The organism is Synechococcales cyanobacterium CNB (genome assembly GCA_030263455.1).
Classification (GTDB): domain Bacteria; phylum Planctomycetota; class Phycisphaerae; order Phycisphaerales; family UBA1924; genus CAADGN01.
In genome coordinates this window covers 114,287-344,972 of record SZOZ01000002.1, presented here as the reverse complement: position 1 = coordinate 344,972, position 230,686 = coordinate 114,287, and the positions used below count along the sequence as shown (strand labels likewise).

General features: G+C 68.7%; 180 protein-coding genes, 2 rRNA genes, 1 other RNA gene and 2 pseudogenes (2 of these 185 cut by a window edge). 110 read left to right on the top strand and 75 right to left on the bottom strand.

Annotated features, from left to right (window positions below; genetic code table 11):
* From FBT69_03075 to FBT69_03055, 5 genes are all read left to right on the top strand, one after another.
* Positions 1-2,049: the 3' portion of a hypothetical protein gene (locus tag FBT69_03075; protein MDL1903779.1), read on the top strand. Its footprint begins 27 nt before the window's first position; the window shows 2,049 of its 2,076 coding nt (coding positions 28-2,076); the start codon falls outside the window, past its left edge; its stop codon occupies positions 2,047-2,049.
* Positions 2,050-2,208: 159 nt separating this feature from the next.
* Positions 2,209-2,655, top strand: a complete 447-nt coding sequence (locus FBT69_03070) for a flagellar assembly protein FliW (GenBank protein ID MDL1903778.1) — start codon at positions 2,209-2,211, stop codon at positions 2,653-2,655.
* Positions 2,656-2,760: 105 nt separating this feature from the next.
* Positions 2,761-3,093, top strand: a complete 333-nt coding sequence (csrA, locus tag FBT69_03065; protein ID MDL1903777.1) for a carbon storage regulator CsrA — start codon at positions 2,761-2,763, stop codon at positions 3,091-3,093.
* 42 nt (positions 3,094-3,135) lie between these two features.
* On the top strand, positions 3,136-4,680 hold the full coding sequence (locus tag FBT69_03060) for a flagellin (protein MDL1903776.1): 1,545 nt from the start codon (positions 3,136-3,138) through the stop codon (positions 4,678-4,680).
* A 336-nt stretch (positions 4,681-5,016) separates the two neighbouring features.
* Positions 5,017-6,552 carry a flagellin gene (locus FBT69_03055; GenBank protein MDL1903775.1) on the top strand — a complete coding sequence of 512 codons (1,536 nt, stop codon included), beginning with the start codon at positions 5,017-5,019 and terminating at the stop codon, positions 6,550-6,552.
* A 292-nt stretch (positions 6,553-6,844) separates the two neighbouring features.
* Here the strand turns inward: FBT69_03055 and FBT69_03050 are convergent, their stop codons facing one another.
* Together FBT69_03050 and FBT69_03045 are read right to left on the bottom strand one after the other, a co-directional pair.
* Positions 6,845-7,867 (bottom strand): hypothetical protein, encoded by a 1,023-nt coding sequence (locus FBT69_03050; GenBank protein ID MDL1903774.1) that lies wholly within the window; start codon positions 7,865-7,867, stop codon positions 6,845-6,847.
* Between the two features lie 361 nt (positions 7,868-8,228).
* Entirely contained in the window at positions 8,229-8,474 is a 246-nt protein-coding gene (locus FBT69_03045; GenBank protein MDL1903773.1) for a DoxX family membrane protein, read from the bottom strand.
* Positions 8,475-8,802: 328 nt separating this feature from the next.
* Here FBT69_03045 and FBT69_03040 point away from each other — a divergent pair, with 328 nt between their 5' ends.
* From FBT69_03040 to FBT69_03030, 3 genes are read left to right on the top strand one after another with little or no spacing between them, the layout of a single operon-like run.
* On the top strand, positions 8,803-9,762 hold the full coding sequence (locus FBT69_03040; protein ID MDL1903772.1) for a tyrosine recombinase: 960 nt from the start codon (positions 8,803-8,805) through the stop codon (positions 9,760-9,762).
* Between the two features lie 59 nt (positions 9,763-9,821).
* A complete protein-coding gene (gmhA, locus tag FBT69_03035; protein MDL1903771.1) occupies positions 9,822-10,385 on the top strand; it encodes a D-sedoheptulose 7-phosphate isomerase in 564 nt (187 codons plus the stop codon).
* 51 nt (positions 10,386-10,436) lie between these two features.
* A complete protein-coding gene (locus tag FBT69_03030) occupies positions 10,437-10,781 on the top strand; it encodes a hypothetical protein (protein ID MDL1903770.1) in 345 nt (114 codons plus the stop codon).
* Positions 10,782-10,787: 6 nt separating this feature from the next.
* Here FBT69_03030 and mscL read toward each other — a convergent pair whose 3' ends face one another.
* Positions 10,788-11,216 carry a large-conductance mechanosensitive channel protein MscL gene (gene mscL / locus FBT69_03025; GenBank protein MDL1903769.1) on the bottom strand — a complete coding sequence of 143 codons (429 nt, stop codon included), beginning with the start codon at positions 11,214-11,216 and terminating at the stop codon, positions 10,788-10,790.
* 153 nt (positions 11,217-11,369) lie between these two features.
* On the opposite strand from mscL, the gene FBT69_03020 reads away from it, so the two are divergent.
* The 16 genes from FBT69_03020 (at position 11,370) to FBT69_02945 (ending at position 34,112) form a co-directional block, all read left to right on the top strand.
* Positions 11,370-12,635, top strand: coding sequence for a homogentisate 1,2-dioxygenase (locus FBT69_03020; protein MDL1903768.1), 1,266 nt, complete (start codon positions 11,370-11,372; stop codon positions 12,633-12,635).
* Positions 12,636-12,694: 59 nt separating this feature from the next.
* Positions 12,695-13,483 carry a PhzF family phenazine biosynthesis protein gene (locus FBT69_03015; GenBank protein ID MDL1903767.1) on the top strand — a complete coding sequence of 263 codons (789 nt, stop codon included), beginning with the start codon at positions 12,695-12,697 and terminating at the stop codon, positions 13,481-13,483.
* A 52-nt stretch (positions 13,484-13,535) separates the two neighbouring features.
* Positions 13,536-14,552, top strand: a complete 1,017-nt coding sequence (locus FBT69_03010) for a DUF58 domain-containing protein (protein ID MDL1903766.1) — start codon at positions 13,536-13,538, stop codon at positions 14,550-14,552.
* A 7-nt stretch (positions 14,553-14,559) separates the two neighbouring features.
* Positions 14,560-16,827 (top strand): hypothetical protein, encoded by a 2,268-nt coding sequence (locus FBT69_03005; GenBank protein ID MDL1903765.1) that lies wholly within the window; start codon positions 14,560-14,562, stop codon positions 16,825-16,827.
* Positions 16,824-19,196 (top strand): hypothetical protein, encoded by a 2,373-nt coding sequence (locus FBT69_03000; protein ID MDL1903764.1) that lies wholly within the window; start codon positions 16,824-16,826, stop codon positions 19,194-19,196. Before FBT69_03005 ends, FBT69_03000 begins: the two co-directional genes overlap by 4 nt.
* A 95-nt stretch (positions 19,197-19,291) precedes the next feature.
* The gene (locus FBT69_02995) at positions 19,292-22,912 is read left to right on the top strand and encodes a hypothetical protein (GenBank protein ID MDL1903763.1); all 3,621 of its coding nucleotides are present in this window, start codon (positions 19,292-19,294) and stop codon (positions 22,910-22,912) included.
* A 580-nt stretch (positions 22,913-23,492) separates the two neighbouring features.
* Positions 23,493-24,689 (top strand): prenyltransferase, encoded by a 1,197-nt coding sequence (locus FBT69_02990; GenBank protein MDL1903762.1) that lies wholly within the window; start codon positions 23,493-23,495, stop codon positions 24,687-24,689.
* A 20-nt stretch (positions 24,690-24,709) separates the two neighbouring features.
* Positions 24,710-26,017 carry a hypothetical protein gene (locus FBT69_02985; protein MDL1903761.1) on the top strand — a complete coding sequence of 436 codons (1,308 nt, stop codon included), beginning with the start codon at positions 24,710-24,712 and terminating at the stop codon, positions 26,015-26,017.
* Positions 26,018-26,209: 192 nt separating this feature from the next.
* Positions 26,210-26,677, top strand: a complete 468-nt coding sequence (locus FBT69_02980; GenBank protein MDL1903760.1) for an Rrf2 family transcriptional regulator — start codon at positions 26,210-26,212, stop codon at positions 26,675-26,677.
* A gap of 89 nt (positions 26,678-26,766) precedes the next feature.
* The gene (locus FBT69_02975) at positions 26,767-27,633 is read left to right on the top strand and encodes a c-type cytochrome (protein MDL1903759.1); all 867 of its coding nucleotides are present in this window, start codon (positions 26,767-26,769) and stop codon (positions 27,631-27,633) included.
* Between the two features lie 64 nt (positions 27,634-27,697).
* Complete coding sequence (nosZ, locus tag FBT69_02970; protein MDL1903758.1) at positions 27,698-29,674, top strand: Sec-dependent nitrous-oxide reductase; 1,977 nt, start codon at positions 27,698-27,700, stop codon at positions 29,672-29,674.
* 89 nt (positions 29,675-29,763) lie between these two features.
* Positions 29,764-30,441, top strand: a complete 678-nt coding sequence (locus FBT69_02965; GenBank protein MDL1903757.1) for a cytochrome C — start codon at positions 29,764-29,766, stop codon at positions 30,439-30,441.
* Positions 30,441-31,844, top strand: coding sequence for a nitrous oxide reductase family maturation protein NosD (gene nosD, locus FBT69_02960; protein ID MDL1903756.1), 1,404 nt, complete (start codon positions 30,441-30,443; stop codon positions 31,842-31,844). The genes FBT69_02965 and nosD overlap by 1 nt, the downstream gene beginning before the upstream one ends.
* Positions 31,841-32,722 carry an ABC transporter ATP-binding protein gene (locus tag FBT69_02955; protein MDL1903755.1) on the top strand — a complete coding sequence of 294 codons (882 nt, stop codon included), beginning with the start codon at positions 31,841-31,843 and terminating at the stop codon, positions 32,720-32,722. Before nosD ends, FBT69_02955 begins: the two co-directional genes overlap by 4 nt.
* The gene (locus FBT69_02950) at positions 32,719-33,618 is read left to right on the top strand and encodes an ABC transporter permease (protein MDL1903754.1); all 900 of its coding nucleotides are present in this window, start codon (positions 32,719-32,721) and stop codon (positions 33,616-33,618) included. Before FBT69_02955 ends, FBT69_02950 begins: the two co-directional genes overlap by 4 nt.
* Positions 33,531-34,112, top strand: a complete 582-nt coding sequence (locus FBT69_02945; protein MDL1903753.1) for a hypothetical protein — start codon at positions 33,531-33,533, stop codon at positions 34,110-34,112. The genes FBT69_02950 and FBT69_02945 overlap by 88 nt, the downstream gene beginning before the upstream one ends.
* Before the next feature lie 21 nt (positions 34,113-34,133).
* On the opposite strand, the gene FBT69_02940 is transcribed toward FBT69_02945, so the two are convergent.
* The 10 genes from FBT69_02940 to FBT69_02895 form a co-directional block, all read right to left on the bottom strand.
* The gene (locus FBT69_02940) at positions 34,134-35,078 is read right to left on the bottom strand and encodes a hypothetical protein (GenBank protein ID MDL1903752.1); all 945 of its coding nucleotides are present in this window, start codon (positions 35,076-35,078) and stop codon (positions 34,134-34,136) included.
* Positions 35,075-38,941: an efflux RND transporter permease subunit gene (locus FBT69_02935; GenBank protein MDL1903751.1), complete on the bottom strand. Its 3,867-nt coding sequence runs from the start codon at positions 38,939-38,941 to the stop codon at positions 35,075-35,077. Before FBT69_02935 ends, FBT69_02940 begins: the two co-directional genes overlap by 4 nt.
* Entirely contained in the window at positions 38,884-40,758 is a 1,875-nt protein-coding gene (locus FBT69_02930) for a DUF3347 domain-containing protein (protein MDL1903750.1), read from the bottom strand. Before FBT69_02930 ends, FBT69_02935 begins: the two co-directional genes overlap by 58 nt.
* Before the next feature lie 77 nt (positions 40,759-40,835).
* Positions 40,836-42,221 carry a TolC family protein gene (locus tag FBT69_02925; GenBank protein MDL1903749.1) on the bottom strand — a complete coding sequence of 462 codons (1,386 nt, stop codon included), beginning with the start codon at positions 42,219-42,221 and terminating at the stop codon, positions 40,836-40,838.
* A 96-nt stretch (positions 42,222-42,317) separates the two neighbouring features.
* Positions 42,318-42,734, bottom strand: coding sequence for a hypothetical protein (locus tag FBT69_02920; protein ID MDL1903748.1), 417 nt, complete (start codon positions 42,732-42,734; stop codon positions 42,318-42,320).
* A 757-nt stretch (positions 42,735-43,491) separates the two neighbouring features.
* The gene (locus FBT69_02915) at positions 43,492-44,070 is read right to left on the bottom strand and encodes an acyl-CoA synthetase (GenBank protein ID MDL1903747.1); all 579 of its coding nucleotides are present in this window, start codon (positions 44,068-44,070) and stop codon (positions 43,492-43,494) included.
* Complete coding sequence (locus FBT69_02910; GenBank protein MDL1903746.1) at positions 44,067-44,633, bottom strand: hypothetical protein; 567 nt, start codon at positions 44,631-44,633, stop codon at positions 44,067-44,069. Before FBT69_02910 ends, FBT69_02915 begins: the two co-directional genes overlap by 4 nt.
* A gap of 119 nt (positions 44,634-44,752) precedes the next feature.
* On the bottom strand, positions 44,753-45,316 hold the full coding sequence (locus FBT69_02905) for a histidine phosphatase family protein (GenBank protein ID MDL1903745.1): 564 nt from the start codon (positions 45,314-45,316) through the stop codon (positions 44,753-44,755).
* Positions 45,317-45,352: 36 nt separating this feature from the next.
* Complete coding sequence (locus tag FBT69_02900; protein MDL1903744.1) at positions 45,353-50,644, bottom strand: glycosyltransferase; 5,292 nt, start codon at positions 50,642-50,644, stop codon at positions 45,353-45,355.
* Positions 50,645-50,906: 262 nt separating this feature from the next.
* The gene (locus FBT69_02895) at positions 50,907-51,152 is read right to left on the bottom strand and encodes a hypothetical protein (GenBank protein ID MDL1903743.1); all 246 of its coding nucleotides are present in this window, start codon (positions 51,150-51,152) and stop codon (positions 50,907-50,909) included.
* Between the two features lie 728 nt (positions 51,153-51,880).
* Between FBT69_02895 and FBT69_02890 the strand changes: the two genes are divergently transcribed.
* The 4 genes from FBT69_02890 to FBT69_02875 all read left to right on the top strand — a co-directional run bounded on the left by FBT69_02890 (position 51,881) and on the right by FBT69_02875 (position 53,635).
* A complete protein-coding gene (locus FBT69_02890) occupies positions 51,881-52,237 on the top strand; it encodes a hypothetical protein (protein ID MDL1903742.1) in 357 nt (118 codons plus the stop codon).
* Positions 52,238-52,249: 12 nt separating this feature from the next.
* Positions 52,250-52,567, top strand: coding sequence for a hypothetical protein (locus tag FBT69_02885; protein MDL1903741.1), 318 nt, complete (start codon positions 52,250-52,252; stop codon positions 52,565-52,567).
* 69 nt (positions 52,568-52,636) lie between these two features.
* Entirely contained in the window at positions 52,637-52,891 is a 255-nt protein-coding gene (locus tag FBT69_02880) for a hypothetical protein (GenBank protein ID MDL1903740.1), read from the top strand.
* A gap of 108 nt (positions 52,892-52,999) precedes the next feature.
* Positions 53,000-53,635 carry a hypothetical protein gene (locus tag FBT69_02875; GenBank protein MDL1903739.1) on the top strand — a complete coding sequence of 212 codons (636 nt, stop codon included), beginning with the start codon at positions 53,000-53,002 and terminating at the stop codon, positions 53,633-53,635.
* Here FBT69_02875 and FBT69_02870 read toward each other — a convergent pair.
* Positions 53,627-57,103: a restriction endonuclease subunit R gene (locus tag FBT69_02870; protein MDL1903738.1), complete on the bottom strand. Its 3,477-nt coding sequence runs from the start codon at positions 57,101-57,103 to the stop codon at positions 53,627-53,629. The genes FBT69_02875 and FBT69_02870 overlap by 9 nt on opposite strands.
* Positions 57,104-57,106: 3 nt before the next feature.
* A complete protein-coding gene (locus FBT69_02865; protein ID MDL1903737.1) occupies positions 57,107-59,035 on the bottom strand; it encodes a site-specific DNA-methyltransferase in 1,929 nt (642 codons plus the stop codon).
* Between the two features lie 89 nt (positions 59,036-59,124).
* Here FBT69_02865 and FBT69_02860 point away from each other — a divergent pair, with 89 nt between their 5' ends.
* The 8 genes from FBT69_02860 (at position 59,125) to FBT69_02825 (ending at position 67,953) form a co-directional block, all read left to right on the top strand.
* A complete protein-coding gene (locus FBT69_02860) occupies positions 59,125-59,493 on the top strand; it encodes a helix-turn-helix domain-containing protein (GenBank protein MDL1903736.1) in 369 nt (122 codons plus the stop codon).
* Positions 59,494-59,510: 17 nt separating this feature from the next.
* The gene (locus tag FBT69_02855) at positions 59,511-59,711 is read left to right on the top strand and encodes a helix-turn-helix domain-containing protein (protein ID MDL1903735.1); all 201 of its coding nucleotides are present in this window, start codon (positions 59,511-59,513) and stop codon (positions 59,709-59,711) included.
* Positions 59,708-62,209 (top strand): DUF3987 domain-containing protein, encoded by a 2,502-nt coding sequence (locus FBT69_02850; GenBank protein MDL1903734.1) that lies wholly within the window; start codon positions 59,708-59,710, stop codon positions 62,207-62,209. Before FBT69_02855 ends, FBT69_02850 begins: the two co-directional genes overlap by 4 nt.
* 85 nt (positions 62,210-62,294) lie before the next feature.
* Positions 62,295-63,887: a hypothetical protein gene (locus FBT69_02845; GenBank protein ID MDL1903733.1), complete on the top strand. Its 1,593-nt coding sequence runs from the start codon at positions 62,295-62,297 to the stop codon at positions 63,885-63,887.
* Between the two features lie 102 nt (positions 63,888-63,989).
* On the top strand, positions 63,990-64,601 hold the full coding sequence (locus FBT69_02840) for a transcriptional regulator (protein MDL1903732.1): 612 nt from the start codon (positions 63,990-63,992) through the stop codon (positions 64,599-64,601).
* The gene (locus tag FBT69_02835) at positions 64,598-65,530 is read left to right on the top strand and encodes a nucleotidyl transferase AbiEii/AbiGii toxin family protein (protein ID MDL1903731.1); all 933 of its coding nucleotides are present in this window, start codon (positions 64,598-64,600) and stop codon (positions 65,528-65,530) included. The genes FBT69_02840 and FBT69_02835 overlap by 4 nt, the downstream gene beginning before the upstream one ends.
* Positions 65,531-65,900: 370 nt before the next feature.
* Complete coding sequence (locus FBT69_02830) at positions 65,901-67,316, top strand: chromosome partitioning protein ParB (GenBank protein ID MDL1903730.1); 1,416 nt, start codon at positions 65,901-65,903, stop codon at positions 67,314-67,316.
* A gap of 85 nt (positions 67,317-67,401) precedes the next feature.
* On the top strand, positions 67,402-67,953 hold the full coding sequence (locus tag FBT69_02825) for a hypothetical protein (GenBank protein ID MDL1903729.1): 552 nt from the start codon (positions 67,402-67,404) through the stop codon (positions 67,951-67,953).
* An 8-nt stretch (positions 67,954-67,961) separates the two neighbouring features.
* On the opposite strand, the gene FBT69_02820 is transcribed toward FBT69_02825, so the two are convergent.
* Genes FBT69_02820 through FBT69_02800 form a run of 5 tightly spaced genes read right to left on the bottom strand, consistent with a single transcriptional unit; the run spans position 67,962 to position 70,052 of the window.
* A complete protein-coding gene (locus FBT69_02820; GenBank protein MDL1903728.1) occupies positions 67,962-68,327 on the bottom strand; it encodes a hypothetical protein in 366 nt (121 codons plus the stop codon).
* Positions 68,328-68,330: 3 nt separating this feature from the next.
* Complete coding sequence (locus FBT69_02815; protein MDL1903727.1) at positions 68,331-69,092, bottom strand: hypothetical protein; 762 nt, start codon at positions 69,090-69,092, stop codon at positions 68,331-68,333.
* A gap of 54 nt (positions 69,093-69,146) precedes the next feature.
* Entirely contained in the window at positions 69,147-69,437 is a 291-nt protein-coding gene (locus FBT69_02810; GenBank protein ID MDL1903726.1) for a hypothetical protein, read from the bottom strand.
* A 21-nt stretch (positions 69,438-69,458) separates the two neighbouring features.
* Positions 69,459-69,731 carry a hypothetical protein gene (locus FBT69_02805; GenBank protein ID MDL1903725.1) on the bottom strand — a complete coding sequence of 91 codons (273 nt, stop codon included), beginning with the start codon at positions 69,729-69,731 and terminating at the stop codon, positions 69,459-69,461.
* A 33-nt stretch (positions 69,732-69,764) separates the two neighbouring features.
* Positions 69,765-70,052, bottom strand: a complete 288-nt coding sequence (locus FBT69_02800; protein ID MDL1903724.1) for a hypothetical protein — start codon at positions 70,050-70,052, stop codon at positions 69,765-69,767.
* Positions 70,053-70,241: 189 nt separating this feature from the next.
* On the opposite strand from FBT69_02800, the gene FBT69_02795 reads away from it, so the two are divergent.
* The 4 genes from FBT69_02795 to FBT69_02780 all read left to right on the top strand — a co-directional run bounded on the left by FBT69_02795 (position 70,242) and on the right by FBT69_02780 (position 72,820).
* Entirely contained in the window at positions 70,242-70,631 is a 390-nt protein-coding gene (locus FBT69_02795; GenBank protein MDL1903723.1) for a hypothetical protein, read from the top strand.
* Positions 70,628-70,825 carry a hypothetical protein gene (locus FBT69_02790; GenBank protein MDL1903722.1) on the top strand — a complete coding sequence of 66 codons (198 nt, stop codon included), beginning with the start codon at positions 70,628-70,630 and terminating at the stop codon, positions 70,823-70,825. Before FBT69_02795 ends, FBT69_02790 begins: the two co-directional genes overlap by 4 nt.
* Positions 70,826-70,968: 143 nt before the next feature.
* The gene (locus FBT69_02785; GenBank protein MDL1903721.1) at positions 70,969-71,175 is read left to right on the top strand and encodes a hypothetical protein; all 207 of its coding nucleotides are present in this window, start codon (positions 70,969-70,971) and stop codon (positions 71,173-71,175) included.
* Between the two features lie 559 nt (positions 71,176-71,734).
* Positions 71,735-72,820 (top strand): hypothetical protein, encoded by a 1,086-nt coding sequence (locus tag FBT69_02780; GenBank protein ID MDL1903720.1) that lies wholly within the window; start codon positions 71,735-71,737, stop codon positions 72,818-72,820.
* A 279-nt stretch (positions 72,821-73,099) separates the two neighbouring features.
* On the opposite strand, the gene FBT69_02775 is transcribed toward FBT69_02780, so the two are convergent.
* Positions 73,100-75,496, bottom strand: coding sequence for a hypothetical protein (locus FBT69_02775; GenBank protein ID MDL1903719.1), 2,397 nt, complete (start codon positions 75,494-75,496; stop codon positions 73,100-73,102).
* A gap of 152 nt (positions 75,497-75,648) precedes the next feature.
* Complete coding sequence (locus FBT69_02770) at positions 75,649-75,930, bottom strand: hypothetical protein (GenBank protein MDL1903718.1); 282 nt, start codon at positions 75,928-75,930, stop codon at positions 75,649-75,651.
* Between the two features lie 147 nt (positions 75,931-76,077).
* Here FBT69_02770 and FBT69_02765 point away from each other — a divergent pair, with 147 nt between their 5' ends.
* Positions 76,078-76,761: a phage integrase family protein gene (locus FBT69_02765; GenBank protein MDL1903717.1), complete on the top strand. Its 684-nt coding sequence runs from the start codon at positions 76,078-76,080 to the stop codon at positions 76,759-76,761.
* A gap of 132 nt (positions 76,762-76,893) precedes the next feature.
* On the opposite strand, the gene brxL is transcribed toward FBT69_02765, so the two are convergent.
* From brxL to FBT69_02720, 9 genes are all read right to left on the bottom strand, one after another.
* Positions 76,894-78,960 (bottom strand): BREX system Lon protease-like protein BrxL, encoded by a 2,067-nt coding sequence (gene brxL / locus FBT69_02760; protein MDL1903716.1) that lies wholly within the window; start codon positions 78,958-78,960, stop codon positions 76,894-76,896.
* A 10-nt stretch (positions 78,961-78,970) separates the two neighbouring features.
* Positions 78,971-81,322, bottom strand: coding sequence for a BREX-1 system phosphatase PglZ type B (gene pglZ / locus FBT69_02755; GenBank protein MDL1903715.1), 2,352 nt, complete (start codon positions 81,320-81,322; stop codon positions 78,971-78,973).
* A complete protein-coding gene (locus FBT69_02750) occupies positions 81,322-82,383 on the bottom strand; it encodes a hypothetical protein (protein MDL1903714.1) in 1,062 nt (353 codons plus the stop codon). Before FBT69_02750 ends, pglZ begins: the two co-directional genes overlap by 1 nt.
* 66 nt (positions 82,384-82,449) lie before the next feature.
* Positions 82,450-82,656 (bottom strand): hypothetical protein, encoded by a 207-nt coding sequence (locus tag FBT69_02745; protein MDL1903713.1) that lies wholly within the window; start codon positions 82,654-82,656, stop codon positions 82,450-82,452.
* A 50-nt stretch (positions 82,657-82,706) separates the two neighbouring features.
* Positions 82,707-83,198 carry a hypothetical protein gene (locus FBT69_02740; protein MDL1903712.1) on the bottom strand — a complete coding sequence of 164 codons (492 nt, stop codon included), beginning with the start codon at positions 83,196-83,198 and terminating at the stop codon, positions 82,707-82,709.
* Complete coding sequence (locus tag FBT69_02735) at positions 83,195-86,773, bottom strand: SAM-dependent DNA methyltransferase (protein ID MDL1903711.1); 3,579 nt, start codon at positions 86,771-86,773, stop codon at positions 83,195-83,197. The genes FBT69_02740 and FBT69_02735 overlap by 4 nt, the downstream gene beginning before the upstream one ends.
* A 17-nt stretch (positions 86,774-86,790) precedes the next feature.
* Positions 86,791-90,243 (bottom strand): BREX system P-loop protein BrxC, encoded by a 3,453-nt coding sequence (gene brxC / locus FBT69_02730; GenBank protein ID MDL1903710.1) that lies wholly within the window; start codon positions 90,241-90,243, stop codon positions 86,791-86,793.
* Positions 90,240-90,800 (bottom strand): DUF1788 domain-containing protein, encoded by a 561-nt coding sequence (locus tag FBT69_02725; protein ID MDL1903709.1) that lies wholly within the window; start codon positions 90,798-90,800, stop codon positions 90,240-90,242. The genes brxC and FBT69_02725 overlap by 4 nt, the downstream gene beginning before the upstream one ends.
* Positions 90,787-91,611: a hypothetical protein gene (locus tag FBT69_02720; GenBank protein ID MDL1903708.1), complete on the bottom strand. Its 825-nt coding sequence runs from the start codon at positions 91,609-91,611 to the stop codon at positions 90,787-90,789. The genes FBT69_02725 and FBT69_02720 overlap by 14 nt, the downstream gene beginning before the upstream one ends.
* 250 nt (positions 91,612-91,861) lie before the next feature.
* Here FBT69_02720 and FBT69_02715 point away from each other — a divergent pair, with 250 nt between their 5' ends.
* From FBT69_02715 to FBT69_02695, 5 genes are all read left to right on the top strand, one after another.
* Positions 91,862-93,400 carry a hypothetical protein gene (locus tag FBT69_02715; protein ID MDL1903707.1) on the top strand — a complete coding sequence of 513 codons (1,539 nt, stop codon included), beginning with the start codon at positions 91,862-91,864 and terminating at the stop codon, positions 93,398-93,400.
* 107 nt (positions 93,401-93,507) lie between these two features.
* Positions 93,508-93,717, top strand: coding sequence for a hypothetical protein (locus FBT69_02710; GenBank protein ID MDL1903706.1), 210 nt, complete (start codon positions 93,508-93,510; stop codon positions 93,715-93,717).
* Positions 93,618-93,932, top strand: coding sequence for a helix-turn-helix domain-containing protein (locus FBT69_02705; GenBank protein ID MDL1903705.1), 315 nt, complete (start codon positions 93,618-93,620; stop codon positions 93,930-93,932). Before FBT69_02710 ends, FBT69_02705 begins: the two co-directional genes overlap by 100 nt.
* A complete protein-coding gene (locus tag FBT69_02700) occupies positions 93,929-96,463 on the top strand; it encodes a DUF3987 domain-containing protein (protein ID MDL1903704.1) in 2,535 nt (844 codons plus the stop codon). Before FBT69_02705 ends, FBT69_02700 begins: the two co-directional genes overlap by 4 nt.
* Positions 96,464-96,635: 172 nt before the next feature.
* Positions 96,636-97,799, top strand: coding sequence for an integrase (locus FBT69_02695; GenBank protein ID MDL1903703.1), 1,164 nt, complete (start codon positions 96,636-96,638; stop codon positions 97,797-97,799).
* Positions 97,800-97,880: 81 nt separating this feature from the next.
* Here FBT69_02695 and ssrA read toward each other — a convergent pair.
* Positions 97,881-98,231, bottom strand: a transfer-messenger RNA (tmRNA) gene (gene ssrA, locus FBT69_02690).
* Positions 98,232-98,337: 106 nt separating this feature from the next.
* Between ssrA and FBT69_02685 the strand changes: the two genes are divergently transcribed.
* From FBT69_02685 to FBT69_02675, 3 genes are all read left to right on the top strand, one after another.
* Entirely contained in the window at positions 98,338-99,114 is a 777-nt protein-coding gene (locus FBT69_02685) for a hypothetical protein (protein ID MDL1903702.1), read from the top strand.
* A gap of 462 nt (positions 99,115-99,576) precedes the next feature.
* Positions 99,577-100,425: a hypothetical protein gene (locus tag FBT69_02680; protein MDL1903701.1), complete on the top strand. Its 849-nt coding sequence runs from the start codon at positions 99,577-99,579 to the stop codon at positions 100,423-100,425.
* A gap of 1 nt (position 100,426) precedes the next feature.
* A complete protein-coding gene (locus FBT69_02675; GenBank protein ID MDL1903700.1) occupies positions 100,427-101,644 on the top strand; it encodes a type II secretion system protein in 1,218 nt (405 codons plus the stop codon).
* Here FBT69_02675 and FBT69_02670 read toward each other — a convergent pair.
* From FBT69_02670 to acs, 3 genes are read right to left on the bottom strand one after another with little or no spacing between them, the layout of a single operon-like run.
* Entirely contained in the window at positions 101,638-103,143 is a 1,506-nt protein-coding gene (locus FBT69_02670; GenBank protein ID MDL1903699.1) for a DUF418 domain-containing protein, read from the bottom strand. The genes FBT69_02675 and FBT69_02670 overlap by 7 nt on opposite strands.
* Positions 103,144-103,167: 24 nt before the next feature.
* Entirely contained in the window at positions 103,168-103,581 is a 414-nt protein-coding gene (locus tag FBT69_02665) for a DUF3568 family protein (protein ID MDL1903698.1), read from the bottom strand.
* Position 103,582: 1 nt separating this feature from the next.
* Complete coding sequence (acs, locus tag FBT69_02660; GenBank protein MDL1903697.1) at positions 103,583-105,622, bottom strand: acetate--CoA ligase; 2,040 nt, start codon at positions 105,620-105,622, stop codon at positions 103,583-103,585.
* Positions 105,623-105,720: 98 nt separating this feature from the next.
* On the opposite strand from acs, the gene FBT69_02655 reads away from it, so the two are divergent.
* Complete coding sequence (locus FBT69_02655; protein ID MDL1903696.1) at positions 105,721-106,512, top strand: SRPBCC domain-containing protein; 792 nt, start codon at positions 105,721-105,723, stop codon at positions 106,510-106,512.
* Positions 106,513-106,750: 238 nt separating this feature from the next.
* Here the strand turns inward: FBT69_02655 and FBT69_02650 are convergent, their stop codons facing one another.
* Positions 106,751-107,788, bottom strand: a complete 1,038-nt coding sequence (locus tag FBT69_02650; protein ID MDL1903695.1) for an L-threonine 3-dehydrogenase — start codon at positions 107,786-107,788, stop codon at positions 106,751-106,753.
* 130 nt (positions 107,789-107,918) lie between these two features.
* Between FBT69_02650 and FBT69_02645 the strand changes: the two genes are divergently transcribed.
* From FBT69_02645 to FBT69_02605, 9 genes and pseudogenes are all read left to right on the top strand, one after another.
* A complete protein-coding gene (locus tag FBT69_02645) occupies positions 107,919-109,121 on the top strand; it encodes a type II secretion system F family protein (GenBank protein MDL1903694.1) in 1,203 nt (400 codons plus the stop codon).
* Positions 109,122-109,390: 269 nt separating this feature from the next.
* On the top strand, positions 109,391-109,801 hold the full coding sequence (locus tag FBT69_02640; protein ID MDL1903693.1) for a prepilin-type N-terminal cleavage/methylation domain-containing protein: 411 nt from the start codon (positions 109,391-109,393) through the stop codon (positions 109,799-109,801).
* Between the two features lie 19 nt (positions 109,802-109,820).
* Complete coding sequence (locus FBT69_02635) at positions 109,821-110,396, top strand: hypothetical protein (protein MDL1903692.1); 576 nt, start codon at positions 109,821-109,823, stop codon at positions 110,394-110,396.
* An 860-nt stretch (positions 110,397-111,256) separates the two neighbouring features.
* Positions 111,257-111,340, top strand: a pseudogene (locus tag FBT69_02630) (chitin-binding protein).
* Between the two features lie 113 nt (positions 111,341-111,453).
* On the top strand, positions 111,454-112,293 hold the full coding sequence (locus FBT69_02625) for a hypothetical protein (protein ID MDL1903691.1): 840 nt from the start codon (positions 111,454-111,456) through the stop codon (positions 112,291-112,293).
* 37 nt (positions 112,294-112,330) lie between these two features.
* The gene (locus tag FBT69_02620; protein MDL1903690.1) at positions 112,331-113,050 is read left to right on the top strand and encodes a hypothetical protein; all 720 of its coding nucleotides are present in this window, start codon (positions 112,331-112,333) and stop codon (positions 113,048-113,050) included.
* A complete protein-coding gene (locus FBT69_02615) occupies positions 113,047-114,708 on the top strand; it encodes a hypothetical protein (protein ID MDL1903689.1) in 1,662 nt (553 codons plus the stop codon). Before FBT69_02620 ends, FBT69_02615 begins: the two co-directional genes overlap by 4 nt.
* Entirely contained in the window at positions 114,705-115,280 is a 576-nt protein-coding gene (locus FBT69_02610) for a hypothetical protein (GenBank protein ID MDL1903688.1), read from the top strand. The genes FBT69_02615 and FBT69_02610 overlap by 4 nt, the downstream gene beginning before the upstream one ends.
* Positions 115,262-115,903, top strand: coding sequence for a tetratricopeptide repeat protein (locus tag FBT69_02605; protein MDL1903687.1), 642 nt, complete (start codon positions 115,262-115,264; stop codon positions 115,901-115,903). Before FBT69_02610 ends, FBT69_02605 begins: the two co-directional genes overlap by 19 nt.
* 142 nt (positions 115,904-116,045) lie before the next feature.
* Here FBT69_02605 and FBT69_02600 read toward each other — a convergent pair whose 3' ends face one another.
* From FBT69_02600 to modA, 5 genes are all read right to left on the bottom strand, one after another.
* Entirely contained in the window at positions 116,046-117,512 is a 1,467-nt protein-coding gene (locus FBT69_02600) for a radical SAM protein (protein MDL1903686.1), read from the bottom strand.
* A 117-nt stretch (positions 117,513-117,629) separates the two neighbouring features.
* A complete protein-coding gene (gene cls / locus FBT69_02595; GenBank protein ID MDL1903685.1) occupies positions 117,630-119,081 on the bottom strand; it encodes a cardiolipin synthase in 1,452 nt (483 codons plus the stop codon).
* Between the two features lie 317 nt (positions 119,082-119,398).
* Positions 119,399-120,499, bottom strand: a complete 1,101-nt coding sequence (locus FBT69_02590) for an ATP-binding cassette domain-containing protein (GenBank protein ID MDL1903684.1) — start codon at positions 120,497-120,499, stop codon at positions 119,399-119,401.
* Positions 120,496-121,317 (bottom strand): ABC transporter permease subunit, encoded by an 822-nt coding sequence (locus tag FBT69_02585; protein MDL1903683.1) that lies wholly within the window; start codon positions 121,315-121,317, stop codon positions 120,496-120,498. Before FBT69_02585 ends, FBT69_02590 begins: the two co-directional genes overlap by 4 nt.
* Positions 121,293-122,246 (bottom strand): molybdate ABC transporter substrate-binding protein, encoded by a 954-nt coding sequence (gene modA, locus FBT69_02580; GenBank protein ID MDL1903682.1) that lies wholly within the window; start codon positions 122,244-122,246, stop codon positions 121,293-121,295. The genes FBT69_02585 and modA overlap by 25 nt, the downstream gene beginning before the upstream one ends.
* Before the next feature lie 74 nt (positions 122,247-122,320).
* Between modA and FBT69_02575 the strand changes: the two genes are divergently transcribed.
* From FBT69_02575 to FBT69_02555, 5 genes are all read left to right on the top strand, one after another.
* On the top strand, positions 122,321-123,013 hold the full coding sequence (locus FBT69_02575) for a DUF1080 domain-containing protein (GenBank protein ID MDL1903681.1): 693 nt from the start codon (positions 122,321-122,323) through the stop codon (positions 123,011-123,013).
* Positions 123,014-123,075: 62 nt separating this feature from the next.
* Positions 123,076-123,312, top strand: a complete 237-nt coding sequence (locus FBT69_02570; GenBank protein MDL1903680.1) for a hypothetical protein — start codon at positions 123,076-123,078, stop codon at positions 123,310-123,312.
* 64 nt (positions 123,313-123,376) lie between these two features.
* Entirely contained in the window at positions 123,377-124,246 is an 870-nt protein-coding gene (locus FBT69_02565) for a hypothetical protein (GenBank protein MDL1903679.1), read from the top strand.
* Positions 124,185-124,754 (top strand): DUF456 domain-containing protein, encoded by a 570-nt coding sequence (locus FBT69_02560; GenBank protein ID MDL1903678.1) that lies wholly within the window; start codon positions 124,185-124,187, stop codon positions 124,752-124,754. The genes FBT69_02565 and FBT69_02560 overlap by 62 nt, the downstream gene beginning before the upstream one ends.
* Positions 124,755-124,854: 100 nt before the next feature.
* Positions 124,855-126,267, top strand: coding sequence for a PhoH family protein (locus FBT69_02555; protein ID MDL1903677.1), 1,413 nt, complete (start codon positions 124,855-124,857; stop codon positions 126,265-126,267).
* A 126-nt stretch (positions 126,268-126,393) separates the two neighbouring features.
* On the opposite strand, the gene FBT69_02550 is transcribed toward FBT69_02555, so the two are convergent.
* Positions 126,394-128,466, bottom strand: a complete 2,073-nt coding sequence (locus FBT69_02550; GenBank protein ID MDL1903676.1) for a cation-translocating P-type ATPase — start codon at positions 128,464-128,466, stop codon at positions 126,394-126,396.
* Between the two features lie 205 nt (positions 128,467-128,671).
* Between FBT69_02550 and FBT69_02545 the strand changes: the two genes are divergently transcribed.
* The 5 genes from FBT69_02545 (at position 128,672) to FBT69_02525 (ending at position 134,461) form a co-directional block, all read left to right on the top strand.
* Entirely contained in the window at positions 128,672-129,673 is a 1,002-nt protein-coding gene (locus FBT69_02545) for an NAD(P)H-dependent glycerol-3-phosphate dehydrogenase (GenBank protein ID MDL1903675.1), read from the top strand.
* Between the two features lie 32 nt (positions 129,674-129,705).
* Positions 129,706-131,313 carry a hypothetical protein gene (locus tag FBT69_02540; protein MDL1903674.1) on the top strand — a complete coding sequence of 536 codons (1,608 nt, stop codon included), beginning with the start codon at positions 129,706-129,708 and terminating at the stop codon, positions 131,311-131,313.
* A 31-nt stretch (positions 131,314-131,344) separates the two neighbouring features.
* Entirely contained in the window at positions 131,345-132,028 is a 684-nt protein-coding gene (locus FBT69_02535) for a metal-dependent hydrolase (GenBank protein MDL1903673.1), read from the top strand.
* Positions 132,029-132,108: 80 nt separating this feature from the next.
* Positions 132,109-133,221 (top strand): class I fructose-bisphosphate aldolase, encoded by a 1,113-nt coding sequence (locus tag FBT69_02530; protein ID MDL1903672.1) that lies wholly within the window; start codon positions 132,109-132,111, stop codon positions 133,219-133,221.
* Positions 133,222-133,372: 151 nt separating this feature from the next.
* Positions 133,373-134,461, top strand: a complete 1,089-nt coding sequence (locus FBT69_02525) for a formylglycine-generating enzyme family protein (GenBank protein ID MDL1903671.1) — start codon at positions 133,373-133,375, stop codon at positions 134,459-134,461.
* A gap of 52 nt (positions 134,462-134,513) precedes the next feature.
* Here FBT69_02525 and FBT69_02520 read toward each other — a convergent pair whose 3' ends face one another.
* Positions 134,514-137,018, bottom strand: a complete 2,505-nt coding sequence (locus FBT69_02520) for a serine/threonine protein kinase (protein MDL1903670.1) — start codon at positions 137,016-137,018, stop codon at positions 134,514-134,516.
* A gap of 205 nt (positions 137,019-137,223) precedes the next feature.
* Between FBT69_02520 and FBT69_02515 the strand changes: the two genes are divergently transcribed.
* A complete protein-coding gene (locus tag FBT69_02515; GenBank protein MDL1903669.1) occupies positions 137,224-138,612 on the top strand; it encodes a sugar dehydrogenase in 1,389 nt (462 codons plus the stop codon).
* A 64-nt stretch (positions 138,613-138,676) separates the two neighbouring features.
* Here FBT69_02515 and FBT69_02510 read toward each other — a convergent pair whose 3' ends face one another.
* Entirely contained in the window at positions 138,677-139,762 is a 1,086-nt protein-coding gene (locus FBT69_02510; GenBank protein ID MDL1903668.1) for an extracellular solute-binding protein, read from the bottom strand.
* Entirely contained in the window at positions 139,749-141,512 is a 1,764-nt protein-coding gene (locus FBT69_02505; protein ID MDL1903667.1) for a hypothetical protein, read from the bottom strand. The genes FBT69_02510 and FBT69_02505 overlap by 14 nt, the downstream gene beginning before the upstream one ends.
* Between FBT69_02505 and FBT69_02500 the strand changes: the two genes are divergently transcribed.
* Both FBT69_02500 and FBT69_02495 read left to right on the top strand, forming a co-directional pair.
* On the top strand, positions 141,443-143,020 hold the full coding sequence (locus FBT69_02500; GenBank protein ID MDL1903666.1) for a hypothetical protein: 1,578 nt from the start codon (positions 141,443-141,445) through the stop codon (positions 143,018-143,020). The genes FBT69_02505 and FBT69_02500 overlap by 70 nt on opposite strands.
* Entirely contained in the window at positions 143,017-144,174 is a 1,158-nt protein-coding gene (locus tag FBT69_02495) for a hypothetical protein (protein MDL1903665.1), read from the top strand. Before FBT69_02500 ends, FBT69_02495 begins: the two co-directional genes overlap by 4 nt.
* Here the strand turns inward: FBT69_02495 and FBT69_02490 are convergent.
* The 6 genes from FBT69_02490 to purB all read right to left on the bottom strand — a co-directional run bounded on the left by FBT69_02490 (position 144,161) and on the right by purB (position 149,793).
* A complete protein-coding gene (locus tag FBT69_02490; protein MDL1903664.1) occupies positions 144,161-144,457 on the bottom strand; it encodes an FmdB family transcriptional regulator in 297 nt (98 codons plus the stop codon). The two genes, FBT69_02495 and FBT69_02490, sit on opposite strands and share 14 nt — an antisense overlap.
* A gap of 12 nt (positions 144,458-144,469) precedes the next feature.
* Positions 144,470-144,796: a hypothetical protein gene (locus tag FBT69_02485; GenBank protein ID MDL1903663.1), complete on the bottom strand. Its 327-nt coding sequence runs from the start codon at positions 144,794-144,796 to the stop codon at positions 144,470-144,472.
* A gap of 46 nt (positions 144,797-144,842) precedes the next feature.
* Positions 144,843-145,253, bottom strand: coding sequence for a response regulator (locus FBT69_02480; protein MDL1903662.1), 411 nt, complete (start codon positions 145,251-145,253; stop codon positions 144,843-144,845).
* Positions 145,254-145,366: 113 nt separating this feature from the next.
* Positions 145,367-146,488, bottom strand: a complete 1,122-nt coding sequence (locus FBT69_02475; protein ID MDL1903661.1) for a lysophospholipid acyltransferase family protein — start codon at positions 146,486-146,488, stop codon at positions 145,367-145,369.
* A 7-nt stretch (positions 146,489-146,495) separates the two neighbouring features.
* Positions 146,496-147,938, bottom strand: coding sequence for a hypothetical protein (locus tag FBT69_02470; GenBank protein ID MDL1903660.1), 1,443 nt, complete (start codon positions 147,936-147,938; stop codon positions 146,496-146,498).
* 277 nt (positions 147,939-148,215) lie between these two features.
* Complete coding sequence (purB, locus tag FBT69_02465; protein ID MDL1903659.1) at positions 148,216-149,793, bottom strand: adenylosuccinate lyase; 1,578 nt, start codon at positions 149,791-149,793, stop codon at positions 148,216-148,218.
* Here purB and FBT69_02460 point away from each other — a divergent pair.
* Both FBT69_02460 and FBT69_02455 read left to right on the top strand, forming a co-directional pair.
* Positions 149,707-150,669, top strand: a complete 963-nt coding sequence (locus tag FBT69_02460; protein MDL1903658.1) for a sigma-70 family RNA polymerase sigma factor — start codon at positions 149,707-149,709, stop codon at positions 150,667-150,669. The two genes, purB and FBT69_02460, sit on opposite strands and share 87 nt — an antisense overlap.
* Positions 150,666-151,793: a hypothetical protein gene (locus FBT69_02455; protein MDL1903657.1), complete on the top strand. Its 1,128-nt coding sequence runs from the start codon at positions 150,666-150,668 to the stop codon at positions 151,791-151,793. The genes FBT69_02460 and FBT69_02455 overlap by 4 nt, the downstream gene beginning before the upstream one ends.
* Positions 151,794-151,807: 14 nt before the next feature.
* Here FBT69_02455 and FBT69_02450 read toward each other — a convergent pair whose 3' ends face one another.
* Positions 151,808-152,608: a hypothetical protein gene (locus tag FBT69_02450; protein ID MDL1903656.1), complete on the bottom strand. Its 801-nt coding sequence runs from the start codon at positions 152,606-152,608 to the stop codon at positions 151,808-151,810.
* 282 nt (positions 152,609-152,890) lie between these two features.
* Here FBT69_02450 and hppD point away from each other — a divergent pair, with 282 nt between their 5' ends.
* From hppD to FBT69_02430, 4 genes are all read left to right on the top strand, one after another.
* Positions 152,891-154,090: a 4-hydroxyphenylpyruvate dioxygenase gene (gene hppD / locus FBT69_02445; GenBank protein MDL1903655.1), complete on the top strand. Its 1,200-nt coding sequence runs from the start codon at positions 152,891-152,893 to the stop codon at positions 154,088-154,090.
* Positions 154,091-154,445: 355 nt separating this feature from the next.
* Positions 154,446-154,982, top strand: coding sequence for an rRNA maturation RNase YbeY (gene ybeY / locus FBT69_02440; GenBank protein ID MDL1903654.1), 537 nt, complete (start codon positions 154,446-154,448; stop codon positions 154,980-154,982).
* Positions 154,841-156,370 (top strand): HlyC/CorC family transporter, encoded by a 1,530-nt coding sequence (locus tag FBT69_02435; protein ID MDL1903653.1) that lies wholly within the window; start codon positions 154,841-154,843, stop codon positions 156,368-156,370. The genes ybeY and FBT69_02435 overlap by 142 nt, the downstream gene beginning before the upstream one ends.
* A 62-nt stretch (positions 156,371-156,432) precedes the next feature.
* A complete protein-coding gene (locus FBT69_02430) occupies positions 156,433-158,010 on the top strand; it encodes a cysteine--tRNA ligase (GenBank protein MDL1903652.1) in 1,578 nt (525 codons plus the stop codon).
* 21 nt (positions 158,011-158,031) lie between these two features.
* Here FBT69_02430 and atpG read toward each other — a convergent pair whose 3' ends face one another.
* The gene (gene atpG, locus FBT69_02425; GenBank protein MDL1903651.1) at positions 158,032-159,051 is read right to left on the bottom strand and encodes an ATP synthase F1 subunit gamma; all 1,020 of its coding nucleotides are present in this window, start codon (positions 159,049-159,051) and stop codon (positions 158,032-158,034) included.
* Between atpG and FBT69_02420 the strand changes: the two genes are divergently transcribed.
* The gene (locus FBT69_02420) at positions 158,849-161,446 is read left to right on the top strand and encodes a beta-lactamase family protein (GenBank protein ID MDL1903650.1); all 2,598 of its coding nucleotides are present in this window, start codon (positions 158,849-158,851) and stop codon (positions 161,444-161,446) included. The two genes, atpG and FBT69_02420, sit on opposite strands and share 203 nt — an antisense overlap.
* A gap of 29 nt (positions 161,447-161,475) precedes the next feature.
* Here the strand turns inward: FBT69_02420 and FBT69_02415 are convergent, their stop codons facing one another.
* Positions 161,476-162,381: an MBL fold metallo-hydrolase gene (locus FBT69_02415; protein MDL1903649.1), complete on the bottom strand. Its 906-nt coding sequence runs from the start codon at positions 162,379-162,381 to the stop codon at positions 161,476-161,478.
* A gap of 5 nt (positions 162,382-162,386) precedes the next feature.
* Between FBT69_02415 and FBT69_02410 the strand changes: the two genes are divergently transcribed.
* A complete protein-coding gene (locus FBT69_02410) occupies positions 162,387-162,593 on the top strand; it encodes a 4-oxalocrotonate tautomerase family protein (GenBank protein MDL1903648.1) in 207 nt (68 codons plus the stop codon).
* A gap of 77 nt (positions 162,594-162,670) precedes the next feature.
* Here FBT69_02410 and FBT69_02405 read toward each other — a convergent pair whose 3' ends face one another.
* Together FBT69_02405 and FBT69_02400 are read right to left on the bottom strand one after the other, a co-directional pair.
* Positions 162,671-164,068, bottom strand: coding sequence for a hypothetical protein (locus FBT69_02405; protein MDL1903647.1), 1,398 nt, complete (start codon positions 164,066-164,068; stop codon positions 162,671-162,673).
* Between the two features lie 171 nt (positions 164,069-164,239).
* The gene (locus FBT69_02400; GenBank protein MDL1903646.1) at positions 164,240-165,766 is read right to left on the bottom strand and encodes a hypothetical protein; all 1,527 of its coding nucleotides are present in this window, start codon (positions 165,764-165,766) and stop codon (positions 164,240-164,242) included.
* Positions 165,767-166,513: 747 nt separating this feature from the next.
* On the opposite strand from FBT69_02400, the pseudogene FBT69_02395 reads away from it, so the two are divergent.
* Positions 166,514-168,023, top strand: a pseudogene (locus tag FBT69_02395) (F0F1 ATP synthase subunit alpha).
* Between the two features lie 315 nt (positions 168,024-168,338).
* Positions 168,339-169,805 carry a hypothetical protein gene (locus FBT69_02390; protein MDL1903645.1) on the top strand — a complete coding sequence of 489 codons (1,467 nt, stop codon included), beginning with the start codon at positions 168,339-168,341 and terminating at the stop codon, positions 169,803-169,805.
* A gap of 3 nt (positions 169,806-169,808) precedes the next feature.
* Here the strand turns inward: FBT69_02390 and FBT69_02385 are convergent, their stop codons facing one another.
* Together FBT69_02385 and FBT69_02380 are read right to left on the bottom strand one after the other, a co-directional pair.
* A complete protein-coding gene (locus FBT69_02385; GenBank protein MDL1903644.1) occupies positions 169,809-171,929 on the bottom strand; it encodes a tetratricopeptide repeat protein in 2,121 nt (706 codons plus the stop codon).
* Positions 171,930-171,946: 17 nt separating this feature from the next.
* Positions 171,947-172,552 carry a sigma-70 family RNA polymerase sigma factor gene (locus FBT69_02380; protein MDL1903643.1) on the bottom strand — a complete coding sequence of 202 codons (606 nt, stop codon included), beginning with the start codon at positions 172,550-172,552 and terminating at the stop codon, positions 171,947-171,949.
* Positions 172,553-172,716: 164 nt separating this feature from the next.
* On the opposite strand from FBT69_02380, the gene FBT69_02375 reads away from it, so the two are divergent.
* The 8 genes from FBT69_02375 to FBT69_02340 all read left to right on the top strand — a co-directional run bounded on the left by FBT69_02375 (position 172,717) and on the right by FBT69_02340 (position 181,876).
* Positions 172,717-174,537: a hypothetical protein gene (locus FBT69_02375; GenBank protein ID MDL1903642.1), complete on the top strand. Its 1,821-nt coding sequence runs from the start codon at positions 172,717-172,719 to the stop codon at positions 174,535-174,537.
* Between the two features lie 112 nt (positions 174,538-174,649).
* Positions 174,650-175,510, top strand: coding sequence for a universal stress protein (locus FBT69_02370; protein MDL1903641.1), 861 nt, complete (start codon positions 174,650-174,652; stop codon positions 175,508-175,510).
* Positions 175,507-177,222, top strand: coding sequence for a cation:proton antiporter (locus FBT69_02365; GenBank protein MDL1903640.1), 1,716 nt, complete (start codon positions 175,507-175,509; stop codon positions 177,220-177,222). Before FBT69_02370 ends, FBT69_02365 begins: the two co-directional genes overlap by 4 nt.
* 121 nt (positions 177,223-177,343) lie before the next feature.
* A complete protein-coding gene (locus tag FBT69_02360; GenBank protein MDL1903639.1) occupies positions 177,344-179,473 on the top strand; it encodes a hypothetical protein in 2,130 nt (709 codons plus the stop codon).
* Positions 179,474-179,499: 26 nt separating this feature from the next.
* On the top strand, positions 179,500-180,492 hold the full coding sequence (locus FBT69_02355; GenBank protein MDL1903638.1) for an NAD-dependent epimerase/dehydratase family protein: 993 nt from the start codon (positions 179,500-179,502) through the stop codon (positions 180,490-180,492).
* Between the two features lie 22 nt (positions 180,493-180,514).
* Entirely contained in the window at positions 180,515-180,721 is a 207-nt protein-coding gene (locus FBT69_02350) for a hypothetical protein (protein MDL1903637.1), read from the top strand.
* A gap of 37 nt (positions 180,722-180,758) precedes the next feature.
* Positions 180,759-181,031 (top strand): hypothetical protein, encoded by a 273-nt coding sequence (locus FBT69_02345; protein MDL1903636.1) that lies wholly within the window; start codon positions 180,759-180,761, stop codon positions 181,029-181,031.
* Between the two features lie 35 nt (positions 181,032-181,066).
* Complete coding sequence (locus FBT69_02340) at positions 181,067-181,876, top strand: uracil-DNA glycosylase (GenBank protein ID MDL1903635.1); 810 nt, start codon at positions 181,067-181,069, stop codon at positions 181,874-181,876.
* A gap of 222 nt (positions 181,877-182,098) precedes the next feature.
* Here the strand turns inward: FBT69_02340 and FBT69_02335 are convergent, their stop codons facing one another.
* Entirely contained in the window at positions 182,099-182,524 is a 426-nt protein-coding gene (locus FBT69_02335) for a copper-binding protein (protein ID MDL1903634.1), read from the bottom strand.
* 1 nt (position 182,525) lies between these two features.
* On the bottom strand, positions 182,526-182,843 hold the full coding sequence (locus FBT69_02330) for a hypothetical protein (protein ID MDL1903633.1): 318 nt from the start codon (positions 182,841-182,843) through the stop codon (positions 182,526-182,528).
* A gap of 116 nt (positions 182,844-182,959) precedes the next feature.
* On the opposite strand from FBT69_02330, the gene amrB reads away from it, so the two are divergent.
* The 10 genes from amrB to FBT69_02280 all read left to right on the top strand — a co-directional run bounded on the left by amrB (position 182,960) and on the right by FBT69_02280 (position 196,877).
* The gene (gene amrB, locus FBT69_02325; protein ID MDL1903632.1) at positions 182,960-184,318 is read left to right on the top strand and encodes an AmmeMemoRadiSam system protein B; all 1,359 of its coding nucleotides are present in this window, start codon (positions 182,960-182,962) and stop codon (positions 184,316-184,318) included.
* A gap of 6 nt (positions 184,319-184,324) precedes the next feature.
* Positions 184,325-184,681 (top strand): hypothetical protein, encoded by a 357-nt coding sequence (locus FBT69_02320; protein ID MDL1903631.1) that lies wholly within the window; start codon positions 184,325-184,327, stop codon positions 184,679-184,681.
* A gap of 238 nt (positions 184,682-184,919) precedes the next feature.
* Positions 184,920-187,031 (top strand): type IV pilus assembly protein PilM, encoded by a 2,112-nt coding sequence (pilM, locus tag FBT69_02315; GenBank protein ID MDL1903630.1) that lies wholly within the window; start codon positions 184,920-184,922, stop codon positions 187,029-187,031.
* Complete coding sequence (locus tag FBT69_02310; protein ID MDL1903629.1) at positions 187,028-187,618, top strand: hypothetical protein; 591 nt, start codon at positions 187,028-187,030, stop codon at positions 187,616-187,618. The genes pilM and FBT69_02310 overlap by 4 nt, the downstream gene beginning before the upstream one ends.
* Positions 187,615-188,307: a hypothetical protein gene (locus tag FBT69_02305; GenBank protein MDL1903628.1), complete on the top strand. Its 693-nt coding sequence runs from the start codon at positions 187,615-187,617 to the stop codon at positions 188,305-188,307. The genes FBT69_02310 and FBT69_02305 overlap by 4 nt, the downstream gene beginning before the upstream one ends.
* A gap of 36 nt (positions 188,308-188,343) precedes the next feature.
* A complete protein-coding gene (locus FBT69_02300; protein MDL1903627.1) occupies positions 188,344-190,464 on the top strand; it encodes a hypothetical protein in 2,121 nt (706 codons plus the stop codon).
* Positions 190,465-190,879: 415 nt separating this feature from the next.
* A 23S ribosomal RNA gene (locus FBT69_02295) occupies positions 190,880-193,593 on the top strand.
* A gap of 135 nt (positions 193,594-193,728) precedes the next feature.
* Positions 193,729-193,835: ribosomal RNA gene (gene rrf, locus FBT69_02290) — 5S ribosomal RNA — on the top strand.
* 147 nt (positions 193,836-193,982) lie between these two features.
* Positions 193,983-195,962, top strand: coding sequence for a hypothetical protein (locus FBT69_02285; GenBank protein ID MDL1903626.1), 1,980 nt, complete (start codon positions 193,983-193,985; stop codon positions 195,960-195,962).
* A 201-nt stretch (positions 195,963-196,163) separates the two neighbouring features.
* On the top strand, positions 196,164-196,877 hold the full coding sequence (locus FBT69_02280; protein MDL1903625.1) for a hypothetical protein: 714 nt from the start codon (positions 196,164-196,166) through the stop codon (positions 196,875-196,877).
* Between the two features lie 55 nt (positions 196,878-196,932).
* Here the strand turns inward: FBT69_02280 and FBT69_02275 are convergent, their stop codons facing one another.
* Positions 196,933-197,748 carry a type II secretion system protein gene (locus FBT69_02275; protein ID MDL1903624.1) on the bottom strand — a complete coding sequence of 272 codons (816 nt, stop codon included), beginning with the start codon at positions 197,746-197,748 and terminating at the stop codon, positions 196,933-196,935.
* 521 nt (positions 197,749-198,269) lie between these two features.
* On the opposite strand from FBT69_02275, the gene FBT69_02270 reads away from it, so the two are divergent.
* Positions 198,270-198,944 carry a hypothetical protein gene (locus FBT69_02270; protein MDL1903623.1) on the top strand — a complete coding sequence of 225 codons (675 nt, stop codon included), beginning with the start codon at positions 198,270-198,272 and terminating at the stop codon, positions 198,942-198,944.
* A 521-nt stretch (positions 198,945-199,465) separates the two neighbouring features.
* A complete protein-coding gene (locus tag FBT69_02265) occupies positions 199,466-199,990 on the top strand; it encodes a DinB family protein (protein ID MDL1903622.1) in 525 nt (174 codons plus the stop codon).
* 88 nt (positions 199,991-200,078) lie between these two features.
* On the opposite strand, the gene FBT69_02260 is transcribed toward FBT69_02265, so the two are convergent.
* The 3 genes from FBT69_02260 to FBT69_02250 all read right to left on the bottom strand — a co-directional run bounded on the left by FBT69_02260 (position 200,079) and on the right by FBT69_02250 (position 204,205).
* On the bottom strand, positions 200,079-200,960 hold the full coding sequence (locus FBT69_02260; GenBank protein ID MDL1903621.1) for a hypothetical protein: 882 nt from the start codon (positions 200,958-200,960) through the stop codon (positions 200,079-200,081).
* Positions 200,961-201,174: 214 nt separating this feature from the next.
* On the bottom strand, positions 201,175-202,902 hold the full coding sequence (locus FBT69_02255; GenBank protein MDL1903620.1) for an NAD+ synthase: 1,728 nt from the start codon (positions 202,900-202,902) through the stop codon (positions 201,175-201,177).
* Positions 202,903-202,972: 70 nt separating this feature from the next.
* Positions 202,973-204,205, bottom strand: coding sequence for a hypothetical protein (locus FBT69_02250; GenBank protein MDL1903619.1), 1,233 nt, complete (start codon positions 204,203-204,205; stop codon positions 202,973-202,975).
* Between the two features lie 1,869 nt (positions 204,206-206,074).
* Between FBT69_02250 and FBT69_02245 the strand changes: the two genes are divergently transcribed.
* Positions 206,075-206,698: a transcriptional repressor gene (locus FBT69_02245; GenBank protein ID MDL1903618.1), complete on the top strand. Its 624-nt coding sequence runs from the start codon at positions 206,075-206,077 to the stop codon at positions 206,696-206,698.
* Between the two features lie 17 nt (positions 206,699-206,715).
* Here FBT69_02245 and FBT69_02240 read toward each other — a convergent pair whose 3' ends face one another.
* The gene (locus FBT69_02240) at positions 206,716-208,491 is read right to left on the bottom strand and encodes a hypothetical protein (GenBank protein MDL1903617.1); all 1,776 of its coding nucleotides are present in this window, start codon (positions 208,489-208,491) and stop codon (positions 206,716-206,718) included.
* A gap of 34 nt (positions 208,492-208,525) precedes the next feature.
* Complete coding sequence (gene tsaE, locus FBT69_02235) at positions 208,526-209,197, bottom strand: tRNA (adenosine(37)-N6)-threonylcarbamoyltransferase complex ATPase subunit type 1 TsaE (protein MDL1903616.1); 672 nt, start codon at positions 209,195-209,197, stop codon at positions 208,526-208,528.
* A 5-nt stretch (positions 209,198-209,202) separates the two neighbouring features.
* On the opposite strand from tsaE, the gene FBT69_02230 reads away from it, so the two are divergent.
* A complete protein-coding gene (locus FBT69_02230; protein MDL1903615.1) occupies positions 209,203-209,505 on the top strand; it encodes a (2Fe-2S)-binding protein in 303 nt (100 codons plus the stop codon).
* 80 nt (positions 209,506-209,585) lie between these two features.
* Here FBT69_02230 and FBT69_02225 read toward each other — a convergent pair whose 3' ends face one another.
* From FBT69_02225 to FBT69_02200, 6 genes are all read right to left on the bottom strand, one after another.
* Entirely contained in the window at positions 209,586-210,524 is a 939-nt protein-coding gene (locus FBT69_02225) for a tetratricopeptide repeat protein (protein ID MDL1903614.1), read from the bottom strand.
* Positions 210,525-210,594: 70 nt separating this feature from the next.
* The gene (locus FBT69_02220; protein MDL1903613.1) at positions 210,595-212,148 is read right to left on the bottom strand and encodes an MATE family efflux transporter; all 1,554 of its coding nucleotides are present in this window, start codon (positions 212,146-212,148) and stop codon (positions 210,595-210,597) included.
* Positions 212,149-212,243: 95 nt separating this feature from the next.
* A complete protein-coding gene (gene pdxA, locus FBT69_02215; GenBank protein ID MDL1903612.1) occupies positions 212,244-213,365 on the bottom strand; it encodes a 4-hydroxythreonine-4-phosphate dehydrogenase PdxA in 1,122 nt (373 codons plus the stop codon).
* A gap of 64 nt (positions 213,366-213,429) precedes the next feature.
* A complete protein-coding gene (locus FBT69_02210) occupies positions 213,430-214,272 on the bottom strand; it encodes a hypothetical protein (protein MDL1903611.1) in 843 nt (280 codons plus the stop codon).
* A gap of 30 nt (positions 214,273-214,302) precedes the next feature.
* Positions 214,303-216,063: an iron ABC transporter permease gene (locus FBT69_02205; GenBank protein ID MDL1903610.1), complete on the bottom strand. Its 1,761-nt coding sequence runs from the start codon at positions 216,061-216,063 to the stop codon at positions 214,303-214,305.
* A gap of 105 nt (positions 216,064-216,168) precedes the next feature.
* Positions 216,169-217,641, bottom strand: a complete 1,473-nt coding sequence (locus tag FBT69_02200; protein ID MDL1903609.1) for an insulinase family protein — start codon at positions 217,639-217,641, stop codon at positions 216,169-216,171.
* 937 nt (positions 217,642-218,578) lie between these two features.
* Between FBT69_02200 and FBT69_02195 the strand changes: the two genes are divergently transcribed.
* The 4 genes from FBT69_02195 (at position 218,579) to FBT69_02180 (ending at position 222,038) form a co-directional block, all read left to right on the top strand.
* A complete protein-coding gene (locus FBT69_02195) occupies positions 218,579-219,199 on the top strand; it encodes a hypothetical protein (protein ID MDL1903608.1) in 621 nt (206 codons plus the stop codon).
* Positions 219,196-220,443, top strand: a complete 1,248-nt coding sequence (locus FBT69_02190; protein ID MDL1903607.1) for a hypothetical protein — start codon at positions 219,196-219,198, stop codon at positions 220,441-220,443. The genes FBT69_02195 and FBT69_02190 overlap by 4 nt, the downstream gene beginning before the upstream one ends.
* A gap of 38 nt (positions 220,444-220,481) precedes the next feature.
* Positions 220,482-221,327 (top strand): phenylalanine 4-monooxygenase, encoded by an 846-nt coding sequence (locus FBT69_02185; protein MDL1903606.1) that lies wholly within the window; start codon positions 220,482-220,484, stop codon positions 221,325-221,327.
* Positions 221,328-221,621: 294 nt separating this feature from the next.
* Positions 221,622-222,038, top strand: coding sequence for a hypothetical protein (locus FBT69_02180; GenBank protein MDL1903605.1), 417 nt, complete (start codon positions 221,622-221,624; stop codon positions 222,036-222,038).
* Positions 222,039-222,178: 140 nt separating this feature from the next.
* Here the strand turns inward: FBT69_02180 and FBT69_02175 are convergent, their stop codons facing one another.
* The gene (locus tag FBT69_02175; protein ID MDL1903604.1) at positions 222,179-222,862 is read right to left on the bottom strand and encodes a hypothetical protein; all 684 of its coding nucleotides are present in this window, start codon (positions 222,860-222,862) and stop codon (positions 222,179-222,181) included.
* 503 nt (positions 222,863-223,365) lie between these two features.
* On the opposite strand from FBT69_02175, the gene speA reads away from it, so the two are divergent.
* A complete protein-coding gene (speA, locus tag FBT69_02170; GenBank protein MDL1903603.1) occupies positions 223,366-225,432 on the top strand; it encodes a biosynthetic arginine decarboxylase in 2,067 nt (688 codons plus the stop codon).
* Positions 225,433-225,826: 394 nt separating this feature from the next.
* Positions 225,827-226,924: a deoxyhypusine synthase gene (locus FBT69_02165; GenBank protein ID MDL1903602.1), complete on the top strand. Its 1,098-nt coding sequence runs from the start codon at positions 225,827-225,829 to the stop codon at positions 226,922-226,924.
* Here FBT69_02165 and FBT69_02160 read toward each other — a convergent pair.
* A complete protein-coding gene (locus FBT69_02160; GenBank protein MDL1903601.1) occupies positions 226,909-227,844 on the bottom strand; it encodes a hypothetical protein in 936 nt (311 codons plus the stop codon). The genes FBT69_02165 and FBT69_02160 overlap by 16 nt on opposite strands.
* 76 nt (positions 227,845-227,920) lie before the next feature.
* Positions 227,921-230,686, bottom strand: the 3' portion of a protein-coding gene (locus FBT69_02155) for a DEAD/DEAH box helicase (GenBank protein ID MDL1903600.1). The gene runs 414 nt beyond the window's last position; the window shows 2,766 of its 3,180 coding nt (coding positions 415-3,180); the start codon falls outside the window, past its right edge; it ends in the stop codon at positions 227,921-227,923.

Sequence of the window (230,686 nt, the reverse complement as noted above, 5' to 3'; positions counted from 1 at the left end):
CGTGTGCCGAACATGCTCGCGGCCCGCGTGGGCGTCGCGCAGATCAACCGCACGAATCTCGCTCTCTTCCGCGTCACCGAGCAGCTCAGCACGGGCCTGGCCGTCATCCGTCCCAGCGACGACGCCGTGAAGGCCGCCGCGCTCCTCGAACTCGAGAGCCGGCTGGCGCGGACCGAGCAGCGGTCCCGCAATCTCGACGCCGCCCGGAGCACGCTCGCCACGCTCGACGACGCGCTCTCGCAGGCTCAGGACCTGCTGCTCGAAGCCAAGTCCACCGCGCAGGCCCAGATCGGCATCGGCTCGAACCCCGAAGAGCGCGCCACGCAGGCGACGATCATCGAGTCGCTCACCTCGGGCTTGCTCCGTCTCGCCAACACCTCCACCATCCTGGGGCACGTCTTCGCGGGCGACACGCCCGGCAGCGCGCCCGTCGAGTCCTTCCTCGGCGGCTTCCGCTTCCGTGCCTCCGGGGGGGGGATGCTCGCCGACCTCGGCCTGGGCGACTCCGTCCGGCTCACCCTCGGTGACAACGGGCCGCTCGGCTCCGCCTCCGCCCGCGTCCGGGGGACGGCCGACCTCAACCCGGGACTCACGCTCGACACACGCCTCGCCGACCTCGACGGCGCGCGCGGCCTCGGCATCGACCGCGGCATCGTCGAGTTCTCCTACGACGATGGCCCGCGCGTCAGTGTCGATCTTGCCTCAGCTGATACCGTCGGCCACGTCGCCGCGCGCCTCACCGCCGCTCTCCGACAGCATGAGACCCAGACCGGCAGAACCATCCTCGGCCCAGCGGGCGTCGGCGTCGCCGACGGTGCGATCACGATCGACCTCGTCGATCCGGGCGGCTCAGGACCACAACTCCGCTTCTTCGACACCGGCGCAGGCTCGACCGCCCGCGACCTCGGCCTGGCCGACGATGCCTCGTTCGTCTTCACGCCCACCGCCGGCCAAGGCCTCGAGACCAACCCGCGACTGACCTGGCTCACACCCATCGACGCTCTGCGCGGCCTCGGCGGCTCGCCTCTCGGCGCCATCCGCCTCTCCGCCCACGGCCACACCCGCACCGTGGACCTGAGCGCGGCCTCCTCGATGCAGGATATGCGGAATCTCATCGAAGGCGCGGGCCTCGGTCTCCGCGTCGAGATCGCCCCCGACGGCACGCTCAGCGTTCTGAACACCGTCGCGGGGGGGGCGGTCTCCGGCCTTGCCATCGAGGACACCGACGGCGGCGGTTCCACTGCCAGCCGGCTCGGCATCCGCACACTCGACCTCGGCACCCGCCTCGAAGCCTTCAACGACGGTCGAGGCGTCTCCATCGCCGACGGCGGCGTCAACCCCGACACCGGCGACCCCGACCCCGCCCTCGACGTCGAGTTCATCATCCGGCTCGGCAACGGCACCACCATCGAGATCGACCTCAGGCCCGCCGACGTAGTCTCCGTCGGCACGCTCCTCGACGCGATCAACTCCCAGGCGGCGGCACAGCTCGCCGCCCAAGGCTTCCCGACGACGCTCTTCCGAGCCTCGATCCCCGACCACGGCTCCGGCGGCATCGTCCTCACGCAGGACGACTCGTACCCCGGCATGACCGACCGCATCTCCGTCGAGCCACGCAACAACAACCCTGCCGCCTTCCAGCTCGGTCTGATGGACGGGCGGTGGGACGCGGGCAGCGCAAGTCTGATCGGATTGGACCGCGCAAAGGTGCGCGTGGACGGCATCTTCACGCACCTCGCCGACCTCCGCGAGGCTCTGCTGAAGGATGACACGCCTGGCATAGCGGTTGCTGCGGAGGGGATCGAGCGTGCGCTCGAGCGGCTGGCGCAGTCGCGGGCGCTCGTGGGCGGCTACTCGACCCGGGTGGACCGGGAGGCGGACACGGTGGAACAGCGGCGCGTGCTCGACGAGACCTTCCGCAGCCGGCTCCGCGACGCCGACTACGCCGAGGTCGCCTCGCGTTTCGCGCTGCTCCAGACGCAACTGAGCGCTGGGCTTCAGGTCGCCGCGGCGGCCAACTCGCTCTCGCTCCTGGACTTTCTTCGGTAGGGGTTGGATGCCGGCCCGGCCCGCGTGAGCGGGTCGAGTCGATTGGAACCGGATCGGATGGCCCGCCGCGGCCGCGGGCCGAGCACGACAGGACGTCGCCCGGTCGAAGGACGACCGGGGCTCGAACGTTGACGACAGGCCGAACGACGGAGCGCGCCCATGGAAGTGCGTACCACTCGCTTCGGGGTGATCGAGATCGCGGAGGACCGCGTGATCACCTTCCCGCGCGGGCTGCTCGGGTTCCCCGAGCACACGCGCTACTGCCTCCTCGAACCCGGAGAAGACGCCTGCTTCTTCTGGCTCCAGTCGCTCGACGACCCGGAACTGGCGTTCGTCGTCACCGATCCGAGCCTGTTCGTGCCCGACTACTCCGTGCCCATCCGTCCCGAGCAGATGGCCGAACTCGGGCTGTCCCGCCTCGAGGACTCGCAGGTGTTCGTGATCGTGAACAAAGTGGACCAGACCCTGACGGGCAATCTGCAAGGCCCCCTGGTCATCAACACGCTGACCCGCGCGGGCGAGCAGCTCGTGCTCGCGGAGAAGCGGTGGACGACGCGGCACGCCCTGATGAAGGTCGCGCCCGCGCCGCGAGCCGCCTCCGCGTGAGTCGATTGTGTTCTTCCGGCTCGGGGGGCGAAGGACGCCCCCGCACGACGCACTTTCCCGCGTGCCGCGGCGACCCGCCGGCACGGAGGCCGAAGGAGCCGACCCATGCTCGTTCTTTCCCGTCAGCGCGACGAGACGATCATGATCGGAGACGTGATCGAGATCACGGTCGTCGACATCCGGGGCGACAAGGTCCGCCTCGGCATCACCGCGCCGACGACCATCGCCGTTCATCGCAAGGAGGTCTACGAGGCCATCCGACGCGAGAACGAGCAGGCGTCTCGCCTCGACGGCGGGGACGCCCAACTGCTCAGCCAGACCATCCAACCCGGGCCGGCGCGGGCGGGCGTTCGCTCGCGCGCCGCGGAACTCGCACGTCCCGTCCGTCCCCAGACCGCCGCGACCGCGCCGACGCCGGCCGCGCCACGCGCTCGATGACCGCGCGCAGCACGCACTTAGCCTCAATCACGGAGGATTGTCATGGCTAGGATCAACACGAACATCCCCAGCATGATCGCGCAGGCGCACCTGCGCTCCACCAACGCGGAACTGGGGTTGAGGCTCGAACGCCTGTCCACCGGGCTGCGGATCAACCGCGGCAGCGACGACCCGGCGGGCCTCATCACGTCCGAGCGCATCCGATCGGACCTCGAGGGCGTGCGCCAGGCCTTGCGCAACGCGGAGCGCTCCAGCAACGTCATCGCCACGACCGAGGCCTCCCTCGCCGAGGTGAACGACCTGCTGAACTCCATCCGTGCCCTCATCGTCGAGGCCGCCAACACCGGCGCAAACTCCGAGGACGAGCGCAACGCCAACCAGCTCCAGATCGACTCGGCCATCGACTCCATCACCCGCATCAGCAATACCGCCACCTTCGGCGGTCTCAAGCTCCTCAACGGCTCCCTCGACTACACGCTCTCGGGACTCGCTCCCAGCGCCATCGACCACGCCCGCATCACCCACGCCAGCTTCGTCGGCAACGCCGCCATCCAGGTCGACGTGGACGTCATCGCCTCCGCCCAGACCGGCAACCTCTTCTACAACGGCGGCACCACGCCCCCGGGCGAGGTGCTCTCCACCGTCACACTCGAGATCGCCGGACCCAAGGGCGTCCAGGTGCTCACCTTCGCCTCCGGCATCCCGCTCTCCGACGTCGCCAACGCCATCAACAAGCTTTCCTCCGCCACGGGCGTCAAGGCACAACTCATCAACGGCGACGTCAACTCCGGCGTCGTCTTCAGCAGCGTGGACTACGGCTCTGCCGCCTTCGTCTCCGTCAAGCGCCTCAACCCGCCCAACAACCCCAGCGACGACGCTTGGATCCTGCACAAGTTCAACGATGGCGTCCCCATGCCCGACTACACCGGCGGGTTCCCCTGGACCGACGTCATCACCGCCACACGCGACAAGGGACAGGACGTCTCTGCGCTCGTCAACGGCATCGTCGGCAGCGGCAACGGACTCCGCGTCAAACTCAGCACCCAGACCCTCGGCGTGGACCTCCTCCTCGACGCCGACTTCGCCACCGACCCGACCTCCTCCAGCAGCACCTTCTACGTCACCGGCGGCGGGGCGATGTTCCAGGTCGGTCCCGAGGTCTCCATCCAGCAGCAGATCAACGTCGGCATTCCCTCCGTCGCCGCCTCGAACCTCGGCGCGACGCTCATCAACGGCACCCTCGCGTTCCTCTCCTCGCTCAAGTCAGGTGGTGAGAACTCCATCACCGCTTCGATGGCACGCAACGACTTCACGGGGGCGAACCAGGTCATCGCCGCCGCAATCGACGAGACATCGGTCCTCCGAGGCCGACTCGGCGCCTTCGAGCGCAACGTGGTGCAGACCAACGTCCGCTCGATGCAGGCCGCGTTCGAGAACCTGAGCGCAAGCAGTTCCGCCATCCGCGACGCGGACTTCGCCCTCGAGACTTCGCAACTGAACCGTGCCCAGATCCTCGCCTCGGCCGGCGCGACCGTGCTCACGATCGCCAACCAGCAGGCGCAGCAGGTTCTCCAGTTGCTCGGCTGATTCTTATCGGACCATCCGCCGATCCGACACACGTCCCGCCCCCCAGGGCGGGGCGTCTTTGTGCGCTCCAGACGCCCCGGCTTCCGGGTGAACGCAAGAAAAGGCGTCACGAAGTCTCAAGGCGGACTCAACCGACCTCCCGCCGCATCCGATCCCACCTGAACCTCGGTTTCCCCCGGCAGGTGGAGCCGAGCGTGATCGCCCGGGCGTTCCGGGTCGGTTCCGCGACGGTGCGTTTCCGTCGGGGGCCGTGGGTCGGCTGCTCGTTGCGGCGACCACGACAAACGGACGGTTGGAACGGACAGCCCCGTCCCAGATCAGCGCACGGAGGACCCCATGAGTCGGATCAACACGAACGTTCAGTCCCTGGTGGCCCAGCGCGTGCTCGGCCTGAACAACTCGAACCTCAGCAAGTCGCTCGAGCGGCTGAGCACCGGCCTGCGGATCAACCGCGGGAAGGACGACCCCGCGGGGCTGATCGCCTCCGAGGCCCTCCGCGCCGAACTCAAGGCGACGAACGCCGCGATCGCCAACGCCCAGCGTGCCGATCAGGTCGTGAACATCGCCGAGGGCGGTCTGCAGGAGATCTCCGGTCTGCTCACCGAGCTCCAGGGCCTCCTCACCGCCAGCTCGAACTCCGCCGGCCTCTCTCAGGACGAGCGTCAGGCGAACCAGCTCCAGATCGACTCCATCCTCCAGACCATCGACCGCATCTCCAGCAGCACCGCCTTCCAGGGCATGAAGCTCCTGAACGGCAACATGGACTTCACGGTCGAGAGCGTCTCGTCGGCCATCACCGACTACCGCATCAACGCCGCCAAGTTCACCGGCTCCAGCCTCGGCGTCGACCTCGTCGTGACCCAGTCCGCCCAGCAGGGCATCATGTTCCTCTCCATGGGCGGCACCGCGCTGAACTTCGGAGGCGCGAACGCCGGCAACTTCACCATCGAGATCACCGGCAGCAAGGGAAGCCGCGAGCTTTCCTTCGCCTCCAACACCTCGCTCGCCACCATCGTCGCCAACATCAACAGCTTCACCGACGTGACCGGCCTCGTCGCCTCGGTCGCTGCCGAGGGCGCCTTCACCGGCGGCTTCACCATCAAGAGCGACGGCTTCGGCTCCAACGAGTTCGTCTCCGTCAAGGTCGTCAATGACGCCGGCATCCAGAACGGCGACGACAACCTCGGCATCTATCACTTCGAGTCCGACGACGCCTCCACCGTCAACACCACGATCGCCGCCAAGTTCGACTCCAACACCGCCGCCAACGGTCTCCGCGACTCCGGTCAGGACGTCGGCATCAACATCAACGGCATCGCGGCCACCTCGCGCGGCAAGACCGCACGCATCAACACCGACACCCTCGACCTCGAGGTCACTCTCGCCACCGCCGACGCCCAGTCGCTCCAGACCCTCTCCGCCTTCACCATCACCGGCGGCGGCGCGTCCTTCCAGCTCGCCGGCTCCGTCGACATCGCCGGCAAGGTCTCCCTCGGCATCGCGGACTTCGCGGTCCGCAAGCTCGGCAACAGCAGTATCGGCTTCCTCAACGACCTCGCCGCCGGCCGCGCCTACAACATCGTCGATAGCGACGGCACGTCCGCCCAGAAGATCGTCGGCGAGGCCATCGCCCAGATCTCCGCAGCCCGCGGACGCCTCGGCGCCTTCCAGAAGAACACCGTCGGCGCCACCATCCGCTCCCTCGGCATCGCGGTCGAGAACACCGCCGCCGCCGAGAGCTCGATCCGCGACGCCGATTTCGCCTCCGAGACCGCCGAGCTGACCCGCTCGCAGATCCTCGCCCAGGCCTCGACCCAGGTTCTGGCGCTCGCCAACTCGCAGCCGCAGGCCGCCCTGGCCCTCCTTGGCTGATCCTTCTGAACCCATATACGGAGCGGGCGTCCTGCCCGCCTCCTCTCCTCCAACCCCACTCGCCCCGGCCCGCGCCGGGGCGTTTTTCTTTCCACCCCCCTCCCGGTGGCACAGGCGTCCCGCCTGTGCCCGTTCTTCATCTCGCTCCGTCCGACCTCTCGCTCCGCCCGCCCCGGCGCGATGATCTCCCTCAACGCGCTCCACCCTGCCGATTCGCACGAGCAGGTACCGACGGTGCGTGGACATGGGGCGCACAGAACGCCGTCACGACCCCGTGGCCTCATATCGAGACCTAAAAGAACGGGAACGGCCACTGCTCAAGCGAGTCAGACGCGACGCTTAGGGTGATTGGGTACCACCGCCCCGCAGTCGTATCGTAGAAGAAGTTAACACGAAGCATTCCCGCTTGTCCATCGCCATAGACCACGCGCACAGTAACGTGGGCGGAGGATGGCGTACCGTCGATCCTCTGGCCTTCGGACGCTGAGAGACGGCCGGTAGGGGGGATAAACACGCTCATCGACGCGCGCACCCCTTCGTATGGCCATCTGTCTCGTGTGTAATCGACGGACATGCCTACGCCGATCTCCGCCCACTGCTGGTCCAGAGCGTGGATGTCCATCCTCCGTGTGGAACGTTCCGACCACAGCGTCTGAAACAGGTGTGCGTCGTCCATGTGCGACGTGTCGAGCGGGTGGATCAGCCGCCACTCGGACCAGTCCTCAGCGATCGCCAGGCACATCGGGTGGTCGATCGTGGCGGCGCGCGCCGACATCGTAACGAGGTACGGGGTCGAGTCGCCGGAAAGCAAGGACAGGAGAACAGCTCGCGCACACTCGTACAGATCCCGAGGAGCGTTGAAGTCCAAGGCGGCTTCGTGATTGGTTCCGCCTTGGTTGAGCATCGGCGCGCACAGGGCATCCAGAACGGCCTGCAGAGCATCGCGGTTTGTGGTCCGAGGATCGAGCCAGGCTTGACGCGACTCGTGCTCCGGCCGCGCGCGTCCAGCCGGTGCTTCAGGCGTGCGACACGCGCTGACAAGCAGGGCAGCGACGGTAAGCACAACCGCCGCCGCCACCGCAATGCGTCGTACAACTGTGGCAGCGTCAGACGCCGCCATCACGAACCGGAGGTGAGGCAACGCGGTGCCGAAGGAGGTGTCGTCTGGCGTCCATCGCTGCAGACCATGCCCGAGTTGCAGCAGGTGTTCTGTCCGGTCGCACCGGACGCCCCGCAGGTGTACCACCCGCAGCATTTCTGGCTGTTCAGGCAGGTCGAGATCTCGAACCATGTGTTCCCGCACCAGCCGCCGCATGATTGCCGGCCGAACCCGGCCGAGTCGAGACCGTTGTCTTCGATGGCAAACACCTCGTCCTCGATGGATGCATAGCACGCGAGGGTGAGGGAGCAAAGGGCACAGGCGGCCAAGGTGCTGATCAAGAGTCGAACACGGTACGTCATCGTGGAGTTCCTCTCTTCATGAGTGTGGTGTGGTGGGACAGAAACGCGACAACGATCAGGCAGAGCAGCACTCCGTTCCGGGCGAGCGCCGTTGGGATCGAGGTGGAAGCACCAAGGCAAGGGCAGGAATCGTGAATGCCGCGGAAGTATGCGACGCCCAGAATGCCGCTGAAGAGCGCGAGTATCAGCCCGGCCATGCTGCTTGCAAAGACCGGTCAGCGGCCGGCAAGAAGCAGCAACCCCAATACCCACTCGAAGAGGCCGACAGTGATCACGCCCACAGTTGGCAGCTGCATCGAAGTCAACTGCTCAACAAAGTGCTTCGCAGGCGCAGGATGCAGCCACTTCAGCACTCCGGCAAGCACGAAGACCGCGCCGACAAGCAGGTCGCAACAGAGCGCCCCCCCCCCTAACCAAACGGGAAGGGCCAGTACGTTCCCGCTGCAAGGCTCGGACTCGATCCGCGATCATGACCCCAGAGTACCAATGGGGGGTCAAGCAGGCAACGCGCCTCATCCCCGATCATCGGTAGGAGCATGTTTGGGTGGATCGGCCGAACCAGTTGGTACCACCGAAGCGCAGTTGTGCCACTGGAGACGCATCGAGGCCGGGTGCTCTTGGTAGACGGTTGGTCGGGGGATGCGTGACTCGGTCGCATGCCTTCGACGGATTACCGCATTCCTTGGTGAATGACGCTCAAGGCACAGGCGTCCCGCCTGGGCCACTCCCCCTCTCGCTCCGTCCAACCTCTCGCCCCGCACGCTCCGGCGCGCCGATCCTTCAGCACCGATGCCCGTGCGCACCAAGCCAGCCACCGACACCCTCCCCCCGGCTCTCCGGCGCACGCGCGACACATTCCTCGCCTACCTCCGCGTCGAGTGCGGCCTGAGCGCGAACACCCTCGAGGCCTACGGCCGCGACCTGCGCGACCTGCTCGACGACCTCCGCCGTGCGGGCGTTCAGAAGCCCGACGACGTAACGCCCCGCGCCCTCGTCGCCCACGTCGCCTCGCTCAGCAGCGACCGCAGCCTCGCGGCCTCTTCCGTCGCCCGCCACCTGGCGACCATCAAGGTGCTTTTCCGCTGGCTGCACGCCCAGGGCCGCATCCCCGAGAACCCCGCCGACTACCTCGACCAGCCGACGCGCTGGAAGCGCCTGCCCAGCGTCCTCTCGCCGAAGCAGGTGCGCGCCCTGCTCGCAGCCCCGCGCCCCGACCCGGACGCGCCGGACGACGCTCCCCCCCTCTGGATCCGCGACCGGGCGATCCTCGAACTCCTGTACGCCAGCGGCCTGCGCGCCAGCGAGGTCGGAACGCTCGCCCTCGCGGACCTCGTCCGCGACCTCGGCGTCCTCCGCGTTACAGGCAAGGGCGACAAGCAGCGCCTCGTGCCCATGGGCGTGCCTGCCCGCGACGCCCTCGACCGCTACCTCGCCGACTGCCGCCCGCGCCTCGTGCGTGAGGACGGGCGCGACCTCGGCCGCGTCTTCCTGTCGCGCACCGGTCGCCCGCTCGAACGCGTCGCCGTCTGGCAGATCGTGACCCGCCACGCCCGGGCCGCGGGGCTGGAGGGCGTCCATCCGCACGTCCTGCGCCACAGTTTCGCCACCCACCTGCTCGCGGGCGGCGCGGACCTGCGCACCGTGCAGGAACTCCTCGGCCACGCCGATGTCGCCACCACCCAGGTCTACACCCACGTCGACCGCTTCCACCTCAAGGACGTCCACCGCAAGTACCACCCTCGCAGGTGAGGCTGGAACGAGCCTCGCTCTGAAGGGTGAGAACAACGATCCCGCCGTACACTCCCCCTATGCGTCGATCGCTCCTCCAGGCCCGCGACGCCCTTGACCGGCTTCTCGCCGACGCCGATGCCGTCGAGCGCATCGCCCGGGCCGCCGCCCTCGTCGCCGAGCGGTTCGGCGCGGGGGGCAAGGTGCTCGCTTGCGGCAACGGAGGCTCGGCCTGCGACGCCATGCACTTCTGCGAGGAACTCACAGGCCGCTTCCGCCACGACCGCCCCGCCCTTCCCGCGATCGCCTGCACCGACCCCGGCCACATCACCTGCACCGCGAACGACTACGGCTACGAGCGGGTCTTCAGCCGCTGGGTCGAGGCCCTCGGGCGCGAGGGCGACGTCCTCTTCGCGCTCAGCACCAGCGGCAACTCCGAGAACGTCGTGCGGGCGGTCGAGGCCGCACGCGAGCGCGGCATCGTCACCGTCGCCCTGCTCGGGGGCGACGGCGGGCGGCTCCGCGCCCGGTGCGACCTCGAATGGATCGTCCCCGGCGACACCAGCGACCGCATTCAGGAACTGCACATGCTCATCCTGCACTGCATCGTCGAGGGGGTCGAGCGAGCGCTCGCCGGCGAGTAACGGCAGCGAGGCAGTGGGGGGTCGGCGAGGCTGGGGCAGCGGGGGCACGACATGAGCGAAGACGGAGCAACGCGCAGGGCACGCCCCGACCCGATCGGCCGGCGCATCATCGGCGCGGCCGTCATCTCGCTCGCCTACGGCGCGGTCTGGTGGTTCGGCTTTTTCCGGCCGCTGAACTCCTGGGTCAACGGCGCGATCATCGCCACCGTGCTGCTCTGCACGCTGCCGCCGGCGCGCGTGCGCCCGTTCGTCGGCGCAGCCGCGCTGCTCGGCCTCGCGGCCGTCATGCACTTCGAGGTGCGGCACACGCTCATGGCGATCGCGCTGGCTGTCCTCGCCGCCCTCTCGCTCGCCGACGGGATGTACGACCTGCGCGCCCGCCAGGCCCGCTCGTGAGTCGGCTCAGGACCGCTGGCGGAGCAGGTCGCGGATCTCCCGCAGCAGCGTCACGTCCTCCGGCGGTGCGGGCGGTGGCGCGGCCTGCTTTTCCTTCTCGAACCGGCGCTTCGCCTCGTTCATCGCCTTCACCACGATGAACAGCGCGAGCGCGACGATCAGCAGGTTGATGAGCGCGTTGATGAACTCGCCGTAGCCGATCGTCACGGCGGGCGTCGACACCGCTCCCGCGGCATCGACGACCGCTTCCCGCAGCACGAGCCGCTTCTCCGCGAAGTCCACGCCGCCCATGAGAAGGCCGATGGGAGGCATCATCACCTTGTCCACGAGCGCCTTCACGACGCCCGTGAAGGCCGCCCCGATCACGATCCCGACCGCCATGTCCACGACGTTCCCGCGCAGCGCGAACTCACGGAACTCTCGGATCAGAGGCATGGGATTCTCCTGTGGTGGTGCGTTCTCGCCCCGAACGGGGCAGCCCGGAGTCTACCGTGGCGCCGCACAACCCGCGTAGAATCGCGACACCGGGGGCGACCGGCCGTCCCGGACGGCGGCCGGCGGCACGATCCGAGACCAGAGGACCGCGAGATGCCCTATTACATGAAGCTCGGCGAGCTGCCCGCCAAGCGCCACGTCCAGTTCCGCAGGCCCGACGGTGCGCTCTACTCCGAGGAACTCTTCGGCACCGACGGTTTCGTCGGCCCCACCAGCACCCTCTACCACATCCACCCGCCCACGCAGGTATCAGGCTGGAAGACGCTCTACGTCACGCGCCCCGAGTACGTCGAGTGCGAGGTGATGCGCATGCGACACCTCAAGACCGCCCCCATGAAGCCCAAGGGCGACCCGGTCACGGGTCGCGTCGTTGTCCTCGGCAACGCCGACGTCGAGATGGCTGTCTGCGTCCCAGCCGAGCAGATGAACTACCACTTCAAGAACGGCCAGGGCGATGAGTGCCTCTTCGTCCATTACGGGTCGGGCGTTGTCCACACCATGTTCGGCACCCTCCGTTTCCGGCCCAAGGACTACATCGTCATCCCCAAGGGCACCATCTACCGCGTCGAGTTCAACCCCCTGCGCGACGACGAACGACCCGCCGGCCTCACCCGCGCCGACATGCCCCTCGGCAAGTTCATCGCCTTCGAGACCGCCAACGGCAGCCACATCCTCCCCCCCCCTCGGTACCTCTCGAAGAAGACCGCCCAGTTCCTCGAACACGCGCCCTACTGCGAGCGCGACTTGCGCGTCCCCGAGCTGCCCCTCACCTACGACCACCGCGGCGAGTTCGAGGTCCGCATCAAGGCCCGGGACTGCGTCCACTCCTATGTCTACGGCTACCACCCGCTCGACGTCGTCGGCTGGGACGGGTGCTACTACCCCTATCTCTTCAACATCGACGAGTTCGCCCCCATCGTCGGCAAACTCCACATGCCACCGCCCATCCACCAGACCTTCGAGGGCCACAACTTCGTTATCTGTTCCTTCTGCCCGCGCGTGCTGGACTTCCACCCCGAGGCCATCCCCATCCCCTACAACCACTCCAACATCGACTCCGACGAGGTGCTCTACTACGTCGAGGGCAACTACAAGGCCCGGCGCGGGATCGAGTCCGGCTCGATCAGCCTCCACCCGCAGGGCATCCCGCACGGCCCGCATCCCGGCACCGTCGAGAAGAGCCTCGGCAAGACGCACACCGACGAACTCGCCGTCATGTGCGACACCTTCCGCCCGCTCTTCCCCACCAAGGCTGCGCTCGAACTCGACGACCCGCACTACCCCGAGTCCTGGCGAGCGGACCACCACGCTCCGGGGGAGAAGCGAGACAACGGCGGAACCACGAACGTCTGGACCTGACGCCGCCTCGCGGGCAGGCGCTGTAGGATGCCGACGAGTCAACCAAGGAGGGCCGAGCCATGAGCCTGCCGCTGTTCCAGGTCGATGCGTTCACCGGGCAGACCTTCCGCGGGAACCCGGCTGCCGTGGTGCTCCTCGACTCCTGGATCGGCGACGACGTGATGCAGGCCATCGCCCGCGAGAACAACCTCTCCGAGACTGCCTTCGTCGGGCCGGCCACCGTGCCGGGCGCGGACTTCGCCATCCGTTGGTTCACGCCCACGACCGAGGTGGACCTGTGCGGGCATGCCACGCTCGCCGCGGCCCACGTCCTCCTCAACCACCGCGGGCACAAGGGCGACCGCGTCGTTTTCGAGAGCAGGTCCGGCCTGCTGCCCGTCTCGCGCGAGAACGGCGCGATCGCCCTCGACTTCCCCGCGTGGAACCCCGATCCGGTCGAGATCACGCCCGACCTCGTCGAGGCCCTCGGCGCGCGCCCCAGCGAGTGCTACCGCTCGCGCGACCTCCTCGCCGTGTTTGAATCGAAGAAGGACGTGCTGGGCCTGCGGCCCGACTTCAAGCGCATCGCTGCCCTCAACGGCTACGGCGTGATCGTCACCGCGCCGGGCGCGGGGCACGATTTCGTCAGCCGTTTCTTCGCCCCGAGCCTCGGCGTCGATGAAGACCCCGTCACCGGCTCCGCCCACTGCACCCTCACGCCCTACTGGTCCAAACGCCTCGGCAAGCGATCGCTCACCGCCCACCAGGTCTCCAAGCGCGGCGGCGAACTCCGCTGCACCATGAACGGCGACCGCGTTCACCTCGCCGGCCGTGCCGTTACCTACCTCGAAGGCACGATCGCCGTCTGAGGGCGGGCGCGCTCGCGGCGCGCCCCGCCCCGGCCCGATACCATCCGGACGGATGCCCGACCAGAAGCCCGATCGCCCCCGCGCCGACCGCGTCCGCCTGCCCGAGCAGGACGCGTCGCTTTACCTGCACCCGCAGACGCTCGCGCGCCTGCGTACCTTCGAGTTGCGGGCGAAGATGATCGTCGAGGGCGTGATGAGCGGCCAGCACCGCTCACCCTACCAGGGCTTCAGCGTCGAGTTCGCCCAGCACCGCCCCTACGTCGCCGGCGACGACCTGCGCCACCTCGACTGGAAGGTCTTCGCACGCTCCGACAAGCTCCACCTCAAGCAGTACCAGCAGGAGACCAACCTCGACCTTGTGGCGATGGTGGACGCCTCCGGCTCGATGGACTACGGCAGCCGATCCTTCGCCGAGGCCTCCGGGGTCGGGCGCAAGACGAGCCTCGACGGGCGCGACTACTGGAGCAAGTTCGACCATGCCACCGCTCTTGCCGCCGCGATGTGCTACGTCACGCTCCGCCAGGGTGACCGCGCGGGCGTCGTGGTCTTCGCCGATGAGGTCCGGGCGATGGTGCGGCGCTCCTCCTCGACCGCCACGTGGCGGCAGGTCGTCGGCGCGCTCTCCACGCACCCGGTCGATCGACCGACCGACCTTGCTCGCGCCACCGACCAGACGCTCGCCAAGATCACCAACCGCTGTCTGATCGTCCTTATCAGCGACTTCTTCGAAGACCCGGAACGCATCCGTGCCGCGTTCGCTCGCATCAAGCACCGCGGGCACGACCTGATCGTGTTCCAGGTGCTTGACCGCGCGGAGCGCACGTTCGAGTTTGCCGAGTCCGCGCCCTTTGAGGGGCTGGAGGGCGAGGCCGTGCTCCGCGTGGACCCGCGCGCGATCCGCAGGGCATACCTCGACTCGATCAACGCCCACGTCGGGCGCGTCGAAAAGATCACGCGGTCGTTCGGCTTCGACTACCAGCTCGTGGACACCCACGACTGGCTCGGCCCACCCCTCGCCGCATTCGTCGCCCGCCGGAACGCCCAGATCAAGCGGAGCAAGTACGGGTGAGCGAGCCATGAGCGTTCTTCATCCCGCCCTCCTTGCCGCCGGACTCGCGTGCATCGCCGCGCCGATCATCATTCACTTTCTCATGCGCCGGCGCCGGCGGCCCGTGCGCTGGGCCGCGATGCGGTTCCTCATCGAGGCCTACCGCCAGCAGAAGCGCCGCCTCCGCCTCGAACAAATGCTCCTGCTCGCCCTGCGATGCCTGCTCATCGCGCTCATCGCCTTCGCGCTCGCGCGCCCGCTCGCCGGCCGAGCCGGGATCGCCGGCCCGGGCCCGCGCACCGTCTATCTCGTGATTGACGACAGCCTCACGAGCGGGGCGTCCGATGAGAGCGGCACGACCGCACTCGCGCGCCACAAGGCCGCAGCGGAGGCGATCCTCAGGACGCTCGACGCCTCTCGCGGCGACCGGGCCGCGCTCCTCACGCTCGGCGCGCCCGCCGACGCGCCCGTCGTTCCCCCCTCGTCCGACCTCGGCTCGATCCGCCGCCTCGTCGGAACGCTCACGCCGACCGATGCGCCCGCCGACTTTGCCGGCGCGTTCTCGCGCATCGCGGCGGACCTCGGTCCCGAAGGCCAGGACCGACCCCTTGTCGCCGTCCTGAGCGACTTTCTCGCAGGCTCTGTGCGCGATGCCGAGCGCCTCCCCGAACTCCCGCGCCGCGCCACGATCACGACGACCGCGCCCGCTCGCATGCCCGTGTCGAACATCGCGCTCGTCGCGCTCGAACCGCTCCGGCCCGTCATCCTCGCGGGCGCAGCCGGTCCCGAGAGCGCGGCGGCCCCTGCGGGATCGACCCAGGTGCGTGCTGACCTCCACCGGTTCGGCCCCGCCACCGCTACCGCCGCCGCGACCACCGTGCGCCTCTTCGCCGAATCCGCCCGCGTCGGCGACGCGACCCTCGTCGGCGAGACTTCCGTCCGCTGGTCGCCGGGCCAGAGCCAGGCGACCGCGAGCGTCCCCCTCGAACTCGAACGCCTCGCTCCCGCGCTGCGTGAAGGGGCAACCTCTGTAGTGCTCCGCGCCGAGATCGACCCTGACGCCCTGCAACGCGACGACTCCCGCCTGGTCTCGATCGCGCTGCGCGACGAGCTGCGCGTCGCACTCATCGGCACGCGCCGCGGCGGCACGCGACCGACGATCGACGCCTTCGCGCCCGCCGACTGGGCACGCCTCGCTCTCGAACCCGCCGCCGACCGCTTCGGCGCGCCCGTAGGCCGCGTGCGGGTGTCGGAGATCGACCCTCGCGCCGTCGATGCCCCGCGCCTCGCGGGCGCGGACGCCGTCTTCGTCCTCGAACCGGACGCGATCGACTCCGCGGCGTGGGCGCGCCTGCGTGCGTTCGCCGACTCGGGCGGCCTCGTGGTCGTCACCCCGGCCGCGCGCGACGGCGCACAGACCTGGCCTGACCTCATGCTCGAAGCCTTCTCGCTCGACTGGACCGTCGAACGCGAACCTCGCACGCTCGACACGGGCACGATCGCGGCCGAACGGCCCGCAGCGGGTGAACTCGACCTGCTCGCCCTGCTCGCGGGTGAGTTGACGCACCTCGCAGCGCCGGTGCACGTCTCGCGCGTGCTCGCGGCCGATCCCGCCCGGGGGGCGGGGCACGCCGTGCTTACGCTCTCGGACGGCACACCCCTCGTCCTCGCGGCGCGACCCGAGCAGATCGAGAACGCCCCCCCCTCGCGCGGCGTGATCGTCTACATCGCCTCCGCGCTCGACCTTGATTGGACCGACCTTCCCGCTCGTCCGCTGACGGTGCCGCTCCTGCAGGAGATCGTCCGGCAAGGTGTCGGCCGCGCGGGCGGTGCGTGGGTGTCACCCGCCGGGTCCGTGCCCGCCGTGCCGCCTTCCGCCGTCGAGCTTCGCTCGCACGAAGGCACAACGGTGGCGGTCGAGTCGGGCCGCGCGGCGCAACCGCTCAGGCGTGCAGCCGCGTGGCGTGCGCTCGACCGTGATGGTGTCGGGCGCGGCACGATCCTCGTCAACCCGGACACTCGCGCCTCACGCACCGACATCACCCCCCCCGACGAGGTGCGCCGCTGGCTCGGCGCGGCGACCCCCGGGCGCGACACGCGCACGCTCGATGACGGCACGACCGCCCAGCAGGGCGAGTCCGCCGCGAGCCTCGGCGACGACGACCCCGCAACGCCGCTCAGCCTGCCGCTGCTCGTCGCGGCCGCGCTCGTCGCGCTGGCCGAACTCGCCGTCGCCCGCTTCGCCAGCCACGCGACCGTTCCACGGACAGCCCCCCCCTCGGAGGCGGCGACGTGAACGATCTCCTCGTCCAACTCTTCGGACTCTCCGCCCTCCGACCCGGGGAGGAGGGCGTTCGCTTCGCCCTCGAACGCCCGATGCCCGCCTGGGGGTGGGCCGTTGTCACGCTCGCCGCCGCCGGGTTCGCCGCATGGTCGTACTCGCGCCTCGTCGGCCCGCGTGCGCCGCGCGCCGTCCTCGCCGGCGTTCGGTGGCTCACGTTGCTCGTTCTTGTGCTGCTCGCGGCCGGGCCGCACCTCGTCCGTGAGAACCGCCGGGTGGAGCGCGACTGGGTCGTCGTGCTGCTCGACCGCTCGGCCTCGATGACCATCCCCGACGCTCCGGGCCGCCGCACGCGCGATGAGCAACTCTCCGATGCCCTGCGCCGCTCCTGGCCCGCGTGGCAGTCCCTCGCCGATGAGCACAACATCCTCTGGCTCGGCTTCGATGCTGGCGCGTACGACCTGGCCTCGGACCAGCACGGCGTGCGCCTGAGCGACGCGGAGGGGCGTCGCACCGCCATCGGCGCCGCGCTGGCACAGGCCGCGCAACGCGTCGCCGCACGCCCGGTTAGCGGCATCGTCATCGTTTCCGACGGCCGCTCAGCCGACGAGCCGGACCGCACCCTGCTCCGCCGCCTGCGGGCCGAGCGCATCGGCATCTACGCCGTTCCTCTCGGCAGTGCGACGCCGTCGAGCGACCTCGCGGTCACCGCGGCGGATGCGCCGACCGCCGCGTTCGTCCGCGACACGGTGCCCGTCACCGTGACCGTTGAGCAGGTGGGCGGCGGCGACGCTACGCCCGCCGTCGTGCGCCTCATCGACGAACGCACAGGCCGCACCCTCGACGAGCGCCGCGTCGAGGTCGCCGAGGGGACGCCGACCGAAGTTGTCCTCTTCACCCGCCCCGAGGCAGCGGGCGAAGCACGCTGGAGCGTCCGCGTCATCCCTGACGTGCCGGACCTCTCCGATGCGAACAACGCCCGGAGCCTCACGCTCGAACTCGACGACAGCCCTCTCCGCGTCGTTTACTTCGACGGCTACCCGCGCTGGGAGTACCGCTACGTCAAGGACCTGCTCGTGCGCGAGGAATCCATCCGCTCCTCCGCCACGCTCCTCGCCACGAGCCGGCGTTCCATCCAGGAAGGCGACGTCGCCCTCACGCGCATGCCACGTTCCACGGAGGACTGGGCCGAGTTCGACGCCGTCATCCTCGGCGACTTGCGCTCCGACAACTTCAGCGCTGAACAACTCGAGAACCTCCGCGACCACGTCGCGAACCGCGGCGGCGGACTGCTCTGGATCGCCGGCCCCGGCGCGACCCCCGAGTCCTGGCGCAACACCCCGCTCGCCGACCTGCTCCCGTTCACGCTCTCTCCCCGCGCCGGCGCGTCCGGCTTGGTCCGGTCCTTCGATGGACCCGTCACCATGGCCCGTACCGAGCGCGGCGAGCGCCTCGGCGTCCTCCGCCTCGACGACGCCGCCGAGCGCGGCTGGCCCGCACACCTTTCCGACCCCGCTACCGGCTGGAGCCTCCTCCGCTGGGCGCAGCGCCTCGACCGCTCACAACTCAAGCCGACGGCGGAGGTGCTCGCCGTCGCTCTTCCCGCCTCCGAGTGGACGCCGGACCCGCTCGACCGCGACCTCTCCTCGGCCCCCCCCCTCGTCGTCACCATGCGATACGGCGCGGGGCGCGTCGTCTACGTCGCCACCGACGAGACCTGGCGCTGGCGCTACGGCCGCGGCGAAGCCCTCACCGAACGCTTCTGGCTCCCGCTCGTCCGCCTTCTCGGGCGCGACAGCCTCGCCCGCGGCGGGCGCGCCGCCGTCATCGAAGCCTCCCCCCCCCGCGCCGCCGTCGATCAGGCCGTTCAGGTCTCCCTGCGGCTCGCCGATCAGTCCCTCGCCGACCTGCGCCCCGCCTCGCTTCGCGTGCGCGTCGAGCGTGAGCCTCGCCCCGGCGAACCCCCCGCGCCACCGGTCCGGCTCACGCTCGCGCCCGACGAGGCGACACCCGCCGGCGCGCCCGGCGCCTACACCGCGACCTGGGTTCCCGCCGAGCCGGGCGTCTACCGCGTCGTCGCCGACGACCCGATCCTGGCCGGCCTCGCCCTCTCGGCGGAGGTTCGCGTCGCCCTCCCGGACGACGAACTCCGCACACCCCAGGCCGATCACGCCACGCTTGCGGCTCTCGCAGAGCAGACCGACGGTGCTGTCATCCAGCCCGACGCCCTCGCCGACCTGACCACCATCCTTCCCAACCGCGAACTGATCCTCGACGGCACCCCGGACGTCGAAACCCTCTGGGACCGGCCAATCGTGCTCGCCATCCTCGTCTTCCTCCTGACGATCGAATGGGTCGGCCGACGGCTCATCCGCCTCGCCTGACCGCTCCTCCCAACGCCCCAACCGGCCCGTGGGGCATTTTCTGAGAACCCGACGCTGTTCTGCGGACGAACTTCCTGTATGAAGGACCAGGGACGGTGAACCGCCGCATGGACGACCGCCGCGGCATCCAAGGGGACCGGTCACGGGAGAGCGACCCCGTCCGGCTATCTCTCGCTCGTATTCGAGGGTTTTCCCGGGCCTTTCTCATCGCCGGCGCGGTATCCATCCTGTCCGGCGCGGTACTTGCCGCCATTGCGGGTCTGGGGTTGGCCGACTTCGCTCTTCGAACACCAGCAGCAATCCGTCTAGCCCTGCTCGCCCTCGGCCTGGTCGCCCTGACATGGGCAGTTGTCCGCGTGCTCATGCCCGCGTTTCGCTTCCGACCCTCGCTCACGGAGATCGCGCTCCGGGTCGAGCGATCCGAGATGGGGTGCCGCGCGGGTCTGTCCGGCGTGCTCGCCTCCGCGCTCGAGCTCGCCGACCCCGCGTCCCCGGCCGACGATCTGCAACGCACGCTGGCCGCTGAGCTGTCCGCCGACGCCCGCGGCCGGTTCGCGAGCGTGCGTGCATCCGCGATCCTCGCACCCGCGACGATGTTGCGCAGCTTGGCGTGGTTCGTCGCCGTGCTGGCGGCTGTCCTCGCGCTCGCCGCCGCGCGCCCCGAACTGGCCGCGATCGGTGCGAAGCGCATCCTCACGCCGTGGGCGGGGGTGGAGTGGCCCCGCCGCACCGCACTCGCGGACGCGACGCTGCTCACGGTGCAGCCGGACGACGAGACGCTCCCGCTGCGCGTGCTGCTGACCCGCACGAACCGCGCGCCGGGCGAGACGGCCGTTGCCGCACGCTACCGCACGATCGGTCCTGTCGGCCCCGGGCCGACGCAGCGCGTCCTGATGCGCAGCCAGTTGCGCAACGACGTGACGCCGACACCCGAGGGCGCGGTCGAGGGCGAACTCTTCGAGCGGCTGGTCGAGCCGGCAGCCCGCGAGCTTACCGCAGACGGCGCGCAGGCGTGGATCGAGTACTGGTTCGAGACCGAGGACGAGCGCACCGAGCCGCGTCGCGTCCTGCTCGCGCGCCGGCCAGCCGTCGAGTCGGCGTCCGCCGTCGTCTCGCCCCCCCCCTACGCAGAACTCGCCGCGGGAGGCGTTCTCGCGGGCGCGGTTCCTCTCGGGCGGGGCGCGGACGAGCGTGCCGTTCTCTCTCCCATCCTCGCCGGCTCGCGCGTGGACCTCGAAGTTGCGCTCAACAAGCCGGTTCCGCCGCCCGAGGGGTGGGAGTCGGGCGCGACCGAGAGAGTCATCCGCCGCTCGTTCATCCTCGACGCCACCGAGCGCGTTCCGCTCACGCTCATCGACCGCCACGGTCTCGCCTCGGCCGAGGAGCCGGTCTTCACCCTCGAAGTCGTCGCCGATGCACCGCCTGGCGCGGTGGTCACCGAGCCGCCGCGCGACGAGACCGTCCTGCCCACCGCCCTCGTGCCCGTCGCGGGTGAAGGGCGCGATGACGTCGGCGTCGCCTGGGCGGCGGTCGAGCATCAGCACGCTCGCCCGCCCGCAGGCTCCGTCGGGGCGCCTCCCGAGCCAGTCGCCCCTCCCCTCCGCGCCGCGGAACTCGCCTGGACCGACGCCATGCCGCGCGAGGCCCGCGTGCAGACGACGCTCGACCTCGCCACGCTCGAGCTGCGTCCGGGCGACGAACTCTGGATCACCGCCCTTGCCGCCGACGCCTACTCGGCGAGCGGTGCGGAGCGCGCCCCGACTCGCTCGGCCCCGCGCCGCCTGCGCATCATCAGCGAGGCCGAACTGATGGAGCAGGTACGGGCCGAACTGACCGCTCTGCGCCGCGCCGCCATCCAGCTCGACGCCGAGCAGGCCGCTGCTCAGCGCCAGACCGAGACGCTCGGCCCGACCGACGACGCCGCGCGCCGGCAGGCTTCGCTCCCCGAGCGCATCGCGCAGCAACGTCGGGCCGTCGACATGCTCGCCGAGCGCGTCCGCCGCAACGCCCTCGACGACCCGTCGCTCTCGGGCACGCTCGACGACGCCGACGGCCTGCTTGCCGATGCCTCGGACGCCGCCCGCGAGGCCGCTCGGGCGCTCGAAACCGAGCGTCGTCGCCTCGATGCCGCGCGCGAAGCGGGCGATGCCGCCGAGCCTGACGAGCGGGCCATGGGGGCCATCGCCGAAGAGCAGGCCCGTACGCGCGACAACCTTTCCGCGCTCATCGAGATGCTCGACCGCGGTGAGGACGCTTGGGTCGCCCGGCGCACGCTCGAACGCCTCATTGCGGACCAGCGCGAGATCACCGATCGCACCCGTCGCCTCGGCAACGAGACGGTCGGCCGGGAACTGAGCGAACTCTCCGCGCAGCAGCGGGCCGAGCTCGAGCGCATCGTCGAGGCCCAGCGAGAGGCCGCCCAGCGCGCCCAGCAGGCCATCGACGAACTGAGCGAGCGGGCGCGGCAACTGGAACGCGCCGACCCCGCTCAAGCCCAAGCCATGCGTGACGCCGCCACGCGTGGCCGGCAGGAGCAGGTCGCCGACCGTCTCGAAGACGCCGCGGACCAGGCGGAGCAGAACCGGATGCAGACCGCCGCCGAGCAGCAGCAGCGTGCCGCCGAGTCGCTCCAGCGGATGCTCGACGACGTCGAGAATGCGCAGCGCAACCGCGATGAGGCCTTGCGTCGTGTCCTCGCCAGTGTCATCGAATCGCTCGAAGCCCTGATCGTGCGGCAGGAGCGCGCCCTGGCTTCACTCGAAGAGGCCGTCCCGCTGAACGCTTTCGAAGGGCTGGACTCGGGGATGCTTGCGCTGCATCTCAACACGCTCTCGGTGCTGGACCAGATCACGACCGCGCAGAACGACCTCGCGGCCGTCGCTTCGCTCGTCGAGGAGGCCGCCCGCGCGCAGGAGTCTGCTGTCGTCGCGCTGCGCCGCTCGCCCGTGGACGCCGACGCGGCCCGCGAGCACGAGCAACTGAGCCTGAACCGGCTCGTGCAGGCCAAGGAGGAGGCCGAGCGAGCCGACCGCGAAGCCGCCGAGCGCGACGCGACCCGCCAGCGTTCTGAACTCCGCGCAGCCTACCGGGAACTGCTCGAACAGCAGGCGACCCTGCTCGCCGAGACCGAGCCGTTCGTGGGCGCTGAGCTCACGCGCCGCGATCGTGCTGTCGTGCGCGGCATCGGCGAGCGGCAGGACGCCGTCCGCGCCCGCCTCGTCGAACTCCGGGACCAGACCGAGGGCCTTGCCGATACCATCGTCGTCGAGTACGCGCACTCGCGGCTGGAGTCAGCGACCTCCGCCGCGGCCCAGCGGCTCCGCGCCGGAGAAGCCGACACGACCGTCACGCGCAACCAGGCCGCGGCCGTGCGCCTGCTCCGCTCGCTCGTCGAAGCCCTGAACGAGGCCCAGCAGGAACGCGACTTCCGCGAGCAGGAGCAGGACTCCGGCGGCGAGGGGGGCGCCCAGTCCGGCGGCTCCCCTCCCCTCATTCCGCCCATCGCCGAACTCCGCATCCTCCGCGAGATGCAGCAGGAGGCCGCCGACTGGACGCGCGAGCTCGACGCCGACGTACGGCCAGACCCCGGCGAGAAGGCCCGTCTCGTCGAGCTGCAGCGCGAACTCGCCACGCGCGGCGAGGCACTCGTGCAGGCCGTCATGCAGCAGGCGCCGCCTCAACGTCCCCAACCGCAGCAGCGGGAGGGCCAGCGATGACACACACCCCATCCCGACGCGCCTTCCCGACCTCGGGGCGGGGCATTGCAGGCCCCGTCTTCCTGCTCTTGCTCTCTCTCATCCTGTTCACCCCCTCCTCTTTCGCCCAGGAAGCCGACAAGCCCGAGCCGCAGCCCGAGCGCGACGCCCTCCCCGACCTCGACGAACTCCTCGGCCTGCCGTCCGACAAGCCCGCCGATGAACCCGCGCAGGACCGCACCACCGAACTCGACCGTCTCCTCTCCGGGGAGGAGATCGCCGAGGCCTTCGTCGAGGCGGTGCGGCTCATGGGCGAGACCGCCGCGCGTCTCGACACCGCGGGCGACACCGGTGTCGTCACCCAGCGCATGCAGGAAGACGCCATCCGCAAACTCGACAAACTCATCGCCGACGCCCAGAACCGACGCCAGCAGTCGCGATCGCAGTCCCGCAGCCAGCAGAACACCGAGCAGCAGGCGCAGCAGCAGCCGGCGCAGCGTTCCGCGCAGCGTCCCGGCGGCCGCGATAACCAGGCTGAGGTCGATCCGCCGGCGCGCCGGGACGGCCCGCTGAACCCCGCCGCGGTGGCCGACCTCGCGGCATGGGGCGCGCTCCCCGAGCGCGTCCGCGAGGCTCTCGTGCAAGGCTCCTCCGACCGCTTCAGCACGCTCTATCAGCGCCTTACCGAAGCCTACTACAAGCGCCTCGCCGAGGAGCGCGAACGATGATCCTCAACGCTCTCCGATCACAACTCCGGGGCTGTGCCTTTCAGGCCCCCTTCATCTTCTTCCTCTTCTTTCTCCTCATCATCGCCCCCCCCTCTATCGCCCAGAACAGCGTCCTCCCCAACGAGATCAACCCCGCGCTCGACCGCGCCGTCGAGCGCGGCACCGCCTACCTCGTCTCCCAACAGAATCCCGACGGCAGCATCGGATCCGGTCGCTTCGGACGCAACGTCGCCATCACCGCGCTCGCCTGCATCGCGCTCATGGCCGACGGCAACCTGCCCGGCCGCGGCCCGCACGGCGAGGTCGTCGCTCGCGGTCTCGAATACGTCCTCTCCTGCTCCAACGAGAACGGGCTGATCGCCTCAGAAGCCGCCAACGGGCCCATGTACGGCCACGGCTTCGCCGCCCTCTTCCTCGGGGAGGTCTACGGCATGACCGCCGGCGGCGGCGATACCGCGATGGCCGATCGTGTGTATGACACCCTCGTCAAGGCCGTGCGCCTCATCGAGCTCTCCCAGAACCAGGAGGGCGGCTGGCGATACAACCCCGTCCCCTACGATGCCGACGTCTCCGTCACCATCTGCCAGATCATGGCGCTCCGATCCGCACGGAACGCGGGCATCGAGGTGGACAAAGCCGTCATCGACCGCGCCGTCGAGTACGTCCGCCGGTGCCAGAACGCCGACGGCGGGTTCAAGTACCAGCTCGACTCCGGTCAGAGCGGATGGCCGCGTACGGCCGCGGGTGTCGCCAGCCTCTACTACGCGGGCATCTACGAGGACCGCGCCATCGAGCGAGGCATCGAATACCTCAATGTGAATGCATTTCCGGGTCGCGAGCAGAGCCGCGCCCACTACTGGTACGGCCACTACTACGCCGTCCAAGCCATGTACCTCGCCGGCGGTCAGCCCTGGGCAGACTGGTGGCCCGCCGTCCGAGCCGAACTCATCGCCTCCCAGAACAACGACGGCTCCTGGGAGGACCGCTCCGTCGGAAACGCCTACGCCACCGCCATGAGCCTCATCATTCTCCAAATGCCCAAGCGGTATCTGCCGATTTTCCAGAAGTAGAATCCGTGAGCAGGACCGGCATGGCAAAGCGAACAGCAAACAACGAACAGCGAACAGCCGATCCGGCCGCTCGGAAGTTTGCTCTTCGTTGTTCGTTCCTGATCCCTTTGCTCTCGCTCCCCGCCGCCGCCGATCCCCCCTTCATCCTGATCGACCGCGACCTGCGAGAACGCCGCGTCGAGCTGGCCGCGATCACCGACCGAGCCGTCTCCTTCGTGGACGAGATCGGCCTCGCTCGCACCGAGCCGCTCGACCGTCAACTCGCGCTGCTGCGCATCACCAGCCGTGCCCGCTTCGACGCCGCAACGGTCCCCGGCTGGTACGAACGCTTCCTCCGTCTTGAAGTGCAGCCCGACGAGCCGCAGATCGACGAGTCCGCTCCTGGGATGCTCGTCCTTACCGACGGCCAGAGGTTGCCGGGCCGCCTCGCCGAAGCACCCGCCGCCGATGGCCGCGTCCGCTGGGAACACGCCCTCTTCGGCACCCTCGACGTGGACCTCGAACGCGTGCGTGCCGTCGCGCTTGCCTCCCCCTGGACCGCCCGACCCCCCCCGATCGACGACACCATCACGCTCACCAACGGCGACCGCGTGCAGGGTTTCGTCGAGCGCATCGGCCCCGAGATCGTGCTCGACTCCGGCGGCTCCCATGCCGTCATCCCGATCGCGCGTGCCGGGATGGTCGAACTCGCCAACCCGCCCGCGTCCCTCGACGGCCCAGCCGTCTGGCTCGCGGACGGCAGCGTGCTCGCCCTCTCGTCCATTACCGTCTCCATCACGGGGCGCGCCGAACTCGCCTCGGACGACGTCTCGGGCTCCGCCGGTCCTGTTGCCTCGATCTCTGCCTCCCAGATCGCCGCGATCGCATTCGACGCCGGCTCGCTCGTCCCACTCGCGTCGATCCCGCCCGTCGAATCGCACGCCGGTGCGGCCCGCGTGCCCCCCCCCTCCGTCGAGCGCATCGCCGATGCCCCGCTCGGCGCGGGCGACCTCGTCTTCCCCGGCCCCATCGACACCCAGTGGCCGCTCCCCCGCGGCTCATCCCGACTCGCGGCCACGGTCGAACTCCCACCCGCCTCTTGGGTCTGGGGCGACTGCGAAGTCGTGGTCTCGGTCACCGCGCCAGGCATCCCCGAGCGAGAGATCACCCGCATCCGCGTCAACGGCGAGAGACCCATCGCTCGCCTTGATGCCCTCCTCCCCAGCCCCGCCCGCACCGACCGCACCCTCCGCATTACCATCGACCCCGGCGAGTTCGGCCCGATCCAGGACCGCCCCGTCCTCCGCCGAGCCTTGCTCCTGATCGACCGGGTTGCAGCCGATCGCTGACCTCCTTCTGGTGCCAAAGCAGCAACACTGCCGGGGTGTTCGGTGCGACCCCGCTGTGTGGCATGTTGGCGCAGATTATCCAAACATAATACGAACTACAACGCCATTGATTTCAGAGTCGGGTTGCTTGACCTTCCTCCGAATCAAGACGATAATGTATCTGGAAATCCATTATTGGTCTGAAGGTTGGCCATGATCTCGCAAACCGCCGAATACGCACTCCGGGCCGCCGTCTTCCTCGCTTCTCGGGCGACGGACAGCCCCGCCTCCGCTCAGGAGATCGCCGAGGCGACACGCGTCCCGGTCGGCTACCTCCAGAAGATTCTGCGCACCCTGGCGAAGCACGACCTTCTCACCGCGCACCGTGGCACCAACGGCGGCTTCGCCCTCGCCAAGGTTCCGTCAGCTATCAGCGTTCTCGACATTCTCCGGGCGTCCGACACGCCTATCCAGCGCATCGAACGCTGCCCCCTCGGCATCGTTGGCCCGTGCCGAGCGGACCTTCGCCTCAACATCCCTATCCGACCTTCTCGACGGCAACGGCGGCATCCGCCCGCTGTGCGACGCCAGGGGCCGATTCCCTGTCTCCATGACCGTCTCACGCAACGGATCTTCGCACCCTCACGCTCACACTTCGGAGTGAAATGTGGATTCTGTTGACCACATTCGGTCCGTGCCCTAGGCTAAAACCGCATATTTGCATCCATTACTACACAATACCCCGCACCCACGATCAGTGAGAACCTGCCATGACCTCCACCGACACGCTTCCCACGTTCGAGCGACCCGCACGCACGCCCGTCCGCGGCGCCCGTCGCTCGCCTCCCGCCGATCCGTACCGCTGGCACATCGTCGGTGCGTCGGCGATCCTGACAGCCACGCTTCCAGCCATCCTTGCCTTGATGGTGTTGGGCCAGCCAAAGCCCCCCCCGCCTCCCTGGAGCGTTGAAGCGGCTGCTCTCGGCGTCGAGCCGCGCGAGATCGCCCTCGGCGAAACGACCTACCTCGGGGCGTGCGCGCTCTGCCACGGGAAGACCGGCGAGGGCCTTCCCCGGCTCGGCAAACCGCTCCGCAACAGCGCGTTCGTTCAGGGCGCGAGCGACAGTGAGCTGTTCGACCTGCTCGTTAACGGGCGGCTCCCCACCGACCCTGCGAACACGAGCGGCACTCTCATGCCCGCGCGCGGCGCGCAGGGCATCGACGACGTCAGGCTCACTGCTGTCGTTACCTTCCTCCGCGCCATCCAGGATCCGAAGGCGCCGACCGTCTCCGTCGAGGCGTGGAACACCAAGGCTCTCAACGGTGCGGACGGTGAACAGGCCGCCGGCGGTGCGGAAGTCGGCGGCGTAGGGTACGAGCTCTTCATCGCTTCCTGCTCCGCGTGCCACGGCGCGCGAGGTGAGGGCATGGAAGGGCTGGGCAAGCCGCTCAAGGCGAGCGACTTCATCGCTTCCAAGTCGGACGCCGAACTTCTCACCTTCGTCAAGTCTGGCCGGCCCGTCTGGGACGCCGAGAACACGACGGGGATCGACATGCCTCCCAAGGGCGGTAATCCCGCCCTCACCGACGACCAGATCGCCGACATCATCACGTTCATCCGCACGCTCCAGCAATGACCGCCGTCGTGGCGGACGACCGGATTCACTCCACCCGTCAGCGCATCGCATGAAGGAGAAACCCATGAAACACGCTCCGATCCCCATCCGTACCGCTGTCGCGGCATCCGTCGCCGCGCTCGGTCTGCTCGCCGGGCACGCCGGCGCGCAATCCATGGCCGACGTGCAGAAGGTGGCCCAGGCGCGAGGCCTGAGCACGGCCGACCTCCTCGCCGCAGCCAAGACCTACACGCCCAGCGGCATGAAGGACGAGTTCGTCATCTTCTCGTCGGGCGGGCACAGCGGGCAGGTCCACGTCATCGGCGTCCCCTCCATGCGCCTCATCCGCACCATCGCCGTCTTCACTCCCGAGCCTTGGCAGGGGTGGGGCTACGGCGTGGGGAACGACGTGCTCGCCCAGGGCAACGTCGCGGGCAAGCCCAACCTCTGGGGTGACACCCACCACCCCGCGCTCTCCGAAACCAACGGCGACTACGACGGCGAATGGCTTTTCATCAACGACAAGGTCAACTCCCGCGTCGCCGTCATCGACCTGCGCGACTTCGAAACCAAGCAGATCCTCAAGAACCCGCTCACCGTCAGCAACCACGGCCTGTGCGTCACGCCCAACACGGAGTACGTCATCGAGAGTTCGCAGTACGGCGTTCCCTTCGGATGGGAGTACGCCACCATGGACAAGTACAAGGAGACGCACCGCGGCTGCGTGATCTTCTGGAAGTTCGACCGCAAGCAGGGCCGCATCGTCCCCGGAGAGTCCTTCGCCCTGGAACTCCCGCCCTACTGGCAGGACATCGTGGACGCGGGCAAGCTCGCCAGCGACGGCTTCATCTTCATCAACTCCCTGAACACCGAGCTGGCGACCGGCGGCGTTCAGGACAAGAAACCACCCTTCGAGGCCGGCGTCAGCCGCAACGCCACGGACCTGCTCCACATCGTCGACTGGAAGAAGGCCGAGGCCGTCTTCCGTGCGGGCGGCGCGAAGGAGCAGTTCGGCTTCCCCGTCATCCCCATCGAGACCTCCATCGCCGAAGGGCTGCTCTACCTCACGCCCGAGCCGCGCAGCCCGCACGGCGTCGACGTGGCGCCCAGGGGCGACTTCATCGTCGTCGCCGGCAAACTCGACCCGCACGTCACCGTCTACTCCGCTGAGAAGATCAAGCGAGCCATCGCCAACAAGACCTACTCCGGCAGCGACGACTACGGCATCCCGATCCTCGAGTTCGACGCCGTTGTCGAGGCTCGCGTTGAAGTCGGCCTCGGGCCGCTCCACACCCAGTTCGGCAGCGACGGCTACGCCTACACCTCGCTCTTCCTCGACTCCGCCATCGCTCGCTGGACCCTCGGCGGCGAGTACGGCAAGGGCACGCCCGAGCCGGACTGGACCCTCGTCCACAAGACCCCCGTCCAGTACAACGTCGGACACCTCGGCGCGGTCCACGGCGACACCGTCAACCCGCTCGGCCGCTACCTCGTCTCCTTCAACAAGTGGTCCGTCGATCGCTTCCTCCACCCCGGCCCGCTGCTCGCCCAGAACTTCCAGCTCATCGACATCTCGGGTCAGGGCGCCAACATGCCCGTCATCTACGACATGCCCATCGGTTTCGGAGAGCCGCACTACGCCCAGATCATCCGCGCCGACCTCCTCAAGCCATGGAGCATCTACCCCGAAGTCGGCTGGGATCCCCACAAGCAGCGCATCGACCCCATGGCGCCGAAGAAGGGCATGGAACGCGTCACGCGCGAAGGCAGCACCGTTGAGGTCTGGATGACCGTCGTCCGCAGCCAGTTCAACCCCGATCACGTCAAGGTCAAGCAGGGCGACACGGTCATTTGGCGCATGACCAGCCTCGAACGCGCCGTCGACGCCGTCCATGGCTTCGCCGTCCCGGGCTACAACATCGCCGTCAGCCTCGAACCCGGTGAGACCGTCACCGTCGAGTTCATCGCCGACACCCCCGGCGTCTTCCCCTACTACTGCTCCGAGTTCTGCTCCGCCCTTCACCTTGAGATGATGGGCTACCTCATGGTCGAACCCAACTGACCCGACCCTCGCCGAGCGTGAGAACGCCCGGCGAGGTTTCCGCTCGGTCTTCGCACACCCAAGCACACCAGCGAGCAAGGAGCGCGCCCTTGAGTCTCGGCTTCATCGAACGCATCATCGGACCTCGTGTCAGCCCCGAAGAGACCTGGAAGCGATCCCTCCGCTACGGAACGCCCGGATTCCTTCTGCTCGTCGCGCGCATCCTCCTCCTGGTCTCCCTGTTCCTGCCCTACTGGCACATGGAGCTCCAGGCTCCCCAGTACCCCAGCGGCCTCCACATGACCGCCTATCTCAACCACCTCACCGGCGACGTCGCCGAGATCGACGGCCTCAACCACTACATCGGCATGCGTTCCCTCTATGAAGCCGCGCAGCTCGAACGCGAGGTCGGCGTCTTCATCATGATCGCCTTCGTCGTTCTCCTCGAACTCGCCGCCTATATCCACAGCCGATGGGCCGTGCTGCTCGTCGCGCCCGTGGTCTTCTTCCCCGTCGTCTTCCTCGTGGACCTCCAGCTCTGGATGCGGCACTTCGGCCTCAACCTCGACCCCGACGCGCCCCTCTCCAACGCCGTCAAGCCCTTTGTACCCACCGCGCTCGGCCGCGGCGGCATCGGGCAGTTCGTGACCATCGCCACGCCGGGCATCGGGCTGTACCTGGCGACCGCCGCGTCGCTCATCCTCATTGTCTCCCTCTACTTCCACCGGCGCGCCTACCTGCCGCTGGTCCGGCAGCAGGCCGCCGTGGTCAACGGCAGGAGCACGTGATGCGCCTCTTTCGGGGGATCATCCTGTGCCTGTTCGCCTCCGCGTGCGCCGCGGCGCCGCAGCGGTCGTCCGATCCGCAGCGTCAGCCCGTCGCCGCCGTCGCAGCGATGATCGACGCCGCTTCGCCAGGCTCCGTCATCCGCGTTCCTCCCGGCGTCTACGAGGGCAACCTCGTCATCCGCAAGCCCGTCACGCTCGACGGCGGCGGCAGGGCCGTCTTCGACGGCCTCGGCCGCGGCACCGTCATCGAAATCGCCGCGGCGGACGTCACCCTCCGCGGATGCACCGTTCGCGCTTCGGGCGACGACGTCTCGGGCGAGTCCGCAGCGATCAGGGCCATCACCGGCCCGGTCACCATCGAGTCCAACCGTGTCGAGGACGCGCTCTACGGCATCGACCTGCGCGAAGCGCCAGGCTCCGTCATCCGCGACAATGTCGTCCGGTGCAAACCCCTCGACCCCGAACGCCGGGGCGACGGCATCCGCCTCTGGTGGAGCCACGATTGCACCATCACGGACAACGCCGTCCATCAATCGCGCGACATCGTCTTCTGGTACTCCGAGAACCTGCGCGTCGAGCGGAACACCGTGACCGGGAGCCGCTACGGCCTCCACTTCATGTACACGCATGACACCACCCTCTCCCGCAACATCCTGTCAGGCAACTCCGTCGGCGTCTACCTCATGTACAGCAACCGCATCACCCTCATCGACAACCGGATGCTCAACAACCGCGGCGCGAGCGGCTACGGCCTGGGGCTGAAGGACTGCGACGACATCGTCATTCGCGGCAACGCCATGCTCGCCAACCGCGTCGGCGTCTACGTCGACAACAGCCCCTCCTCCGTCGGATCCACCGGACTCTTCGAGTCCAACATGATCGCCTTCAACGAGATCGGCCTCCTCGCGACGCCCAACACGCACAGCAACGTCTTTGTCGCCAACGCCTTCATCGAGAACGAGGAACCCGCCACCGCCCACGGTCGCGGTCAACTCGCCAACAACACCTTCTCCCGGGACGGCGTCGGCAACTACTGGTCCGACTACGCAGGGATCGACCTCGACTCCGACGGCGTCGGCGACACGGCCTACGAGCCGCGCAGCCTCTTCGGCGCCATGCTGACAGCGGAGCCGAACCTCCGCCTCTTCGTCCACAGCCCGGCCCAGCGCGCCATCGAGTTCACAGCCCGTGCGCTGCCCGAACTGCGCCCCGTGCCCATGCTCGTCGATCCCGCGCCTCTCGCCCGGCCGCCCACGATAGGGTCGGAGATCGCCGACGCTCCGCGATCACGGGCGCCCCTTGCCGCGCTCGCCGCCGGTCTGCTGCTCTCGGCCATCGGCACGGTGTTCGCCCTCGGGCGCGAACGTCGCGCCTTGCCGACTCCGGAGGGACACCACGCATGATCACCGCAACGAACATCACCAAGAAGTTCGGACGCATCACGGCCGTTGCGAACGTCTCCTTCGAACTCGCCGACGGCGCGTCGCTCGCTCTCTGGGGCAGCAACGGCGCGGGCAAGACAACCCTCATCCGCTGCCTCCTCGGTGTCTGTCGGTTCAAGGGGCGCGCCACCGTCGGCGGCATCGACGTTCGCCGCCGCGGCCGCCACGCTCGCGCTCTCGCCGGCTACGTCCCGCAGGAACTCGCCTTCCACGACGACGTCCGCCTCGCCTCCGCGATGGGCTTCTTCGCGGGACTGCGCCGCGCAACCCCCGCGACCGCGGCCCAGGCTCTTGCCGCCGTCGGACTCACCGGCCACGAACGCAAGCGTGTCCGCGACCTCTCCGGCGGCATGAAGCAGCGCCTCGCGCTCGCCATTGCCTTGCTCAGCGACCCCCCCCTCATCGTCCTCGACGAGCCGACCTCCAACCTCGACGCAGCCGGTCGCGGCGAGGTCGTCCACACCCTCCGCGCCCTCAAGCAGGCGGGCAAGACGCTCATCTTCGCCTCGCACCGGCCGGACGAGGTCATCGCCCTGGCCGATCGCGTCCTCGTCCTCGAACGCGGCCGCATCGAGCGAGACACCACGCCCGCGGAAGTCTGGCCCACCGAGAAGCCGGTGCAGGTCATCCGCCTGCACCTGGCGATGGCTCGGGAGGAGGACGCCGCCGAGGCGCTCCGCCGGGCCGGTCACGCCGTCCACCTCAACGGCGACGGGCTGTGTGTTGCCGTCGCGCGCGACCGCAAGGCCGAGCCGATCAGCGCGCTGGCCCGTCATCGCATCGAGGTCCGCGACATCGAGGTGCTCGACGACGTTCACTTTCCGGAGGTGACGGCATGACCACGGTCGCTCCTTCCGCCCTCGCGAATCGTCGCGGCGCCGCGAGTGCCGCGACCCCCGCCCGTTCCTTCCTCGGCGGGCTGGCGGCGTTCGCCCGCCGCGAGTTCCGCGACGCCATCGCCAGCCGCTGGTTCCTCCTCTACACGGTCGCCTTCACCGTGCTCGCCGTCGGCGTCTCGTTCCTCTCGCTCAGCGGCGTCGGTTCCCACGGCTTCGCCGGTTTCGGGCGCACCGCCGCGGGACTGCTCAACCTCATCATGCTCGTCGTTCCGCTCATGGCGCTCACCGCCGGAGCGGGCGCGATCGCCGGTGAACGCGAGCGAGGCACACTCATCTATCTCCTCGCCCAGCCGGTGTCGCGCACGCAGGTCATCCTCGGCAAGTACGCGGGCCTCGCCGCCGCGCTCGTCTGCTCACTCTGCATCGGTTTCGGTGTCAGCGCGGCCGTCCTCGCGTGGCGTGCCGGGGGCGTCGGCATCGCCGCCTACGCCCTGCTCGTCGCCTTCACCGCGCTGCTCGCGCTCGCCATGCTCTCGGTTGGCGTCCTCATCTCCGTCGTCTCGCGCCGCTCCGCGGTCGCCACGGGCATCGCTCTGTTCGTCTGGCTTGCGCTCGTCTTCGTCAGCGACCTCGGACTCATGGCAAGCTCCATCCTCTTCCGACTGCGCGTCCAGGAGATCTTCGGCCTGGCGATCCTCAACCCCATGCAATCGTTCAAGATGGCCGTCATCGTGAACATGAACGCCTCGCTTGACGTTCTCGGCCCCGTCGGCGCGTACGCCTCTTTCACGCTGGGCCGTGCCCTCCCTTGGGTCCTCGCCGCTACCGTCGCCGCGTGGGCTGCCGTTCCTCTCGCCCTGGCCACGCTCCTCTTCGCTCGGAGGAACTCGCCGTGAAACATCACGCAATCACGCTCGTCGCGGTGTCCCTCCTCTCGCTGGGCGGGTGCGGCAATCAGGCCACCGACGGCCCGCCCGCCATCCGGCTCGGTTACGACGTCTGCGCCGAGTGCAACATGATCATCAGCGACGCCCGGTGGGCGACCGCGACCATCGTTCCCGGCCCACGCGGCCCCGAACCGCGCCTGTTCGACGACTTCAACTGCCAGGTCAACTTCGAGAACGAGCACGCCGGCGAGATCATCGCTCGCTGGTCGCACGACTACGCCACCGGCGCGTGGCTAAAGACCGAGACCGCCCAGTTCATCTTCTCCCGCGACTTGCGCACCCCGATGGGCTCGAATGCCGCCGCGTTCGGCGCACGTTCCGATGCGGATGCCGTGCTCGCCACACTCGCGGCGCAGCGGCCGCCGACTCCGAGCGGCGCGCCCTCGGGCGACGTCGTGCCCTTCGCCGCCGCATGGAAACGCCTCGGTTCCGCCGCGCCCTGACGAATCGTCAGAACGCCCTTCTCAGTCGCTCTTGCGGTTCTCACGGGCAGGCTCGTCCGCCGCACGCTCGGGCAAGTATCGCCCCTTCGCGCGCCACGCCTCGTCGATGATCCGGAGGTAACGCAGCGGGTCGGCCTTCACCTTGGGGTGGCAACTCGCGCAGCAGAACCGCAGCAGCCGACCGGCGACCACCATCTCCGACGGCTCGCCCATCGATCCCAACTCGCCCCCCGCCACGATGCACGTCGTCAGGGGGTAGTCCTTCCGCTGCGCGTCCGCCGCGGCCTTGTCGAGTTTCTTCATCAACGCGCGGGGGTCCGCCCGAAACTCCTTGACGCAGCTCCGGCAGCACAGCCGCACCAGCCGGTTGTTGAACACGACCTCTGTGGCCACGTCCCGCCCGTCCTCCTTCAGCGGCTCGTCCGAAACAACGCATGTCTCCAGCGGGTAGAACGGTCGCTGGTCCTTGATCATCGCCTCGTCCACCTTCTTCCATGCTGCCGCCGGGTCGGCCTCGAACCGTTCGATGCACCCCGAGCAGCAGAATCGGACCTCGCGCCCGTCGTAGCGCTTCACCACGGGATCGCCCATCGAGCCGAGCTTCCGCCCCGAGATCGGGCACGTCCCGAGCGTGTACAGATCCGTCCACGGCTCCGCGTCGGCGGCCGCGCCCGTCTCGGGTTGCTTTTCAGCATTCGCGCCGTGCTGCTCCTGCCCCGGCTCGCGCCTCGCCCTGGCGAGCGCCACGAACTCATCCTTGCGGGCCTCGTCCCACGAGAGGAACTGCTCCCCGCACCCGGGGCAGCAGAGGCCGATCGTCAGGCCCTTGTACTCGACCGTCCCCGCGGACGCCACGATCGGCTCCTTCCCGATCGGGCACATCGCGTTGACTGGCGTTGCCTGGCCAAACACGACACGACCGAACGACGTAACGAACACGGCGGAGAGCATCCAGAACTTCTTCACGTCGAACCTCCTTCTTCCGATGGTATCACCGCACCGTTGCCGTCCGAACGACGGCGCTTCCACTCGGCCATCCAGCAGTACAGGATGGGCACAACGAACCACGTGATCGAAGCGACCGCCATACCCCCGAATGCGGGAATCGCCATGGGGATCATGACGTCGGACCCGCGCCCCGAACTCGTCAGCACCGGCAGCAGGGCGATCACCGTGGTCGCGGTTGTCATCACCGCCGCCCGGATCCGCAGCCGACCCCCCGCGATCACCGCCCGCCGGACCTCCTCGACCGATGCGGGGCATTCCTCCCGCATGGTCTGGTCGATCCGCGTCGCCATGATCACGCCGTCGTCAGTCGCGATCCCGAAGAGCGCGAGGAACCCCACCCACACCGCCACGCTCAGGTTGAACGGCCGCACCTGGAACAGATCGCGAAGGTTCGTGCCCATCACGTCCACGTCGAGGAACCAGGGCTGCCCGTAGAGCCACAGCATCGTGAACCCGCCGCCCCACGCCACGAACACGCCGCTGAACACCATCGCCGTGACCGAGACGCGACGGAACTGCAAGTACAGCAGCAGAAAGATGATCGCCAGCGAGAGCGGGAGCACGATGCTCAGCCGCTGCGCAGCGCGCACCTGGTTCTGGTACGAACCGGCGAACTCGAAACTCACCCCCGGCGGCACCGTCAGTTCGCCGGAGGCGATCTTCGACCGTATCGCTGCGCGCGCCTGCTCCACCACGGCGACCTCGGCGTGCCCGGGCCGTTTGTCGAACAGCACGTACGCCACCAGGAAGGTGTCCTCGCTCTTGATCATCTGCGGTCCGCGCCGGTATTCCACGCCCGCCAGCTCGCGCAGAGGCACCTGCGCGCCGCCCGGCGTCGGAACCAGGATGTCGCCCAGCGTCTCGGGCTGGTCGCGCAGTTCACGCAGGTACCGGACCCGCACCGGATACCGCTCGCGACCCTCGACCGTCGTCGTCAGCGGTATGCCTCCCAGCGCAACCTCGATCACGTCCTGCACGTCCGTGATCCGCAGCCCGTACCGCGCGATCCGCTCGCGGTCGATGTCGATCTCGAGGTAGGGCGAACCCACCACGCGGTCCGCGAACACCGCAGCGGGCTGCACCGAAGGAACCTCCTTCAGCGCCCGCTCCAGTTCCACGCCGAACGCCTCAATTGTCGGCAGGTCAGGGCCGTACACCTTGATCCCCATCGGCGCGCGAAACCCGGACTGCAGCATCACGATCCGCGTCTCGATCGGCTGGAGTTTCGGCGCGCTCGTCACGCCCGGCATCTCAGCCGCCGCCACGATCGCGTCCCACACGTCCTGCGCCGAACGAACCTCGTCGCGCCACTGCCGGTAGGGCCGGCCCTCGGCGTCCTCAACCAGCTCACCCCGTTCGTCGCGCACGAACTCGCCCGTCCCCGGATCGACCCGGAACATCAGCAGCCGCCCGTTCGCGTCGGTCCGGTACTCGCTCCGATACTGGATCAGCGTCTCGACCATCGAGATCGGCGCCGGGTCGAGCGGGCTTTCGACACGCCCGATCTTCCCCACCGCGACCTCCACCTCCGGCACGCTCATGATCCGCCGGTCCAGCTCACGCAGAATCTCCGTCGCCTCGCCGATCGAGGCGTGCGGCATCGTCGTGGGCATGTACAGGAATGCGCCCTCGTCCAGCGACGGCATGAACTCGCTCCCCAGACCCGGGAACGCGTGCGCGACACGTACCACCGCCTCGCGCTCCCGCACGCTCTCCGGAAGCCACCGGCCCCACAGGCGGTCGAACCCCAGCCACACCGTCGCACCGAACACCACGACCAGCGCGGCGGGCGAGAGCGCGATGGCCTTGTGCCGGAGCGACCATGACAGCACGTGCGGGAACGCCAGGCGAACCAGCCAGAACGCGAGCAGAAGCCCGCCCACGACCGTCCCGATGAACAGCGCGTTGCGTGGAATCCCCGCCGCAGGCCCGAGCGGCTCCCACGCCGCGGCGAGCGCGACCAGCACCACCGCGACCGCCACGAGGTTCGCTGACCATTCGAGCGCGCGCGCCACGCGCTGCGGCAGCAGGCTTCGCACCGCATGGAACGTTCCGAACGCCGTCACGACGATCCCCGCCGGCGCATGGACGCGCGCCGCGATGGCCACGCCGGTCAGCGCGATCGTCACTCCTGCCGCGATCCGTACCGCACCGCGCCGCATCCGCATTCCCAGCAGCACGTGCGCCGCGGTCGGCAGGATCGTCAGCGCGATCACGATCGACGCGATCAGGGCGAACGTCTTGGTGTACGCCAGCGGCTTGAAGAGCTTGCCCTCCGCGGCCTCCATCGCGAAGACCGGCAGGAACCCGACGACCGTCGTCGCCACCGCCGTGAGCACCGCGCTCCCGACCTCGGCCGAGGCCCGGTGAATGACCCCCAGTGTCGGCTCCCCAGGCCCCGCCTCTCCCAGCCGACGCAGGATGTTCTCGCTCAGCACGATCCCCATGTCCACGATCGTCCCGATCGCGATCGCGATCCCCGACAGCGCGACGATGTTCGCGTCCACCCGGAACAGTTTCATGCCGATGAACGTCATCAGCACCGTGATCGGCAGCATGGCCCCGATCAGCAGGCTGCTCCGCAGGTGCATGACCATGACCACGACCACCACGATCGTCACCAGCACCTGCTGCGAGATCGCCGCGTTGAGCGTCCCCAGCGTCTCACGGATCAGCCCCGTGCGGTCGTAGAACGGCACGATCGTCACCCGGCTCTCCGTCCCGTCCGCGAGAACTTTGCTCGGGAGCCCCGGCGCGATCTCCGCGATCCGCTGCTTCACCCGCCCGATCGTCGCCATCGGGTTCGCGCCGTACCGCACGACGACGACGCCCCCCACGGCCTCCTCGCCCGCCTTGGTCAGCACGCCGCGCCGCAACGCCGGGCCGACCGACACCTTCGCCACGTCCCCGACCAGGATCGGCTGCCCCTCGCGTGCCGTGATCGCCGCGAGTTCGATGTCCTCCACCCCCTCGATGAATCCCAGCCCGCGCACCACGTATTCGACGCGGTTCGCTTCGATGGTGCGCGCCCCGACGTCCAGGTTGCTCGCGCGGACCGCGCCGACCACTTCGTCCAGCGTGATCCCCGCCGCACGCATCGCGTCCGGGTTGACGTCCACCTGGTACTCGCGCACGAAGCCGCCGATCGAGGCGACCTCGGACACGCCCTCCACGCCCGCGAGCTTGTACCGCACGATCGAGTCCTGGATCGTCCGCAGCTCGTCCAGGTCCCACCCGCCGACCGGCCTTCCCTCGCGGTCGCGCCCCTCGAGCGTGTACCAGAACACCTGCCCCAGCGCGGTCGCGTCCGGGCCGAGCGCGGGCGCCACGCCCTGCGGCAGCGTCCCCGCGGGAAGGGAGTTCAACTTCTCCAGCACACGCGAACGCGACCAGTAGAAGTCGATCCGCTCCTCGAAGATCACGTAGATCGACGAGAATCCGAACATCGAGTAACTCCGGACGTCCTTCACGCCCGGGATGCCCAGCAGCGCCACCGTCAGCGGATAACTGATCTGGTCGTCAACGTCCTGCGGGCTGCGGCCGGGCCATTCCGTGAACACGATCTGCTGGTTCTCGCCGATGTCCGGGATCGCGTCCACCGGCACCGGGTCGCGCGCCAGCGGCCCCAGGTCCCAGTCGAACGGCGCCACCAGAACGCCCCAGAACAGCGTTCCGGCCAGCACGATCGCCACCACCAGCTTCTGCTCCAGGCAGAAGCGGATCAGCGCGGATACGGCCCCGCGGGGGGCAACAGGGGGAGGGGTCACGGCTCGCCCTCCCCGCGCGCGAGAGGAGCGAACCGACCACGAACCTCCCCGCATCGCAGCATCGCCGCGCCGAAGTACGGGTTCGCGACCGCCTCCGTCCGCTGCAGCCACTCCGCCCCTCGGCTGTCGAACGCCATCGGGCAGTAGGCAAGATGCCACGTCTCTGAACCCAGGTGCCCGAAGCGGCGTTGCAGGTCGATCGCTCCCTCGCTCATCCGCCTGAACCGCTCCCGCGCGTCGTCCAGCGTTTCGGCGCGCCCCTCCTGCCGCAGGCGCGACGCCGACCGCCGCCACGTCCCGAGCGGTTCCCCCACCAGCCCGGTCTCTCGCACCAGGTCCAGCGCGCGCCGCGCGTCGTCTGCGGCACGGTTGAACCCGTCGAGGTCATCAGCTGCCAGCGACTCCTGCGCATCAAGGTACGCCGCGTACACCGGTTTCAGCCCGAAGAGGAACAGGTCCGGCATCCGCACGCGCTCCGGTGCGCTCGCCCCGTGCCCTGCGTGACCCGAGGGCGTGCCGGCTTCGCTCCCTTCCGGCGACATCATGCTCGGCCTGGCCGAGATCTGCATCGCGCTGTCGATCCGGAACGCACCGCTCACCACCACCGACTCACCCTCGCGAAGCCCCTCGCGCACGGTATAGAACTCGCCCGCGCGCGGCCCGAGCACGACCTCTCGCCCTTCGTAGGTCGGCCTCTCAGTTCCCTCAACCGCCACGTACACCACCGAGCGCGTGCCCGTGAACAGCACCGCCGAGCGCGGCACCACCAGCGGCGCGACCGCTGCGGCAGGATCACCCACCACGCCCAGCGACTCCGCGGGAACGAGGTCCATCCCGCAGATGTCGCACTTCCCGGGGCCGTCCTTCACGATCGTCGGGTGCATAGGACTGACCCAGCGTCCGGCGAGTTCATCACCCACGACCGCCCCGTTCTCGGCCACTCGCGGACGCACGATCGCCGACGCGAACATCCCCGGCTTCAGCCGCCTGTCCGCGTTCTCCACGGCCACGCGCACCGTCGCCGTGCGGGTGTCGTCCTTCACCACCGGCTCAATGAACGAGATGCGTCCCTCGAACATTTCGCCGGGGTGCGCTTCGACCGTGAACCGCACCAGTTGCCCCCAGCGCAGCAGCGGCAACTGCGACTCATACGCCTCGAGGTCCAGCCACAGCCGCGAGAGGTCCGCAACGGTCGCGAGCGGCGCGCCGGTCATCACGTAATCCCCCTCGCGCACCGCCAGGCCGGTCACCACGCCGCCGATCGGCGCGAACACCGTCAGGCCGAACAGCCGGAGTTTCTCGCGAGCCGCGCGCAGCGTGTCCTCCGTCGCGCGCCGCAGCAACTCGCTCGCCGAGCCTGCTCCATCGGCGGCCGCCCGCGCCTGCCGGAGCTCCTCGAACGCCGCCAGCAGTTCCGGGCTGTACATCTCGGCCAGGTGGTCCCCGCGGTTCACGGGCACGCCGACGTAGTTCACGAAGAGCCGGTCGATCCGCCCCGGGAAGTACGCCGTCAGCCGCGCCACCGACGTCTCGTCGTACGTGACCTTCCCGTACAGCCGCACCTCCGTGATCGGGAAGAACCGGCGAACCGCCGCCGTCTCCACCTGGCTCAGGGCGGCGGCCTCCGCGCTCAGCGCCAGCCGGCGCCCCGCCTCTTGGCCGTCCGCATCGTCCGTGACCGGGATCAGGTCCATGAAGCAGATCGGGCACTTCGCCTTCGGGTCCGGAAGCCGGATCTGCGGGTGCATCGAGCACGTGTACATCCGCACGCGCCCGTCATCCGTGGCCTGGGATACCGCGCCGGCCTCGCTCGCGTGCGGTTCGGGCGCGGGCCGGCCGAGCCGGTAGCCGACCACGAACGCCGCAACGATGAGCGCGACCGCGACGCCCGCGCTGACGTGCCGCCACGCCCATGCCGCCGCCCTCCGAACCCCGCCGGTGAATCGTTTCACGGTTCGTCCTCCGTCGCCGCATCCTCCGTTTCCGTCGGGAGCATCGTCCCGACGAGCCGATTGAGTCTTGCCAGCGCGATGCTCCGGTCAGCGCGGGCCCGTTCCGCGGACATAGCGAACTCGAGCAGGGTCCGCTCGGTGTCCAGCAGGTCGAGGAAACTCGTCTCGCCCGCGCGAAATCCCGCCAGCGACGCGCGGAGCGACTCCTCCGCCTTCGGGATGAGCGTCCGTTCATACAGCCCGACCCGCCGGTGGGCGTCGGTGTGCTCGAACCACGCCCTCGCCACGTCCGCCGCCACGCGGTTCGCTGCTCCTTCGCGCTCGTGCGAGATCGCAAGCCTCAGGGCCATCGCCTCTCGAACGGCCGCGTTGTATTTCTCGCGCCACAGCGGCACGCTCATCCCCAGCCTCAACTTGATCGGGTCGCCGTCGAGGTCTTCGCCCATGTCTTTCTCAAGGAACGTGTACTCGACGCCCGCGCCAAACCCCGGGAGCCCCTCCAGGCGCGCGGCACGCTCGAGCCGCCGCTGTTCCTCCGCACGCTCGTCGAGCGCGAGCAGGTCAGGGTTCGCGGCGCGTGCAACGCCGGCCAGCGCAGCCGCGCTCTCCCGAACGACCCGCCCGGGAACGCGCCCCATCGCGAGGACGGCCGCGTCCGAGGGCCGGTTCAACGCGGCGTTCAACTCCGCCACGAGCGCGGGACGCATCGCGAGCAACTGCGTGAGCCGGTCCTCCAACTCCCCGAGTTCCACCTGCGCCCGGATCAACTCGGGGTGCGAGCCGGCGCCGACCCGATACCTCGCGCGGATCACCTGTTCCAGCGAGGAAAGCAGATCGAGGTTCTCCCGCGTGATCCCGATCGCCGCGTCGAGATACGCCGTCTCGTGCACGGCGATCGTCACTCGCTCCGCAACCGCCAGGCGCGCCGCCTCGAACTCACGCCACGCCGAGGCCGCGCCGCGCCCGGCCGCCTCTTCGCGCGCCCGCAGCGTGCCGGGCCACGGGAACTCCTGCATCGCCCCGATCATCGCCTCGTCGCTCCGGAAGTCGTACTCGAAATCCGCGCGCGGGTCGGGCAGCGCACGCGCCTGCGGCAGCCGCTCCACCGCCGCTCGCCACCGCTGGTACGCGCTCTCCACTTCGGGGCTGTGGTACAGCGCATACCGCACGTAGTCGTCCGTCGTGGCCGCGTCGGCCAGCGTCGGCGCCGCCCCGGGGTCTTTCGCCCGATACGCCGACCCTGGAACGTTCCCGCTTCCCGAGGGCCGCGGGCGCACCGAAGATCGGTCTTCATCACGCGGCGGTTCGAACGGCGAAGCGCACGCCGTCAGCAGCGCGGCCGCCGCCACGCCGCACGCGCACGCGATACATCGCGATGCCATGCCAGGCTCCCGTGTGTCGTGAGAGAGGGGATTGTCGTACTGAACGTCAGAGAGAGCGCCGCGACGGGCGCGCACCGTTCTTGGGCGAGCGGGTCTCTACGTTCTCCAGACCCCGATCAGGGCCTGCACGCCGTTGTGCCCGAGTCGCTCCAGCAGCGAGCGACCGCACGGCTCAACCGACCGCGTCGCGGACTCCGGTTCCCCGGCCCGGGCCTCCGCCATCCGCGGAGCAGGCACCGCCATCAACTGGTCACGCTCCGGCGAGGGCCGCGGTGCGGGAGCGGGTTTCGAAGGCTCGCGCGTCGGCGTCGTAATGCACCGGCACGGCCCATCGCTCCGTCGGCAGTACGTTGTCTCAAACTGCTCTCCGCAGCACGAGACCTGCACCAGCACCTCGTGGCAGGCCGCCTCCCGCTCGCAGTCCACATCGCCGCCCGGCAGTCCGCGAAATACGCCCCACGCGGGCGGTATCCCCGCGAGCACGAGCGCCGCCATGGCCAGCCATCGAAACATGCCCATCCAGTCTATCGGCGCGGCCGAAGGTTGCCTAGAGCCATGCTTGGGATACACCCAGCCCGTCCGAAGGTTGCCGTGCCGCCCGGATGTCCACCCGGGCGAGAAGGCGGACAACCTCGCGATGACGCGAGCGTGCGTGAACCCAACGAAAACGTATGGAGCCGGGGGGAATCGAACCCCCGAGCACTCGCGGAATCTCCGGGAGAATACGCCGATTCCGAAGGGCGCGCAGCGCCAGGCGCAGCGCTGACCGCACCGGGGGCCAAACGGGGCGCAGGACGGGGTCGAACGGGCGGCCCAACAGGGGGACCTGTTCCGTCCACGTCGCGGCCGAACGCAGGCGGCGGCCACGCCCCGCCCGACGCCGACCTGGCCCGCCTCGTGGCGGCGTGGGCCAACCTGCCCGCCGACGTGCGTGCCGGGATCGTTGCGGCGATGCGGACGGCCACGCCCGCCCACTGACCCCGCCCGACGCCCGACAGAACCGACGAAACCCGCGATGCCGCGATGCCGCGGGCCATCGCCGCCCGTTGTGTCCGAAGCGAAGGCGAACTGCGGCCGGCAGCGTTGGGCAACCCGGACGCCAACGGGTCCTCCCGGGCCGAGTTTCCATGTGAGGCCCGCGGGAACAGGTGCGGGGAATGACTGAGTTTGTTGCGCCTGTCCGGGCGGCGGAATTGCATCCGGGATGTCGCTGCCTTGGCTTGCTCCCTTCAATGCCTGGAGGAAGGAACTCTGCGGAGCAACTGCGTCTTCATGGCCGCCGTCGAACGCTGTGGTGGCTCCGATTGAAGTCAGCCATCCGCTCGTTCAGAATGTGGACCACTTCGGCGGCCGTGTTCGCCCCGAAGGCACGGTCGTCAGGCACTTCGGGATAGCGCACGCGTTCGTCGATTCGTTGGTCGGCTACCCGACCGCTCCAGCCATCTACCCGAACCGCGATAATCAGCCTCTTGTAGATCCATGCGAGGCATATCTCCGACATCGTGCCAGCGCCGCCGCCGACTGCGACCAAGGCATCCGCATGGGCCACGATCGAGTTACGAACGTGATCGAGGCCGGAGGGAATCACGATGTCGACATAAGGATTGGCCTCGGAGGGATCGTGCCCGGGCAACACTCCCACGGTATCACCCGGGGCGTAGCGAGACGACATCCTGGCACCTCGGCACGCAGACTCCATGACCCCGCCAAGCCCTCCGGTCATCACGCGGAATCCCGCGTCAACGAGCGCTCGCCCGATGTTCTCGGCAAGCAAGTCCTTGGATGTGCCTGCCGTAACGACCGCGTCGCCGACAACCGCAACAATTCTTCGACGAGTATCAGACTTCATGGATCAGCCTCCAGCCTCGCCGGCTTTGTGCCCGACAATCGGATTGTCCCTTCCTCGCGATCCGCTCGGTCAAGGGTGAAATCGAACGGCGCCGGCTGGATGCCGATGAAGCCCGCTCGCGAGAGCAGGGCGGACAGCGCCTGCCGGTCATACGCGAAGAGGTGCTCCCCGTACCGATCCCGGAAGTGGTAGTTCACGTGCTCGATCGGCAACCGGACCTCCGGTGGATGCCATCGCTCCCGTGCAATCCGGAAGTACTCGGCGTTGTCACCTGCCACGTACGCTCCAATGACTTTCTCTGAATCCGGCACGCCAACGCGGACTGTGCCGCCCGGAACCAGCACGCGGTAGCACTCTGTGATGACGTGCAGAGCCTCGTCCGGATAGGCAACGTGCTCCAGGACGTGCTCCAGGCGGACGCCGATCATGCGCCCGTCGGGAATAGGCCAGCGGGCGCGAATGTCGAACATCACGTCGGCTCGGCGGTAGAGGTCCGCGTTGATCCACCCAGGAATGAGGTACTTGCCACGCCCCAGGTTCAGCCTTTTGCCTTGAAAGTCCATACGCCGGGCCTGCCAGCAGCCGAGGATGTGACGGGCCGAATACCTCGCCTCACGCAGAACACACAGAAGGGCCAGATGTAGCGGCGACCGACGCGCCGTCGTTGCGATCGGGGTAGTACTCATGCGAGTACCTCCCCGCGACTCCACGACGCGATCTCGTCATATTCCACGAACACCCCCGCGAGGTAAGGCACGGCCGTTGTGCGGACTCCCCGGAGCGTTGCCAGGAATGCCATGATGACGAAGTCGTGCGTCACCGCCACAGCCCGGCGGGTGTTTGCTCTCTCTGCGGCCAAGGCAACGTCTCGGATGGCACGCCGAACTACATGGTCGCACGGCGCGAGGATTTCCGGCATCAAAGAGCCGTCCATCCATGCCCTCATCAGACCTGACCAGCCCAATCGGGATTTCACGAGTTCATAGGTATCCAGATCGGCGATGCGGAAATCGACCAGAGAGTCGAGCCGTGTCAGCGATTGTTCATTGATCCCGGCACCGCGAGCAACGGCCGCCGCGGTCCGCACAGCCCGCAAGACGGGGCTGGACATGACCGCGACACCGGTACCCAGTCTTCGGCCAAGGGACTCGGCCTCTGCGCGGCCGTTCTCGGTCAGGTGAACAGCATCCTTCTGCTCGGCGCTCAACCCGGCGAACGAGGGCCTCTCACCATGTCTGATGAACAGGAGTCCGCCCTGCTCGCCCCATACAGATTCCGTGACCTAGTCCGCCTGCACCAGCGCATTGTGCAGGTTCCATCGCGTCCTCGGCCGAGGCGGTTTGGCGACAATCGCGGCGATCTGCGATTCTCGCCTCGCACGATCCTCGCCCTTGCCGAGCCCGGATGGCTCATAGAGATAGATCGGCTCACGAATCCACGACTTCCGCTGAGCCATCTCCACGATGGGCAGCATGAACGCCCAGTCGACGGCGATATCAACGTACTGATCATTGACACGGAGATCGTGATCCGGGATGGCATCGAACAGATGTTTGCGGAACGACCGTAGGTGCTGCCAGACGTTGCCGCCCCGCGCTGTCCGCGGCGAGTCGAGATTCACAGCGTACTCGACGTGCTTGTCAGTCCGAAGCATCGAGCCGATCGTGACCTCGCTGCCGCGTGCGTACTCCTCACCAACCCGGTTCAGTACTTCCGGGCCAATCAGCGCGTCGTCCAGGTCCAGCGTGACGATGACACTGTTCGGGTTCGTGCAGACGTGCCGGATGGCTAGCGTCAGGTTCGCCATCTGCCCTCGCCGATCGCGGGGCTGGATCAGCGTGCATCGATCCTTCCACGGCTCCAGCGCGAGTCGGAGATGCTCTCGGGACAGGGGCTCTGAGCCGTCATCGACGACGACGACTCCCCAGTCATCTCGTCGCTGCGCCGCGAGAGAAGCCAAGCATCTCGCGATACGGCCCGACGGGACGTTGCGGCCTGTGATCACAAACACGAAAGGCTCGCGCCGGTTCCGCGGCACCCACTCCAGCGGGCCGCCAACGAGATCAACCTTGCCCATCTGAGCCTGTGGACAGAAGTACTTCTCGACCAAGTCGAGCATCAGCATCCAATCGCTCACAGATCGCTTGAACTCGTTTGGTGGATGGATAAACCCAGTGTCCGGCGTAGCCCCTCGAAGGGACGCGAGCCTCCCCTCCTGAGCAGCCTTGTCCATGGATCGATGCCACGACAGAGTCGGTACACCATCGACGGTCGTATTCGAGAACGGCCGGGCTTGAAGAAGGCGCTGCTTGTGAAAGAGGCATGCCCGTGCTTCGATACGCCACGGCGTGCCGTTGTCGTCCGGGGTAAACGGACGCGCCTCCGTGTGGCACACACTCATAGACGCGGTCACGGCATGATTGAGCCGATCGATTGCCACGATCATTTCGCCGAGATAGTCGTCCGTGTGGGTGGCGCGCCGAACCAGAATGTCGGAGTCAACCTGGAGGACGTAATCGCCTTTGCAATGCTCCAACGCCCAGAGCGGCGCGACGAGTGGTGCGCCCGCTGCGCTGTGGGTGTGCTCGCTGTCGATCCCAAACCACGCGCCCAACACGCGCCGGGCGTCTTGTCCGGGGCCCGGACCAATCAGCACCCGGTCGAGCAGTCCAATCGAACGCAGCCGCTCGGCCTCACGCACGATGCCGTTCATGTCTGCGGGTGCGTGCTGCCTCACGAACCCATCGGAACGAGAGTCGATCACGAGCACCCGCTCGCAGAACACCCACGGACCTTCCAACTGCGTGACCAGGTGACGAACCTGGCGATCGATCGTGGCCGCCTCCATCGCGCAGGTCTTGATAAGGAGGGAGATCGGTGGAGCACTGTGAGCCGCTGGGCTACGCCGGCACACCAATGTCAGGAAGTCCGACGCCGGCTCGAATCGCTGTGTGTCCACGGTCTCGCTGGAGATCCGTCGCTCGACATGAAGTCCGTGGCGGAGCAGATCACGCTCGATGCGCGAGAGCGGTCGGTGATACTCCCTTCGTCCGTTGCCCGTTTCCGCGTTCTCCACGTACCAGAACGTATCGTCGTAGGTCACGTTCGACGGGAGATCCCGTCGGCGGTGCAGCGGCGTCGGAAGGCCGAAGGTCGCGTGAGGGTGGCACACGGTCACAACCACGAGACCGTCCGGGCGAACCGCCTTCGCGATGTCCGCCAAGGCCTGCTCATACTCAGGACCGTCACCGAGTTCGCAGAGCACCAGCGACGAGATCACGGCATCGAACGGCCCGGCGGCCAGCGCTACCTCACGATTCGTCGTCAGGGCCAGCGTCGACGGCAGCGGGTCGAATCGGCGCCACGACTCCTCGATCCCACGCCCCGGGTCGTAGCCGACAACCGTCAGTCCGGCCTCGGCGAGGTGGCGGGCACTCCTGGCTTTCTTGCCACAGCCATAATCGAGCACGCTCGTGGCGCCTGACTCGAGGATGAGCGGATCAACAATGGCTGACACCATGCGGGTCGCGGAGGGGCGATGCTCGTTCAGTGCCTGCCAGAACCGCTCGAAGCCGTCGAGTTCAGGCATGGTCTTGTCCGTGATGGCGCGGCGCATGATCTCGTCGAGGTCCGGACGGTGAGGCCATCGCCAGGTCAGCCACGCACGCTCTGCCATCGCCCGGTAGCCGTCGTCGGTGTACGGGCGAATATCCGAGCCGTAGTCGATGAGTTTCAACCCCATCGCGGTCACCCGCAGGTTCCTGGGATGCATGTTCCTGAACGAGATGCCGTACGACTTGCATTCTCTGAGGAGTGCGAGCAGATCCGCGCCGTACCCGCCGTTGTAGGGCGTCGATTCCTCAAACGGGTACACCACGAGAAGTGTCTCATCTCGCACCTCAACCCGGACGAGTGGGTAGAGATGCCTGGGCTCGTCCATGCGGGCGGCGAGAGACCGGAGAGTGGCCAACGTGTCGTGGTTCGGGCGTCGTTTGAGTAGATCGAAGACCTTGAACACCCGACGCTCATCGGTGAGGACAATCCCTTCGCCGCCGGCCCCCAGCAACCGGAGGTCCTTCACGCCAAAGGCACGCTTCAGCAGCGCCCTTGCACGGCAAGCACGCGCTTCGGCGACCGCCCTGTCGGATGAAGAAGGCGTGCTCCGCGTCGCGCGGTACTCGCTGATCAGGCCGTCCATCGAGGCGAAGGAGTCGCGGACGTGCTTTTCCAGTCCGGCCTTCCGCACTTTCTCCGCGATCTGCGCGATGATGGTGGGCCTTACAAGGCTGCAGATCCTGTCCATCTCCGCGGCGATTGTCGCCAATGCCTGCCGTGTATCGTCGTGCGACCACGGCGAGGAACCATCGATCATGCGCCGCGCTCGGCGTCGGATACTGTCCGCCAGCCCGAACACCCGCCATCCGCTGAGTGTGAACGCCGCCAGCCGCTCGTCCATGTACTTGCGGACCAGTCGGGTAGCTTGTCTAAGTTCCTCGGGTGACCATGCCAGGAGCGGGTCGCACCGACGTTCCTGCGGCCTCGCCTCCATCAGTTCGCTCGCCGCCCGGAATAACGCATATCCGAGGATGTCTTGAAGCAGGGTGTCTTCGTCGAGCCGGTTCGGCGTAGTGAACGAACGGTCGTGGCGCACGCCCGCGGCGGCGTGCATCACGAGCCTCAGCCCCATCTGGTCACGCATGAGCATGGCCGTAAGCATGTCCGACCGCCTGACGTACTGGTTGCCGATGCGGGCAATGTTCTGGGGGTATGCGAGAAGATGCTCCGGAGTGAAAAAGATCGTCGAGCCACCACGCTGCACGGATGGCTCGGCGTCCTTCGCCAAGGATGCCGCTTCCAGAACCAGCGGACGGAACACCGGCTCACCCGCGAGCAGCCGATGCACGCGGTCAGCGATCACGCGCAGCGCATCCGCGTGCGTCGCACCATCGCTCGGCGGCTGGAGTGAGAACGGCGTTTCAAGGTGCTCGGTGTGCCGAGACAGGTCGTAGTAGGCGTCCGGCATCAACGAACGGGTCGTAACCTCTTCAGCCGTCCTGTCGATCCAGAGTGCGTCGGGCGTTGATCGCTCCAACTCACTCAGGTATCGGTCGAGATCAACCAACTGCATCCGCAGAGTGGCTGAGAAGGGGAGCGGCGCTGCGCCGGTGTCCGGACCGATGACCACGTCCACGCCCTGTTCCCGGAGTTGGATCAGCGACGCAATGTCCGGCGTCTCCCGCTCGATCGTCTTGCCGCCAACATCCACGCGAATCGAGAGCCGCTTGTCATCGTCCAGAATCCACGCCGCGGCCCCCGGGTGCCCCGCCGCGATCCGACCCACGTACGTGTTGAGCACCGTGCGCGACACAGCAATCGGGAGACGCTGGTCGTGGGGATTGGGCGTATCGACCAGAACACCCTGCTCCCAGTCTTCACGCTGACGCTCGATCGTGATGAGGTCGATGGCCAACCCCTCCGCCTGAAAGCGACGAACGAGTTCATGCAGGGGTCGCGTCCCGTCCTTGGGGATTGGGCCGTTCTCGACGACAACTGCCGTGACTCCGGACACATCGGGCCGCGCCTTCAGTCGGACAAGATCGGAGAGCAGTCCCTCCACATGCTGCTTGGGAGCAGCATCGGTCACGAGGCCAACGACAAACTCCATTGACTTCGTCGAGCGTTGCAGCGGCGCGAGTTCGACAGGCCGGAATGCCTCGGGCTCAGGCGGCCGCCAGCCGAATAGTTCGAAAGCCCGCTTGGCCGCAACCTCTCGTGCGGCTTCATCAAACCGGGGTGAATGTTTCCGCCAAAACCGCGTGAGGCCGTCGAGCTTCGCCGGGGATGCGGGCGCGGACAGGCGATCTTCTCGAGGGTCCGCGTAGTGATGGACGGTGTGCATCGACGTTGCGCCGAATCGCAGCGCCGGGAGGTCGGCCAGCCTGATGCACAGGTCGCGATCGGTGCAGCTCGGCAGGTGCTCATCGAAGCAACCTGCGTGCAGCAGCAGGTCAAGCCGCACGAACAGGTTCGAGCCCTGGATGTGCTGGCCTCGGATGAACTGCTCGCATGCATCGAGTGATTCAGGAATCGAGTGCCGATGCCCGGGATCGTCTGGCGCTTCGTGACGTATCAGGCCCGAGACGACCATGTTCAGATCACGCGAGATTGCGGCGTCAAGGCACGCCGCGATGTGGTCCGTGGCCCACGCGTCGTCGTCGTCGAGTACGGCGACGAACCAGAGGTCAGCGTACCGCGCGATGTCCACGTCGCGGTGCAACTGGTCGATCCCGGTGTTCCATGCGCCGGCGGCTCGCGCCCGAGTGCGCCGGTTGCGCATCACGGTCACGCGAATCCGATTGCCGCACTGTGCCTGAAGCTGCCGTGCCAGTTCCGCCAGGTCCGGATCTGGCAGTTCCTCCTTGGTCCTATCCGCAACGATCACGAGCCGGTCGGGCACTCGTGTCTGGGCGAGGATGGACGGGAGCGCCCGTTCACGGAGCAGGTCAAACCTGTCACGGGTGGCGATGAGCGCAACGACAGCGTGGCCGCTTACGGATTGTGGACGTGTGTCCATCGGGATACCTCCGATGAGCGAGGTGGGAATCCGCTGGCGTCGCCACGCAGGAACGCGCGGCTATGCCCGTTGGGCACATCCCTCGATCGTCGGAGTAGTCGCGTGCAGCTCGCTCGAGCTCGGCCGCAGGAGAGATCTCGTCGCTCATCGATTCGAGATCCGAACCTCGCCTCACGCTGCCATCCGGCAAACAGGGAGTCACGGTCAGCGGACGATCCTAGGAAACCAGCCATGAACGCGTCAATGAACCTCAGTTGCAACCTCAACGATCGCCGCGCCAGTGTCGCAGCGGCCGGGTCGTTCGATACGCCGTGACCACCTTCCCGTCGTCGGCGAGAATCACCGCAACGTTGGCGACGATCTCCGCGTGCTTGCCGAGCGCCGCTCGTGCCCAACGCAGGGCTCGTCGGCCGAGGTACAGCACGTGGCAGCCCTCGCCGGCGTCGAGCCACTCGCCGAACTCCAAGACCATCCGCAAGACCCAGGCGCTGATGCCTCGCTGCGCCATTCGCGCCTGGGCATGCCCGCTGAGTACGACCGGAACATCGTGTGACCCCGCAGCCTGACCGCATGACAACGCTCGCGCGGCATCGCCGCGCCTGCCCGACCAACTTGTCCTTTCCACGGTTTGCCCTGCCGCGATGCCGGATCACCCTTTCGGGGCCGAGCTCGGGAGTACGGCGACACGCCGACTCCGTATGGTCGTGGCGGCCCGGATTTGAGTCGGTGCCGCCGGGGCTGTGACCACATCCCACCACCGGATAGAAGACGCGACGGGCGGGGGATCAACCCCGGGGCCAGTGAAGTGGGGCGTTCATCGCATCCCCACACGACTGGCTTACTCGCCTGCGTCCCCGGGCAGGGACGAACGAAGCATCCGTTTATATGCGCGAACCCATGCCGGGTTCCATGACGCGGACGTATTCCGTAACCCCTGTCGCCCAGGCCTGTTCGGCAACACCCGAACGAAATTATCTCCCTCTGCCTGTGAAGAGCAGGCCCCGTGCTTCGGTCGCACGCCCCCCACCGGACTACGGACAAGACTCCGACCCCTCGCTACTGCCCGCAAGGGGCATGCGGGCCAAGTCCCCGCCCAGTTTCTCCTGCCGTTTGCCCACAACGGGTAGATTCTCGGCGAATCCTCGCCGAATCGCCTTGCTGCTGGCGCGATGTCACGGCTTCATGTGTCACAACGCGGGGCAAACAACCACGAACCCCGCGAAGGAGAACGCAGCGATGAGCACGAAGAACACCATCCCGACCCAGGCCGACCTCGACGCGATGATGCCCGCCCTGCGGGCGCTCGCCAACACCACGCCCTTCGGCTTCGCCAAGGTGGCGCACAGCGGCGTGGGGGGCACGGCGAACCCCGACGTCAGCATCGACCTGCCCACGCCCGGCGGCAGCCCGATCAGCATCAACGCCCACGTCGCCTACGGGTCGGTGTGGGAGGTCACCGTCTCGGGCGCGTCCTTCCGCCTCGGCACGCCGGACGAGGTCCGCACCACCGCGGCGGTGCTGAACATCGCCCACGCCGTCGCCGCCCTCCTCGCCTCGATCACCACCACCCCCACGACCCCCACCAGCCGCTGAAAGGACGTCGCCATGAGCACCAAGCGCACGAACATCGACGCGATCACCAAGCGGAAGTCCCTCGCCGCCGAGATGGAGTGGGCCAAGGTCGAACTGCTGCTCGAGACGCTGGAGACGCGCAAGCGCGACAGCCTCGACATCCACGAGATCCCGGTCTGGTCCATCCGCGACCTGGTCCGCCACGCCTTCGAGAGCGGCTACCGCGAGGGCCTGCACGCGGGCTACCGCCAGGGACGAGCCGACGCGGCCCGCGAAGCGCGTGGGGGGGCGGGACGCGAGGCCCCGGCGGGGCCGCGAAACCCTGAACTCACAACCGACTCGACGACCTGAAGCCCGCGACGAGCGGGCTTCGGTGTTTACCGGAGACCACCAGCACCCCGAACCCCAAGGAGCACGACCATGACGAAGCGCACCAACAAGACCGAACCCACCGCCGCAGAGACCTACGCCGCACGCCGCAGCGACATCGCCCGCCTGCTCGACGTGCTGGAGATGGAACTCGACAAGCACGACGAGCGTGCCAAGGCCGACCCGCGCAACTGGGGCCTTCCCGGCAACCTCGGAAAAGTCCGTAGCGACCTCATCGACCTGGTCGGGTTTCTCAGCGGGATGGAGCGTGAACGCATCGAGGAGTTTCTGCGCGACGCCGAGTGACCCCCGGCCGCGCCGCGCGGCGTCGCGGGAGACCGCGACGACCCCGCTTCCCCCCACGACCCGCCGCAGCGTGCGGCGGGCAATCGCACCAAGAAGAAGGAGTCCGACATGGCACGCAAAGGCACGATCAAGAACATGGGCAAGGTCCAGCGCGAGATGAGCGACGCGTGGAAGGCCCGCAAGGCCGCGAAGACAACCGCAACGCCCGACGACAAGACCCCGCCGACGCGCGAGGAGGCCGACCGCCTCGCCGAGCGGGCCGCCGTCGCGGTCTTCGGCCCGGCGGTCCTCAACCCCGCCCCGGACACCAGCCCCGCGATGAAGCGGGCCGTCGGCCCCGGCGGCAAGCGCATCCCCAAGCGCAAGCCCGACGCCACGTCGCCGAGCGCCGCGGCGAAGAAGACCAAGCCCGCTGCGGAGCGGAAGGCCGCCAAGCAGGCGAAGCCCAAGCCCTCGATGTCCCCGCGCGAGAAGAAGCCCGAGCGCGTCAGCGCCCTCGACGCCGCGGCCCAGGTGCTCGCCGCGAGCGAGGTGCCGATGCGGGCCAAGGAGATGATCGCCGCGATGGAAGCGAAGGGTCTGTGGAAGAGCCCCAGCGGCAAGACGCCCGAGGCCACGCTGTACGCCGCCATCATCCGCGAGATCGCCGCCAAGGGCACCGCCGCCCGGTTCAAGAAGCACGAGCGAGGGGTGTTCGTGGCGGGCTACGGAACGAAGGGAAACAAAAGCGGTCGTTCACTCTGACGGACCAGCCTGCATCTTCTTCAGCAGCAGAGCAAGTGCACGAATCCAACGTCCCAGCGCGGCCGCTGCTGGCCTGACTTCCGTCAACGCTACCTCCTGATGGGCCACGTGCTGATTGCGGAAGTCGTAAATGGCGTTGACTTCTTCAAGAACCTTGCGGCTGCCTGTGAACCTGAAGGCCTGCCTGATCGCTTCAAATACGCCCGTGATCCTCGTGTTGTCGTTCAAGGCAAAGTCCAGACAGTCACGCAGCATGCCCAGCGGCATCAGCCCGCTGCTGTACAGGATCGTCTTCCGGATGTTCTGTGCGAGTCGCTTGTAGGCTTCGACCGGTTTGGCAGTCGCTCCCGAGATATACGGCTCGAACCACGCCCGCTGCTCCGAGGGCATCCCGGGTACGAATGGCCCAAGGCGGTGCAACACCATGGCCTTGGCCGCGCTATCCAACTGCCCCAGAAGCGACGTGAAAGCCGGGGCGAGGTTCGATCCCTCGCGCTTGCTCAGGAACTCGAACATGAGGATGGCCTCTTCCGCAGCCTTGCGGGCCTGCTCCGGCAGGGCGTCCATCGTCGCCTGATCGATGAACGGCGGGAGCGCTGCCCGGGCCTCCTTGGTTACCGCCTCGGCGAAGAGCGGTGCCTGCTCCAGAATCTCGCGCTCCTGGACAAGCGTCTGGAGCGCCGGTGCGCACGCACGGACCAGGTCGTCCAACCGCCCCCCACTCATCGCCTCCACAGCGTTCTGAGGGACGAACAAGTACGACCACTTCACCCCGGCCTTGCTTGCCTCCTCGCACCACGCGATGGCGGACTTGGCCTTGCGCGGAACGTCTGCGTCCTCTCGGCCCTTGGTCTCGACAAGCCAGTACGTGCCGTCGGCACCTCTCACGAAGAAGTCGGGCGCGTACGTGCTCAACTGCCCGTTCGCCCGCACATAGTCGATCCGCAGCGCCTGCGGGCCTGCGTTCTTTGCGAAGGCAACGACACCATTGTCGGCAAGGTCCAGGAACGGCACGATCGCCGCCTCCAGTCCGCCCCGGCACGGCACGAGGTTGAACATCGTCTTCTGCGCCGAGCGGCACGGGTTCCGCTCGCTGTGCGACGCCTTGTACGGCTTCCAGTCCTTCAGCGACATCGGCGGAAGTTCCGGCGCACGCCGCTCGACCTGAATCGTCCGCTCGCGCACCATCGGCACGAACACGTGCAGCACGTGCGTCACGACGTCAGGGTCCGCGAGCCGCGATGCGATGCGATCGTCGTACAGGCTCACCGGCTGCTCAAAGAGCACTTCCTCAATAAACGACTGAATCAGGCTCCCGAGGATCTTGAACAGACCCTGCACCTTGCACTCCGCCTCGATCAGCCCCACGTAGTAGGTGATCGCATAGGCCCCGGTCGCCATCTGCGGCAGGTCGATCCGCAGGCGGGTCAGTATCTCCCCGGTCGTCAGCGACCGCCCCTCGAAGTCCACCACCCGGTCGGTCTTGCTGTCGATCGGCAGTTTCTGGAGCCGGCCGAACGCCGCCTTCACGTCGCTCATCGTCGGCGGCTCAAGCACGGGCTTGCGCGAGAACCCCGCCGACAACTGCGGCACCACGATGTCCAGCGCCGCCGCGTCCTTCTTCGGGTCTACGAAGATGTCCACGGTCGTCTTCTGCGGCTTCTCCGCGTCGACGATCTCGGGGATCACACCCTCCTGCTCGAGTTCCTCGCGGTACAACTCGGCGAACGCCGGGTGGTCGATGACCGTCACCGCCTCGATCGTTCCGCCGGGCGTGCCCGGCCCGGTCATGCGGCGCAGGCCGCGGCCCAGCGTCTGCTCCGCCAGGATTCCCGACTCGGCGCTGTACTTCCGCAACGGCACGATGGTCGTGACGTTCCTCACGTCCCACCCCTCGCGAAGCATCATGACCGACACGATGCACAGGTACGGACTCTCGCCGCTGTCCAGTTCGCGGCTCAGTTTCCGCAGCGCCTTGAGGTCCTCCTCGCTGATCTCGCTCTCCTTCTCTTCAAAGACCGGCTGGCGGTTCTCGCCGCTTCCGCGCATCACGATCCTGCCCTTCAGGTTCGTGTGCAGGTTGATCGTCCGTCCCTTGAGCAGCGGGAAGTTCTCGGGGTCATCGTTCAACCGCCGCGTGATCTGGTCCGCAGCGTCCGTGCTCTCGCACATGACGAACATCAGGGCCTTCCTGCCGACCTTGCTCCACTCCTCCTGCGCCGCCTTCCAGCGGTTGTACCCCAGCCGCAGGTGCATGTCGTACTTGTACCCCGCGTCCTTATGCGGCCCCTCGGCGAGTTTGCTCGCCTTGCCGATGATCGGGAACTTCACGATTCCGCCGTCCACCGCTTCGCCCAGCGGCGTATCGCAGACGCAATGCCTGAACAGGTTGCCCTCGTTGTCCTTGGGCGTCGCCGAGAAATCCAGTTGTTGCACGATCCCCGCCCCGCCGCGGCTCTGGCACCCGCGGTGCAGGGCCTCGATGGCCTCGTTCCACGCCGAGTCCGGATCCCAGACGTGGTGCGCCTCGTCGTTGAGCACCATGATCGCCTTGTGCGCCGTGATGCGATCGCGCAGCGCCGCCCCCACGTCCAGGGCGCTCGCCTTGCTCACACTCGGCCCCATGAACTCGTGGTACTCGGCCTCCTTCTTCCCGCGTCGCTTCGACGGGTCGTACAGCCGATGGATGTTCGTCAGGTAGATCACCCCCCCCGTGGCCGCGCCGCCCGCCGCGTCCTGCTCCACCACCGAGATGTTCCAGTCCCCGCGCCACTCCGGCGGCACGATCGGGTCGCCCCGCGGCGGCGGGTCGAAGATCCGCCCGCCCCCGAAGTCGTCCTTGAGCCGCTCGTACACCGTCAGCCCCGGGGCGATCAGCACGAAGTGCTTCGCCATCGGCGAATCGCTCTCGAACAGCGCGTGGAAGTACGACCACGCGATGCACAGCGCCATGGCCTTGGTCTTGCCGCTGCCGGTGGCCATCTTGAACGCCGCCCGCCCCCACGCGTCCTCGCCGTCAGGGACGCCCAGCGCCGCCGTCTGGAGCAGCGGCCCGCCGTACTCCGCGAGAATCTGGCTCACGCGGTCCGTCCGCCGAACCTCCTTCAGATAGATCAACGTCTCCACCGCCTCACGCTGGCAGTAGTAGTACCGGAAGTCCACATCCCCGTCCGGCCCGGGCACGCGGTGTGAACGCTCGAACCAGTAGTGCAGCAGTGTCCGCGTGGTTGTGCTCGCGCCCGGGTAGCCGCACTCGCGCCATTCGCGCACCAGGTCGCGCAGCGTGTTCACCACCGGCAACTTGCTCGGCCTACGCCGAGCGATCACCGGCGCGGGCTTCCCCGGACCCTCCGCCCGCCCCCGGTGCGCCGTCGGCTCCTCCCACGGCGCGTACAGCGGCGACACAGCATCCAGGTTCAAGGGGGCCTCCTCACGGGCATCCGCGGCTGGCGTCGGGGTCTTGGCCATGGCTCACACCCTCACCTTCACCGTGATGCTCGTATCGCACCCGAACACGTCCACCACCTTCACGCACGCCGTGTACTCCCCCTTCTTCGCGTACACGTGCCCCGCGTCGCTCACCGTCTTCAAACTCCGGTCCTTCCGCGTGCGGTAGTCCTGCCAGTGATGATTGAACGGCTTGTCTTCCCGCCACTCGAAGTCCACCGCCCAGAAGTCGATGAAGTCGAACCCGCTCCTGATCGCCCGCTCCCGGATCGCCTCCAGTTCCTTCGTCGGCACCTCCGCGAGGCTCGGCAGAAACCGCGTCAACCTGATGTCCACCGGCGCCGGCCCGCCCTTCTCCGCCGGCGCGCGATACACCGGCTCGGCCTCCAGCACCGCCACCTCCAGCCACGGCGGGGGGCCCTTGCGGTTCTTCTCCATGATCTCGCGCGGGATCCTGTAGATGCGGATGTCGATCCCCATCTCCGCCCGGATCGCCTCCAGGCGCTGGTGGATGTTCATCTCGAAGTCCCACGCCAGGCAGCAGAGTTCCTTGGCCCCCATGGCCGCCGCGGCCTTGGCCACCTCCCGCGCCTCCGCCGCCGTGAAGATCCCGTCGATCCCATTGACATGGCACAGCGCCCGCCCCTTGCGCCCGTGAATCAAGGGGTGGCTGGCCTTGCCCGCTTCCAGCATCTCCGCCCGGAAGAACTCCAGCACCACCCGCCGATGCTCCTCGTCCGCCCCCTTGAGCGCCTCCTGCTGCCACCACTGCCGCTCGTAGCGCCCGAGGTTGTAGAGGTCGAAGGCCCGGTACGGCTTGCCCTCCGCGTGCAACTGCCGCTGCACCTCGATCATGCGCTTGCGCGTCGTGTGGATGGCGAAGCGGCCCAGGTCGCACATGATCCAGCGGCGGCCGAGTTTCTCCGCCACCGCGCCAGTCGTCCCCGAACCGCAGAAGAAGTCGGCAACTAGACCGTCTTTTGGACAGAACGCCTCCAAGAGTCGCTTAATCAGTGCCTCGGGCTTTTGCGTTGGGTAATCGAGTTGCTCTCCAGCGTTGCCCTTTACGATCGAGATGTCGTAGAACACGTCATCCTGAGTCTTGAACTCGGCATCAAAGTCGAACAACACGTCGTCGTCTACCAAGTCACGACCCAGGTCCTTGGCTACTTTCTTGATACGGCCAAGAACTAGTCGGTCAGTGCTAGATCGAACCGACCCGTAGTACACCTTGTTCTCCTTGAGAATCCTCTCATACCTTGCCCTGTACTCGCTTGGCGCAGTCTTGATAGGCGAGAATCTGTAGCCGCAAGTCTTACCAAATGCGAGAATAGTGTCGTGATTTCGTGGGAATCTCTGCGTCGCATTGCTCATCTTGCCATACCGCCAAACTATCTCGTTGATGAAAGAGTCGGCGCCAAATATCTCTTCCAACGTCATGCGGATCGGGCTGTTGAGCCTCCAATCACAATGCACGCAAATAGACCCGGTATCGGCAAGCAGATTATGGCAGAACTCCAATCTCGTCGACAACATTGAGAGATAGGAGTCCGGACCTCGCCCCCAGGTGTCGCGATATGCCACCATTTCAAGTGCTGAGGCGTCCTTGTGCACAAACTCGTCGTCTTCTTCTCCAATTGGGACTGGCAAAGAGAAGTCCGCCCCCACGTCAAACGGCGGGTCGATGTAGATGAGGTCGACCTTGCCCTTGAACTCCGCCAGCAAACTGGCCATCACGAGTTTGTTGTCGCCCCAGATGAGCCTATTGCGGAAGTCGTCGGCGCGTTTGGACTGCTTCTCGAAGAGCGCGAACTTGCCCGAGGCGATGGCCTCGCTGCGCGGCTGGTCGATGGTCTCGATCTTCTGCATGGGCATGGCCAGAGACGCGGCGTCCACCGTCCGCCGGTTCCCCCACTCGTCGTACTTGCCCTCCCACACCAGTTCGGTCTTCATGGTGCTGAGCGGGTGGGGGTTGTCGGGGCCCCAGCGGACCTGGGCCACCCCCCCCACCCCCCCCACCCCCGCTCCCGCCGGGCCGGCCGATGCCCCGGCGCTCCCGCCCGCGGGCGATCCCGGACCCGCCTGAGCATCAGTGGACGCGGGCGGCACGGGGCTGCGGCGGGCCTGGGCCTTGCTACGGCTGGACAGGCGCTTGCGGGAACTCGGCGTGGGCATGGGAGTACGGTATCTGGTTCCCCGCCCGGCTGCACGGCGCGGCCGCCCGCCACCCGCTGGTCACGACCCGCGAACTGGCGGCCGTGCTGGGCGTGACCGCCGACACGATCCGCGGCTGGGTACGGTCGTGGCGCATCCCATGCCTGCGGGTGGGCCAGAAGACCCTTCGGTTTGACCGTGAGGCGGTGCTGGCCGCCATCCGCGACGGGCACGGCTCGGAAGGGGGTGCGGCTTGAACCGTCACCCCCCCGACCTGACCGACGCTTTCCCGCCCCTGCTCACATACCGCCAGGCCGCCCAGGTGCTCGGCGTCACCGACCGGACGCTGCGGACGCTGGTGAGAGATGGCCGCCTGCCCGCCGTGCGATTCGGGCGGAGCGTGCGGATCGACCCCGCCGACCTGCGGCGGTTCATCGACAGCGCCAAGCGCGGCGAGAACGGGGGTGTCCGATGAGGACCCCGACGACGCCGACGGAGGCCGTGCTGGCCGCTCTCCGCGCGAAGGGCGTGAAGGTTCGGCGCAACGGCGACGGTTGGTCGTGCACCTGCCCCTCGCACGAGGACGCAAACCCGAGTCTGAGCATCGGCACGGGTGACGACGACCGATGTCTGCTCCACTGCCACGCGGGCTGCGACACAGCGGCGATCGTCGCAGCCCTCGGCCTGGCGATGAAGGACCTGATGCCGGGGTATTCGAATGGAGGCAGCTGCGCCCCACGCCGTGCGGTTGCTCGCACGACCAGCACGCCAAGCCTATCGAGCGCGTACGCAACGGCGGACGAGGCCGTAGCCGCGCTCGCACGGACGCTCGGTCCGTGCTCCAGTCGCTGGGTCTACCGCGACGCTATGGGAGAACCCGTCGGCGAGACAGTTCGCTGGAACCTCCCCACGGGCGGCAAGGATGTCCGTCCGGTGTCTCGCCGTGGTGATGGCTGGGTGATCGGCGCAATGCCCGAGCCGCGGCCGCTTCTGCACCTGACTGAGTTGTCGCGGCTGCCCGACGGGGCGTGGGTCTACATCGTCGAGGGCGAGACATGCGTGGACGCGGCCCGGGCCATCGGCCTCGTCGCCACGACCAGCGCTGGCGGGAGCAAGGCGGCGGGTAAGTCCGATTGGTCCGTCATGAAGGGCAAGGTCGCTGTGATCTTCCCTGACCGTGACGCTGCGGGCGATGCCTACGCCGAAGAGGTCGCACGATTGTGCCACGCCGCCGGCGCACAGGAAGTCCGCGTGGTGCGGCTCGCCGAGCACTGGACCGCGGTCCCACCTGGTGGCGACATCGTTGATGTGCTCGCGATGGAGGGCGGCAATGCCGAGGCGGTGCATGCGAAGATCGATGCATTGGCCGTGGCAGCCGAGCCGGTCGCACCGGAGGCACCTGTGGACCACAATCCGGACGACCGCCCCGCGTTCGACCTCGCCGCGCTCTTCCCCGCCGCCACCGCTGACATCCGAGACTACTTCGCCGACCTGGCCCGCTCGACGCAGACGCCGCCGGACATGGCCTCGCTGCTGGGCTTGGCGGTCGCGTCGGCGTGCATCTGCAACGTCTCGTGCGTCCGCGGGCATGGCGATCACATCGAGCCCGCCCCGCTGTGGGCGCTGGTGCTTTCCGAGCCGGGCACACGCAAGTCGGCCGTGCTGGCGGAACTGCTGCGGCCGATCCTGAAGTGGGAGGCAGACAAGGGTCGCGAGATGCGACCCGTCATCGCCGCGGCGGCCCAGCGGCACCGCATCACCGAGCGACGCATCCGCGCGATTGAGGATCAGGCGGGCAAGGTGGCCGACCCGTTCAAGCGGGCGGTCGTCGAAGGTGAGGCGATCCGGCTCGCCCAGGAGATGGAGGCGACGCCAGTGCCGACCGCGCCGGCGCTGCTGGCCAGTGAGCCCACGCCGGAAGCGCTCGTGCGGCAGATGAAGGAAAACCACGGTCGAGCGCTGCTCGCCAGCGCTGAGGGAGACGCACTGGACATCGTGCAAGGTCGCTATTCCGGCGTGCGGAACTATGGCGCGTTGCTCAAGGGTCATGCGGGCGATCCGATCCGTGCGCAGCGGGTTGGTCGTCCCTCCGACGTTATCGATCGTCCGGCGCTGGCCATGGCGCTGTGCGTGCAGCGGGCGGCGGTCGAAGCGGTGTGGTGCGACCCGCAGGCCGAGGGGCGTGGCCTGCTGGCGCGATTCGCCGTCATCGCCCCGCCGGACCTCGTCGGCATGCGCGATGTGCGGCCCGAGCCGGTGCGAGCGTCCGTCCGCGAGGCGTGGCAGGCCGCGCTCGCCCGCCTGCTGTCGTTCGAGCCGAGCGAAGATCCCGACACCGGCCCCGCCGTCATCGCGCTCTCACCGGAGGCCGACGGCCTCTACCACGCGTTCCAACTCCGCACCGAGGCCGCTCTGGGCTTTGGCGACCTGGCCGAACGCCGCGCATGGGGCGGCAAACTGTGTGGCCTCTCGCTGCGCATCGCGCTCACGCTGCACGCGCTGACGACTTGGGGCCGCTGCGGCACGCCAGGCGAAGCGCCGCGCATCGATGCGCAGACGTTGGCCGCCGCCATCGCGTGGGCCGACTACCTCGCCGCGTCGGAGCGCCACGCGCGGCTCAGCATCACCGAGCCCGCGGAGCAGCGCGTCGCCCGTCGCCACCTCGCCCTCATCGCACGCCACGACGGCTCGGTCAGCATCCGGGATTGGCAACGCCTCCGGTCGCTGGCGCGGGCGACGGATGCCGACGCAGAACTCGATGCGCTGGCCAAGGCCGGGCATGGCGAGTGGTCGTGGTCCGCGCCGGGGCCGCGTGGCGGGCGGCCGTCGCGGCGCTTCGTCCTGCGGGGCCGCGTTCCCGCCTCCGACACATCCCCGCCCACGGCGGCCCCAAACGCCACGGGTGGCCAGCAGGCCGGGGTTCCGTCGGTTTCGTCGGCGTCAGGCGGCACAGCCCCGCCGCACGGCGCGTGATTCCGCCCACATTCCGCCCGAATCCCCCAGTTCCGCTTGACACTCGGCCCGTCCGAGCCTGACTGGCGACACGGAGGTCCGCCCGATGGCGAGCATCACGACCCGCAAGAACGGCAGCCGGTTCATCACCTTCCACGACGCCGCGGGCAACCCGCGGCACATCACGCTCGGGCAGGTCGCCAAGCGCTACGCCGATGCGTTCAAGGTTCGCGTCGAGGACCTCGCCGCGGCCGCGCTGCACGGGCACTCGCCCACCGACGATACCTCGCGCTGGCTGTCGTCACTCGAGGATCGCCTGTACGTCAAACTCGCGGCGGTCGGTCTCGTGCCCGAGCGGCAGTGCGCCACCATCGGCACGCTGGTCGAGCGGTACATCGCGGAGCGGAAGGACGAACTCAAGCCCGAGAGCACCCGCAAACTCCGGCAGACGGAAACCAAGTTGCTGGCCTTCTTCGACAAGAACAAGTCGCTGCGGAAGATCACCGCCGAGGACGCGACGGCATGGCGACGGTCGCTCAAGGACCTGGGCCTATCCGAGGCGGCCATCCGGACGCACTGCGGCAACGTCAAGACCATGCTCGGCGAGGCGAAGCGCCGCAAGGTCATCGACGCCAACCCCTTCGACTCGCTAAGGAGCGGGCCGACGCCGAGCAAGTACACCCGGTACATCACGCCCGACGAGATTCAGCGGGTTCTCGATGCCTGCCCCGACGCGGAATGGCGGCTGCTCTTCGGCCTCGCTCGGTACGCCGGGCTCCGCATCCCCAGTGAGTCGCACCGCCTCACCTGGGCCGACGTGGACTTCGAGCGGGCACGCCTGACCGTCCACAGCCCCAAGACCGAGCGCTGGGAAGGCCACGACCAGCGGGTGGTCCCGATCACGCCGAAGTTGATGGCGCTGCTGCGCGACCGCTTCGAGACGATGCCCGAGGGCGAAGCGCCGCTGGTCACCATCGGCGGCAAGGGGGCGGTCATCCGGCGCGTGCGTCGCATCTGGGCGAAGGCGAGCGTCGAGCCGTGGGCGCGGTTGTGGCAGACGCTGCGCTCGTCGTGCGAGAAGGAATGGGCGATGACCTTCCCGCAGTTCGCCGTGAGCCGGTGGATCGGGCACAGCATCACGATCAGCGGCAAGCACTACGCCAACGCCGTCCCGGATGAACTCTTCGAGCGGGCCGCCAAGGCGACCCCCACGAAGGCCACGCCCTGCGCGCAGCGCCAGGCGCAGCGGAAGGCGTCGGATGGGGCCGGAAACGAGCAGAAACAGGGGAATGACGCGGAGCGGGCCGAAGCGCGGAACTCCGCAGATTTCCGGGACTTGCGGCTCGCTTCCGCAAGTCCCGGAGTTTCGGAAGAATGGAGCCGGGGGGAATCGAATGCCCTGGAGCTGTCGCGATTTGCCTGGGAAACAAGGCGTTATCGCGTATGTCGCGTTGAGCGCGACGCACAATGTGACGCACAGGTTTCCGCGTGGCGCACGAGGCGGGAAACGGGGCGACGAACCCGCCAACGAGGTCGCGCACGACGCCACCGGTTCGCCGGTGTCCGCGAGCGGGACGCCCGGCGGGAGTGCGGCGGGAGCCCCCAACCTCGCCCGCGTCGTGGCGGCGTGGAGGGGCTGCCGGCGGAGGTCCGGGCCGGGATCGCGGGGCGATACGGGAGGTCAATAGCCGGGACCTGACCCTGGACGTGCCTGCCTGAAGCTTCAAGTAGTTTGAAGGTTCAGGTGGGAACGGCGTGGCAAAGTGTTGACTATGACGTCCAATGGTCGATACTTTGACACATGGCCCCCAAGCCCTCTGATCCCGTCGCAGCCGCCATGCGGATGGCTGAAACCCAGGGGATGATCCGCGTCCGCGATGCGGAGGAGCGCGGCATCCACCGGGAGGTGCTCCGCCGCCTGGCCGAACAGGGCAGGCTCGTCAGGGTCGCCCGGGGGACCTACGCCCCGGCGTCGGCGGAGCCCTCGACGCACCACGACCTGGCGATCGCAGCCATCCGCGTGCCGCACGGCGTCGTCTGCCTTCTGTCGGCGCTGGCGTACCACGAGATCGGCACGCAGCTGCCGCACGAGGTCTGGATGACGATCGACCGGCGTGCCCACAAGCCGCGGGTGGACCGGCCGCCGATGCGTTTCGTGCTGGCGTCCGGCGTGGCGCTGCAACTCGGGGTCGAAACGGTGGAGATCGATGGCGTCGGCGTTCGGGTCTACAACCCGGCGAAGTGCGTGGTCGACTGCTTCCGCTACCGCCGGCACGTTGGGCTCGAGGTCGCGGTCGAGGCGCTGCGTGAGACGCTCCGGCAACGCCGGGCGACGGCGAGCGAGATCGACAAGTACGCACGGAAGTGCCGCGTCGGCTCGGTGATCCGTCCGTACCTGGAGGCGGTGGCGTGAGCGGCGTGTCGGCATCGGTCAAGCAGCGGCTGCTGAACTACAGCCGAGAACGTGGCGAGGTGTTCAACCTCGTGCTCGTGCGATTCGCCGTCGAGCGGCTGCTGTATCGGCTGACCCGGAGCCCATATGCCGACGCGTTCGTGCTGAAGGGGGCGATGCTGTTCGCGGCGTGGACCGGCAAGCCGCACCGCCCCACGCAGGATGTCGATCTGCTCGGATTCGGCGAGCCGTCCGCGGACCGGCTCGCGAAGGTCTTCCGGGAGATCGCCGCCATCGATGTCGAGCCGGACGGACTCGCATTCGACCCCGCCTCGGTGCGGGTCGAAGCAATCCGCGAGGAGGCGATCTACGACGGGCTTCGAGTTCGGATGCTCGCATTTCTCGGCACCGCAAGGATCCCGCTCCAGATTGATGTCGGCTTCGGCGACGCCATCACGCCGGGCCCACGGGAGCTGACCTTCGGCCCGATGCTCGACCTGCCCGCGCCCCGGCTGCGAACGTATCCGCCGGAGACGGTCGTCGCGGAGAAGCTCGATGCGATCATCGTACTGGGCATGGCGAACAGCCGGATGAAGGACTACTTCGACCTCTGGACCCTGCGGCAGACGACAGCGTTCGAGATGGACCTGCTCCGTGCCGCGATCGCGGCGACACTTGAACGTCGAGGTACGCCGATGCCGACCGAGCTGCCGATTGGATTGACCGATGCGTTCGCCAATGACGATTCGAAGCGGAAGCAGTGGGCCGGGTTCATCCGGAAGATGGGTGATGTCGGTGCGACGCGACCTCTGGCGGAGGTGGTCGAGCTCGTACGAACATTCCTCGAGCCCGTTCTTGTTCCGCTGTCCGATACCGACGCGGCCCGTTGGCCTGCCGGCGGGCCGTGGAGCCCGTCATCCACGACGGCCTCTGACGGCTCCGACTCCTGACAAAGCCGACAGAACCCCGCACGAAGGAACGCAGAATCGGGTGGCCCAAGGTTGTGTGGGGCGCGAGCGGGGGCGGCAACCCCCGCGTCCTGCACGGATTGGCTCGGATCGGCAGTGCTGCGGGGTGGCGTCTTCGTCGCCGTGAGATGGTGGCGGTGACCGTCCCCGCCGCCTGACGGCCGCTTCCCGCTGAGATTTTCTGCGATCCCTCGGTGCGCCCCGCGGCCCGCCCCTGCTGCGGCGTGCGCTCCCGTGCGCTGTGCGAGCGCGTTGCGCGCGCGCGTGAGAGCCGCGCAGCGCTCTTGAACGGCGTGCGCGCGCGTTATCATGTCGCAGCGCACGACGCGCGCTTCGAGGTTAGGAGGGCCGTATGAACGTCGCGCTCCGCCCGATCGAGGAGATCAGGCCCTACGAGGGCAACCCGCGCCGCAACGACCCGGCGGTGGGCGCGGTGGCCCGGTCCATCCGCGAGTTCGGCTTCCGCCAGCCGATCGTCGTGGACGAGCGCGGCGTGATCATCGTCGGCCACACGCGCTGGAAGGCGGCGCGCGAGCTGGGCCTGGAGAGCGTCCCCGTCCACGTCGCCGAGGGCCTGACGCCCGACCAGGCGCGGGCCTACCGCATCGCCGACAATTCGACCGCCTCTCTCTCGGCCTGGGACGTCGAGCTGCTGCCGGTCGAGATCGGCGCGCTGCGCGACGCCGGGCTGGACTTGACGATCCTCGGGTTCGACGACGACGAGCTGGCGCGGCTCATGGCTCCGCCGGGCAACCCCGGCCTGGCCGACCCGGACGACGTGCCCGAGCCGCCGGAGAACCCGGTGACGAGGCCCGGCGACCTGTGGGTGCTGGGCGAGCACCGGCTGCTGTGCGCCGACAGCGCGAGCGCCCCCGACGTGGACCGGCTGCTGGACGGGCGGCGCGTGCATCTGGTGAACATGGACCCGCCGTACAACGTGCGCGTCGAGCCGCGCTCGAACAACGCGATCGCGGCGGGCGTGACGTCCTTCTCGCGGCGCGAGGACCTCCAGTGCGAGAAGTCCACGACCGAGCGCGGCAAGAAGGACCGGCAGCGGTTGGCCCGGAAGTCCGCTGCGTCGCACCACCAGGGGTTCGACCTCGCGCGCCACCCCGAGAAGGCGAAGGGCACGACGAGAAAGATGCGGGCCAAGGACCGGCCGCTGGTGAACGACTTCGTCTCCGACGAGGAGTTCGGCCGCCTGCTTCTCGCGTGGTTCGGGAACGCGGCCCGGGCGCTGGAGCCGGGGCGCGGGTTCTACATCTGGGGCGGGTACGCCAACGTCGCCAACTACCCGCCCGCGCTGAAGGCCTCGGGCCTCTACTTCTCGCAGACGATCATCTGGGACAAGCAGCACCCGGTGCTGACGCGCAAGGACTTCATGGGCGCGCACGAGTGGTGTTTCTATGGATGGAAGGAGGGCGCCGCGCACGTCTTCCTCGGGCCGAACAATGTGCCCGACCTGTGGCACGTGAAGAAGGTCAACCCGCAGAGCATGGTGCACCTGACCGAGAAGCCCGTCGAGCTGGCGGCGCGCGCGATGGCCTACTCGTCGAGGCCGGGGGAGAACGTGCTGGACCTCTTCGGCGGGTCTGGTTCGACGCTGATCGCGGCCGAGCAGCAGGGGCGGCGGGCGTACCTGATGGAGATCGACCCGGCGTATGCAGATGTCATCCTGCGGCGCTGGTCCCAGTTCGTCGATCGCCAGCCGGTCCTCGACGGGACCGGAAAGACGTTCGCGGAGATCGAGGAGGTACGGCGTGCATAGTGCCTGTATCGGCTGCGGCCGTCCCGTTCCGGCGTCGCCGACGCGGCGGGCCAACGGCAGGGGCCGGTACTGTTCGCGGAGCTGCATGGCCAGATCCCGCGTGGGCCGGTTCAGCCCCCGCTGGACGCACGGCCGTTATGTTCGGAGCCGCGTCCGATGTGTGCGGTGCGGGGAGTGGTTCGTCGGCAGGGCGTCCCGACGGTTCTGCTCGGCAGCGTGCGCCAAGCACCCGGTGACCATGCCGACTTGCGAGCAATGCGGCGAGCGATTCCGCGCTGCCCGTCTCGCGCAGCGCTTCTGCTCGGCGGCTTGCAAAGTCAGGGCCCAGACGACCGGGCGCCGGACCATCCGGCGGACGGTCCGCAAGGCTCGCAGCGCGCAGAGCCTGGTGCGCTACCACGTCCAGGCCGGCAACATCGTCCACCCCGAGGTCTGCGAGGAATGCGGGGCGTCCGATCGCCGCATCGAGGCGGCGCACTTCGACTACGACGACCCGCTTCGAGTCCGATGGCTCTGCCGCTCTTGCCATGTTCGGTGGGACAAGCAGCATCCGAAGGGAGGGACGGTCGTGGTCACGCGAAACGCTCTCGCCGGAGAAACACCCGCGACCAGCATCGCGGGTGAGGGGGTAGCGTGATGCCCGGCCTACTCGTACCCGAAGGCGGGGTCGGCCGGCCCCTTCTCGCGCAGGGCGTGGACCTCGGTCATGGCGTCGAGGTGGACGCCCGCGTTGCCCGGCGCGGCCTTGTGCCGCCGCCCGTGCGCGGGGACGACGCAGCCCCGCTCCTTGAGGAAGGCCAGCGCGGTGGCGACCTGCGAGAACGGCAGGTCGGTGGCCCGCTGGATCTCGTCGCCGGTGATGGGCGCTCCGCCCGCGTCGTCAACGGCGTGGGCGACGGCCCCGTAGGCGTCGAGCGGGCATCGGTGCTCGTAGGGCGCGCCGCGCTTGGGCGTCACGCGGCGGACGAGCAAGCCGTCCTCGACGGCGAAGGACTCGGTGCGCTCGTTCACGGCTCAGTCCCCCTTTCCGTTGAAAGCGAAGCTGCCGCGCCCGGCCTTCGTGAACCGGGCCCCCGCGCCCTTGGCCGCGATCTCGCGGGCGATGGCGGCGTAGAGCGTGGCGTCGGGCGTGAGCCCCGACGGGCTCTTCCACAGGCCCTTGGCCTCCATCTCCGCGATGATCTCGCGGGCCTTCATGGGCCGGGCCGCCTCGGCCAGGACCCGCGCCGCGGCGTCGAGGGCGCTGAGTCGCTTGGGCTTGGCCTCGCGCGCGGGCTTCGCGGCCTTGGCCGCCTTGCCGCCCGCGCCCTTGGCGGGCTTGCGGGGCTTGGCCCCGTCGCGCGCCGTGTTGGCCCGTGCGGCGTCGGGCGCGGCGGCCGCGTCGGTGGCCCCGCCGCCCGGCCCGGCGGCGGACGGGGCGTCGTCGCCGCCCGCGTGGGCGGCGGGGTAGACGACCGTGAGGTCGTCGGGACTGGCGACGGGCCTGGCGACGCTGAACGTCCCGTCCTCGTGCTCGATCACGAAGTGCGGCGGGCCGAGCGCGCCGGCGCGCTTGATCGCGGGGGCGCGCCCCTTGAGGGTCTTGACGATCTCGACCTGGCCGCCGCGGCGCTTCGCCGCCTCCTCGGGCAGGACCACCGGCCCGGCGGGCGCGGCCGCGGTCTTGGCGGCCAGCGCGGCCTTGGTCCGCTGCGCGCCCTCGGCGCGCGCGGCGCTCTTGGACATGCGGGGCGGCTTCTTCGCGCCCTTGCTCGTGCTCTTGCTCTTCGTCGTCATGGTTCGTCTCCTGGTACGGGGTTCAAAAACAGCGAGGCCCGCGACGGGCGGGCCTCAGGTCAGAGGGACGATCTCGTGCCCCGCGCCGCAGCGCGGGCAGACGCTTCGGGCCGGCGGCTTGCGCCGGCGCTCGCGGGCGACGCCGTCGGCGTGGCCGCGGGCGTAGGCGGCCTCGAGCGCGGCAACCAGCGCGAGCGTGTTGGTCTCGCGGGCGTCGAGCGGGTCGGGCTGCCGCATGGCGGCGCTGGGGACGCCGAGCACCCGGCGGGCGATCTCTCGCGCGGCGCGTCGGGCGTCAGCCAGTTCGGGGTTCGCGGTCGGTTCTGGGTTCGGCTTGATCGTCATGGCGTGTCTCCTGGTTCGCGGTCAGTTGGCGCGCTGCTCGTCGTCGGCCGCGGCGTCGTCGAGGAACGCCTCGACCTCCTCCGTCGTCTTGCCGCTCATGAACGCCGCAAGGTCGATCAGGTCGCGGCGGACCTTGCCGAGGTCGCCCGGGTAGCCCCAGTTCCGGTCGGCGACCGCCGCGCGCTTGGCGTGGGCTTCGAGTTCCATCTGCAGCACGTCGATCAGGCGTGCGATGTCGCGGCTCCTGGCGGCGTAGGCCTCGGCGGCGGTCGGTTCGGGGTTCGTCGTCGTCATGGTGGTCTCCTTTCGGGCGTGGTGGCGGGGCGGTCAATCGGCGGCGATGTCCTTGGCGAGGCTCTCGATCGCGGGCGCGAGGTCGCGGATCGCCGCGAGGCGGGCGACCGCCATCTCGAGCTCGAAGGCGCTGCTCTGCAGGATGCCGCAGGTGTTGGGCATCTCGCCCTGGTCGAGCCGTCGCTCGGCCTCGTCGAGGTTCCGGCGGCACCAGGCGATCTTCTCGCGGATGTTCTGATTGGCCCACTCGGCCTCCCGCTGGAACCGGAACCGGGCGTACCCGATGGCCTTCGTGCGGTCGTGCTCGGCGTTCGTCGTCATGGTCGTGCTCCTTTGCGTTGTTCCCGCGTGCGGCCTTCCCGCCCGCGTCATGCACATGAAGCCCCATGCGCGCGCGGCTTGCAAGCGGAATCCGGCCGCATTCGCCGAGGGTTCGCACATCGAGGACAAGTCCTGCGGCCGGTGCGCCCCCGTGCGCCCCGGTGCAAGGGAGAGTCCTGAGGGGGGGGCATGGTCGAGATCGTCGAGGTCACCGCCCGCCAGGAGAAGGCGATCGCCGCCCTCATCAACGAGACGACGGTCGCGCGGGCCGCGCGCACCAGCGGCATCGGCCTGCGCACGCTCCACCGCTGGCTCGTCCACGACCCGGCCTTCCGCGCCGCCTACCGCAGCGCCCGCCGCGAGGCCTTCGGCCAGGCCGTCGCGCTCACGCAGCGCTACGCCCCACTCGCGGTCACCACGCTCGCGCAGATCCTCAGCGATCCCTCGGCCCCGCACACGGCACGCGTCTCCGCCGCCGCCGCCATCCTCCGCTTCGGCCGCGACGGCATCGAGCTCGACGACCTCGCCGACCGCGTCGAGGCCCTCGAACGCGCCCAGCGCGAAGGGAGCAACGCATGAGAACCCGCGCGCGTATCGAGCGGCTGGAGCGCAAGCGCCGCGAGCGGCCGTGCGCGCTGTGCGGCGGCCACGGCCACGACGAGGTCCTGCTGCAGGAGGAGGGCGAGCCGGAGGTCGAGCCGCGCGGGTGCAAGGCCTGCGGGCGCGTGCGCACCGTGCGCCGCATCATCCTCGCGGCGGAGGCCGGGCCGTGACGGGGCGTGGGGGCGTGGGGCGTGGACCAGCGGTAGGCGGGGAGCGGTCGGAGGCGTGAACGGGGCGCGGCGTGGGCGATCGTGGGCGTTCGTGGGCCATCGCGGCCGGGGGGTTCGGGGCAGCGGAGCTGGGGGGTTGACGGGTGACGATGCGGCTGAGCGCACGGGTCAAGCGGTTGGAGAAGGCCGAGCGCCGCTCCCGGCCTTGCCGCGCCTGCGGCGGGGGGCGCGGGCCGGTGCGCTGCCACGTCGAGACGTATTCGGGGGAGGCGAGCGACCGCTCGAAGGACTTCTGCGCGGCGTGCGGCCGGCGGCTTGTGTACTACGTCGAGTTCGACCGGGCCGGGTAGCAGCGTCGATATCGGCTTGCCTTGCCGCGCGGCGCGCGGCCGGGCGGCCGGGTTCCGGGCGGCCATCCCCCCGCCCCGGGCGGCGGGCTGAGAGTTACGCTTTGTAGAACGAGCGCAGCGATCAGCGGGCGACGCGCGAGACGCGCGCTCCATGCGGCCCTCCAGGGACCGAGCTGCGGCCGCCCGTGAGCCCGATCCGTTCGCGTGTTCGCCTACGGGGAGGGGACCAACGCGCCGGACCTCTGCGCGGAGTGTGGGCGTGCGTGGGCGATGCGGATCGAGTTCGATCGGGGCGGGTAGCGAATACAACCGCTGACCCGTCCGGGCGTGTGACACCTGCGTTCCGCGCTTCCACTGGGCCTCGACCCCACGCTCCCCCGAGGGAATCTGGTCCGTCAGGCAGAACCCAGTCGTCCCAGACATGGGCAACGTGCCAAGGGGCGTTCAGACAGGAATGTCGCGGCTGTCGTGCCATCAAGGTGATAGATCACCGCCAGCTGGGTCAATCCAGCGTGTACGAGGTTCGAGTATCGCACCTACTCAGAAAAGGAGACTCCAGATGGCACGTGTCACAATCGGTGCGTGGCGCCGGTCGGCCCGCCGGGTCCTGACCGTTACAGCTGCGGCAGCACTCGCTGCGAGCGGCACGCCGGCTCAGGCCCAGACAACTTCGGCACCCGGCGCAGTCGCCCCGAACGGCAACTTCTTCGTCATCGAGGACGAGGGTCAGAAGATCCGGATCCACGAGTGGATCGACAATCAGTGGCGCTGGGAGGACCACGGTGCGTTCGGGGATCACCTCGAGTTCTCGGCGCCTTCGTCGCTCTCGTTCACGGGCGGGTTCTACTTCACAGCGACAGACCCGTCGAACCAACTTCGCCTGCTCTCCTGGCAGCCGGGAGGGACGCCGCAGATGCTCCTGCCGAAGTTGGGGTTCGACAATCCGGGTACGCCGAGCGACATCATGTACCTCAACCGCGTCTTCGTGACGTCGGGCAACAACCTGCACGAGTACTTCGTCCGGTGGAGCGCCGTCAGCACGCCTTTCCCGCATCCGAAGAGGGACAAGGTCCATGCTCAAAGGCCGTGCGTGATGGCCGACGGGCACGTCTTTGTCACCAGCGACAAGGGCAAGCTCTTGCAGTTGTGGGATCAGCCGGGGAAGGGGTGGACCTGGGTCGATCACGATTACCCGGAGCCGGGATGGTTCAAAGTCAGGGCCGTGTTCGTCGGGGCGGGCATGCCGACCAACAAGGTGTTCGTCACGTGCAACGACGGAACGCTGCGACAGCGCTGGTGGACCGGCACGAAGTGGGAGTGGCACAACCACGGTTCGCCGTTCGGTTGGCGGATCGATTCGCGCGCGGCCGCGACCCAAGACGGGAGACTCTTCGTCACCGGCGACTGGGACCATGCGGGCGGGAACACCAGGACACTGCTGCAGTTGTACTACCACTTCGCCAGCGGGCAGTGGATTTGGTTCGATCACGGGCGTCCCTTTGGCGTCAGCATCGACGAGGTGGGCGCGGCCGTGGCGTGGGGCGTTGACCGCGCGATCGTCAAGGGCGTGGACGAGAACTTCTACGGGTGCGTGTGGAACGGGACCGCGTGGGTGTGGGATGCCTACGGGCGGCCGGTGCCGTAGAAACTGCTCGCACGACTTCAACGCACCGGCGGCCGGATCCCGCGATCCTGCCGCCGGTGCGTTGCTCAGGACGCGTTGCACGTCGCTCGCACGAGGACGGCGTTCGAACTAGATCGCTCACGCGATGATCACGGGACCGTTCCTCGCCAGCGTCGCATGTGGTCAGGCAGTGCCGACTCAGCGAAACCCTTTGTAGAAAGAGCGCAGCGATCAGCGGCGGCGGTCGGTTACGCTCGCCGGGGGGACCCGCGATCGCAACGGCTGCCATCCGGTCGTCGTCTACGAACCGAGGCCGCCATCCGATGCCTGCGGCTCAGCAGACGACAACTGGCTGGCGGCCGCTCTTGTGCAAACTTGGAGTCGCAGTGTGGCTTGCCGCTTCATCGCATCATCGAGCCGCTTTACGAGCAGGCCCCTTCGATCGGCAAGGTCGCCGTCGAGTCGGACGGAACGAGCAACTTGCAACACCTCTTCCACCATCTTCACGAGTTCCTTCTTCAGAGCACCCGCACCGCTCGGATCGACTACGGCGGCACGAGCCCACTCGTCGACGGCACGCTCGGTGTACGAGAGGAAGGTAAACAGCAACTCGGCGCAATCCTGGGTAGAGCGAACGTACACCGGCGATACCTGCGAGGACTTCAGCCGTCGCCTGAAGTACACGCCGCCAATGAACTCGCCCGCATTGGCATTGAACGCGAGTGTCAGATGGCGGTTGTGCTTCCACCACGCGAGCTGAGCACGCAGCACGTGGACGCCGTCCTTTTCAAGGCACTGCCACTGGTCGTCGAGCTGCCCCCGGATCGTCTCCTTGAACATGACCCAGTCGTCCAAGCCTCGCATCGACGTTTGGACGAGGAGCGCCAGCCGCTCCCCGCCGCTCTCCGATTCGAGCGCACTGCGACTATCAGGTCGTCCAATCCAACCCCCGGTTTCGGCCACCATCAGCAGGTGCGTCCACCGTTTGTCCCTGAGGAGCGCCGCCGTGGTCCGCTGCAACGAGAGTGTGTTCTCGATGGGTGTCGGACACTCGAAGAGCCACTCGACCCGGGGGTCGATGCCCCCGATGAGCTCGATCTCGTCCGACTCGAAGACCTGACGGAAGAAGTCCCTCAAAGCATCCTCGTGCGTGATGGGCGCCGCCCTCGATATTCGCCCGTCCTCGCCGATACTCGGAACCCGCTCGGTCTCCGTCAACCGGCCGAAACGGCGCACAAGTTCATCCAAGCAGGCCATTGGCGTCTCGTGCCGGCAGAAGAACGTCTCTCGCACGTCCGAGTGTCCGCTCTCTTTCCACAGACCGCCGAGAGCCGTGTCAAGCCAACGCCGATCCTGCTCCGATGACCTGGTCGCGCAGCGCTTGTACCTGTGGATGCGGTGCGTTCGGGCCATCGTCGAGGCGTTCACCATCCCCTTGCACTTGAGCAGGTGCAGCAAGGCCTCGACGTAGAAGCGACGCACCGCCGTGTGCGGCTGAGCCGACTCTCCGTGACGGAACAGGCAGTGCAACGCAAAGTGACGCGCCGCGGGAACGACCCGATTCGCCTCGTCAAGCTCGGATGCAACCTGATCCCACACCGCCCACAGCAGGTCGTCCAGCGAGACGGTCGTCCCGTCGGTCGAACACTCCTCCGCGGACAAGACTCGTGTCTTGGAGCGGAGATCGTCGAGGACGTCCCGCTCCGGGTTCGTGGGGCGCATGCACCCGGAATCGCGTGTGACTTGGAGGAACTCGGGCAGCTTGGAATTGAGTCGCGTGACGAGCAGCGATCTCAACAGGTCGGTCCGATGCACGACCCAGTTGCTGAAGTCGCGGTCTCGCCAGCTGTATCCTAGACTCACCAGATGCACGATCGGGGGCGCGCCGCCGTCGCCGTCCGTCCCGAAGAACGTGTCGTCCAGCAGGTTCGCCAGCTCAGGCGTGATGAGCCGCGTGTCCTCGGGCGTAAACCGCAGTGTCACGGGCACGCGCACCGTGCCGTGGAGCTTGATCAAACGCGGCCGGCGCGGGAGCGCGAGGGGCAATGGCTGCCGGTCGGAGACGATCAGGTCGTACCCGTCAGGGCCGATCTCGTTGTCGAGCGTGTTCTCAAGCAGGTCGTCGAAGTTGAACGAGACCACGTGGTCGACGAACCCGTGCTTGACCAGGTGCGCCAGAAGCTCGTAAGCGAGCTGCGGTCGCGGCTCCGCGAGGTCCCCCTCCGCCTCTCCCCGCATGTCGCCCGGGGCGCGTTCCCCCCACGTGGCCGTGTAGAGTTTTCGAAGCTGCTCGCGCAGACCGCGGCCCAGCGTTGAGAACCCGGTGGCGACGCTGCAGATCTCGGGAAGGCTGGCGACGCGCTTGAGCAGTTCAAGATCGAGTCCCTCGGACTGCGAAGTGCCCGGGGGGTCCGGAGCAAGCCGGGCCCACAACTCGCGGAAGAGCACTTCATGCTCCGCAAGCATCGACCTGAGCCGGGCCTCGACCGGACCGTTCATGGCGTCGTCCCAGAGCGGCAGCTTCGAGCCGTCGGATAGCGCACCACCCACAACCACCACGACCCGCACTGGCCCCTCGCGCTTGTCTACACCCCCAGCGCCGGACGTGTGCCAATTGCGGCCCGCGCTCTCGTACCGCTCCCTCAGCAGCAGGACCAGGTCTTGCGGTCTGGCGCGGACAGGAATCCCTTCAGGCATGCCCGCAGCATACCGACCGCAGGCACGTTCTCATCGGCGTGGTCCTCTTTCCCGCCGGATACCACGCGGCTCGGCACCTTGAGCCGGGGCTCCGCCAGGGCCAAAGTCACGCTTTTGCACGAAACCGAAGCGATCGGGGCGCGGACCCCCGCTCAGCCCCCTCCAAGCCTCCGCCGGGCGTCGGCCTCATCCCCGCGAAGCCGCTCCATGTAACGCTGCCAGACGCCCTCGCGGGCGAGTTTCATGCCGGCGGTCCACAGGCTGATCCCCAGCACCTCCATCTGCTCGGTCGTGATCAGCGCGGGCACGGCCTCCTGCTTGCAGTCGAACGACACCGAAACCTCGTACCCCTCACGCCTGCACACGCACATGACGATGTTGCCGACGCGCGTCGTCTCAAGCTCGAACCCGTCGTCGGTCCGCAGCAGGCCCACGGGCAAATTCTACAGACGGGCAGGCGGCCCGCAGAGTGTTTTTTGGCTCGAACCCCGCAATTCGGGCTGGCTCGGTGACCGGCCAAAAGTCACGCTTTGGTGTCATCGCGCAACTTCTTTGCCCACAAGCGATTATGCCCTTGATCCATGACGCCCGCCCGAGGTACCGGTGTCCTCCGGCCCGCCCCCCGAGCGCGGCTGCCAAGGAGAGACGCCATGCCCACCGCGGCCCCCCGGCCCGCACGGCCCTGCGCCCGACGCCGCTTCCCGCCCGAGGTTCTGACCGACGCCGAGGTGCGGGCCCTCATGGACGCCTGCGGCCGGGGCCGCCCGACGTTCCACCGCAACCGCGCCCTCATCGCCGTCCTCTACCGCGGCGGCCTGCGCGTCTCCGAGGCCCTCGCCCTCTACCCCAAGGACCTCGACCCCGCGTCGGGGGCCGTGCGCGTCCTCAAGGGTAAGGGCGGCCGCGCCCGCACCATCGGCCTCGACCCCGGCGCCTTCGCCGTGCTGGGCCTCTGGCTCGACGCCCGGGCGCGGCTGGGCCTCAGCGGCCGCTCGCCCGTCTTCTGCACCGCCCGCGGCGAGCCGGTCACGTCGTCCTACGTGCGCCGGCTGCTGGCCAGCCTCGGCGCGCGGGCCGGGATCGAGAAGCGGGTCCACGCGCACGGCCTGCGGCACACCCACGCGGCCGAGCTGCGGGCCGAGGGCGTGGACATCGGGATCATCTCGAAGCAGCTGGGGCACCGGTCCATCGCCACGACGGCACGCTACCTCGACCACATCGCGCCGTGGGCGGTGGTGGAGGTGATCAGGGGGAGGGCGTGGTGAGCGGCGACAATGGCGGTAGCACAGGTTGACGAGATACACGAGACGTCAGGTCAACGCGCACTCCGAGTCCCAGGTAAACGCACAGGTCGGTCGATTTCGGGTCCTCCGGGGGCACGGCTGGGAGCTGCAAACTCAGTCGAGGACGGACTTGAAGAACGCGTCGGCGACGTCCGCGTAGAACTCGATGTTGATCCTCGTCCAAAGGTCATCCGGCAGATCGTTGAGTTGGCGGCGAGCCGACACGGGCATCAGCAAGGTGCTCGCCTGCTTCTCAATCGCGACCTCGGCAATCGCGACAGCGTTCGGGATCATCTCCACCGATCCCCCTAGGTTCAAAGATCCGACGACGATTAGGCCGCCCTTCGTGCTGCGCTCCATGAGGGCCCCGGCCAGCGCGACCAACACGGGTAGCCCGAGCCCCACGCCAGATCGGTCGTTGTCCATGGCCCGCATCTGGATCGAGAACTCGTGGTGCCGCGGGTCGCGGTCACCGATCAGCACCTTGCTCTGTGTGTAGAGGTTCTGTTCGCCGAACTTGACGCTCTCTCGGAACCCAGGCGGTGCCGGCGTATTCAGGATCTTGACGCCGCTGCCCGGGCCCACAGATACCTCGATGCGATAGAGGCTCGGCCCGGCGTCCGGTCCTCCCGGGCTGACCGCCCATACCTGGCCCGGCGGCAGCGGGTCCCCATCGATCGCCTCGTCACTGTGGAGCTCTGGTGTTGAAACAAACTGCTCAACTCCATCCACTCCGAGTGTGTAGCTGAAGTGCGTGTTGCGGAACTCGCTTTTCAGGCATCGCTTCTGCTGTTCCTTCACTCGCCGACGAGCTTCGAGCGCGAGACGGATGATGGGTTCGAGTTCCTCGTTCGGGATCGGTTGAGCCGGGTCGGGGAAGAGCAGCTTCACCATGCCGCTGATGGTCTTGTTCACCGCTTCGATGTCGCGTCCGCTCAGGGCGCCGCCGAAGAACACGCGGTTCTGGAGGACCGAGATCCTGCTGGTCGGCCGCAGCCTCGTCCAGCATTCGCTGAGGAAGTCGCTGACTAGGCCGAAGTGATCGGTGAGATGATCCGACCCCTTGAGCTTGGGGAAGTCCCAGCCGGGCACGTAGGCGTGAATACGATCGTGGAAAGCCGTATCATCGCGCATCTCCGCGGGCAACGTGCTCAGCAGGTGCCCGATCCGCTGCTGCTGCTCCACGTCAACGTCGAAGTTCCCCACCATCACAATGCCACCTTCGGCTCGAATGCTCTCCTTTCCGCGGCTGAACTCGCCGGATGCCATGTAGCCCTTCATGATGTTCACGCCGTCTTTCTGGTCGAATGAGACGCCGGAGATCTCGTCGAAGCAGACGACGTCGTACTGGCACACCAGCCCCCGCTGTCCGCTGGCGTTGTTGACGAACATCTTCGCGACCGTGGCTTTGCCGCCGGAGATCAGATGCGAGTATGGCGAGATCTGCTGGAACAGGTGGCTCTTGCCGGTGCCGCGCGGGCCAAGTTCGACGAGGTTGTAGTTGCGCTCGACAAAGGTCACCATGCGGAGCATCGCCACGAGCTTGGCTCGTTCCGAAAGTGCTGAGGGCTCAAGGCCGATCGAACGGATCAGGAAGTCGCGCCATTCGGCCGTAGAGAACGCGCGGCGGCCCTCGATCAGGACATCCAGCACATCAGATTTTGACATCTGGATCGGGCGCAACGCGGCGACGCGGAAGGGGCGGCCGTTCTTCTCCTGCGCGACCACTGCGTCATACTCAAGGGTCACTTCGGCGTAAAAGCCATCTGTGAGCATTCGCTCATGCTCGTTGACCAGCGCGTCGGAGATCTGCACGTCCTTCAGGGCCAGGCTGGGGAGCTCGGCCACGTAGCAGTCGTTGCGTGTGTCGAGCTTCGCCCTGACAATGTCGATGAGCTTGACAGAGCCCTTGTCGCGCGCCTTGTGCTTGAACACCTCCTCCTGTCCGGTCTTGACCGTACGATCTTGAAGCTGCCGTTCGACGATCTCAAGCCCCTCGGCGATCTCCCGCTCATCGACGGTTGCGCAGTAGCGCCCGAGCAGGAACTCAACGACGTAGGTCGGCACCGGATACTGGCGCGCGTACCTGCGCACAAGGTCCTTCCGGACGAGATATCCGTCGAAGACCGAGGCCGCGAGCCTGTCCAGCGCATCCATCGCAACGGTCGTCGTCGTAGTCATCGCGTACTCCTCAGTCCCCGCCTCCGACTGTCGTCGGCTGCTTGGTCAGGACTCTGCCCTCAGGATCGAGGACGACAAGCACCGCGGCGGCGCCGGCCAGATCCTCGTCCTCAACAACTAGCCCGGCTCGTCCGCCTTCGTCAAGGCGCTTCGCGCTGACGGCGACGGACGACGAGGGCGACGCCGGCTTCGTGCGTATGTCAACTGACCAGGTCGTATTTGCCGGCTCGACGGTCAGTCGGCAGCGCAGGCCGAGCCACTGCGCATCGACGATGGATGCCGTTCCGCCGCTCGTGTCTGCTCCGGGCTGCACGAGTAGATCGGCCACTAGGCATTCCTGGAGGCTGACACCGCCATGCGCGTACTCGTGACCAGCAGAGAAGCAGCAGGCACCCGGAGCGAGCGCGAACTCCGCGGTGTGGTTCCAGTGCCATCCCGCCGTTGGGACGCTCACCTTCGAGGCGCCCTTGATCGCCGCGCATCGCGACCACTTGCACTCGACGAGGTAGCGAGGAAGGTCGTGCCGCGGCAGTCCGCCAGGAACGAGCAGCCATCCATGATCCGTGACGACGCGGACAGCGCGCCAGCCGGCGTCGATGAGCTCGACGATGCGCTCCGTCAGGCGGTCGAGTTCGTCTTCGAGCTGGCCGGCGAGGGCCGCCTTTAGGTCGTGGCCGCGCCTGTCGATCTGTCCGAACTCCGCCCAGCCGCGGGCGCTCTTCTTGCCAGGGTCTCCGCACTCACCGGCCGAAATGACTTGATACCCAGCCTCTTCCAGGAGCCTGCGGAATCGTGGCGCCGTCAGAGACTGCCCGGTCGCGTCGATGTCCGGCGCGAACGTCTCTGGGAGATCCACGCCGCGGATCCGGTCCGCCACCGGCGAGACGGCCGGCTTCGCGGTAGCCGTGACAGAGGGGAGGGCGGCCCATCGCCGATGCTGACGGACCTGGAGGGATCGTTCCTCGCACGCTGCGACGACCCGCTGCGCAAGGTCGAATCGCAGTCCATCGGCAAACAGGATGCACGTCTCGGCGTCACATGTCACCAGCGGTTGCTGGCCGGCATAGGGCAGTGGACTGCCAGCCGACAGCCTCTGGAGGCGCTCCGCCGCCGCTTCCAGCCACGGCAGGTACACCGCGCGAACGGCAGCGCTGACCGCCTTGGCGTCCGCCGCCGAGCGGACAGCGGCAAGCGAACGAATCGCGGCGTCGTCCGCCAGAAATCCACCCTCGGCGTAGAGCGCGGCCATCTCCTCCGGAGACTCGCCTCCGACGTGGGACGCCGTGCGCTCCGCAAGCCGGGCGAGGTGCTCGAGCGCGAGCGCGAGCGGCGCCAACCCCAATCGCGACCACACCCATCGCCGGCGAGGGGCGTGCTCCTGCTCGAGCTCATCGATTCGAGCTCGTGCGACGCTGGCCTCGGCGCCGTCGAGCGCCACGAGCACGTCCCGGAGCCGCGTCTCGGCCTCCCGGTTTTCGTCGGGCCATGATTCTCTGACGAACGCGAGGGTGCCCACGGGCTTCGACCGCGTGAGCAGATCCGGAATGCCCGGATAGGCGGCCGGCGACTCGCAGAAGCGACGCCACAGCGATGTCCAGGCCGCGTCCTCATGCAGGCCGAGACGCTCGCCTGCGGTCAACTCGCCATCAGCTTCCGGGTCGAACCCATAGTCCTCGCGGCACCGGTTGCAGAAGGCGTGCCACTTGCCTTCGCCCATGTAGGTCTCGCGAGCGCCGCCCGGGTCGCTCATCCAGCGGAGCAGATCGCGCGGCTGGTCGCCGACCATGAGCCGGTCGAAGTCCTCGGCCTCGAGCCGACCGCTCAGCCGGCTCAACGGCGTATCAGCCAGGATCGGCAGCGACGCCATGATCGATCGCTTCGTAGCCGCGTCTTTGGCCACGTCGAGCCCGACACCCTCATCAGAGACAAGGAACGCCTCGACGGTCCAGTCCCGTCCGCTGCGCTGTGTCCAGACGACGCCGCGGTACTGGAGTTCGACGAGGGGCTGGAGCTCGCGGGGGCACTCGTCGCCGGCGCGAAGGGCCTGGCGCGTCACATCTGGCATGTAGACGATGGGGATCTCGTCCGCGGGCATGTCGAGGTCATCCAGCGTCCGCGCAATCGCACAACGGATCCAGATGGCCGGTCCGGTCCGCGTCTTGGGATCGTACTCGCCGAGCGTAAGCAACTGCGGCAAACGTTCGCGCAGCACCGGCAGCAGCGGACGCCACTCGCCCTTCGCATCTGTCCACAGGATTGCCGCCGGCGCCTCCTCGACTCCCGGCTGATGACGCGCTGCGTCGGCGAGCGAGGCGATGATCGCTTCGAGAAGTGAACCGGGAGAAGTGGAGGTAGCCGGCATCACCCGTTCTCCTCCTCGAGTTGAAGCAGGAACAGCAGCCACGAATCGGTCCGCAGAACCAATGCGCGCAGCTGCTCGTCCGTCAATCCGGACTCGATCTGATGCACGCGGTTGAAGATCTCAATCATCTTGACGAGCGCCTGGGTGTCGTGCGTAACGAAGTCCGAAAGCGGTGCGTGATTGACGTGGCGGCAGATGTAGAGCACCCGAGCTCGCCTCGTCGGCCGGCCGTTGCTCACGAGAGTCGAATCATTACCGGCGTGTTGCAACACCGCCTCATCCGGCGCGAGTCGTCGCAGTAGGTGACCCCACAGCTCGCGAAGTGACGCCAGGACGTGCCGGGCGCGATCCGTCCCCCCGCTCTCGATCGCCTCTCGCGCACCTCGATATGCCTTGGCCAGTGCTGGATCGACCCGCTCAAGCAATGGAATGCAGCCGGACACCTCATCCCGCACATCGACCAGGAGATCGCTGTCGGTCTCGTCGTACTCGCCAGACGTGCCCTCATCGGGCGCAATACTCACGAGCGCGTGCCCGCTCGTGAATACCTCGCGACTCGCCCCGGGCATGACGAATGACGGAAGTGCGGTGAGATCGGCACAGGAAGCGATCGACTCCGCGAGGGCGTCGAACGAGGCGGTGAATCGGCCTGTCCGGAGACTCAACTGGTTGATCAGGTTCTGCTCGATCTGGAAGGCGTTGCGCCATCGATCAAGGTTGAGATCTGCCAGAAGTCGTTCGGACGCAACGAGTCGTTCCACGGTCGATGCCAGCGAGCAGGCGGAGGAAGCACGGAGGCGCTCGACCGCGTCCTGAATCGGCGACATCTGTTCCAGCCAACTCTGGTGAACCAGACCCAGATCCGGAAGCGTCGGCGCATTGATCCTGACGCGGTCCATGAGACTGAAGACACGGTCGTTGGCGCGGACGATCTCCGCGGCCTGGATGAATGACCGATCGATCCCAAGTCGCGACTGCAAGTCTAAGTGAGCATCGCGAAACGGCCGCAGAGTCTGCTCCATCTGCTCCTGGATGCGGAGCATCGGCTGCAGATCGCGCATGATGCGCTCAAGCTGCCGTTGCAGCGTTAGGTGCGAACTACTCATGGGAACGCTCAAGCACGAGCCTCACTTCTTCCGCCGGTTGTAGGGCGACTGGTTCGTCGGCTTCAAGGATTGGCCGATCTCGGACGCCTTGCCCTGAACGGCGCCGGGCGTGCGCCCCAGCTTGAGCCCCATCACGCGCGTCGGGGTGTTCTCCTTCGCGAGCTGCTTCAGTTGCTTGATGTCCTGCGATGTCCAGGGCGTGTTGTGGTTCTTGGGGGTCTTGCTCATGACGGTCTCCATTTGAGCCTGCGATGTGCCTACGGACTCCTGTGCATGCGCTATCGCCGGTTGTGCTCTTCCAGTTGTTCAAGGCACTCTCGCAAGGCAGTCAGCATTTGATCCTTGCGTTCTTGCAGTTGCGCGGCCTGCGCGTTCTGCGCCTTGATATTGTTCGTGTCGTACTGCGCTGGCCCCTTCGGAGCAGCATCCTTCACGGCCTCCTCAATCTCGGGCCAGGCACGCAGCATCTCAGCATTGGCTGCAATGCGCGCTTGGATCACCTGAAGTCTGGCAGACTCCGCGAGGCTCTTTGATTGGACTTCGATGTCTTTATGCTGAAGCAGGAGGGCTGCGACTACGCCGAGGAGGGCGAGACCCGAGAAGAGAGCATTCACGGACCCGAACGCATCTCCAAACTGTCCCCATTTCGGAGAGGATGAGGCATCACCACAGTAGTAGGCGGACAGCGAGAGCAGGAACACAACAGCCCACAGGACAAGAACGCCCAGCGCAACGCCGACAATGTACTTCTTGTCATTGGGAGCGATCATGCGGTGGCCCCTTCCTTCCTAGCAACCCGCTCCCGCGCCGCCTGCTTCGCGGCGTTCGTGTAGTGCAGGTCGTTCCAGCGGTTCCCGTCGAACTCGCGCCCGGCGGGCGCGGTGTCCTTGAGGCCCGAGCCGAAGTCGATCGCGTGCTCGGCCTTCTTCTCGTCCCAGCCCCAGAACCACGGGAAGTCCTCGCGCGGGCGGAGCTTCTGCGGCTCCTGGCCGCGGTCCTTGGTCCACTTGATGTTCGGCTTCCAGCGCAGCACGCCCGCGCCGGTGCGGCCCTTGCTCAGCGTCGCGCTCATGAACGGGCGGATGTTCAGGCGGACGCCGTCGTTGATGTCCGGCGACCACCCGGCTGGCTGCTCGTGCAGTGGCTTCCAGCGGACGAAGATGTCGTACGGCGGCTCCCCGGCGAGGATCTGCTCGAGCTGATCCTTGAGCTCCATCGCCGCGGCGAGCCTGGCCTCGGCGCCGGCCTCGCCGGACTTCACCCCTGCCTCCTGGCGCTTGATCCAGTCGCCGAGGTACGAGTACGTGAGCGATTCGAGCAGCTTTCGGCCATGGCCCTCGGCCTCCGCCAGCTTGTGGTAGTTCACCAGCGCGCTGAACCCGTCCTTGCGGCCGTCCCAGATGTGCCACACGAACGGGCGATGGTGGAAGAGGGCGCAGTGCTCGGCGAAGAAGCGCTCGCGGAGCCACTCGTCAAGCGAGCCGGCGGCCTTGCCCTTGTTGAACGCTTCGGCCGCGGCGTGGAGCAGCTCGCGCTCCTTGGCGTTGCTCCACCCCCCCTCGCCGGCGCCATACGCCGCGGCGAGGAGGCGGCGGAGGCGGTCGGCGGCGCTGCCCTCGCCGCGGACGGGGGAGAGGCAGACGATGCCATCGTCGTCGGCGACGTCGAGCAGTTCGTCGCAACTGCGCACGAGGTCGCGAGCCTCGGGGGCGAGGCGCATGTCCTCATCCATCTCGGCTGGCCAGCGGTAGCCGACGAGGCGGGCGACGCCGACCTGGAGCGCCGCGTGCGCCTCGGCCCGCTCCGGACGACCGTGGAAGAGCCACTGTGTTGGGTCGTCCGACTGTGGCTCGGGCAGGCCGTCGGGATACTTCTCCGCGGCGACCTTCTGCCAGTGGTCGAGGTCGAATGGGACTACACCGAATGTCCCGTTAGTGACTTGGGTCTTCTGATCAAGAATCCGCACCGTCCGTGCAAAGGCCTCGTCACTGCAAAAAGACCACAAGCTACCAATATGTGACTCAGACTTTGGAACAATTGCGACTACATTGGTGTCAAAGACCGCCGCCACGCCAATGGTTGCGGGCAAGTGATTCATGTGTCGAACGATGATCGCCGGCCGAGACCACGACGACCTATTCCGCAGCGCGGCACCCAGTGCCTCTGCATCGCCATCAAGCGCGCGCAATGCGATCACTGACTGCTTACCCTCGAAGTGGCCGGATTCTCGAAATGACCCTTGAAGGAACCGTTGCCCTTCTTCGTGCCGAAGAAACTCCCAGAATTGAAAGATGAATCGCTCTCGATCGGCTGGAGAAACGCCTTGCAATGGATCTGCGTAGTCTCCAAGTGTTTCGATATTGTGATCTAGACCGAACACGACTCGGCTCTGCGGCCCATTACGAATGGCACTTTGTTTTGCCTGCTGAACCGCCACGTCGCGAAGCAGTTGCGGCTTTTCGCTGGTCTGTTTCGTGATCCCAGCGTTCACGCTTGCTATTCCACGCGATACTTCAGGCTTGCGACGCGATGTGATGAGGAGTAGCGTATTTGCCGCCCACCAATTCATCTCTTGAAACGCAGCCGGCCCGAGTGTTCCGACAAGGCACCATTCGTACCGAGCGAGACTACTGCTTCGAAAGTCTGTGTAGCTTGATAGAAAAAGCCAATTCTGAGGTGACACTGTGGCAACCGTACCGCCCGAGTTAGCCATCGCGTTCATGCGTGAAATGAATACATTGGCGAGGTCAGTTTGTGCATCGCTGAAGTAGCGCGACGCAAACGCTTGTAGAATCTGGGACTGGCTCTTTCTTCCTAGGTAGGGCACATTCGTCACGACGAGCGTGTAGTCTCCCGCGAGGATCTCCGCCGCGGCGGCCATGCCGCGTGCGGCGACGGCGCGCTCGTGGGCCTCGTCGTCGGCGGACTCGGCGGCGAGGATGCGATCGAGGAACGGGCGCAATGTCTCGTAGTCGGCCGTGATCAGATCGGTCGTGCGGTCCGCCGGGTCGATCAACGAGCCGAGTTCAGGCGCCTGGCTAAACGTGGCGTGGAGATCGAGCAGGCCGTTGCGGATGAACTCGCGATTGGTCGCGCTGATGCCGGCCCAGACATCCTCGCCGGCGCCCTCGGCCATCGCCAGCCACTCTTCCTTGGTCGCCTGCGGGCCCAGCCCGGAGCAGGCGATGTTGAGGCGCGGGAGGTCAATCGGCTTGCCCGCGAGCTTCCACGCGGCCAGCGCCAGGTTGAACGCCGCGATCTGGGTGCAGCGCTGATCGAGCTCGAGGCCGAAGAGGTTGTCCGCCAGCACCGCGCGGATGGCGGCCTCGGTGTCCAGCCCATCCTCGGCGATGCGCAGCCGGACGAGCAAGTCGAACGCGGCGACCAGGAAGTGCCCCGAGCCGCAGCAGGGGTCGAGCACGCGCAGGAACTTCGCCTCGCGAGGCCAGCCGTCGTACACGCCGGCGGCGGGTCGCCATGGGCCGGTGCCCTGGTCCGGCTCCTCGCCCTCGTTCGGCTCGCGGACGAAGCGGAGGTACTCGAAGTCGTAGCCGCCAACGGGGGGCAGGCGGACGGCGTCGCGGAGCGTCTGCTCGGAGCCGGCGTTCTCCCTCAGCGCATCGGTCATCGTCTTCCCCGCGTGCCACGCGCCGATGGTGTTGTGCAGCAGGAAGAGCACCATGTAGTGCTCGGTGAAGAGCTGCGTGACGGCGGGCAACGTCTCGCCGGTGATCTTCTCGCCCGACTTCACGCGGGCGTTGACGGCGTCCTTCTCGGCCGCTTGCCAGAACTGGTAGGTCCAGCCGAGCGCATCGTCGGAGATGAACACCTCGCGCGGCAAGTCCTCGAGCAGGGACTCGAGCTTCAGCACGGCCTCGGTCGGCAGGTCGATCGCGAGCACCGGATCATCGGCGCGGAAGATCTGCGGCAGCATGCGCTGGGCATATGACGCGGCGAGCGGCCACGGCTTGACGCCCTGCTCGCGGGCGAGCTCCTCGACATCGTCGAGGCTGACGGAGACTCCGGACTCCGGCTCGATCAGCAGGTCGTTCTCGGCGAGGAAGCGGGCGAAGAGCATGCGGTGCCAGTGCTCGTAGGCGATCTCGCGTTCGAGCCGGTCGGTGGCCTGCTCTCCCTTGGCCGACCGCTTATCGCCGAGCTGCCGCGCATGGGCGCGGAGGCGGTTGCGGAGCGCCTTGCCGGCGGCGTCGAGGTGGACGCCCGCCTTCGCCTCGCGGACGGTCAGGGCGCCGAGAGCCGAGCGGGCGCCGCGCTCGGCCGCCTTGCGGGCTTCGACGATCGCGCGTTCGAGATCGCGTCTGAGATTGGTGGCGAGTGGAGCCATGGTCTTCCTCGACGGTGTCAGGCGATCACGACCGGGCCTTTCTTGACGCTCTCGATGAGCCTGGTCTCCTGCTCGGAGATCCAGGCCTTCACCTCGGCCTCGGAGTGGAGCGTGCCGCTGGTCAGGTGCACGCGCTGGGTCTTGGGTTCGAGCAGCCTCGCGGCCTTCATCGCAGCGTTGGCGAAGCGATTCGGCAGGGCGTCCGTCTTGTCGCGCCACGAGCTAAGGGGCGTCGCATCCAGCGTGCGGAGCAGGTCCTCGTCGCTGCCGACGTTGATCGAGGGCACCGCGGCGATGCCCTCCTCCCGGAGGATCTGGTCGCGCTGATCCTCGGTGATCTTCTGCCACGAATCGCTGGCGGTGAGGGCCTTCATCTCCGCAGCGTGGCGATCGGCGTAGCCCTTGTGGGCGGCGTTGATTGCGGTGCGCAGGGCGCTGGCCGCCTTCTTCTTCAGCGGCGTCACGTGGTCGGTGGCGTCGAGCAGGCGACGGTCGTCACGGATGCTGGCCGCGGATGCCCCGATCTCGGCGAACTCGTCGAGGCTGTCGCCGTGACGCAGACACTGCTGCAGGGAGGTCCAGATCGGCGTTCGCTTCTCGGCGAGGTCGGCGGCGGCCTTCCAGTCCTTGGCGTTCGCCTTCAGGGCATCGTGCTGGTCGAGCATCTTGACGAGCCGCTCGTTGCCGGCGAGCGACCGCAGATCGGCGAGATGGGTGACAGCGGGGCGCTGGGGGAGGGGCGCCTCGCCGCCGGCTTGCTCGGCGAGGTGCTCGATGGCATCCAGGAACTCGGTGGACTTCGTGACGAGGTCGTCGCTGGCCTTGGCCGAGATGCCGGCGTCCTGGAAGAGGCCGCGGAGCTTGATCTTCTGCTGGGCGCTGAGCGTCGCCGTCTCGACCCGGAACTCGGTCTTGGCGACCTTGGCCTGGTCGAGGTGTCCGACGGCGAGCACGGACCCGCTGTGCCGCGCCGTGAGATGGCCCGCCGCGTGGAGGGCGATGAGAGCGCCGTCTATGGCGTCCTGTGGCCAGCCGTACGGGCTGTCGGAGAACTTCTTGCGGATGCCGCGCCCTTCGGCGCCGGCGCCGACGGCATGCATGACGGCCTTGCAGACCGGGTGCTGCTCGGTCGCGCCCGTCCAGTCCACGGCCTGGAGCGGCGTGTCGTCGCCGTTCTTCGCCCGGTTGATGACGACGGACCAGTTCTTGTGGTCCGCATCCTTGAACTGGGGGAAGAGGCGGTCGAGCGCATCCTCGGCGGCGGAGCGGGCCTTCTCCTCGAGCGAGAACTCGTACTGCTCCGAGCCGCCACCCTTGTAGACCTTGCTGCTGCCGACGATGTTGGTGATCAGCTCGTCGCGGAGGCGCTCGGCGTCGGTGACGCGGCTCTGCATCGCGTTGCGGGCTTCCTGGCCCTCGGGGGTGCTCGGCACGCCCTTGAAGTCGATCGTGCCCTTCGCCGCCTCGTAGCGGATGATCTGCTTGCGCAGGTCTTCGGCGCTGGCCTTCTGCACGTAGACGAAGATGATCGGGCTGTCGGTGCCGGCGGCCCGTGCGGCATCGACCACGTTCTTCTCGCTGCAGTTCCAGCCGTCACGGATCCAAACCGGGATGTCGTGGCCGGCGACCTCCGGCGGATCGTCGCCGAAGTGAATGGCCAGCTTCCGCGGCTCTTTGCTCGCGCCCTGCTGGAGCTTGATGCCTTTCACCGCCTCCTGGGCTGCGTCGCGGATGAGCGCGTCGCGCTTGTTGTGGATCTCGTGCTCCTGGTTCGTCAGGCGGGTGACGCGATTGCGGAACTCCTTGTCCCACTCGGAGTATTCCTTCGTCTGGAGGTTGTACTCGCCGTGGTCGTTGAGCAGCACGCCACTGTCCACGAGGCTCTCGAGCAAGGCGGGGATGCGCTTCCTGAGCGCGGTGCCATCGCTCTTGAGGTCGGACACGAGCAGGTCCGCGAGCATCTCCTCGGTGGCGCGGACGCCGATGTCGGCCCCGGCCTCGCGCGGCAGCTTTCGGATCAGGAAGATCAGACCGCACAGACGCCGGGCGAGCTTGCCGTCCTCAGTGCCGTCATCCAGGTTCCGAATCGTCTCGTCGAGCTCGCGCAGGAGGACGCCCTGCTGAAGGAGGTTCGGCTGGATCTGCTCGAACATGAAGTCGGCGGGCACGACGGTCCCGAGCGGTGCCTCGGCCAGGGCGCGAAGGGCGTCGTGGATGATGCGGAGCTGGGAGCGGAGCATGCCGCTGGTGCCGGCGGGATCGACAGCGCGGAAGACGTGCTCCCAGAACCGCCGGCGCACGGGGAGGAGCGGGTAGTCGTCGATGAGGATGTCCCGATCTTCGGTGCGGGAGGAGATCCGCGTGCTGGAGAGCTGGCGTTCGATCTCGCCGGCGTGGCCGTCGAGGGTCTTGCGCACCGCCTCGATGACCTCGGGGCGCTTGGCGAGCAGGACGCGACGCGTAACGGTCTCGACATCGGCGTCGGACAACTCCACCGGGATCGTGAAGCGATCTCGGAGCTTGCCGAACTGGGCGGTCTGCGCGCCGAGCGCGTTCTGGCCCGCGCCGACGAGCATGACGCGGGAGTCGAGCTGCTTGCAGATGGCCTCGGCGATCTCCACGACCTGCGTCGCGCGGTCGGTGCTGTCGCCGATGTAGAGCTGGACCTCGTCGAGCACGATGATGGTGCAGGGGAGCTCGCCCTCGCAGCTGAGCGCCTCCCGCATCGTCGCGATCATCTCGGCCGTGGTGATGTCGGTGGGCTGGCGGAAGTCCTGCTTCAGCAGCTCGCGGACGGCCTTCCGATCGCCGTAGCCGGAGTCCACGGCGATCAGCGCATCGTGGAGGACCGGGCTCACGAAGAGGTTCTGAAGCTCGCGGAGGAAGTCCTTCCCGCTGGCCTCAACGGCTTGCTTGACGCCGTCGTAGAAGCCGTTGTTGCGGAGGTAGAGGCAGAACTTGGCCTGCGCATACGTCTCGGGGAGGCCGACCGATCGGAGGACAATGCCGAGCACGGTGAGCCGGACGCTCTCGCTACCGCCGGCAGGTAGGGTGCCGGAAGCGGCGTGCAGCCCCGCCACGCGGCGCCCCTGCGTGTCCAGCTCCTTGAGTGCGGCGGCCACGTCGGCGGGCAGGTGGGGCACGATGCTCCGCGCCCGCGCACCGTCATCCGCGAACTCGGTATCCACCCAGAGGTGGCAGAGCATCTTCAGCAGGTGCGACTTGCCGCTGCCGTAGAATCCGCTCACCCAGGCCGCGGGCTGGCTCGTGCCGCCGAGGTGGCTGAGGAACGACTCCAGGATGCGCAGCGTGCCATCCGCGTACTGGCCCTCGCAGACGAAGTTGGCAAGCTCCTCCCGGAGGGTCCGGCGCTCCTGGGCGGTCAGGCCGTCGTCGATGCGGGCCTGCCCGTTGTTCATCAACGGCGTGGTCGCCGGATCCCGCACGAAGAGCTCTCGGTTCGTCTTCATCTGTCCTCTCCCTGGTGGAGCGTGATGGGCACGGCGAGGTAGTTCCATCCATCGCGCGCATCGAGGAGCCTGTAGTTGTTCTGGTCGTACTCTCCGGGGAAGAAGAGCACGAGCCGTCCCCGGACGTCCGCTTCGATCCTCTTTAGAACGAGTGACACACGGCAGAAGCCGTAGAGCGACGCGGCGCCGAATACGCCGACGACGGTGTTCTCGTCCACGTCGTCGGCGGTGAGAACGGCCTGAAGCTGGTTGGCGACCTCGGTGACGAACTCGCCATCGAGCTTCATCTCCAGATCTTCGGGGCAGTCGAAGTAGGCGTCACGGTACTCGTCGCGACTCATCCACTCGGCGAAGAGCGGCGTCAGATCGAACTCCCGCCAGCCATGGCCGGCTTCCTTCGTGCGCACTTCGAACTCGCGGCGCTTCGCGCGTAGCTTTCGCTCGTCCTCCTTCGGGTAGACGACGAAGATCGCCTTCTGCGCACCGGCGAGATTGCGCTGCCACGGGGCGGCGATGTGACGCTCGTAGAGCTCGGCGAGGTCTTCAACTCGTCCCATGGCACTCCCTCAGTTCATCCGGTGTGAGGACTGGACCGAAGCCGATGTCGATGACCGTGCCGGCGTGCTTCAGGTCCAGGAACCCGAGGCGCTTGGCATCCATGGCGAGGAAGACGATCTCATCCGTGCTGCGATCGAGCGTCCTCGCCCAGAGCGTCGTGAAGAGGCGCTGACCGCGCAGACCGAGGAGGTACCCGAGCAGCAGGGCATACGCGGCGGACAATGGGGTCGGATCGACGCGGCGGCGGATCTTGCGCACGCGCCCCTGGAGGTGACCGGCTTGTGTCCATGTGGAAGAGGCGTTGCGCACTACCTTGTCGATGATGTTGTCATTGAGGCGATCGCCGACCGCGATGATGACCGCCTCCGTCATGGCCTGTCGCGACAGCTCCTCGCCGGGGCGCAGCGCCAACACCGGCGGGGCCGTTGCGCGAAGAAGCGGATCGCGGGCGAGCGTGCACAGGAGCGCCAGCAACGGATGGCCGGCCTTGTCAGTCGCCCAGCATCGGCGCAGCACGCGGAAGAGAGGGACGGCCGGGTCGAGGGCGTAGAGCTCTCCGAGACGCTGGTTCGTGAGACAACGCGTGGCGGCCGTTCGCTTGTCGGTGACATTCTCGTGGATGATGGAGTGGGCGTATGCGTTGCGCCCGGCGTTGGGAGGCGTGCTGGACAGCACGGTCTCCAGTTCATCCAGCATCAGGGTCCGGCTCGTGTGGGTGCCGCGGTCGCCGAACCGGAAGCCGAAGCCGGTGGCGGCCGGCGATTCGGTCAGCCGGAGGAGGGGGGTCAGTTCGGCGACGCTGGTGGACATGGGGACATGATAGCACATCCAGAGAGAAAACAACATATTCCGCCGGCAAGTTTGCCGGCCATTGATGCCACTTTAGACTGATGAGGTTCGGCATCTGAATGGGTTTGCGATTTTTCCGGGCTGGAGAGTGCCGCCGGGGGGCACCTGCGGGGGCTGGTTCACATTGACCAGCGGGGGGCGCGGGTCCGGTCAGGGGACATTCGGTATGCTTGTCCGCACGCCTCAGGACGGCGCGCCCACGGGTGAACGGATGACCGCCCTGCCCACCCCGATCTCGGTCCTCGCGGACACGCTCCAGGATCTCGTCACCGTCGCGGACACGCTGCGAAAGGAGGTTCGGCGGCTCGAGGCTGCCGACGCCCGGGGCGAACTATCCGAGGTATTGCGGCGGGGTCGGTTCCCGCTAAGCCCGCCTGGGTCCCTCCGGGACGAACAGGAGCGGCTCCTCAAGGAACGCCATTGCGACCCGGCGACCAAGGCGATCGGTCTTACACGCTCATTGCGCGAGCAGGCTCGACATGTCATCCATGCCCTACCGGCCGCGTCGACGTGGACGGACGATCGAACCAAGCCAGCTCAGGAGCGTTGGACCGTTGAGGTTGCGGACGAAGTCCGCGGCCTGGCATCCTGTCCCTACCGCGGCCAGCCGGACGACGCGTATATGTCCGACCTGCCCTGGCCCGACCAAGGCATAAGTGAGGCTATCGGGGGGTTCGTCAACCGGCTCGGCCGTAGGCTCGACCAGGTCGTGGCAATCGGACGCGTCATGGCCGACCCCATCGAAGTGCACAACCACGCTCTCCCCGGCGATTTGGGTGTGCTGGACGCGATGGAGGCGCGGGCGCTGCTCCAGCTAGGCGAGCGCGAGTTCTGGGGAGTGGACGAGTTGCCGCAGGACATCGATGCCGACGCCTTGCGCTGCCTCGACGACCGCGGGCTCGTCGAGGCTCGGTACGTCGTCATGCAGAATCGGAGCCCCGAGCCGTGGACACCCAGTCGGTCAGCATGGTTCTCGCCCATCGCCAAGCCGGAGATAGCGGGAACCTGGGAGCGGATCCTCGCGAGGCGGGATCGCAGCAGCCGGAGCCACCCGGCGGAAATCCGGATCAGCGAGCGAGGCAAGGCCGTCGTGGCCCGGCACCTCCGGCGAGCCGACTCAGCCCAGGAGATCGCCGATCGCACGGAAGCGCGGTCCGCGCCTGCGAGCAAGCCGAGTTCCCCTCCGCCGAGCTACAAGTTCAGCCTCAGGGGCGACTTTTGGGACCTCCGGTTCGGGGACGAAGCGGCCCACGTCAAGAACAGCACCGGGATGAAGCGCCTCGCGGAACTCCTCTCCAGGCCTGGCAAGTTCGTCGAGGCCTTCGACCTGTCTGGGGGCGATACCCGGGAGGACGCCGGCGCGGACCCCGTCCACGATCCTCAATCGAGGCAACGCTTGAAGGAGGCGGAGGAGAACATCGCCGAGATCTTGAGCGACATCGAGGAGGCGGAGGCGGACGGGGACCATGAGCGGGCGGAGTCGCTGCGGGCCAACGACCTCGCGGAGGAGCAGAGCGTCGTCAGCGAGCTGACGAGCGGAGTGGGGCTCGGAGGCAGGCCGAGGCAGCTCGGCGGCACCGACCGCGACCGAGCCCGTCAGCGGGTCAGCACTTCCCTGACGCGAGCGTACAAGGCGATCCGGAACGCCCGCATGCCAAGGCTGGCCGAACACCTCGAGTCCGTTGTGCGAATGGATGGAGCGGCCTTTGCCTATGCACCGTCCGAGCCGATTGACTGGGACATGACCTGACGGACAGTCTTTGTCCCGATCCGGGACACGAAATGTCCCGCAACGGGACACACTTTGTCCCGCCTTCCTTACGGATGCGACATACCCCGCATCTGTAAGGAGGCAGCATGAACGACAGCCAGTTCGCCCCGACGGTCGGGGTCATCGCCCGCCGGTTCGGGCAGCCTGTCCACCGCGTGGAGTACGTCATCCGCAGCCGCGGCATCAAGCCCGTTGCATGGGCTGGCCATGCTCGCGTGTTCTCGGAGACCGACGTCCACCGGATCGGCCGGGAGTTGGAGCGGATGCGGCACGCTCTCGGGCGGGGGGTGGATTGATGGAAAACTCCACCAGCCCCCACCAGCGCCCCCACATCGAGCGCCTCGCGCTCAGTCTCGACGAAACCGCCGAGGCAGTGGGACTGTCGCGCCGCAAGCTCCAGCAGTTGATCGCTGCGAAGGAGTTCCCCTTCACCAGAATTGGCCGGCGCGTCGTTGTGCCGATCGACGCGCTGCGCAAGTGGCTCGCCGACCGCGCGGAGGGGGGGCGGTGATCCCTCCGCATCGCCCAGCCGCAGCCGCGCTCTGCCGCCACGCGGCGCTCGACCTCGCCGCGAATATGGGCTGGACGGTCTTCCCGGTGTACAGCCCGATCTGGTCGGACGGCTCGGCGACTCCGAGTTGCTCGTGCGGGATCGCAACCTGCGAGCACATCGGCAAGCACCCGCGCACCGCGCACGGCTTCAAGGACGCCACGCGTGATCTCGACGCGATCGCGTCCTGGTTCGACGTGTCGCCTGAACCGAACATCGGCGTTCCGACCGGCGAGGCGAACGGGATCGTCGTGCTCGACGTCGATCCCCGCAACGCCGGCGACGCCACGCTGGCGGACCTTGAGTCCCGCTTCGGGCCGATTCCCGCGACCGTCGAGCAAAGTACGGGAGGTGGGGGTCGGCACTTCGTGTTTCGTCATCCGGGCGTCCGCATCGGGTGCCGCAGCGGCTTCCGCCCTGGCCTCGACCTCAAGGCCGACGGCGGGTACATCGTCGTTGCGCCGAGTCTTCACGAGAGTGGGCGGCGGTACACCTGGGCGGAAGCGCGCGGGCCGGATGACATCGCGCTCGCAGAAGTGCCGCAGTGGCTGCTGGACCTGTGCCTGGAGGGTGCGCCGAAGAGGACCGGCATGGCTCCCGAGGTAGCGGGTAGTGGACCGATTCTCGCAGGTCAACGCAATACGACGCTCACGTCGATTGCGGGAGCGCTTCGCCGATGCGGGCTGGGTCATGATGCGATCCGCAGCGCGTTGGACGCCGAGAACAGGGCGCGGTGTTCGCCGCCGCTCGACGACACCGAGGTGGAGCGCATTGCACACAGCGTCTCGCGCTACCCGCCGGGCGCTTCTGTCGGCTGTGGCGGTGCCCTACCGATGAGCGCGCCGGATTCATGGCCGGAGCCGAAGCCGCTGCCGAGCGCCCTCCCGCCCGTGATGTCGTTCGACGCCGATTGGCTCCCCGCGGCACTGCGTCCGTGGATCATCGACATCGCGGAGCGCGTGCAGTGCCCGATCGACTTCCCAGCGGTCGGCGCGATGGTGGGGCTGGCCGGAGTCGTGGGCCGACGGATCGGCATCCGACCGAAGCGGCGCGACGATTGGACCGTCGTCCCCAATCTCTGGGGCGCGGCCATCGGCCGGCCCGGTGTGATGAAGACGCCCGCGATCCAGGAGCCTCTCAAGCCGCTTCATCGTCTCGAGATCGCGGCCAAGCAGGAGTACGACCGCAAGGTCAACGAGCACGCGGCGGCGCAGTTGCTTGGCAAGGTGAAGTCGAAAGCTGCGGAACAGGACATAAAGAAAGCCCTGAAGGCGCACGACGAGTTGGAGGCTCGGCGCATCGCGCTCGAGTCCATAGAGGACGATGACGAGAGCGGACCGGTCCGGCTCCGATATCTTGTCAACGATTCGACCGTCGAGAAACTCGGCGTCATCCTCAATCAGAACCCCTCGGGCGTTCTCGTCTATCGGGACGAACTCGTCGGGCTGCTCAGGTCGCTCGACAGGGAGGGCCAGGAGGGCGCGCGCGCCTTCTACCTCGAAGCATGGAACGGCACCGGCCGCTTCACGTTCGACCGGATCGGACGCGGGACGATCGACATCGAGGCCGCGACCGTCTCGATCATCGGCGGCATCCAGCCCGGCCCCCTCGGGGAGTACCTTCGCGCAGCCGCGAGGGAGGGGCGCGGCGACGACGGACTGATCCAGCGCTTTCAGCTCGCGGTCTGGCCCGATGTTGCGACCGAGTGGGTCAACGTCGACCGTTGGCCGGACAGCGACGCACGGACCGCGGCGTTCCGCGTGTACGAGGGCCTTGCGAATCTCGAACCCACGCTGCTGTTCGCGGACTCAGACCCCCTGGACCCCGGAGGCATCCCGTTCCTCCGCTTCGATGGAGCGGCGCAGGAGGGGTTCGACGCCTTTCGCCATACGCTGGAGCAACGGGTTCGGTCCGGCGAGCTACACCCTGCGCTGGAGAGTCACCTCGCGAAGTACCGCAGCCTCGTGCCGTCGATGGCGCTGCTCGTGCATCTGACGACGGGGCAGTCGGGGTCTGTGGGCGTGGAAGCGCTTCGGTGCGCCGTGAACTGGGCTCGGTACCTGGAAACGCACGCCCAGCGCATCTACGCGCAGGCTGTCCACGCCGATCTCGGCTCCGGGCGGGCGCTCGCCCTCAGGATCATCTCCGGGGACGTGAAGACCGGCTTCGCGCTGCGGGATGTCTACCGCAACGGCTGGGCCGGCCTCTCGAACGCTGACGAGGCCAAGGCGGCCGCGGCCATGCTGGCCGACCTCGACTGGCTGGCGGAAGTGCGCGAGCAAACACCGGGTCGAACCCGAACGGCGTACCTGATCAACCCGCGGCTGTCCGCGTCCGACGCTGCGAAACTCCTGCACACGCCACCGAGTCCTACTGCCAGAACTGACAGAAGCCCGCCCGCACGCCCTTCTGTCGGTTCTGTCAGTCCGCCTCCGCCCGACTCTGGCGAAAACAAGGACGAAGACGCCTCGGGCGGGGAGGCGGCGGAATGAGCGACCGCCTCACCCAGACGCTCCTCGACATCGCCGCCGAGGTCGAAGCAACCGAGCACCACCCCGGGCACAGGGGCGCCCATTTCAAACAGCTTTCCGCCACGCCTTGCCTCCCCCGACCACTGCCGCTCAAGTCGCGTCCGGGCCGCGGGTTCCGCGGGGAGATCGGCTGATGGCGAGCGTCACCACACTGCTCGACGGCAAGCGGAGGGTGCAGTTCGTCGCACCGGGCGGCGCTCGGCGAACTATCCACCTCGGCAAGGTCGAGCAGCGCTACGCCGAGTCCGTCCGCCTCCGCGTCGAGGCCATCGTGGGCGCGCAGCTGCGTGGCGAGCCGATCGACCGCGAGACCTCTGCCTGGCTGGGGTCGATCGACGACTGGCTCCACAAGAAGCTTGCCGCGGTCGGACTCGTGAAGGGACGCCGGTGCCGCACGCTCGGCGAGTGGATGGTCCTCTTCATGGAGTCCCGCGCGGACCTCAAGCCCGAGAGCAGGCGGAAGCTCGAGCAGACCCGGGCCAAGCTCGAGCAGTTCTTCGGGAAGGACAAGCCGCTTCAGCACATCACCGCCGAGGACGCCTCGCGCTGGCGCGACGGCCTCGCACGAAGCGGCCTGAGCGAGGCGGCGTGCAAGAGCCACACCGGCAACGCCAAGACGGTCTTTCGCGCGGCGGTCGAGCGCGAACTGCTGCTCAAGTCGCCGTTCTCCCATCTGAAGGGCGGCGTCACGCCGTCGCGGAACAACAGGTACGTCACGCCCGAGGAGATCGAAGCGGTGATCGCCGCCGCGCCGGACACCGAGTGGCGGCTGCTCCTCGGCCTCGCCCGCTACGCCGGGCTTCGGACTCCCTCCGAAACCAGCCTGTTGACCTGGGCCGACATCGACTGGGACGGATGCGTGATGCGGGTGCGCTCGCCGAAGACCGAGCGCCACCCCGGCCACGAGCAGCGGATCGTCCCGATCGTGCCGCGGCTCATGGATCTGCTGGAACGGCGCCGTGCCGAGTGCCCGAAGGGCGAGCAGAGGCTGGTGACGATCCGCTCGGCAGGTGGCCGGCGCCGGAAGATGGTGGCGATCATCAAGGCGGCGGGCGTTGAGCCGTGGGACGACACCTGGCAGACGCTGCGGCGCTCGTGCGAGATCCAGTGGATGAACGAGGGCCACGCGGCGTATGTGGTCTGCCGCTGGCTGGGGCACACGCTCAGCGTGAGCGCCCGGCACTACACGATCGCCATCCCCGACGAGGTTCTCGCCCGGGTCACGGGCCGAAAAGTGACGCAAAAAGTGACGCTGCATGCGTCCGCACGGGAGCGCACGGCGCAGCGAATCGCGTGATCGCCGCTTTCGAGCATCTCGCGCAACGTCGCCACGTGCAAAGCGTTGCGCGATTGTGCGCTTGAGTGCGCACACCGCGAAAAGTGGAGCCGGGGGGAATCGAACCCCCGTCCCGATGCAGTCGGCAGGGCGCCTCTACGCGTGTAGTCGGCGTTTTGCATCTCGGGCTGTGGGCGGCCGCCGACGGCCTCCCGTTCGCCCCAGCGCCCGGTGCAATCTCATCCGCGCGGCCGGGTGCGCCCCGCGCGGACCAGCCCGATGTCTTCGATCACCGCCCCATCGGGCGTCGGGCGGTGATCGCGCAGCCTAGTTAGGCCGCGAGGGCATAGCTGTTGTTGCCAGCTACTTGTGCGCGTGCTTTTTACGAGGCAAGCACGCCCCTCGACGCGCCACGCCAAGCCTGCTCTGCCCGGTCGAAACCAGATCGGCCCCAGATGCCAAAGATCCAACCCTCCATTCTACGCACGCCAGCTCCGCCATCGCACGGTCCGACCTACCCTCGCGGACCGGGCGAGCATCGGCAACGAAAGGCGACAGCATGGCGGCACGCGGACGCGAGACTCGGGCGGAACTGGTGCGCACCCATTCCCCGGCCGCCATCCGCCGGAGGCTCGGCCAGCCCCGACGACACAGCTATCTCAGCGACGGCATCTTCGGCGCGATCGACGGCGCGGTCACCACTTTCGCCGTGGTCGCAGGCGTCACCGGCGCGCAACTCTCCGCCGCAGTCATCATCATCCTCGGCGCGGCCAACCTCCTCGGCGACGGCTTCAGCATGGCAGCCGCCAACTTCCTCGGCGCACGCGCCGCCCGCCAGCAGCACGACCGCGAGCGCCGCCTCGAAGAGCGAGAGATCGAACTCCACCCCGAAGGCGAACGCGAGGAAATCCGCCAGATCTTCGCCCGCAAGGGCTTCACCGGCGCCCTTCTCGAGCAGGTCGTCGGCGTCATCACCAGCGACCGAAAACGCTGGATCGACACCATGATGACCGAGGAGCACGGCGCGGCCCAGGAACTCCGCTCCCCCTGGCGAGCAGGCGCGGCCACCTTCGCCGCCTTCATCGTCATCGGCGCCATCCCGCTCCTCCCGTTCACGGGCGTCCTCGTCGGCGCGATCGACCTCCCGCGACAGCCCTTCGCCTGGAGCGCAGCCATGACCGGCGCGGCCTTCTTCCTCGTCGGCGCGGCCAAGAGCCGATTCGTCGACCAACGCTGGTGGCTCAGCGGCCTCGAAACCCTCGCCGTCGGCTCAGTCGCCGCGGTACTTGCGTACGGCGTTGGCGTGATACTCGGGGGTGTGACTCGCGAACCCTGAACATTGGCTGAACAGGAGGCTTCGCAATGGACCCAAGGGATTGCACTTGTTTTGCCCATTCTTGGTAAAGAGCACTTGCCCCCCCCCCCCCCTGGTATCATGGGGGTTGTGGCGCGGTTACCGGACACAATGGTGACGATACAGCGAGCCGGAAAGGAACCCCAAATGCGCACCCTCAAGTCTCCCCTCGTCCCCCTCGCGGCCATCACCACCACGGTTGCCTCGATGCTGGCTTCGGTGGCGCTCGCCTCAGATGGCGGTGGGCCGGGCGTGCCGTCGCAATGCTACGGATACTGTTCCGGGCAGGCGACGCCAGCATGCCAGATCACGCATGTGATCTGCTGCTGCGACATCGGCGGTACGTGGACGTGCGTGTGCAGGCTCGCAACCGACTGCACCACCCAGAACAACTGTCAACCCTGATACCGAATCAGCAGGTCATTCGAGACACCGGAGACCGCCATGTTCCCGTACTGCACCCGCCTCGCCGTCGTCGCGGTTGCTGCCAGCTTGGCGATTGGGGTGCTTGCGTACGTTCGACTGACAAGGCTGTCGCCCGAAACGGACCCTCAGCGGTTTTGGATGGCCGAAGGCAAGCGGGTGTACTCGAGGTTCAGTGCGCTCCGGCTCCATGATCCTGCGGTTGTCACTCGCGTGGTCGCGAGTGCGGTCGTTGAAGATCCTGAAGAGTTGTCCGCTCGCGTGCCGAACGCAGTGGCACAGATACGCGATGAGGTGGCTCGGTTTCTCATCGCAAGAATGAGCGCACAAACAGCCGACGAGTATGTCTCAACCTTGACGGAGTACGGGTACCGCCTCAAAACGACGGAAGAGTTCGAGTCACGGTACGGACCGTTGGCCCGACTCGCCCAGCGCTGCGGCGCGAACGGTGAAGAGCCTCTTGTCGTGCTGCGCGCATTGTGGATGCACGAGCCATCGCGTCGAGCGTTGCCCGTCGAGATGTGCACGGATACGGAAGCGGCCATCATCACGTTTGCCCGTACCAACCGAGACTATTTTGTCAGCCGCTACCCAGCCGGCGGGTTGGGGTCCGACCTCTGGCTGGGCAAGTCGTCAGCCGCGTGTCGGTTCTGGATGCAACCAGCCGTGATGCGCCAGCAGGTCGTCGCCAAGCACGGCGAGGCGATCGCTGCCCAGGCGGGTTTTATTGTCGGCGTGGCCGGCTCACAACGCCGTCCGCTGATGATCAGCCTGTTCCACGACCCGGACACATCGCGCTGGTGGATTGACGGCGTGTCAGTTCAAAACTACATTGGCTCGGATACCGCGTGGACCTGCACGGAGTTCTAGCTTGAACCACCGCGACGGGCAAACCTCGAGCCCCATGAACTGGCGTGCGGCTGGCTCTGTCGCTCTCGGGTGCGTGTTCCTATACGCCGCGCTGAGCAAACTGTACAGCATCCACGGCTTCGCCTCCGCGATTGATGTTATTCTCGCTTCGATGCTCGGCGCGATCGATTTGCCATTCGCGTCGATCCGCACCGGGCTGACGATCAGCGTTCTCGCAGTTGAGGTTGTGCTAGGAGTCGTCTTGGTAGGCTCATGCCGCGCGCCGCGCTGGCCCGCTTTGGCAGCCGCGCTGTTGCTTGGAGCGTTCGCTCTCGTTTTGCTCTATATGGGTTCGATGGCCAGGCCGCCTCGGTGCGCTTGCTTGGGCGCATGGAACCCTGAATTTCTCGATGCGCGTGCCGCTGCGCTTCTCGGGTTCGCGAGGAACATCGGGCTTATCGTCTTCGCGGCGTGGATTGCTTCAGCCGGTGGCGAGGGGCGTTCCGGAGCACTCCCCCGTCCGGCTCCTGATGCGGCGTTCACACTGATAGAGACCCTTGTCGTCATCTCCGTCCTCGCCGTCATTCTGGCAATCGCACTACCGGTCATAGGGAGCAGCAGGCGGCAGGGAAAGGTAGCGGTGTCGCTCTCGGCGATGCGTCAATGCCATGCCGCTGTGTCGATGTATGCTTCTGCAGAGCGGGGCTTCATGCCCTACCTGGCCACCCCGGAACAGCCGGCGTTGGGAACCTTGTCGGATCGTGAATGGCCGTTCGGGGAAGCGCCGACATACTTCAGGGGGCAGTCCTCGCTCTGGCCCAGCGTACTGCTGAACCACGGCATTGATTTGTCGCAACTGCCGCGCACCTCGCGATTGCCTGAGTATCCAGGGGACATTGACGATCCCACCATCATTCGCACGTTCTTCTGGTTGACGCATGCGGCTCATGCGCGCCCGGAGTATTGGGTCGGCTTTGATCCACCCTCGTCCGATGCACTGTACTCCGGCGTTCGGCTGGACGAAGCGGTCTTTCCGGCGAGCAAGGGCATGTTCGTGGATCTGGGGCTCCTCGAAGCGCGGTTTGCCTCGCACTGGAGTGTCGCCATGGTTGATGGGTCGGCGTCCGTGCGAACCAGAACCGATCCTCCCGTGATGATGTCCGAACTTCCACGGCCATATGGCGCGGTGGCATGGCGAGTGCTAACGACACACAAGGGTATGCGCGGCATCGACTACTGAACCGCGCCAATCGAGTCCGTCTCTCGCCGCAGCATCGGCTGCGGACGCAGGTACGTCAGGCTCCGCCACACCCACTCCATCGGTCCGAACCGGAAGAAACGCAGCCACGCGATGCTGAACGCGACCTGCGCCGCGTAGATGCCCAGCACGATCCCCACGCGCTCCGTCTTCGTCGTCTCGCCGAAGAGGCCCAGGCCCCACCAGTAGAAGATGCCCGTCGCGATGATCGACTGGAGCAGGTAGTTCGTCAGCGCCATCCGACCGACCTTCGCCAGAGCGCCCGTGACCGCTCGCGCCCGCCCCGACCGCACCACCAGCGTGATCGCGCCGAGGTAGCCCAGGCTCAGGATCGGCCCGCCAACCATGATGAGCACGTTCCCGAGCAGCATGAACACCCAGATCGGCGCGATCCGCGGCAGGAAAGCGTAGAGCACTCCCGCCGGCAGCCCGATCAGCACCCCCGCAAGGGCGAGCCGCTTGTGCCAGTGGGCGTTGCGTTCCTCGAACAGGTCCGCCTTCAGCATGGCCGCGCCGAACAGGAACATCGCCGCGACGTTCCACCAGAAGCCGAAGACAGAGAACACCATGAACGACGCGAACGTCACGGCCCGGAAGAAGAACGCCTGCTTGAACGGCCCCTCGCGGTAGGCCTCACGCTCCGCTTCAATCCACACGGGCGACGTCAACGGGCCACCGACTCCCTGCATCTGGGCCGGATCCCTGAACACGGCGAGCGCGCGGTCGATCGGCGTGAGCGGTTGTGAGAGTTCGTGCTCGCCCGCCTCGGCCTCGGGCTGTGCTGCATCGTTCGACTCGTCCGGTGTGTCAGGCTCGGCGTCTTCGTCGGCCGCCTCGGCAGGCCCAGGCGGCGTTTGCGCAGCCCCTTCCGCTGCAATCTCCGCCGTCGGAGTCCCCGAGCGTGACGCCTCCTGGAGCGCACCGAGCGTGCCGAACCCCAGCCCGAGCACGGCGCACACCGCCATCATGCACGCCCCGGTGATCGCCAGCGTTTTCGCCCGGCAGTTGATGAGCAGCAGGAGCAGCAGCCCCGTCGTGCTGTAGATGAACAGGATGTCGCCGTACCAGATCAGCAGCGCGTGCGTCAGCCCGATCAGCATGAGGATGAGCAGCCGACGCGAGCCCGTCCCCAGCAGGCTCCGACCCGCCGCGACCGCCCGCTTCCACTGCAGCGCCAGCCCCACCCCGAACAGCAGCGAGAACAGCGGGTAGAACTTCCCCTCGCAGAACGCCTTTGTGAAGTAGTGCGCCACAAGGTCCGGCGTCGCCAGCCCCTTCGGCGGCGAAGGGTCCAGGTACGGCCCGAATACGTCCCCGTGCATCCCCACGTTGACCAGGAAGATGCCCAGCAGCGCGAAACCCCGCACCGCATCGATCGCGTCGATGCGCGACGACTCCGACACCGGGGCAAGCGACGAGGGTGGCGCGGGGATCACGCCCGGTTGTTGGGGAGGCACGCCGCGGGTTTCATCGGGATGCATGGGCCGAGCATACCGCCCTCCCGCTCACGGGGACGCCGCGGCCGAATCCGCGGGCGCAGCCAGCCCCAGCCTCCCCTCGATCGACCGGATGATTTCCTGCGAGCGCTTCTCGTCGCCGAACAGGCCGATGCGAACCTTCGCGCGCGTCTGGTCCACCCTCCGCTGCTGCAAGCGGAGCGTGATCTCCTCCCCGCCCGGCGTGCGCGACCTGATCCGCGCCGAGTCCTCATCCCGCGACGACGCCGCCACCGGAAGTTCGAGATCCTCGAACGCCCCGAGCGCGGCCTCCCACACCTCCTCCAGCGGCGCGTCAACGTCGTGCGTCGTCTCCCCGTTCGCGTAGGCATACACGACCACCGCGGCGCAGCCCCCGTGCCACGCCGCAAGCCCGAGCAGGACGAACGCAGCGAACGCGCGCGCGCATGCCGTCTTTGTCATGTCACACTTCTTCGCTTTCCTTCAGTTTCGCCAGCACGCTGTAGTCCTCCAGCGTCGTCGTGTCCTGCGTGATCTTCTCCTCCCCCGCCGCGATCGACCGCAGCAACCGCCGCATGATCTTCCCGCTCCGCGTCTTGGGCAGCGCGGGCGTGAACCGCACCTGGTCCGGCCGCGCGATCGCCCCGATCTCCTTCGACACGTGCTCGCGCAGCGCGGCCTTCAGCGCGTCGGCCTCCGCCGGCGACTTCGGTTCGCGGCTCGGCTCCAGCGTGCAGAACGCCGCGATCCCCGTCCCCTTGATCTCGTGCGGCATCCCGACCACCGCCGCCTCCACCACCGCCTCGTGCGACACCAGCGCGGACTCGACCTCCATCGTTCCCAGCCGGTGCCCCGCCACGTTGATCACGTCGTCCACACGACCCATGATCCAGAAGTATCCGTCGGCGTCGCGCCGCGCCCCGTCGCCCGTGAAGTAGTACGGCTCGCCGTTCACCGGGCTGTGCACGCGAGAGAAGTACGTCTGCACAAACCGCTCCCGGTCGCCGTAGATGCCGCGCAGCATCCCCGGCCACGGTCGGCGCACCACCAGCAGCCCGCCCGTGTTCGGCGGCTGCTCCTCGCCGCGCTCGTTCACCACCGCCGCGTCCACCCCGAAGAACGGCAGCGTGCACGAGCCGGGCTTGGTCGGCGTGCACCCGGGAAGCGGCGTGATCATGTGCCCGCCCGTCTCCGTCTGCCACCAGGTGTCCACGATCGGGCATCGCTCGCCGCCGATCGTCCGGTGGTACCACATCCACGCCTCGGGGTTGATCGGCTCGCCCACGGTGCCCAGCACCTTCAGCGACGAGAGGTCGTGCCGGCGCGGGTGCTCGTCGCCCCACTTCATGAACGCCCGGATCGCCGTCGGCGCGGTGTAGAACTGCGTCACCTTGTGCCGCGCGACGATGGACCAGAAGCGGTCCTCCCCCGGGAAGTTCGGCGCGCCCTCGTACATCACGGTCGGCACGCGGTTCGGCAGCACCCCGTACACGATGTAGGAGTGGCCCGTCACCCAGCCCACGTCCGCCGTGCACCAGAACACCTGCCCCGCGTCGGGCACGAGGTTGAACGCCAGCCTGCTCGTCAGGTACGTGTGCACCATGTACCCGCCGGTCGTGTGCAGAATCCCCTTCGGCTTGCCCGTCGAGCCGGAGGTGTACAGCAGGAACAGCATGTCCTCCGAGTCCATCGGCTCGGCCGGGCAGTTCGCCGCCACGGCGCGCACGGCGTTGTGCCACCAATGGTCGCGCCCTTCGTGCCAACTGACGCTGTTCCCGCACCGGCGCAGCACGAACACCGTGCGCACCGCCTCGGGCGTGTCCGCGAGTTGCGCGCACGCCGCGTCCACGTTCTCCTTCAAGGGCACGACGTTCCCGCGCCGCCACGCCCCGTCGCACGTCACGATCACCCTGCTCTTCGCGTCGTGCACACGGTCAATGATCGCTTGCGAACTGAACCCGCCGAAGATGACCGAGTGCGCCGCTCCGATCCGCGCGCACGCGAGCATCGCCACCGCCACCTCGGGGACCATCCCCATGTAGATGGTGACCACATCCCCCTTCTTCACGCCAACGCTCTTGAGCGCATTGGCGAACCGGCACGCTTCCGAGTGCAGGTCGCGGTACGTCAGCCGCCGCACCTCCGGCCCGTCCGCCCCGACCGGCTCGCCTTCCCAGATGATCGCGGTCCGGTCTCCGTGCCCGGACGCGATCTGGCGGTCGAGGCAGTTGTACGACAGGTTCGTCCGCCCGCCCACGAACCACTTCGCGTCGGGGGCTTTCCACTCCAGCACACGCCGCCACGGCGTGAACCAGTGCAGTTCAGATGCCACTTCGCCCCAGAACCCCTCCGGGTCTTCAACTGACCGCCGGTGCAGCCCTCGGTACTCCTCCATCGACGCCACGTGCCACTGCGGCATCCCCAGGTTCGCAGCCAGCCGGGGCTGGAAGACGCGATTTTCCTGCAGGATCGACTCGATCGACGCGCTCTCGGGACTGGGCATGGTTCACTCCGGCTTGCGGCGCGGCCACGCGGCGGCCGTCCGTCTGCGAAGATACCGTCTCCCCTGCCCCCGCGGCAGCACCACCGAGGAGATGACCAGTGACCGACACCCGGCAGCCAGGCACGATCCAGGCCGAGACCACCGTCCACGCCCCGATCCAAGCCGTCTGGGACGCCATCGCCACCGCGGAAGGCCTCAAACGCTGGTTCCCCATCGACGCGGCGGTCAAGCCCGGTGCCGGCGGCGGCATCTGGTACTCGTGGGGGCCGGGCACGGTCGAAGGTACCGCGAAGATCGTCGCGTGGAGTCCGCCACGACACCTGAAGACGGAATACGACGGCATGTCCGACGACTGGACCCTCGAACCCGTCGGCAACGGCACCGTCGTCCGTGTCGTGAGCGCCGGGTTCGGCGACAGCACGGCCGGACGCGAACAGGCCGCTGCCGTTGAGCGCGGGTGGCGGTTCGAACTCACGGGCCTGCGCCATGCCATCGAGCGTCACGCCGGCAAGCCGCGCCATGTCGCCTTTCCTCGCGTCTCCAGCCTGTGCCTCACGCGCGAGGAAGCCTGGGGCAAACTCGTCGGCCCGACCTGCATGGGCCTCGGCTCGCGCGCCGGCGTGCCGCGGCCCGGCTCCGTCGTCCAGTTCGTGACGGGTGCGCGCGACCGCCTCGAGGCGGACCTCCTCATCCACGACCCGCCCTACGAACTCACCGCCGTCGTCTACGATTGGGACGACGCCCTCGTCCGCCTGCGCGTCGATGCGCCGCTCGCCGGGGGCGAAGGCCTCGAAGCCTCAATCTTCGTTGCCATTCACGGCGACCGCGCCGCCGAAGCCCGCGGGATCGAGTCCCGCTGGGGAGACCTTCTGCGCACCGCCCTCGCTTGATTCAGCGGGGCGCTCCACCCCAACTGATCGAAGCGGATCGAGAGCGGTCCCGGCCCGACGCGACGCAGCCAGACGTGCCGAGCCGGGACGCGCTTCCGTGACGCCATCAACCCGAAGACGTCACGATCAGGAGCGACGCCAGGGGCATACGCTCACGCGTCATTCCCCTCACGCCCGGGATGAGCGGGGCTTCGAGCGAATCCCGGGATCCCGATCGCACCGGAGGGGTGAAATCCGCTCAGTCGTTGATCGTCAACTCGACCTTGATCCCCTCGCCCGAGAGGAAAGTCTCGAACGCCGTGCGGTAGTCCTCGATCGGGAACTCGTGGGTGAGGATGTCGTCCAGTTCCAGGCGACCCGACAGCACCAGTTCCTCCATCTGGTACCACGTCTCCCACATCTTCCGACCGTTGATCCCGAGCACCTTGCACCCCTTGAAGATGATGTGCTCGTTGAAGTTGAACGTCACCGCCTTCGCGGGCAGTCCCAGCAGCGCGGCCGTCCCGCCGTTCCGCAGCGCGCGGAACCCCTGGTCGAACGCCGCGTCCGCGCCGGACATCTCCAGCAGCACGTCCACGCCCTCGCCCCGGCAGGCCCGGCGCACCTCCGCGATCCATCCGTTGTCGCGTGCGTCGAACGCCTCGACCGCTCCCAGTTTCTTCGCCAGTTCAAGCCGGGGTGGGTTCACGTCGGTGCAGAAGATGCGGCTCGCGCCCGCCGCCCTCGCCACCGTCACCGCCATCAACCCGATGATCCCCACGCCGGAGATGAGCACGGTCTTTGCGCTCACGCCCGCTTCCATCACCGTGTGCACCGCGTTTCCGAGCGGGTCGAAGACCGCCGCGACGCGGTCCGGGATGTCCCGGTGCACCGGCCACACGTTCTCCTCCGGCACGACCACGTAGTCCGCGAAGCACCCGTCGCGGTCGATCCCGATGATGCGCGTGTCGCTGGCGATGTGCGCGTTGCCCGTGCGAGAGTTGAAGTCCAGGCCCGCTGTCACGTGCCCTTCCGCGCTCACGCGCAGCCCCGGCTTCCACCGCGTCACCGCCGAGCCGACACGCTCGATCGTCCCCACGAACTCGTGCCCCGTGACGATGCCCACCGGGATGCGCCCGGCCGCCCATTCATCCCATTGCCAGATGTGCCTGTCCGTCCCGCAGATCCCCGCCCGCCGAACCCGGATCAGCACGTCGCGCGGCCCAGGCTCCGGGCGGGCGCGATCGGCGTCAAAGGCGAGTCCCTCGCCGGCGTGGTGCTTGATGAGAGCGCGCATGGGTTCCCTTCCGGGGTCGATCAAGGAGTGGGGGTCGGCGGATCGGGCGGCCGGTCCGCCCACGGGGGAGATTGTGGCGGGGGTGATCGCACCGATCAACCGCCGCGTGCGAGAGCGGTAGACTGCCCCGGTGTCCCGCGCCGGCAGCCCGAGTTCGTTCCTCTTCCTGGCCGCCACACCGAAGGGCGGCCGAACCCTGGGCATGCGCCAGGCTCGCTCCGAGCGTGCCCTCGCTGAGGGACTCCGCCGCGATCGCCTCGTCCTCCTCCGAACCTGGCGGCTTCCCGCCTGGGTCGGAGCGCGCGAAGGCACCCTTGCCCTCAAGGATCAGGCCGAACTCAACACCCAGCTCGCCCTTCTCCTCAAGCGCGGCGTTCCGCTCGTCGAGGCGCTCGAAGTGACGGCCTCGGTTGTCACCACCCGCACCAAGCCCCTCGTCCAACGCCTCCGCGACGAGGTCGCCGGCGGCGCATCCTTCTCGGATGCCTGCCGACGCGCACGCGCCTTCGACACCGTCACCATCGCTGTCTACCAGGCCGCCGAGCGCACCGGCGACCTCGCCGGCGCGGCGGGGCAACTCTCCCGCACCGCCCGCCGCCAGGTCGCCCTTCGCGGCAAGGCGCTCACGCTGATGCTCTACCCCGCGATCGTCCTCGCCATCAGCATCCTCGTCGTCGGTCTCATGCTCATCCTCGTCGTCCCCAGCATCGGCAACGCGCTCCTCCAGATGACGGACGACCTTCCCGGCTACACCAAACTCATCATGGCGATCAGCGCATTCGCACGCGCCAACGCGCCCATCGTGCTCGCTGTCGTCGGCGCGCTCCTCATCCTGCTGCTCCTCGCGCGCCGCCAGGTCGGGGCGGCCCTCGCCCGCGCCATGCGGAAACTCCCCGGCGTGCGCACCGTCGCGCTCACGCAGGAGTCCGCCCGTTTCTTCGCCGTCATGGCGGCCATGACCCGTTCCGGAGTTCCCCTCGCCGACTCGCTCGGCGTCGCCACCGAGGCGATCGCTCACCCCGTCATGCGCCGGCAGCTCCGCACCCTGCGCACACGCCTCATCGAGGGTGGCGTCCTCCGCACGCTCATCGACGGCGTGGAGACGCTCCCGCTGGCGACACGCCGCCTCCTCATGGCGGCAGAACGCGCGGGCGACCTCGAAACCGCTTTCGACACCCTCGCCGACGACCTCGCCGACGAGACCGAACGCCGCTCCACGCGCCTGCTCTCCGTCCTTCAGCCCGCGCTCATCGTGGCGATGTTCGTCATCATCGGCTCGATCCTCATGGCCGTGATGCTCCCGCTCCTCACCCTGCCATCCAAGGTCATCTGACTCGGAGGCGACCGCCCTCGCCTCCTTCATCTGCCTTCTCTCCGCTCTTCGATCGACGGGGGTGTTCGCCTACGGACCTTGACCCGTCGTCAGGCGCCATCCTTCGCCGGAGAATCGCCCGTTCTCGGCCCTTCCCGCGTTCATGGCGAGCCTTTCCGCTCGGGGCACTACAATGATGTTGCGGCAACTCCAGCGGGTGCAGCCGGTACAGGCCTGCCGGGGGAGCAGCCGTGGCGACATACCGAAGGTGTGCCGGGAAGGAGTCTGCGATGGGGTCTGGGCGTGCGGCCGCTGGACTGGTTCGGAGCGGGTTCTCGCTCCTCGAAATCATGCTCGTGCTCGTGCTGATCGGTCTGCTCACGGCAGGCGTCGCCGTCAGCCTCAGCGGTACGGGCACCCGCGCCAAAATCCGCATCACGGAGACGCGCATGGCGTCGATCAAGAGCGCGCTCCAGCAGTACCACATGGAGTACAGCGCGTTCCCGCCGACGCTCGAAACCCTGCAGACCATCCGCCCGCCGATGCTCGACGAGAACACCAAGATCACCGACGGCTGGGACCGGGCGTTCTTCTACGGCACGCCGGGCATGAACGCCCGCGATTACGACCTCATTTCCTACGGGCCGGACGGCCAGCCCCGCACCGACGACGACATCAACATCTGGAACATCAAGCGGTGATCCGGGGAGGTCGGCGACCATGACCGGCCGCAACGCTCGACACGCACGACGGTTCGGTCACCGCTCCCGCGGCATCACTTTCCTCGAAGTCGTCCTCTCGACCGTGATCCTCGCGATGGCCGTCTCGGCGATGGCCTCCGCCTGCGGCTTCCTCTTCAGCGTACAGACTCGGCAGCAGCGCACCCTCGGGTGCGCCGAGGTCGCCAACCGCCTCATCCTCCAGTACCTCGACGACCAGAAGTCTCTCCCGAACCCAGACCTGCCCGTCGAGTACGGCCCGGCACAGTACCGCTGGCGACTCGAAAAGTCACGCGTCCGGGTCGTCACCGATCCCGCGCTCGACCAGGCCGTTCGCGACCGACGTATGCAGAGCGGCCTCTCGCTCGACCGCCTCGAACAGATCACCGTCACGGTCTGGCTCAGCGAACGTTCCGGCGGCGCGCGCACGCTCGCCGAAGGCCCGCCCAGCGTCACCATGACGCGTCTGACCGACCCCGTGAAGGTCTACCGCAACCCCGATTCCTTCAGCAACCTCATCAACACCGAGGAAGGCAGGCGCAGCCTCATCAACATGCTCATGGGGGGCAGCCAGTGACGCGCACCGCCTTCACGCTTCTCGAGACTGTCCTTGCCGCCGTCATCGGCTCGCTCGTTGTCCTCTCGGGCTACGCCGTCTTCGCCTCGCTGAACGCCGCCGACCGATCGCTCTCACGCCGTGCCGACGAGCAGGTCCAGATGGCGCAGCTCCAGCGCACCATGCAGCGGGCCTTCTCCTCGCTCCTCCTCGCGCCGACGCCGCAGAACACCCAGCAGCCTTCGGGCGGCGCAGGCGGCGTCACCGCGGGCGCGGCCACCGAGAGCGCCGAAGAACCGACCATCCCCCCGCGCTTCATCCTCGGCCCGGAAACGGACGAGCGAATCTCCCGCCTCACCCAGCGGGCGAAGTTCGCGGCCGGCGGCGGCGGCGGCAAAGTCGCGTCGCCCCAGCGGCTCGAAATCACGCTCCACAAGCCGCCGATCGTCGCCCCCCCCTCGCAGCGCGTCCCGGGACTCACCCTCGTTGAGGCCAGCGAGGCCGCACAACAGGACGCCGCAGGCGGCGTGCGCGGTGCGTTCGTCCTCACGCCCGACGAAGTCAGTGAACTCTCACGCTCAGAGGATGGACGAACAGGCTGGACCCTCTGGTGGCAGCCGATGGTCGGCGGCGACGACACCGCGCCCGTCCCCGTCGCAACCGGGCTCGTCTACTGCCAGTGGCAGGTCTTCAAGGACCGAGAGATGCACGCCGAACTCTCCGCGGGCATCCCTTCCGACCTTCCTGCCTACGTCCAACTCGAAGTCGAGACCCTCGGCGGTCTGTACGCCAACTTCATGTTCGAACTCGCCTGGGTCGTCGGCGAAGAACCGGGCGCACTCATCGAAGAACCACAACCGACCCCCAATCTCGGCGGCGCGGGAGCACCGACCCTGGGGCCGGGCGGACCCGGGCAACCCGGCCTCCAAGGCGGACCCGGCGGCCCGGGAGCACCCGACGGACCGGCGCAGCGCCCAGGCCGCCGACCCAACCGCGACCTGCAGCCCGCGCCCGGCGGCACCACCCCCGGCCAGGCGCCGCCGACCCGGCCCGTGCCGATCGAACGGAGAGAGCAGCCGTGAGCGTCCGCTCCGCGACACCCCTGCGCGCCCGCGGCTTCGCGATGCCAGTCGCGCTGATCATCGTGCTGCTCGTCGGCGTCGTCACCAGCCTGATGTTCGAGCGCCAAGCCGCGCAGCGGCGCGTCATCGAGCGGCAGCTGTGGTGGTACCAGGAGCACCACGCCCGCTTCGGCGTGCAGGAGGTCGTGGACGCGTGGATGACGCAGATTCCGAGCAACCTGCGGATCGAGGACGCGCTGGGCGAGAACGGGCACGCCGCCGACCTGGTCCTTCCCGACGGAAGCGTCGCGGTCCTGTTCCTGCACGAGGGTCAGGGCAGCCTGCTGACCGACCTGACCGCGCTCAGCGCGTCGGACCAGGAGTTCTGTCAGCGACTTCTCGACCAGTTGACGCTCGTCGAGGAGGGCAGGGCGAAGCCCCAGAACCGTCGTGGCGTCGGCCCCGCCCAGGTCAGCGTGAACTCCGCTTCGCTCGACGTGCTTCGCGCGGTCTGCCGTGCCGTCCTCGACGAGAGCCGCGGGGAGATGCTTGCACGGGAAATCGACGCGGAGCGGGCGAAGCGAGGCATTCTCGACTCGCCGAATGCGTTGAGCGAGGCGATGAGCCGCGTGCAGGTCAGCCCCGAGGAGCGTGCCGCCGTGCTCCGAGCCTTGACGACACGGGCTTCCTTGTACTACCTCATCGTCGAGCTGCAGCGCGGGCGCGACGGCGTTCGGCTCGCCCGCTACGGCGGCTACATCCCGATGTCCGATCGTCGCCGCACAGGACAGGCGGAGGACCAGGTCTGGGGACGACGGACGGCCTTTCTCACGTGGGATGATCTTGGGGTAGAGTAACGGAACACGGGCCGGAGGCCCGCGCGAGGATCTGACGATGGACCGCCTGCGGATGCCCGATCGACGGACGGCGAGGAAGCTCGCGTACGCGGCCCAGGCCGCCGTCGCCGGCGTGCTCGTGCTCACGACTGCGGTGGCTGCGCTCGGCGTGCCCAGCCTCGAACCACGGCGCGTCGAGGCGCCCGAACCGCCCAGGGTCGAAGCGGACACCCAGGCCGGGCCGACGGCCACGACGGTTGCGCGGATCGACACCGAAGCGGTTTCGTTCATGCTCGGGTCGGTGAAGAATCGTCCGACGCCGCCCGTCGTCGTCGAGACGACCGCGGAAATCCTCACCGAAGCGATGCCGTCGTCCGCGAACGGAGAGATTCGGTTTCTCGGCGGGATCATCGAGCCACACCGCGCCGTGGCGCTGCTCTCACTCGGGGGTGTGCAGCGCATGGTGCCCGTCGGTCGAGAGTACCAGGGCTACCGCGTGCTCCGCGTCGAGCCGGACCACGTCGTCCTCTCCCGCGGCGGCGATGACATCGTGGTCGAGAAATCCGACCGACATGGTTCGGTCGTGAGTTCCGTCACGCCGCGCCCGGGCGCCACGAACCCCGCCAACGCGATGGTCATGTCGCAGCCCGGCACGGAAGACCCGGCGGCACTCCGCGCTCGGGCCGCCGAGCGCGCCCGCGAGGAGATCGCCCGGCGCCGCGGGGACTTCGACCGGATGAGAGTCGAGCGTGGCGGGCAGCCCGAGGACCAGCGTTGACCGCGCGCGTGTGCTACCTGGAACGAGCGGATCGGGGCGGACGCATCGAACGGGTCCGCCTGGTCGGCCCGCGCGACGAGGACTCCTGGGCGCTCCGCGCCGCCGATCCCTCGGACCCGATCTCGCTTGGGGCGGCCCTGCGCGAGGCCGCCGAGTGGGTCCGCGATCGCCTCGTCTCGACGGGCGATCGCCTCTCCTCACTCTGCGTCGATGCGGACGGGTCGCTCTGCGGCTGGGTAACAAGCGCGAGCGCGTCGCCCGAGGTCGTCGGCGCGATGATCCGCCAGGGTGTCGCGGGGACCGGGGATGTGGACGAAGGCCCGGCGCCAGTCGGGGGCACCGCCCTCTCCCTCAGCCCCGACCTCGACATCGAGGGAGCAGCGTCCGTCCAACCGCTCGCGGACGACGACAAAGAGAGCGGGAACGCCGATCAGGAACGCCGCCGACTCGCTGTCCTCGCCGTCCCCGACGCGGCCGTCCGCCTCTTCCTGGACCATCTGGACGGCCTCGGCGTCGAGACGCCTCGCGTGCGATCTATCTTTCACGCCGCCGCGCTCGCGTGGGATCCCGCCGCCCGCGCCGGCGCGGGTGCGATGAGCGAGCGGGTCGTCGCCGAGAGTGTCGGAACCGCGGCGGTGGTGCTGAGCGACCCACGGGGGCGGTTGCTGTGGGCTTGGTCGCGCGGGGGCGAGCTCATCGCAGCGGGAGGCATGCGGGTGCCGCGCACCCAGCCGAAGCCCGCGAGTGAGGAGGACGAGACTCAACCCCGCTCGTCCGATCGTGCGGAGGTTGCCGCCGGCAGCGCAGAGATCGCCCGCCTCGTCGGGGAATGGATCGCGTGGGCCTCGCAGCTCGGTGCCGCGCCATCCCGCGTGACCATCGTCATGCCGAACGCCGCCTGGACCGAGGGGGGGGGCCTCGGCGGCGCGGCGGCTGCGATCGGCGCAGCGTGGGCCGGGTCCACCATCGACGCAGCCGACGAGGACGATCCCATCGCGGCAACGCTCCGTGTCGCCATGGAACGCGACGACGCCCCCGGCGAGCCGCGGCCGTCCACCGCCCTCGTCGCGCTGAGCCGCCGGCCCGGCCGCGCTCATCGGACCATGATGCACTGGGCATCCGCCGCCGTCGCCGCGACCGGCGTCGGCCTCTGCGTCTTGGCGGCGCAGGTCTGGCGATCCGCGGCGCAGGCCCGCGACCTCGGCCGCGACGCAAGGGAGCGATGGTTCGAACGGGCGGCCGCGCTCCATTCCGTCGTGGCCAACCCGCAGGTTCGCGACCCCATCGACGAACTCGAACGCGAACTCGAACGCCGCCGCCGCGCCCTGCGACCGCGGGGCTATCGCTCCTTCATGCCCGTGATGCAGGAACTCGAAACCCTCTCCTACATCATCGGCAACGACATGATCGGCCTCGAACGTCTCAGCATCAACAACACCTCCGTGCTCCTCGAAGTCAGCGTCCCGGACACCGCTGCATACGAGGAACTCCGCACGTCTCTCGGTCGCATCTCCGGCTCCAAGGTCGTCTTCCCGCGCGACCAGGACTCGGTGTCCGAGCAGCCCGCTCGCGCCGGCTCGCCCGGGGGGCTGCGCTGCAAGTTCACGGGCATCTGGCCTGAGGAGCCTCGCTCGACAGTGGGGGAGGGTGGAGCATGATCACGCGCGACGCGGAACGCAGGGCCCTCAGCGAGGACGCCCGCTTCGAACTCGCCGGATCGGCAGCCGCTGCCGAACGGCGCAACCGGCCCACCGCGATCCTCATCGCGGCCCTGCTGGCGCTTGCGGTCGGCGTCGGGGTGCTGGCGTCGAGCCTTGGCGCGCGCGCCTCCGCCGGGCGTGCCCTGCGACTGGAACAGACCCGAGAGGAGCAGGTGGTCCGCCTTGCCGCCCAGTTCGAGGCCGTCGATCGCCAGCGCCAGAACACCGGCGCGGACGCTTTCGCTCCGATCCCGGACGTGCTCAGCCGCATCGAGGCCGCCGCGCGCGACGCCGGCCTCACCGACCGCCCACCCATCCCGAACCAGCGCAGCGAGCGGAGCGAGGATCTCACGCGGCGCGATTACGCCTACTCCGCCATGCGCGACGCGAGCCTCGACAAACTCCTCAAGTGGGTGGAACTCTCTACTCAATCCGTCCCCGGCCTGCACGTCACCGCCATCGAACTGCGCCCCGAGCAGCGAGCCTGGCAGGTGATCGTGACCTTCTCCAGATGGGAGCGTCAAGGGTGAACCGACCGACGAGACTGGCTCTGATCCTCATGTGCGCATCCGCCGCCGCACTCCCCTCGTGCACCGGCGGCGGCTCGCGCTCGAAGCTGCGAGCGGACGACCCATACGCCCAACTCGACGAGCGCGCCCGGCGCGGCCGCGAACTCTTCGCGCAGGCCGAGGTCGCGCAGAACCGCGGCGACGCCGACCGCGCCATCGCTCTCTACCGGGACGCAGTCCGAAACGCGCCCGACCTGGCCGAGGCGTGGAACAACCTCGGCATCCTCCTCATGGAGCGCTCGGACTACGCAGGGGCGGCCGAGGCGTTCCGCGTCGCCATGGACCTGCGCCCGACCGACCCGCGCCCCGCCGAGAACCTCGGCCTCGCGTACCTCGAAGCCGGCTGGGGCGTCGAGGCCCTGCGCTACTACGAGATGGCCCTGGAGCGAGACCCGAACCGTCGCGAGTCACTCCGCGGCGCGATCAAGGCCACGCACCTGCTCAACGTCGCCGATCAGAAGGCACTCGACCGCGTCCGCCGCGCGCTGCTCATCGAGAACGATCCCGAATGGCGCATGATCGCCGAGCGCGAGCGTGTCCGCATCGAGCACAGGCTCGAGGGCGAGCGCAGCCTCGCTCGCTGACGCCGACCACGCCGGGGCGCGAAGCACGCAAAGGAAGAACGTGCGCGAGAGGTTACGGCGTGAGCGATCAGGGCGGGACCTGGCAGGCCCAGTCCTTCCCGCATGATTGCCCTCTGCGCTCTCCGCGCCTCTCCGCGAGCAACTATCGCTTCGCGCTCACTGTCAGTGCGGCTCCCGGTTTCGCCGGCGGCTTGCGCTCGACGTGCAGCCGCTTGGTCCTGTGTTGCGACCAGTCCGTCACGCGCAGGTCAGGGCTGTCTGGGCCGTCGTGGACCCGCAGCACGTCATACACGTTGTCGCGCTGCGCCGGCGTGAACCCGGCACCCCGGATGAGCCGGCAGAGCAGGGCCTCGTCGAGGCAGTACGTCGTCCCCGCGGCGGAGACGACGTTCTCCTCCATCATCACGCTGCCCATGTCGTTCGCGCCGTAAAGCAGAGCGACCTGCCCCACGTGCGGCCCCATCGTGACCCACGACGCTCCGATCGAGTAGACGTTGTCCAGGAACAGTCGGCTCAGCGCCTGCGTGCGCAGGTAGTCCGTTGAGCCGCTCATCCGCACGCGCCGTCCGAACTCCGCGTGCGACTTCGGGTCGCCCGTGCCGTCCAGCCGCGCCACCGCGTCCCCGGGGAACTCGCCCCCATCCTCGGGTCGGCTCAGCCAGTCCTTCACCCGCCCCAGCGGCGTGTTCTCCCGCTGGAACGGCCACGAGATGAACGAGACGTAGTGGCCGACAGGTGTCGAGGGATCGAGGGATCGAGGGAACGAGGGGCCTTGTCCGTCGCCCTTGGTTCCTCGGTCCCTCGATCCCTCGCTCCCTTCCCGCAGCGCCCGATCCTGCCACTCGCGCACAAGCCGCATGTGGTGGACGCGGTCGGCGTGCCCCTCGATGTGCCCGAACATCATCGTCGCGCTGGTGAACATGCCGAGCGTGTGGGCGACGTACATCGTCGTCAGCCACGCCTCGGCGTCGCACTTGCCCAGGCCGATCCTGCGGCGCACCGCCGGGGCGAAGATCTCGCCACCCCCGCCTGGGATGGAGTCCAGCCCCGCGTCGCGCAGGCGAACCATCACCCACCGAAGTTTGTCCTCCAGCGTCGAGCCGGGGGGATCGAAGAAGTGCACAAACTCGATGAACTCCGGCGGGCTGAAGGCGTGCACGTGCATCCCCGGGAACCGCTCCTTGATCGACCGCAGCAGCCGCTCGTACCACTCCAGCGGCAGCGCTGGGTTCATCCCGCCCTGCATCAGCACCTGCGTCCCGCCGATCGCCACCAGTTCGCCGATCTTCTCCAGAATCTGCGACGGATCCAGCGTGTAGGCGTCCTCCTCGTCGCCGTCGCGCCGGAAGGCGCAGAAGGTGCACCGCGCGTTGCAGACGTTCGTGTAGTTCACGTTCCGGTCGATGACGTAGGTACGGATCGACCCGCCGTGGATCGTGCGGCAGCGCGCATCCGCCCACCGCCCCAGCGCGGTCAGCGGCATCGTGCGGAAGAGGTCGAACGCCTGCTCCGGCGCCAGCCGTGCCTCGCCCCTCACCACGGCGGCCAGCAGCCCCGGGTCAGAGGCGGACAAGTGCGGATGCTCGGGCGGGGGGGCATAGAGGGGCATGTGGTCTCCGGATCGGACGTCGTTTCAGCGGCGTCTGAAAGTGCCGAAAGCATACCACCCGAGGGCCGTCAGCGACGACCCCAAGACCCACCTTCGACGCCCTATGAGAGTGCGCTACTACAGCAGAGGACTCAACAGCCGCGCCGTGTTGTCCACGGCTCGCTTCCACACCGGGCGGCGCGCCCACGCCTGCCGCGAGACCACCTCGCACTCGCCGAGGTACTCGCGCTGCAGCCAGCGCACCACGCTGGCGAAATCGTCGTCGTAGATGATGAGCGTGGACTCGAAGTTCAGCCAGAACGAGCGCATGTCAAAGTTCACCGATCCGACCATCGCCAGGCGTCGGTCAACCGTCAGGATTTTCGAATGCAGCAGCCCGCGCGAGTGCAGCGCGATGCGCACGCCCGCGTCGAGCAGGTCCTGGTAGTGCGAGCGGGCCGCCATCGCGACCACCGGCGTGTCCGTCGCCCGGGGCACGATCAGCGTGACCTCGACGCCGCGCATCGCCGCCGCGGCCATCGCGTTGCGGATGGCCTCGTCGGGCACGAAGTACGGCGTTGTGAGCATCAACTCCTCGCGTGCCGCGTAGATCGCCGTAAGCAGGAGGTTGTGAATGGAATCCGGCGCGATGCCAGGACCCGAGGGCGCGGCCTGCACCGCCGATCCGGCCTCGATCACGCCGAAGTCCGGCATGTACCTGCCGATGTCGCCGATCTGATGGCGGGCTTCGACCTGCCAGTCGTGCAGGAAGGTCACGCCCAGGGCCTGCGCGCCCGGTCCCTCGACCCGGACGGAAGCGTCGATCCACGGCCCGAGGTGCGGGCGACGCGGGTTGCGGAAGGTCTCGTCGGTCAGGTTGTGGCTGCCGGTGTAGGCGATCCGCCCGTCAATCTCGACGATCTTGCGGTGGTTGCGAACGTCGAGCCGCTCGAAGAGGCCTCTCACCGGGTTTACGGGCAGTGCGGCCACGACCTCCACGCCCGCCGAACGCAGCAGCGAGCAGCGCGTCGAGCGCAGGAAGCCCTTGCTGCCGACGGCGTCGAGGAGCATCCGGCACTCGACGCCGCGGCGGGCGGCTCGCTCCACCGCGTCGGTGACTTCGAGCGAGCGCCCGTCCGGCTGCCAGATGTAGAAGAGGAGGTGTGCGTGGTGAGTGGCTGCGTCGAGGTCGGCGATGATCGCGTCAAGGAAGGCGTCGGTCTCGTGCAGCAGCGTCACGCGGTTGCCGGCCAGCGGCGGCAGACCGGTGTAGGCGGTGGCCAGCCGTCGCAGCGCCTCGTCGGTGTCGCCGGGGGCGGTCCAGTCCTGCGCACCGCCCCTCCAGAACCGGGCGGCCCGCTCTTCGATGTCACGGCCAGCATCGAGGTAGCGCTTTGCTCGCTTCGCGCTCACGCGCGTCTCGCCGACGAGCAAATAGGCAATTGCCCCGACCACCGGCGCGAAGAGCAGCAGCACCAGCCACGCCAGCGAGACCGGGACAGCCCGGCGGCGCATGACGACGCGGAAGGCCAGCGACAGGCGGATCGCCCAGTCCGCCGCCAAGACGGTGATCGTGAGCCACGCTTCCACTGCTTCACCCTACCCGGTTTTCGGGCGATCCGATGGTCGCTCGGCCGGAGCCATGCCGGCTGGGGCGGCTGCTGCTCCGAGTCCATCGACGCTCGAACCAGGGCCAAGAGGCGTCTGTCTTGGCCGAGAGCGACGACGAGTCCCGGGCCTCATCGCCCTTCCACTCCGGGGCCTCTCTTGCCGTTACGAACCGACCATTCTCTGCCACGACCCGCCGAGGGCGCCGAGCGAATGACACCGAGCGATTCGTCTCCGGCCGGACGGGTCGGGTCCAGACCCGGTGCGCCCAGACGCCGGGAAGACGTGTCGGGCAACGCTCAAGAGTCTTCAGCATCTTGCCGTGGATCGCTCGGCTCCACCGGCCGGCGGCCGGGGGCGTTCGTGCGCGCGTCCTGCGTGTCATGCAGGTAGATCGCGCCCTGTGAGGGGATCGACACGGCGACCTCGTCGGCCAGCCAACGCTCGAGCTCCGTGGCCCTGGCATGGTCCAGCACAGCTTCGAGACGCCAGGTGTCGTGCACCGTCAGGCGGGCGATGACGTTCTGCCAGCACGGGACGAGTTCTTCGAGTCGCCCGCGCAGTCCGACACCGCGCTGTGTTGACACCGGCGAAAGGACGACTTCTTCAGCCCGGATGGCGAGATGTGTGCACCCGTTGCTCGATCCCGCGGCGAGGTGGCTCGCGTGCGGCGGCAGTTCGCTCAATGGAATGATGTTGCGAATGTTCAGGAAGCGTGCGACGGTCACGCTCCGGGGCTGCCGGAACACCCTGTCGCGCGAGCCGGCCTCCACGATCCGCCCGTCGATCATGATCGCCACGTCGTCCGCGAGAAGGCTCGCCTCGTGCAGGTTGTGGGTGACGAGGAAGACCGTCGTGCGCGTTTGCTTGCGCATCTCCCGGAACGACCAGAGCAGGTCTGATGCCGTCGCCGCGTCAAGGGATGAGAACGGCTCGTCGAGGAAGAGCACCCGCGGCCGCACGATCATCGCCCGTGCGAGTGCGACGCGCTGCCGTTCGCCGCCGGACAGTGTGCCGATGTGGCGCCGATCGAGAATGTGCTCGATCCTGAGCATCGCGGCCAGTCGCTTCAGGGGGTCGCTCGCTGCCCGCCGGGCGGATCGCGAAGGCAGGCCGAAGACGATGTTGTCGCGCACGGAGAGGTGCGGGAAGAGCGCGAGATCCTGCGGGATGTAGGCGATGCGGCGCGCCTCGGGAGGGAGAGTCGTGACGTTCCGGCCGTCGAGCAGCACCTCGCCACGCCTCGGACGCCGCGCCCCCATGACGGTTTCCAGCAGGAGCGTTTTGCCGGCCCCGGACGGGCCGAGAATGGCCAGGCACCCGCCTTCGCGCAGGTCCAGATTGACGTCGTGGAGGGTGAAGTCGCCGTACGTCGCGCTGAGGTCGCGGACGGAGATCATGCCGGCCGCCCTCGCGCGAGCACCCGCACGCTGAGCAGGACGAGCAGGGCGATGGCCGTCAGCACCATGACGAGCGCGACGGCCGCCTCGATGCGCACGGCGGACCAGTTGAGCACGATGGAAACCGGGATCGTGTCCGTCTTTCCCTTCACGCTCCCGGCGATCGTCACGGTCGCGCCGTAATCGCCGATCGCGCGGCCCCACCCCAGCACCAGCGCGGCGATCAGCCCGGGCCTCGCCAGCGGCAGCGTGACCCGCCGCATCGCCGCCCACGGCCCGCATCCGAGATACCGCGCCACCTGCTCCAGCCTCGGGCTGATCTCCTCGAACGTCGCCTTGAGCACCCGGATCTCGAGCGCGAGCGCGATGATGAACTGCGCCAGGATGATGCCAGGCACCTCGAACACGAACCGGACCAGGTGCTCCTGGACCCAACCGCCGGGAGTCGATCGGAACATGAGAAGCAGCGTGATCCCGATGGCGATCGGCGAGATGATGATCGGGACGTCCAGCAGCGCATCGACCAGCATCCTGCCGGGGAAGCGGTACCGCGCGAGCGCATACGCCGCGGGAACGGCGAACACCATCGCAAGCCCCGCAGCGACGGTGGCGCAGAAGAGACTCAGGCGGATGGCGTGCTGGATGTCAGGCTGGGTGAGCGCGGCCAGCGGCTCGCGCACGCCTGCGTAGCCCACCTGGGCCGCGAGCATCACCAGCACGAGCGAGAACGCCCCGCCCAGCCCGCACGCGAGACACAATCCGAAGAGCCTCCGGCTCATGCACACCTCACTGCTCACCAGCCCTCCGGCAGCGGCCATTCGCCGCCGACCGGCGTATCCGGCAGAGCGTGCTGCCTCGCCGCATCGACCGACGTCAGATAGTTCCACTTGCCGTAGATCGCCCGCCCTTCCGCCGACGTAAGAAAGTCCAGGAACGCCCTCGCCAGTTCGGCGTCCTTCGTGCCGGTTCCGATCGCGGCCGGGAGGAACCCGATGCGAGGCACGCGCTCCTTGGGAAGGTAGATCGTCCTGATCTTCGTCGGCTCCCAGTGCTCGAAGACTTCCCAGCCGATCACGGCATCGACCTGCCCCAGCGCGACGACCTGCGCGGTTTTGGCGCACGACTCCGTGTTGTTCACGATGTTCGGGCGAACAGCCGACGTCAGTCCCGCACGCTCCAGCACCTCGACCGCGTACAGCCCGACGCAGACGGTATCCGGGCGGGCAATCGCAACACGCACGCCCGGCTTCGCGAGGTCTTCCAGCGTTTGAATGCCCTTCGGATTGTCCCTCGGCACGTTGATCGCCGGCACCAGGTACGCGACGATCGTTTCGCTCGCGGGATCGACCAGCCCCTCGCGCTTGGCAAGTTCGATGTAGTCAGAAGAGCCGGGGAAGTACACGTCCCCCTGATCGGCGAGTTTCATGCGGGCCAGCATCTCGCCCGAACCGCCGAAGTGCGCCTCGACCCTTGCCCCGGTCAGTTGCTGAAACCGCTGCACGGCCAGTTCCGTCGGCGGCTGCGACGCCGAGCCGACGAACACCACAAGCCTGCGACCTTCGTAGGGCCGGGCAGGCTGCCCGGTGCCGGGAGTCGCCGCATCGCCGCAGCCGGGTAGAAGCGCCGTCAGCCCCGCCACGAGCCACGCGGCCACGCTCTGGGCGACGTTCCTCCGCCAATGCTGAGGCCGCGGCTCACGGTCGGTCCGCGGCTGGAGAGTCTGCATCGCCATCGGACTGCCCTCCATCGCCCCGGCATCGAATCCTTGGCAGCCCGGGTTCTCGCGGGTAGTCGCCGGTACAACATCGCTATTCTGATGCAATGACACGAAATGCAATGCGCGTATCGGTGCTCTCGTTGTTGGCGATTCTCCCCGCCTGTTCCTCACCCCCCTCCGGCTCGCGGGACGGCCAGGCCGCCCCTCGCACGGCCGCCTTTCTCTTCGACGGATCCTCGACCGACGCCTGGGTCATGGCCCGCGACGGCTCGGCGTGCCGGTGGGAGATCGACGCCGAGGGGGCGATGGTGGTGAACGTCGGGGCCGGCTCGATCCGCACGCGCGAGTCGTTCGGCGACTTCTTGCTGCACATCGAGTTCGCCGTGCCGAACAACCCGCCGGAGTTCACCGGGCAGGCGCGCGGCAACAGCGGCGTCTATCTCCAGGGCCGCTACGAGGTGCAGATCCACGACTCGCACGGGCTGCCGCCGGCGGACAACCTGTGCGGGGCGATCTACTCGAAGGCCGCGCCGCTGGTGAACGCCGCACGCCCCGCCGAGGAGTGGCAGACCTATCTGATCGACTTCACCGCGCCGCGCTGGTCCACTGTGGGAGACAAGATCGCCAACGCCCGCGTCAGCGTCTGGCACAACGGCACGCTGATCCACGACGACTTTGAGATCGACGGCACGACCGGCGGCGGCGCGCCCGAAGGCCCATCGCCCGGCCCGATCCTGCTCCAGGACCACGGCGACAGCCGCGTGCGGTTCCGGAACATCTGGATCGTTCCTCGCTGACCTCGCCGAAGCCTCGCTGAGACAACCCTTGGCCGGATCGTTCCGGGCAGTAGAATGGCCCCATGCTGTGGAGTTTCGGCGGTCGCGGGCGGCTGCTCACCCGCGCCGAGATCGCCCGCCGGGAGCACGAGCACTGGCTGAACCGGGCGATCGCCTCGGGGACGCCGTACCCCCGCATCCCCGTCCGTCAGGTGCGTTTCGGCGGGTTCTCGGGGCTGATGGCTCGACCCGGCGGGCCGGAGCGTGCAGCACGGTGGTGGGACGCGGCCCTGGCGCGGGTCGATGAACTGGGCGGATGAAGGCCCGGCGCGCCGGTCGCCGATGGTCTAGGGTCGCGGTAGCGGCCGCACACGGGAGGGGGCGATGTCGGAGTCCACTGTGCCGGAGTCCAAGACCGCGACGCCAACACCCACGCGCACGACGCTCGCACGCCGGTGGCTCATCCGTGTCGTGCTCATCACGATCGCGCTCTGGGCGTTCGGCGCGTGGGGCCTTTACGACGCGCTCGTCGCCTATCCCAAGCGAGGTGCTGCCTATGCCGAACTCATGCAACTCGAATACCTCCGCACCGCAAACGACCGCGGCGTCCTGGGACAGGCGAGCATCGACGATCCGGCCGGCGAACTCGCCCGACTCCGCGCCAAGGACGTGACCCAGCGCTCGGCCGTTGAGCAACAGCGCCTGCTCTGGCTCGAAGCCCTTGCCACGCCGGGCCTGAACATGCTCGACCCCCAGCACACGCGCATGGAGAACCCCGGCGCCACACTCGCCCGACTCCAGAGCGAGTGGGCGCAGCGGCCGGCCCCGAAACCTCTCAGCTGGTTCGACCTGCCCAGCCAGTGGCTCATCCTCGTCGTCTGCTGGGGATTCGGCACGTGGATGCTGATCCTCTTCGGCATGGTTGCCTCGAAGCGCTACTCATGGGAGCCGGAGGCCCAGCGGCTCACGCTCCCCGGCGGCGCGACGCTTGTGCCCGCCGACCTCGACGACGTGGACAAGCGAAAGTGGCACAAGTTCATCGTCTTTCTGAAGATCAAGCCCGAGCACGTCATCCTGGGCGGGCGCGAACTGCGCCTGGACCTCTTCCGCTACAACCACCTCGAGTCCTGGGTGCTGGAAATGGAGAAAACCGCCTTCCCAGACCGCCAAGAAGAGGAAGAAGAGGCGGCCGATGGCAGCGCGCCCGATCGGGGCGACGGACCGCGGACGGAGCCGGATGGCGCAGGGGCTTGACCTTGTTGCGGTGGGGATCGTGGCGTTGGCGTCGCTGGTCGGCGTCGTGCTGACGCTGCTCACGCTGCCGGGCACATGGTTCATCATCCTGGTCGCGCTGCTCTGCCAGTGGTGGCGCGAGGGCTTGTACGAGTGGTGGACAATCGCGCTGTGTGCCGTGCTCGCGTTCGCCGGCGAGGTCGTCGAGTTCGCATGGTCTGCACGCGGTGCGAAGCGCACCGGCGGCACGAGGCCGGGGATGGTCGGCTCGATCGTCGGGGGCCTGATCGGCGCGGTCGTCGGCACCTTCGCCATCCCGATCCCCCTGCTCGGCACGATCATCGGGGCCGCGGTCGGGGCCGGGCTGGGCGCGGTCGCTGGCGAGCGGGGGATGTCGCAGCGGACGTGGCGCGAGTCGGCCGCGGTGGGGCGAGGGGCCGCAGTCGGCCGCCTGACCGCCGTCGCCATCAAGACGGGCATCGCCGGGGTGATCGGGCTTGTGCTGACCACGGGCGCGCTGCTCGCCTGAACGTCCGGCGCAGTATGCTCACCACCACGGACCCGCGACGGAGCGCAGCGTGACCGCACGGAAGAAGGACCACAAGGCAGGCCCCGGCCAGACCGACGGCGTGAAGCACTTCGTGCTCGACACGAACGTGCTGCTCCACAACCCCAACGCCCTCTTCGTCTTTCAGGAGAACCACGTCGTCATCCCGTTCCCCGTCATCGAGGAGCTGGACAAGCTCAAGCGCCGCGACGACGACATCGGGCGCAACGCCCGCGAGTGCATCCGCCACCTCGACCGCCTGCGCGTCGCCGGCAACCTCACCGAGGGCGTGGACTGGGGTGCGGTCAAGCCGACCAGCGGCGCGGCCGCCAGCACCGGGCGCAACGGCGCGACCGGCACCGTGCGCATCGACGCCGCGGACCACCAGCGGCCCGACCTGCTGCACGAGGACATCCCCGACAACCGCATCATCGCGGTCGCGCTGGACCTGCACCGCGAGGGCAAGCGCACGGTCTTCGTCTCGAAGGACCTGAGCGCGCGCATCAAGAGTGACACGCTCGGCATCCACACCGAGGACTTCGAGAACCAGAAGGTGGACGCCGAGCGGCTCTACACCGGCTACCTCTCGCTCACGGTCGAGGGCACGCTGATCGACGATCTCTACGAGCAGCGCGCCCTGCCCCTGGAGCGGCTCGTCGGCGTGCTCGCGGGCGAGGAGGAGAGCGGCGAGCCGTGGCCAGTCGAACTCCGCGCCAACCAGTTCCTCCTGCTGCGCGACGCCGAGGACGAGCACCACACCGGCATCGCCCGCCGACCCGGCGACACCGACCACGTCATCCCCATCACCGGCCCGCGCAAGCCCGTCTTCGGCATCATGTCCCGCAACCTCCAGCAGATCATGGCGTTCGACCTGCTGCTGGACGACCAGGTGAAACTCGTCACACTGCTCGGGTCCGCGGGCACGGGCAAGACGCTGCTCGCTCTGGCAGCCGGCATGTCGAAGGTGCTCACCGAGGAACGCTACGAGCGGATGCTGTGCGCACGCCCGATCATGCCGATGGGGCGCGACATCGGCTACCTCCCCGGTGACAAGGACGAGAAACTCACGGCGTGGATGCAACCCATCTTCGACAACCTCACCTACCTGCTGAGCACGCGCGCCTCGCCCGGTCAGTCCGCCGAGAGCCAGAGCACCGAGCAGCGCATCCAGAAACTCATGGCCGACGGCGTCCTCGTGCTCGAACCGCTCACCTACATCCGCGGCCGCTCCATCCCTCACCAGTTCATGGTGGTGGACGAGGCACAGAACCTCACGCCGCACGAGGTCCGCACCATCGCCAGCCGCGTCGGCGAGGGGACGAAACTGGTTCTCACCGGCGACATCGGCCAGATCGACAATCCGTACCTCGACCAGTCCAGCAACGGCCTCTCGTACACGGTCGAGAAAATGAAGGGCCTGCCCATCGTCGGCCACGTCACGCTCGCCAAGAGCGAACGCAGCGAACTCGCCAGCCTCGCGGCCGAGCGGCTCTGAGCGGACCCGAGACGCCCGCACACCCCGGGTAGCCCGCCACTCCGTCGAGGGGCTTGTGCATCACGCGCTACACCCTTGCGCCGTCGGGGTTGAGACTCGCACCGGCGCGCCGTGTCCAGTCCCGCGCTACACCCCCGGCGTCTCGGCGGACAGCCCGCGCACGCTTGCGGCGCGGCGCTGCCAGGCCGGGGTTGCGGTCTGCCTGGACTCCTCGGCCTCGGTGAAGTTCTCGCCGAAGCGGAAGAGGCGGAAGGAGTTGGCGAGGACGAAGATCTCGCCGGCGAAGTGGTAGAGGCCGGCGAGCCAGACCTCGAGTTTGCCGGTGGCGGCGAGGGCGAGGCCGATGAGCACGATCACGATCGACGCGGCGATGTTCTGGGCGATGATGACGCGGGTCTTGCGGGCGAGTTCGATGAGGAAGGGGACGCGGTTGAGTTCGTCGGTCATCAGGGCGACGCCGGCGGAGTTGGTGGCGATGTCGGAGCCGGAGAGGCCCATGGCGACGCCGACGTCGGCGGCCGCGAGCGACGGGCCGTCGTTGATGCCGTCGCCGACCATCATGGTGCGCATACCGGCGGCGACCATCTGGCGGATCTGCTCGTGCTTCTCCTCGGGGTGGCACTCGGCCTCGATGGCATCGACGCCGACGGCCTGGCCGACGCGCTTGGCGACCGAGAGCCGGTCGCCCGTGAAGATGGCGACGGTGCGCACGCCGAGTTCGCGGAGTTTGCTGACGACACCGGCTGTGCCGGGCTTGATCTTGTCCTCCAGCCCGACTGCGCCGAGGTACCGGCCGTCGCGCATCACGTGCACGCCGGTCATGCCCTCGATGCGCTGCTCGACGGCCTCGACCTGCTGAGCGATGGCGGGGTTGAGTTCTCGCAGCCAGCTGGCGCGGCCGACGCAGAGTTCGCCGAGGGTGGTGCGCGCCCGCACGCCCCGGCCGTGGATTTCCTCGTAGTCCTGCGAGCCATCAGGGGTGATCTTGGCGGCGCGGGCGGTGCGCAGGATGGACTGGGCGAGCGGGTGGTTCGAGTGCTGCTCGCCGTTGGCGGCGGCCGCGAGCAGGTCAGCACCCTCGACGCCCGGGGCGGGCGCGAGGCGTGCGACCTCGAAGCGACCGGTCGTGATCGTGCCGGTCTTGTCCATGACGACGGCGTCGACGTTCGAGGCGGCTTCGAGGTACGAAGGCTGCTTGATCATGACGCCGAGGCGCGCCGCCGCCGCGAATGCCGCCACCATCGCGCTCGGGCTGGAGAGCAGCAGGGCCGCGGGGCAGCAGACGATGAGGACGGTGATCGCGGTGCGTGTCGCGTCCGGGCGGAGGTCCGCGTTCTGGCTCATCACGAACCAGACCACGAACGCGACCGAGATGGCGACAGGAACGAAGAAGCGGGCGACCTGCTCGATCAGCGCCTGGCGCGGCGAGCGGGTCTCCTCGGCGGCGCGGATCAGCTGGCTAACCTTGCCGATGGCCGTCTCCTCGCCGACCTGCGTGACGCGCAGGTCGATGATGCCGGTGAGGTTGGTGGTTCCGGCGTAGACCGGCTCGCCGGACTGCACCTCGACTGGGACGGCCTCGCCGGTGAGCGATGCCTGGTTGATCGTGGATCGCCCGCTGACGACGACGCCGTCCACCGGCAGGTTCTCGCCGGGGCGAACGCGGACAACGTCCCCGACCTTGACCTCGCCGAGCGCGACCTCGCGCTCCGTGCCTCCATCAACGATGCGGGCGACGTCGGGCGTGAGGGCGACAAGTTCGGCGATGGCGCGCTGCGCGCCGAAGGCCGTGCGCCGCAGGATCGCGTCCGCCACCAGCAGGATGAACGCCAACCCGCCGGCGGTCACGAAGTCGCCGACCGCGATGGCCGCGAGGATGGCGATCGCCGCGAGCGTCGAAGACGAGGCCCGCCGCTCGCTGATCTCGCGCCAGCCCTCGCGGCAGAGCGGGATGGCAAGCATGATGGAGGCGATGACGGCCGGGATCTGGGCCACCGCAGGGTCGGTGACTTCCAGCCACTTGGCGAGCAGCGTGGCGACGAGCAGCATTCCGCCGACGAGATACAGAAGGATGTGCCGCTCGCTGGTCTCCTCGCCGTGGGAGCAGGCGACCATCCGCCCGCGCTTGTCGTCCTCGTGGTGGTGATGATGGGGCCCGTGATCGTGGTCGTGAGCGTGCGTGTGAGCGGTTGAGGCCATGCGCCGTGCTCCCGGATGGTCGGGTCGTGAACGGGTGGTCGGCTGCCGCCGGAATCGGCGGTCAGCCCTGCGAAGGGGCAATCCTACCCCTCCCCCCCGCGCTCGGTCGGATAGGGTACGGGCATCACGCCCCGAGGGTTCAGCCCCGGCGACGGAGTGACCCGTGTCCACCCCCGCCCGAGTTACGGTCCTCGGCCTCGGTCAGATGGGGCTGGTCTGCGCGGGCATCCTCTCGACGCCGGACGCCACGTCGCGTTCACCGAGGACGGACGTGCGGCTGTGGGGCCACAGCGCGGACGAAGCGGGCGCGCTGACCCAGACCCGGCGCTCGTACCGCCTGCCTGGGTTCACGCTGCCGGACTCCGTGCGCGTCTGCCTGCGCGACGACGAGGCGCTCGAGGAAGCCGACCTGATCGTCTCGGCGATCCCGGTCCAGTTCACGCGGTCGGTGTGGGAGCGGCTGCGCCTGCACGTGCCCCGCGATGCGGCGGTCGTGTCCGTCGCCAAGGGGATCGAGAACGACACGCTGCTGCGGCCGACGCAGATCCTGGCCGATGCGTTGCGCGACGATCCCGACGCGCGCCCGCGCCGGCTGGCCGTGCTGAGCGGGCCGACGATCGCGCCGGAACTGGCCCGCTGCCTGCCGGCGACCATGATCGCGGCGAGCGACGACGCCGACTTCGCGGCGGAGGTGCAGCGCACGTTCTCGACGAGTTGGCTGCGCGTGTACACGAACCCAGACGTGCTGGGTGTCGAACTGGCGGGCGCAACGAAGAACGTGATCGCCATCGCGGCTGGCATCCTCGACGGCCTGCAGGCGGGCTACAACGCCAAGAGCGCACTCCTTGCGCGCGGCCTGGCAGAGATCGCGCGGCTCGGCGCGTCCATGGGCGCGACGCCCGACACCTTCTTCGGCATCGCTGGCGTGGGCGACCTCGCCACCAGTTGCTTCAGCCCCGAAGGACGCAACCGCTCCTGCGGCGAGGCGCTCGGTCGCGGCCAGCGGCTGGACACCTACCTCGCTTCGCAACCGTTCGTCGTCGAGGGCGTGGCGACCACGCGGTCCGTGATCGACCTCGCCCGCAAGTACCGCGTCGACATGCCCATCACGGCGAGCGTCCACGCCGTCCTTTTCGAGGGAATGGACCCGATCGACGCCATCGGCCGCCTGATGAGCAGGGAACTGAAGAGCGAACGGATCGCCTGAACCGTCCGCATCCGGCGACCGGGCCGGCGCGTATGGTCCTCCGTGCCCGTTTCGAGGAGAGACGCCCCATGTTCACAACCCTCGCTGTTGCCGTCGTGAGCCTGCCGACCGCGTTCGCCGAGGGCGGGCTTCTGCCCCGCGTTCCGCTGGCGAAGGAGCCGGTGCTGGCACTGCCGGGCGAACCTTCGCGGCTCGTCGCGAAGTTTCGGGACGACCTGCTGGTCCGGGCAACGCCCGCGGGCTTGGTGAGCCTTGCGGGCGCGGACCCCGCTGCCGCGCTGCCGCTCACCCGCGCGGCTGCCTCGTTCTCGCAACTCATCGACCTGCCCGACGAGACCGTCGCCTTCCTCGAATCACGTGCCGCGCTCGTGAGTGGGCGGGCGCAGCCTGACCTCGCTGGCATGGTCATCGTGGATGCGCCGGACGCGCTCCTGCTGCCGATCGCCCTTGAACTCAACGCCAGCCCGCTCGTCGAGTGGGTGCAGTTCCAGGAACTGCTTCCTCCCCCTCCGTGCGACGATTTGCTGCCGATCACGCCGCAGTACTACCCGAACATGCAGGGCTATCACGCGGCGAATCCGGGCCTGAACATGGCGGCGGCTTGGGCGCTCGGCGGCCGCGGGGCGGGCATCCGCGTCGCCGACTGCGAGTACGGCGTCGTGGCGAACCACGAGGACCTCTGCGGCATCTGGCTCGAACCGGGCCAGACGCCGCACCCGAACGTGGCCGCCAACGGCTGGGACGAGCATGGCACCGCCGTCTTCGGCGAACTGATGAGCCTGAACAACGGCTACGGCTGCACCGGCCTCGTGCCCGACGCGGCGGGGCTGTTCTTCCCCGAGTGGACGGTCGAGGGCGGGTCGCGCCGTGTCACTTGCATCGCGAACGCCATCGCCACCGTCGGCAAGGGTGACGTCGTGCTCCTCGAGATGCAGACCACCGGCGCGGGCGGGGGGTACGGACCGGCTGAACTCGACCTCGCCGTCTGGACCGTCGTGAAGAACGGAACCGATGCGGGCGTTGTCGTCGTCGGCGCAGCAGGCAACGGCAACCAGAACCTCGATTCCTCGCCCTACGTGCCGTACATGAACCGAGGCGACAGCGGCGCGATCATCGTCGGCGCAGGCTCCTCCACCACCGCCCACAACAAACTCTCCTTCAGCACCTACGGCTCCCGCGTCAACGTGCAGGGATGGGGCGAGAACGTCTTCACTCTCGGCTACGGCTCCTACGCCCAGCATGGCGGCGATAAGAAGCAGCGATACACCGCGGGCTTCAGCGGCACCAGTTCCGCTTCGCCGTTCATCGCTGCGGCCGCCGCCTCGCTCCAGAGCATCGCCGAACTGCACCGCAACCGGCGCCTCGCGCCCCTGGAAGTCCGCTCGGTCCTGATCGCCACGGGCATCCCCCAAGGCTCGGGCGGGCACATCGGCCCCTTCCCGAACATGGCGGCCGCAGCCAAGCGCGTCGCCTGCTACGCGGACTTCAACCTCGACGGCACGATCAACTCGACCGACTTCCTCCTCTTTCTGAACGCATGGAGCGCGGCCGCGCCCGAGGCCGACACCGACCGCGACGGCGCGCACTCCTCCATCGACATCATCATGTTCCTGAACGCTTACGTCGCCGGATGCTCCTGATCACGCCCCGGCCCGACAGATATACTCGGGCATGGCCATCACCATCACCTACCTCGGACATTCGGCGTTCGTCCTCGACGACGGCGCCCATCGCGTCGCCATCGACCCCTTCATCACCGGCAACCCGCTCGCGCCGAACAAACCCGGCCTGCGCGCCGATGATCTGAAGGTCGACGCGGTCTGCCTCACGCACGGCCACGGCGACCACCTCGGCGACGCCGCCGCCATCGCCAAGCGCACCGGCGCGACCGTCTACTGCTCCTGGGAAATCCACGAACTCCTCGTCGAGCAGGGCGTGAAGCACACCGAGCCGGGCAACGCGGGCGGGCGCATCGACGCGAGGTGGGGCTGGGTCGCCTTCACGCAGGCCTTCCACTCCTCTTCCGTCAACGGTCGCTACCTCGGGCAGCCGATGGGCGTCGTCCTCCACCTCGGCGGCAAGACCGTCTATCACTGCGGTGACACCGGTCTCTTCTCGGACATGAAACTCCTCGGCGAAATCTACAAGCCCGATGCCGCCATGATCCCCATCGGCGATCGCTTCACCATGGGGCCGGAACTCGCCACGCGCGCCGCTGAACTCATCGGCGCTCCCTTTGCGATTCCAATCCACTACAAGACCTTCGGCCTGCTGCGCCAGGACTGCAAGGGCTTCGCGCCCAAGGGCGTCACCGTGCGTGAACTCGTCCCCGGCGAACCCTGGCGGCTCGGGTAGCCCGTCGCTCGACCCGGCCGCCGACGGCCGGATAGCGGCGCGCTGCGGCTATCATCGACGCAGCCACGCAGGAGCCACCCATGACCACGCTCGCCGCGCATGCCAACACCGACCTCCGCGCACTCCTCGGCCCCGATGCAGACGACCTGCTGAGCCACCGCTGCGGCACGATCCCGGCCTCCGCCCTGCACCTGCCGGGGCCGGACTTTCTCGACCGGGTCGTCGTCCACACCGACCGCAAGCCCGCCACGCTCCGCAACTACGCCCTCATCCTGAACACGGGGCGTCTCGCCGGGTCAGGGTTCGTTTCCATCCTGCCCGTCGATCAGGGCGTCGAGCACTCTGCCGGCGCGTCCTTCGCTCCGAACCCCGAGTACTTCGACCCCGAGAACATCGTGCGTCTCGCCGTTGAGGGCGGGTGCAACGCCGTCGCCAGCACCTTCGGCGTGCTCGGCGCGGTCGCCCGCAAGTACGCCCACAAGATTCCGTTCCTCGTGAAGTTCAACCACAACGAACTGCTCACTTATCCCAACCAGTTCAACCAGCTCCCGTTCGGCACGATCCGCCAGTGCTTCGAGATGGGTGCGGTCGCCGTCGGCGCGACCATCTACTTCGGCTCCCCCGAGTCCGGCGAGCAGATCCAGTACGTCGCCGACATGTTCGCCGAGGCCCACGACTACGGCCTCGTCACCGTGCTGTGGTGCTACACGCGCAACCCTGCGTTCAAGATCGGGGGCACGGACTACCATGCCGCCGCCGACCTGACCGGCCAGGCCAACCACCTCGGCGCCACGATCCAGGCCGACATCATCAAGCAGAAGCTGCCGACGAACAACGGCGGCTACGCGGCCTTGAACACCGGGGACTCCGCCTACGGCAAGTTCCGCAAGGAGGTCTACACGAAACTGAGCGGCTCCGACGAGTCCGGGCGCGGCGGGCACCCCATCGACCTCTGCCGATACCAGGTCATCAACAACTACATGGGCCGCATCCCCCTGATCAACTCCGGCGGCGACAGCAAGGGCGCGAGCGACCTGGCCGACGCCGTCCGCACCGCCGTCATCAACAAGCGCGCCGGCGGCATGGGCCTCATCTCCGGGCGCAAGGCCTTCCAGCGGCCGATGAAGGACGGCGTCAAACTCCTCCACGCGATCCAGGACGTCTACCTCGACGAGACGGTCACCGTGGCGTAACGAGGGAGGAGGCAGTCAGGCCTGTTGCTGTGCGGCGCACGCACTGGCGCGGATTGCCCTCAACAGCCAAGACTATGCTACGACGCGGTTTGGAGAATCCGCCATAGCATGGTCCAGCCGCGATCATTCTGCGCCCATCAGGAGAGTCGTCGTGCGATCGAACCCCGCGCTGCTGCCTATGCCCGCCTCGAGACTCCCGCACGAGCGGATCGGGCAGTCCTGCCCCGGCACGCCATCGCGTCAAAGTCGGCCGTCGTGGGGCGTGCTCGCGTGCGTGCTGTTCGCCGTCGCGGCGCAGACGCCCAGCTACAGCCAGCTGGAGCAAGCCGAGCGACCGGCCGCGGTGCCCGAGCCGGGCACGCGCCTCGTGCTCGAGCTGAGTCCCGGCGTTGAGGTCGAACTCGCGTGGATTCCGCCGGGCGTCTTCGAGATGGGCAGCCCGGGCGACGAGGCGGGTCGTGAGGATGACGAAGGCCCGAGGCATGCCGTCCGCATCAGCCGCGGCTTCTGGATGATGACCACGGAAGTTCGGCAGGATCAGTGGATCGCGCTGATGAAGAGCAACCCGTCGCGTTTCAAAGACGACGCACGCCAACCGGTGCAGACGGTGGGGTGGTTCGAGGCCGTCGAGTTCGCGAACCGGCTGACGGAGGCTGTCGCGCAGCGCCATCCCGATCTCGGACTGCGCCCGCGCTACCTGATCGAAGACGCCGAGCGGTTCAACGATGGTCACGTGCGCAGCGCGAGCGTGCGCCGCGTGGCGGAGCATCGCGGGTTCCGCCTGCCGACCGAGGCGGAGTGGGAGTACGCGTGCCGTGCCGGGACAAGCGGCCCGTTCCACACGGGCGAGACGATCCTGTCCGATGAGGCGAACTTCAAGGCCAGCCTTGGGTACCGCGACAGCGAGGGCGGCGTGTTCCGCGAGCGCACCGAGCCGGTGGCGAGTTTCGCGCCGAACGCCTGGGGCCTGCACGACATGCACGGCAACGTGTGGGAGTGGTGCTGGGACTGGTACGACCCGCACTGGTACGAGCCGACCAACGGCCCGACCAACGGCCCGACCAACGAGCGGGGCGAACGGGTCGATCCCCAGGGACCGGGGGACGGGAACGAGCGGGTTCTCCGCGGCGGCTCGTGGTACGACGGGCCGTGGTACGTGCGGTCCGCGCACAGGTATCGTCTCGGACCCGTCTTCCAGTACTACAACAACGGCTTCCGATTGGTCCTCGACGCGGAATGAGAGACATCCACGCGCCGTCATGTCCATGCAGGATCGGCACCTCGGCGGGTCATCACCCGCCGATCCGTTCGTACTCCGCCAGCCGCTGTTCCATCTCGGCCCGGTACTGCTCGCCGTGCGCCGGGATGAGCGAGACGGCCTCGCGCTGCGCCGCGGCCGCACCCGGCGCGTCGCCCGTCAGGTGCAGCGCCTTGGCCAGCGTGTCAAGGTACATCCAGAGGTTCGCGCCCCCAGCGTTGCGCTCAACCCGGCAGGCGCGCTCGGCGGCGCGCATGGCAGCGGCGGGGTCGCGCGCGCTCACCGGCTCCGCCGTCAGCAGGAACCACGCGCACGAGTTCAACTGGTCCGCGTTCGCGTCGATCCGCTCGGCGAACCGCGACATGACTTCCAGCGAACGCTCGACCTCGGGGCGGGATCGTTCGGGCCAGCCGAGCGATTCGTAGAGCATGAGAAGGTTCATCGCGGTCGTGAGGGTGTCGGGATGGGCGTCGCCCAGCACGCGCCGTGCCGCCGACAGGCTCCGCTTGTAGAGCGTCTCTGCCTCCTCGACCCGCTCCGTCCTTGAGAGCACGAAACCGAGGTTCGAAGCGGCGCCGAGCGTGTCAGGGTGCGCCTCGCCGAGCACGCGCTCGCGGGCCGCGACCACGCGCCGCAGCAGTTGCTCCGCCTCCGGCACGCGCCCCGTCGCCAGCAGCGTCATCCCGAGTTCGTGCTCGGCGAAGAGCGTGCCGGGGTGGTTGTCGCCGTGGGCTTCGCGCCAGCTCGAGAGCGCCTGCTCCAGAAGCGGGACGGCCTCGGCGTAGCGGCGCAGATCGGCGAGCAACGCGCCCAGGTTCGTCAGCGAGCCGAGCGTCTCCGGGTGCGTCAGGCCGAGCGTTCGCCGCTGTCCGTCGTGGACCCGCCGCAGGATCGCCTCGGCTTCGTCCGTCCGATCGGTGTGCCGGAGCGCCATGGCAAGGTTGTTCATGGCGCCGAGCGTGGCACGGTCGTCCTCCCCGAACGCCCGGCGCATCCCGTCGGCGGCGCGCTCGCCGAGAGCGGCTGCATCGCCGTACCGACCCTGCTCCATGCGCAGGCCGGCGAGGTTCGCGAGAGCGCGCTGTGTCTCGGGGTGCTCGTCGCCGAGCGTGGCGCGGCGCATCTCGTAGGCGCGGGTCAGGTGCTCGTCCGCCTCGGGCAGTCTTCCGAGCGCGCGGAACGAGTTGGCGATGACGTGCCGCAGGCGGGCCTCGATCATCGGCCGATCAGCGAACCGGTCCGGAAGCGACAGCGACGCCTCGTCGAGGACGTCGCGCACGGTCACGTCGCGCCCGCGTTCCTCGGGGTCCACCGAGGCGAGCATGTCGCCCAGGAACGCGACCACGGCATCGGACTCGGCGCGTGCCTCGCGTTCGGAGGTTGCCAGTGCATTTGCGACGTCCCGCTCCCGAAGCGCCCAGACCAGGCCTGCCGCGGTCCCCGCCACGCCGAGCAGCAGCGCGAGCGCGACCGCCCCCGCCGCCGCCACGCCCCCGCGGTGCCGACGCAGGAACTTCGAGAGCCGGTACGCGGCCGTGGGCGGGCCGGCCTCGACCGGTTCGTCGCGCAGGTACCGCTCCAGGTCGCGTGCCAGCGTGCCCGCGCCGTCGTAGCGCCGGGTGCGGTCCTTTTCCAGGCTCTTCATCACGACCCAGTCGAGGTCACGGCGGAGTCGCCTTGCCACGGTCGCAGGATCGTCGTCGAGCCGCGGGAGCACGGTCGAGCCTGCGCGCGTGATGCGCTCGCTCGGCCGCACCGGCTCCAACTCGTCGATGGCGTGCGACACGCCCGCGTACCCGCCCGCGCGCAGTTTCGTCGATTCGAGCGGCGGTTCGCCCGTCAACAGTTCGTAGAGGATCGCCCCGAGCGAGTAGACGTCGGCCCGCGTGTCAACGTCCGACCCGCCGCGAGCCTGCTCGGGGCTCATGTACTCCGGCGTGCCGATCAACTGTCCGACCTCGGTGTAGACGGTCGAGTCGGTGAGCCGCTGCGAGACGGCCTTGGCGACACCGAAGTCGATCACCTTCGGCGAGGGACGACTGTCCACGAGCGACACGAGCACGTTCCCGGGTTTGAGGTCGCGGTGGATGACGCCCTTCATGTGCGCGTGCTGCACCGCCTCGCAGACCTGGATCATCAGGCGCACGCGGTCGTCCACTCCCAGCCGCTCGTGCTCGCAGAAAACGTTGATCGGCTCGCCGCGCACGTACTCCATCGCGAAGTACGGCCTGCCCTCCGGCGTCGTGCCCGCGTCGTAGACCTTCGCCACGCCGGGGTGATCCATGAGCGCGAGCGCCTGCCGCTCGGCCTCGAACCGCGCGATCACGGACTTCGAGTCCATCCCCGGCTTGAGCACCTTCAGCGCGACACGCCGGCGGACCGGCTCCTCCTGCTCGGCCAGGTAGACCGTGCCGAACCCGCCCTCGCCCAGCGCCTGGAGCACGCGATACGGACCGACAGCCCTGGTCGCGTCAGCCGGTAACGAGGCCGAGACGCTCGCCGGAGCGGTCGCGTCGAGTGTCGGATCGTCCGTACCCATCGGCGCGGAGTGTAGGGGGGGTCATATCTGGCCAATACCCCCACGGGAGAACCCCCAAACCGACGCAACCCGCCCGGTTCCTGCTGGCATCGGACCCCGCGACCGAGGACAATCGATCCGGAGGCCGGGGTTGCCCACGCCCAGGGTCGATTCGTGCTCACGCCGCCGGGAAGAACGCCCGCGCCGGCAATCCGGGAGGTTCACCATGCGTCTTACTCGCACGCCCGCTGCCCTGCTCGCACTCGCTTCGCTCGGCCTTGGCACCGGTTCGGCGAGCGCACAACAGACGCTCACCTCGGAACGCATCGCAACCGGCTTGGCTCGCCCCGTGCTCGTCACGCACGCGCCCGGCGACCGCGACCGCATCTTCATCGTCGAGCAGCGCACCGGCTCCACGGGGCGCGTGCGCATCTACGACCTCACGACCAACACGCTCCTCGCCACGCCCTTCCTCTCCGTCACCGGCGTCGCCACCGGCAGCGAGCAGGGCCTGCTCGGCCTCGCGTTCCACCCGGACTACGCGAACAACGGCCACTTCTTCGTGAACTACACCGCGTCCGGCACGAACGCCACCTGGGTGGTCCGCTACACCGTCTCCGAAGACCCGAACGTGGCCGACCCTGGAACCGCCCAGCCCGTCATCACCTTCTCCCAACCGCAGTCCAACCACAACGGCGGGTGGATCGGCTTCGGCCCGGACGGCTATCTCTACATCCCCACCGGCGACGGCGGCGGCGCGAACGACCAAGGCACCGGACACAGCCCCGGCGGAAACGCCCAGGACATCACCGACAACCGTCTGGGCAAGACACTCCGCCTCGACGTCGACGGCGACGACTTCCCCGCCGACCCCAACCGCAACTACGCGATCCCCCTCGACAACCCCTTCGTCGGCATCACCGGCGACGACGAAATCTGGGCCTACGGCCTGCGCAACCCGTGGCGGTGCTCCTTCGACCGCGAAACCGGCGACTTCTGGATCGCCGACGTCGGGCAGAACGCTTGGGAGGAAATCAACGTCCAGCCCGCCGTCAGCGCGGGCGGCGAGAACTACGGCTGGCGCTGCATGGAAGGTTTCGCCTGCACCGGCCTCGACGGATGCACCTGCAACCACGAGTCCCTCACGCTCCCGATCCACGCGTACTCGCACGCGGGCGGGAACTGTTCGATCTCGGGCGGGTACGTCTACCGCGGCGCGACCATGCCGCACCTGCGCGGCACGTACTTCTTCGCCGACTTCTGCTCCAACCGCATCTGGACGCTGCGCTACGAGGACGGCCAGGTCGTGGACCTGACCGAACGTCAGGCGGAACTCGTCCCAGACGTAGGCTCGATCGCCTCGGTCTCGTCCTTCGGTGAGGACGCCCGCGGCGAACTCTACATCTGCGACCTCAACGGCGGCGAGATCTTCCGCATCAAGCCCCGCTGCCCGGTAGACCTCAACGGCGACGGCCAAGTCAACACCGTTGACGTGCTCACCTTCCTCAACGCCTACACAGCCAACGATCCCGTAGCCGACTTCAACAACGACGGCACGATCAACAGCCTCGACTTCCTGGGTTTCCTGAACGCATGGATCGACGGCTGCCCCTGAACGGTGCGGGCTCTGGGACGGGGTGGATGCCGGGCAACGGTCCGGCCCGTTCGGCGTGGATCGCTCAGCCCCCGCCGAGCACGCGCCTGCACGCCTCCATCGTTACGGCATCCACCGCCGCAACCGCCTCGTAATCCACCACCCATGGCGACGGAACCTCGAACCGCGGGTACGCAGCCCTGAGGCCCGGACGCAGCGGGATGTTCCCCGAATCGCTCTCCGCGAGGATGCGCTCGCCGCGCTCGCTGAGCAGGAACTCGACCAGCCGGCGACGCGCCTCCGGGCCGCCAGGCCCGCCGCGCACCAGCGCGACCGTGTTCGGCATCAGCAGCGCACCGAAACTCGGCAGACCCTCGACCCGCTCGCCCGGCTCGTCCGGCCGCTCGTACACCAGGTCGATCGCCCAGCCGTTGCGCTGCGCGACCCAGACGTCGTCGGTGTCGGTGAGGCAGACATCGATCTCGCCGTCCGCGATGCCCCGCACAGCGGAGGCGTTCCCGCTGTAGATCCGCACTCCGTTGCCCTTCAGTGCCGTGAGCCATGCCTCGAAGGTTTCAACCCCGCATGCTTCGACGAGCGCGCCGAAGTGCCCGCGCGTGGTGCCGAACTCGGGGCGAGCGATGCCGACTCGCCCGCGCCAGCGCGGGTCGGTCAGGTCGCGGAGTGTGCGCGGCGCGTCCTCCGCCTTCACGCGGCCGGCGTGGTAGGCGATGACGCGCGCCCTGGCCGCGAAGCCGTGCCACGTGCCGTCCTTCGCGCGAACAGGCCACCCGCCTTCAACGCCGGTTTCGAGGCCCGTCGCCGGCTCGAACAGCCCCTCGCGCGCCAGCCGGATGGTGCCGAACGGCTCGCTGGACCACCAGACGTCCGCCCTCGGATTGTCCTTCTCCGAGAGCAGCCGCTGCACCAGGCCGGTTGTCTTCGTCGCCTCTGTGTCGCCCAGAAGGCGTACGCGCACGCCGGTCTCGGACTCGAACGCCGCGACCATCTCCCGCAGCACGTAGTCATCGGCGGACGAGTAGAGCACGACCGGGTCTCGCTCCGCGCTCTCGGCGCTCTCACGCGAGCACGCGCACAATGTTCCCGCCATCAACCCGAGCAGCACGAACAGACCGGTACGGCGAGGGACGATCGACCTACTTGCCGCCATCCCCGCCCGCCTCCTTCTTCGCCCGCTCGGCCCGCACCCGCTCCTCGAGCGTGCCGAAGTAGTGCTTCACCGCGCCGTGGTACTCGCGCGGCACCTGCATGGTCTGGAGCGCCTCAGCGGCCTCCTGCGACGAAACCTCGACCGCCGTGGCGAACTCCGCCAGCGCCTCGCCCTTCACCGAATCGCCCTCGACCAGTCGCGAGCCGATGATCGGCCCCGCCGTCGTCTGCACCTTCGCCTTCACGCGGTTCACCATGAAGTCTGCGGCTTCTTCCTCCGGTCCTTCGCCATTCCCCTGGCCGGGACCGCCGGAACCCATGCTCTGCCCCATGTTCGAGCCGGGCTTCCACGACCCGGTCATGCCGGCCAATCCCGTGCCCGAGCATTGGCCCCACTCGCACTCGCCGAGCGACTGGCCGAGTTTGTTCAGTTGCGCCATCGCCTCCTGCATCGCGGCGTTCACGCCGCCCATCTCCTGCGAGAGCAGCTCGAGTTCGCTGAGTTGCCCGGCGAGCGATTCCATGCCCGACATGCCCTCTTGGCTCATGCCGCTCTGGCCCATGCCCTGAGCCATCCTCGACATCGCCTCGCCCATCGCGCTGCACTGCTCGCCGGACTTGGACATCGCCTCGGCCATCTGCTGCAGCTGCTGCTTCTGCTCGGGCGAGAGGTTCTGCATGTTCTCGAGTGCCTTCTGGAGCGCCTGCGGGTTCGCAGCCGCTTCCTTGGCCTGCTCCCCGCTCATCCCGGCCTGCCGCAACGCCTGCTCGAGCGAGGTCTTCTGCTCGGCGAGCTGCTGCATCTGCCTAGCGAGATTCTCGAGCTGCGCCTTGAGTTGCTCACGCTCCTCGGGCGACATGCTGCCGTCGCCCATCTTCTGCGCCAGTTCGTCGAGCATCTGGCGGGCCTTGTCGAAGTTTCCCTTCGCGAGTTCGCGCGAGAGTTCCGTCATCGGCCCGCGCCCTGGCGTGCGCAACTGGCGCAGCATCTCCTGCAGCGCGTCCAGTTTCTGCCCCTTCTCTCCCGACTGCTCGGCCGCGAGACGCTCCGTCAGGCTCGTCAGCTTGCGGATCGCCGCGCGCCGGACTTCCTCGGCGGTCTGCGGCTTGTCGATCTGTGCCTCGCGGTCGCCGAGCGCGTCGCCCAGCCCGTCGCCCAGATTCGACTTCGCCAGCAACTCGCGGATTTTCTGCTCGCTCTGGAGCGCATCCGCCTTCGCCTCCGCGATCGCCTTCTCCTCCTGTTCGCGCTCGCGCTCGGCGGCAAGCGCGCCGCGCAGGTCGAACTGCGGCATCACGAACCACACCACTACCAGAACAAGCCCCACCACCGCAGGCGCGGGCCATGTCCGCGGACCCGCGATCGGCACGGCGTCGCGCACCACCACCCGGCGCGCCGTCTCGCTCGCGCTCTCCACCACCGCCCGCGACCACGGGTCGTCGCTCCGTTCCACGCACAGCGCGGTGCTGAGCGTCTGGCGCAGGCCCGCGCTCTCGTCCACCACCCGCGCAACCGCGAGGCTGCCCAGCGGGCGCACCACGCACCACACCAGCGCGATCACCACCGCCGAACCGATCGCCGCAGCGAAGACCCACAGCCACGGCAGCCCGAGGAGCACCAGCTTGTCCGCGACGCGCAGCACGAGCAGCGCGCCCAGCGCGGCCGTCAGCGTCACTGTCAATGACGCCAGCAGCCGAACCAGGAACAGCCTCCGCCCTGCCGCCGCCAAGACCCGCCGGACTTCGTCCATGGCCGCTACTCCTTCGCCCGATGCCTCAGCCTACTCCATCGGACTCCCCTACCGATCCAATTGTTCGCTTTCACCCCCCGATGGTTGCCCCGAATCCCCCCAGACCCCCCGTCCGGCTTGCCGATCGGCCTCTCCGACCCCAAGATGGCCCCCTCATGGCCTCCGACGCCCATCTCCGGCGATCGCTTCTCCGTTGGCTCGATGCCCCTTGGATCGACCCCGCCTGGGCCGTCCGCGCCTTCGATCGCCAGCGGGCCATCGATCCCCGCGGGCTTCGAGTTCACGCCGCGATGGCCCTGCTCTGGTGCCTCTGCCTCGGCGGGCCGATCAGTATCTCTGAACTCGCAGGCATCCCGCTCGCACTCGCATTCCTGATCCGCATCCATCGACACGTCGGCACGCTGCCGTGCTTGCTCGTGCAGCCGCCGGTCATCTTCATCCTCTCGTGGGCGGCCTGGGGCGCGCTCTCGCTGCTGTGGAGCGACGACCCCGCAAAGGGCTTCGATCAATACAGCCACGCCCGCTGGTTCGGCGCGATCGTCTGCCTCTGGCCGGTCGTCGAGCGGCGGTCGTTGCTGCTCGGTGCGCTCACGCTCGGCATCACCCTCGGACAACTCTCGCAGATCGGGCACGCGGTCGGTGGCTCGCTGGGCATCGACTGGCTCACTTGGCCTCGGTTGCCCGGTCGCAACTCCGGATGGTGGGATCCGGTCGTGGGCGGGTCGATCCTCACAGCCGCGCTCGGCCTGCACCTGCCCGCAGCGGCGTGGGGGCACGGCAAGTGGCGCATGCTCGGCGTTGCCGGCTCGCTCGCCTCACTCGCGGGCATCGCGGCGACGGGGACGCGCGGCGCATGGATCGCCGCCGCGGTACTCATCATGTTGGTCGCGCTCGCGGCGGGGTGGCGGGCAGCGCGGTGGCGCGGGCTTGCGCTTGCCTGCGCCGTGGCGAGCGTTCTCGTGGTCGTAGTGGGCGCCGGGGCATGGACGCTGGGGGGGCAGGCGCTGCGCGACCGCATCGTCACAGCGCGTGCCGAGGTCACGGTCGCGCTGCGCGACGGTGAGTACAACTCGGACACCGGCGCACGCATCGCCATGGCGGGCTGGGCTGTCGTCGCCTTCGCCGAGCGACCGCTGACCGGCACGGGCGCGGGCGGGTACAGGCACTGGGTGGAACAACGGCTCGCCGCGCGCGGCATCGACCCGGCGTCGCGCTCGGTACACGACCACGCGCACAACGCCATGCTGCACGTCGCCGCGACGGTCGGTCTGCCTGGGCTGCTGATCGCTATCGCGTTCATCGCTTCGGTGTTGCGAGGGGCGGCGCGGCGCCTGCCTGGCGACGGTCCGCCCGGATACGCCGACGGCCCGTTCTGGTCGCTCGTGGGTCTGCTGCTTGTGAGCGCGTTCGATGTGGTGCACATGAACGCGCAGACCGGCGCGATCATGGCCGCCTTGACTCTGCTGGCGATGCCCTGGCGCCCGCCTCCTCCCGAGCGTGCCGCGTGAAGATTCTGCTCCTGGCCGACTTCGCCGAGCGTCACCCGTGGTCGCCGACCGCGTGGGCGGTCGGCCTCGCGCACACGCTCCACGACCGGGGACACGACCTGCTTGTCGCGTGCGATGGGGCGGATGCCCCCGACGACTTCGCCCCGATGCCCGTGCTGGTGCGGGATGAGCGGCGCACCGCTCGCCACGCCCATCCGCTGCGCTTCGCCCGCTGGGCCGGAGCGGTGCGCGCCCGGCACGCGGATCGTGCGTGCGTCTCGCTGACACACTTCTCGCCCGGCGACCTCTGGATCCCGCTCGGCCCATCGACGATGGCGTCGCTGCGAGCGAACATCATGCTGCGCCGATCGTCACCCGGCTCCATGGCGGCGTACCTCGCCGACCGTCCGTGGCTGGCGCACGCCGCGCTCGCCGAGCGGCGTGCCCGCGCCGTGGCGGGACGGACCGGCGCTGTCCGCGGCGCGCTGAACGTACCCGCCGGCGCGCTGCCCGATGGTCGAATGGGCCTGGGCTTCGCCAGCCGCCTGCCCCCCCCCGACGCCGCGCGCGATGCGGGATTGCGAGCGCACACCCGTCGCACGCTCTGCCTGCACGAGGATGAGATCGTCATCCTGCTCTCGGGCATCCACCTCGACCGGCCCGGCTTGCACGAGTTCCTCGCCGGCGCAACGGGCGCGGGAGCGCGGCCCATGGTCGTCGCCCCCGCCTACCGCGGCTATCGCCTCCACCGGACCGCCGAGCGGGCCGGCACGGGCGATCGTGTGCGCCTCGTTGGCGCGACCGCACGTATGGACGCGCTCTTTGCCGCCGCCGACCTGGCGGTCGCGCCCTTCGCCGCGCCCTCGGGCATCACCACCGGCCGCTTCGTCTGCGACGCGATCCGCTCGGCGCGGCCCGTGCTGGCACGTGCGGACGCACCCGGCGCGGAACTCATCGCCCTTGCGCCCGAGATCCGACCCGGTGGACTCGTGCCGGACCCCACGCCCGAGGGCTGGCGGCAAGCTCTCGACGCCGCGCTCGAACCGGAAACACTCGCTCGATCGCGTCAGGCGGCCCAGTCGCTTGCGCCCGAACTCGGGCTGGACGCGCTCGCGGACCGCCTCGTCACGTGCCTGGAAACACGCATGGGGTCGCGCACGGTCAGTCCCGCGTGATGGTGCGGGGCCCCTTGCCCGCACGTTTCTCGTACACCCCGTCGCCCGATCGCTGGTACTTCGTGAAGCCGAGCCGATCGAGGTTCGCATCGCTCAGCTTGCCCTTGCCGGGTGCGCCCGACCACTTGCCCGCGATCATCGGCGCCTGGGGCACGCGACGCACCGGCTCATCCGTCTCGGGGTGCTTCGTGAGCGCGGGCGCCGACATCGGCTGCACCCACTCGAACGTGCGCCCGGTGCCCTTGCCCTTCGCGTCCATGATCTCGTAGACGTAGGTGGGCATCGTCCTTGCTCCTCAGAAGAACGACCGTCCGGAGTCCGGATCGACCATGCGCCAGCCGAGCGTCTTGCACATGCGCGAGAGCACGGGCCACGCGGTGTCGGCGTCGCCGATCGAGACCATGACCTGCGCCAGTTCGTCCTGCCCCATCGGCATCTCGACGACGAAGCCGGGGCCGTAGAGCCGGTCGGTGCCGAAGGCGACCGCCTTGCCGGAGCCGTCGCTGTGCGTGTTGAAGCGGCCCAGCGAATCGACGATCTCGGCGCGGCGCCCCAGCGGCACGGTCTCGCCCGGCGCGCCGGCCTTCGAGTTCATCAGCACCACCATGCGAGGCGTGGACACCGCTGCGCTCCCGTTGTGCCGGGGACACTAGCCCGTTCGAAGCGCCTCAGTCCTCCTCCTCCGCGTCGCGGGCGTCAATGAGCGCCACGGCCGCGTCAAGGAGCTTCTCCAGCGGCACGGGCTTGAGCAGGTAGGCGTCCACGCCGAGGCTCTCGGCATAGGCTTGGTGACGCTTGCCCTCGTTGGCCGTCACCATGATGACCAGCGGGCTGTCCTCGCGCCCCTTGATGCGCTCCAGGGCAAGAAACCCCGACCGCCCCGGCAGCATCATGTCGAGCACCACGAGGTCGGGCGGATCGTCGCGGCAGAGGTCCACGGCCTTGTTCCCGTCCGAGGCGAGGAGCGTCTGCGCGCCCTCGGCCCGGAACGCCGCGTCGATCGACTCCAGCACGTCGCGGTCGTCGTCCACGATCAGCACGCGCACGTCTTCGAGCCGATGCCGGGTACTCGTCATCATCCAACGCTCCTTCCGCCCCGCCCGTCCTTCATCCGTCCCACCCGCCGCGCGGGTTGCGGCATGTGCATCATTGAATCACGCAGAGCCCCTGAACGCAAGCGAAAACCGCCCCCTCAGGGAAGCCGATCCAGCCCGTGCTGCGTCAGAAAGGCCGCGTCACGGGCGGACTGCTCTTCAATCCGCGCCACCTCACCCTCCGTCATCCAGGGGAGGGCGCGGAGTTTCTCTCGCAGAGAGGGCGGGAAGGGCCGGCCCTCACGCTCGTGCCGCGGTCGGCTCTTCCAGATGCGGTGCATCCACAGGTACTGCTCGGGCGCGGAACGGACCATCGTCTCGATCGCGCGACGGTATCGCGCCGTGAGGTAGAAGAGCGGATCGGGCTGCGCCTCCCACTCCTCGGGCATGATCTCGTCCACCATCTCGACGCGATATCGGACGCCGCAGTCATCGTCGGCGCGGTCGCCCGCGCTGAAGCCGTGCTCGACAGGCCGATCGCGCACGCTGTTCCACCCGAGCCGGCGCGCCTGCCCCACGACCACCGGCGTACGGAACCGGATCGCCAGCAGGCCGATCGACTTGTACGTCGAGGCGAGCCGACCGAAGAACGGCACGAACATGCCGCGGTCGCCCGCGTTCTGGTCGGCGACGATGCCCATCGGCGCACCCTTGGCCAGAATCCGCGGCATCTCGTGCATCGCGCCGAACTTGTCCACCAGCGTCATCCCACGCCGCTCGCGGCTCTGGCGGAGCCATCGGTCGAGCGGCCGCATGTCCAGCGGGCGGTAGAGCGCGTGCACCGGGTAGCCGAGCAGCGCGACCACGTAGCCCAGCAACTCCCAGTTGCCGCAGTGCCCGGTGATCATCACCGTGGGTCGGCCTCGCATGAGAGCGCGGAGCGCGCCGTCCACCCGGTCGAGTTCGACGTGGCGGAGCCAGCCCTCCTCGTTCATCAGCCGCGGCGTGAGCGCCACCTCCACCCCCAGCATGAACAGGTGCTCGTACGCCCGCACCGCCAGCCCGAGGCGACGATCTTCGTCCCAATCCGGGTAGACGAACGCGAGGTTCGCGGCGGCGCGGCGAAGGCGCGCCCGGTTCATCGGCGCGCCTGCCCAGCGCCGGGCGAGGTCACGGGCGCAGCGGATGCTCTCGCGCGGGGGCAGGATCAACGGCAGTGCCGCCGCCGTGCGGATCGCGTAGTACGCGGGTGGGTGCAGGAACGCGGGCAGGCCGCCCATGCCACGCTCAACGCTCCCCGAGCAGCGTCCGCAGGCGGTTCTCGTTCAGCACCGGGATCGACGTCGCCGTCGCCTGCGCGAACAGCTGCTCGTATCGCCGCAGCGCGGCCTGCAACTCGGTGTACTGCAGCACCACGGCGATCGGCGCCTGAGGACCGGGCGCGGGCGGCAGCACCGGCGCCTGTCCCAGCACCAGGAAGTCCACGTCGCCGCTCAGGTCGTCGATCACCATGCCGCCCCAGGCCTCGATCTTCGCCCGGATCGCGGCCTGCTCGGCCTCGGTGGCGACGCCGTCGTTGTTCGCGTCGAAGTTACCCGCGACCACCATCTTGTAGACCTTGTTCGGGTCGTAGACAGGGTTGGCGATCACGTCGCCACGCACGATCGGGTTGCCCTGCACCTCGAAGAGCACCCGGCAGAGCGAGGTCGTTTCGTCCACGCGGATCACTTCGATGGACGCCTTGCCGCGAGGGTAATCGCCCGTCTCGGGGTCGGGACGGATTGCGGACGCGCTGGAATAGACGGAGAAGGACATCCCCAGCGGCACCTTGTTGCGCCTCCCGACGCTGATCGTCACCTGCCGCTCGGTCGCGTTCGTGCCGACGATCTGGCCGTCCACGAGCGCGTACTCGTCCATCACGCGGAAGAGATCCTTGGTGCGCTCGCCGCGCAGCACGTCCAGCTGGTTCTGGAGCCGCGCCCGCTCGTCCTCGAGCGCACTGATGCGGTCGAGCAGCTGCCCCTCGCGGTCGCGAGAGTCGCCGCGGATGCGCTCGACGCGGGCGTCCATGTCGGCCCGCGCCCGGTCCGTGCCCGCGCGGTAGGAGTTCAGTTCGTCGCGGTAGCGGTCCAGTTGCTCCTCGATCGCCGCCAGCGTCGCCTGGTGGCGGGACTGGATCGCCGCCACGCGCTCTGTCTCGTTGCGAAGATCGTTCTCGGCGACCACCCGCGCCCGCTCGGCGTCGGCGAGGTTCGAGGCCAGCCGCGTCGCGTGTGCGTCCACGTCGCGGAGCAGTTGCAGCATGTTCGAGCCTGCGACGAGGTCCTGCAGTGACGGCGGCTGCGCGCCCTGCTGCGTCGGCGTCCAGCCGGTCGCGGCCGCCACGCCCGCGAGCCGCACGTTCCCGAGACGCTCCATCATCGCCTCGAAGGTGTCGCGCCCGGAGCCGGAGAGCCGCTCCATCGTCTGGCGGTGCGAGGACTGGAGATAGCCGACGACGCTCTGGCCAGAGCGGCCCGCAAGCTGGGCCATCGAGACAATCTGCGGATCCTGCTGCTCCTCCTGGCGGACGAACTCGCGCAGGGCCTGCTCGGCCATCTGCTTCTCGCTCTGCGTGCGGCTGAACTTGCCGTAGAAGACGATCGTCGCCACGAACAGCCCGAGGCTGAGCAGGCTGAGGATCGTGATCGTCACCAATGTCCCGACGCTCGCGCCGCTGCGTGCCGCCATGACCGTACTCCGCCAGTGGCCCGCCCCGCGACGCTCGTCGCGAGCCGGGCCGGGTGTTCCGTACAGGGCGCGTGGATCGGCACGCCGCCCGTTTCTCGTCGCCCGGGCCGACCCGACCCGGCCGCGTCCCCCGGCTCCGAGAGCCTAGCCCCCCGGCCGGGGCCATACGCCCCCGCCCCCCGAGGGGATGCGGGCCGTGAGTCTCCCGACAGAGGGCGTCCGCGTCAAGCCCGAGGGCGAAAGTCGGGGCGGCAGATCGGGAGAGATCGCTGGATCTTCACACCCGCGGCTCGCTCTCGCCCAGCCGGGCGATCGCCTCGCCGTACTGCTCCCGCAGCGGCTCGACCACCTCGCGGATGAACCGCTCGGTCTGCTCGACGCTCCGCCCGACGTACTTCATCGGGTCCATGAGGCCGTCCCAGTCGATCTCGCCGTCGAGCATCCCGCCGCGGGCCTTGGACTGGAACGCCGGGTCTGCCCGCAGGCGGTCGAGCAGGTCGTTGTCGAGGCCCTGCTGCTTGACGCGCATTCCCGCGGCCTGGGCGTGCACGCGGATGCGCTCGTGGTAGTCCTGCCGGTCGCCCCCCAGCCGCACGCACGCCATCAGGATGTTCTCGGTCGCCAGGAACGGGAGTTCGGCCATCAGGTTCCGCCGCACCATCGCCTCATGCACCACCAGCCCGCTCGCCACGTTGTGCATCAGGTCCAGCGCGCCGTCGAGGGCGAGGAACGCCTCGGGAAGCGAGAGACGCCGGTTCGAGGAGTCGTCGAGCGTGCGCTCGAGCCACTGCGTCGCGGCCGTGTCGTAGGCGTTGCCGACGAGGTTCATCACGAAGCGCGTCAGGCCGCAGATGCGCTCGCAGCGCATGGGGTTGCGCTTGTACGGCATCGCCGACGAGCCGATCTGCTTGTCCTCGAACGGCTCGTCGATCTCCTTGCGGTTGGAGAGGAGCCGGATATCGGTGGCGATCTTGTGGAGCACGGAGGCCGTGGCGGCGAGGTCGGAGAGGATGAAGCAATCGACGACACGGGGATAGGTCTGGCCGGTGAGTCGGAACGTACGAGTGGAAGCGAGAGACCGCGCGATGGAGCCGCGTGCCGCATCGGGGAGCGTGGCGTCGATGCCGCCGTTCCCGGCGAGCAACAGCAGCGCATTCTGCTCGAAGGCATCCGCGCGGTTCGCATCGCCATCGAAGAGCGCGGCGAACGACGCCTGCGTGCCCGTCGCACCCCGAAAGCCGCGCCGACGGAACGAAGGCCGGTCGATCGGCTCAGTCATGCGCGACCGACACAGGATCAACTCATCGGCGTACTGCGCGAGCCGCCGGCCGACGGTCGTGGGCTGGGCCGGCTGATAGTGGGTGAGGGCCAGGCAGGGGACGCTCCTCCACTTTGCTGCTGCTCCGCTCAGGGAGAGAACGACTCGAACGATCTTCTCTTCGATGAGCCACGATGCTTCCTCGGCGATTGCCAGATCCGCGTTGCACACCACGTCCTGGCTCGTCATCCCCAGGTGGATGATCGGCCGCGCCTTCGGGCACGAGTCTCCCAGCGCGTGCACGTGGGCCATCACGTCGTGGCGGAGTTCGCGCTCGTACTCCTCGGCCTTGCGGATCTCCTCGTCGGTGATCCCATGTGGGGGTCGCTCGACGACCGCCCGCAGTTCCTCGACCTGCTCCCGCGTGACCAGCGGCGAGGCGTCATCCCGCGTCTCCTCGTGCATCGCCTCCGCCACCGCCAGCCAGACCCGTCGCCACGTGTTGAACTTATGCCGCGCCGACCACAGCCGCAGCATCTCCGGGCCGGCGTTCCGTGCGGCCAGCGGCGAGGTGTACGTGTCGTAGGGGCTGGGCACGGGCAACTCTATTCATGCAAGGGAACCACAAACGGAGCACGCCACAACGGAGCACGAAGCGCAAGCGAGTGCCATCCTCCGACCATCCAGTGCCTTCGGCGCGACACGGGTCCTCAGCAGTGGATCGATGCGGTAGCGGGTGGGTTCGGGCGGTCGGGCACCGGGACTCACTTGCGCTTCGTGCTCTGTTTTGTCTCCTGTCCTGATCGAGTAAAACCGTACCATCCACCCGTGCCCCGGTCCGATCCCACGCCTGCCGTGCCCGCCGACGCCCGTCCCGACGAGGACGCCGTCGATCGCACGCTCGTGCGGGCGATCCGTGCCGGCCGTGCCGAGGCCTGGAACGACCTCGTTCGCCGGTATCAGGACCGGGTGTTTACCCTCTGCCTCCGCATGGTGAACAACGACCGCGACCTCGCGGCCGACCTTGCGCAGGATGCCTTCCTCCGCCTCATTCGAGGCATCGACTCCTTCGACGACCGTGCCCGGCTCTCCACCTGGGTCTATCGGGTCACCATGAACTCATGTCTCACGAGGCTGCGCAAGGAGAAACTCCGCCGCCACCCGAGCCTTGACGCCTCACAGGCCACGAACGACGGTCTCCCCGCGTCCTCCCGGCGGCAGACCCGGGAACCGCAGCCCGCCTCGCGTGTCCAAACCGTTGATGAGCGCGAGCGGCTGCTTGGCGCCTTGGGGGCACTCTCCGATGAGCACCGCGCCATCCTGATCCTGCGAGACTCGCGCGGGCTGGAGTACGAGCAGATCGCGGAAACGCTGGACATCCCGGTCGGCACGGTGCGGAGCCGGCTCTTCCGCGCCCGGGCCGCCCTGCGGAGCGAACTCGAATCACCTCGTGGCGGGAAAGAACACACGTGACCAGCATCAACCCCAACACCCCCAGCACCGACCCCCCCCTGACGCCGGAGGAGTCCGACATCCTCGACCTGATCGAGGGCCGCCTCCCGGAGGCGAAGGCGACCGCGCTCCGCGCCCGGCTCGCCCGCGACCCGTCGCGAGCGGCCTGGATCACGGCGGTCGTGCGCGACAAGACCCTCTTCCGCTCGATCGATGACGTGCCCGCGCCGCGCACGCTGGCGGAGTCCGTCGAGACCGCGCTCGAACGCGAAACGCTGCTCGGCCTGTCAACAGGGCGTCACGTCGCCGCGCCGACTCCGATCACGCGGGTCTACACGCAGCCGCGCTGGCCGCGGCGCCTCGGCGTTGGGCTTGCGGCGGCGGCCGGACTTGCCCTCGCCGCCACGGGCCTCTTTCTCGTGATCTCCCGCCCGAACCTCTCGAACACGCCGGACCCGACGGTCGCGACGAACGACAACGCCGTGACGCCCGATCCGAACTCGCTCGCCCGTGATGACGGCGCCTCGCCCGTCGTGGCGCCGGACCCGACCGAGGCGATCGGCGCGGCCACGACGCTGGCGGACGCCGCTCCGGCGCGCTCCGGCCCGGTCCTTTTCACGAACGCGGAGCGAGCGGCCGAGCTGCTCGCCGAAGGCCGATTGCTCGTTCGCGTGCGCGCGGCCGACGCCGCGCTCGCGACGGAGCGTGTCGAGCGACTCGCGCACGGCTCGCAGGGGACCCGGGCCTGGCGACTGCTCTCGGACTCCCCGGACAGCGTGCGTCTTGCCGTTGCGGACGCGCTCCGCGGCCCGGTCGAGCCTTCCCCCATCTTCAGCCCCGACGGCGTGGCGTTCGAGCGCGTCGACCGCAGCACGCCGCACCTGGCGGCGTCGCGGGGCGCGCAGCCCGCCCCGCTGGTGCTCTATCTCGCCGAGACACGGACGGATCGTGCATCGCTCGCCGTGCTGCTCTCCACGCTCTCTGTGGGTGACCGTCAGCAGGCCGTGTTCGAAGAACTCCCGGAGCCGCTCGACACGCCGCCCGTTGTTACGCCAGAGGCCGTGCTGTGGTGGGCGCAGCCGCCGTCCGCATGGACGCCGCGCGCACACGTGCCGATCGTCATCGAGCACCTCGGGCGCGACTGACGCGGTTCACACGATCAACGCGAGAGCAGCGACGACCGCAGGCGGCCGATGACCGTCCGCACGGTCACCTCGCGCGGCTCGCCGTCCGTCCGGGCGGAGGGCAGTGCACCGAGCGCCGCTGTCGCCGACTCAAAGCCGCCGGACGGGTCGAGTCCGGCTTCGAGCCATTCGTCCCACGCGCGAGTCAGCCTGCGGTTCAGTCGGCCAGCGGCGATGCGTGGCTCGTCCGCGCCGAGGCCCGTGAGCAGGCGATATGCGAGTTGCGCTACCGAGCCGATCTCGTCGCGGATCAGTTCCGTGTTGCCGCGATCCAACCCCTGAAGCCGCCGCGCCAGCCCGAACAGTTCGATCATCACCCGGCCGTGTCGATCCACCAGGACCTCGTCGATCGAGAGCGGCCCGTGGTGCAGGCCGACCGCGTGCGCCGCCCCGAACGCTTCGAGCAGGTGCGCTACGGCCCGCTCCGCCTCGTACGGTCCCAACTGTCCGCCCTTCGCCTCCAGCACGTCGGCGAGCGTGACCAATCCCTCCTGGTTGCCGCTGTACGGCGTGACCAGCCAGCCGCGACCGTCGCCCGCGAACGAGAACTCGCCGATCGGCAGAACGTGCCCGTGCCTGAACGCGCTGAGCGTCTCGAACGCCTCCAGCAGCCTGCGCTGCTCTGCCTTGTCGTGGCAAGGCGCGAATCTGTGCAGCGTGTGGCTGGTCTGGCTCCGCTCGTGCAGGGCGAGCCATCGCTCGCCGAGTCGCCCATCCGTCAGTTGACGGACCAGCACATACGGGCCGAGGGAGACACGGACAGGTTGCGGACTCATGCAGGCTTGCCCCCACGGGTGGGCCACGCCGGAAACGCCCGGCATTGCCGACCCGCGACACCCGATCACGCCCGCGCCCGGCCGTGGGGCAGGGGGGGGCGGTCCAAGGCCCGGATGATACCGCCGGATCGGCACCCTGTCTTCGGCTCTCCGGTTCGACACGGAAGAGAAGACGCGTGTCTCCTCACAAACTCCGTACATCATTCCCGAGCCTCGCGCGCTCCCCTACCATCCCGTGTCCGGGCGCACCGGGGGCGCCCCGAGTCAGCCAAGGAGGATGCCATGACTTCCGCCGCCGCAGCCAGCCCGAGCCCGACCGTCCGCGGCTCAGACCCCCTCGCGCTGATCGACGTCGATCACGTTCGCTTTTACGTCGGCAACGCCAAGCAGGCCGCGTTCTTCTACGCCAACACCTTCGGCTTCCGCATCGACCAGATCGCCGACCTCACCACCGGCTCGCGCGACGAGGCCGACTACCTGCTCACGCAGGGCAACATCCGCTTCATGCTCACCACCCCGCTGACCAAGGACCACCCCGCCGCGGAAGAGATCAAGCGCTTCGGCGACGGTGTGAAGGACGTTGCCTTCACCGTTCACGACGCCGAGGCCGCCTGGAAGCAGGCCCTGAAGAACGGTGCGAAGTCCGCCCGTGAGCCGCGCGTCATCTCCGACAGGAACGGCTCCGTCACCGTCGCCAGCATCCACACCTACGGACGCGTCATCCACACCTTCGTCAGCCGCACGGGCCGGTACGCCCTGCCCGAGATCAAGCGCGGCACGGAGTTCATGCCCGTCTTCAAGAAGATCGACTCCCCCGTCAACGCCTACAACGAGCGCCACCCGTGCGGCCTCAAGTACGTCGACCACCTCGTCGGCAACGTCGAGGACGGCAAGATGAACGAGTGGGTCCGCTGGTACGAAGACGTCCTCGGCTTCTCGATGTTCAAGCACTTCGACGACAAGGACATCTCAACCGAGTACTCCGCACTCATGTCCAAGGTCATGGCCAGCGGCAACAACCTCATCAAGATGCCCATCAACGAGCCGGCCGAGGGCAAGAAGAAGAGCCAGGTCCAGGAATACCTCGACTGGCACGACGACACCCCCGGCGTCCAGCACCTCGCCCTCCGCACCGACGACGAACTCGCCAGCGTCGCCGAACTGCGCCGCCGCGGCGTCGACTTCCTCAGCCTCCCTGACACCTACTACGACGTGGTCTGGGATCGCGTCAACAAGACCCTCCGCGAGCACGGGCACGAGGGCGTGCGTGAGGACTTCGACCGTATCCGCGACCTCGGCATCCTCATCGACGCCGACGACGAGGGCTACCTGCTCCAGCTCTTCACCAAGCCCCTCCAGGACCGCCCGACCCTCTTCTTCGAGATCATCTGCCGCCGCGGCAGCCAGTCCTTCGGCAAGGGCAACTTCAAGGCCCTCTTCGAGGCCCTGGAGATCGAGCAGGAGAAGCGGGGGAACCTGTGAGTCCCATCAGGAATGACAATGCCGGCCATGCTCGTGGAGGATGGCTGGCGATTCGTTTTCTGGACGAATGAAGGCACGGAACGCCCGCATGTTGACGTCGAGAAAGCAGACGCTTCAGGGAAGCGGCGACGCTCATCGAACGTGCGTTCTCCTCTGCCGAGGTCCGTGCCGTCGTGAGCCAGCGGAACCGGGAGCGACGCCGCCAGAGGCGTCGGAAGCGCTCGCCGCGCCGAGAGGGGTCATGGGAGGCTTGCCGACGCCGTGGGATTCCAGACGCGGATAGGCGTACACCCCCTTCCCCCCCTCCCCGCGCCCCCGTAGAGTTCCCCCGGCCATTCACGCCGCCTGATTCCCGATGGACGACGCCCCGACATCCCAGCCCGAGCCTCCGCGAAGTCCGAGCCTGACGTGCGGGCTTGCCGTGGAAGCGGTGGACGCGACCGGCCGCCTCGGAGCGGATCGGCTCGAGTGGCTCATCGACCACGCCCGGCGTGCCCTCGCCCCGCTGCGGCTGACAGGTGAGGTCCGGGTGCGGGTCGTGGACGACGCCGAGATGGCGGCCGCCCACGTCCGTTGGGCCGGCGTTGAGGGCACCACCGACGTGCTGACGTTCGACCTGCGCGACGACCCGGCCGGCCCCTTGGACACCGACGTGCTCGCGTGCCTGGACGAAGCAGAGCGGCAGGCAGCGGCGCACGGGCACACGCCGGAACGGGAACTGCTGCTCTACGTGGTCCACGCCGCGCTGCATTGCTGCGGGCACGACGATCACGACGAGGCCGACGCCGCGCGCATGCATGCGCTGGAGGACGAACTGCTCGAACGGGCCGGGGTGGGGGCGACGTTCGACCCGTCGCGCCCGCCCGCGGCACGAGGGGGGGGGCGGCCGTGACGGGGCCCGGGGCATTCTGGATCGCGCTGGGCGCGCTGCTGCTCTCGGCGTTCTTCTCGACGCTGCACATGTCGCTGCGCTCGTCGCCGCGCGCCGCGCTGGCGGACCTGGCGCAGCGTCGCTCGCCCCGCGCCGCCGTGCGCATCGACCGTATCCTGGACGACGCGGACGCCCACCTGCTCGCCATCAACCTGCCGCGCATCCTCTGCACGCTCATCGTGGCGGTCGAGTCGGTCTTCTGGATCGTCTCGTTCCGCCCGCCGGAGCACGGCGACCCGACCGCCCCCCCCTCAGCGCTGGAACTCACGCTCGGGCTTGGGCTGGCGTCGCTCTTCATCTGGCTGGTCGGCTTCGCCGTGCCGCACAGCATCGCCAAGCACGCGGGCGAGCGGATCACGGTCGCGTTCGCTCCGCTGCTGCGGGCGGCGCACGCGCTGGTGCGCCCGGTCGCTCCGGTCGTGCGCTTCCTCGACGAGATCGTGCGGCGGCTCGCGGGCGAGGACGACGAGACCGAGACCGAGGCCCGCGAGGCGGAACTCCTCTCGGTGGTGGAGGAGGGTCGGCAGGAGGGCCAGTTCGACGAGACCGAGCGCGACATGATCGAGGCCGTCGTCGAGTTCCGTACCACCACGGTCGAGCAGATCATGACGCCGCGCACGGAGATCGACGCGCTCGAATGCACCGACGACCTCGCCGAGGTGAAGGCGTACGTGCGCGACCAGGGTCACTCGCGCGTGCCGGTCTACGAGGGAGACCTCGACCACATCCTCGGCATCCTGTACGCGAAGGACCTGCTCCGGTGGATGGCCTCCGAGGCGGCCGAGCGCGGCGAGCCGTTCAGCCTGCGCGCGATCCTCCGCCCCGCACTCTTCGTCCCCGAGACGAAGACCGTCCGCCAGTTGATGCGCGAACTGCTGGAGAAAAAGGTCCACATCGCCATCGTCGCCGACGAGTACGGGGGCACGGCCGGGCTGGTGACGATCGAGGACATCGTCGAGGAAGTCTTCGGCGACATCCAGGACGAGTACGAGACCGCCGAGGACGAAGCTCCCGAGGTCGTCATTCTCGAGGGCGCGGCCGAGATCGACGGGCGCGTCCACGTCGCCGACGCCAACGACGAACTCGAACCCCTCGGCATCGAACTCCCCGAGAGCGAGGACTACGACACCGTCGGCGGCCTCGTCACCGTCACACTCGGCCGCATCCCGGACGCGGGCGAACGCCTGCGGCACAACGGCGTCATCATCACCGTGCTCGAAGCCGAGCCGACCCGCGTCAGCCGCGTGCGCGTTGAACTCGCCGGCGACACCGCCCCAGCCGACGCGACCGTGCCGCCCGAAGACGAGCGGCCTCAGGCCGACGGTCAAGCCACGACCGGCGACGCCTGACCGCAACTCCTCCTCCACTTCGTCACTCCGTCACTCTCCGACTCCCTCCCTACCCTCACCCCATGCCGCTGCGCCTCTACAACACGCTCGCCAAGCGCGTCGAGCCGTTCGTGCCCGCCGATCCGACGCGGATCACCTTCTATTCCTGCGGCCCGACGGTCTACGACGACGCGCACATCGGGAACTTCCGCTCGTTCCTCGCCGCGGACCTGCTCCGCCGCTGGTTGGAGTCGCCGCTCTGCCGCGTGGCACGCGCGCCCGACGACGCCGAGGGGGTGCCCGGCCCGCGCCAGGTCGTGCAGGTGATGAACATCACGGACGTGGGGCACATGACCGACGACGCCTCGGCCGACGGCGGCGGCGAGGACAAGATGCAGGCCGCGGCCCGTCGGCTGGCCGAGGCCAAGAAGGCCGGCAAACTCCCCCCTGGCGCTTCCGTCGATCCGAACGATCCCTACGCCATCGCGGCCTTCTATGTCGAACGCTTCAAGGAGGACGCGCGGCGACTCGGCCTGCGCGTCGTGCAGGACGCCGACCGAGATCCGACGCTCATGCCGCGGGCCACGCGCTCCGTCCCCGGCATGATCGCCATGATCGAGCGCCTCATCGCCAAGGGGCACGCCTACGCCGTCGGCCCGGCCGGACGGCAGACCGTCTACTTCAGCGTCCAGTCGTTCCCCGAGTACGGGCGGCTGAGCGGCAACACGCTGGATCGGCTGCGCGAGGGCGCGGGCGAGCGCGTCGACGCCGCTCACCAGGCCGAGAAGCGGCACCCCGCCGATTTCCTGCTCTGGAAGTCCGACCCCGCGCACGTGATGAAGTGGCCCAGCCCGTGGGGCGAGGGCTACCCCGGCTGGCACGTCGAGTGCTCCGTCATGGCGCTCGCCCGCCTCGACCCCGACCACGCCCGCGGCGAGATCGACCTGCACTCCGGCGGCGAGGACAACATCTTCCCCCACCACGAGTGCGAGATTGCCCAGTCGTGCGCCTTCACCGGCAACCCGCTCTACGCGCGGGCGTGGTTCCACCCGCGGTTCCTGCTCGTCGAGGGCGAGAAGATGTCAAAGAGCAAGGGCAACTTCTTCACGGCCCGCGACCTCTTCGCACGCGGGCACGAACCGGCAGCCGTGCGCCTCGAACTCATCAGGACGCACTACCGTTCGAACGCGAACTTCACGGAGCAGGGGTTGAAGGACTCGGCCCGCTTCGTCGTTCGCTGGCGCCGCTTCGCCGACGAAGCCTCCGCCGCGACCGATGCGGGCGCCGCTGACGAGCGCATCACCCGCGACTTCGCCGCCGCCATGCACGACGACCTGAACATCGCCGGCGCGATCGGGTCGGTGAACGAGTGGATCGGCCGCACGCCCCGTCCGACGCGCGCCGACGCCGACACGATGCGCACGCTCGACGCCGTGCTGGGCCTGCTCGCGCTGGACAGGGCCGAGGCTCGCGCCACCGACCTCGGCGTCTTCGTGGGCGTGGACCCTTCCCCCGAGGTCGAATCGCTCCTCCGCGAGCGTGCAGAAGCCCGGCGCGCTAGGGACTTCGCCCGCGCTGACTCGATCCGAGACCGCCTGGCCGAGATGGGCTACGCGATCAAGGACGCCCCCGGCGGCAAAGTCGAGGTCCGCCGCGCCTGAGGCGACCACCGAACCCGTGCGTCATTCGAGCGCGGCCGCGCCGGAGATGATCTCGGTGAGTTCCGTGGTGATCTGGGCCTGTCGGGCGCGGTTGAAGCGGCGGGTGAGTGCCTTGCCCATCTTGCCCGCGTTGTCGGTCGCGGCCTTCATGGCGACCATCCGCGCGACGTGCTCGCTCACGATGGCGTCGTTGAACGCCTGGAAGAGCAGCGCATTGACCGCGGCCGGGAGCAGAGCATCCAGCAGCTCGGGGCCTTCTGGGCTGAACTCGTAGTTGATCCGCGGACCGGAGGACTCGCCCGAGCTCTCGGGCGGGCGCAGCGGGAGAAGTTGCATGATCTCGGGGGCCTGCCGACCCGCCGAAACGTACCGCATGTAGACCACGCGGACGCGGCGCACCTCGCCCGCGAGGAAGCGCGAGACGTAGTCGGAGGCGAGGCGGGCGACCTGCTCGAACTCGGGCTTGTCGCCGAACTCCGTATGGTGCTTGGCGACGGGGATGCCGTTGAACTTGAAGAACGCAACGCCCTTCTTGCCGACGAGCTCGATGAGGCCCCCCATGTTCGCGGGATCGGCGCGGAGGTGAGCGAGTGCCGTGCGCAGGACGGAGCCGTTGTAGGGACCGCACAGCCCGCGGTCGCTCGTGAGGACGAGGGTGAGTTCCTGCCCGGGTCGGTCGGCGTTGAAGAGGGCGTGGGCGCGGGCGTCCTCGGACTGGGCCAGTTCGCCGACGATGTCGAAAACGGCCTTGGTGTAGGGCTTGCCGGCCAGAGCGCGGCTCTGGGACGCGCTGAACTTCGCGGTGGCGATCATCTGCATCGTGCGGGTGATCCGCTTGATGTTGCCGACCGCCTTGATGCGCTTCTTGATCTCGCGGGTCTTCGCCATGGGGCGGGATGGTAGACCGGGGGTCGGGCGGGGTGAAGGCGTCCGGATACAGAGCCCGCCCGCTGAGCCGCTAGTCTTGGGGGGGCGGGTTTGGAAAGCAGCATCCGCCGATCCCCAACGTCTCAGGGGGAAAGGCACAAAGGAGCGAGGCATGGTCTGTGGACGCGGTGGTGTCGGGCGCGGTGCGGTGTGGGCGGCGTGCGGCGTGGTCGTCGCGTTGGGGCAGGTGGCATGGGCACAGCCCCGGCAGCCGACGCCGCAGGAGCGACTGGACTGGATCGCGGACCGACTCGACGAGCAGCGGGTCGAGCATCACGTGCCGGGGATGGCGCTGGCGGTGATCGCGGGCGGGCGGGTTGTGCTGGTGCGAGGGTTCGGCGTGGCGGACGCCGAGGCGGGGCGCGAGGTCACGCCGGAAACGAGGTTCGCGGTCGGGTCCACAACAAAGGCGATGACGGCGACGCTGGTGGCGATGCTCGCCGACGAGGGCAAACTGGGCTTCGACGACCTGGCGAGCGAGCGCGTGCCGGGCTTCCGGTTCGCGGATGACGACCTGAACGCGCGGGCGACGATCCGTGACCTGCTCAGCCACCGATCGGGGCTGGCGGCGATGGAGCCGCTGTGGTACGGGCTGGACACGACGAGCCGGGAGATTCTGGCGGCGGCGGCGCGCGCGGAACCCCTGAACCCGCTCCGTGAGAAGTTCGTGTATTGCAACGTGGGGTATCTCGCTGCCGGGCTGGCGGCGGCGCACGCCGCGGGCACAGACTGGGACACCCTGATCGCGGATCGGCTCTTCGGACCGCTGGGCATGGTGACGGCGAACTCGACCTACGCGGCGGCGCAGGCCGACCCGGAGATGGCGCGTGGGTACATGTGGGACCCGGAAAAGGGCGAACTGGTGCACCAGCCCATGCGCCGTGTCGACGGGGTCGGCCCGGCCGGTTCGGTGAACGCGAGCGTGCTCGACATGACCCGGTGGGTGCTCTTCCAGCTCGGGCGAGGCCAGATCGACGGCGTGCGGCTGCTCAGCGAGGAGAGGCACGCAGAGACGTGGCACAAGCACAGCGAGATGTCGCCGGGCGTCGGCTACGGCCTCGGGTGGATGCTCCGCGACTGGGAGGGCGTGCCGGTCGTCGAGCACGCGGGCGGGATCGACGGGTTCACGGCCCAGGTCTCGATGATTCCCACGCGCAACGCAGGGTACGTGCTGCTGATGAACCTCTTCGGCAGCCCGCTCCAGGAGTCGTCGAGGCAGGTGGTCTACCGCGGGCTGTTCGGCGACATCTCCGAGTCGGCGGAAGGTGAGGAAGGCGCGGAGCGCTTCGTGGGCAGGTACGTGGCGAACTTCGGGCCTTTCAAGGACGCGCGCTTCACGGTCACGCTCAAGGGGGGCAAGCTGTTCGTGGACGTGCCCGGGCAGATGAACTTCGAGCTCGCTCCGCCGGACGCCGAGGGGAAGCGGAAGTTCACGGTCACCGACCAGATCGCGGTGCGCTTCGATGAACGGGACGGCAAGGTCGTCGGCATGACGCTCTTTCAGGGCGGGATGACGTTCGAGACGCCGCGCGAGGGCGTCGAGATTCCTCCCGAGATGACGGCCGCGGAGGCCGAGGAGTTCGCGGGCGAGTACCGCCACGAGCAGGCGAACGTGACGATCCGCGTGCTGCTGCACAACGGTCGGCTGGCGATCGACGTGCCCGGGCAGATGATCTATGAACTGCACCCCCCGGACGCCGAGGGCGTCCGCTCGTTCAGGGCGACCGACGCGATCCGGGTGCGTTTCAACCGCGATGAGCAGGGCCGGGTCGTCTCGCTCACGCACTTCCAGGCGGGGCGTGAGACCCTGATGCCGCGCGTGAGCGAGCCGGGCGAGGGCGACCGGCTGCCGACTGTCGACGAGGTGCTCGCGCTGGTGCAGCGTGGCGGGTCGATGGACACCGAGGGGCGGCTTCGCACCGTGCGCGTCGAGGGAACGATGCGGTTCATCAACATCGGGATCGAGGGGCGCGAGAGCACGACCGCCGCGGCCGACGGGCGGTTCCGGATGGCGCTGGACTTCGGCCGATTCGGACGGAGCGAGTCGATCATCGGGCGCGAGCGGGGATGGTCCGATTCGACGGCCGCGCCAGACCGCGACCTGACCATCGAGCAGTTTCTGCAGGCCCGGATGCAAAGCCCGCTCGCCCTGGCCGGCGACTGGCGCAAGGCGTTCGATCGCATCGTCGTGGATTCGCGGGGCGAAGTGGACGGGCGCGCCGTGATCGCCGTTCGCCTCGAACGGGACGGTGCGAAGCCGGCGACGGTCCGGGTGGACGCCGAGACCGGGCTGCCCGTCTCGATGGAGACGCAGCAGTTCGGCGCGTTCGGGCAGGCGTATCCGCTGACGTACCGCTACGAGGACTGGCGCGACGTGGGCGGTGTGCTCATGCCGCACCGGGTCTGGATGGACATTCCCATGGTCGGGCGAATCGAGAGCGTGCTCGCGCGCGCAGAGGCGAACGTGGCGGCGGACGACTCGGTGTTTGAACCTCCCGCCCGCGATTGACCGCGCGACACCGCCAGAGGACCATTCCCTTACGGTCGCGGCCCGTCAGGTCCGAGCGTCAGGCCGTCGTGGGCGAGCGACATGCCCTCCGGCAGGTCGGCGTTGGTGTCGGCGTGGGCGAGGTCGTGGCTCATGTGGACGAAGAACGTTCGCCCGGCGGCGAGTTCGTGCGCAACCGAGACGGCCTGGCCCAGCGTGAAGTGGGTCGGGTGGTGGCGGTGGCGCAGGGCGTCGAGGACGAGCGTGCCCAGGCCGCGCAGGTGGGGCCACGTCTCGGGCGGGATCGCCGAGACGTCCGTGCACCAGGCGAGAGGGAGGAACGGCGCGCCGAGGGGGGGAGTTGCGTCGATCCGGTAGCCGAGGACGGGCAGTCGGCCGTGCAGCAGGCGCAGGGGCGTGATGCGCAGGCCGTGCAGGTCGAACGGCTCGGCGGGGCCGACGGCGTGCGGGATGAGCGAGGCCACGAACGACCGCTGCACGTTCCGCTCCGGCTCGAAGATGTGGCGGTACACGCGGCGCAGGTCGTCGAGGACGCGCGGCTCGGCGTGCACGTCGATGGGGGCGTTCATCACGGCGTTGAATCGGCGCACCTCGTCAAGCCCGAAGACGTGGTCCACGTGGTTGTGCGTGATGAGGATCGAGTCGAGACGGTCGAGGCGCTCGCGCAGGGCCTGCTGGCGGAGGTCCGGGCCGGCGTCGAGGAGGAGCGTGCGCGGCCTGCCGCCCGGGTCGGTCCAGCGCAGGCACGCGCTGGTGCGGAGCCGCCGGTCGCGCGGGTCGTCGGAGGAGCAGACGGGGCAGGCGCACCCGATCGCGGGCACGCCCGCCGAGGTGCCGGTGCCGAGGAAGGTGAAGCGCACGCGGAGAGCGTAGCGTTCGGCGTGGCGAGAGGGCCGGCGCGGCCTCCACCCGGAACGATCGACGAGCGAGGAGATCGCGGATGCCCTACGTGAACGTGCGGATCACCAAGGACGGCGTGACCCGCGAGCAGAAGGCGCAGATCGTGTCCGAGATCACGGCCACGCTCGGGCGCGTGCTGGGCAAGAAGCCCGAGCACACGCACGTGGTGATCGACGAGGTCGACACGGAGAACTGGGGCTTCGCGGGGCTGCTGACAGCGGAGTGGAGGGCGCGGGCCTCGGGTTGAAGCGCAAAGGAGACGGGGCTTGGAAAGGCCCCGCCCCGTGTGGTTGTTCGCCGGCATCAGCCGCGGACGTCTCGGCTTCAGTCGCAGCCGGCCGTGTAGGCGTTGAGGAAGGCGAGCACGTCGAGCGTGTTGATGACGGTGTCGCCGTTGAAGTCGGCGCGCGGGTCGAGCGCGACGTAGGCGTTGAGGAAGGCGAGCACGTCGAGCGTGTTGATGACGGTGTCGCCGTTGAAGTCGGCGGGGCAGGCGTGGCCGTCAGGCTCGGCGGGAACAGCGGTCAGGAGGAGCGTGGCCGGCATGGAGGCTGGCATCGTGAAGCCACCCGTCGCGGCGACGAGGTCGCCCACCGGCACGATGGCGATGCCCGGTCCGACGGTCTCCATCCACTGCTCCTCGGACAGGCCCTCGCCGGCGATGTTCACGTCCATGAGGTCGGACATGAACGGTGAGGATCCGGGATCGCCCGCGACGCCATCGGCGACGGAGAGGTGCATGAAGGGAGCGTAGAGGGTGGCGCCGGCGGACCTGTGATCGCTGATGATGAGTCGGCCCAGCGTGCCCTCGAGTCCGAAGCCGTCGTGCCAGCCCTGGAGGCGGAACGGGAGGATGGGAACGAAGATCCAGCCGACCTCGGGCTGGTGCCCGACGAGCTGCATCTGGATGATCTCGATCGGGACGTTGAGGATCGGGTCGTTCCGGTACGCGGGATCGACGTCGAGCGTGCGCCCGCCGTCGCGGTCCAGGATGTCGAAGCCCGAGGTGACCACGGTGAGCGTGTTCATGAACGGATCGAAGTACAAGACGGTGCCCGCGTTCTGGGATGCGCCGGCCGTGAGCCACCCGCTCGGCGCCTCGACGTCCGCGGCGTTTTTGGAGTGCTTGGCGCGAACGATGGCATCGCCGCTCACGCGCCGAGGGGCCTGCGTCGCCGTCACCATCGACACGACGCCGTAGCCGTCGAAGTGGGGCCCCTTGGCGATCTCGTGCTGGGTGATGCCCCAGGCGGCGAGCTTCTTCGCCTCGCCGTACTTGATGTTGAGCGAGATCGCCGAGGGGACGAGCGGGAGGGTGTTCGGATCGACGTCGCCTTCGTGCGGGCCGTCGAGGTGCATGCCCCCGACACCGACCTGCGCGGCCTCCGCTCCGTCCACGCCGGCTTTCGTGTCATCGCCGTCCTTGTCCAGGTCCCACCCGTGCACCACGTGATGGATGTTGAACGACCAGTTGACCCCGACGATGGCGAGCGAGACGCCCCCGCCCCCGTTCCGGTTGATCCCGTCCCTCGGATCGTCCGTGTCGGTAGATTGGAACAGGCCCCTCGCGGTGAACTGGTCCTTCTTGTCGACCTGGATCGCGACGGCCGAGCCGCCCGTGTTGTCCGCAACAACCCGGGCCGACGTGAGAGCGAGACCCGCCGCGAAGGCAAGCCCGAGCGCGGCAACAGGACGGGGACGGTGCGTGATGTGGCGAACCATGGCGAGACTCCCTCCGGGCGCGGAGGGAGGCTCCGGCCCGGCGATGCGCGGGCCGACGTTCGGGAACGCCCCTGCAGGCTCGGCCCGGCGTGGCGTGTGACACGTGCGCAGCGACGGCCCGCCGCTCCGCTCACGCGGACCCGGGAGAATGCCGCGCCCAGGCACGCGGCGTCAGTCGCAGCCGGCCGTGTAGGCGTTGAGGAAGGCGAGCACGTCGAGCGTGTTGATGACGGTGTCGCCGTTGAAGTCGGCTTCCGGTTCGCCCGCCGTGTAGGCGTTGAGGAAGGCGAGCACGTCGAGCGTGTTGATGACGGTGTCGCCGTTGAAGTCGGCGGGGCACGGCTGGGCGAGCGCGGCCAGCACCGCGGCGTGGGCGTTGATGCGCCCGTGCCCGAACGTCTCGTCCCACCCCGGCGCGCCCTTGTCGTCGGCGGTGGACTCGATGATCGCGCGCACCTCGACGTTCGTCAGCGCCGGGTTCACGCTCAGCACCAGCGCGGCCAGGCCCGAGACGTGCGGGCAGGCCATCGACGTGCCCGACTGGTAGGAGTAGGTGTTCGGGCTGAAGAGCGTGTCCCAGGTCGAGTAGACGTCCACGCCCGGCGCCGTGACCGACATCTCGGGGCCGGTGGTGGTGAACGAGGCGATCTGGTCGCGGTTGTTCGTCGCGCCCACGGCCATGGCCTCGGGCGCTGCGGCGGGCGAGCCGATCGTCCCCCCCGCGGTGTTGCCGCTCGCCGCCACGACGACGACGCCGGCGTTGTGGGCGTAGGCGACGGCGTTGTCCACGACCGCGCTGCGCCCCGGGAAGCCGAGGCTGAGCGAGGCGACGTGCGCGCCGTGGTCCGCGGCCCAGACGATGCCCGCGGCCACCTGGGCCTCCGTCCCCGCGCCGAAGTCGTTGAGCACCCGCACGGGCATGATGCCGACGACCCAGTTGACGCCGCTGACGCCGATGCCGTTGTTGCCGCGGGCGCCGATGATGCCCGCGCAGTGCGTGCCGTGCGAGATCAGCCAGCTGTCGTCCGCGCTGGCGTTGTTGTCCAGCACGTCCCAGCCCGGCACGCGGTTGGGCGTGATGTCCGGGTGGCTGAACGAGACGCCGGTGTCGATGACCGCGACGACGACGCCCGCGCTGCCGACGGTGTAGTCCCACGCTTCGGGCGCGTCGATGTCGGCGTCGGCGATGCCGGCCTGGCCGTTGATGGTCTGCCCCGTGTTGTGCAGGCCGTATTGAAGGTTGAAGGAGGGGTCGTTGGGGAACGTGGAGAGGATGCCGCCGAGGCCGTTGAGCTCGGCACGCTCGATCGCGCCGCCGCGGGCCGCGTCGGCGTTGAGCCGGGCGACGAGATCCGCGGGGTCGTTGCCTTCGGGGAGCGTCACGATCCACCCGCGGTCGAGCTCGAACCGCGCGGCGAGGCCCGCGTTCGCGGGCGGGACCGCGAAGAGCGGACGCAGGCGCTCGGCGTCGAGGCCGGGAACGAACGCGGCGAGGTGGGCGAGGGCGTCGTCGATGGTCGCGCCGGGGGCGAGGCGGAGGATGACCTCGGACTCGTGCCAGCCGCCCATGACGCCGGGCGCCTCGACCGGGCCGCGGTAGGGCACGACGGGGTCGGGCCAGATCGACTGGGCCGAGGCCGCGGCGGTGATGAGGATGGATGCAAGAAGACCGGCGCGAGCGGTGCTGCGGCTGAACATGCGGGTTCTCCCTCGAATCCTGCGGCGTGCCGTGGTCGGCAGCCGACCCGGCGTCTGCCTACTGGTACCGGATCGGGCGGCGTGAGTCCAGCGCGATGCCGGGATTCCGGCGGCCGCGGCCCGCAGAGATCGGCGCGAAGGGAAGCCGAGATGCCCACGGTTCCCCTCGGCGGTGAAGCCCGAGCGCGAGGGATGGTGGCGGCGTCTCGCCGCGGGTTTGCGCGGGCCGCTCCCCGCCCGCGCTCCGTGCTCTGTGCGCGCTCCCTGCCCGGATGCTGCCTCCGGCCCTTCGGCCGTCCGGTTCCGGCAGGTCCGACCGCGTTCTCGGGGGCGGGAAGCGTGTCGGACCTTCGAGAACCGCCGTCAACGGTCGCTGTTGATCCATCCACGCTCGCTGTTGATCCATCTACGGTCGCTGTTGATCCATCCACGCTCGCCGTTGATCCATCCACGCTCGCCGTTGATCCATCCACGGTCGCCGTTGGTCCATCCACGGTCGCCGTTGATCCATCCACGGTCGCCGTTGGTCCATCCACGGCCGCCGTCGGGGCATCGACGCTCGCCGTCGGCGGGCCACCGACGCCCGTCGTCCGTCCGGCGGCGGGGGGGCGGGGGTCGGCGGCGTGAGAAACCGGGCGGGCGGGGGTCTATCGTGGTGGCCCGGCCGGACCGCGCGGCCCGGGACCGACCCGCAACCCGAGCGGCCGCCCGGTGTCCGGGCGGTCGGTGCCATCCGAGAGGGTGAACGTGAAGATCAAGACGAACGAGATCGCCAGCGTCATCAAGCGCGAGATCGAGCAGTTCCATGCCGAGCTGGAGGTGTCCGAGGTCGGGCGCGTGGTCGAGGTCGGCGACGGCATCGCCCGCGTGTACGGGCTGGCCAAGGCGATGGCGGGCGAGCTGGTCGAGTTCCAGACCGCCGAGGGCGCGGTCATGGGCCAGGTGATGAACCTCGAAGAGGACACCGTCGGGTGCGTCATCTACGGCGACTACCTCTCGGTGAAGGAGGGCGACCTCGTCAAGAGCACCGGGCGGCTGCTCGAAGTGCCCGTGGGCGAGACGCTGCTCGGCCGCGTGGTGAACCCGCTGGGACAGACGCTCGACGACGGCCCCCCCCTCGAGCCGACGGAGTTCCGCAAGATCGACATCATCGCCCCGGGCATCGCCGAACGCCAGCCCGTGACCGAGCCGCTCCAGACGGGCGTGAAGGCGATCGACGCGATGATCCCGATCGGGCGCGGGCAGCGCGAGCTGATCATCGGCGACCGCAAGACGGGCAAGACCGCCGTCGCGGTGGACACCATCATCAACCAGAAGCAGTACTGGGGCACGCCGGAGGCGGTGGTGTGCATCTACGTGGCGGTGGGGCAGAAGGAATCCACCGTCGCGGGCGTGGTGGAGACGCTGAAGAAGCACGGGGCGATGGACTACACCATCGTGGTGAACGCGGCGGCGTCCCGCGATGGGCGAGTACTTCATGTGGCAGGGGAAGCAGGGCAGGACGCCGAAGCACGCCCTGTGCATCTACGACGACCTGAGCAAGCAGGCGGTGGCGTACCGGCAGCTCTCGCTGCTCCTGCGGCGGCCGCCGGGACGTGAGGCCTACCCGGGCGACGTGTTCTACCTGCACAGCCGCCTGCTCGAGCGGGCGACGAAACTGAGCGACGAGAACGGCGGCGGCTCGCTGACCGCGCTGCCCGTGATCGAGACCCAGGAGGGCGACGTGTCGGCGTACATCCCGACGAACGTCATCTCGATCACGGACGGGCAGATCTACCTCGAGCCCGAGCTGTTCTTCGCGGGCGTGCGCCCGGCGATCAACGTGGGCATCTCGGTCAGCCGCGTGGGCGGCAACGCGCAGGTCAAGGCGATGAAGCAGATCGCCGGCTCGCTGCGGCTGGACCTCGCCGCGTTCCGCGAGCTGGAGGCCTTCGCGCAGCTGGGCACCGAGCTGGACAAGGCGACCCAGCGGCAGCTCGACCGCGGGGCGCGCATGGTCGAGCTGCTCAAGCAGCCGCAGTACGTGCCGTACCGGGTGACCGACCAGATCATCTCGATCTACGCGGGAACGAAGGGGCACCTCGACGACGTGCCCCTGAATCGGGTGGCGGAGTTCGAGAAGGGGATGCTCAGCTACTTCCACGGGCCGGGCAAGCCTGTGTGGGACGAGCTGAACCAGAAGCGGGCGCTCAACGCCGACCTCGAGAAGAAGATCCAGGACGTGCTGTCGGCGTTCAAGAGCACCTGGAAGGGTTGAGCGGGCCGGTTCCCGGCGGCGCGGTCCTCCGGTGGCGGCGCGCACGCCGCGTGATCCGCGTGCACGCTGCGCCGCTCGACGGGCGTTCGTCCCTGATCGGCCTGGTTGGTCGCGTCCCCGAACCCGCCGGGCGTGTTCGCGTTCCTCCCCGTGCGCGCTGCCGGGCGGGGCGGGGGGCACGCCTTCCCCCCGGCCTTCCCGCGGGAAGCCCGCGATCTCGCGGATCGATCTTGGCGCGGGGTGTCGGGCGCCTGTACGATGGCGTGCGGCGTGCGGTCTGCCGTGAAGCCGACGAGGAACAGAGGGAGGTTTGCCATGCGATCGATGGTGCGCGGATTGTTCGTTGCCGCGTTTCTGGCTTCGGGAGCGCACGGGCAGTCTTCGCGCGACGTTGCCCGTCACGACGCGGACGGCTCGTCGGTGGTGCGGACGCTGGGGCCGGCGGGCTGGGAGCGGGCGTCCGGTGCGGGGTACCGGACGGGCATCGTGTGGACCCTTCACGACCCGGTCTCGATCGTGGAGTCGGTCGCGGTGGGGGACACGACGAACGAGAGCTGGCTGGCGCACAACCTCAACGACGAGCGTGTGAGCAGGCTCACGACCAACGGCACGGGCGTGCCGGACTTCGTGTACTCGATGGTGGCCGAAGACCCCGGTTCGGTCGGCGTCGCCGGCGCGGAGAACGCGTCGCTCGGCGTGGTCATCTCGTTCCCGAGCGGCGGGCCGGTGCGCGTCAGGGCGTTCACGAACGCGAACGGGAACGTGCCGATCTGGACCCACACCTTCGCGCCCGCGAACAACAACGCGAGCAAGCGGAACGCGGACGCGTCGGCGGACGGCTCGGTCGTGGCGGCGGCGGCGTACGACGGCTCGACGAGCACGATCGTCATCCTGAACGGCGCGACCGGCGCGGTCATGAACAGCTTCACGCGGTCGGGGTACGTCTCCGGGCTGGAGTTCAGCGACGACGGGTCGCGGCTCCTGCTCACGAACGGGGCGACGGCCGAACTCGTGGAGGTGGCGACGCTCTCGACGCTGCGCTCGTTCTCGGTCTCCGGCGCGGGCGGGTTCCACCGGCTGTCGCGCGACGGGAAAGTCATCGCGGCGGGCGGGTTCAACATCCGGATCGACCGCGAGGTCGGCGGCGTGTGGAGCACCGCGTACACCGGGACCGGGTCGAGCGAGTGGTTCGGATGGGGCATGGCGGTGAGCGGGGACGGGATGTTCGCGGTGGCGGCGAGCCACAACTACGCGCAGGGCTACCTGCCGAACAACTACCGCGTCATCGACGTCAGCACCGGGCAGGTGATCGCGACGGACGGGTACGTCGGGTCCGGCGGGTTCCAGAACTCGATGGTGGGCGCGGAGGCGAACTCCGACGGCACGATCTTCACGGTCGCGTCGTGGGGCGACGCGGTGAACACGAGGCCGGAGGTGCGCATCTTCGACCGGTCGCTGAACGAGATCGGCTCGGTCGACACGATCGGCTCGCCGTTCGGGCTGGACATGACGATCGACGGGCGGTACGTGCTCGTCGGGGCGAAGTCCGTCCACGCCAACACGTTCGGCAACGGCGGGATGACGTACCTGTACGAGGTCTATGAGGGCGACGACTGCCCCGCCGACTTCAACGGCGACACCGTCGTCAACTCGCTGGACTTCATCGCCTTCCTGAACGCCTACACGGCGAACGACCCTCGCGCGGACTTCAACGGCGACACGGTGATCAACTCGCTGGACTTCATCGCCTTCCTGAACGCCTACACGGCGGGCTGCCCGTAAGCGTCAGTCCGAGCCGTCAACACCGTCATCAGCGGGCGTGCCGGGGCGTGGCTCCGGCACGCCTTGTTCCTGCGTTCCGAGCGCGTCGAGCGCGGCAGCGGCGGCGAGGGTGGCAGGGTGGTCGAGGCCGTGGAGGCGGACGCGGAGGTCGAGGGCACGCCGATAGAGCGCGTGTGCGGCTTTCGTGTCTCCTCGGTCCCGAAGAACGGCGGCGAGGTTCATGGTGACCACGGGGACGGCCGGGTGCTCGTCCCCGTGGAGGTCGTGGATGCGGTCAAGCGATTCGCGCAGGTGGAACTCCGCCACGCTGAGGTTGCCTCGGCGGTGTTCAAGTTTGCCGAGGGTGTTGAGGCAGGCGGCGAGGTTCTCGGGGTCGTCGGCCTCGTGTCGGCGGGCGGAGCGGAGCGCGCCGGCCATCGCGTCGCGGGCCTGGTCGAGTTCGCCGAGATCGACGAGGGCGGCGGCGTGGTTGGCGCGGGCCTTGCCGGTGCGCCGGTCGTCGGGTCCGTGAGCGGCCGCGCGGGCCTCGGCGGTCTCGCGGAGGTAGCGTTCCGCGCCGGCGAAGTCGGCGCGGTCCTTGCAGAGGAGGCCGAGGTCGTTCAGGATGGACATGCGCTGCTCATGGTGGATGGGGAGTTCGCGTCGTGCGATGTCGAGCGCGGTGGTCATGTGCCGCTCGGCCTCGTCGAGCAGTCCCAGGGCGCGGTAGGCGTTGCCGACGGCGTTGCGGACGGGGGCCTCGATGGCGGGCCGGCCGCGGAGCGCGCCCGCGTCGAGGCGGCGGGTTGCGCCGTCGAGGGCGTCGCGGAGGGTCATGTCGTGTCGCCCGCGCTCGACGGCGGCGAAGATGTCCTGCAGGAAGCGGGAGACATCGAGTGCGGTCTCGGCCTCGTGCAGGGCGAGGGCCTCGTTGCGGGTGGCGCGCACCGCCTGAGCCGTGGCGATGCCCGCCGCGCCGAGGAGTGCGAGGAAGGCGAGCGTGGAGGCGAGCACGCCCAGCCGGTGGCGGCGCATGAAGCGGGCGGCGTGGTAGGCGGCGGTTGGGCGGCGCGCGGAGATCGGCTCGTGGCGGAGGAAGCGGCGCACGTCGTCGGCGAGCGCGGCGGCGGAGGGGTAGCGGCGGTCGGGGTCCTTCTCGAGCGCCTTGAGCGCGATCGTCTCGAGGTCGCGGGGCAGGTCGGGGCGCAGCGTGCGCGGGCCGGCGGGGGCCTGCTCGCAGATGGCGCGGATCGCGCCGGTGACGCTCGTTCGATCAAGGTCGAGGGGGAGGCGGTCGGTGAGGAGTTCATAGAGGATGACGCCGAGGGAGTAGACGTCGGTGCGTGCGTCGACGGCGAGGGGGTCGCCTCGGGCCTGCTCGGGGCTCATGTACGGGAGGGTGCCGGAGATGGAGCCGAACTCGGCGAGTGTTGCGCCGAGGGGCGCCCCGCGCGTCAATGAATCGTGTTCGAGGATGCGGGCGAGGCCGAAATCGAGCACCTTGGGCGCGGGCGAGCCGTCGGTGCCGTCGGTGACGAGGATGTTCGAGGGCTTGAGGTCGCGGTGGATGACGCCGCGGCCGTGCGCGAAGGCGACGGCGTCGCAGGCGTCGGCGAAGAGTTCGAGGCGGGCGCGGATGGTGAGTGTGCGCTCGGAGGCGTAGGCGTTGAGCGGGAGGCCGCGGACGAGTTCCATGGCGAGGAAGCGGTCCCCGTCGGGCGTCTCCCCCGCGGCGTGGAGCGCGGCGATGCCGGGGTGATCGAGGCGTGCGAGTGCGGCGACCTCGCGGCGAAAGTGGCGTGCGTCGTTGTCGTTCGGCGATCGCCGGAGGAGTTTGAGCGCGACGGCTCGTCGCGGGCTGGCCTGCTCGGCCTCGAAGACGACGCCGGACCCGCCGCGACCGATCTCGCGAAGGATGCGGAAGCCTTCGACGAACCGTGCGCCGGGGCCGAGTTCGGCGAGAACGCCGGTATCGCGCAGGATGCCCGAGATGGGCGCGGCGGCCGTGAGGTTGGCCTTGATCTCGACGAGTCGGTCGGCACAGGCGGGGCATTCGCGCAGGTGAGAGGCGAGGCTCGCGGCGGACTCCGGGCTGAGGGACTCGGTGGCGAAGCGTTCGAGTTCGACGATGTCGGGGCAGTGCATCGGCGCGCTCCCGCGGGTCAGGCGGTGTTCTCGAGTTCGTCGCGCAGTTCGCGGAGTCGCTTGAGGACCCGGTGCTTGGCGTTGTAGACGGTCTTGACGGGCACACCGAGTTCCTCCGCGACCGAGTCGGCGGCCCGCTCGCCCTGTACGACGAGCAGGAATGCGCGGAGGGTGGCCGGCTCGAACTCGGCGCGGGCGCGTTCGAGGCAGGCGGTCCAGGCCCAGCGCTCCCACTCGGTGTTCCACAGGTCCTCGACCGACTTCTCATCGGCGGGCGGGTCGATGGTGCGGCTGGTTTCGTCGTCGAAGGGGCGCTCGCGTGAGCGGGCCTCGCGCTGGCGGTGGCGAAGGACGCACCGACGTGCGATGCCGAAGAGCCACGCGCTGAGGCGGCCCTTGTCACGGTCGTAGCGGTCTTCCCGCAGGGAGCGGGCGAGTTCGACGAGCGTTTCCTGTGCCGCGTCGTCGGCGTCGGCCCTGGAGAGGCCCGAGCGCCGGGCGAAGGCGACCAGCGGATCGCGGAAACGGTTGACGAATCGCTCCCAGGCGCGGTCGTTTCGGGCGTCCCGCAGGTCGTGCAGGATCGTGGTGGTCGTGACCCATTCCCGGGCGGTGTGGTCCATGCCCCGATTCCCCGGTCGGGGGCGTGCCCCCCGTTGGGGCCATGGTAACCGCGGAGGCACGAAAGACGGCGCGAATCGGTGAGAAACCCCCGCCCGGGGCGTGGAACCCGGGTGGCGGGGCCGTCGGGTCCGCCGCTCGTATCTCGTAACACGCAGGAGGGATCATGTTCAGGCGAATCAATCGGAAGATGTTGCTTGCGGGCGTGCTGCTCGGGCTCGTGGCGTCGCCGTCGCTGGCGCAGATCGGGACCGCGCCGCCGTTCCTGTGCGGGCGGACGTATTCATTCTCGAAGGGCATACAGGACGCGAACGTTCTCGAGAATGAGCCGGGTCTCGTGCGGGTGGACACGCTGCACTTTGTGGGCCTGGTCGGCGCGACGTTCGGAGGGGGGTGCCCGCCGGTGACCGCGACTGTGATGATGGAAGCGACGCTGGCGTGCGATCCCGATCCGGATGGGGGGCCGTTCGTGTTCGGCCCGTTCACGGTGGATACGGGGGGGGTCACGATGATCCCGATCGACGTGCCTGTCGCGGCGGGACAGGAGCGGCTCTGCGACCTGATCGTCGTTTCCACGCTCACGTTCTCGGATGGGGTGGTACTGCGACAGCAGGGCGATCTGAAGGTCATCGTCTCGAAGGAATCGCCTGTTAACCCCGGCGTGCCGGGGCTTGATCTGAAACTCATCGGGGACAGCGCAGCGTTCTGCGATCATCCCGGCGGGACGCGTACGCTCCGATTCCGTCTGACCAACCACATTGAGAACGGGTTCGGAGACATCTCGATCAGGCTCGTCAACCGCGCGGGAATGCCGACCGTCGTGGCCGGAGCGAACGACGTTCGGACGGGGGCGTACGCGGCGTCGGACCCCGGCGGGGGAGATGCGCCGCCTGTGGACATGGAGTCGGATTGCCCTCAACCGCTCGGCGTGGACCCGCACCTCATCTTCGAGACCGAATCGCGCACCGAGTTCGAACTCGTGGTGGGGCAGAGCATGGAGTTCGACATTCGCGTGAACAACTACGCGCTCGCGGCGTCTGGCGCGGTGGGCGAGGCGGTCGTGCAGGCGTTCATGCGGTCAATGGAAGACCCGATCCGGTCGTACATTGCATACGCCGGAGTCGCGCTCTGCGCCGACGCGAGCAAGCAGGCGGTCATCGACTGTCCTGGCTCGGGTCGGGCAGCGATCGCGTCCATCGGGTCATCGCCGAAGGGGCCAGCGCTCTCGTACCACGCGGACGGGACGCCGGGGGGGAACGAGCCGTTCAAGGTGCTGTACATCGTCGATCCGGCGACGGTCAAGATGTTCGTGAACGGCTCGCCGATCAACGGCACGAACTTCTCCGGCGCGATCCACGGCAGCGGACAACTGGGCAGGCACGCGGTCGAACTCTCGTTCCTCAGTCCTCGGCCGGCGTCTGACTCGGTGATCCAGTTCAACTACGAGATGATTGTCGAGCCGGTGACGGCGGGGTACGAGCTGAACGGGTTGACGCTGAGCGTCGTGAATGGCGCGCCGAACGGGTATGCACACCTGCACCCGGTCGCGCGCGGGCACGTTGACCTGACGGACAGCCGCGTCCATGAGGCCGTGAGGCTGCTCCAGATTCATCAGTTGTCGGCTGTGGGTGTCGACGAGGGGACGTTCAACTCGCGGCGGATGGAGCTGGTCGATCTCTCGCTCATCCCGCTCCGTTCCGAGGGTCGCATCCGCGTGGAGAGCACGTGGAAGGCGGTGACACCCGGCGCGCCGCGGTACATCGGGTTCGACGTGTTCCACGACATCCGCGCGTACGCGACGCCGATGCCGGAGGAACCGTGCCCCGCGGACTTCAACGGGGACACGGTGGTGAACACGCTGGACGTGCTGGCGTTCCTGAACGCCTACACGAGCGGCGACCCTCGCGCGGACTTCAACGGGGACACGGTGGTGAACACGCTGGACCTGCTGGCGTTCCTGAACTCGTTCACCGCGGGCTGCCCATAGCGCGTTCGCCGCGATCTTCGCTTCCCCTCCGGGCGTGCCGTCGTCTCACGATCGGCACGCCCTTTCTCGTGCGCGGGACGTGGGGAGAGAGGGCGGGGTAGACTGCCGCGCCATGACCACGGACCTCGGACCTTTCAAGCACGTGCTCGCCTGCATCGCCCCTTCGCCCCACGCCAGGGAAGTGGCCGTGGAGGCGGGTCGCCTGGCGGCGGCGTGCGGGTCGAAACTCACGTTCGTTCACGCGGGGCGCGAGGGGGACGAGGTGCGCCGGATCGTCGCTGATGCGCTGCCGGGCGTCGAGGCGGAAGTCGTCGAGCGCGAGGGCGCGCCGGAGCGGGTGATTCTCTCGGAAGCGGCGCGGCAGGGGGCGGACCTGATCTTCGCGGGCGCGCTGCAGTCGGACCCGCTGCTGCGGGGGATCGTCGGCTCGCTGGCGCGCCGGCTCGCACGCCACGCGGAGCGGTCGGTCTATCTCTCGATCCACCAGTTCCCGCCGGATCGGCTGGTGCGCACGCTCGTCGTCGGCATCGACGTGGACGAGCGCTCGGCGCGGCTGATGCGCGACATGGCGGCGTTTGCGCGCAAGGCGAACGTGCTCGCGCTGCACGTCGTGTACGAGTTCGACCCGCACGCGCCGGGGGCGACCGGACCGGGCGACGAGCGAGAGCAGCACGAGCGGTTGAGGGCGGCCTCGGAGCGTTTCCGCGTGGCCGACTTCCTGGGGACGATCAACCTCGAGGGGCTGCCGGTGCGTGTGACGTGCCTGAGCGGGCGTGACTATGTGGAGACGATGCGGTTCGCGGAGGAGCAGAAGGCGGACCTGCTGGCGGTGGCCGCCCCGCCCCGTCGGCTGGGGTTGCTGGACCGGTTCTTTGGTCACCCGACAGACACGATCCTCCAGCGTTTTCCGTGCTCGATCCTGCTGCACCGTTCACGTCGAGAACCAATCGCTGAGGGAGAGGGGGGCGAATGAACCAGCTCTCCCACCACGAGATCGTGGTGCTGCTGGTCTCGCTGGGCGTGTTGCTCGCGGCGGCTCGTGCGCTGGGCGAGGCGGCGCGGCGGCTCGGTCAGCCCGCGGTCATCGGCGAGATCGCGGCGGGCATCCTGCTCGGGCCGACCGTGATGCAGGCCGCCCTGCCGGAGCTTGGAGAGTGGCTCTTCCCGCGTGAGGGGCCGCTGCCGCAGGTGATGCACGGCATGACGACGGTCGCGATCACGCTTTTTCTGCTGGTGGCGGGGATGGAGGTGGACCTCTCGACGATCTGGCGGCGGCGCGTGGCGGCGTTGTCGGTGGGCGTCGGGGGGATGGTCGTGCCGTTCGTGATCGCTCTCGTGCCCGCACTGCTCGTGCCGAAGGCGATGGGATGGGACGAGGGGGTGAACGTCCGCATCTTCGCGCTCTTCATGGCGACCGCCCTCGCGATCTCCGCGCTGCCGGTGATCGCCAAGATGCTGATCGACCTGCAGCTCTTCCGCACGGACCTGGGGATGACGATCATCGCGGCCGCGGTCTTCAACGACCTGGCAGGGTGGATCATCTTCGCCATGGTGCTCGCCATGATGGGGCACGCGGTGTCGAGCGGGCTGGAGCTCTGGCACACGATCGCGCTCACGCTCGCCTTCGTGGCCTTCATGCTCGTCGTCGGTCGGTGGCTGATCGACCGGAGCCTGCCGTGGGTGCAGGCGCACACGAGTTTTCCGGGGGGGGTGCTGGGGTTCGCGCTGGTGGTCACGATCGCGTGCGCCGCGTTCACGGAGTGGATCGGGGTGCACGCGATCTTCGGGGCGTTCATCTGCGGGGTCGCGATGGGGGATTCGCGGCACCTGCGCCCGCGGACGCGAGAGATCATCGAGCAGTTCGTGTCGTTCATCTTCGCGCCGCTCTTCTTCGCCAGCATCGGCCTGCGCGTGGACTTCGCGGCGAACTTCGACATCGGACTGGTGATGATCGTGCTCGTGCTGGCAACGGTGGGCAAACTGGCTGGGTGCGTGGTCTCGGCGCGGTTCGCGGGTTTCCGCAGTCGCGAGGCGTGGGCGATCGGGTTCGGGATGAACGCGCGCGGCGCCATGGAGATCATCCTGGGTCTGCTCGCGCTGGAGGCGGGGCTGATCAACGAGCGTCTGTTCGTGGCGCTGGTGGTGATGGCGTTGCTGACTTCGATCACAAGCGGGATGCTGGTGCAGTGGTCGCTGGGCAAGCAGAAGCCCGTGCGGTTCTGGGCGTACGCGTCCTCGAAGTCCTTCGTTCCGCATCTTGAGGCCTCCAACTCGACGGAGGCGATCCGCGCGCTCGCACGGGCGGCCGCGGATGCGAACCCCGCGCTGCACGCGGACGTGGTGGCCGAAGCCGCTCTGGCTCGGGAGCGGCTGATGGGGAGCGGGATCGGTGGGGGGATCGCGGTGCCGCACGCGAGGCTCTCGGAGATCGAAACCCCGGTGGTGGCGATCGGCCGTGTCGCGGGTGGAGTGGACTTCGATGGGCCCGACGAGCAGCCCGCCCGCCTGGTCATCCTGCTGATAACGCCTGCCTCGCAGCCGGAGTACCAGTTACGCCTCCTGGCCAGCATTGCCCAGACCGCCCAGTCTTCGGAGACGGTGCAGCGGCTGACGGGTGCCGCGACGTGGACCGAGTTCCTCGCTGCCCTGAACACCGACGCGACCCCCGCCCAGGAACACGGCTGATCGGAGCGTCGATTCGCGGGATCGGCGTTGTTCGGGACGCCGATCCCGGTTAGGTTGTCGTCAAGCCCGGGGGTGGGCCGCGGACGGTGTCCGGCCCGCTGGGGGAGAGCGAGGGAGCGTCATGCGTATCACGCAGCGGTGGGTCGGTCTCGTGGCATCATGCCTGATCTCAGGGTCGGCCTTCGGGCAGACGGCCCCGCTCGCCAGCGAGAACATCCCGTTCCCACTCGACTCCGGCCCCGTCGGCAATCCGGGCAATCAGCCCGAAGTCGTGTTCTCCGCCGTCGTCAACGTGCCGGATGCGCTCTGGCTGCGCCTGACCTTCGACGAGGTGCGACTCTCGGGCAATCATCTGAAGGGCGCCGGCTCGTATCTGCGGATCACCTCGTCCCTCGACGGTGCGGTGCAGTACCTGAATGCGATGCACGTCGCGCAGTGGCAGCGCACCAGCGCGTACTTCAACGGCGACGAGGTGACGGTCGAGATCGTCGCGTTTCCGGGCACGGGCGACGGCAACCGCCTGGTCATGTCCGAGGTCATCGCGGGCACGTTCGGGCCGGGCGATCGCAGCATCTGCGGCCCGACGGACGACCGAACGCTCTCGAACGACCCCCGTGCGGCGCGGCTCATGCCCATCGGGTGCTCGGGATGGCTCTTCGACGATTGCACGCACTGCTTCCACACGGCGGGGCACTGCACGAGCAACCTGCAGGTGGCGCAGTTCAACGTGCCGCTCTCGAACGCCAACGGGAGCGTGAACCATCCGCCGCCCGAGGACCAGTACGCGATCGACCCGGCGAGCCTCCAGACCAACGGCGGGCAGGGGGTCGGGAACGACTACGCCTACTTCGGCGTGTTCCCGAACTCCAACACCGGGCTGACGCCGGTTGAAGCGCAGGGGGACTGGTACCGGACGGGCATGCCGCCTCCGGTGCAGGGACAGGACATCCGCATCACGGGGTACGGGACGGTGAGTTCGCCGGTGCCGCCGCAGTGGAACCAGGTGCAGAAGACGCACGCGGGGCCGTACTGGAGCTTCAGCGGAACGACCCTGCAGTACCGCGCCGACACGACGGGCGGCAACTCCGGCTCGCCGGTGATCGATGATTCGACGGGGCTGGCGATCGGCATCCACACCCACGGGGGGTGCTCGTCCGGAGGGGGGGCGAACTCCGGGACCGGGTACAACCACGCCGGTTTGCAGGGGTATGTGGCGAACCCGAAGGGCGTGTGCGAATGCCCCGCGCTCCTGTTCCACTACCCCGACGGCGTGCCGACGTTCCTGAGTCCCGCCGGTGGTGAGGCGTTCCGTGTCTGGGCGCTGCCGAGCGACAACGCGGAGCCGAAGCCCGGCACCGGCGTGCTTCACTACAGCGACGGCGGGCCGTTCCAGAGCGTCGCGATGGTCGAGGAGGCGCCGAACCAGTACGTCGCTGTCTTCCCCGCGTTCGACTGCGGCACGAACGTGCGGTTCTACGTTTCGGCGCAGGACACGCAGGGCAAGACGTGGAGCGACCCGAAGTCCGAGGCGTCGGCCCACGCCGCGCTCGCTGCGTACGACCTCACCACGATAGTTGCGCTGGACTTCGAGACCAACCCCGGCTGGACGGTCACTAACACCGATCTCACCGACGGGGCGTGGGAGCGCGGCGTGCCGGTCGGCGGCGGGCTTCGGGGCGACCCGCCGACCGACTTCGACGGGTCCGGGCAGTGCTGGCTGACGGACAACGTGTCGGGCAACTCCGACGTGGACGGCGGGCCGACGACGCTGACCTCGCACCTGATCGACCTGTCCGGGGCGATCGACCCGATCGTCAGTTACGCCCGCTGGTTCTACAACCAGGCGCCGGACATCGACCGCCTGACCGTCGAGGTGTCGAACGACAACGGCACGACGTGGAAGATCGTCGAGGTCGTCCCGCACACGGACGGCTGGGTTCTGAAGCACTGGCGGATCGCTGACTTCGTCGTGCCGACGGCGGCGATGCGGTTCCGCTTCAGCGCGGTGGACAATCCGAACAACTCGGTGACGGAGGCGGCGATCGACCGGTTCCGGATCGACGACCCGCTCTGCGACCCGCCCTGCCGGGCGGACTTCAACGGTGATACAGCGGTGAACTCGCTGGACGTGCTGGCGTTCCTGAACGCCTACGCGGCGAACGACCCGAAGGCGGACTTCAACGGCGATACCGTGATCAACTCGCTGGACGTGCTGGTGTTCCTGAATGCCTACACCGAGGGGTGCCCGTGAAACTCCCAGCCGACGCGGTTGCCGCCATCCGTGAGAGGCTAGCCGGCCAGCGGGTCTGTGTGACCGGTGGGGCGGGCTTCATCGGCGGGCATCTCGTGGACTGCCTCGTTTCGGTCGGCGCGTCGGTCACGGTCATCGACGACCTCTCGAACTCGAACCTGGACCACCTCGCCGGGCTGATTGAAGTCGAGCCGAATCGAGTGCGCTTCGTGCAGGGTTCGATCCTCGAGGACCTGGCCCTCGCCGACGCAATCGAAGGATGCTCGCTCATCTTCCACCTCGCCGCCGTCGGCTCCGTGCAACGCTCGATCGAGGCTCCCGAGCGGTCGTGGGCGGTGAACGCAACCGGGACGCTGCGCGTGCTCGAGGCGGCACGAGCCGCCGGAATCCGGCGGGTGGTGTTCGCGGCTTCGAGCAGCGCGTACGGGGACACCGAGAAGCTCCCGAAGGTCGAGTCGATGCCCGCGATGCCGCGCTCGCCGTATGCGGCGTCGAAACTGGCCGGTGAGCACCTGCTCTCGGCGTGGTCGGCGGCGTTCGGGATGGACACGATCAGCCTGCGCTACTTCAACGTCTTCGGGCCGCGCCAGCCGGCTGACTCGGCCTACGCGGCGGTCGTGCCGGCGTTCGCGCGGCGCGTACTCTCCGGGCACAGGCCCATCATCTATGGAGACGGCGAACAATCGCGGGACTTCACCTTCGTGGCCAACGCCGCCCTCGCCACGCTGCTCGCGGGAACATCCGAACGCACGTTCACGGGCGAGGTGGTGAACGTCGGCTCGGGACGCCGGGTGAGCATCCTTGCGCTCGCGAGGCTGATCGCAGAACGCTGCGGCCGCGCGGACCTCGTGCCCGAGCACCGCCCGCCGCGTGCGGGAGATGTCCGCCACTCCCTGGCGGACTTGACGAGAGCGCGCGACCTGCTCGCCTACAGGCCCTTCGCGTCGCTGGAGATCGGGCTGGACGAGACCATCGAGTCGCTCCGCGACGACCATACCCCCGCGCCGAACCACGATTGATCCCCTCCGCTATCGTTCCAACATGATCGGTCGTGCTTCCGAGACGCTCGGCGGCCTCTATGCGCTTGTCCGGCTTGGGTTTATCACGCGCTTCCGCTTCCGTGGTCCGTACTGGCGGTGGCGCCTGCACACGGCATTCGGGCAAGGGATTCCCGAGTCGAGGGTCGAGATGATGCGGGCGGTTGTCCGATACGGACGGTGGATGCACCGGATGAGGCGGCTCGGCTGACCCTGTCGGGAACGAACACGGGCAACGGAGATGGCGCATGCGCGGGAACGCGAGCACGACGGGTCAGCCGCAAGGTGGGTTCGCCAGGGCGTTTCTCCCGGGTCTTGTGCTCGGGCTGATCATCGGCGCGTTCGCCGGGGCGGTGATCCCGCCGATGCTCAGCGGACCGCCCGCCCCTGCGCCGGGACCGGCGGGGCCGGTGATGCAGCCGCGTGATCGGGTCGAGCAACCCGCGACGGATGAAGTCATCGAGCAGGGCGATCGGCCTTCGGAAGAGGAACCGCCCGAGGGCGAGGGCGGCGGGGGCTGATCCGCGCCCCGCCGTGCGTGTGCTACGCTCGCGGCATGGGCGCGACAGCACAGACGGACATCGCGCGGGCGAGACGGCTCGTGATCCAGCACGCCGAGACGGCGAGGCTGCTCGGCGTCGGGTTCGTGCCGGTGCGTGCGGCGGAGGCGCCCGAGCAGGCAGCCGAGACTCGCGACGAGCCGAAGACGACCGCGCCCGTGGTCGATGCTCCGGCGGCGCGGTGGGCGACCGCGCGTGATGGCGGCGTGCGCGATCGTGCCGAGGCGCAGCGCAGGCTCGACGCACTGCGCGAGCGCTACGAGCGAGACGCGCCGCACTCGCGGTTCGTCACCGACCATACGAACATCGTGTTCGGCGAGGGCGACCCGTGCGCGCGCCTGATGTTCATCGGAGAGGCGCCGGGGGCCGAGGAGGACCGCACGGGGCGGCCGTTCGTCGGGAAGGCGGGGCAGTTGCTGAACAAGATGATCGCGGCGATGAAACTGCGGCGTGAGGACGTCTATATCTGCAACGTGCTGAAGACCCGGCCGCCGGGCAACGCGACGCCGACGGTGGAGGAGGCGCGCATCTGTGCCCCTTACCTCTTCGAGCAGATCGACATCGTGGACCCGGAGGTGATCGTGACGCTCGGGCTGCCTGCGTCGCGACTTATCCTCGACCGAGAGGATTCGATGGGGAACATGCGCGGCCGATGGCACGAGTTCGTGCGCCTCGGCAAGCCGGCGATCCCGGTGATGCCGACCTACCACCCGGCGTTCCTGCTGCGGTCCTACACGGAGGAGAACCGCAAGAAGGTCTGGTCGGACCTGCGGCTGGTGATGGACCGGCTCGGAGTCCCGGCCTGAGCAGGCCATCGGGGCCGCCTCTCAGGCCTGCGAACGGGATGGACCAAGGCAAATCCCGTGCCTTGCCCGATCGTGGCGAACATTTTGCGACGAACTCTGGAACCGTTCCACGGAGCCATGCGAAACGGGATGCGACGAGGACGTGCGGTGTCCGGTTCCTTCAGACAGACCCCCACGAGACCCGGTACTCGGCGATTCGCTGGGTGCCGGGTTTTTTCGTGTTCAGTCGGATCCGCCGAAGTGGAGTTCGGTCTCCGGGGGGAGTCTCGTCCACTCGGTGAGGTGCCACGAGGGGAGCGGGGGCGTGCGTGAGCGGTCCCAGCGGACTTCGAAGGTGAAGGAGAGTTTGTCGCCGATGGCGAGGCCTTCGATGGAGACGCCCTCGGCGAGCGGGAAGGGCATCTGCATCTCGGCCATGCCGACGACCTCGCCGGCGCCGTTGACGAAGTCGTCGATGCGTTCGTGGTGGATGGTGAAGTTGCTGACGGGGCGCGACGGGTCCGGGAGGTCGGTCACGACGCCGCGCACGCCGCGGTAGATCTGATCGGGCGCCGTGGGAGGAGGCTGATTCGGAGCGCGTTCCGAACACGCGGCGAGGACGAGACCGGCGCAGATGATGGCCGCCGGGAGCCGGCGTGCGCGTGGCATGTCAGGTCTTCTCGACAGCGAGAAACGCCCGGACGGCGGCAAGGTCCAGGGCGATGTCCGGCGTGTAGACCATGGACCACGACTCGCCCTTGCGGACGGTCAGTCCCCGGGCGGGCTTCTCCCGGGCGTACCAGGTGCGGTTGCCGCGGATGTAGGTCCACATGCGCTGACGGCGCATTTTCTGGGCGCGCCGGAGGGCGCGCTGGACGCCCGCGTCGCGCCGCATGAGGCGGGCGATGGTCTTGACCTGGCCCTGGGCGCGCGGCTGGGCGGTGATGGTGCAGCGGATAGGCTGCCCGGGCTTGAAGGTGTCGGCCATGAGAGAACCCTCGACCGCCCCTTCCGGGGGCGGGACGGGAAGCATAGGCGGGGGAGGAGTGCGTTCCAGCGGGCGTGAGTGCGGGTGTCTGCGGGCGGGTCGGCTACAGTTGCTCGATGACCCAGCAGACCCCGCCGCCACCGCCGCCGTTCAAGCCCGATGCTCAGCACCACCTGCGGCCGAAGTTGAGGCCGGTGCGAGGCTTCCCCGTCCAGGCCCAGGACCAGACGGGCAAGCAGGTGATCCTGCTCGGGCTGGCGGACGCGAAGCAGGTCTCGGATCGTCCTCCCGTGGTGGTGACGCCGGCGGTGCAGAACATCCTGCCGCTGATGAACGGCGAGCGGTCGGTGGACGACATCGTGAGCGAGGTGGGGCGTGGGCTGACGCGGGAGATGCTTGAGCCGCTCGTGGCGCAGCTGGACGCGGCGGGTCTGCTGTTCGGCCCCGAGTTCGACGCGATGCTGGCGAAGATGCGGGCGGATTTCGACAGCAGCACGATCCTGCCGCCCGGGCCGACAGCGGCAATGGCGGACGCGCTCGTGCAGCAGGCACTCGGCGAGGGCGTGACGGACGAGCAGAAGGCGGAACTCGGCCCGGCGAAACTGCGCGAGGCGCTGGACCACTGGATCGACGAATCGCTGAAGAACGCTGAGAAGCCGAGTTTCGACGCGCTGCCCAAGGCGATCGTGGCGCCGCACGTGGACTACGGGCGAGGCTGGATGAACTACGGGGCGGTCTGGGGGCGGTTGCGCGTGGTCGATCGCCCGGATCGCGTTGTCGTGCTGGGGACGAACCACTTCGGATTCTCGACGGGCGTCGCCGCGTGCGACAAGGGATACCGCTCGCCTCTGGGCGACTGCCAGGCGGACGAGGAGATGATCGCGTTCATGCGCGACCGTGTTGGGGATGCGCTCTTCGCGCACCGGTACGACCACGAGCGCGAGCACTCGATCGAGCTGCAGATCCCGTGGATTCAGCACTGCCTGGGGACGGACGCCTCCGGGGCGTACTGCAAGGTCTTCGCGGTGCTGGTGCATGATCCGGCGGTGAACAACGGCGAGCCGTATGACGGGAACGGCGTGGCGATCGGTCCGTTCATCGACGCGCTGCGCGAGGCGATCGCCACGCTGCCCGGCACGACGCTGGTCGTGAGTTCGGCGGACCTGAGCCACGCCGGCCCCGCGTTCGGCGACAAGCAGACGCTCGCGGGCGACGAGGACGAGCCGCGGCAGTTCCGCGAGCGAGTGCTGAACCACGACCGCGAGATGCTGCAGATGATCGCGGAGCGCAGACCGGACGACCTGATCGCGGCGATGGCGTGGCAGGGCAACCCGACACGCTGGTGCTCGACGGGGAACCTGGTGGCCGCGATGAAGGCGGTCGAGCCGGACGAGGTGGAGATTCTCGGGTACGCCGCCGCGATGGACCAGCAGGGCATGGGCATGGTCTCGAGCGCGGCGATTGTGATGCGCTGAGGCGTCATGGGTTCGGCCGGCGGCATCCCGTGGCGGCCTGATCTCGTGGCGATCGCGCTGTGGTTGATCGCGGGCATGCTTGCAGCGGCGGGGCTGTACCTGCTCTGGGCTGCGCGCCGGAGCCGCGATGAGAACGAGCGTGTGCGTCTGCCGATCGTGGGCGCGGTGGGCGTGCCGACGTGCCTGACCGGGGGGCTGGCGCTCCTGTTGGGCGGGTACCACGCGGCGGTCTATGGGTCGCCGGGCGTGGCCGGGCTGCCTGCGGTGCCGGTCGAGCGGTGGTGGATGGTGGCGGGGCTTGTGGCGGCTGCGCTCGTCGGGGCCGCGCTCGCGGAGGCGTTCGAGCGGGGAACCGGCAGGTAACGTTCGTGTCACGGGGACGTAACTCGCCGGCCACGGGCCTTGCATCGAGCAGAACTGCCGCGAGACTGCGGCGTATCGACGGTCGCTCGGGGCGTGCCGGAGAGGTTCCGGGGCGGCTCGGGCTGGTCGGCCCGTGTAGGATGCCGTGGCGGGGCGTGCGCCCCGCGTCCGGAACGAGCCGAGGGTCGTCGGTTCGATCGGCGAACGTCCGTCGGGCGTCGCCGCAGCGAGGGTAGCCATGCCAGCTGCGAACACCTGCTGGGGGATCGAGGTCGGGGCCGGGGCCGTGAAGGCCCTGAAACTGGAGGTCGTGGACGACCGCCCGCGGGTGGTCGATTTCGCCTACATCCCGCACGCGAAGGTGCTCTCGACGCCGGAACTGGACCAGGAGGACGCGAAGCGCGTCGCGCTGGGTCGGCTGGTGACGGAGTTCGACCTGAGCAACGCGACGATCGCGGTGAGCGTGCCGGGCCACTCGGCGTTCGCGCGGTTCGCGAAGCTGCCGCCGGTGGATCCAAAGAAGGTGCCGGACATCGTGAAGTTCGAGGCGGTGCAGCAGATTCCGTTCCCGCTCGAACAGGTGGAGTGGGACTACCAGACGTTCGTCAGCCCGGATTCTCCGGACGTCGAGGTGGGCATCTTCGCGATCACAAAGGAGCGGATCAACGGCGAGTTGATGCTGCTGCGCGACATGCGGATCGTGCCCGACCTGGTGACGCTGTCGCCCGTGGCGGTCTACAACGCGATGGCGTACGACCTGCAGTTCACCGAAAAGACGCAGGGGACGATCCTGCTGGACGTGGGGACGACCTCGACGGACCTGATCATCGCGGACGCAGGGCGGGTGTGGATCCGCACGTTCCCGATCGGCGGGCACGAGTTCACGAAGGCGCTCGTCGAGCAGTTCAAGCTGAGCTACCCGAAGGCGGAGAAGCTCAAGCGCGAGGCCGAGCAGAGCAAGCACGCCCGCCACGTCTTCCAGGCGATGCGTCCGGTGTTCACGGACCTGGTGCAGGACGTGCAGCGTTCGGTGGGGTACTACCAGTCGCTGCACCGCGAAGCGGACCTGACGCGACTCATCGGGATGGGTTCGACGTTCAAGCTGCCCGGGCTGCGAAAGTACCTGAAGCAGCAGCTGGGCATCAACGTCTACCGCATCGACGCCTTCAAGGGGCTGACGGCGGAGGGGCCTCGCGCGGCCGAGTTCGAGGCGCTCTCGCTGAACATGTGCACGGCCTACGGCCTCGCGCTCCAGGGACTCGGCATGGGCACGCTCCAAGCGAACCTGATGCCGGTGCAGGTCTCGCGCGAGGCGATGTGGGAGCGCAAGAAGCGGTGGTTCCTGGCGGCGGCCGGGCTTTCTCTCGCGGCCACGGGGGCGATGTTCATCCGGCCTCTGATGGACAAGAACGCGGCTGCGGCGACGCCCGCGCCAGCGTCGATCAACCGCGCGGTCACGATGTCGCGCACGCTCGTGAGCGAGGCGAACGCCGCGGGCGTGACGTCGGTCGGGCAGGGCGCGTTCGACGCGGCGAACATGCTCTCGGTGTTCGACCGGCGCGAGGTGATCCCCTTCATCCTGGACGACGCGAGCCGGATGATCGAAGAGGCGAACCGCGCGGCGACGGGAGCGCCGGCGGTCATGCTGCGTCGCCTCAGCACGCAGTACCTCTACGCAGAGACGCCCGTCGCCGCGGGGCCCGGCCCGGCGCCGAGCCGCTTCGAGGGCGGGCGCGACGTGCCCTCGAGCGAGTACAGCGGGCGGCGCGCGTTCCAGGAGGACGAAGAGCGCTGGAGCGGCGGCGAGGACACCTCGCAGCCCCAAGGCCCCGGCGCGGGGCGCCCGCGGGTGCGGGTGACCATGGAACTGACCACGCCGCGCAACGCTCAGGAGGCGCGGATTCTGGCGACCGAGTCGATCATGCGGTGGCTCTCGCAGAACGCGAAGCGTGACGGCGTGCCATACTCGATCGAGACGCTCGGCGAAGGCACGCTGCGGATCGTGCAGACCGCGCTTGCCTCCGAGCCGTCGGCGACGACAGCACGTGCCACCCCGACCCGAGGCGTGCGCGGGGGGCGTGACGTGCCCGCCTACGAGGAGCCCGGATACGAGGGTCGGGGGCGTGGTGCAGTGCAGGAGCAGGTGCCCGTGCGGATGAACCTGATGGGCGAGGGCGCGACGCCGGCGCAGTCGCGCGATTCATTCGAGGCCGAGACGGGGCTGGTCCGTCTGGCGCCGATCGCCGCCCCCGAGAAGCGCGTGGCCGATGGCGCGGTTGAGTCCACGATCACGATCACGTTCGAGGCGGTGTTGCAGGACGCGAAGGCGTCCGAGGAGGGCGACCGGTGAAGGGCGTGCTGGGTTGGGTGAAGTCTCATCTCGTGGTCGTGATCTGCACGGCTGTCGTGGTCGTCTCGCTGCCGCTCGGGTTCGTCTTCAGCTCGAGGATGAACGCGAAGATCAGGGAGGCTGCGGAGAAGGAGGGCAACGATCAGTTGCGGCAAATCCAGAACGCCCGGGTGAGCTACGTCATCCCGTCGTTGCTGCCGGATGAGAGGCCGGTGGAGCTGGCGCGCCAGGCGCCAAACGCCGCGCTCACGGCATGGGTGAAGGAGCAGCGCGACCGCCGGGCGGCGGAGGCGTCGGGTGTGATGCGTCGCGCGGTGGAGTTCAACCGGCGCGGACATCGCCCCCTGGTGCAGGGGCTGTTCCCCGATCCCCCGAGCGACGCCACGCAGCAGCTGCGGCTGAAGGGGGAGTTGCTGAATCTTCTGGCGGGCGATTCGTCGGGGGATCGACCTTCGCTCTACGAGACGCTGTTCGCCGAGATCGGCGCCGGCTCGCCCCCTTCGCCCGAGCGTGTGTTCGAGAGCGTGCGCGACGTGGAGGAGCGAGAGCGCGAGCGGCTCCTGGCGGACAGCCCGACCGGGCAGTGATCGGGGAGTATCAGCGTCGCGCCCGCGAGATCAGCGTGTACGCCGACCTGACGAGCCTGGACCGGACGGGGTTCGATAAGCGCTCGTCGCTCCTGCCGCCGCCGCGCGTAACCGACGCGCAGGGCGGCGCGCTGCCGGACGTCGCGGAGCTCTTCCAGTGGCAGTGGGACGCCTGGCTGGTGGGCGACCTGCTCTCGGCTGTGGCGAGAGCGAACACCTCGCCCGACGGCGACCGGCAGGACGTGGAGAACGCGGTCGTCAAGCGCATCGAGAAGATCTCGGTCGAGGATCTTCCGCTGTACGGCGACGCAAAACTGCCCAGGCTGAGTGCACCGGAGGGTTCGGTGCCACTGGACCGATCGACCTCGGTGACGGGGCGGGTGTCGAGCGAGACAAACAAACTGTACGACGTTCGACGGGCGAAGATGACGGTTGTGGTGTCGTCGGAGCGTCTGCCGGTCTTCCTCGACGCCTTGGGGCAGACGAACATGATCACTGTGCTCTCGGTGAACCTGTCCGAGGTGGACGTGTGGGCCGACCTGCAGAAGGGGTACTTCTACGGGCGCGAGCCGGTGGTTCGTGCTGAACTGGAACTGGAGACGCTCTGGCTCCGTTCATGGACCGGCCCGCTGATGCCCCGCTACGTTCGCCAGCGGCTGGGCGTGGAGTTGACCGGGGAGCCTGGCTGAGCATGCAACCGCGCCGGCGGCGCGTCGGAGTCGATCATGAAGATCAAGGGCGTGAACTTTTTCGAGCAGAACGTGGAGAAGATCGTACTCGGGGCGGTCTCGCTCGTGCTGCTGGGCGCGCTGACGGCGCAGTTCGTCGTCGAGCCGAACATGGTGAAGATCGGGTCGAGCGAGTACCCGCCGCACCAGCGGTTCCTGCCCGCGGAGAACGAGGCGAACGCGCTGCTGGCACGGATGGCGGCCCCCTCGCCCGACGTGCCCGAGATCACCGAGCAGGCGCTGCGCGACCGTTTCGCCGCGAGGATCGAGGGTTCGATCTCGCCTCGGCCGCGATTCGCGCTGAGCACCCCCGGCGCGGAGATTCAGGGCGTCGAGGACGTGCCCGGTGCCGAGACGGTGATGGCGATGCCGGCGATCCCACCGCTGACCGGCGTGGTCGCCGCCACATACATCGCCACGGTCGATCCGTTCGAGTGGGTCGGCTCGCCCGAGTTGCGCCCCTTCCTGCCCGCGGAGCAGCCTTTCGACAAGGCGGCGGTGAGCGTGGAAGCGACGTTCAGTGGGCGTGCGCTGCGCGAAGCGCTGCTGCGCGATCCCGACGGCCCCGAGGGGCCGCAGCGCCCCCTTCCCCCGGGCTGGTGGCGCGACAACTTCGAGGTGCTGGGGATCGAGTTGCAGCGAGAGGAACGCACGGCAACGGGTGAGTGGACGAACGTGGCGGAGATCACGTCCATCCCCGGACGGCTCGACCTGATCCATGAAGTGCGGACCGACCGCCCCAACTCCGCGGAACTCCGCTACATCGTCGAAGATGCGAGGCGTGCGATGCCGCAGATCGTGCAGCCCGGCTACCTGCGGACGATCGCGGGGCCGGCGTGGGTGCGCCCGAGCGAGGCCGTGGCGGCGCTCGGCCTGACGGATGAAGCGCAGGAGATCGCGCGGGTCAAGAGCCAGATCGCCGCACTCGACGAGCGCATCGCGGGCCTGGACCGCGCCATCGAGGATGCACGCGCCCCCGGCGGCGGCGAGCGGCGTGCGCCCGATCCCGTCCGTCGCGGCGAGCCTAGCCCGCGCGGCGAGCCGCAGCCCGGCCAACGCGACGCGACCGCGGACGCCAACGTCAGGAGGTTGCAGGCGCAGCGCGAGGGCGTGGTGCGCCAGCGAGAGATTCAGGTGAAGCGCCTGCAGGACCTCGGCGGCACACCGGACGACCCCGCCCGCCGCCAGGACGCACGGACGGGTGTCGCGCCCCTCCTCGAGAACACGGAGCTGCGCGTGTGGGCGCACGACGTTACGGCACGCCCCGGGTCGATCGTTCGCTACCGGATGCGGCTCGTGCTGAACAATCCCGTCTTCGGCAAAACGTCCCTCAGTCCGGAGCAGCAGAACCTTGCCGCTGACCCGCTCTTCCCTGGGCCGTGGTCGGAGTGGACAGCCCCGGTCGAGGTTCCCGCGGAGCAGTACTTCTTCATCACGAGTGCGAGCGAGGCGGATGCGCTCGGGCGCGGTCCAAGGGCGTCGGCGGACCTGTTCAAGTTCTACTACGGGTACTGGCGGCGGGCGCGGGCAACGCTCGAACCGGGCGACAGCATCCGCGGTACGGCTCAACTGCCCGACGGGCTGCTGCTCTGGGATCTGGACAAGCTCGCCTCGGCCGGGCAGCAGCAGATCACCAGGCCGCTTGAGGAGTGGCGTCCGGAAGGCGAGCGCTTCGAGCCGCCCCGCGACGAAGGCCGCCGTGCTGCGCCGCCTGCCGGGGAGACTCAGCCCGGAGCACCCGCGCCGATCCCGGAGAATGCCCGGCCCGGGCCGAAGACCTTGGCGTTGTCGGCGGATGTCATGCTCCTGGATGTGGCCCGGCTCCCGGGCGGGGTCGATGCTGGCCTGACCGGTGCGCGTCGCCAGGCGTTCCAGGCGGTTCTCAGGGACCAGATCGGGACGATCCTGGTTCGGAATCCCGACGACGATCGGGCAACGGCCCTGTTCAGAGGCCTATCGGCGTCGGCGGAGGAAGGCCGAACACAGGGCCAGACTCCTCCCGAACCCGAGCCGACGGAGCGTCGTCCTGCTCCCGATCGGCGTGAACGCGACACTCCGCGCGAACGCCCCGATTCCGGCGGCGGGAAACAGGGTGGCGGTGGGGGCGGCGGCGGCTGAAAAACCGCGGAACGAACGGTGTCCAGCGGCTTGACCTCCCCTCGGCGCAGCGTAGTATCCCCTCGCCCCATATCGGGGCGGATTTTCAGCCCAACGCGGGAAACCGCGACGGGTCACGAGGCCCGCCGATGCGTCGGCGTCGCCCCTGATCTTTGACAACCGGATACGGACGAGAGCCAGCCCCGACGAGCGGGCGGTTCGATCGCAGTGGAGCGACGGGCCGTGTCGTCGGGGTTGATTGGCAAGCACCAAAGTAGAGCAGTGCCTGAGTGCTGGTTTGGGTTTGCATCAACGGCCGTCGCTTCTTTCGCGGCGCGGGGACGCCTCCCCGCGTCGCGTCAACGGGATCAACACGGACAAGAACGAGCGATGGCGATGGTTGCGGTCGAAGGCGGCCGCGGCGTCGGGTTGGTGCGACAAAGCTACGAAGGGCACACGGTGGATGTCTTGGCGTTGAGAGGCGATGAAGGACGTGGGAACCTGCGAAAAGCCCAGAGGAGCTGGTAACCGAGCGTCGATCCTGGGATGTCCGAATGGGGAAACCCGGCCCTTCGGGGCCACCGCCCGCTGAATGCATAGGCGTGCGGAGCGAACCCGGGGAACTGAAACATCTCAGTACCCGGAGGAAAGGAAAGCAACAGCGACTCCGTGAGTAGCGGCGAGCGAAAGCGGATGCGTACGCGGAAGAGCGAACGCGTTGGAATGCGCGGCCTGAGAAGGTGAAAGCCCTGTACCCGGAAGCGTGCGTAAGCCCTTGAGTAGGTTCGGTGCCGTGGAACCCGGACTGAACACGGGGGGTCCACCCCCCAAGGCTAAGTACTCCTCAACGACCGATAGTGGATCAGTAAGGCGACTGAACGATGACAAGCACCGCGATGAGCGGGGTGAAAGAGTACCTGAAACCGTGTGCCTACAAGCGGTCGGAGCCTCCCGAAAGGGGGGTGACGGCGTGCTTTTTGCATAATGAGCCCGCGAGTTAGTCTGTGCGGCGAGCCTAAGGCCCATCGGGCCGGAGGCGGAGCGAAAGCGAGTCTGAACAGGGCGTTCAGTCGCACGGGCTAGACGCGAAACCTAGTGATCTCGTTGTCGTTGAAAAGACATGGGATGAGCTGTGGGGAGGACTTAAAGTGTAATCAAACTGGGAGATAGCTCGTTCTCTCCGAAATAACTTTAGGGTTAGCCTCGGGAGCGCAACCGACGGGGGTAGAGCGACTGGATGAGCGTTGGGGGCCACAAGCCTACCGCGCTCAACCAAACTCCGAATACCGTCGGCCAAGACCCGGGAGATAGACGGCGAGTGACAATATCCGTCGTCAAAAGGAGAACAATCCAGACCGCCGGCTAAGGCCCCGAATCTCCGCTGAGTTCGTAAGGAAGTCAGATTGCCGTGACAGCCAGGATGTTGGCTTAGAAGCAGCCACCATTTCAAGAGTGCGTAATAGCTCACTGGCCGAGGAGTCTGGCGCCGAAAATGATCGGGAATAAGCGGGGAGCCGAAGCCGCGGACGCGCAAGCGTGGTAGGAGAGCGTTCCTCTCGGCGGTGAAGCGGTCCGGGAACGGTCCGTGGAGCGTGAGGAAGTGCATATGCGGGCTTGAGTAACGATAAAGCGGGTGAGAATCCCGCTCGCCGTAAGCCCAAGGGTTCCTGGGGAAGGTACATCCGCCCAGGGTGAGGCGGGACCTAAGGCGAGGCCGAAAGGCGTAGTCGATGGACAGCCGGTGAATATTCCGGCCCCCTCGCGGAGATCGAAGCGCGGTGCAGATTCCTCAGCTCGGGTGGGCGACCAGTTGTGCCCAGGCCCTTGTGGCCGTTCCCGGGGGCGGGAGTCTCCAGAAAAGCCGCGCGGGCGAAGCGAGGCCCGTACCAAAACTGACACAGGTGGGCGAGGCGAATAGCCTCAGGCGCTCGAGAGAACGGTCGTGAAGGAACTAGGCAAATTAACCCCGTACGTTCGCAAGAAGGGGGCCCTTCGGGGCGCAGAGAAAAGGCTCTGGGAACTGTTTATCAAAAACACAGCTCTGTGCCAACTCGCAAGAGGATGTATACAGAGTGACGCTTGCCCGGTACCGGAATGTCACGGGAGCGGGTCAGCTTCGGCGAAGCTCGCGACTTAAGCACCGGTAAACGGCGGCCGTAACTATGACGGTCCTAAGGTAGCGAAGTTCCTTGTCGGGTAAGTTCCGACGCGCATGAATAGCGTAATCACTGGAGCACTGTCTCCACGACCGACTCGGTGAAATAGTAGTGGCGGTGAAGATGCCGCCTACCCGCAGCAAGACGGAAAGACCCCGTGGACCTTTACTGCAGGCTCGCATTGGTCACGAGCATGTTCTGCGTAGGATAGGTGGGAGGCTTCGAAGCCCGGGTTTCGGCCCGGGTGGAGCCAACGGTGAAATACCACCCTGAATACGTTTGTGGCCTAACCCCGAATCCCGTGAATCCGGGCGGGGGACCGTGCGTGTCGGGCAGTTTGACTGGGGCGGTCTCCTCCAAAAAGGTAACGGAGGAGCGCAAAGGTCGGCTCAGCGCGGATGGAAACCGCGTTTCAGAGTGCAAGAGCACAAGCCGGCTCTACTGCGAGGCCGACGGGCCGAGCAGTCACGAAAGTGGGCTCTAGTGATCCTGCGATCCCGTGTGGAAGGGTCGTAGCTCATCGGATAAAAGGTACCCCGGGGATAACAGGCTGATCGCACCCGAGCGTCCATAGCGGCGGTGCGGTTTGGCACCTCGATGTCGGCTCATCGCATCCTGGGGCTGAAGGTGGTCCCAAGGGTTCGGCTGTTCGCCGATTAAAGCGGTACGCGAGCTGGGTTCAGACCGGCGTGAGCCAGGTCGGTCCCTATCTGCTGTGGGCGTTCCAGGCTTGAGAGGAGTCAACCCTAGTACGAGAGGACTGGGTTGGACCGACCCCTGGTGATCCTGTTGCGGCGCTCGCCGCACCGCAGGGTAGCTACGTCGGGCAGGGATAACCGCTGAAAGCATCTAAGCGGGAAGCCCCCCTCGAGATGAGGCCTGGTGGTCGAAAGACGGAAGACCCCTCGGAGACCACGAGGTTGATAGGCCGCGCGTGCACGGGCTGAAAGGCCCTCAGCGGAGCGGTACTAACGGTCGAAGGCTTTGTCGCACCAACCGGCCGCCGCGGTGTCGGCGCCATCCCCCGGGGATGGCGCGGCCCGGCGTTCCATGCACTGTTCTGCACGGCGCTTGCCGTGCTCTCGTCCGATCCATCGCCCGCGCCGCGCTGACGCGCGCCGCGTGCTTTGTCGGTGACCACAGGTCGGGGGTCACACCTGTTCCCATCCCGAACACAGCAGTTAAGCCCCGGCCGCCGATGATACTGCACCGCGGGAAAGTAGGTCATCGCCGACAATTGACCCCGTCCGGGTAAACCCGGGCGGGGTCTTTTTCGTTCCTGGCCATTGCTTGGCACGGCCCCCTTGCTCTCCCGAGGTTTCATGTAGACTCGGCTTGACCGGGGGCGCTTGCGGCGCCGCTCGGGGCACCTCGGGGGGCAGCATGGTCGTTGCATTGACAGCGTTCGATGGGGCGACCGTGGCGACGCCGGTCGCCAATCCGGTGATGATCTCGGCCGGCGACTCGCTCATGTGGGGGCAGGGGCTGCTGCCGCAGAATCGCTTCCGGGAGATCGTGCGCCTGCGTCTGCAAGCCGAACTCGGCGCGCCGGTCACGGAACTCTCGATGGCTCGTTCCGGTGCGAGATGTACGCCGCCGTCGATTCAGGCATCTCGCGGCACGGTGGAACGTGCGGATGTTACCGTTCGCGGCAGTTTGTTGGATACGACCTCACCGACAGTGCCTCCGCTGTACAGGTCTGCCGACTTCACCCGCGAGATTCCCGGTTCGGTTCCGACGACGCTGCGTCAACTCGAGTCGGCATTGGGCATCCTCTCAGACCCGGCGAACGCGAGCGACCCGGGCGAGGTTCGCCTCATTCTGCTCGATGGCGGGATCAACGACACGGGGATCGGGAACATCATCGCGCCCACTGCGGCGATCGAAGAGGGCGGCCCGCTGGCGTCGTGGGAGGCGTGGATCTTCGCGGCGGCCGTCCGTGTGCGCGAGAAGATGATCGAAACGCTGCGGTTCGCGCTCACGAACTTCCGCAATGCGGACGTCGTCGTCAACGGCTACTTCCCTGTTTTTTCCATGTACTCGTCGGCGGCGCTGTTCAGAGTGCAGGCGCTGGTCGCGATCCACTATGTCCCCGGGCTGAACTTCGTGGCGCCGCTTACGATCGCTGCCGCCGCGGACGCCTCGCGGGCCTGGCAGGTCGCGTCGAACCGTCGTCTTCGGCAGGCGATCGCCACAGTCCGCAGCGAGTTCCCGGGGCGAAACGTGTTCTTCGCGCGATCCGGGATTGAACGGGAGCGCTGCCTGTTTGCGCCATTCACGATGCTGTGGGACTACGACGGCGTTCCGGACGTGACGCCGACGAACGCGCTCGACGTCGCGATGATTCTCGCGGGGATTACGCCGCACGACGAGGTCGCGGTCCAGCGGCGGACGGCGGTGACGAACGCGGTGGCCCAGAACTTGTTCAATCCACCGCTGGACTCGGTGGGCGAGATGACGTCGATCATGGCGTCGGTGGGCCATCCGAACGTCGCCGGGGCACGCGACTACGCGGAGTCGATCATCGATGCGCTGGAGTTCGGGGGTGTATTCACTCCGAGCCGGCAACCCTGCGACCAAGCGGCGGCGGCGCGCCGCCGGACCTGCCAGGCCGGGCGTGACACGTGGGACTTCGCGGTTCAACGGACGGTGGTGGGCATGGAGACAGCGTGCAGCGGTGCGGCGGACGCCGTCTTCGGCGCGGCGGGATCGGCCGTCGGAGTTGCGGGTGCGGCGTTGAATCGGCTCGCGGGGAGACCCGCGGCAGTCGCCGACTGCTACGCGGGCACCGGGGCGGCCATCGACGCCTGCGCAGCGACCGAAGCGACAGCGATCGCGGCGTGCAACGCGACGCTCGCCACCACGCTTGCAGGGCCTTGCGCGATCGTCTGCACGCAGTTCACCAACTGCAACGGCCAGTTTGGCGCCTGGGATCCGCGCCGATACGCGTGCCAGGCGGCGAGGGCCGGGTGCGTGGCCGCCGCCGCGGTGGCGAGGGCGGGCTGCCGCGTGGCCGCGGAGTCGACCCGGGCCGCGTGTATCGGGATAGCCGTAGCCGCAGGCGTTGCATGCCGAGCGGCGGCGATCGTGACCGACACGGCGTGTGCTGCCGGCCAGGTGATCGCAGGGGTTGCCGATGTCGCCGTCGCCGCCGGGGCGCTGGTTGTCGCTGGCGGGATCGCGCTTGTTGGTGTCGGCGTCATCGCCGCTTGCAGGATCGCCCAGGCGGCCGTGAATCTGGGCGGGCGACTCATCGGTGCGGCTGGACACGTTGTCTGCAATCTCGTCGTCGGAGTTCGTTGGATCGGGTGCAGCGCCGGGGCCGCGCTGGCCGGAGTGACCGCAGCGGCGGCGCGAAGGTGACGCCCCGTCGCCCGCAACGGTTTAAGGAGATCGTGCCATGGCCACAAGCCCACAGCGTTGCATCCCGTGCATCATCGGTGGCGTCGTGCTCATCCTCATCGTCCTCGGCGCGATCGTCGCTGGAGTCCTCGTGCTGCTCTGATCGGCAGCGCGTAGGATGGCTCGCGGGGACGCGCTCCCGCAGGACTCAGGAGACTCGCCATGCCCGACACCGCCCACGACCACACCCGCATCTATGACGAGGGGGCGGAATCCCTGCTCGCTTCCGAGAACTTCGCCGACCGGGTCACGCTCCTGCCGCCGGACAACGCGCGCATTGAGGCCGGCACGCGCGTGCGCATCCTCTGGGGGCAGGACATGCTCCGCGACGCGCTCGACGGGCGCTACCGCACCATCGTCTGCGGCGTGAACGACGAGGACAACTCGCACGGCATCGTCGCTCAACTCGTCAACCTCGTCACCACCAGCCAGTGGAGCGTGCAGACCGTCACCTCCTACGCCCGCGTCTTTCAGGAGGCGGTGTCTGTGCACGCGGCCAAGGACCGCGAACCGTACATCCTGAAGTACGATCTCGACAGCCTGCTGATCCTCGGGCTGCTGCGGCCGAAGGGTCGGGACCACTTCACGCTGGACGATCTGTCGCGCGGCTTCCGCACGGTGGCGAAGATGATCCAGGGGCGGATGGAGCGTCGTCCTGTGGCGAGCGTGTCGTTCCTCGGGGCGCGGTCGAACCGGCTGCTGGGGCCGGACGGGCGCGAGCCGAGTTTCGAGGCCGTGTTGCGGACGATGTACCAGGGTGGGTACCGTGGCGACGTCTACCCCTCGCCGCGGATGTGGTCGTACGGGCACGTGGGCGTGTTCCCGGTGTACCCGTTCCCGCAGGGGCTGGAGCGGATGCGCGAGGGGAGTTCGTGAACGCGTCGGCGAAAGCAGCAGCTGCTCGTGTCAGGGTTTGCCGCGGTCTCGTGGGCTACCGGTCTCTTCCACGAGCGCCAGCCTGCGTGGCAAGTACGGCTACGGCATACTTCGGCATGATGCCGTTGTCTCCATAGCCGGGTATGAGGGACGATCGCTTCAAAGACGAAACAGCTCCGTCCGCAAACGCGATCACGAACGGCCCGTCTGCTCTCCCGTCGTCGATCAGGGAGGGGTGACCGCCGCGACGATCGATGACGTGCCATGCCCGCGGCTCGACGAGAACCCCCTTCGACGACGGAAACTGGATCTCGGAGAGCCGGACGGCCCTCAGCAATCGCTCGTTATCGATGCGTCCACCCGGCATCCACATCTCCGGCGCGCTGAACATCGTGTACGAAAGCCAGTAGTCGGAGGGCTGCGTGTACGACGGCGGGTAGTCGTTCAGATATGTCGTGTACGAGCCACTGCCACCGAACGCCGCTTTGATAACAGGACTGCTCGGGCAGAGCTGAACTTCATCGAGGGGGCGACCCGTCAAGTAGTCGCGCACGACCATTGGCCAATGAATGCTCTGATAGAAGTAACTGAGCGAGATTCCTCCGTTGGAGAAAGCGTCGAGCAGACGCCGCTCGGCGAACATCGGGAGACTATCGTCGCTGCCGCCCGCGTAGTTCGCCATTGCTTGCATACAGCTTCGGATGTTTGTCTCGCAGGCCACCCGTTGCGCCAGTCTTCTCGCATGGGCAAAGGCGGGAAGGCTCAGAGCGAGAACGACAGCGGTCAACGCGATTGTGACCATCAGCTCGATGAGAGAGAATGCCCTCACAGGAAAAGTATACCTTGTGAGAGTCGATTCACACTGGGTCAGGCAGGATTCCCAGTCCGTGCAAAGGCTGTCGAGCCGAACAAATTCCTACTCTGACGATGCCCACGATAGGCAATGGGTCCGCGACCAGAACAAAGCGCGAACAAAATGTGCGTGCGCCGGAGCGACGGTAGGGAGAACCGAACTTGACAGGGCAAAGGCCATAGATTACGCTCCGCCCTGAAGGCACACCGGAAGTGTGCCATTCCGGAGTGGTCTTGCAGTGGAGGAACCGGCAATGCGCATTACTCGTGGTCTCGCATTCGTGTCTGCTGTCGGTGGAATGACGGCGATCTGTCTGGCTTGGTGGTCTCCATCGGGACTTTGGCATACAAACGATACCACGTGCAGTCTCGAGCCATGCCAACGCTTCTGTCGTGTCTGCTGTACGCACTTCAACCCGGATGTCACCAGTCCGGGATGGTGGGCTTGCGCCGGGACATGTGCAACCCTCCCGACCAACTGCACCGAGCCCGAGGAGCCCGGCGACCCACAGTACCCGTGACGTGACAGGAGTTCCCCATATGCGGCGAACCCATGTGTGGGTGCTTGCCGGTGTCGGCGCTGCTCTGGCGGTCGTTGCGAGTACGGTTGCGGTCATTCGTTTCGGCGCGCCCGATGGCGAGCGGGATTCCTCGGGCAGGCCCCAGCGGGCAGCAATGACGGACCTGCTCGATGACCCGGATTCATTGTTGCCTCATCTCTCCGCCGAAGAGCGTCAGGCGGTCGGCATGGCGACCGGCGGGGAGCTTCGCAATCTCCTCATCGTCGGCTTCTATCTTCGAGATCGTCTCTCGGGCGAGCCGCGTGAGTTGCGCCCATTCCTTGACGCGCTGCGAGCCTACCGAGTTCCAGATCCCGGGGATGAGACCGCGTTTGAACGGGTCGCTCTGGGTGACTATGCCTTGGGCTTTCTTGCTCGTGCCTGGGCTCAGGTCGGTCCTGTGACCGCGGTGGAATCTGAGTGCATTGAGTACGCCGTTCGTGGTCTCGCAGACCCGGAAGACACCGTTCGGCTGCGGTCCGCAAGCCTCTTGACAGTGATTCAGATGCGACGCCCCGATTCGGTCCTGCCCGCCGATGCGCAACGCGCGCTCGACGAGGCTACGAAGAACGATTGGCTGCGATTCGAACTCGAGCGCCAAATGGACGTTCTCCGCGAAGCGGCCCGCGCGGTCGGGCGAGACTTGCCGGGCTGAGTATGAATGGCATTGTCGAGGCCGCTGCTTGCCACGTCTCGCGGTCGCCCGGCCGAGGCGTTTTGCGGAGGGCGATCGGTGCGCTGCTGCTCGCATCCGCGATGCTCAAAGCGTGGCATCCGGCAAGCCTGATTCCAGCGATGGAATACGTCGGAATGCCTGAAGCACTCCGTTCTCTGGGCGTAGGAACTATCGTTGGCGTCGAGGCCGTCGTCGGGTACGGGCTTCTCGTCTTTGCGGGCACGTACTCCGCTTGGGCTTCGGTGAGTCTTCTTGGCGGCTTCTCATTTGTCTTGCTTTACTTTGCGGCTTCATCCCGTCCGCCTGCGTGCGGGTGCCTGGGCGTTGTCAAGGTCTTCGAGTCGAACCGTGCCGAGGCGCTCTTTGGGATCGGTAGGAATTGTGTGCTCATCGGTGCCTTGTTCTGGACCTTCGGTTCCCATACCAGGCGTCGGTGATTCGAGGGCGGGCGATGTCCTGCAACGTGTGGTTGCCGCAAGGAATCAGGGAGAGGGGGCTGCATGAACGCGTCGGCGATCGTCGATCGGCTGGAGGCGTTCGGGCGTGCGCTGCCGGGTGTGGCGGCGTGCGTGCGCGAGGCGGATGCGCGGTGGAAGCCGGCGAGCGGGGCGTGGTCGGTGCTGGAGGTGGTGAACCACCTGGCCGACGAGGAAGCGGATGATTTTCGTGCGCGTGTGCGGTTCGTGCTGGAGCGGCGCGAGGGGGCGTGGCCGGCGATCGACCCGGAGGGGTGGGCGCGGGAGCGTCGGTACAACGAGCGCGGGCTGCGCGAGAGCGTGGAGCGGTTCGTGCGCGAGCGCGAGGCGTCGATCGCGTGGCTTCGGCCCGTGGTCGCGGCGGGGGCGGACTGGTCGTTGGCGTACGAGCACCCGAAGTTCGGGCCGATCCGGGCGGGCGACCTGCTCGGGGCGTGGGCGGCGCACGATGCGCTTCACCTGCGGCAGATCGCCAAGCGGATGTTCGAGTTGGCGGGGCGGGATGCTGCCGGGTTCATCACGCTGTACGCGGGGGAGTGGGGGGCGTAGGCGGACTCCCGCGGCGTGCGCGTGAAAGAGGCCCCGGCGTGGGGCCGGGGCCTCGTGAGGGAACAGCGATCGGTGGGTTGCGGTCGGCTCAGCGTCGGCGACGGGCGCCGAGGAGGCCGGCGACACCGAGGAGGGCGAGTCCGCCGGGGGTGGGGATGAGTACGAAGTCGATGTATCGGCCGCCGCCTGCGTAGATGAGTGTGCTGCTGGTGCCGTCCCAGATGTTGGCGCCGGAGCCGTTGGTCCACATGATGTTGCCGTTGCCGAGCTGCCAGACGCCGCGGTTTCCGGAGCCGGCGATCGAGTCGAGCAGGGCGCCGGTGTTGACGTCGAGAACCTTGGTTCCCGCGGGCGAGGAGAATCCGGCGACGAGGACGTTGCCGTTGGCGTCGTAGTTCATCTGCTCGGCGAAGTTCAGGTCACCACTGTTGTGGAACGTGCCGAGAGGCGTGCCGTCGAGCGCGAAGCGGTGGATGTCGTCGTTCGCGCTGGAGGACGAGACGAGCATGCCGCCCTGGTGCGCGAGGATGCCGAAGGGGCTTGGCGCCAGGCCGACGGTCGAGAAGAAGCCGAGGTTGTTGCCGTTGGTGTCGAACATCACGACCGAGTTGCCGGGCGCGCCGTTCGACGTTCCCGAGTTGGTCACGTAGACGGTGTTGTTGATGAGGCCCATCCCACGGATGTTGTCGAGTCCGCCGGAGATGTCGCCGAGGTGCGCACCGGTGACGACGTCCCAGCGCGAGATGCGATCGCCGACCTGCTCGGAGACCCAGATCTGGTTGCCGACCTGCATGGCGTGGATGGGCGTCCCGCCCTGCAGGGCGAAGTAGTTGGAGTTCACCACCGAGCCATCGAATGGATCGAACAGCACAAGGCGGTTGTTTGTCGAGTCGGGCATCATCAGATACTGCGCCGAGGCGCCGACAACAACCGTGGCCAGAGCGGCCATACCAACACACGCCAGTCTCATGGGTCATTCCTCCGTGTGGGAAAGTACCAGCCGAGTTGTGCCCGAGAACTCCCCCGCGCACTCCGCTGCCCAGCATACCTGAAAATGCCCCTCCTGTGAGCAGGGCAATACCTGTGTTTTGGCGTTGGTTCGCAGGTGGGGTTCGCATTATGTTTGTTGCGAGAGGTCGATTCGCTGACGCATCACGCCCCAGCGGGCCGTGAGGGTCGGCGATCTACTGACCCCGCCACCGCTGGGCGATCGGCCTGCGCCGGCCCGTGCCGAACGCGACGGACGTGATCTTGATGCCCGTGGCGAGTTGGCGGCGTTTGTACTCGTTGACGTCGATGAGGCGGACGATCTGGCGCACGGTCTGTTCGTCGAAGCCGGTCTCGTCGATGATGCGCGAGGGGGACTCGTGCCGCTCGACGTAGCGGGCGACGATCTCGTCGAGGACGTCGTAGGGGGGGAGGGTGTCCTGATCGCGCTGGTTCGGCGCGAGTTCCGCGCTCGGGGGCTTGGCGATGCTGGCCTCTGGGACGGGAGGTCGTGAGAAGCCGGCCGCGCCGGGGTTGGCGTTCATCCAGCGTGCGAGGTCGTAGACGAGCCGTTTTGTTACGTCCGCCAGCACGGCCAGCCCGCCGTTCATGTCGCCGTAGAGAGTGCAGTAGCCGACAGCGAGTTCGCTCTTGTTGCCGGTGGTGAGGACGAGCGCGCCGGTGCGGTTGCTGAGGGCCATGAGCGTTGTGCCGCGGGCGCGCGACTGGAGGTTCTGCTCGGCGACGTCGGGGAGTCGCTCGCCGAGGGCGGATTCGCCGAGTTCGCGCATGGCGGGGTCGAGCGACGCGCGGAAGCCGTCGAAGGCCGGCCCGATGGGTACGGTGAGGAGGCGGATGCCGAGGCGGTCGGCGAGGTCGCGCGCATCGCGGATCGAACCTTCGGACGAGTACTTTCCGGGCATGGCGACGCCGGTGACGTTCTCGCGGCCGAGAGCGGTGACGGCGATGCAGGCGGTGACAGCGGAGTCGATGCCGCCGGAGAGGCCGATGATGGCGCGGGCGTGGCCTGTCTTGCGAACGTAGTCGCGCGTGCCGAGGACGAGGGCACGGAAGGCCTGCTCGGTCTGCGGCGCGGCGAGAAGCGGGTCCGTCGGCGCTGCCCCACCCCTAGGCGCGCCGCCTGGCTCGTCCGGCAGGTCGGCGAGGACGATCGACTCCTCGAAGCCGGGTCCGAAGGCGGCGGCTCGGCCGCGCGGGTCGTACAGCGCGGCGTGCCCGTCGAAGACGAGGTCGTCGTTGCCGCCGACCTGGTTCACCGCGGCGACCCAGACGCCGTGGCGCGCCGCGTGCTTGCGCAGGATGTCGCGGTGGCGTGCGCCCTTGCCGAGCACGAAGGGGCTTGCCGAGGGGTTGACGAGCAGGTCCATGCCGGCACGGGCGAGCGCCTCGACGGGGTCGGGGTCATGGGCGTACCGCGACGCGAAACCGGCGTCCTCGCCTCGCCAGAGATCCTCGCAGATGCTCAGGCCGACGCGCCATGTGCCGACGCGCACGACGACCGCGCGATCTCCCGGCTCGAAGTAGCGGTCCTCGTCGAAGACGTCATAGGTGGGGAGCAGCCGCTTGTCGTGGTAGTCGAGGTAGCGCCCGTCGGTGTAGGCGAGCAGGCTGTTCGCGGTGCCGTGCTGGGGGCGTTCCTGATCGACCGGAAGCGGGCAGCCGAAGACGACGGTGAGGCCGGCGGTGTGGCGTTCGCCGAGGCGCTTGGTGGCGCGAACGCACGCGGGGACGAAGCCCTCGCAGAGCAGCAGGTCGCGGGGGGGGTAGCCGCAGACGGCCAGTTCAGGGAAGATGACGAGGGTCGCGCCGTCGTTTCGTGCCCGGCCGATGAAGCCCGCCATGCGTTCGGCATTGCCGTCGATGTCGCCGACGGTGGGATTGAACTGCACAAGGGCGAGGCGCATGGCGAGAGGATGATATGGGTGGGTCGCGCGGGCGTGGTGGTCCGCCACGAGCGGGACACCCGGGTGCCTGTCACGCCGCCCGCATGTTTTTTCTTGATCTCGTTCTCCGCAGCCAGAGCACTGCCAAGGCCGCGCTCGCGAGGAGCACGACGGACTCCGTGCCGGTGATGAAGAGGGTGACGACGACAAGGGGGTGCGTCGTGGCGTCGCTCGCGCCGACGAGGCCGAGCGCGGCGGCGAGCCAGACCGTGCCGGCCTCGCGCGTGCCGAGCATCCCGAAGGGCGAAACGACGGAGATGAGGAAGTAGGACGAAGCGACAAGCGCGGCGTGGTCCCAGGGCAGCGCGACGCCGAGGATCGATGCCGCGAGGACGAATCGGGCGGTCTGCACGGCGACGTCGGCGAGCCGGACGGAGACGCCGATAGCGACGGCGCGCGGGTCCGCGAGCATGGTGACGCCCGCGTGCAACTGCGCGAAGCGTTCGCTGCGCAGGGCGCGCCGGAGCGGGCCGACGGCGAGCGGGTCGAGGATGACGTGGAGGCGGGCCAGGCCACGCTCGTCGGCGAACGGACGGGCGAGGGCGACCAGACCCCCCCCCGCGGCGATCGGCCCGAGCAGGGCGACGGCCCACCACGCGGCGTCCACGGTCTGCCGCCAGAGGCTCGCCGCCACCAGCGGGACGAGCGAGGCCGCCATCACGCCGAGGACCGCGCCGAACCACCCGCCGATCGTGAGCAGCGGCACGCGGTCGCGCCGGTTGTGGATGACGACGCGGCTGATCGCGCTGAGTTTGAAGGGAAGATAGTTGAGGAATGTGGCGAGGGCGTTCGTGGCGATGACGTCGGAGGCGTGGAGGCGTCGCGCGGGCAGGAGCGCGCTCCAGAACGCGAGGCCGTTGAGGGCGACCGAGGCCGCGGACAAACCCAGCAGCACTGCGACGGACCAGGCGGGTGCATCGCCGAGTCTGGCGAGTTGCTCGCGGTTCTCGGGGGAGAGGGCGGCGCGCACGCACCAGCCGAGGAGGGCGAGGCCGCCCACGAAGCCGACGATTTGCAGAGCGAAGCGCAGAACCGGCCTGCGTCCGGCGTTGGGCGTGTTCACGGCGCGCCCTCCGGGAGGGCGTACAGGGCACGTCCCTCGCCGGGCCAGGCACGGATCGGCACGGCAGCGGATTCGAGCCAGCGGGCGACGCGCTCGGGGGTCACGCGAGGGTCGGCGTAACCGCTGCGCCGGAGGCGTTCGAGTTCGGGGTAGCAGACGAGCACGGCGTCGATGCCGCGTTTGCGCAGCGAGGCCGACCATGCGGCGGGGTTGTCCGGTGCGGCGTCGATCGCTTCGCCGAGAGGCCAGCGGTCCCAGGTGGTGTTGTAGACGACGCGGCCAGTGAAGTAGAACGGTGTCGCTTCGCCGAGGAGGTACACGGTGCGTCCTGCGGGAGCGCGACGATTGAGGAAGCCGAGCGAGCCTGCGTCGGCCTCGTCGGGCGAGGTTGACGGGACGGTGTGGAAGTCCGTACCCACCGGAAGGAGCAGGCCAGGGCTTGATGACCGCTGGCCCGCGTAGATGCCGAGCGTGAGTCCGCTCTGGACAAGGGCGCCGATCGCACCGACGACGACGGCGGCGCGGCGTACGCCGGTGCCGCGATCGGCGAGGCCGCAGAGCCCGAGGCCGATCAGGACCGTGCCAGGCGCGAGCATCGGCATGAGGAACCGTGATTGGAGATGCGTGGCGAACATCCAGGCAAGGAGTTGAGCCATGAGACCAACGCCGAGGATGATCGCGCCGATTCGCGCTCGCCCGAGCATGGCTGCCGCGCCGGCTGCCGCAAGCAGGGGGAAGAAGACACCCCACTGCGCGTGCATCATGCCTCGGTGCCGGGGGCCGGCGGGGTCGGACTCGTCGCGCAGCACGAGCAGACGGAGGCGGTCGGCGAGCGACCCGTCGAAGGCGTGCGCGGCGGCGTAGCGGGTGACCTGCTCATCGGTCCAGTGGGCGGAACCGAAGACCGAGGCGAGGAACGGGAAGACGGGGTTGCCACCGTGCATGGCGTTGCGCGCGAGCCACGGGATGAGCATGGCGACGCCGGCAACCGCGCCGAGCGAGGCGGCGCGCAGCCACTCGCTGCGGGGCGTCGTGGTGATGAGCATCAGCCCGACGACGGGCGTGGTGAAGAGGAGGGCGGTGGGCTTGACCCCGCACGCCGCGCCGACGAGTGCGCCCGCGAGCAGCCAGCGGCGCGGCGCGCCCAGCCCGCGGTCGACAGCGGCGATCATGGCCGCCGCGGTGAGGGCGACGACGCCCATCTCGTTGTAGGCAAGAGAGCCGGACACGACGGTCCAGGGCGTGGCGAGGACGATCGCGCCGGCGAGTCCCGCGCACGCCGTGCCGGCCGTGCGTGGCAGGTCCGTGCCGTTGTTCGCAGGCATCCAGCGGTCGGCCGCGGCTAGTGTGGCTCGCGCGACAAGCCACGCCGCGCATACCGCGAGGCCGGCGTGGAGCATCTGGCAGGAGAGAGCGCGCCAGCCGTCGGCGGCGAGCAGACCGGAGGGCGTGCCGTCGGCGACGGGGCGCGGAGCGCCGGTCATGGCGGCGAGATGGAGGTAGGCGGCCTCGACATAGCCGGGCAGGAACGAATAGACGTTGTGTTCCAGAGGGCGAAGCACACCGAGGGCGAGCCACTCCTGCGGCAGCTGGAGGTGGTAACTCAGGACGTCGTAGCCGCCGAACTCCGAGTCCCACAGCCAACCCGGCGGCATGCAGGAGGCGACCAGCAGCACCGCCCCGGCCGGTGCAGCGGCCAGCCAGGCCCCGCCGCGCGTCCTGCCCGTGGCTTGCTTGCCTTCCCGTGCGGCTCGCGCCCACTGTTCGCAGGCGAGCGCGGCCCCGACGACACACACGCCCAGACCGATGGGGAGACCCGCCCGTCCGTTCAGCAACCCGGCGACCCCGAGCAGGTGACTCGCCGTGAGCATGAGGGCGAGGCCCGCGCCGAACTGGAGGGGAACGGCAAGGGCCGCGCCGCGCCACACCCGGGAGACAAGCCGTCCGAGGCCGTGTGCGCCGAGGAGGTAGAGCACGGCGGGCCACGCCGAGCCTGCCTTGAAGATAACGGCCCCAAGCGCGCCCGCTGCCCCGGCGGGCGACCCGATCGAAGCGACCGCCGCGAGCAGCATGACGCCGCCGCACGCGCCGAGCGCGAAGGTCCAAGCCCGTGCGCCGGTGGGCGTGCGAGTCGAGCCGGTGGCGTCCATGCGCCGCGAGTGTACGGCAGGGCGGCACCACCGGCCTGAGGCCCGCCCGCGACGGGCCGCGTCCTACCATGACAGCATGGAACTCCGCTCCGTGGCGACCCTGCACGACGACGAACTGAGCATCGTCGAGCCGCTCTGCGCGGTCTTCAGGCGCAAACTGAAGTCCGAGGGCCTGAAGTACACGCCCGAGCGGGCGCAGGTGCTGGACACGATCATCCGCTTCGACGGGCTGTTCGAGGCCGAGCGACTGCTGGACGAGGTCCGCCGGAGCGGGTTCCGCGTGTCGAAGGCCACGGTGTACCGGACCCTGAAACTGCTCCAGGAGGCGGGGATCATCCAGCGTGTCCTCTCCGGCGACGATCAGGCGCACTACCAGATGGTCTACGGCTCGCGCCCGAACGATCTGCTCGTCCGGGTGGACACCGGTGAGGTCGTGCGGATCGACGTGCCGGAACTGATCGCCATCCGTGACCGCATCTGCCGGCAGCACGGGCTGGAGCCGCGCGGGCACAGGCTGCACGTCTACGCCGCGCCGCGGGCGTGAGGGTTGTGTACCGGCCGTCAGCCGCCACCGAAGAGCGCCGCCTCGGCTTCGGGCGTGGGCGTGAGGCGTTGCACGACGCCGCCGGGAATCCGGCGCGGGATGACCTGGAGCGAGGTAGGCTCGGCAGCGGCGCGATGCACCCAGAGGGTGACTGCGTCGTCCGTCGGTTCGATCATCGTGAGGCCGAACGGGAAGGACGTGATGACCGCGTCGGTGACGCGCGCGTCGTCCGTGCGAGCGGGCGCGAGGCCGCCGATCACATCGCCCTGCCGGAAGCCCGCCGCCGCGGCCGGTCCGGCGGGGTCGATCTCGACGACGCGTCCGAAGCCCTCGCCCTTCTCGGTCCGTAGGCCGACGTAGGCGAGTTCGGACTGGAACTCGCGCCACTCGTATCCCAGCGAGAGGAGGGCGTCGCGGACGGTCGGCGCATCGGCTCCGGTGATGTACCGTGATGCGAAGTCCGCAAGCCCGAGGCCGCGGAGGCGCGCCAGGATTGTCTCGTCGGAATATCGCATCTCTCGTTCCGCGATCATCTCGCGGAGCATGACGGCCAGCCCGCCGTGCCCGCGTCGTCGCAGTTCGGCGTCGAGCGAGAGTGCGAGGACCGCCCCTCCCCTGTAGGCCATCGTCTCGCGGGGGCCGTCGCCGTCGCGCCAAGGATCGTTCGTGCCGATGAAGGGCGTGGAGCCGAACGCGGACCCAGCCGCGTCCCGTTCGATCTCGAGCATCCGGGTGGCGAACCACTCGCGGGGGAGCACGCCGCAGGCCGCGCCGTGCCAGAGCGAGAGATAGTCGGTGAATCCTTCCTTGAACCAGACGGTGCGCTCGGATTCCGTCTCGCGGAGCACGCCGCCAAGCCAGGTGTGGAAGAGTTCGTGGCAGATGAGGTGCCGGAAGTAGGGTGAGTCGAGGAGCCAGTCCGGCGAGCCGGGCGGGAGACCGACGACCAGGCCGTGGTCCGTGAGGTAGCCGCCGCTCGTCGTGCCGCTGATGCAGATCCGGACCGGACGGGGCGGAGGCGCGTGCAGGGTCGCGGCGACGTGTGCGACGAAGGCTGAGGCAACCTCCAGCGTCTTCTCGGCAACGCGGTCGCCGGGTGCGAACTGGAAGACCTCGATCGCCACGCCGTCCGACTCCGCCCGGCGTGCGTCGAGGGGCGTTCCGATGGCGTAGATGGCGTTGTCGCCGGGCGGCGGGAGTTCGACCTTCGGTCGTTCGGTCGCGTCCCCTGCCCAGCCGGTGAAGACCGTCGATCCGGGCGGCGTGTCGAAGGTGATCGACCTCGCCAGGCCCTCGCGCGATGAGCCGCGAATCTCCGCGATAGTGTTCACCGTGGCGCACGCGATGTATCGGTCGTCTGCCGCGGGGAGGATGGTGCGTGCTCGCTGTTCTTGGGAGCCGATCGGGAGCGCCGGGATCGTGTACGTCACGCGCAGCGACCCGTCCCAGCCCTCTGGGATGACGAACGATCGAGACTGTCCCTCCTCATCCGACAGCGGCGGGTCGGCGCTGGTGACGACGAAATACGGCCGGTCGAGGTCGGTCCACCCTCCCCACCCGTCGAGCACGAGAGACCATGGGCCGTCGTTGCGCGACAATCCGCTCGCGATCATCGTCACTTCAATGAGCATGGGGTCGCGGGACGGGTCGTAGCGCAGCGTGTAGGCGCACTGCGGCTGCGCGGACGCCCAGCCGACGACGATGGGAATGACGCCCGATGCACACAGGCGCTCGAAGCCGGTCATCGAAGCGGCATGGAGGCGGCGGATGGTCAGGCTCCCGTTCTTGTACAAGGATGCCGGTCCCGCGTGGCAGGGCGGGGTGCCGTTATTCCTCGTCCTTTTCGGCGACCTCGCGTCCGATCGCGTACTCCCCGCTCATCCAGCGGTAAAGGTCGGCCAAGCGGGCGCGCTCGTCGGCGAAGGGCCAGGTGGGCGCATCCGCCGGGACGGGTCGGCCGGTGATGGGGCAAACCGTCGCTGTTCTCGCGCCTTCCGCTTCACCGCTCCAAGCGATGCCCGCTCGCTGCGCCCAGGAATCGGGCGCTTCGATCGTGGCTCGGCGTGAAGCCTCGCCCGTGACGGTGAGCGTGACCCAGACAGTGCGATCGGGCGGGAGCGCGCCCGCGATGCGGTTCGCCCATTCGACGATGAGTACCGACGAGCCGTCGGCGAGCCGGTCCCAGCCGAGGGTGTCGAGGTCGTCCTCGCCGCGGAGGCGGTAGGCGTCTGCGTGGACGATCGCCGGGCCGCCGGGGACCGGGTATTCGTTGACCATGACGAAAGTGGGGCTGGAGACGAGGGCCGGGTTCACGCCGCGGGCCTCGGCGATGGCGCGCACGAGCGTGGTCTTGCCCGCGCCGAGCTCGCCGCGCAGGGCGAGAACGTCGCCCGCGCGGAGCGCACCGGCGAGGGCGCGGCCGAGCGTCGCAGTTTCGTCGAGGGTGCGTAGTTCGATCTCGGCGTGCATCGACGAAGGATACACCCGGCCGCGTAGCATCCGGCATGGACCCGGACGACCACGTCTGCCTGTGCTTCCGCGTCTCGCTGCGGAAGATCAGGACGTTCCTGGCGGTTGAGAACCCGCCGGTGGCATCGCTGATCTCGGAGTGCCTCAGCGCGGGGACGGGATGCCACTGGTGCGTGCCGTTCCTGGAACACCTGCACGCCCAGCACGCGCGGGGCGAGACGCCCGACCTGAAGGTCTCGCCGCAACGCTACGCGGAGGCACGGCTGAAGTACCACAAGTCGGGCACGCGCGACGCAGACGTGGTGCGCGAGGCGAGCGAAGACGGTTCACCGGCGTGATCGGGCGAGCGAGGCGGGGATGGGACGAAGCCGCCACGGAACGGTGGGGTACTCGAAGTCGGAGCGCCCGGTGGCTCGGGTTACGCCGGATCGAGCGTGCGGAGTCCGAGTCCGAGTTCCCCGAGGCGCTCCTTGACTTCGGTGAGCGAGGTTGCGCCGAAGTTCTTGACGCCCATGAGTTCGGCCTCGGTGTGGCTGGCGAGGTCGCCGAGCGTCTGGATGTTGAGCAACTGCAGCGCCTTGCGGGCGCGAACAGAGAGCTGCAGGTCGGAGACGGGCTTGTTGAGGACCATCTCCTTCCCCGAGCCGCGCAACTGGTCCATCATCTGGCGTCGGGCGGCGCGGTGTGCGTCCTCGCGCCCCTGGCCCAGGCGCAAGCCCTTGGAGGTGAGCATCCGCTTGATCTCGGCAAGGCTCGACTCGCCGAAGTTCTTGTACGACATCAACTCCGCCTCGGTGTAGTTGATGAGGTCGCCGAGCGTGCGGATGTTCATCTTCTTGAGGCACGTCCTCGCTCGCACCGAGAGCTCGAAGTCCGAGACCGGCGTGTCGAGCAGCGCCTTCTTCTTGATGACGTCGCGGTCCGGCTCCTCCTCGACGACCATCTCGCGGCTGGCCTGCACGTCCTTCATGTACAGGCGGGCACGCGGATGGTTCGGGTTCGTGTCCAGCACCTGCCGCACGCACCGCTCCGCCCGGGTGTAGTCGCCCCTGTCCTCGTACAGGATCGAGAGGTTCAGCAGGGCGTTGACGGGCGCGGGGGGCGTCTCGCAGATGCGCTCGTACAGGGCGACGGCCTCGTCGTCCATCCCCATCTGGTCCAGCAGGTAGGCGAGACTGAAGGCCGAGGCGGCGTCCGCCGGGTTCGCAGCGACCGCCTTGCGGTACTCGGTGACGGCGGAAAGCCGGTCGCCGGATTTCTCGGCTTCACGGGCTGCGGCGGCGTGCCTCGCGGCCGCCGCGGCGTCTCGCTTCGCGGATTCCTCACCGATCACCAGGTCGAGCGGGTCGTGCGGCATGGGGCCTCCAACGCCTCTTCGGGCGAGCGGAACTCTATGGACCCGGCCCGCAAGGCTCAAGAGCGTCGGATCACGCCTGCCCTGGGCTGGCGGGGGCAACGGCCTCTGCCGCCGCGGCCAGGTCCGGCTCGCCTGCCGAGGCCGAGCGGGACAGCAGGTCGATCCGCTTCCAGTTCCCGGCCAGGAAACGTGCGAGCAGGAACACGCCCAGAAGGATGATGTACGCCGACGCCCCGACCCAAGGCCCCATCGACCCCCAGTGCGGCACGAGGGCGATGGCCAGATGCCCGCCGCCGACGATGCAGACCCACGAAAGGACGATGGTGACCACGCCGGGCCAGACGGTGTCGCCCGCGCCGCGGAGCGCGCCGCTCATGGTGATGGCGATGGCGTCGAAGAGTTGGAAGACCGCGGCGGCGATCATCACCGACGATCCGACGGCGATCAGCCGTTCGACCTTCTCGGCCGGCATGTCGTCCGGGACGAAGACGCCCACGAGCGTTTCGCGGAAGAGTACGAAGCCGAGGGCGCACGCGCCCATGTACGCCATTGTGACGCCCATGCCCAACCAGGCGCGCCGCGCGGCCAGGTCCGGCCGGCGCATCCCCATGCACCGACCCACGAGAGCGGTCACGGCGATCGAGATGCCGACAGCGGGCATGAACGAGAGATGCATGTAGCGCAGCGCGATCCACCCGGCGGTGTTGTGGACTTCCGGCGGATCGCCCATCGCCTGCCCGCCCTTGCCGAGCAGGACGGCCATGAGGTATGCCCAGCAGATCATCTCGTTGCCGAACATGAGACCGCCCGGCCAGCCGATGCGCCACACGTCGCGCACGTGCCGCAACGACGGCCGCCACGCCGAGCGGGTCGCGTAGCGGCGGTTCATGCGCGGGCTGAGAAAGACGGCGAGCGGGATGAGGAGTTCGATCGAGGCGCCGATGACGGTGGCGACGGCCGCGCCCGCAACACCCATGGGCGCGATGCCGAGCGTCTCGGCCGTGGACCTGAAGAAGCCGGCGAGCGGCGTCCACGCGGGCGGGCCGTCCGTGCCGAAGATCAGCAGGGCGTTGAGCGCGACGTTCACGACGTTCGCGGCCAGCACCGAGACCATGACCACGCCCGGCCGGTGCAGGCCGTAGAAGTAGTGGGCGATCGAGCGCGAGCCGAGGACGAAGAACGCGCCCCAGACGTTGATCTGCGCGTACCGGGTTTCGAGGCGCAGGAGTTCGTCGCCATGCCCCATCGCGCCGAAGATGGCGGGGAGCGAGAGGGCGTAGGGGACCATGAGCAGCGCCCACGCCGCCGACATCCACAGCCCGTTCCAGGCGTAGGCCGAGCCACGCTCGGGGCGGCCCGCGCCGAGGTTCTGCGCGACGTACGTGTTGATGACGCCCATCGCGCCAAGCGCGATGGAGACGACGAGCCAGACAGCCATGCCGCCGTTGCCCTGCGCGGAGACGTACACCGGGTCCGGACCGATCCGGCTGACCATCAGCCCGTCAATGAACTGCATGACCGTGTAACTGGTCATGGTCACGACAGTGGGCGTGGCGACGAACAGCATCTCGACGAACGGATGCCGCTCGCGCACGACCGCGTTGGCTGGACCTGATGACGACATCACACTCACCCGGAGTCTGCCCGCCCGCCGGGGCCGGCGGCGAGTCTAGGCGGGGGAGAACGAAAAACGAACAACGAACAGTGGGGCAGGGGTCGTTACGGCCTCTGAAGCCACCCGGGCTGCGAAGTCGGCTGTTCGCCGCCCGCTGTTCGTTGATCTCGCTCCCCATTCGCCATCCGCGCGGCCAGGCGGAGGGCGGCCTTCATGCTGCCGGCGTCGGCGCGGTTCTTCCCGGCGATGTCGAACGCGGTGCCGTGGTCCGGGCTGGTCCGCACGGTGGGCAGGCCGAGCGTGATGTTCACCGACTCGTCGCGGAAGAGGAGTTTGACCGGGATGAGGCCCTGGTCGTGGTACATGGCGACGACGAGGTCGTACTTCGCCGGTCGGCCCGGCGCGCCGACGGCCGCGCTGAAGATGGTGTCGCCGGGGAACGGGCCGTGCACGTCCATACCCTGCTCGGCGGCGATACGGACGGCGGGCGTGATGAGACGGTCCTCTTCGTCGCCGAGCAGGCCGTGCTCGCCCGCGTGCGGGTTGAGGCCGCACACGGCGACGCGCGGGCGTGCGACGCCGAGCCGGATGCAGGCGTCGTGCCCGAGATCGATGGCGTCGTAGACGCGCCCGATGGTGAGGATGTTTCGCAGGTCCATGAGCGGCACGTGCGCGGTGGCGAGGACGACGCGCAGGCTCGGGCCGACGAACATCATGGCGTGGCGCTTCGAGCCGAACCGCGTGGCGAGGAGCTCGGTGTGCCCCGGATACTTGCCGCGCCCGGCGAGAGACCACGCCTCCTTGCTGATGGGTCCGGTCACGATCGCGTCGGCGTGCATCGGGTCGCCCCCGGGCAGGCGCGCGGAGGCGATCGCGTCCTCGACCCAGCGGAACGAGAGTTCGCCGGCGACGCGGTTCGGGGCGCGGGGGTAGCCGGTGCGGCCCTCGTCGCGGTCGTCGATCAGAACGACTTCGTGCGCGCGCGCGGTCTCGACGAGGGGCGAGCCGCGGCGCGCCTCCCACCAGAACGGCTCGACGCCCGCGGCCTGCGCTGCCTCGTGCATCGCGTCCGCCGCGCCGTGGATGACGAACCGGGCGAGAGCACGCACGCGCGTGTCCGCGAGCGCCTTGACGAGCACCTCCGGCCCGATGCCGCCGGGATCGCCCATGCTCACCGCGAGACGAGGGCGCGAGGGGGGGGATGGGTCGGGACCGCGGGCGACCATGCGGAAGTGTAGAAGCGCGGCCGCGGTCCGATGCCTTCTCGTAGGGCACGACAAGGGGTGCTGCTCACGGCTCGAAGACGACTTCGAGGAACCGCGCGAGAGGCGCGAAGCCGAGCGAGCGGTAGAGAGCGTTCGGCCCCGGCTCGGCCTCGTTGGTGAAGAGCAGGATGTCCCGCGTGCCGCGGGCCGCCAGCTCGCGCGCCACGAGTGCGGTGATCGTGCGTGCGTATCCCCGGCGGCGTGATTCGATCGGCGTGTAGACGAGATTGATCGAGCAGGTCCGCCCGGTGGGCCGCGACCAGCCCGCGAGCGAGACGGGCACGCCCCGCTGCTCATGGACATACAGCCTTCCCGAGTTGATCGAGCGTTCTGCCTGTGCGCGCGGGTCCATCGGCCGCACGAGCGAGCCGGTATCGCGGTGGAAGGCGACGATCCACTCGGCGATGGTCGCGGCGTCGTCGAGCGTCGCCGGGCGCGTGCGCCCCGCGGTGGCGGGCGGCGGCACGAGTTCGCCGAGCCGATGCAGGATGAGCGCCCAGTGCCGGCGCCAGGCCACGCCGCGACGGCGGGCGAACTCGGCGGCGAAACGCTCGGCCGCGTGCTCAGGCCCGACCGCGCCGGTGATGCTCACGTCGGCCGACTCTGCGGCCGCCGACGCGAGCGAGTCGATCGCGTCGGCTGTCGCGTGCGAGAGCACCAGCACGGCCGACGTGGGAAGGAACGCGCACCCCGCGACCCCGCTCCCGTCGCGGACTGTCCAGCCCGTTGTCGCGGCCCGAGCCTCGGCGGTATCCCGGGCTGCCATCGCCAGCCCGAGCGGAAGGCTCGACTCGGCCTCTCGCTCGCGCAGGAACGCCTCGGCCTCGGCCAGCCACATCCCCGCCGAACTCGACCGACGAACCTCCACGGCACCCCCTTCGGCATTCCCCGTCCACCCTCACACCCTGAAGATCGATCCGAGTTTCTTGCCGAGCAGCGCGGACGCGCCGACGAGCGTGACCGTCAGCAGCGCCATCCCCCACACGCCCATCGCGCTGGCGACGTACTGGCCCGTGCCGAGCGTCTCGGTAAAGGCGAAAATCTGCTTGGTGATGGGGTAGTGCTCCGCCTTCTGGGCGAGGATCAGCGAGTCGCTCACCTCGAGCATCGAGAAACTGAAGACCAGAAGTCCGCCCGCGATGAGGTTCGCCATGATGAGCGGAACAATGACCTTGCGCACGGCCGTCAGGCGCGACGCGCCGAGGTTGACGGCGGCGTCCTCCAGTTCGCCGGAGGTCTGCTCCAGCCCCGCGACGGTCGCCCGCACGATGTACGGCAGGCGGCGCACGGCATAGGCGATGACCAGCAGCGGGAACGGGTTGGGGTCGGGGCCGAGCACGTCGAGCGTGCCCGAGAGCAGCGGCGGAACCTCCACGCCGAGCCACAGGAGCGAGAGCGGGCGGCCGAAGGGCCACGCGAGTGTCATGGCAACGTAGCCGAACGCCATCACCAGCCCCGGGACCGCGAGCGGCAACATGCAGAGCGCGTCCAGCACGTTTCGGCCGCGAACACTCGTCCGCACCACGAGGTACGCGACGACAAGGCCGAGCAGCAGGTCCAGCCCCATCGCAGCCAGCGAGAGCACGAGGCTGTTGCGGATGCTGGTGGAAGCCGCCTCGTCTCCGAGTGCTGCCCCATAATGCGATAGCGTGAACTCCGTCGGCAGGATCGTGCCGTACCACCGCCCGGGCATGCTGAGGCTGGTGAAGATGACGCCGAGGTGAGGCAGGACGGCGACGAGCGTGACAGCCGCGAAGCCAAGCGTGACCGCCCAGCCGCCCGGCCCGCTCAGGACGGTCTCACCGCCGGCCCGCGAGGCCTTGGCGTACATCGCGTGGCCTCGCCGCCCGAAGGCGACCCGCCCGAGTACATAGAGCAGCACCGACGACGCGAGCAGCACGACGGTCAGGGCGTAGGGCTGGGCGGAGTTCTCAACCTCCTTGAGGCCGAAGAAGACCTGCACCGGCGTGACGGTGTAGTAATCGAACATCAGCGGCGTGCCGAGTTCCGTGAAGGACCAGATGAAGACGATCGTGCCGCCGGCGAAGAGGCCGGGGCGGATCAGCGGCAGCGTGACGCGGAAGAACCGCCGCCACGGCCCAGCCCCGAGGTTCTCGGCGGCTTCGTCGAGGGCGGGGTCGAGGTTGGCGAGCGCGGCCGCGGCGTTCAGGTAGATGATGGGATAGAGGTGCAGCGCCTCGGCGATGACGACGCCCCAGAAGCGGCCCTCGCCCAGCACGTCCCACTCGGTGCCGAGCATGGCGTTGATCGCTCCCTCGCGCCCCAGCAACGCCCGCAGGCCGATCGCCCCGACGAACGGCGGCAGGATCAACGGCACGAGGATCATGGCGTTGAGGGCGGGCTTGAAGGGGAAGCGGTAGTTCGCGCCCGCGACCGCAAGGGGCAGGGCGATCGCCACGCACACGAGCGTCGTACAGACGGCGACCAGGAACGAGTTGCCCAGCCCCGCCATCAGCGAAGGGTCGAGAAAAACAAGGCGGAGGTGGTCGAGCGTGAAGCCGCGCCCGGTGGCCGGGTCGGCGGCGAAGCCGCCCCGGACGGTCAGCAGGATGGGATGGACAAGGAATGCGCCGAGCACGACGAGCAGCCCCGCGAGCAGCACGTAGTGCCAGGGATGGGCGCGGGGCAGATCGCGCATGGGAGGGGAGTGTATGAAGTCGGGGCCTGCAAAGCCCGGTTCCGGAGAGTTGGCTTCGCCCCGACCTCCTTGATGCCTGTTTCCCCGGTCCCTCGATACGATCGATCACGCCGCGCCGTCCGGTGCAACGAGCGGCGCCGGGCCGAGCGTCTGGATGGTGAGCCGCCCGAGCGATCGGCGTGACAGGTAAGCGTTCACGCCGTCGAGGGTGAGGCGGTCGATCTCGGCGGCCATCTCGGCGAGGCTCCTGGCGCGGCCGAGCTTGTGGTAGTCGGTGGCGAGCGCGCCTGCCCGGGCGGAGGTGGACTCGCCGGAGAAGATCAGCCGGGATTTCATGCCCACGATGGCGCGGTCGAACTCCTCTCGCGTGATCCGTCCGTCGGGAGTGTTGATGCGGCGCATCTCGGCCAGCAGCACTTCGAGGGAGTGCTGAGCGCGGTCGGGCATGGTGCCGACGTAGGCCGAGACGATGCCGTGGTCGCGGGCGGGTGTGTATCCCGCGCTGACGGAGTAGCACAGCCCCCGCTTCTCGCGGACCTCGGTGAAGAGGCGCGAGGACATCCCGGCGGAGAGGACGGCGTTCACGACACGCTCGGCGGTCGAGTTCGTGTCACGCTCCGGCGGAGCGTCATGGGCGACGATCACCTGCACCTGCGAGCTCTCGTCCGGTTCGTGGGCGTAGCCGCGCGGCGGCGGCGGGCCGAGCACGGGTTCGGGCGTCGTGCCCGCCCAGTCGGCGAGAAGGGCGTCGAGGGCGCGTGCGGCGGCGTCGGCGTCCACCGCGCCGGCCAGCGCGAGAATCGAGCGGCCCGGTCGCGCCAGCGCGTGCCACGACTCCGCGATGTCCTCGATCGTGCACGAACCGAGGCCCTCCTCGGTGCCGAGTCCGGAGCGGTTGATCGGGACGGGGAGATGGCGTGCCTTGGCGAGGATCGACGCACGCTCCGGGGGGTCGTCGCGCAGACTGTCGAGCGACTGGAGCGCGAGGTCGCGGACGGGTTCGAGCGCGGTGGGGTCGAATCGCGGACGGCGGACCATGTCCACGATGAGCGGCAAGGCCTCGGGGAGGCGGTTCCCAAGCAGCGTGGCCGAGATGGTCAGGGAGTAGGTGCCGACGGAAGTGGAGCGGTTGACGCCGAGGCGGTCGAAGGCATCGGCCTGCTCGCGCGAACCGAGGTCGCCCGCGCCCCGGAGCAGGAGTTCTGAAACGAGCGTCGATCGTCCCTCGAGGTGGGCGGGATCGGTGGCTGAACCGGCGGGCAGGAGCCAGGCGAGGGCCGCGGAGCGCACGCCCGGAATGGTCTCGACGATGAGCGGCATGCCGCACGCGAGCATCCGGGTGGAGATCGAGGCCGTCATAGTCGGTTCCTTTTTCCAGACGCGCACGCCGGCTGCGGGTTGGCGCGTGCGACGACTGCGAGCGGGGAGTGTAGCGGGGCGGTGCGAACGTGCGAGTCCGATAGGGGTGCCGTGAACGCCGTTCTGACGCGATCGTGGGGGGAACCTGCGCCGTACTGCGGCGATCCTGCGGCCATCCCTCGACGGTGCGGTTGTTCGTGCGAGGGCGCATCGCGACATTGATCGTGGCGATCGTGGCGAGAGAGTGCGAGCGCGGTCGCATGCGTTCGACGGTGCATGACGGGTTTGCGGACGATGCCTCTGTGGATATCGATCGACGCTGAGAGAACGCGCTGTCGAGCGGCACAAAGCGAGAGCCGGCGTGAGTTGTCCACACGTGTGCGTGAAAATTTTTCGCGGTATGTCAGCGTACCTTTTCTCCGCTCGCGGAAGACGCCGCGGGAGCAGACGGACCGAACGCGCATGACGCAAAAACGAACGGAAAAACAAGCACGAAAACGGTTGCAGCGCGGCGTACGAGCGAAGCGATCCGAGAGAGGGCGCCGCACTCGACGCAGCGGCGGTGCGTCCCCGCGAGTCGGAGAAAGTTGCTCGCTGGGACTTGCAAAGCGCTTGACAGGCCGTCACACTACCGCGACCCGGCGTGGATGCGTGTGTGGTGCGCGCTCCGTGGTGGATATGGCTGGGCCGCGACTCAAGCACGCCGGGTGAGCGGCCCGATACAAGGACGAACGTCGATCAGGAGTGTGTGGCGCTTCGCACGAGACAGAAGCAACTCCACGTTCGACCCGTACCGAGGAGGCCCACATGGCCAAGAAGAAAGCTGCAAGGAAGAAAGCGACCCGCAAGAAGGCGACTCGCCGCAAGGCCGCGAAGAAGGGCGGCCGCAAGAAGGCCGCCAAGAAGGCCGCGAAGAAGGGCGGCCGCCGCAAGAAGGCCCGCCGCAAGAAGGCCGCCGCTGCCGCGATGTGATCCCCAGGGGCTCGCATCGTTCGGGCCCCCCGAGGATCGATCTCTCTCAGCCGGGTGAGCGTTCGCCCGGCCCGTACGGAGCGCCACCAATCGCCGCGGGGTCGGGTTCGCCCGGTCCCGCGTGCTTTTTTGCCCAGCACCACCGGGCTGGCACGCTCGCCCTCCGCGGCGGACAATCTCAGCCATGCACGACCTCGGTCCCACGCCGACCGATGCCCTCGCCTGCCTGCGGGCCTTCACCGCGGGTGTGCTGGTCTATGGCGACCGTGCCCTGGGCGTGCGGTTCGTGATCGACCCGCGCTCTGGTCGGCTGCTCATGCCGCTGCCCACCGACGCGCTCGAAGCCCACGACCATGTCCTGCACCTTCCCGACGAGCGTGCCCCGTCGCTCGAAGCCCTGCTCTCGCTCGTCGAGACGGGCGAACGCGACGCCGGCCTGATCGAGCGATGGCGGGCGTACCACGGCGATCCTTCCTACGCGCGCTGGCGGCTGGCGACGGTGGAGAGCGCGCGCATGGCGGGCATGGTTTACGACTCGGCCGTGTTCGCCGCGCCGAATCCGCTTGCCGCGGATCAGTCGCGGGTCTGCCGCGCCCTGAACGCCGACCCGTCGCGCCTGGCGGACATCTGCGCCGCCTCGACGCACACGCGACCCGAGCGCCCCGTTGCCTTGGGAGTCGATCCCGACGGGCTTGACGCACGCGCCCGCTTCGGCGTCATCCGCGTCGCGTTCCCGCGAAGGGCCGCCGATGCGGACGACGCCCTCGCCATCTTGGACGAACTCGCCCGACGGGGCACACGATGACGAACCTCCGCGAAGCCCACGCCCACCTCGTCGCCCACGGCCGTGCGGCCTCGATGGTGCAACTCGCCGAGGCTCGGTCGGCCGCCGATGCACTCGAACGGCTTCGGGTCGCGGCCGGCACGCTCGCGCCCGGCGCGTGGCTGCTCGGCACGGGGGCACGGCCCGAATCCTGGCCCGAGCGAGGATGGCCCACGCTCGCGGACCTTGATGCAGCCATTCCCGACCGCCCCGTGCTCGCGTGGTGCTTCGACTACCACGCGGTGATGGTGAACTCGTTCTCGCTTCGGGCCGTCGGCTTCGATGCGAGCACGCCCGACCCGCCAGGGGGCGTGGTCGTCCGCGATCGGGCGGGGAGGCCGTCGGGCGAACTGCTCGAAGCGGCCGCACTGCGGACGTGGTCCGTGGTGCCCGAGCCAACGCTCGCCGAGAGCCGCGAGTACTTGGAGCGTGCGCTCGCCGACCTCGCCTCGCTCGGGTTCGTCGAGGTGCACGACCTGAAGTCTCAGCCGTGGCTCGGGCCGATGCTCGCCGATCTCGACCGTGAGGGCAGGTTGCCGCTGCGAGTGCATCTGTACCCGCTGGCGAGCGACCTCCCCGGCGTGGCGGCAGGGCGGCGTGCGTGGGAGTCCGACCGTGTGCGGCTGGCGGGGGGCAAGGTCTTCACCGACGGCACGCTGAACTCGCGCACGGCGTCCATGCTCCACCCGTTCGCCGATCCGCTGCCGCACCATCCGCGCGGCACACCGATGATGACGGCCGCGGAGATCGAGGCGGCGATCGGCCTGTGCGGAGGGTTGGGCGTCGGGCTGGCGGCGCACGCGATCGGGGACGGCGCGGTGCGGTCGGTGCTGGACGCGGTGGAGCGAGTGCGGCCGCGCGCGTGCCGCGTTCGCGTCGAACACGCCGAGATCGTCGATGCCGCCGACGTGCCTCGGTTCGCCCGGCTCGGCGTGGCGTGCAGCGTGCAGCCGTGCCACCTGCTGACCGACGTGGAGGCGCTGCGTCGTCTGCTGCCCCACCGGCTGGACCGCGTGCTGCCGCTGCGCGAGTTGATCGATGCGGGGTGCGAGCCGGGTCGGCTGCTGCTCTTCGGCTCGGACACGCCGATCGTCCGCCCGGACCCGTCGGACAGCATCCTCGCGGCGACGGCGCGGCGGCGCGCGGGCGAGCCGCCGGAGGTCTCGATCGCGCCGGAGCAGGCCATCACTGAGGCGGAGGCATGGGCCTGCTTCGCGGCATCGTGATAGACTTTCGCAGTCGATTCCGGGGCAAGGAGGCGACGATGCGGGCCGACATCCGGTACAACCTGGTGATCGACGGGGACGAGTTCGCGCGGGCGCAGGCGGCCGCCGACGAGGCCTCGGACCTGCCCGCCGAGCGGATCGACCCCGAACGCTTCTACTGCACACAGCGGTGGGACCGCTACACGCCCGAGGACCACGCCGTCTGGGCGACGCTGGTGAAGCGCCGGCTCGAGACGCTCGAGGAGCAGGCATCGGACGTCTTCCTGAACGGGATGCGCCTGCTGGGCTTCGACCGCGAGTTCGTGCCGCGCATCTCGGAGGTGAACGCGAAACTCCGCGCCCTCACCGGCTGGCAGAGCCGCCCGGTGCCGGGGTACCTGCCCGCCAAGGCGTTCTTCGCGTGCCTCTCGCGGCGCGAGTTCCCGACGACCGTGACCATCCGCCCCCGCGAGCTGCTGGACTATCTGCCCGAGCCGGACATCTTCCACGACGTCTTCGGGCACGTGCCCCTGCACGCCGACCCGGTTTTCGCGGACTTTCTGCAGACCTACGGCAGGGCCGCGCTGCACTGCGAAGACCCGTACCACGTCGAGCGGCTGGCGCGGCTCTTCTGGTTCACGGTCGAGTTCGGGCTGATCCGCGAGGGCGGCCGCGTGAAGCTCTACGGCTCGGGCCTGATATCGAGCGTCGGCGAAAGCCCGCACGCTCTGCACAGCGCGGACGTTGACCGCCGCCCGTTCGACCTCGACCGCGTGTGCGACACGCCCTTCGAGATCGACCACTACCAGCCGATCCTCTACGTGCTGGAGAGCTTCGAGCAGCTCCGCGACGCGATGCACGAGTACGCCGGCCGCGTGCTGGAGGAGTCCGGCGTGGCGGCGTGAACGAGGGACGTACCCCGGGCACTTCCGATCGAACCCGGAGGTCGCGGAGGGGTACAAGCGGGTAGAGAGGAAAGCGGGATCGGATGTTCTGATCCATGCTCCCGCTCTGTGTGCCGTGCGTTCCACTCCGTGAGCGCTGTGTTCCGCTCGTTGTCTCGTGGAGGCCCTGATGGGCGACTGGCCGTACTGGGTCTTCGGGGGGCTGACCCTGCTGGCGGGCGTGACCCTCGCGGCGTGGTCGATCCTCGGCGACCGGTCGCGGGGCGGCTGAGGTGCCCGAGGTGCTGGTACGACATGGGCGGCGTGTCCGTCGAAAGCGACGGTCGCACACGCTGCCCGGAATGCGGGGCGGCGATCGCGTCGGCACGCCGGCTGCGGCGCACCCGGCGGCGGTGGGGGCGGGCGATCGCGGGCGTGTTCGTCGCGGTCGCCGGTGCGGGGGTGGTGGACTATCCGAATCTGCGCGCGGGCGGGTGGCACCAGCGACTGCCGACCACCGCGCTGATCCTGCTCCTGCCGCCGTACTCGCCCGAACTCAACCCGATCGAACGCCTGTGGGCGTACCTCCGCGCCCACTTCCTGAGCAACCGGGCCTACGACGACTACGACCACCTCCTCGACGCCGGCGCCGAAGCCTGGCAACGGCTCACGCCGCAACGCCTCCGATCCGTCTGCGCCTGCTCCTACACCACGCACGAGCCAAAGGTGTGATTCGTATAACAGCGTCGGCTCCCGGTGCATGCACGGGAGCCGACACCCCTCCTGCGTGCGCCTGTCGGCGCGCGCTCTCCTCTCTTCCCGTCGGCGTCGGTTCTCGGCGACGTCGGGGGTCCGCGCTCATGCCGGCGATCTCAGCCCGTGGGTCGCTCGCGCCGGCGGGCGCTGGCTGTCCAGCCCGCGAGCGAGAGCAGGGCCAAGCCCGCGGGGGACGGGATCGCGAGGGTGTCGATCCAGACCTGGTCCACGTAGGCCGGGTACTCGGTGAAGATGACGCCGAAGCCGTGGAACGTCGGCGAACTGTCGAGCGTGTACTCGTACATCGCCGTCACCCAGCCGTCGGTGTGCACATAGGTTTCCGAGGCGACGGCGTCGATGAAGTCGGGCCACTGCCACGGCGGATCGTCCGGGATGCCGCCGATGCCGAAGTCCATCGGGGTGCCGAAGCCCTGGTAGTAGGTGATCTGCGCCCGGACCTTGAGCTGTGTGTAGCCCGCGTAGTTGCGCAGGCCGAAGCCGAGGTCGCCCGGCAGGCCGTTCGGCCCGATCTCCAGCACGCTCTGCCGCCCGAAGAGCGCGTTGTGCGCGTAGACGTTGCTGTCGATGGACGCCAAGGCCTTGAGGTCCGGCAGTCCGCCGGGGTTCGCGGAGTAGAAGCCCGGCAGGATGCTCCGTGGCCCCGGGCCTTCCGCGCCCCAGAAGTCCCAGCCGGCGGTGACGGTGCCGGGTTGGCCCCGCCACGGGGGCGGGAACATGTCGTCGGCAAAGGCGTGCCCGTAGGCAAGCGCCAGACCCGCGATCAGCATCACTCGTCGCATCTCGGCCTCCTTCTTCACTTCAGCGACACGGGGCGACCGTGCGTGCGGCGTCAACACAACGCGGCACGCCAAGTCCGAACGACCGTGTCGGTCGCTCGAAGTTCGTTTCTTGTGGGCATGACGTGACGATGCCGAGGCGTGCCTTCACCCCGCGTGGCAGAACGGCCGCGGCCGGTCCTACGAACGCTCTGTTCCAGCGTCACGCTCGACCCGTCCCCCCCGGGATTGGTCACGCAACGCTAGCCCGGGGCGAGACTGGGAGGCAAGCGGTCGGCAGGTCCGCCGCATCCCCGGGTGCTCCCCAAACAAGCATGGCCTGCCGCATTGCCCGATCGGTCGAAGTATGGAATACTTTGGCGGGCCGCGATTCTCCCGGTGGCGTTCGGTGGCTTGCCCGTGGGTGGGCGGTTGCCGGGCCGGTGGCCGGGACGAGCACGCGCGGGCCGTCGCACCGTTCCCGGGGGCGCGTGTCGCCATGCCGGGGCCACGCCCGAGACCCACCCATGACGCGAATCACGCCCTCGTCGCGGTCGTCCGTTCGCGCAGGCGAGCGAACGCCGGACTCGCCGCGGCCCGACAATGCGGCCGAGAATCCGCCCACCCGCCCTGCTGCGCCAAAGTCCGGCACGACGCCCCAGACGCCTTGGACGGTCGAGGACGCGATCCGTCTCTACGGCATCCGGGACTGGAGCAGCGGCTACTTCACGATCAATGAACGCGGACACCTCGCCGTGCTGCCGGACCGCAACCCGGCGCGACAGATCGACCTTTACGAGGTGCTGGAAGGGCTGCGCGAGCGGGAGATCGGCACGCCGGTCATCATCCGCTGCGGCGACCTGCTTCGGCACCGCCTCCGCGAGATCCGCGAGGCCTTCGACGCGGCGATCCGCGACCACGGCTACCAAGGCACGTACTCGTGCGTCTATCCGATCAAGGTGAACCAGCAGCGGCCGCTCTGCGAGGAAGTCCGCGATGCCGCCGCCTCGCTCGGCTTCGGGTTCGAGGCGGGCAGCAAGCCCGAACTCCTGGCCGTGCTCGGCCTGACCGAGAACCGGCCGGAGATGCCTGTCGTCTGCAACGGGTTCAAGGACTCGGAGTTCATCGAGACCGTCATCCTCGCGACCAAGCTCGGGCGGCACGTCATCCCGGTCGTCGAGCGGTTCAGCGACCTCGAACTGATCGTGAAGCACGCGGAACGCTACAAGGTCCGCCCGCGGATCGGCGTGCGGGTCAAACCCTCGGCCAAGGGCGTCGGGCGGTGGGAGTCGTCGGCGGGGATGCGCTCGAAGTTCGGGCTGACGGTGACCGAGTTGCTCGACGCGCTTGCGTTCCTCGAGCGGCACGGGATGGCGGACTGCCTGAACATGCTGCACTTCCACATCGGAAGCCAGGTGGGGGACATTCGCTCCATCAAGGCCGCCGTCAACGAACTGGCGCACATCTACTGCGAACTCAAGGAACTCGGCGCGGGGCTGGACACGATCGACGTCGGCGGCGGCATGGGCATCGACTACGACGGGTCGCAGTCCGCGAGCCATTCGAGCGTGAACTACACCGTGGCGGAGTACGCGGCCGACATCGTCTACCGCGTCAAGAGCGCGTGCGACGCGGCGGACGTCCCGCACCCGCGCATCCTGTCCGAGTCGGGCCGGGCGATGGTGGCCCACTCGTCGATCCTTCTGGTGGACGTGCTCGGGAGCAGCCAGTTCCCCGTGGACGCGGACGTGGGTGAGATCAAGCGGCTCATGGAGGAAGAGGACGAGCGCCCGCAGCCCGTGCTGGAACTGATCGACGCGCACGAGGCCCTCGGGCTGCCGCGCGTGAACCTCGTCGAGGTCTACCACGACGCGGTGCAGGCGGTGGACGAGGCGATGAGCCTCTTCAACCTCGGGTACATGAGCCTGCCGATGCGCTCGGCCACGGAGCGGCTCTTCTGGGCGATCGGCCGCAAGGCGCTGGCGCTCGCGTCGCGCAAGGGTGAGCTGCCGGACGAGTTGAGCGACCTGCCGCGCGTGCTGAGCGACATCTACTACGTGAACCTGTCCATCTTCCAGAGCCTGCCGGACCACTGGGCCATCGACCAGTTGTTCCCGATCTGCCCGATCCATCGGCTGGACGAGGAGCCGACACGCCGCGGCGTGCTGGCGGACATCACGTGCGACTCGGACGGGCAGGTGGATCGGTTCATCGACAAGCGCGAGATCTCCAAGCCCACGCTGGAACTGCACGACCTGCGCCCCGGCGAGCCGTACTACCTGGGCATGTTCCTGCTCGGGGCGTACCAGGAGGTGCTGGGCGACCTGCACAATCTCTACGGCGACACGCACGTGGTGCACGTGTCGTTCGACGACTCGCCGGGTGTCGGCGACTGGAACATCGACGAGATCATCGAGGGCGACACGGTCAAGGAAGTGCTGGCCTACGTGCAGTACGACTCGGAGGACCTCGTGCGCGCGATGCGCCGCGATGTGGAGCGGGCCGTGAAGGCCGGGAAACTGAGCGTCGCCGAGGGCCAGAGCCTGCTGAAGTTCTACGACGTGGGGATGGAGGGGTACACCTACCTCGAGTGATCCACGTCGTCGATCGCGAGCCACAGCAGGTCTACCTCTGACGTCGCATCGGTCTCCTTGCCGGCATTCGGCTCTGTTCCGCGTCCGTCTCCCGGGGGTGACTCGCACACTGGCCCGCGAGCGTGAAGCTGCGGCTGGGTTCCGTCAACTCGAAGGCCTTGTCGAGACGTTGCTGTGGTGCCATTCGGCGGAGGATGTCGAAGTACCGTTCCTCGTTCGGCCGGGGCTTCGGGTCCACGGCGTCAGTCTCCTCCACGGCGGCGCGGTCCCTATAGTTGGCACTCGTCGCCGCCCCGCCACCCCCGGGGCCGCACGCACGCGACGCCGCCAGGGGGGCCGGGCGGACGCACGCACCCGTGCCGCGGCCACGCCGCACGCACGAGAGGGGAGTCCCATGATCGCCAAGACCTGGACCAAGGCCGACCTGCTCTCCCGACCCGTCGAGCACGTGGACGTCACCGCGTTCGACGCCCGGCCCGTGATCGACGCCTACCGCTCGATGGCGTTCTCCGCGCGCACGCTCGCGCAGGCCGCCGACGTCTACGACCGCATGCTGGCGGACACGGGCTGTGCCGTCATCCTCACCCTGGCCGGATCGCTCGTCTCGGCCGGGCTGAAGAAGGCGATCATCACGCTCGTCCGGCACAACATGGTGGACGCGATCGTCTCCACCGGGGCGAACGTCGTCGATCAGGACTTCTTCGAGGGCCTCGGCTGCCGGCACTACATCGCGCCCGGCTCGCCCGAGGCCCCGCCGGTGGACGACCGCACGCTCCGCGACCTGATGATCGACCGCATCTACGACACCTACATCGACGAGGACGAACTCCGTGCCTGCGACGACGCGACGCGGCGCATCTTCGACTCGCTCGAGCCGGGGGCGTACTCCAGCCGAGAACTGGTCGACGCGATGGGGGCGTACCTCGCCCGGCATCACCGCGACAATGAGTCGTTCGTGCTCGAGTGCCACCGCAAGCGTGTGCCGGTCTTCTGCCCGGCTTTCAGCGACTGCTCTGCCGGGTTCGGCATCGTCCTGCACCAGACCGAGCGCGCCGCGGCGGGCCGCCCGATGGTCACGTTCGACTCGGGCCGCGACTTCCGCGAACTCACGGACATCAAGCTGGCCGCGGGCGACACCGGGCTGCTCATGCTCGGCGGCGGCGTGCCCAAAAACTTCGCGCAGGACATCGTCGTCGCCGCGGAGCTGCTCGACGAGGCCCGGGGCGGCTCGGCCCGCGGCGGCATCGCCATGCACAAGTACGCCGTGCAGATCACCGTCGCCGACTCCCGCGACGGCGCGCTCTCCGGCTCCACGCTCCGCGAGGCCTGCTCGTGGGGCAAGGTGGACGTCGTCCACGAGCAGATGGTCTACGGCGAAATCTCCTCGCTCTTCCCGCTCCTCGCCAGCGACGCCTTCCACCGCGGCTCGTGGAAGAAGCGCACCGCCCGAAAGTTCGCCGACATGTTCGCGGGCGTTCAGTCCGCTCGCTGAGCGTCTCCGTTGTGCGCGTCGGTTTCGGTCTCCGCGCGTTCGCCGCGGGCATCCGCACCGATGATCTCGTAGCAGGTGGCGAGCAGGCCGACCATGGGGAAGCGGCTCTCGCGGAAGGGGCTGGCGCCGAGGCGGCGCAGCAGCGGATGGCTCACGGCGGGAGGCTCGAGGGCGAACTCGAGCTCGTCCACGCCCGCGCCGGCCTCCCAGAAGCGGTCGATGCAGGCGTCCAACGGGCCGCCCTGGGCCTCGGCCGAGCCGGGGACGTGGGCGGCGTAGGCCGGCATCGGCGCTCCCCCCCCCTCGGTGGTCTGCCTGCGCTGGCGGACGCGCTCCATGACTTCGTCCGCGGGAAGCCCGCGCAGCGTGAAGGCGAGCGTCGGCTCGCGTTCGAGGCGGTCGGCGAGGAGATACACGAGGCAGCAGGCGTGCTTGCACCAGCGCCCGCCGCCGCAGGTGCAGTCCGTGCGCACGTCATCGGGGCCGGCGGGTTCGAGAGGCGCGCCCACGCCGCGGAGCGTCGCGCCGACGCTCTCGGGCAGTTCGCCGGCGAGGAGCTTGGCGGAGAACATCGCCTGCTCCGCGAGCGCAGCCACGACCGCCTCCCAGCGCTCGACGGTGAATCGTTCGAGGGCGACGGTGGTCGAGTACGCCGACTCGGATCGACCCTGCACCAGCCCGCGCACCGCCCCCCCCTCGACGTCGATCTTCCGCGTCTGGCCCCGCTTGGCGTAGTCCAGCCCCTCGGCCAGCGCGTCCTCGCCCGCCACCGCCTGCATGAGCGCGCTCCACGACCGCCCGAGCCAGCCGCCGGGGTTGGCCGGGTCGCGGAAGACGGGGCGCACGCCGCCGCGCACCCTTCTCGGATGCACCGAGGGCACGCTCGCCCGCGGCCTGCCGCCCCGATGGAAGTTCGACACGGTCAACTCCTCTCGCCTTCTGCGGCATTCTCCATGTCCACTGTCAACGGTCCACTGTCCATTATCTTGTCCTGCTTCATTCGTCCACTCCCACGGCCTCGTCGCGCAGCGTAAGAATGCCGCGCAGGTCGTCCGTCGAAAGCTCGGTGAGCCAGCGTTCGCCCGAGCCGACGATGCGCTCCGCGAGCTCGGTCTTGGCCTCGATCATCTCGTCGATGCGCTCTTCGAGCGTGCCGCGCACGACGAACTTGTGGACCTGCACGGTGCGGGTCTGGCCGATCCGGAAGGCGCGGTCGGTGGCCTGCTGCTCGACGGCCGGGTTCCACCAGCGGTCGAAGTGGAAGACGTGGGTGGCGGCGGTCAGGTTGAGGCCGACGCCCCCGGCCTTGAGGCTGAGGATCATGATCGGGTGCCGCCCGCCCGGCTCGTGGAACTGCTCGATCATCGCCTCGCGCTGCTTCTGCGTGGTCCCGCCGTGCAGGAAGAGAACGTCGCGGTCGAGCTCGTGCCGGAGCATGAGCGCGAGCAGGTGCCCCATCTGGCGGAACTGCGTGAAGACGAGCGACCGGTCGCCGGCGGCGAGCGTCTCGTCGAGCATTTCGAGCAGGCGCACGCACTTGCCCGAGCGCGACGGGTCGGGCGGCGCGGCCCCCGCGAAGTCGTGGTCCTTGAGGGCCTGCGCGGGGTGGTTGCAGATCTGCTTGAGCTTGACGAGCGCGGCGAGCACGAGGCCGCGGCGGTGGATGCCCTCGGCACGCTCGACCTCGCCCATCATGCGCGCGACGCACTCGCGGTACATCTCGGCCTGCTCGCGGGTGAGATGGCTGAACTCGCGGCTTTCGAGCTTGTCGGGCAGGTCGGCGATGATCGAGGGATCGGTCTTCAGCCGGCGAAGAACAAACGGACGGATCAGCGAGCGGAGCTTCTCGCCGCGGGCGTGGTCGTGGTATCGCTCGATGGGGACGCCGAACTGCCGACGGAACGAGGATGCGCCGCCAAGGTAGCCGGGGTTGAGGAAGTCCATGATCGACCACAGTTCGCTGAGCCGGTTCTCGACCGGCGTGCCGGTGAGGGCGGCCCGTCGCGGCGACTCGAAGGCCCGCACGGCCTGCGCCTGCTTGGACTGCGGGTTCTTCACGTACTGCGCCTCGTCCAGCACGACGCGGCGCCACCCGATGCACTCGAGTTGCTCGCGGTCGCGGTGCGCGAGCGCGTACGTCGTCACCACGACGTCGCTCGCAAGGGCCTTCTCGTGCAGGGCCGCGCCGGTCAGGCGGTCGAGGCCGTGGTGCAGCAGCACGCGCAGCGAGGGGCAGAACCGGCGCGCCTCGCGGACCCAGTTGCCGACGACGGACATGGGAACCACGAGCAGCGTCGGTCCGATCGGCTCGGCCGCTTCTGGCGACGCGGGCGTCTCGGCGGCCTCTCCCCTTTCTTCCTTCGGCCTGCTCACTTCCCTCTCGTGCGCCAACAGCGCGAGCAACTGGATGGTCTTGCCCAGGCCCATGTCGTCGGCAAGGCAGATGCCGAACCCGTGCGACTCCATGAACGAGAGCCATGCCAGGCCGCGCTGCTGGTAGGGGCGCAGCACGCCGTGGAAAGTTTCCGGCGTCGTGAGGGTCGGCAGCGTGCGCCGCTCGCTCTCGCCGCCGAGGAGCGCGCCGAGCCAGCCCTCGGCTTCCAGCCCGACGATGTTCAGCCCCGTGCGGCGCGTGTCCGAGGCGTAGGCGAGGCGGAGGGCATCGCCGAGCGACGTTTCGCCGCCGGGATTCTCGCGGATGAAACGGATGGCGGCCTCGACGTCCTCCGGGCGAACCTCGACCCAGCGGCCGCCGACGCGCAGCAGCGGGGACCGCTCGCGAGCCAGGCGTTCGAACTCGTGCAGCGAGAGCGTGCGGTCGCCGACGGATATCTCCCACTCGTAGTGCACGAGCGCGCCCAGCCCGAGCGCGGCCGGACCCGCCGGAGAGGGCGATGCCCGGTCACCGTTGCGCGGCTGGCCGCCGGTGAGGCGCATCCGTGCACCCAGGCGCATCGCAGGGGACTCCCACCAGTCCGGGGCGACGACGCCGAAGCCCTGTTCACGGAGGATCGGCGCGACCTCGCGCAGGAACTGGTACGCCTGCGAGGTCGTGAGGCGCAGTTCAACTGGTTCACTGTCCTCGAGGGCGCGTTCGATGGGGCGGTAGAGCCGCGAGGCCCGCCCGAGTTCGCCCAGCAGCAGCTCGCGCACACCGTCCACGCGTCGGCCTTCCACCGTGACCGACTCGGTGGGCAGCAGCCAGACGTCCTCCGCCTCGATCGAGATGCGCTCGTCCTCGGCCGATCGGAGCGCGAAGCCCAGCCTCCACTCGACGCTCTCCGGCGGGGCGCGCATGTCGTCGAGGAGTGAGCTCTCCATCGGTTCTTCGAGGCGCAGGCAGAGCCGCCACTCGCCGACCGTGCCGCGCTCGTCGAGAGCGCCGACCCACGTCCGCACGCGGCGCACGACCTCCGCCCGAACCGTGACGGCGACCGCGACGGCGGATGACTCTCCGAGCAGGCCGTCGAGCCAGGCGGCCTGAGGGTCGCCGCGGTCGGTCCCGTCGAGCGTCTCGGCCATGGATTCGCGCACCAGGGTCCGCCGACAGGCCGCGTCGGTCAGCGAACCGAGCAGGGCCTCGAGCACGCCCCACGCGCCCAGGTGCTGCTCCGCCTCGGCGCACCGTGCCGCGGGCGGCATGGCGCGGGCGAGCGCAACAGCACGCGACGACGCCTGCTCGTCAGCCAGCCAGGGCGACCATGACGCCCGCAACGCGCCGTTCGAGTCTTGGAGCAACATCGGGACGAAACGCTCCTGGGC

What these genes read in the sequence shown, in the direction of transcription:
- FBT69_03070 (MDL1903778.1), top strand. Translation starts at nt 2,209, where the DNA reads ATGGAAGTGCGTACCACTCGCTTCGGGGTGATCGAGATCGCGGAGGAC.
- csrA (MDL1903777.1), top strand. Translation starts at nt 2,761, where the DNA reads ATGCTCGTTCTTTCCCGTCAGCGCGACGAGACGATCATGATCGGAGAC.
- FBT69_03060 (MDL1903776.1), top strand. Translation starts at nt 3,136, where the DNA reads ATGGCTAGGATCAACACGAACATCCCCAGCATGATCGCGCAGGCGCAC.
- FBT69_03055 (MDL1903775.1), top strand. Translation starts at nt 5,017, where the DNA reads ATGAGTCGGATCAACACGAACGTTCAGTCCCTGGTGGCCCAGCGCGTG.
- FBT69_03050 (MDL1903774.1), bottom strand. Translation starts at nt 7,867, where the DNA reads ATGCGGCGGCTGGTGCGGGAACACATGGTTCGAGATCTCGACCTGCCT.
- FBT69_03040 (MDL1903772.1), top strand. Translation starts at nt 8,803, where the DNA reads ATGCCCGTGCGCACCAAGCCAGCCACCGACACCCTCCCCCCGGCTCTC.
- gmhA (MDL1903771.1), top strand. Translation starts at nt 9,822, where the DNA reads ATGCGTCGATCGCTCCTCCAGGCCCGCGACGCCCTTGACCGGCTTCTC.
- FBT69_03030 (MDL1903770.1), top strand. Translation starts at nt 10,437, where the DNA reads ATGAGCGAAGACGGAGCAACGCGCAGGGCACGCCCCGACCCGATCGGC.
- mscL (MDL1903769.1), bottom strand. Translation starts at nt 11,216, where the DNA reads ATGCCTCTGATCCGAGAGTTCCGTGAGTTCGCGCTGCGCGGGAACGTC.
- FBT69_03020 (MDL1903768.1), top strand. Translation starts at nt 11,370, where the DNA reads ATGCCCTATTACATGAAGCTCGGCGAGCTGCCCGCCAAGCGCCACGTC.
- FBT69_03015 (MDL1903767.1), top strand. Translation starts at nt 12,695, where the DNA reads ATGAGCCTGCCGCTGTTCCAGGTCGATGCGTTCACCGGGCAGACCTTC.
- FBT69_03010 (MDL1903766.1), top strand. Translation starts at nt 13,536, where the DNA reads ATGCCCGACCAGAAGCCCGATCGCCCCCGCGCCGACCGCGTCCGCCTG.
- FBT69_03005 (MDL1903765.1), top strand. Translation starts at nt 14,560, where the DNA reads ATGAGCGTTCTTCATCCCGCCCTCCTTGCCGCCGGACTCGCGTGCATC.
- FBT69_02990 (MDL1903762.1), top strand. Translation starts at nt 23,493, where the DNA reads ATGGGGCGCGCTCCCCGAGCGCGTCCGCGAGGCTCTCGTGCAAGGCTC.
- FBT69_02985 (MDL1903761.1), top strand. Translation starts at nt 24,710, where the DNA reads ATGGCAAAGCGAACAGCAAACAACGAACAGCGAACAGCCGATCCGGCC.
- FBT69_02980 (MDL1903760.1), top strand. Translation starts at nt 26,210, where the DNA reads ATGATCTCGCAAACCGCCGAATACGCACTCCGGGCCGCCGTCTTCCTC.
- FBT69_02975 (MDL1903759.1), top strand. Translation starts at nt 26,767, where the DNA reads ATGACCTCCACCGACACGCTTCCCACGTTCGAGCGACCCGCACGCACG.
- nosZ (MDL1903758.1), top strand. Translation starts at nt 27,698, where the DNA reads ATGAAACACGCTCCGATCCCCATCCGTACCGCTGTCGCGGCATCCGTC.
- nosD (MDL1903756.1), top strand. Translation starts at nt 30,441, where the DNA reads ATGCGCCTCTTTCGGGGGATCATCCTGTGCCTGTTCGCCTCCGCGTGC.
- FBT69_02955 (MDL1903755.1), top strand. Translation starts at nt 31,841, where the DNA reads ATGATCACCGCAACGAACATCACCAAGAAGTTCGGACGCATCACGGCC.
- FBT69_02950 (MDL1903754.1), top strand. Translation starts at nt 32,719, where the DNA reads ATGACCACGGTCGCTCCTTCCGCCCTCGCGAATCGTCGCGGCGCCGCG.
- FBT69_02935 (MDL1903751.1), bottom strand. Translation starts at nt 38,941, where the DNA reads ATGCGGGGAGGTTCGTGGTCGGTTCGCTCCTCTCGCGCGCGGGGAGGG.
- FBT69_02925 (MDL1903749.1), bottom strand. Translation starts at nt 42,221, where the DNA reads ATGGCATCGCGATGTATCGCGTGCGCGTGCGGCGTGGCGGCGGCCGCG.
- FBT69_02920 (MDL1903748.1), bottom strand. Translation starts at nt 42,734, where the DNA reads ATGTTTCGATGGCTGGCCATGGCGGCGCTCGTGCTCGCGGGGATACCG.
- FBT69_02915 (MDL1903747.1), bottom strand. Translation starts at nt 44,070, where the DNA reads ATGAAGTCTGATACTCGTCGAAGAATTGTTGCGGTTGTCGGCGACGCG.
- FBT69_02910 (MDL1903746.1), bottom strand. Translation starts at nt 44,633, where the DNA reads ATGGACTTTCAAGGCAAAAGGCTGAACCTGGGGCGTGGCAAGTACCTC.
- FBT69_02900 (MDL1903744.1), bottom strand. Translation starts at nt 50,644, where the DNA reads ATGGACACACGTCCACAATCCGTAAGCGGCCACGCTGTCGTTGCGCTC.
- FBT69_02895 (MDL1903743.1), bottom strand. Translation starts at nt 51,152, where the DNA reads ATGGCGCAGCGAGGCATCAGCGCCTGGGTCTTGCGGATGGTCTTGGAG.
- FBT69_02890 (MDL1903742.1), top strand. Translation starts at nt 51,881, where the DNA reads ATGAGCACGAAGAACACCATCCCGACCCAGGCCGACCTCGACGCGATG.
- FBT69_02885 (MDL1903741.1), top strand. Translation starts at nt 52,250, where the DNA reads ATGAGCACCAAGCGCACGAACATCGACGCGATCACCAAGCGGAAGTCC.
- FBT69_02880 (MDL1903740.1), top strand. Translation starts at nt 52,637, where the DNA reads ATGACGAAGCGCACCAACAAGACCGAACCCACCGCCGCAGAGACCTAC.
- FBT69_02875 (MDL1903739.1), top strand. Translation starts at nt 53,000, where the DNA reads ATGGCACGCAAAGGCACGATCAAGAACATGGGCAAGGTCCAGCGCGAG.
- FBT69_02870 (MDL1903738.1), bottom strand. Translation starts at nt 57,103, where the DNA reads ATGGCCAAGACCCCGACGCCAGCCGCGGATGCCCGTGAGGAGGCCCCC.
- FBT69_02865 (MDL1903737.1), bottom strand. Translation starts at nt 59,035, where the DNA reads ATGAAGACCGAACTGGTGTGGGAGGGCAAGTACGACGAGTGGGGGAAC.
- FBT69_02860 (MDL1903736.1), top strand. Translation starts at nt 59,125, where the DNA reads ATGCCCCGGCGCTCCCGCCCGCGGGCGATCCCGGACCCGCCTGAGCAT.
- FBT69_02850 (MDL1903734.1), top strand. Translation starts at nt 59,708, where the DNA reads ATGAGGACCCCGACGACGCCGACGGAGGCCGTGCTGGCCGCTCTCCGC.
- FBT69_02845 (MDL1903733.1), top strand. Translation starts at nt 62,295, where the DNA reads ATGGCGAGCATCACGACCCGCAAGAACGGCAGCCGGTTCATCACCTTC.
- FBT69_02840 (MDL1903732.1), top strand. Translation starts at nt 63,990, where the DNA reads ATGGCCCCCAAGCCCTCTGATCCCGTCGCAGCCGCCATGCGGATGGCT.
- FBT69_02830 (MDL1903730.1), top strand. Translation starts at nt 65,901, where the DNA reads ATGAACGTCGCGCTCCGCCCGATCGAGGAGATCAGGCCCTACGAGGGC.
- FBT69_02825 (MDL1903729.1), top strand. Translation starts at nt 67,402, where the DNA reads ATGGCCAGATCCCGCGTGGGCCGGTTCAGCCCCCGCTGGACGCACGGC.
- FBT69_02815 (MDL1903727.1), bottom strand. Translation starts at nt 69,092, where the DNA reads ATGACGACGAAGAGCAAGAGCACGAGCAAGGGCGCGAAGAAGCCGCCC.
- FBT69_02810 (MDL1903726.1), bottom strand. Translation starts at nt 69,437, where the DNA reads ATGACGATCAAGCCGAACCCAGAACCGACCGCGAACCCCGAACTGGCT.
- FBT69_02805 (MDL1903725.1), bottom strand. Translation starts at nt 69,731, where the DNA reads ATGACGACGACGAACCCCGAACCGACCGCCGCCGAGGCCTACGCCGCC.
- FBT69_02800 (MDL1903724.1), bottom strand. Translation starts at nt 70,052, where the DNA reads ATGACGACGAACGCCGAGCACGACCGCACGAAGGCCATCGGGTACGCC.
- FBT69_02795 (MDL1903723.1), top strand. Translation starts at nt 70,242, where the DNA reads ATGGTCGAGATCGTCGAGGTCACCGCCCGCCAGGAGAAGGCGATCGCC.
- FBT69_02790 (MDL1903722.1), top strand. Translation starts at nt 70,628, where the DNA reads ATGAGAACCCGCGCGCGTATCGAGCGGCTGGAGCGCAAGCGCCGCGAG.
- FBT69_02780 (MDL1903720.1), top strand. Translation starts at nt 71,735, where the DNA reads ATGGCACGTGTCACAATCGGTGCGTGGCGCCGGTCGGCCCGCCGGGTC.
- FBT69_02775 (MDL1903719.1), bottom strand. Translation starts at nt 75,496, where the DNA reads ATGCCTGAAGGGATTCCTGTCCGCGCCAGACCGCAAGACCTGGTCCTG.
- FBT69_02765 (MDL1903717.1), top strand. Translation starts at nt 76,078, where the DNA reads ATGACGCCCGCCCGAGGTACCGGTGTCCTCCGGCCCGCCCCCCGAGCG.
- brxL (MDL1903716.1), bottom strand. Translation starts at nt 78,960, where the DNA reads ATGACTACGACGACGACCGTTGCGATGGATGCGCTGGACAGGCTCGCG.
- pglZ (MDL1903715.1), bottom strand. Translation starts at nt 81,322, where the DNA reads ATGCCGGCTACCTCCACTTCTCCCGGTTCACTTCTCGAAGCGATCATC.
- FBT69_02750 (MDL1903714.1), bottom strand. Translation starts at nt 82,383, where the DNA reads ATGCGCGATCTGCAGCCGATGCTCCGCATCCAGGAGCAGATGGAGCAG.
- FBT69_02745 (MDL1903713.1), bottom strand. Translation starts at nt 82,656, where the DNA reads ATGAGCAAGACCCCCAAGAACCACAACACGCCCTGGACATCGCAGGAC.
- FBT69_02740 (MDL1903712.1), bottom strand. Translation starts at nt 83,198, where the DNA reads ATGATCGCTCCCAATGACAAGAAGTACATTGTCGGCGTTGCGCTGGGC.
- FBT69_02735 (MDL1903711.1), bottom strand. Translation starts at nt 86,773, where the DNA reads ATGGCTCCACTCGCCACCAATCTCAGACGCGATCTCGAACGCGCGATC.
- brxC (MDL1903710.1), bottom strand. Translation starts at nt 90,243, where the DNA reads ATGAAGACGAACCGAGAGCTCTTCGTGCGGGATCCGGCGACCACGCCG.
- FBT69_02725 (MDL1903709.1), bottom strand. Translation starts at nt 90,800, where the DNA reads ATGGGACGAGTTGAAGACCTCGCCGAGCTCTACGAGCGTCACATCGCC.
- FBT69_02720 (MDL1903708.1), bottom strand. Translation starts at nt 91,611, where the DNA reads ATGTCCACCAGCGTCGCCGAACTGACCCCCCTCCTCCGGCTGACCGAA.
- FBT69_02715 (MDL1903707.1), top strand. Translation starts at nt 91,862, where the DNA reads ATGACCGCCCTGCCCACCCCGATCTCGGTCCTCGCGGACACGCTCCAG.
- FBT69_02710 (MDL1903706.1), top strand. Translation starts at nt 93,508, where the DNA reads ATGAACGACAGCCAGTTCGCCCCGACGGTCGGGGTCATCGCCCGCCGG.
- FBT69_02705 (MDL1903705.1), top strand. Translation starts at nt 93,618, where the DNA reads ATGGGCTGGCCATGCTCGCGTGTTCTCGGAGACCGACGTCCACCGGAT.
- FBT69_02695 (MDL1903703.1), top strand. Translation starts at nt 96,636, where the DNA reads ATGGCGAGCGTCACCACACTGCTCGACGGCAAGCGGAGGGTGCAGTTC.
- FBT69_02685 (MDL1903702.1), top strand. Translation starts at nt 98,338, where the DNA reads ATGGCGGCACGCGGACGCGAGACTCGGGCGGAACTGGTGCGCACCCAT.
- FBT69_02680 (MDL1903701.1), top strand. Translation starts at nt 99,577, where the DNA reads ATGTTCCCGTACTGCACCCGCCTCGCCGTCGTCGCGGTTGCTGCCAGC.
- FBT69_02670 (MDL1903699.1), bottom strand. Translation starts at nt 103,143, where the DNA reads ATGCATCCCGATGAAACCCGCGGCGTGCCTCCCCAACAACCGGGCGTG.
- FBT69_02665 (MDL1903698.1), bottom strand. Translation starts at nt 103,581, where the DNA reads ATGACAAAGACGGCATGCGCGCGCGCGTTCGCTGCGTTCGTCCTGCTC.
- acs (MDL1903697.1), bottom strand. Translation starts at nt 105,622, where the DNA reads ATGCCCAGTCCCGAGAGCGCGTCGATCGAGTCGATCCTGCAGGAAAAT.
- FBT69_02650 (MDL1903695.1), bottom strand. Translation starts at nt 107,788, where the DNA reads ATGCGCGCTCTCATCAAGCACCACGCCGGCGAGGGACTCGCCTTTGAC.
- FBT69_02640 (MDL1903693.1), top strand. Translation starts at nt 109,391, where the DNA reads ATGGGGTCTGGGCGTGCGGCCGCTGGACTGGTTCGGAGCGGGTTCTCG.
- FBT69_02635 (MDL1903692.1), top strand. Translation starts at nt 109,821, where the DNA reads ATGACCGGCCGCAACGCTCGACACGCACGACGGTTCGGTCACCGCTCC.
- FBT69_02620 (MDL1903690.1), top strand. Translation starts at nt 112,331, where the DNA reads ATGGACCGCCTGCGGATGCCCGATCGACGGACGGCGAGGAAGCTCGCG.
- FBT69_02610 (MDL1903688.1), top strand. Translation starts at nt 114,705, where the DNA reads ATGATCACGCGCGACGCGGAACGCAGGGCCCTCAGCGAGGACGCCCGC.
- FBT69_02605 (MDL1903687.1), top strand. Translation starts at nt 115,262, where the DNA reads ATGGGAGCGTCAAGGGTGAACCGACCGACGAGACTGGCTCTGATCCTC.
- FBT69_02600 (MDL1903686.1), bottom strand. Translation starts at nt 117,512, where the DNA reads ATGCCCCTCTATGCCCCCCCGCCCGAGCATCCGCACTTGTCCGCCTCT.
- FBT69_02590 (MDL1903684.1), bottom strand. Translation starts at nt 120,499, where the DNA reads ATGATCTCCGTCCGCGACCTCAGCGCGACGTACGGCGACTTCACCCTC.
- FBT69_02585 (MDL1903683.1), bottom strand. Translation starts at nt 121,317, where the DNA reads ATGGCCGCTGCCGGAGGGCTGGTGAGCAGTGAGGTGTGCATGAGCCGG.
- modA (MDL1903682.1), bottom strand. Translation starts at nt 122,246, where the DNA reads ATGGAGGGCAGTCCGATGGCGATGCAGACTCTCCAGCCGCGGACCGAC.
- FBT69_02575 (MDL1903681.1), top strand. Translation starts at nt 122,321, where the DNA reads ATGACACGAAATGCAATGCGCGTATCGGTGCTCTCGTTGTTGGCGATT.
- FBT69_02570 (MDL1903680.1), top strand. Translation starts at nt 123,076, where the DNA reads ATGCTGTGGAGTTTCGGCGGTCGCGGGCGGCTGCTCACCCGCGCCGAG.
- FBT69_02565 (MDL1903679.1), top strand. Translation starts at nt 123,377, where the DNA reads ATGTCGGAGTCCACTGTGCCGGAGTCCAAGACCGCGACGCCAACACCC.
- FBT69_02560 (MDL1903678.1), top strand. Translation starts at nt 124,185, where the DNA reads ATGGCAGCGCGCCCGATCGGGGCGACGGACCGCGGACGGAGCCGGATG.
- FBT69_02550 (MDL1903676.1), bottom strand. Translation starts at nt 128,466, where the DNA reads ATGGCCTCAACCGCTCACACGCACGCTCACGACCACGATCACGGGCCC.
- FBT69_02545 (MDL1903675.1), top strand. Translation starts at nt 128,672, where the DNA reads ATGGGGCTGGTCTGCGCGGGCATCCTCTCGACGCCGGACGCCACGTCG.
- FBT69_02540 (MDL1903674.1), top strand. Translation starts at nt 129,706, where the DNA reads ATGGTCCTCCGTGCCCGTTTCGAGGAGAGACGCCCCATGTTCACAACC.
- FBT69_02535 (MDL1903673.1), top strand. Translation starts at nt 131,345, where the DNA reads ATGGCCATCACCATCACCTACCTCGGACATTCGGCGTTCGTCCTCGAC.
- FBT69_02530 (MDL1903672.1), top strand. Translation starts at nt 132,109, where the DNA reads ATGACCACGCTCGCCGCGCATGCCAACACCGACCTCCGCGCACTCCTC.
- FBT69_02520 (MDL1903670.1), bottom strand. Translation starts at nt 137,018, where the DNA reads ATGGGTACGGACGATCCGACACTCGACGCGACCGCTCCGGCGAGCGTC.
- FBT69_02515 (MDL1903669.1), top strand. Translation starts at nt 137,224, where the DNA reads ATGCGTCTTACTCGCACGCCCGCTGCCCTGCTCGCACTCGCTTCGCTC.
- FBT69_02510 (MDL1903668.1), bottom strand. Translation starts at nt 139,762, where the DNA reads ATGGCGGCAAGTAGGTCGATCGTCCCTCGCCGTACCGGTCTGTTCGTG.
- FBT69_02500 (MDL1903666.1), top strand. Translation starts at nt 141,443, where the DNA reads ATGACGCCAGCAGCCGAACCAGGAACAGCCTCCGCCCTGCCGCCGCCA.
- FBT69_02505 (MDL1903667.1), bottom strand. Translation starts at nt 141,512, where the DNA reads ATGGACGAAGTCCGGCGGGTCTTGGCGGCGGCAGGGCGGAGGCTGTTC.
- FBT69_02490 (MDL1903664.1), bottom strand. Translation starts at nt 144,457, where the DNA reads ATGCCCACCTACGTCTACGAGATCATGGACGCGAAGGGCAAGGGCACC.
- FBT69_02480 (MDL1903662.1), bottom strand. Translation starts at nt 145,253, where the DNA reads ATGATGACGAGTACCCGGCATCGGCTCGAAGACGTGCGCGTGCTGATC.
- FBT69_02475 (MDL1903661.1), bottom strand. Translation starts at nt 146,488, where the DNA reads ATGGGCGGCCTGCCCGCGTTCCTGCACCCACCCGCGTACTACGCGATC.
- FBT69_02470 (MDL1903660.1), bottom strand. Translation starts at nt 147,938, where the DNA reads ATGGCGGCACGCAGCGGCGCGAGCGTCGGGACATTGGTGACGATCACG.
- FBT69_02460 (MDL1903658.1), top strand. Translation starts at nt 149,707, where the DNA reads ATGCCGCGCCGACCACAGCCGCAGCATCTCCGGGCCGGCGTTCCGTGC.
- FBT69_02450 (MDL1903656.1), bottom strand. Translation starts at nt 152,608, where the DNA reads ATGAGTCCGCAACCTGTCCGTGTCTCCCTCGGCCCGTATGTGCTGGTC.
- hppD (MDL1903655.1), top strand. Translation starts at nt 152,891, where the DNA reads ATGACTTCCGCCGCCGCAGCCAGCCCGAGCCCGACCGTCCGCGGCTCA.
- ybeY (MDL1903654.1), top strand. Translation starts at nt 154,446, where the DNA reads ATGGACGACGCCCCGACATCCCAGCCCGAGCCTCCGCGAAGTCCGAGC.
- FBT69_02430 (MDL1903652.1), top strand. Translation starts at nt 156,433, where the DNA reads ATGCCGCTGCGCCTCTACAACACGCTCGCCAAGCGCGTCGAGCCGTTC.
- FBT69_02420 (MDL1903650.1), top strand. Translation starts at nt 158,849, where the DNA reads ATGTTGCCGACCGCCTTGATGCGCTTCTTGATCTCGCGGGTCTTCGCC.
- atpG (MDL1903651.1), bottom strand. Translation starts at nt 159,051, where the DNA reads ATGCCTCGCTCCTTTGTGCCTTTCCCCCTGAGACGTTGGGGATCGGCG.
- FBT69_02410 (MDL1903648.1), top strand. Translation starts at nt 162,387, where the DNA reads ATGCCCTACGTGAACGTGCGGATCACCAAGGACGGCGTGACCCGCGAG.
- FBT69_02405 (MDL1903647.1), bottom strand. Translation starts at nt 164,068, where the DNA reads ATGGTTCGCCACATCACGCACCGTCCCCGTCCTGTTGCCGCGCTCGGG.
- FBT69_02400 (MDL1903646.1), bottom strand. Translation starts at nt 165,766, where the DNA reads ATGTTCAGCCGCAGCACCGCTCGCGCCGGTCTTCTTGCATCCATCCTC.
- FBT69_02390 (MDL1903645.1), top strand. Translation starts at nt 168,339, where the DNA reads ATGCGATCGATGGTGCGCGGATTGTTCGTTGCCGCGTTTCTGGCTTCG.
- FBT69_02385 (MDL1903644.1), bottom strand. Translation starts at nt 171,929, where the DNA reads ATGCACTGCCCCGACATCGTCGAACTCGAACGCTTCGCCACCGAGTCC.
- FBT69_02380 (MDL1903643.1), bottom strand. Translation starts at nt 172,552, where the DNA reads ATGGACCACACCGCCCGGGAATGGGTCACGACCACCACGATCCTGCAC.
- FBT69_02375 (MDL1903642.1), top strand. Translation starts at nt 172,717, where the DNA reads ATGTTCAGGCGAATCAATCGGAAGATGTTGCTTGCGGGCGTGCTGCTC.
- FBT69_02370 (MDL1903641.1), top strand. Translation starts at nt 174,650, where the DNA reads ATGACCACGGACCTCGGACCTTTCAAGCACGTGCTCGCCTGCATCGCC.
- FBT69_02365 (MDL1903640.1), top strand. Translation starts at nt 175,507, where the DNA reads ATGAACCAGCTCTCCCACCACGAGATCGTGGTGCTGCTGGTCTCGCTG.
- FBT69_02360 (MDL1903639.1), top strand. Translation starts at nt 177,344, where the DNA reads ATGCGTATCACGCAGCGGTGGGTCGGTCTCGTGGCATCATGCCTGATC.
- FBT69_02350 (MDL1903637.1), top strand. Translation starts at nt 180,515, where the DNA reads ATGATCGGTCGTGCTTCCGAGACGCTCGGCGGCCTCTATGCGCTTGTC.
- FBT69_02345 (MDL1903636.1), top strand. Translation starts at nt 180,759, where the DNA reads ATGCGCGGGAACGCGAGCACGACGGGTCAGCCGCAAGGTGGGTTCGCC.
- FBT69_02340 (MDL1903635.1), top strand. Translation starts at nt 181,067, where the DNA reads ATGGGCGCGACAGCACAGACGGACATCGCGCGGGCGAGACGGCTCGTG.
- FBT69_02335 (MDL1903634.1), bottom strand. Translation starts at nt 182,524, where the DNA reads ATGCCACGCGCACGCCGGCTCCCGGCGGCCATCATCTGCGCCGGTCTC.
- FBT69_02330 (MDL1903633.1), bottom strand. Translation starts at nt 182,843, where the DNA reads ATGGCCGACACCTTCAAGCCCGGGCAGCCTATCCGCTGCACCATCACC.
- amrB (MDL1903632.1), top strand. Translation starts at nt 182,960, where the DNA reads ATGACCCAGCAGACCCCGCCGCCACCGCCGCCGTTCAAGCCCGATGCT.
- FBT69_02320 (MDL1903631.1), top strand. Translation starts at nt 184,325, where the DNA reads ATGGGTTCGGCCGGCGGCATCCCGTGGCGGCCTGATCTCGTGGCGATC.
- pilM (MDL1903630.1), top strand. Translation starts at nt 184,920, where the DNA reads ATGCCAGCTGCGAACACCTGCTGGGGGATCGAGGTCGGGGCCGGGGCC.
- FBT69_02300 (MDL1903627.1), top strand. Translation starts at nt 188,344, where the DNA reads ATGAAGATCAAGGGCGTGAACTTTTTCGAGCAGAACGTGGAGAAGATC.
- FBT69_02285 (MDL1903626.1), top strand. Translation starts at nt 193,983, where the DNA reads ATGGTCGTTGCATTGACAGCGTTCGATGGGGCGACCGTGGCGACGCCG.
- FBT69_02280 (MDL1903625.1), top strand. Translation starts at nt 196,164, where the DNA reads ATGCCCGACACCGCCCACGACCACACCCGCATCTATGACGAGGGGGCG.
- FBT69_02270 (MDL1903623.1), top strand. Translation starts at nt 198,270, where the DNA reads ATGCGGCGAACCCATGTGTGGGTGCTTGCCGGTGTCGGCGCTGCTCTG.
- FBT69_02265 (MDL1903622.1), top strand. Translation starts at nt 199,466, where the DNA reads ATGAACGCGTCGGCGATCGTCGATCGGCTGGAGGCGTTCGGGCGTGCG.
- FBT69_02260 (MDL1903621.1), bottom strand. Translation starts at nt 200,960, where the DNA reads ATGAGACTGGCGTGTGTTGGTATGGCCGCTCTGGCCACGGTTGTTGTC.
- FBT69_02255 (MDL1903620.1), bottom strand. Translation starts at nt 202,902, where the DNA reads ATGCGCCTCGCCCTTGTGCAGTTCAATCCCACCGTCGGCGACATCGAC.
- FBT69_02250 (MDL1903619.1), bottom strand. Translation starts at nt 204,205, where the DNA reads ATGGTCGGCCTCGCTGCGCAAACGCGGCATCGACGCCGTGCTCGTCTG.
- FBT69_02245 (MDL1903618.1), top strand. Translation starts at nt 206,075, where the DNA reads ATGACGCCGCCGCACGCGCCGAGCGCGAAGGTCCAAGCCCGTGCGCCG.
- tsaE (MDL1903616.1), bottom strand. Translation starts at nt 209,197, where the DNA reads ATGCTACGCGGCCGGGTGTATCCTTCGTCGATGCACGCCGAGATCGAA.
- FBT69_02230 (MDL1903615.1), top strand. Translation starts at nt 209,203, where the DNA reads ATGGACCCGGACGACCACGTCTGCCTGTGCTTCCGCGTCTCGCTGCGG.
- FBT69_02225 (MDL1903614.1), bottom strand. Translation starts at nt 210,524, where the DNA reads ATGCCGCACGACCCGCTCGACCTGGTGATCGGTGAGGAATCCGCGAAG.
- FBT69_02220 (MDL1903613.1), bottom strand. Translation starts at nt 212,148, where the DNA reads ATGTCGTCATCAGGTCCAGCCAACGCGGTCGTGCGCGAGCGGCATCCG.
- pdxA (MDL1903612.1), bottom strand. Translation starts at nt 213,365, where the DNA reads ATGGTCGCCCGCGGTCCCGACCCATCCCCCCCCTCGCGCCCTCGTCTC.
- FBT69_02205 (MDL1903610.1), bottom strand. Translation starts at nt 216,063, where the DNA reads ATGCGCGATCTGCCCCGCGCCCATCCCTGGCACTACGTGCTGCTCGCG.
- FBT69_02200 (MDL1903609.1), bottom strand. Translation starts at nt 217,641, where the DNA reads ATGTCGCGATGCGCCCTCGCACGAACAACCGCACCGTCGAGGGATGGC.
- FBT69_02195 (MDL1903608.1), top strand. Translation starts at nt 218,579, where the DNA reads ATGCACGACCTCGGTCCCACGCCGACCGATGCCCTCGCCTGCCTGCGG.
- FBT69_02190 (MDL1903607.1), top strand. Translation starts at nt 219,196, where the DNA reads ATGACGAACCTCCGCGAAGCCCACGCCCACCTCGTCGCCCACGGCCGT.
- FBT69_02185 (MDL1903606.1), top strand. Translation starts at nt 220,482, where the DNA reads ATGCGGGCCGACATCCGGTACAACCTGGTGATCGACGGGGACGAGTTC.
- FBT69_02180 (MDL1903605.1), top strand. Translation starts at nt 221,622, where the DNA reads ATGGGCGGCGTGTCCGTCGAAAGCGACGGTCGCACACGCTGCCCGGAA.
- FBT69_02175 (MDL1903604.1), bottom strand. Translation starts at nt 222,862, where the DNA reads ATGCGACGAGTGATGCTGATCGCGGGTCTGGCGCTTGCCTACGGGCAC.
- speA (MDL1903603.1), top strand. Translation starts at nt 223,366, where the DNA reads ATGACGCGAATCACGCCCTCGTCGCGGTCGTCCGTTCGCGCAGGCGAG.
- FBT69_02165 (MDL1903602.1), top strand. Translation starts at nt 225,827, where the DNA reads ATGATCGCCAAGACCTGGACCAAGGCCGACCTGCTCTCCCGACCCGTC.